Annotated in this window: 208 protein-coding genes, 2 tRNA genes, 1 other RNA gene and 5 pseudogenes (2 of these 216 only partly in view); 103 read left to right on the top strand and 113 right to left on the bottom strand. The window is 65.6% G+C overall.

The features are described 5' to 3' along the window. The 4 genes in view from ACFYOW_RS20490 to ACFYOW_RS20475 are tightly spaced (at most 47 nt apart) and all read left to right on the top strand, a layout consistent with a single transcriptional unit that may run on beyond the window. Positions 1-1817, top strand: the 3' portion of a protein-coding gene (locus tag ACFYOW_RS20490; protein WP_387290014.1) for an SCO2524 family protein. It extends 28 nt beyond the left edge of the window; the window shows 1817 of its 1845 coding nt (coding positions 29-1845); its start codon lies off the left edge, out of view; the stop codon is at positions 1815-1817. Positions 1818-1820: 3 nt separating this feature from the next. Continuing rightward, positions 1821-2732 carry an SCO2523 family variant P-loop protein gene (locus ACFYOW_RS20485; protein WP_387290012.1) on the top strand — a complete coding sequence of 304 codons (912 nt, stop codon included), beginning with the start codon at positions 1821-1823 and terminating at the stop codon, positions 2730-2732. A gap of 47 nt (positions 2733-2779) precedes the next feature. Beyond that, a complete protein-coding gene (locus ACFYOW_RS20480; protein ID WP_387290010.1) occupies positions 2780-3796 on the top strand; it encodes an SCO2522 family protein in 1017 nt (338 codons plus the stop codon). A 1-nt stretch (position 3797) separates the two neighbouring features. Then, the gene (locus tag ACFYOW_RS20475) at positions 3798-4904 is read left to right on the top strand and encodes an SCO2521 family protein (RefSeq protein ID WP_387290009.1); all 1107 of its coding nucleotides are present in this window, start codon (positions 3798-3800) and stop codon (positions 4902-4904) included. Between the two features lie 14 nt (positions 4905-4918). Here the strand turns inward: ACFYOW_RS20475 and ACFYOW_RS20470 are convergent, their stop codons facing one another. The 4 genes from ACFYOW_RS20470 to ACFYOW_RS20455 form a co-directional block, all read right to left on the bottom strand. Continuing rightward, positions 4919-5761, bottom strand: coding sequence for a hypothetical protein (locus ACFYOW_RS20470; protein ID WP_387290007.1), 843 nt, complete (start codon positions 5759-5761; stop codon positions 4919-4921). Positions 5762-5828: 67 nt separating this feature from the next. Next, positions 5829-6368, bottom strand: a complete 540-nt coding sequence (locus ACFYOW_RS20465) for a GNAT family N-acetyltransferase (RefSeq protein ID WP_387290005.1) — start codon at positions 6366-6368, stop codon at positions 5829-5831. 173 nt (positions 6369-6541) lie between these two features. Further along, a complete protein-coding gene (locus tag ACFYOW_RS20460) occupies positions 6542-8026 on the bottom strand; it encodes an MFS transporter (protein WP_387290003.1) in 1485 nt (494 codons plus the stop codon). Positions 8027-8214: 188 nt separating this feature from the next. Continuing rightward, complete coding sequence (locus tag ACFYOW_RS20455; protein WP_387290001.1) at positions 8215-8886, bottom strand: FadR/GntR family transcriptional regulator; 672 nt, start codon at positions 8884-8886, stop codon at positions 8215-8217. 65 nt (positions 8887-8951) lie between these two features. On the opposite strand from ACFYOW_RS20455, the gene ACFYOW_RS20450 reads away from it, so the two are divergent. The 6 genes from ACFYOW_RS20450 (at position 8952) to ACFYOW_RS20425 (ending at position 17291) form a co-directional block, all read left to right on the top strand. After that, on the top strand, positions 8952-10211 hold the full coding sequence (locus ACFYOW_RS20450) for a CynX/NimT family MFS transporter (protein WP_387289999.1): 1260 nt from the start codon (positions 8952-8954) through the stop codon (positions 10209-10211). 410 nt (positions 10212-10621) lie between these two features. Continuing rightward, positions 10622-12085 (top strand): nitrate/nitrite transporter, encoded by a 1464-nt coding sequence (locus ACFYOW_RS20445; RefSeq protein ID WP_387290104.1) that lies wholly within the window; start codon positions 10622-10624, stop codon positions 12083-12085. 26 nt (positions 12086-12111) lie between these two features. Further along, positions 12112-14661, top strand: a complete 2550-nt coding sequence (gene nirB, locus ACFYOW_RS20440) for a nitrite reductase large subunit NirB (protein ID WP_387289996.1) — start codon at positions 12112-12114, stop codon at positions 14659-14661. Positions 14662-14725: 64 nt separating this feature from the next. After that, positions 14726-15172: a nitrite reductase small subunit NirD gene (gene nirD, locus ACFYOW_RS20435; protein WP_387289994.1), complete on the top strand. Its 447-nt coding sequence runs from the start codon at positions 14726-14728 to the stop codon at positions 15170-15172. Between the two features lie 2 nt (positions 15173-15174). Beyond that, positions 15175-16416, top strand: coding sequence for a uroporphyrinogen-III synthase (locus ACFYOW_RS20430; RefSeq protein ID WP_387289992.1), 1242 nt, complete (start codon positions 15175-15177; stop codon positions 16414-16416). After that, positions 16413-17291 carry a sirohydrochlorin chelatase gene (locus tag ACFYOW_RS20425; protein WP_387289990.1) on the top strand — a complete coding sequence of 293 codons (879 nt, stop codon included), beginning with the start codon at positions 16413-16415 and terminating at the stop codon, positions 17289-17291. Before ACFYOW_RS20430 ends, ACFYOW_RS20425 begins: the two co-directional genes overlap by 4 nt. Before the next feature lie 120 nt (positions 17292-17411). Here ACFYOW_RS20425 and ACFYOW_RS20420 read toward each other — a convergent pair whose 3' ends face one another. From ACFYOW_RS20420 to ACFYOW_RS20405, 4 genes are read right to left on the bottom strand one after another with little or no spacing between them, the layout of a single operon-like run. Continuing rightward, positions 17412-17789 (bottom strand): hypothetical protein, encoded by a 378-nt coding sequence (locus ACFYOW_RS20420; RefSeq protein ID WP_387289989.1) that lies wholly within the window; start codon positions 17787-17789, stop codon positions 17412-17414. 21 nt (positions 17790-17810) lie between these two features. Next, positions 17811-18689, bottom strand: a complete 879-nt coding sequence (locus tag ACFYOW_RS20415; RefSeq protein ID WP_387289987.1) for a DUF3558 family protein — start codon at positions 18687-18689, stop codon at positions 17811-17813. Further along, a complete protein-coding gene (locus ACFYOW_RS20410) occupies positions 18682-19005 on the bottom strand; it encodes a hypothetical protein (protein WP_387289986.1) in 324 nt (107 codons plus the stop codon). Before ACFYOW_RS20410 ends, ACFYOW_RS20415 begins: the two co-directional genes overlap by 8 nt. After that, positions 19005-19202 (bottom strand): hypothetical protein, encoded by a 198-nt coding sequence (locus tag ACFYOW_RS20405; protein ID WP_387289984.1) that lies wholly within the window; start codon positions 19200-19202, stop codon positions 19005-19007. The genes ACFYOW_RS20410 and ACFYOW_RS20405 overlap by 1 nt, the downstream gene beginning before the upstream one ends. 267 nt (positions 19203-19469) lie before the next feature. Here ACFYOW_RS20405 and ACFYOW_RS20400 point away from each other — a divergent pair, with 267 nt between their 5' ends. Then, positions 19470-20366, top strand: coding sequence for a helix-turn-helix domain-containing protein (locus ACFYOW_RS20400; protein ID WP_387289982.1), 897 nt, complete (start codon positions 19470-19472; stop codon positions 20364-20366). Continuing rightward, positions 20353-20562, top strand: a complete 210-nt coding sequence (locus tag ACFYOW_RS20395) for a DUF397 domain-containing protein (protein WP_387289980.1) — start codon at positions 20353-20355, stop codon at positions 20560-20562. Before ACFYOW_RS20400 ends, ACFYOW_RS20395 begins: the two co-directional genes overlap by 14 nt. A 169-nt stretch (positions 20563-20731) precedes the next feature. Here the strand turns inward: ACFYOW_RS20395 and ACFYOW_RS20390 are convergent, their stop codons facing one another. Together ACFYOW_RS20390 and ACFYOW_RS20385 are read right to left on the bottom strand one after the other, a co-directional pair. Next, on the bottom strand, positions 20732-21076 hold the full coding sequence (locus ACFYOW_RS20390) for a hypothetical protein (RefSeq protein ID WP_357478830.1): 345 nt from the start codon (positions 21074-21076) through the stop codon (positions 20732-20734). A 272-nt stretch (positions 21077-21348) separates the two neighbouring features. Then, entirely contained in the window at positions 21349-22308 is a 960-nt protein-coding gene (locus ACFYOW_RS20385; RefSeq protein ID WP_387289978.1) for a GlxA family transcriptional regulator, read from the bottom strand. Between the two features lie 129 nt (positions 22309-22437). Here ACFYOW_RS20385 and ACFYOW_RS20380 point away from each other — a divergent pair, with 129 nt between their 5' ends. Together ACFYOW_RS20380 and ACFYOW_RS20375 are read left to right on the top strand one after the other, a co-directional pair. After that, positions 22438-23349 (top strand): NAD-dependent epimerase/dehydratase family protein, encoded by a 912-nt coding sequence (locus tag ACFYOW_RS20380; RefSeq protein WP_387289975.1) that lies wholly within the window; start codon positions 22438-22440, stop codon positions 23347-23349. A gap of 108 nt (positions 23350-23457) precedes the next feature. Continuing rightward, complete coding sequence (locus tag ACFYOW_RS20375) at positions 23458-24078, top strand: AMP-binding protein (protein ID WP_387289974.1); 621 nt, start codon at positions 23458-23460, stop codon at positions 24076-24078. A gap of 47 nt (positions 24079-24125) precedes the next feature. Here ACFYOW_RS20375 and ACFYOW_RS20370 read toward each other — a convergent pair whose 3' ends face one another. The 5 genes from ACFYOW_RS20370 to ACFYOW_RS20350 form a co-directional block, all read right to left on the bottom strand. Then, complete coding sequence (locus tag ACFYOW_RS20370) at positions 24126-24578, bottom strand: VOC family protein (protein WP_387289972.1); 453 nt, start codon at positions 24576-24578, stop codon at positions 24126-24128. A 106-nt stretch (positions 24579-24684) separates the two neighbouring features. Next, positions 24685-25128 carry a pyridoxamine 5'-phosphate oxidase family protein gene (locus ACFYOW_RS20365; protein WP_387289970.1) on the bottom strand — a complete coding sequence of 148 codons (444 nt, stop codon included), beginning with the start codon at positions 25126-25128 and terminating at the stop codon, positions 24685-24687. 86 nt (positions 25129-25214) lie between these two features. Further along, the gene (locus ACFYOW_RS20360; RefSeq protein ID WP_387289968.1) at positions 25215-26006 is read right to left on the bottom strand and encodes an SDR family NAD(P)-dependent oxidoreductase; all 792 of its coding nucleotides are present in this window, start codon (positions 26004-26006) and stop codon (positions 25215-25217) included. An 86-nt stretch (positions 26007-26092) separates the two neighbouring features. Beyond that, entirely contained in the window at positions 26093-26668 is a 576-nt protein-coding gene (locus ACFYOW_RS20355; protein ID WP_387289966.1) for a TetR/AcrR family transcriptional regulator, read from the bottom strand. A 65-nt stretch (positions 26669-26733) separates the two neighbouring features. Further along, positions 26734-27759 (bottom strand): hypothetical protein, encoded by a 1026-nt coding sequence (locus tag ACFYOW_RS20350; protein WP_387289965.1) that lies wholly within the window; start codon positions 27757-27759, stop codon positions 26734-26736. 89 nt (positions 27760-27848) lie between these two features. On the opposite strand from ACFYOW_RS20350, the gene ACFYOW_RS20345 reads away from it, so the two are divergent. Beyond that, the gene (locus tag ACFYOW_RS20345; protein ID WP_387289963.1) at positions 27849-28472 is read left to right on the top strand and encodes a TetR/AcrR family transcriptional regulator; all 624 of its coding nucleotides are present in this window, start codon (positions 27849-27851) and stop codon (positions 28470-28472) included. On the opposite strand, the gene ACFYOW_RS20340 is transcribed toward ACFYOW_RS20345, so the two are convergent. Beyond that, positions 28473-28919: a cupin domain-containing protein gene (locus ACFYOW_RS20340; RefSeq protein ID WP_387289961.1), complete on the bottom strand. Its 447-nt coding sequence runs from the start codon at positions 28917-28919 to the stop codon at positions 28473-28475. A 187-nt stretch (positions 28920-29106) separates the two neighbouring features. On the opposite strand from ACFYOW_RS20340, the gene ACFYOW_RS20335 reads away from it, so the two are divergent. After that, positions 29107-30807 carry a metallophosphoesterase gene (locus ACFYOW_RS20335; RefSeq protein ID WP_387289960.1) on the top strand — a complete coding sequence of 567 codons (1701 nt, stop codon included), beginning with the start codon at positions 29107-29109 and terminating at the stop codon, positions 30805-30807. Between the two features lie 4 nt (positions 30808-30811). Here ACFYOW_RS20335 and ACFYOW_RS20330 read toward each other — a convergent pair whose 3' ends face one another. The 6 genes from ACFYOW_RS20330 to ACFYOW_RS20305 all read right to left on the bottom strand — a co-directional run bounded on the left by ACFYOW_RS20330 (position 30812) and on the right by ACFYOW_RS20305 (position 39341). Beyond that, on the bottom strand, positions 30812-31150 hold the full coding sequence (locus tag ACFYOW_RS20330) for a TfoX/Sxy family protein (protein WP_387289958.1): 339 nt from the start codon (positions 31148-31150) through the stop codon (positions 30812-30814). A gap of 35 nt (positions 31151-31185) precedes the next feature. Further along, positions 31186-32172: an alpha/beta hydrolase gene (locus ACFYOW_RS20325; RefSeq protein WP_387290103.1), complete on the bottom strand. Its 987-nt coding sequence runs from the start codon at positions 32170-32172 to the stop codon at positions 31186-31188. A gap of 205 nt (positions 32173-32377) precedes the next feature. After that, a complete protein-coding gene (narI, locus tag ACFYOW_RS20320) occupies positions 32378-33118 on the bottom strand; it encodes a respiratory nitrate reductase subunit gamma (protein ID WP_387289956.1) in 741 nt (246 codons plus the stop codon). Beyond that, a complete protein-coding gene (gene narJ / locus ACFYOW_RS20315; RefSeq protein WP_387290101.1) occupies positions 33115-33795 on the bottom strand; it encodes a nitrate reductase molybdenum cofactor assembly chaperone in 681 nt (226 codons plus the stop codon). The genes narI and narJ overlap by 4 nt, the downstream gene beginning before the upstream one ends. Positions 33796-33820: 25 nt before the next feature. Further along, positions 33821-35560 (bottom strand): nitrate reductase subunit beta, encoded by a 1740-nt coding sequence (gene narH / locus ACFYOW_RS20310; RefSeq protein ID WP_387289954.1) that lies wholly within the window; start codon positions 35558-35560, stop codon positions 33821-33823. Position 35561: 1 nt separating this feature from the next. After that, positions 35562-39341: a nitrate reductase subunit alpha gene (locus ACFYOW_RS20305; protein WP_387289952.1), complete on the bottom strand. Its 3780-nt coding sequence runs from the start codon at positions 39339-39341 to the stop codon at positions 35562-35564. A gap of 753 nt (positions 39342-40094) precedes the next feature. On the opposite strand from ACFYOW_RS20305, the gene ACFYOW_RS20300 reads away from it, so the two are divergent. Together ACFYOW_RS20300 and ACFYOW_RS20295 are read left to right on the top strand one after the other, a co-directional pair. Then, the gene (locus tag ACFYOW_RS20300) at positions 40095-40898 is read left to right on the top strand and encodes a helix-turn-helix transcriptional regulator (protein ID WP_387289951.1); all 804 of its coding nucleotides are present in this window, start codon (positions 40095-40097) and stop codon (positions 40896-40898) included. Positions 40899-40997: 99 nt separating this feature from the next. Continuing rightward, complete coding sequence (locus ACFYOW_RS20295) at positions 40998-41432, top strand: hypothetical protein (protein ID WP_387289949.1); 435 nt, start codon at positions 40998-41000, stop codon at positions 41430-41432. Between the two features lie 15 nt (positions 41433-41447). On the opposite strand, the gene mtnC is transcribed toward ACFYOW_RS20295, so the two are convergent. The 3 genes from mtnC to mtnA are packed head-to-tail and all read right to left on the bottom strand — an operon-like array spanning position 41448 to position 44367. Next, on the bottom strand, positions 41448-42131 hold the full coding sequence (mtnC, locus tag ACFYOW_RS20290; RefSeq protein ID WP_387289947.1) for an acireductone synthase: 684 nt from the start codon (positions 42129-42131) through the stop codon (positions 41448-41450). Further along, positions 42128-42703 (bottom strand): acireductone dioxygenase, encoded by a 576-nt coding sequence (locus tag ACFYOW_RS20285; protein ID WP_387289945.1) that lies wholly within the window; start codon positions 42701-42703, stop codon positions 42128-42130. Before ACFYOW_RS20285 ends, mtnC begins: the two co-directional genes overlap by 4 nt. Then, positions 42700-44367, bottom strand: a complete 1668-nt coding sequence (gene mtnA, locus ACFYOW_RS20280) for an S-methyl-5-thioribose-1-phosphate isomerase (protein WP_387289943.1) — start codon at positions 44365-44367, stop codon at positions 42700-42702. The genes ACFYOW_RS20285 and mtnA overlap by 4 nt, the downstream gene beginning before the upstream one ends. A 229-nt stretch (positions 44368-44596) precedes the next feature. Between mtnA and ACFYOW_RS20275 the strand changes: the two are divergent. Then, a pseudogene (locus ACFYOW_RS20275) lies at positions 44597-44863 on the top strand (hypothetical protein); the annotation flags it as partial. Positions 44864-45322: 459 nt separating this feature from the next. On the opposite strand, the gene ACFYOW_RS20270 reads toward ACFYOW_RS20275, so the two are convergent. The 4 genes from ACFYOW_RS20270 to ACFYOW_RS20255 all read right to left on the bottom strand — a co-directional run bounded on the left by ACFYOW_RS20270 (position 45323) and on the right by ACFYOW_RS20255 (position 49070). Beyond that, positions 45323-47107: an NTP transferase domain-containing protein gene (locus tag ACFYOW_RS20270; RefSeq protein WP_387289942.1), complete on the bottom strand. Its 1785-nt coding sequence runs from the start codon at positions 47105-47107 to the stop codon at positions 45323-45325. A gap of 96 nt (positions 47108-47203) precedes the next feature. Next, entirely contained in the window at positions 47204-47944 is a 741-nt protein-coding gene (locus ACFYOW_RS20265; RefSeq protein ID WP_387289941.1) for a VOC family protein, read from the bottom strand. 39 nt (positions 47945-47983) lie between these two features. Then, positions 47984-48280, bottom strand: a complete 297-nt coding sequence (locus tag ACFYOW_RS20260; RefSeq protein ID WP_357478911.1) for an MGMT family protein — start codon at positions 48278-48280, stop codon at positions 47984-47986. Between the two features lie 4 nt (positions 48281-48284). Next, a complete protein-coding gene (locus ACFYOW_RS20255) occupies positions 48285-49070 on the bottom strand; it encodes an alpha/beta fold hydrolase (protein WP_387289938.1) in 786 nt (261 codons plus the stop codon). Between the two features lie 84 nt (positions 49071-49154). Between ACFYOW_RS20255 and ACFYOW_RS20250 the strand changes: the two genes are divergently transcribed. The 4 genes from ACFYOW_RS20250 (at position 49155) to nudC (ending at position 59423) form a co-directional block, all read left to right on the top strand. Further along, positions 49155-53180, top strand: a complete 4026-nt coding sequence (locus tag ACFYOW_RS20250; RefSeq protein WP_387289937.1) for a PD-(D/E)XK nuclease family protein — start codon at positions 49155-49157, stop codon at positions 53178-53180. A gap of 73 nt (positions 53181-53253) precedes the next feature. Beyond that, complete coding sequence (locus ACFYOW_RS20245) at positions 53254-57306, top strand: UvrD-helicase domain-containing protein (protein ID WP_387289935.1); 4053 nt, start codon at positions 53254-53256, stop codon at positions 57304-57306. 135 nt (positions 57307-57441) lie between these two features. Next, positions 57442-58497, top strand: coding sequence for a potassium channel family protein (locus ACFYOW_RS20240; RefSeq protein ID WP_387289934.1), 1056 nt, complete (start codon positions 57442-57444; stop codon positions 58495-58497). Positions 58498-58520: 23 nt separating this feature from the next. Then, positions 58521-59423 carry an NAD(+) diphosphatase gene (gene nudC, locus ACFYOW_RS20235; protein WP_387289933.1) on the top strand — a complete coding sequence of 301 codons (903 nt, stop codon included), beginning with the start codon at positions 58521-58523 and terminating at the stop codon, positions 59421-59423. A 61-nt stretch (positions 59424-59484) separates the two neighbouring features. Here the strand turns inward: nudC and ACFYOW_RS20230 are convergent, their stop codons facing one another. Then, positions 59485-59715, bottom strand: a complete 231-nt coding sequence (locus tag ACFYOW_RS20230; RefSeq protein WP_040694747.1) for a mycoredoxin — start codon at positions 59713-59715, stop codon at positions 59485-59487. Between the two features lie 117 nt (positions 59716-59832). Here ACFYOW_RS20230 and ACFYOW_RS20225 point away from each other — a divergent pair, with 117 nt between their 5' ends. The 4 genes from ACFYOW_RS20225 to ACFYOW_RS20210 all read left to right on the top strand — a co-directional run bounded on the left by ACFYOW_RS20225 (position 59833) and on the right by ACFYOW_RS20210 (position 63913). After that, positions 59833-60291, top strand: coding sequence for an EVE domain-containing protein (locus ACFYOW_RS20225; protein WP_387289932.1), 459 nt, complete (start codon positions 59833-59835; stop codon positions 60289-60291). Continuing rightward, a complete protein-coding gene (locus tag ACFYOW_RS20220) occupies positions 60284-60742 on the top strand; it encodes a MarR family winged helix-turn-helix transcriptional regulator (RefSeq protein ID WP_387289931.1) in 459 nt (152 codons plus the stop codon). Before ACFYOW_RS20225 ends, ACFYOW_RS20220 begins: the two co-directional genes overlap by 8 nt. Positions 60743-60825: 83 nt before the next feature. Next, complete coding sequence (locus tag ACFYOW_RS20215; protein ID WP_387290099.1) at positions 60826-63000, top strand: ATP-dependent DNA helicase UvrD2; 2175 nt, start codon at positions 60826-60828, stop codon at positions 62998-63000. Between the two features lie 592 nt (positions 63001-63592). Beyond that, on the top strand, positions 63593-63913 hold the full coding sequence (locus tag ACFYOW_RS20210; RefSeq protein WP_373864748.1) for a WhiB family transcriptional regulator: 321 nt from the start codon (positions 63593-63595) through the stop codon (positions 63911-63913). Positions 63914-64061: 148 nt separating this feature from the next. Here ACFYOW_RS20210 and ACFYOW_RS20205 read toward each other — a convergent pair whose 3' ends face one another. The 3 genes from ACFYOW_RS20205 to ACFYOW_RS20195 form a co-directional block, all read right to left on the bottom strand. After that, the gene (locus ACFYOW_RS20205; protein ID WP_387290097.1) at positions 64062-65414 is read right to left on the bottom strand and encodes an ABC1 kinase family protein; all 1353 of its coding nucleotides are present in this window, start codon (positions 65412-65414) and stop codon (positions 64062-64064) included. A gap of 75 nt (positions 65415-65489) precedes the next feature. Then, positions 65490-66356, bottom strand: coding sequence for a hypothetical protein (locus tag ACFYOW_RS20200; protein ID WP_387289930.1), 867 nt, complete (start codon positions 66354-66356; stop codon positions 65490-65492). Positions 66357-66444: 88 nt separating this feature from the next. Next, entirely contained in the window at positions 66445-67854 is a 1410-nt protein-coding gene (locus ACFYOW_RS20195; RefSeq protein ID WP_387289927.1) for a zinc-dependent metalloprotease, read from the bottom strand. Positions 67855-67981: 127 nt separating this feature from the next. Between ACFYOW_RS20195 and ACFYOW_RS20190 the strand changes: the two genes are divergently transcribed. Beyond that, a complete protein-coding gene (locus tag ACFYOW_RS20190; protein ID WP_387289924.1) occupies positions 67982-69007 on the top strand; it encodes a PDZ domain-containing protein in 1026 nt (341 codons plus the stop codon). Here ACFYOW_RS20190 and ACFYOW_RS20185 read toward each other — a convergent pair whose 3' ends face one another. After that, positions 69008-69598, bottom strand: coding sequence for a PPA1309 family protein (locus ACFYOW_RS20185; RefSeq protein WP_387289921.1), 591 nt, complete (start codon positions 69596-69598; stop codon positions 69008-69010). Positions 69599-70080: 482 nt separating this feature from the next. Between ACFYOW_RS20185 and ACFYOW_RS20180 the strand changes: the two genes are divergently transcribed. Further along, positions 70081-73083, top strand: coding sequence for a UPF0182 family protein (locus ACFYOW_RS20180; RefSeq protein WP_387289919.1), 3003 nt, complete (start codon positions 70081-70083; stop codon positions 73081-73083). A 109-nt stretch (positions 73084-73192) separates the two neighbouring features. On the opposite strand, the gene ACFYOW_RS20175 is transcribed toward ACFYOW_RS20180, so the two are convergent. Next, positions 73193-73744 (bottom strand): transglycosylase family protein, encoded by a 552-nt coding sequence (locus ACFYOW_RS20175; protein WP_387289917.1) that lies wholly within the window; start codon positions 73742-73744, stop codon positions 73193-73195. A 567-nt stretch (positions 73745-74311) separates the two neighbouring features. Between ACFYOW_RS20175 and ACFYOW_RS20170 the strand changes: the two genes are divergently transcribed. Next, positions 74312-74385, top strand: a tRNA-Met gene (locus ACFYOW_RS20170). A 99-nt stretch (positions 74386-74484) separates the two neighbouring features. Here the strand turns inward: ACFYOW_RS20170 and ACFYOW_RS20165 are convergent. Then, on the bottom strand, positions 74485-75048 hold the full coding sequence (locus ACFYOW_RS20165; protein ID WP_387290095.1) for a TetR/AcrR family transcriptional regulator: 564 nt from the start codon (positions 75046-75048) through the stop codon (positions 74485-74487). Between the two features lie 206 nt (positions 75049-75254). Here ACFYOW_RS20165 and ACFYOW_RS20160 point away from each other — a divergent pair, with 206 nt between their 5' ends. From ACFYOW_RS20160 to ACFYOW_RS20125, 8 genes are all read left to right on the top strand, one after another. Then, positions 75255-76271, top strand: coding sequence for a Rieske 2Fe-2S domain-containing protein (locus ACFYOW_RS20160; RefSeq protein ID WP_387289915.1), 1017 nt, complete (start codon positions 75255-75257; stop codon positions 76269-76271). Continuing rightward, positions 76268-77368 (top strand): dihydrodipicolinate reductase, encoded by a 1101-nt coding sequence (locus tag ACFYOW_RS20155; RefSeq protein ID WP_387289913.1) that lies wholly within the window; start codon positions 76268-76270, stop codon positions 77366-77368. The genes ACFYOW_RS20160 and ACFYOW_RS20155 overlap by 4 nt, the downstream gene beginning before the upstream one ends. A 134-nt stretch (positions 77369-77502) precedes the next feature. Continuing rightward, positions 77503-79056 (top strand): FAD-dependent monooxygenase, encoded by a 1554-nt coding sequence (locus ACFYOW_RS20150; RefSeq protein WP_387289911.1) that lies wholly within the window; start codon positions 77503-77505, stop codon positions 79054-79056. 339 nt (positions 79057-79395) lie between these two features. Next, positions 79396-81588: a hypothetical protein gene (locus tag ACFYOW_RS20145; RefSeq protein WP_387289909.1), complete on the top strand. Its 2193-nt coding sequence runs from the start codon at positions 79396-79398 to the stop codon at positions 81586-81588. A gap of 154 nt (positions 81589-81742) precedes the next feature. Beyond that, positions 81743-82612: a MurR/RpiR family transcriptional regulator gene (locus ACFYOW_RS20140; RefSeq protein ID WP_387289907.1), complete on the top strand. Its 870-nt coding sequence runs from the start codon at positions 81743-81745 to the stop codon at positions 82610-82612. Between the two features lie 41 nt (positions 82613-82653). After that, the gene (locus ACFYOW_RS20135) at positions 82654-83418 is read left to right on the top strand and encodes an HAD family hydrolase (RefSeq protein ID WP_387289904.1); all 765 of its coding nucleotides are present in this window, start codon (positions 82654-82656) and stop codon (positions 83416-83418) included. Continuing rightward, on the top strand, positions 83415-85760 hold the full coding sequence (locus tag ACFYOW_RS20130; protein ID WP_387289902.1) for a glycoside hydrolase family 65 protein: 2346 nt from the start codon (positions 83415-83417) through the stop codon (positions 85758-85760). The genes ACFYOW_RS20135 and ACFYOW_RS20130 overlap by 4 nt, the downstream gene beginning before the upstream one ends. 18 nt (positions 85761-85778) lie before the next feature. After that, positions 85779-87206 (top strand): lipase maturation factor family protein, encoded by a 1428-nt coding sequence (locus ACFYOW_RS20125; protein ID WP_387289900.1) that lies wholly within the window; start codon positions 85779-85781, stop codon positions 87204-87206. Here ACFYOW_RS20125 and ACFYOW_RS20120 read toward each other — a convergent pair. After that, positions 87200-87592, bottom strand: coding sequence for a nuclear transport factor 2 family protein (locus ACFYOW_RS20120; protein WP_387289898.1), 393 nt, complete (start codon positions 87590-87592; stop codon positions 87200-87202). The genes ACFYOW_RS20125 and ACFYOW_RS20120 overlap by 7 nt on opposite strands. Before the next feature lie 96 nt (positions 87593-87688). On the opposite strand from ACFYOW_RS20120, the gene ACFYOW_RS20115 reads away from it, so the two are divergent. Continuing rightward, complete coding sequence (locus ACFYOW_RS20115; RefSeq protein ID WP_387289896.1) at positions 87689-88243, top strand: PadR family transcriptional regulator; 555 nt, start codon at positions 87689-87691, stop codon at positions 88241-88243. Positions 88244-88249: 6 nt separating this feature from the next. Here the strand turns inward: ACFYOW_RS20115 and ACFYOW_RS20110 are convergent, their stop codons facing one another. Beyond that, positions 88250-88903 (bottom strand): VC0807 family protein, encoded by a 654-nt coding sequence (locus ACFYOW_RS20110; RefSeq protein ID WP_387289894.1) that lies wholly within the window; start codon positions 88901-88903, stop codon positions 88250-88252. Positions 88904-89024: 121 nt separating this feature from the next. Continuing rightward, positions 89025-90347, bottom strand: coding sequence for a lipase family protein (locus tag ACFYOW_RS20105; RefSeq protein WP_387289892.1), 1323 nt, complete (start codon positions 90345-90347; stop codon positions 89025-89027). 325 nt (positions 90348-90672) lie between these two features. Between ACFYOW_RS20105 and ACFYOW_RS20100 the strand changes: the two genes are divergently transcribed. Together ACFYOW_RS20100 and ACFYOW_RS20095 are read left to right on the top strand one after the other, a co-directional pair. Beyond that, positions 90673-91914: a PucR family transcriptional regulator gene (locus ACFYOW_RS20100; RefSeq protein ID WP_387289891.1), complete on the top strand. Its 1242-nt coding sequence runs from the start codon at positions 90673-90675 to the stop codon at positions 91912-91914. A gap of 194 nt (positions 91915-92108) precedes the next feature. Further along, positions 92109-92570, top strand: a complete 462-nt coding sequence (locus ACFYOW_RS20095; RefSeq protein ID WP_387289889.1) for a DUF2231 domain-containing protein — start codon at positions 92109-92111, stop codon at positions 92568-92570. A 283-nt stretch (positions 92571-92853) separates the two neighbouring features. On the opposite strand, the gene ACFYOW_RS20090 is transcribed toward ACFYOW_RS20095, so the two are convergent. Then, complete coding sequence (locus tag ACFYOW_RS20090; RefSeq protein WP_387289887.1) at positions 92854-93678, bottom strand: amidohydrolase family protein; 825 nt, start codon at positions 93676-93678, stop codon at positions 92854-92856. A 19-nt stretch (positions 93679-93697) separates the two neighbouring features. Next, positions 93698-94115, bottom strand: a pseudogene (locus tag ACFYOW_RS20085) (3-oxo-5-alpha-steroid 4-dehydrogenase); the annotation flags it as partial. Positions 94116-94186: 71 nt separating this feature from the next. Here ACFYOW_RS20085 and ACFYOW_RS20080 point away from each other — a divergent pair. Continuing rightward, the gene (locus ACFYOW_RS20080; protein WP_387289885.1) at positions 94187-94993 is read left to right on the top strand and encodes a nuclear transport factor 2 family protein; all 807 of its coding nucleotides are present in this window, start codon (positions 94187-94189) and stop codon (positions 94991-94993) included. A gap of 46 nt (positions 94994-95039) precedes the next feature. Here the strand turns inward: ACFYOW_RS20080 and ACFYOW_RS20075 are convergent, their stop codons facing one another. Next, a complete protein-coding gene (locus tag ACFYOW_RS20075) occupies positions 95040-95939 on the bottom strand; it encodes a sterol desaturase family protein (protein WP_387289883.1) in 900 nt (299 codons plus the stop codon). Between the two features lie 215 nt (positions 95940-96154). On the opposite strand from ACFYOW_RS20075, the gene ACFYOW_RS20070 reads away from it, so the two are divergent. The 3 genes from ACFYOW_RS20070 to ACFYOW_RS20060 all read left to right on the top strand — a co-directional run bounded on the left by ACFYOW_RS20070 (position 96155) and on the right by ACFYOW_RS20060 (position 98574). Next, complete coding sequence (locus tag ACFYOW_RS20070; protein WP_387290093.1) at positions 96155-97318, top strand: sensor histidine kinase; 1164 nt, start codon at positions 96155-96157, stop codon at positions 97316-97318. Continuing rightward, positions 97315-97977 carry a response regulator gene (locus ACFYOW_RS20065; protein WP_387289882.1) on the top strand — a complete coding sequence of 221 codons (663 nt, stop codon included), beginning with the start codon at positions 97315-97317 and terminating at the stop codon, positions 97975-97977. The genes ACFYOW_RS20070 and ACFYOW_RS20065 overlap by 4 nt, the downstream gene beginning before the upstream one ends. A 180-nt stretch (positions 97978-98157) precedes the next feature. After that, a complete protein-coding gene (locus ACFYOW_RS20060) occupies positions 98158-98574 on the top strand; it encodes a hypothetical protein (RefSeq protein WP_387289880.1) in 417 nt (138 codons plus the stop codon). On the opposite strand, the gene ACFYOW_RS20055 is transcribed toward ACFYOW_RS20060, so the two are convergent. Continuing rightward, positions 98536-99243: an endonuclease/exonuclease/phosphatase family protein gene (locus tag ACFYOW_RS20055; RefSeq protein WP_387289878.1), complete on the bottom strand. Its 708-nt coding sequence runs from the start codon at positions 99241-99243 to the stop codon at positions 98536-98538. The genes ACFYOW_RS20060 and ACFYOW_RS20055 overlap by 39 nt on opposite strands. 88 nt (positions 99244-99331) lie before the next feature. On the opposite strand from ACFYOW_RS20055, the pseudogene ACFYOW_RS20050 reads away from it, so the two are divergent. Continuing rightward, positions 99332-99817, top strand: a pseudogene (locus ACFYOW_RS20050) (methyltransferase); the annotation flags it as partial. A 32-nt stretch (positions 99818-99849) separates the two neighbouring features. Beyond that, the gene (locus ACFYOW_RS20045) at positions 99850-99999 is read left to right on the top strand and encodes a hypothetical protein (RefSeq protein WP_387290107.1); all 150 of its coding nucleotides are present in this window, start codon (positions 99850-99852) and stop codon (positions 99997-99999) included. On the opposite strand, the gene ACFYOW_RS20040 is transcribed toward ACFYOW_RS20045, so the two are convergent. Further along, positions 99996-100196 carry a hypothetical protein gene (locus ACFYOW_RS20040; protein WP_387290106.1) on the bottom strand — a complete coding sequence of 67 codons (201 nt, stop codon included), beginning with the start codon at positions 100194-100196 and terminating at the stop codon, positions 99996-99998. The two genes, ACFYOW_RS20045 and ACFYOW_RS20040, sit on opposite strands and share 4 nt — an antisense overlap. A gap of 258 nt (positions 100197-100454) precedes the next feature. Here ACFYOW_RS20040 and ACFYOW_RS20035 point away from each other — a divergent pair, with 258 nt between their 5' ends. After that, on the top strand, positions 100455-101603 hold the full coding sequence (locus ACFYOW_RS20035) for an alpha-hydroxy-acid oxidizing protein (RefSeq protein WP_387289876.1): 1149 nt from the start codon (positions 100455-100457) through the stop codon (positions 101601-101603). 1 nt (position 101604) lies between these two features. On the opposite strand, the gene ACFYOW_RS20030 is transcribed toward ACFYOW_RS20035, so the two are convergent. After that, positions 101605-102231, bottom strand: coding sequence for a TetR/AcrR family transcriptional regulator (locus tag ACFYOW_RS20030; RefSeq protein ID WP_387289874.1), 627 nt, complete (start codon positions 102229-102231; stop codon positions 101605-101607). Positions 102232-102323: 92 nt separating this feature from the next. Between ACFYOW_RS20030 and ACFYOW_RS20025 the strand changes: the two genes are divergently transcribed. Then, entirely contained in the window at positions 102324-103607 is a 1284-nt protein-coding gene (locus ACFYOW_RS20025) for a glycosyltransferase 87 family protein (RefSeq protein ID WP_387289872.1), read from the top strand. A 6-nt stretch (positions 103608-103613) separates the two neighbouring features. Here the strand turns inward: ACFYOW_RS20025 and ctaD are convergent, their stop codons facing one another. Then, complete coding sequence (gene ctaD, locus ACFYOW_RS20020; RefSeq protein WP_387289871.1) at positions 103614-105359, bottom strand: cytochrome c oxidase subunit I; 1746 nt, start codon at positions 105357-105359, stop codon at positions 103614-103616. A 197-nt stretch (positions 105360-105556) separates the two neighbouring features. Here ctaD and ACFYOW_RS20015 point away from each other — a divergent pair, with 197 nt between their 5' ends. The 3 genes from ACFYOW_RS20015 (at position 105557) to ACFYOW_RS20005 (ending at position 109346) form a co-directional block, all read left to right on the top strand. After that, positions 105557-106858, top strand: coding sequence for a cytochrome P450 (locus ACFYOW_RS20015; protein WP_387289869.1), 1302 nt, complete (start codon positions 105557-105559; stop codon positions 106856-106858). 124 nt (positions 106859-106982) lie between these two features. Continuing rightward, positions 106983-107267 carry a hypothetical protein gene (locus tag ACFYOW_RS20010; protein ID WP_387289867.1) on the top strand — a complete coding sequence of 95 codons (285 nt, stop codon included), beginning with the start codon at positions 106983-106985 and terminating at the stop codon, positions 107265-107267. A 123-nt stretch (positions 107268-107390) separates the two neighbouring features. After that, positions 107391-109346, top strand: coding sequence for a cytochrome c oxidase assembly protein (locus tag ACFYOW_RS20005; RefSeq protein ID WP_387289865.1), 1956 nt, complete (start codon positions 107391-107393; stop codon positions 109344-109346). A gap of 1 nt (position 109347) precedes the next feature. Here the strand turns inward: ACFYOW_RS20005 and ACFYOW_RS20000 are convergent, their stop codons facing one another. Then, entirely contained in the window at positions 109348-111657 is a 2310-nt protein-coding gene (locus tag ACFYOW_RS20000) for a heavy metal translocating P-type ATPase (protein ID WP_387289863.1), read from the bottom strand. 16 nt (positions 111658-111673) lie between these two features. Next, a complete protein-coding gene (locus ACFYOW_RS19995; protein WP_387289860.1) occupies positions 111674-112408 on the bottom strand; it encodes a DUF2275 domain-containing protein in 735 nt (244 codons plus the stop codon). A 66-nt stretch (positions 112409-112474) separates the two neighbouring features. On the opposite strand from ACFYOW_RS19995, the gene sigC reads away from it, so the two are divergent. After that, on the top strand, positions 112475-113041 hold the full coding sequence (sigC, locus tag ACFYOW_RS19990; RefSeq protein ID WP_387289858.1) for an RNA polymerase sigma factor SigC: 567 nt from the start codon (positions 112475-112477) through the stop codon (positions 113039-113041). A 236-nt stretch (positions 113042-113277) separates the two neighbouring features. Here the strand turns inward: sigC and ACFYOW_RS19985 are convergent, their stop codons facing one another. The 3 genes from ACFYOW_RS19985 to ACFYOW_RS19975 are packed head-to-tail and all read right to left on the bottom strand — an operon-like array spanning position 113278 to position 116233. Continuing rightward, complete coding sequence (locus ACFYOW_RS19985) at positions 113278-114147, bottom strand: ABC transporter ATP-binding protein (protein ID WP_387289856.1); 870 nt, start codon at positions 114145-114147, stop codon at positions 113278-113280. Then, a complete protein-coding gene (locus tag ACFYOW_RS19980) occupies positions 114144-115193 on the bottom strand; it encodes a FecCD family ABC transporter permease (RefSeq protein ID WP_387289854.1) in 1050 nt (349 codons plus the stop codon). The genes ACFYOW_RS19985 and ACFYOW_RS19980 overlap by 4 nt, the downstream gene beginning before the upstream one ends. Continuing rightward, on the bottom strand, positions 115190-116233 hold the full coding sequence (locus ACFYOW_RS19975; protein ID WP_387289852.1) for an ABC transporter substrate-binding protein: 1044 nt from the start codon (positions 116231-116233) through the stop codon (positions 115190-115192). The genes ACFYOW_RS19980 and ACFYOW_RS19975 overlap by 4 nt, the downstream gene beginning before the upstream one ends. 144 nt (positions 116234-116377) lie before the next feature. On the opposite strand from ACFYOW_RS19975, the gene ACFYOW_RS19970 reads away from it, so the two are divergent. Next, positions 116378-116839, top strand: coding sequence for an STAS domain-containing protein (locus ACFYOW_RS19970; RefSeq protein ID WP_387289850.1), 462 nt, complete (start codon positions 116378-116380; stop codon positions 116837-116839). Positions 116840-116851: 12 nt separating this feature from the next. Here ACFYOW_RS19970 and ACFYOW_RS19965 read toward each other — a convergent pair whose 3' ends face one another. The 7 genes from ACFYOW_RS19965 to ACFYOW_RS19935 form a co-directional block, all read right to left on the bottom strand. Then, on the bottom strand, positions 116852-118171 hold the full coding sequence (locus ACFYOW_RS19965; protein ID WP_387289848.1) for a DoxX family membrane protein: 1320 nt from the start codon (positions 118169-118171) through the stop codon (positions 116852-116854). A 75-nt stretch (positions 118172-118246) separates the two neighbouring features. Continuing rightward, positions 118247-119110, bottom strand: coding sequence for an alpha/beta fold hydrolase (locus ACFYOW_RS19960; protein WP_387289846.1), 864 nt, complete (start codon positions 119108-119110; stop codon positions 118247-118249). A 111-nt stretch (positions 119111-119221) separates the two neighbouring features. Continuing rightward, entirely contained in the window at positions 119222-120964 is a 1743-nt protein-coding gene (locus ACFYOW_RS19955) for an amidohydrolase family protein (protein ID WP_387289843.1), read from the bottom strand. Positions 120965-120968: 4 nt separating this feature from the next. After that, entirely contained in the window at positions 120969-122648 is a 1680-nt protein-coding gene (locus tag ACFYOW_RS19950) for a class I adenylate-forming enzyme family protein (RefSeq protein WP_387289842.1), read from the bottom strand. Positions 122649-122669: 21 nt separating this feature from the next. Further along, positions 122670-123710, bottom strand: a complete 1041-nt coding sequence (locus ACFYOW_RS19945; RefSeq protein ID WP_387290091.1) for an NAD(P)-dependent alcohol dehydrogenase — start codon at positions 123708-123710, stop codon at positions 122670-122672. Continuing rightward, a complete protein-coding gene (locus tag ACFYOW_RS19940) occupies positions 123710-124849 on the bottom strand; it encodes a serine hydrolase domain-containing protein (RefSeq protein WP_387289840.1) in 1140 nt (379 codons plus the stop codon). Before ACFYOW_RS19940 ends, ACFYOW_RS19945 begins: the two co-directional genes overlap by 1 nt. 10 nt (positions 124850-124859) lie before the next feature. Beyond that, positions 124860-126227, bottom strand: a complete 1368-nt coding sequence (locus ACFYOW_RS19935) for a flavin-containing monooxygenase (protein ID WP_387289838.1) — start codon at positions 126225-126227, stop codon at positions 124860-124862. 154 nt (positions 126228-126381) lie between these two features. Between ACFYOW_RS19935 and ACFYOW_RS19930 the strand changes: the two genes are divergently transcribed. After that, complete coding sequence (locus ACFYOW_RS19930) at positions 126382-127002, top strand: TetR/AcrR family transcriptional regulator (RefSeq protein ID WP_387289836.1); 621 nt, start codon at positions 126382-126384, stop codon at positions 127000-127002. On the opposite strand, the gene ACFYOW_RS19925 is transcribed toward ACFYOW_RS19930, so the two are convergent. The 4 genes from ACFYOW_RS19925 to galK form a co-directional block, all read right to left on the bottom strand. Further along, positions 126999-128228, bottom strand: a complete 1230-nt coding sequence (locus tag ACFYOW_RS19925; protein ID WP_387289834.1) for an epoxide hydrolase family protein — start codon at positions 128226-128228, stop codon at positions 126999-127001. The genes ACFYOW_RS19930 and ACFYOW_RS19925 overlap by 4 nt on opposite strands. Positions 128229-128300: 72 nt before the next feature. Beyond that, a complete protein-coding gene (locus ACFYOW_RS19920; protein WP_387289832.1) occupies positions 128301-128555 on the bottom strand; it encodes a hypothetical protein in 255 nt (84 codons plus the stop codon). A gap of 12 nt (positions 128556-128567) precedes the next feature. Then, entirely contained in the window at positions 128568-130274 is a 1707-nt protein-coding gene (locus ACFYOW_RS19915; RefSeq protein ID WP_387290089.1) for a sodium:solute symporter family protein, read from the bottom strand. A 139-nt stretch (positions 130275-130413) separates the two neighbouring features. Further along, positions 130414-131550 (bottom strand): galactokinase, encoded by a 1137-nt coding sequence (galK, locus tag ACFYOW_RS19910; protein WP_387289830.1) that lies wholly within the window; start codon positions 131548-131550, stop codon positions 130414-130416. A 173-nt stretch (positions 131551-131723) separates the two neighbouring features. On the opposite strand from galK, the gene ACFYOW_RS19905 reads away from it, so the two are divergent. From ACFYOW_RS19905 to ACFYOW_RS19895, 3 genes are read left to right on the top strand one after another with little or no spacing between them, the layout of a single operon-like run. Continuing rightward, on the top strand, positions 131724-132314 hold the full coding sequence (locus ACFYOW_RS19905; protein ID WP_387289827.1) for a pyruvoyl-dependent arginine decarboxylase: 591 nt from the start codon (positions 131724-131726) through the stop codon (positions 132312-132314). After that, positions 132311-132937, top strand: coding sequence for a hypothetical protein (locus ACFYOW_RS19900; protein ID WP_387289825.1), 627 nt, complete (start codon positions 132311-132313; stop codon positions 132935-132937). The genes ACFYOW_RS19905 and ACFYOW_RS19900 overlap by 4 nt, the downstream gene beginning before the upstream one ends. Further along, positions 132937-134508, top strand: a complete 1572-nt coding sequence (locus ACFYOW_RS19895) for a diguanylate cyclase domain-containing protein (protein ID WP_387289823.1) — start codon at positions 132937-132939, stop codon at positions 134506-134508. The genes ACFYOW_RS19900 and ACFYOW_RS19895 overlap by 1 nt, the downstream gene beginning before the upstream one ends. On the opposite strand, the gene ACFYOW_RS19890 is transcribed toward ACFYOW_RS19895, so the two are convergent. The 10 genes and pseudogenes from ACFYOW_RS19890 to ACFYOW_RS19845 form a co-directional block, all read right to left on the bottom strand. Then, positions 134505-135239, bottom strand: coding sequence for a DUF6319 family protein (locus ACFYOW_RS19890; RefSeq protein ID WP_387289821.1), 735 nt, complete (start codon positions 135237-135239; stop codon positions 134505-134507). The two genes, ACFYOW_RS19895 and ACFYOW_RS19890, sit on opposite strands and share 4 nt — an antisense overlap. Positions 135240-135417: 178 nt before the next feature. Further along, on the bottom strand, positions 135418-136125 hold the full coding sequence (locus ACFYOW_RS19885) for a hypothetical protein (protein ID WP_387289818.1): 708 nt from the start codon (positions 136123-136125) through the stop codon (positions 135418-135420). A 209-nt stretch (positions 136126-136334) separates the two neighbouring features. Then, complete coding sequence (locus ACFYOW_RS19880; protein WP_387289816.1) at positions 136335-137780, bottom strand: PepSY-associated TM helix domain-containing protein; 1446 nt, start codon at positions 137778-137780, stop codon at positions 136335-136337. A 151-nt stretch (positions 137781-137931) separates the two neighbouring features. Further along, positions 137932-138495 (bottom strand): hypothetical protein, encoded by a 564-nt coding sequence (locus ACFYOW_RS19875; RefSeq protein ID WP_387289814.1) that lies wholly within the window; start codon positions 138493-138495, stop codon positions 137932-137934. Positions 138496-138628: 133 nt separating this feature from the next. Further along, positions 138629-140287, bottom strand: a pseudogene (locus tag ACFYOW_RS19870) (acyl-CoA synthetase). Between the two features lie 140 nt (positions 140288-140427). Continuing rightward, positions 140428-142053, bottom strand: a complete 1626-nt coding sequence (locus tag ACFYOW_RS19865; protein ID WP_387289812.1) for an acyl-CoA synthetase — start codon at positions 142051-142053, stop codon at positions 140428-140430. A gap of 180 nt (positions 142054-142233) precedes the next feature. Further along, complete coding sequence (locus ACFYOW_RS19860) at positions 142234-142743, bottom strand: ArsR family transcriptional regulator (protein WP_387289810.1); 510 nt, start codon at positions 142741-142743, stop codon at positions 142234-142236. Between the two features lie 100 nt (positions 142744-142843). Further along, positions 142844-143470: a hypothetical protein gene (locus ACFYOW_RS19855; protein ID WP_387289808.1), complete on the bottom strand. Its 627-nt coding sequence runs from the start codon at positions 143468-143470 to the stop codon at positions 142844-142846. A gap of 180 nt (positions 143471-143650) precedes the next feature. Beyond that, positions 143651-144871, bottom strand: coding sequence for an acyl-CoA dehydrogenase family protein (locus tag ACFYOW_RS19850; RefSeq protein ID WP_387289806.1), 1221 nt, complete (start codon positions 144869-144871; stop codon positions 143651-143653). 33 nt (positions 144872-144904) lie between these two features. Then, positions 144905-146299, bottom strand: coding sequence for an acyl-CoA dehydrogenase family protein (locus ACFYOW_RS19845; protein ID WP_387289804.1), 1395 nt, complete (start codon positions 146297-146299; stop codon positions 144905-144907). A gap of 128 nt (positions 146300-146427) precedes the next feature. Here ACFYOW_RS19845 and ACFYOW_RS19840 point away from each other — a divergent pair, with 128 nt between their 5' ends. Further along, entirely contained in the window at positions 146428-148017 is a 1590-nt protein-coding gene (locus ACFYOW_RS19840; RefSeq protein WP_387289802.1) for a hypothetical protein, read from the top strand. A 274-nt stretch (positions 148018-148291) separates the two neighbouring features. Beyond that, positions 148292-149257: an SMP-30/gluconolactonase/LRE family protein gene (locus ACFYOW_RS19835; RefSeq protein WP_387289800.1), complete on the top strand. Its 966-nt coding sequence runs from the start codon at positions 148292-148294 to the stop codon at positions 149255-149257. A 14-nt stretch (positions 149258-149271) separates the two neighbouring features. On the opposite strand, the gene ACFYOW_RS19830 is transcribed toward ACFYOW_RS19835, so the two are convergent. Then, entirely contained in the window at positions 149272-150054 is a 783-nt protein-coding gene (locus ACFYOW_RS19830; protein ID WP_387289798.1) for an inositol monophosphatase family protein, read from the bottom strand. Positions 150055-150166: 112 nt separating this feature from the next. Then, positions 150167-150754, bottom strand: coding sequence for an NADPH-dependent FMN reductase (locus tag ACFYOW_RS19825; RefSeq protein ID WP_387289797.1), 588 nt, complete (start codon positions 150752-150754; stop codon positions 150167-150169). 130 nt (positions 150755-150884) lie between these two features. Between ACFYOW_RS19825 and ACFYOW_RS19820 the strand changes: the two genes are divergently transcribed. The 12 genes from ACFYOW_RS19820 to ssrA all read left to right on the top strand — a co-directional run bounded on the left by ACFYOW_RS19820 (position 150885) and on the right by ssrA (position 160955). Then, positions 150885-151742 (top strand): helix-turn-helix transcriptional regulator, encoded by an 858-nt coding sequence (locus tag ACFYOW_RS19820; RefSeq protein ID WP_387289796.1) that lies wholly within the window; start codon positions 150885-150887, stop codon positions 151740-151742. A 65-nt stretch (positions 151743-151807) separates the two neighbouring features. Continuing rightward, positions 151808-152923 carry a peptide chain release factor 2 gene (gene prfB / locus ACFYOW_RS19815; protein ID WP_387289795.1) on the top strand — a complete coding sequence of 372 codons (1116 nt, stop codon included), beginning with the start codon at positions 151808-151810 and terminating at the stop codon, positions 152921-152923. Beyond that, positions 152924-153781: a mechanosensitive ion channel family protein gene (locus ACFYOW_RS19810; RefSeq protein WP_387289794.1), complete on the top strand. Its 858-nt coding sequence runs from the start codon at positions 152924-152926 to the stop codon at positions 153779-153781. Positions 153782-153797: 16 nt separating this feature from the next. Beyond that, entirely contained in the window at positions 153798-153923 is a 126-nt protein-coding gene (locus ACFYOW_RS19805; RefSeq protein ID WP_387289793.1) for a hypothetical protein, read from the top strand. A 60-nt stretch (positions 153924-153983) separates the two neighbouring features. After that, positions 153984-154664, top strand: coding sequence for a cell division ATP-binding protein FtsE (gene ftsE, locus ACFYOW_RS19800; protein WP_387290087.1), 681 nt, complete (start codon positions 153984-153986; stop codon positions 154662-154664). Beyond that, complete coding sequence (gene ftsX, locus ACFYOW_RS19795) at positions 154664-155569, top strand: permease-like cell division protein FtsX (RefSeq protein WP_387289792.1); 906 nt, start codon at positions 154664-154666, stop codon at positions 155567-155569. The genes ftsE and ftsX overlap by 1 nt, the downstream gene beginning before the upstream one ends. A gap of 182 nt (positions 155570-155751) precedes the next feature. After that, positions 155752-157638, top strand: coding sequence for a DNA helicase RecQ (recQ, locus tag ACFYOW_RS19790; RefSeq protein ID WP_387289790.1), 1887 nt, complete (start codon positions 155752-155754; stop codon positions 157636-157638). Then, entirely contained in the window at positions 157635-158702 is a 1068-nt protein-coding gene (locus ACFYOW_RS19785; protein ID WP_387289788.1) for a metallophosphoesterase, read from the top strand. The genes recQ and ACFYOW_RS19785 overlap by 4 nt, the downstream gene beginning before the upstream one ends. Positions 158703-158755: 53 nt before the next feature. Continuing rightward, positions 158756-159001 (top strand): hypothetical protein, encoded by a 246-nt coding sequence (locus ACFYOW_RS19780; RefSeq protein WP_387289787.1) that lies wholly within the window; start codon positions 158756-158758, stop codon positions 158999-159001. 51 nt (positions 159002-159052) lie between these two features. Then, positions 159053-159526, top strand: coding sequence for an SsrA-binding protein SmpB (gene smpB / locus ACFYOW_RS19775; RefSeq protein WP_040694424.1), 474 nt, complete (start codon positions 159053-159055; stop codon positions 159524-159526). 11 nt (positions 159527-159537) lie between these two features. Further along, positions 159538-160386, top strand: a complete 849-nt coding sequence (locus tag ACFYOW_RS19770; RefSeq protein ID WP_387289785.1) for an EamA family transporter — start codon at positions 159538-159540, stop codon at positions 160384-160386. A gap of 197 nt (positions 160387-160583) precedes the next feature. Beyond that, positions 160584-160955: a transfer-messenger RNA gene (gene ssrA, locus ACFYOW_RS19765) on the top strand. A 196-nt stretch (positions 160956-161151) separates the two neighbouring features. Here ssrA and ACFYOW_RS19760 read toward each other — a convergent pair. From ACFYOW_RS19760 to ACFYOW_RS19750, 3 genes are all read right to left on the bottom strand, one after another. Further along, the gene (locus tag ACFYOW_RS19760; RefSeq protein ID WP_387289783.1) at positions 161152-161577 is read right to left on the bottom strand and encodes a type II toxin-antitoxin system VapC family toxin; all 426 of its coding nucleotides are present in this window, start codon (positions 161575-161577) and stop codon (positions 161152-161154) included. Beyond that, positions 161577-161900: a hypothetical protein gene (locus ACFYOW_RS19755; protein ID WP_387289782.1), complete on the bottom strand. Its 324-nt coding sequence runs from the start codon at positions 161898-161900 to the stop codon at positions 161577-161579. The genes ACFYOW_RS19760 and ACFYOW_RS19755 overlap by 1 nt, the downstream gene beginning before the upstream one ends. A gap of 111 nt (positions 161901-162011) precedes the next feature. After that, positions 162012-162713, bottom strand: coding sequence for a hypothetical protein (locus ACFYOW_RS19750; RefSeq protein ID WP_387289780.1), 702 nt, complete (start codon positions 162711-162713; stop codon positions 162012-162014). A 37-nt stretch (positions 162714-162750) separates the two neighbouring features. Between ACFYOW_RS19750 and ACFYOW_RS19745 the strand changes: the two genes are divergently transcribed. Further along, the gene (locus ACFYOW_RS19745; RefSeq protein WP_387289778.1) at positions 162751-162891 is read left to right on the top strand and encodes a hypothetical protein; all 141 of its coding nucleotides are present in this window, start codon (positions 162751-162753) and stop codon (positions 162889-162891) included. A gap of 373 nt (positions 162892-163264) precedes the next feature. Continuing rightward, entirely contained in the window at positions 163265-164311 is a 1047-nt protein-coding gene (locus ACFYOW_RS19740; protein ID WP_387289775.1) for a hypothetical protein, read from the top strand. Between the two features lie 87 nt (positions 164312-164398). Here ACFYOW_RS19740 and ACFYOW_RS19735 read toward each other — a convergent pair whose 3' ends face one another. After that, positions 164399-164836: a hypothetical protein gene (locus tag ACFYOW_RS19735; RefSeq protein WP_387289773.1), complete on the bottom strand. Its 438-nt coding sequence runs from the start codon at positions 164834-164836 to the stop codon at positions 164399-164401. 270 nt (positions 164837-165106) lie between these two features. Between ACFYOW_RS19735 and ACFYOW_RS19730 the strand changes: the two genes are divergently transcribed. Together ACFYOW_RS19730 and ACFYOW_RS19725 are read left to right on the top strand one after the other, a co-directional pair. Further along, positions 165107-166396 carry a serine hydrolase domain-containing protein gene (locus ACFYOW_RS19730; protein WP_387289771.1) on the top strand — a complete coding sequence of 430 codons (1290 nt, stop codon included), beginning with the start codon at positions 165107-165109 and terminating at the stop codon, positions 166394-166396. A 12-nt stretch (positions 166397-166408) separates the two neighbouring features. Continuing rightward, a pseudogene (locus tag ACFYOW_RS19725) lies at positions 166409-167914 on the top strand (FAD-dependent monooxygenase). A gap of 3 nt (positions 167915-167917) precedes the next feature. Here the strand turns inward: ACFYOW_RS19725 and ACFYOW_RS19720 are convergent. Next, positions 167918-169090, bottom strand: a complete 1173-nt coding sequence (locus tag ACFYOW_RS19720) for a serine hydrolase domain-containing protein (protein ID WP_387289769.1) — start codon at positions 169088-169090, stop codon at positions 167918-167920. A 116-nt stretch (positions 169091-169206) separates the two neighbouring features. On the opposite strand from ACFYOW_RS19720, the gene ACFYOW_RS19715 reads away from it, so the two are divergent. Together ACFYOW_RS19715 and ACFYOW_RS19710 are read left to right on the top strand one after the other, a co-directional pair. Then, positions 169207-169683: a hypothetical protein gene (locus ACFYOW_RS19715; RefSeq protein WP_387289767.1), complete on the top strand. Its 477-nt coding sequence runs from the start codon at positions 169207-169209 to the stop codon at positions 169681-169683. Between the two features lie 390 nt (positions 169684-170073). Then, a complete protein-coding gene (locus ACFYOW_RS19710; RefSeq protein ID WP_387289765.1) occupies positions 170074-170973 on the top strand; it encodes a phosphotransferase family protein in 900 nt (299 codons plus the stop codon). Between the two features lie 54 nt (positions 170974-171027). Here ACFYOW_RS19710 and ACFYOW_RS19705 read toward each other — a convergent pair whose 3' ends face one another. Further along, complete coding sequence (locus tag ACFYOW_RS19705) at positions 171028-171777, bottom strand: SDR family oxidoreductase (RefSeq protein WP_387289763.1); 750 nt, start codon at positions 171775-171777, stop codon at positions 171028-171030. 710 nt (positions 171778-172487) lie between these two features. Next, on the bottom strand, positions 172488-172979 hold the full coding sequence (locus ACFYOW_RS19700) for an ArsI/CadI family heavy metal resistance metalloenzyme (protein WP_387289760.1): 492 nt from the start codon (positions 172977-172979) through the stop codon (positions 172488-172490). Between the two features lie 160 nt (positions 172980-173139). Between ACFYOW_RS19700 and ACFYOW_RS19695 the strand changes: the two genes are divergently transcribed. Next, entirely contained in the window at positions 173140-174003 is an 864-nt protein-coding gene (locus ACFYOW_RS19695; RefSeq protein ID WP_387289758.1) for a helix-turn-helix transcriptional regulator, read from the top strand. A 43-nt stretch (positions 174004-174046) separates the two neighbouring features. On the opposite strand, the gene ACFYOW_RS19690 is transcribed toward ACFYOW_RS19695, so the two are convergent. Both ACFYOW_RS19690 and ACFYOW_RS19685 read right to left on the bottom strand, forming a co-directional pair. Further along, on the bottom strand, positions 174047-177094 hold the full coding sequence (locus tag ACFYOW_RS19690; protein WP_387289756.1) for a BTAD domain-containing putative transcriptional regulator: 3048 nt from the start codon (positions 177092-177094) through the stop codon (positions 174047-174049). A gap of 51 nt (positions 177095-177145) precedes the next feature. Further along, complete coding sequence (locus tag ACFYOW_RS19685; RefSeq protein ID WP_387289755.1) at positions 177146-177343, bottom strand: hypothetical protein; 198 nt, start codon at positions 177341-177343, stop codon at positions 177146-177148. A gap of 111 nt (positions 177344-177454) precedes the next feature. Here ACFYOW_RS19685 and ACFYOW_RS19680 point away from each other — a divergent pair, with 111 nt between their 5' ends. The 3 genes from ACFYOW_RS19680 to ACFYOW_RS19670 all read left to right on the top strand — a co-directional run bounded on the left by ACFYOW_RS19680 (position 177455) and on the right by ACFYOW_RS19670 (position 180175). Beyond that, a complete protein-coding gene (locus ACFYOW_RS19680) occupies positions 177455-177850 on the top strand; it encodes an ankyrin repeat domain-containing protein (protein ID WP_040694299.1) in 396 nt (131 codons plus the stop codon). A 71-nt stretch (positions 177851-177921) separates the two neighbouring features. Further along, a complete protein-coding gene (locus tag ACFYOW_RS19675; protein WP_387289752.1) occupies positions 177922-179226 on the top strand; it encodes a glycosyltransferase 87 family protein in 1305 nt (434 codons plus the stop codon). 40 nt (positions 179227-179266) lie between these two features. Further along, positions 179267-180175: a DMT family transporter gene (locus ACFYOW_RS19670; protein WP_387289750.1), complete on the top strand. Its 909-nt coding sequence runs from the start codon at positions 179267-179269 to the stop codon at positions 180173-180175. Here the strand turns inward: ACFYOW_RS19670 and ACFYOW_RS19665 are convergent, their stop codons facing one another. Further along, complete coding sequence (locus ACFYOW_RS19665; protein ID WP_387289748.1) at positions 180176-181096, bottom strand: Rieske 2Fe-2S domain-containing protein; 921 nt, start codon at positions 181094-181096, stop codon at positions 180176-180178. Positions 181097-181344: 248 nt separating this feature from the next. Here ACFYOW_RS19665 and ACFYOW_RS19660 point away from each other — a divergent pair, with 248 nt between their 5' ends. From ACFYOW_RS19660 to ACFYOW_RS19650, 3 genes are all read left to right on the top strand, one after another. Beyond that, a complete protein-coding gene (locus ACFYOW_RS19660) occupies positions 181345-182253 on the top strand; it encodes an NADP-dependent oxidoreductase (RefSeq protein ID WP_387290085.1) in 909 nt (302 codons plus the stop codon). A 97-nt stretch (positions 182254-182350) separates the two neighbouring features. Further along, complete coding sequence (locus tag ACFYOW_RS19655; RefSeq protein WP_387289746.1) at positions 182351-183064, top strand: helix-turn-helix domain-containing protein; 714 nt, start codon at positions 182351-182353, stop codon at positions 183062-183064. Positions 183065-183159: 95 nt separating this feature from the next. Next, positions 183160-183525, top strand: a complete 366-nt coding sequence (locus ACFYOW_RS19650) for an META domain-containing protein (protein WP_387289744.1) — start codon at positions 183160-183162, stop codon at positions 183523-183525. A 3-nt stretch (positions 183526-183528) separates the two neighbouring features. Here ACFYOW_RS19650 and ACFYOW_RS19645 read toward each other — a convergent pair whose 3' ends face one another. Together ACFYOW_RS19645 and ACFYOW_RS19640 are read right to left on the bottom strand one after the other, a co-directional pair. Further along, positions 183529-184131 (bottom strand): TetR/AcrR family transcriptional regulator, encoded by a 603-nt coding sequence (locus ACFYOW_RS19645; RefSeq protein ID WP_387289742.1) that lies wholly within the window; start codon positions 184129-184131, stop codon positions 183529-183531. Positions 184132-184158: 27 nt separating this feature from the next. Beyond that, a complete protein-coding gene (locus ACFYOW_RS19640) occupies positions 184159-184602 on the bottom strand; it encodes a MarR family winged helix-turn-helix transcriptional regulator (RefSeq protein ID WP_387289740.1) in 444 nt (147 codons plus the stop codon). A gap of 81 nt (positions 184603-184683) precedes the next feature. Between ACFYOW_RS19640 and ACFYOW_RS19635 the strand changes: the two genes are divergently transcribed. Together ACFYOW_RS19635 and ACFYOW_RS19630 are read left to right on the top strand one after the other, a co-directional pair. Beyond that, positions 184684-185844 carry an MFS transporter gene (locus ACFYOW_RS19635; RefSeq protein ID WP_387289739.1) on the top strand — a complete coding sequence of 387 codons (1161 nt, stop codon included), beginning with the start codon at positions 184684-184686 and terminating at the stop codon, positions 185842-185844. Between the two features lie 113 nt (positions 185845-185957). Continuing rightward, positions 185958-186248 carry a hypothetical protein gene (locus tag ACFYOW_RS19630; RefSeq protein WP_174415132.1) on the top strand — a complete coding sequence of 97 codons (291 nt, stop codon included), beginning with the start codon at positions 185958-185960 and terminating at the stop codon, positions 186246-186248. On the opposite strand, the gene ACFYOW_RS19625 is transcribed toward ACFYOW_RS19630, so the two are convergent. Genes ACFYOW_RS19625 through ACFYOW_RS19615 form a run of 3 tightly spaced genes read right to left on the bottom strand, consistent with a single transcriptional unit; the run spans position 186245 to position 188584 of the window. Continuing rightward, the gene (locus ACFYOW_RS19625; protein ID WP_387289737.1) at positions 186245-186787 is read right to left on the bottom strand and encodes a thioredoxin family protein; all 543 of its coding nucleotides are present in this window, start codon (positions 186785-186787) and stop codon (positions 186245-186247) included. The genes ACFYOW_RS19630 and ACFYOW_RS19625 overlap by 4 nt on opposite strands. A 38-nt stretch (positions 186788-186825) precedes the next feature. After that, positions 186826-187767 (bottom strand): threonine/serine dehydratase, encoded by a 942-nt coding sequence (locus ACFYOW_RS19620; RefSeq protein ID WP_387289735.1) that lies wholly within the window; start codon positions 187765-187767, stop codon positions 186826-186828. Positions 187768-187813: 46 nt separating this feature from the next. Continuing rightward, complete coding sequence (locus ACFYOW_RS19615; RefSeq protein WP_387289733.1) at positions 187814-188584, bottom strand: dienelactone hydrolase family protein; 771 nt, start codon at positions 188582-188584, stop codon at positions 187814-187816. Between the two features lie 134 nt (positions 188585-188718). Here ACFYOW_RS19615 and ACFYOW_RS19610 point away from each other — a divergent pair, with 134 nt between their 5' ends. After that, positions 188719-189201, top strand: a complete 483-nt coding sequence (locus ACFYOW_RS19610; protein WP_387289732.1) for a hypothetical protein — start codon at positions 188719-188721, stop codon at positions 189199-189201. On the opposite strand, the gene ACFYOW_RS19605 is transcribed toward ACFYOW_RS19610, so the two are convergent. Then, positions 189188-189781 carry a dihydrofolate reductase family protein gene (locus tag ACFYOW_RS19605; RefSeq protein ID WP_387289730.1) on the bottom strand — a complete coding sequence of 198 codons (594 nt, stop codon included), beginning with the start codon at positions 189779-189781 and terminating at the stop codon, positions 189188-189190. The genes ACFYOW_RS19610 and ACFYOW_RS19605 overlap by 14 nt on opposite strands. A gap of 176 nt (positions 189782-189957) precedes the next feature. On the opposite strand from ACFYOW_RS19605, the gene ACFYOW_RS19600 reads away from it, so the two are divergent. After that, positions 189958-190668, top strand: a complete 711-nt coding sequence (locus ACFYOW_RS19600) for a helix-turn-helix domain-containing protein (protein ID WP_387289728.1) — start codon at positions 189958-189960, stop codon at positions 190666-190668. A gap of 7 nt (positions 190669-190675) precedes the next feature. Here the strand turns inward: ACFYOW_RS19600 and ACFYOW_RS19595 are convergent, their stop codons facing one another. The 3 genes from ACFYOW_RS19595 to ACFYOW_RS19585 form a co-directional block, all read right to left on the bottom strand. Beyond that, entirely contained in the window at positions 190676-191065 is a 390-nt protein-coding gene (locus tag ACFYOW_RS19595; protein WP_387289726.1) for a VOC family protein, read from the bottom strand. 48 nt (positions 191066-191113) lie between these two features. Further along, entirely contained in the window at positions 191114-191527 is a 414-nt protein-coding gene (locus ACFYOW_RS19590; RefSeq protein WP_387289724.1) for an arsenate reductase ArsC, read from the bottom strand. A 317-nt stretch (positions 191528-191844) separates the two neighbouring features. After that, on the bottom strand, positions 191845-192750 hold the full coding sequence (locus ACFYOW_RS19585; protein WP_387289722.1) for an oxygenase MpaB family protein: 906 nt from the start codon (positions 192748-192750) through the stop codon (positions 191845-191847). Between the two features lie 124 nt (positions 192751-192874). Between ACFYOW_RS19585 and ACFYOW_RS19580 the strand changes: the two genes are divergently transcribed. Next, positions 192875-193621, top strand: a complete 747-nt coding sequence (locus ACFYOW_RS19580) for an NAD-dependent deacetylase (protein ID WP_387289720.1) — start codon at positions 192875-192877, stop codon at positions 193619-193621. A gap of 227 nt (positions 193622-193848) precedes the next feature. Here ACFYOW_RS19580 and ACFYOW_RS19575 read toward each other — a convergent pair whose 3' ends face one another. Together ACFYOW_RS19575 and ACFYOW_RS19570 are read right to left on the bottom strand one after the other, a co-directional pair. Further along, on the bottom strand, positions 193849-195144 hold the full coding sequence (locus ACFYOW_RS19575; RefSeq protein WP_387289718.1) for a D-arabinono-1,4-lactone oxidase: 1296 nt from the start codon (positions 195142-195144) through the stop codon (positions 193849-193851). 57 nt (positions 195145-195201) lie between these two features. Further along, positions 195202-195876, bottom strand: coding sequence for a TetR/AcrR family transcriptional regulator (locus ACFYOW_RS19570; RefSeq protein WP_387289716.1), 675 nt, complete (start codon positions 195874-195876; stop codon positions 195202-195204). Between the two features lie 116 nt (positions 195877-195992). Between ACFYOW_RS19570 and ACFYOW_RS19565 the strand changes: the two genes are divergently transcribed. The 7 genes from ACFYOW_RS19565 (at position 195993) to ACFYOW_RS19535 (ending at position 203402) form a co-directional block, all read left to right on the top strand. Beyond that, positions 195993-197492: an MFS transporter gene (locus tag ACFYOW_RS19565; protein WP_387289714.1), complete on the top strand. Its 1500-nt coding sequence runs from the start codon at positions 195993-195995 to the stop codon at positions 197490-197492. A gap of 418 nt (positions 197493-197910) precedes the next feature. Then, positions 197911-198339 carry a fluoride efflux transporter CrcB gene (crcB, locus tag ACFYOW_RS19560; protein ID WP_387289713.1) on the top strand — a complete coding sequence of 143 codons (429 nt, stop codon included), beginning with the start codon at positions 197911-197913 and terminating at the stop codon, positions 198337-198339. A gap of 33 nt (positions 198340-198372) precedes the next feature. After that, complete coding sequence (locus ACFYOW_RS19555) at positions 198373-198747, top strand: DUF190 domain-containing protein (protein WP_387289711.1); 375 nt, start codon at positions 198373-198375, stop codon at positions 198745-198747. After that, positions 198744-199106, top strand: a complete 363-nt coding sequence (gene crcB / locus ACFYOW_RS19550; protein ID WP_387289709.1) for a fluoride efflux transporter CrcB — start codon at positions 198744-198746, stop codon at positions 199104-199106. Before ACFYOW_RS19555 ends, crcB (ACFYOW_RS19550) begins: the two co-directional genes overlap by 4 nt. Before the next feature lie 47 nt (positions 199107-199153). Further along, positions 199154-200794 (top strand): phosphoglucomutase (alpha-D-glucose-1,6-bisphosphate-dependent), encoded by a 1641-nt coding sequence (gene pgm, locus ACFYOW_RS19545; RefSeq protein WP_387289707.1) that lies wholly within the window; start codon positions 199154-199156, stop codon positions 200792-200794. A gap of 430 nt (positions 200795-201224) precedes the next feature. After that, positions 201225-202544 carry an MFS transporter gene (locus ACFYOW_RS19540; protein WP_387290083.1) on the top strand — a complete coding sequence of 440 codons (1320 nt, stop codon included), beginning with the start codon at positions 201225-201227 and terminating at the stop codon, positions 202542-202544. 120 nt (positions 202545-202664) lie between these two features. Further along, complete coding sequence (locus tag ACFYOW_RS19535; protein ID WP_387289705.1) at positions 202665-203402, top strand: DsbA family protein; 738 nt, start codon at positions 202665-202667, stop codon at positions 203400-203402. 36 nt (positions 203403-203438) lie between these two features. On the opposite strand, the gene ACFYOW_RS19530 is transcribed toward ACFYOW_RS19535, so the two are convergent. The 3 genes from ACFYOW_RS19530 to ACFYOW_RS19520 form a co-directional block, all read right to left on the bottom strand. After that, on the bottom strand, positions 203439-205397 hold the full coding sequence (locus tag ACFYOW_RS19530; RefSeq protein ID WP_387289703.1) for an MFS transporter: 1959 nt from the start codon (positions 205395-205397) through the stop codon (positions 203439-203441). A 405-nt stretch (positions 205398-205802) separates the two neighbouring features. Next, on the bottom strand, positions 205803-206135 hold the full coding sequence (locus tag ACFYOW_RS19525) for a transglycosylase family protein (protein WP_063046924.1): 333 nt from the start codon (positions 206133-206135) through the stop codon (positions 205803-205805). Between the two features lie 1394 nt (positions 206136-207529). Then, on the bottom strand, positions 207530-209035 hold the full coding sequence (locus ACFYOW_RS19520; RefSeq protein WP_387289701.1) for a DUF222 domain-containing protein: 1506 nt from the start codon (positions 209033-209035) through the stop codon (positions 207530-207532). Positions 209036-209157: 122 nt separating this feature from the next. On the opposite strand from ACFYOW_RS19520, the gene ACFYOW_RS19515 reads away from it, so the two are divergent. After that, positions 209158-209230 (top strand) — tRNA-Ala (locus ACFYOW_RS19515). Between the two features lie 399 nt (positions 209231-209629). Here the strand turns inward: ACFYOW_RS19515 and ACFYOW_RS19510 are convergent. Next, positions 209630-210826: a cytochrome P450 gene (locus ACFYOW_RS19510; protein WP_387289699.1), complete on the bottom strand. Its 1197-nt coding sequence runs from the start codon at positions 210824-210826 to the stop codon at positions 209630-209632. Between the two features lie 506 nt (positions 210827-211332). Between ACFYOW_RS19510 and ACFYOW_RS19505 the strand changes: the two genes are divergently transcribed. Then, complete coding sequence (locus tag ACFYOW_RS19505) at positions 211333-211527, top strand: hypothetical protein (RefSeq protein ID WP_387289697.1); 195 nt, start codon at positions 211333-211335, stop codon at positions 211525-211527. Positions 211528-211739: 212 nt separating this feature from the next. On the opposite strand, the gene ACFYOW_RS19500 is transcribed toward ACFYOW_RS19505, so the two are convergent. Continuing rightward, positions 211740-212075 carry a hypothetical protein gene (locus ACFYOW_RS19500; protein ID WP_387289695.1) on the bottom strand — a complete coding sequence of 112 codons (336 nt, stop codon included), beginning with the start codon at positions 212073-212075 and terminating at the stop codon, positions 211740-211742. A gap of 254 nt (positions 212076-212329) precedes the next feature. After that, positions 212330-212872: a DinB family protein gene (locus ACFYOW_RS19495; RefSeq protein ID WP_387289693.1), complete on the bottom strand. Its 543-nt coding sequence runs from the start codon at positions 212870-212872 to the stop codon at positions 212330-212332. A gap of 420 nt (positions 212873-213292) precedes the next feature. Between ACFYOW_RS19495 and ACFYOW_RS19490 the strand changes: the two genes are divergently transcribed. Further along, entirely contained in the window at positions 213293-213511 is a 219-nt protein-coding gene (locus ACFYOW_RS19490; RefSeq protein ID WP_387289691.1) for a hypothetical protein, read from the top strand. Positions 213512-213553: 42 nt separating this feature from the next. On the opposite strand, the gene ACFYOW_RS19485 is transcribed toward ACFYOW_RS19490, so the two are convergent. From ACFYOW_RS19485 to ACFYOW_RS19475, 3 genes are read right to left on the bottom strand one after another with little or no spacing between them, the layout of a single operon-like run. Next, on the bottom strand, positions 213554-214414 hold the full coding sequence (locus tag ACFYOW_RS19485; protein WP_387289688.1) for an SDR family NAD(P)-dependent oxidoreductase: 861 nt from the start codon (positions 214412-214414) through the stop codon (positions 213554-213556). Then, positions 214411-214641 (bottom strand): hypothetical protein, encoded by a 231-nt coding sequence (locus tag ACFYOW_RS19480; protein ID WP_387289687.1) that lies wholly within the window; start codon positions 214639-214641, stop codon positions 214411-214413. Before ACFYOW_RS19480 ends, ACFYOW_RS19485 begins: the two co-directional genes overlap by 4 nt. Positions 214642-214701: 60 nt before the next feature. After that, positions 214702-215235 (bottom strand): YbhB/YbcL family Raf kinase inhibitor-like protein, encoded by a 534-nt coding sequence (locus ACFYOW_RS19475; RefSeq protein ID WP_387289685.1) that lies wholly within the window; start codon positions 215233-215235, stop codon positions 214702-214704. An 89-nt stretch (positions 215236-215324) separates the two neighbouring features. Between ACFYOW_RS19475 and ACFYOW_RS19470 the strand changes: the two genes are divergently transcribed. Further along, entirely contained in the window at positions 215325-216002 is a 678-nt protein-coding gene (locus ACFYOW_RS19470; protein ID WP_387289683.1) for a GntR family transcriptional regulator, read from the top strand. A 437-nt stretch (positions 216003-216439) separates the two neighbouring features. Here the strand turns inward: ACFYOW_RS19470 and ACFYOW_RS19465 are convergent, their stop codons facing one another. The 5 genes from ACFYOW_RS19465 to ACFYOW_RS19445 are packed head-to-tail and all read right to left on the bottom strand — an operon-like array spanning position 216440 to position 223655. Next, complete coding sequence (locus tag ACFYOW_RS19465) at positions 216440-219244, bottom strand: DUF5682 family protein (protein WP_387289682.1); 2805 nt, start codon at positions 219242-219244, stop codon at positions 216440-216442. Next, entirely contained in the window at positions 219241-220359 is a 1119-nt protein-coding gene (locus ACFYOW_RS19460; protein WP_387289681.1) for an AAA family ATPase, read from the bottom strand. Before ACFYOW_RS19460 ends, ACFYOW_RS19465 begins: the two co-directional genes overlap by 4 nt. Positions 220360-220372: 13 nt before the next feature. Continuing rightward, positions 220373-221746: a VWA domain-containing protein gene (locus tag ACFYOW_RS19455; protein ID WP_387289680.1), complete on the bottom strand. Its 1374-nt coding sequence runs from the start codon at positions 221744-221746 to the stop codon at positions 220373-220375. 23 nt (positions 221747-221769) lie between these two features. Continuing rightward, a complete protein-coding gene (locus ACFYOW_RS19450) occupies positions 221770-223146 on the bottom strand; it encodes a hypothetical protein (RefSeq protein ID WP_387289677.1) in 1377 nt (458 codons plus the stop codon). Beyond that, entirely contained in the window at positions 223146-223655 is a 510-nt protein-coding gene (locus ACFYOW_RS19445) for a hypothetical protein (RefSeq protein ID WP_387289675.1), read from the bottom strand. The genes ACFYOW_RS19450 and ACFYOW_RS19445 overlap by 1 nt, the downstream gene beginning before the upstream one ends. Positions 223656-225000: 1345 nt before the next feature. Here ACFYOW_RS19445 and ACFYOW_RS19440 point away from each other — a divergent pair. Next, positions 225001-226989 carry a serine/threonine-protein kinase gene (locus tag ACFYOW_RS19440; protein WP_387289673.1) on the top strand — a complete coding sequence of 663 codons (1989 nt, stop codon included), beginning with the start codon at positions 225001-225003 and terminating at the stop codon, positions 226987-226989. 117 nt (positions 226990-227106) lie between these two features. On the opposite strand, the gene ACFYOW_RS19435 is transcribed toward ACFYOW_RS19440, so the two are convergent. The 4 genes from ACFYOW_RS19435 to ACFYOW_RS19420 all read right to left on the bottom strand — a co-directional run bounded on the left by ACFYOW_RS19435 (position 227107) and on the right by ACFYOW_RS19420 (position 229917). Then, positions 227107-227499 carry a hypothetical protein gene (locus ACFYOW_RS19435; protein WP_387289671.1) on the bottom strand — a complete coding sequence of 131 codons (393 nt, stop codon included), beginning with the start codon at positions 227497-227499 and terminating at the stop codon, positions 227107-227109. 506 nt (positions 227500-228005) lie between these two features. After that, entirely contained in the window at positions 228006-228437 is a 432-nt protein-coding gene (locus tag ACFYOW_RS19430) for a hypothetical protein (RefSeq protein WP_387289669.1), read from the bottom strand. 113 nt (positions 228438-228550) lie between these two features. After that, on the bottom strand, positions 228551-229276 hold the full coding sequence (locus tag ACFYOW_RS19425; protein WP_387289667.1) for an MspA family porin: 726 nt from the start codon (positions 229274-229276) through the stop codon (positions 228551-228553). A 35-nt stretch (positions 229277-229311) separates the two neighbouring features. Further along, positions 229312-229917 (bottom strand): MspA family porin, encoded by a 606-nt coding sequence (locus ACFYOW_RS19420; RefSeq protein ID WP_387289664.1) that lies wholly within the window; start codon positions 229915-229917, stop codon positions 229312-229314. 516 nt (positions 229918-230433) lie between these two features. Between ACFYOW_RS19420 and ACFYOW_RS19415 the strand changes: the two genes are divergently transcribed. Continuing rightward, positions 230434-230686, top strand: the beginning of a protein-coding gene (locus tag ACFYOW_RS19415) for a CPBP family intramembrane glutamic endopeptidase (protein WP_387289661.1). 428 nt of this gene lie beyond the right edge of the window; 253 of the gene's 681 nt are visible here — the first part of the coding sequence; it begins with the start codon at positions 230434-230436; its stop codon lies beyond the right edge, outside the window.

The raw sequence follows: 230686 nt of genomic DNA, 5'->3' as shown, positions 1-230686 counted from the left end.
TGGATGTATGGCGCGCCATGCTCGCCGCGTGCTGGGATGGCAGGGAGTGGCGCTGGGGCGGTCGGATGGACGCCAACTCTATCAGCGATTCCGAACAGTTGCTCTGCCTGTTGTATCCGGCCACCGAGATCGATATCTTCGCACTGGACAATCCGGATCGCATGGAGGACGACGTCAGTTCGGTCCTCGAACCGCTCGGTGGTCCGAAGCAGATCGGCAGCTTCGTGGTCTGGCTGCTCGAGCGCTACATCGAGCAGAACACCCGTAACGACGGGCAGCCGAACTTCTCTGCGGGCAGCTATCTGCGCTCCGCCGATGAGCGCGAACCCAATACGGCGCAGCGTGGTATCGAGGTCGTCGATTCGTACTCCATGTCGCTGACCGTCTGTATGGCGGGCCTGCGCTTCTTGCGCGCCTTCCGCGGTTGGGCGCGACCAGGGGAACTGACACAGCGGATCGATATCCTTTCCGGGCAGCTCAGTGCGCGGCTCACCGCGGCGATGACCGGACTGGTCCGCAGTTTCGTCGTCAACACCGTCAAGCCGAAATCCCCTGAGGGACAGGCGATTCTGGGGATGCTGAACCAGACCGGCGAGCCCGAGCAGGCCATGGTCGACGGTGTGCGGCGCAGTCTGGAACGGGTACGGGCGCGGTTGCGCAGTGACGTCACTCTGGGCCAGGAGGAATCGGTCAAGGAGCTCGAGGACGAGAATCTGCTGTTCGAATGCGGGTGGAGTTGGGGTGTGGTGCGCGACGCCACCGAGGTCGACTTCGTCGAGGCGCAGATCGCGAGTGAGAAGGGCATCGCCGATCCGCGCCCGTATCTCTATTTCACCGTCGTCGCGCTGGACGGCATCAACGACCTGGTCTCGCCGCGCACCGGTGAGCTCGGTCTGCTCGACGAGAAACAGCACCGGCTGGCCCAGGCCCTGCGTACCCGCTGGGAGTTGACCCAGCGCTACTGGTCGACGGTCGCGCGGTTCGGCTCGGGCAGTTGGCCGCTGGAGGATATTCCGTGGCGCACCTCCGACGGCGAGCAGTCGGACTACTTCAGTCTCATCGTATCCGCGGTATTGATCCAGGATCTGGTCGCGCGCACCGCCTCCGATGACGACTTGACAAGGGCCGTAGCCATTTTCGACGAATTGGCCGGCCGGGGCCGGATCATTCGCCGGACCATGCGCGAGGACCCCGCGGTCGCGCTGCACACTCCCGGCGTGCGGCTGACCCTGCGCGGCAGTGAGGGCGTCGAGGACGGACCGACACTGCAGTGGGAGGTTTCGGACTTCTCAGCGGTGCTGCTCAAGCGAATGCTGCAGGCGGCCAGGCTGTCCAACAATGTCGCGGCCCGCGACAAGCTGATGGAATTGGCCAAATCGGTGATGGAGCATCTGGATCGGCGCATGCTGCGGGCCGGTGCGCCCGGACTGTGGGACGATCCGGCGGGCGCGTTCGGGGAGAACGGCGATGCCGAGGTCACCAGGCCGTCCTGGTACATGACCGAACGCGTCGTCGAATGTCTGGTGGCCGCGGACCGCACCTACCGTGAACCGCCGCCCAACTGGCCGGATCTGCAGGACGTCGCGCGGGTCATGCTGAATACCGCCGAACATCGATTCGATCAGGAGATGCTCGGTGTGAGCATCGATGACACCTCGGGCAACCGGGCCGCGCTCGATCGCGTGGAGGACCATATCGATCAGGCCAGGCGGTTGGTGCGCGAGGATTCCGCGACCACTTTCGTGCACGCCCTCGACGCCCTGCGTGAACTCGACCGTCTGGCCGCCGCCCGCCGCGATGCGACAAGGAACCCCTAGCGCATGATCGTGTTCGCAACCTCCGACAAGGGCGGCACCGGCCGCTCGGTGACCAGCTGCAATCTCGCCTATCGGATGTGTGTGCGGGGTAAGCGGGTCGCCTATTTGGATTTCGATTTCGGTTCCCCGACCGCGGGTGCGCTTTTCGAGATCAGCGGTGTGGAGCGCGGTATCACCGGTGGCGACGGTCTGCATTCCTATTTGCTCGGTCGCGGCGTCGCCACTCGAATCGACGTGCGGGACAATACCGATCGTCGCGAGTTACGCAAGATGCGCACGCGAACCGGCAAGCTGTTCCTGTTGCCCGGCGATGCCGGTGGCGCGGAGTTCACCAAGATCGATGACCGTACCCTGGACAACTGCGCCCAGTTGCTGCTCGAAATCGATCAGGACTTCGACGTATGCATTGTCGATCTCAGCGCGGGACGCTCGGTGGCGATGGAAATCGCGCTCAAGGCAACGGCTTTGCCGCAGCTGGCCGCGCGAACGGTGCGCTGGCTGGTATTTCATCGCTGGACCCGTCAGCACATCATCGCCGCACACGGTCTGGTGCGCGGACAGTACGGGATCCTCGATTGCGGTGCGGGCGCGGGCCACGATCCCGAGGTACTGCTGGACAACATCAGGTACGTGCGCACCGCGGTGCCGCAATTGAACGAGGCGACCGAATCCCCTGGGCCGCAGGCGGCTTGGTTGCACCAGCAGGACTCCATGTTGAAACGGCTGGCATCGACGAACAAGGTCGGTGCGAGCGCGATGCTCGGCGAGACTCCGGTCGAGCCGGTATTGCAATGGCGCGAACAGCTGATTCTGGACATCGACGTGCAGAAGGAAATTGCCAACAAGGCAACCGTCGAGGCCTTCGACACGCTCGCCGATCGCGTGCTCGATCCCGCGACCTGGCGCCGGATCTGAATCGACCGAACTCGAGAACACCATCGGAGGAAAGGGATTTCGAGCACATGGAGCATGCCGCAGGCTACAGCGAGGCCACCGAGCACCCGCGCGTCGCCAAGGTGCCGCTGTCCCATGTGTCGATCGAGGTCGGACATTTCTATATGCACGATCTGGCCAATGGCGAGGAGAAGATTCGCACGCAGTTTCGTCGGATCGTGCCACTGGTCACGGCATTCACCGAGGCCGCGAAAATCGAATTCGGTCCGCGCGCCAGGGTGAGCACCTGCTTTCTGGTCGACGACTATTTCCGGTCCGACACCAATCCCGGCGAAATACTCGACAAATTGCTGCGCAATGCCGACGAATGTGGTCTGAGCATCGACTATTTGGCGCGCGAGGCGGGCTGCTGGGAGGTTCCGGCCGCCGAATACGGCGCGGCGAGCGCGCCGCGTATCGAGCTGGCCGAGTTGGTCCGCGCCCGCATCGTGGCCGAACCGCCCGAGGGTGCGAACGGACGCAGACCGCCCACCGCGGAATCCGGCTGGCTGTGCAATGGCCGACGCGCCTCCGATGATCCCTCGGAACAGGCCATGCACGACGAGCCGTACGAACCGGCCGAGGAGTTCGGGCGGCGCGAGCATTCGATTTTCCTCGATGTCGAAATGTGGAGCAAGCAGACCCGAAAGGTGAACGGGCGCAAGGAAGTCTTCACCAAATGGTCCTGCCCGTATCTGGCCTCCATCTGGCAGTTGCTGCGACTGGGCATGCTGCGCTTCGACGGTATGCCGGTGGTCGAGCCGCAGCCGTGGGAGGCGGGTATGCCGTGGCCGAGCAGTTGGTGGGAGATGCCCGCGGTCGTCCAGCTGAATCCGCGGGCCAAACCTTTTGCCGCATATCGGTCACTTTCGCTACTGCCGCAGCGATATCTGGGTATCGAGCACGCGGTGCGGGTAATACTCGATCACATCCAACTCGACGACGAAGTGGTGGATCAGATCGTCGCCAGGGGCGACGAGGAGGGTATCTACGTATCGCGCAAGGTGACCGAACGCCTCACCCATTTCCTGCTGGACGGATCCTGACGTGAACGAACCGAACGATTCGGCCGCGCGCCGGATGCGCACGGCCCGCTCGACGCCGCATCTCAGGCAGCTGCGTCGTGGCCGAGCCGTGCGCCTGCTGATGCGCGCGGGTGCGGCACAGACCAGGACACCCGCAGGCCCCCTGATCGTGTTCGGTGAGGTGGACACCTGCCTGCTGCCCGCGGCGGCGCCGCTGCCGCGCGGTGATCTCGAGCAACTGCTCGAGCTGGTGCCGGGCCGTCCGATGCTGTGGCGGGAGCGGCCGATGTCGCTCGCGGTTTCGCCGACTACCGCCGAGGGTGTGGATTGCCGGTTGGCCGCCCCTTCGCATCCCGATGTGCGGGCGATCGGCACGGTGGCAACGCATGCGGTCGTGGTCGGCGGACGGGTGCTGCAGAGTTCGGCACAGACCAGAGTCGTGCGCGCCGCAGGCGATCAGCGCCGGACGTGGTCGCACTATCTTAGCCAGGTCGGGGTGTCCGAGGTGATCACCAAGGTCACCGCCGAAACCGGTGCCCGGCTGGCCGAGGGCTTCTTGGCCGCGGGCCCGCCGCCGGTGGGCACCCTCGATCTCGCGTCGATCGCCAATCGGCTGCTCGGCCGCATTCGGATGGATCACCGCCTCGATCAGAACACGCCGGTGCAATCGGGGACGACCAGGCTGCGCTGGGCGGCGCGGATCGGTGATCCGGCGCAGCCGGTGGTGTGGTTCCGGTTGCAGAACGATACGGTCCGCACCGCGTTGATCACCGTGCGCACCGAGGCGGAGCTGACCGATGTGCAGCGGTTCTGTGAGGATCTCGCGGCGCACGATTGGCTGCTGTCGGTCACCGCCGCGGCGCTGGAGCAGTCCGATCTGTACCCGCCGGGCAGTGCGGAGTCGGTGGCGGTGCTGGCCCCGGTGTTGCACCACCTGGCACATCTGTGGGTGCCCGGCGCGCATACGCCACCGGCGCTGCGCGGGCTGTGGACGCAGCTGAACACCGACCCGGATTTCACCGCGGGTCGGCGGGCATTGATCGATCAGCTGCACAATCGGGTGCTGGTGGCGACACTGGATGCGGTGCGGCACACCAGAATCGGCACCGAGGACTACAGCGCGGATTAGCCTGCGCGGTGCGATCAGATCCGGAACCATCGCCGGACCAGCAGTGCGAAGAACAGCGAATTGAGTACGAGTCCGGCGTAGGCCTCGATGATCAGCAGTGTCCGTCCGGAGCCCCTGATGTCCTCGAGATCGCCGAGGCCGAGTGGATTCAGATAGTTGATCAGGCACATGTGCAGCGCGGTCAGGATGGGCTGGCCGTCGGTGGCCCACAGCACGACGGTACCGATGAGCAGTACCGCGGCGATCCAGCAGAGCAGCCGGAACGGCCGAAAACCGTAGCCGCACAGCACTTCCAGGGTCCAGTGCGGGATCCGCTTCCAGACCGGATAGACGGCGCGGCAGCGGGCCTGCGCCAAGGCGTGTCCGCAGCGGTCCTGTGCCTCGAAGTCCTCCTCCACGCGGTGCAGTCCCACCGCGCGTTTGAAGGCCAGTACGGCATGTTGGGGCAGCTCGGCCGCGATCAGCGCGCGGCCGAGATGCTCATAGATTTCGGCGATCCGGATGTTCTGGGTGCGGCTCAGCCGTCGTGGTCCGCGGAATTCGACCTCTGCGGCGAGCAGAGCCGTCAATGCGCGCAATCGGCCGTCGGCGTCCGTGACGGGTTCCTGTGCCGCGGAGTAGATATGGGAGAAGACCAGGCTGTCGCCGGGCTGGGAGATCTTCACCGGGTCGTAGTCCAGCTCCAATGTCTCGACGTGGGTGTTCAAGGAGTCGAGAAGCGGCTGTTCGGACCCGCCGTCGGCCTGTTGGAAGTATTCGGTGATCTCGCCCGCGTATCGGTCGGCATGGCGATCTATCAGCATGGTCATCGAATTGACCACAGGTGACAGTTGGGATAGGCCAGCGTATTCGGTCATCGTGTGTTCCCCCGGGTGCAGCCGTCACGTTCGACGTGATACCCACCATACCAACGTGATTCGACTATCAATCCGGCGTGCGACCGCCCTTGAGCCATCGCTTGTCGTTCGGTCCGGGGAACTGCGAGGTGGTAGGCCAGTGATCGATGCGGTGTACCAGCACATCTCGCGGTTCGTCCGCGCCGAAATAGCGCTGTTCGTATCCGGCCCAACGGAATCCCGCGTTCTTGTACAGCTTCACCGTGCGCTGATCGGTCGGTCGCACCGTGAGGTATACCGAATCCGCCTGTGCGGTGCGGCAACTCGTCACGGCCCGATCCAGCAGCGCGCGGCCGAGGCCGCGGTTGCGGTAGTTCGGTGCGACCGCGAGACCCATCACCCAGCCGCGGCGCCGGGTGCCGACGCCGACGAGTGCGTAGCCGCGCACTCTGCCGCCGATTTCGGCCACCACCCAATCGGGTCCGTGCAGGTCGAACAGTTGCCGCAGCGTCACATACGGGTAGCACAGGTCGCCGAAATGTTCTCGCTCCAGCGCGGCGATATCGTCGAGATCCGCCAATCGTGCGGTTCGGAACACCGGTTCCCCCGCCCCCTCGGAATTATCCAATGCCCACCCTCCCGTGTGAGGCTGCTTTCCAGCGTAAAGTGCTGGCGCAGTTGACGGACCGAGACCGCCAAAAGCAATCCAGACTCAGTCGCGGGTGGTGCTGTGGATGGACGGCCGAATGCCGCGCTGGGGACCTCGTCCAGCGCGGCATTCGGGTCTAGCGGGTGATGTGGTTATACGTTGGCGTAGGCCAGTGAGGGGACGCGGGCCACGGCGAACGAGGAGCGCAGGTAGAAGAACCAGGTGACCGCGGCCATTACCAGGAAGGCGCCGGCGTAGGCCCAGAAGGCCGGGTTCATGCTGTGAAAGTTGATGTTGGACAGGCGAAGTGCCTGCTGGAGCAGATAGCCGCCGGAGGCGCCGATCGCGCCGATGACACCGATCGCGGCACCGGCCTGACGTTTGGCCGAGGCGGCGGCGTCGGTGAGGTCGAGTCCGTGTTCGGATGCGTACTTCTTGGCCTCGGCGCTGAAGATGGACGGGATCATCCGGTAGGTCGAGCCGTTGCCGATTCCGGTCAGCACGAACAGCAGCAGGAAGGCGACCAGGTAGAGCGGGAAGCTCTTGGCCTGCAATCCGGCCATGATCAGCACACAGGCGACCGCCATACCGCCGAAGACATAGATGGTCATCTTGGCGCCGCCGACCTTATCGGAGATCCAGCCGCCGAACGGACGGCTGAACGAGCCGACCAGCGCGCCGAGGAAGGCGAGGTTACCGAGGGTGGTGATCCAGCCGATCTTGGCCAGATCCGGGAAATTGGCCTTGATCAGGGTCGGGAAGGCGAAGGAGAAGCCGATGAACGACCCGAAGGTGCCGATGTAGAGGAACGACATCACCCAGGTGTGCTTATTGGTCAGCGCCAGTTTGTAGGACTTGCCATCGGCCTTGGCGGTGCTGATGCCGTCCATGTACCGCAGCGCGCCGAACATTGCGACCAGGATGAACGGCACCCAGACCAGCACCGACAGCGTGATGCCGAAGCGGTAGCCCGCCGCGTCTTTGGCCATGATGTGCGTGCCGAGGGTGATCAGCAGCGGCAGCACCAACTGGGTCTGTGCCACACCGAGATTGCCGCCCGCGGCGTTGATGCCAAGGGCCGCACCCTTTTTCCCTTCCGGGAAGAAGAACGAGATATTGGCCATCGAGGACGAGAAGTTGCCGCCGCCGAAGCCGGCCAGTGCGGCAAGCACCATGAACACCCACATGGGGGTGCCGGGCTGGTTCACGAAGTAGGCCAGGCCGAGCGTCGGAATGAGCAGCATCCCCGCACTGAATGCGGTGAAGGCGCGTCCGCCGAACTTCGGTATGGCGAAGGTGTACGGAATGCGCAGTGCCGCACCGACAAGCGTCGGGGTCGAGGTCAGCAGCAGGGCATTGCTCACCGCGGTCGGGTTGCCCTTGCCGAGTCCGGCCAGGAAGTCGAAGCCCGCCAGGCCCATGCTGGTCACCACGGTGCCCCAGATGACCCAGACGCTGAAGCCGAGATTCTCGGCGAAGACGGAGAAGATCAGGTTCTTGCGGGCGGTGAGTTTGCCGCCCGATTCCCAGAATTCGGTGTTGTCCGGCTCCCAGTGATCCAGCCAGCGCCCCCTTTTCTGGTGCGTGAATACTGGTGTGTCCGACTGCTGGCCGGTGGCAGCTACTGCGGCAGTCATCGGCTTCCTCTCGATCTGGCTCGGTGGGTTCGCCGAGCTGCGGTCGAGACAAAGGTAAAAGCCGGTTGTTGCGTGTGAATGGCCTGAAGTGACGTTCCAGGCAAATCCGACTCACATGGTGGCGAGTCGGTCGGTGACCGATTGGTTACCTGTTGGGAGCAAGAGTTTTCGGTCGGTTGACCAGAAGTCTAGCGGTCCGGGTATTCGGCAATCAGCGAGGCGAGGAAGCACCGCGCGGCCTGGGCCGCGCGTTCCGGATCGCCATCGATAACAGCCTGCACCAATTCATTGTGCTCCGCGTCGTAGGCGTCGTCGGATTTCGCGGTCCGCGCCCGGATCACCTGTTCGATAATCGGCAGCAGCGAATCGTAGAACTCCAGATATACCGCGTTGTGGCTGGCGACGACGATCGCGCGGTGCAGTTCCACATCGGCCTCGATGGCCGCGAGATTCTGTTCATCCCAGTGCTGTTGGCTGCGTTCCTCGAGCAGCCGCCGCAGATTGGCGATATCGGTCTCGTCGCGCCGACGCGCGGCCAAGGCCGCGGCATTGGTGTCCAGGGCCATGCGCAGCTCCAGCACATCGCGTTCCTCCGCGTCGGCGAAGTACTTCGCGAGGGTGCCGCCGACCTCCGAGGCCGCTATGACATAGGTGCCCGAGCCTTGGCGACGCTCCAGCATCCCGGAGTGGACGAGCGCCTGCACCGCCTCGCGTACCGTATTTCTCCCGGTTCCGGTGAGCTCGGTGAGCTCGGGTTCGGTGGGGATTCGGGAGCCGATAGCCCAACGGCCGGAACGAATTTCGGCACGCAGCTGCTCGGTTACCTGGGCAATGAGGCTGGTCCGCCGGACGGGTTGCACGGCATCAGAGTACCGCCCGTCACAAATCCTTGCCTCCTATCATCGGGTCATCCTATGATTTCGCGGTGACTGCAACTCTCCCGGAAACTATTCCTCGCCCGGAATCCGTCCGGGTCGAGCGGCGCAAACGTGCACTGACGGAAGGCCGACTGCTCGTCCTCGCCGCCATTGTGATGTCCGCGCTCACCCTCCGGGTCGCCGTCACCGCATTCTCGCCGCTGGCCGAGCGCATCGGCGCCGACATCGGTTACTCGACGGCCGTCGTCGGTGTCTTCGGCATGATCCCGACCCTGATGTTCGCGGTTTCCGGTTTGCTCACCCCGCTCTTCGTGCGCCGGATCGGGCTGGAGCGCACCGCACTTGTGGCGATGCTGATGGCCGGCCTGGGCATGCTGATCCGGGCGGTGGTCGGTGGCACGGCCGAACTGCTGATCTTCTCCGCACTGGCCCTCGGCGGTATGGGCATCGGCAATGTGGTGATTCCGCCGCTGGTCAAGCGGTATTTCCCGGACCGGCTCGCGGTGGTCAGCTCGCTGTACATCACCATGGTCCAGCTCGGCACCGTGGTGCCCGCGCTGATCGCGGTGCCGGTTGCCGACGCGCACGGCTGGCGGATCTCGCTGGGGCTGTGGGCGATTCTCGGCTTCGCGGCCGCGCTGCCGTGGTTCGGTGTGCTGCGTGATCGCCGCGGCCACGATCGGGTGGACAGCACGGCGCTGCCGTCGCGAACCCAGGAGCCCAAGGGCAGGGTATGGCGTTCGCCGGTGGCCTGGGGCATGGCGGGCATGTTCGGCATGACCTCGCTGACCACCTACGCCATGTTCACCTGGCTGCCCAAGATCCTGTCCGAGGCGGGTGCGAGTGCCGGGTTCGGCGGAACCATGGTCGGTGTGTTCGCGCTGGTCGGTCTGGTTTCGGCGTTCACCGCACCGACGGTGGTCGCCCGGTTCCGCAATCCGTTCCCGTTCGTAGTGGGTTGTGCCGTCTTCTTTTTCACCGCATTCGCCGGACTGCTGATCGCGCCGATGACTGTGCCGTTGCTGTGGGTCGTGCTGTTGGGCCTCGGCCCGAGCACCTTCCCGATGGCACTGACGCTGATCAATATGCGCACCAGGACCCCGCAGGGGTCGGCCGCGCTGTCAGGCTTCACCCAGGGCGTCGGATATGCGGTGGCCTGCGTCGGTCCGGTGCTGTTCGGCATGCTGCACAGCGTGACCGACGGCTGGGCCACGCCGTTCGCGATGCTCGTCGTCGCGGTGCTGTTGTTGCTCACCGCAGCCTGGCAGGCCTGCAAGCCGCGCATGCTCGAAGACACCTGGAAATAGTCCGCCTTCTCACAGTTCGAGTTGCGAGGCTGTGCGGCGGCGGCCATGCTGTGCGTGACAGATCACACCGTGACAACAGATTTCGGACGTACATGGGTAACTCGTCGGGTACGCCCAGAACCTCGCCACTCTGACGACTGCCGGTCCGCAGTGCGAATCTCGAGGCACCTGCCTATCGGCCAGAGGTCCGGGGAGGCAGGGGAGCGCGCGCCACACCTCACGAGCCGGTAATTCGAAGATCGGCAGTTTGTGACGTGTGGAAACCGTTGTGTCACATGCGCGAAACATTTCGTTGAAGCTCACCCGGCCTTCCCGGTAATCGTGAGCAACCGTTGATTTGACGGTCATTTGGGGCAGCATTTCGGCAATACCCGTTTCCTACCGTGGGGCTAACCGATTTTGGGAGGCCCCTGTTGAGCACGCTGACGCGTAACCACAACATCGAGCATTGGGATGCCGAGGATGTCGCGGCCTGGGAGGCCGGTGGCAAAGACATCGCCAAGCGGAATCTGATCTGGTCGGTCTTCGCCGAGCATGTCGGGTTCTCGGTGTGGTCCATCTGGTCGGTCATGGTGCTGTTCATGCCCACTGATAAGTTCGGCATCGATCCGGCGGGCAAGTTCTTCCTGGTCGCCATGCCGACGCTGGTCGGTGCGTTTCTGCGCATTCCGTACACCGTGGCCACGGCGCGCTTCGGCGGTCGCAACTGGACCATCTTCAGCGCCTCGTTGCTGCTGATCCCGACGCTGCTCACGCTGTATTTCATCAATCAGCCGGGCACCTCGTACACGACCTTCCTGGTGGTGGCGGCATTCGCCGGGTTCGGTGGCGGCAACTTCGCCTCCTCGATGACCAATATCAATGCCTTCTACCCGCAGCGGCTCAAGGGTTGGGCGCTCGGGCTGAACGCGGGCGGCGGAAATATCGGCGTGCCGGTCATCCAGCTGGTCGGTCTGCTGGTCATCGCCACCCTCGGCAACGGCTACGCCTCGCTGATCTGCGCGATCTACCTCGTGCTCGTCGCGCTGGCCGGTGTCGGCGCCGCGCTGTTCATGGACAACCTGAAAAACCAGAAGGCCGATCTGTCCTACATGATCACGGCACTCAAGGTGCCGCAGTCCTGGGCGATCGCGTTCCTCTACATCGGCACCTTCGGTTCGTTCATCGGCTACAGCTTCGCCTTCGGTCAGGTGCTGCAGATCAGCTTCAAGGCCGGTGGCGACACCGCCGCGCAGGCCGCACTGCATGCCGCGCAGATTGCCTTCATCGGTCCGCTGCTCGGTTCGCTGGCCCGGCCGTACGGCGGCAAGCTGGCCGACCGGATCGGGGGCAGCCGGGTCACCTTCTTCACCTTCGCCGTGATGACCGCGGCCGCGGTACTGGTCGGCGTGGCGAGCACCGCGGGCGACCGCAGCGGCGGCGTGCCCAGCGGTGCGGCGATGGTCGCGCTGGTCGTCGGATTCATCGCGCTGTTCGTGGTATCGGGTATCGGCAACGGAGCCGTCACCAAGATCATCCCGTCGGTCTTCGACGCCAAATCCAAGAGCCTGGACGCGAGTCCGGCCACCCAGGCCGCCTGGTCGCAGAACACTTCCGGTGCGCTCATCGGCTTCGTCGGCGCGATCGGTGCGCTCGGCGGCGTCGCGATCAACCTGGTCCTGCGTTCCTCCTACGCCTCGACCGCATCGGCCACCACCGCCTTCTGGGTCTTCATGGCCTTCTACGTCGCCTGCGCCGCGGTGACCTGGCTGGTGTTCCTGCGCCGTCCGCGCGGCGGCGTCGACTCCGAGGTCGTCGTGGAGGCCGAGGCGCTCGTGCTCGAAGCCGAGGCAACCACCACGTCCCAGTCCACCAGCACGTCGGCCCGAGCCTGACGCCGAATCATCAACGGAGGACAGTCATGAACTCGACAGTCGACCCCACCCAGCGCAAGACCGTCGTGGTCGCCGGCCACGGCATGGTCGGGCACCGGTTCGTGGAGGCGCTGCGGTCCCGGGACGAGGCAGGCCAGTGGCAGGTCGTCATCCTCAGCGAGGAGCAGCTGCCCGCCTACGACCGCGTCGGACTCTCGTCGTACGTCGGTACCTGGGATGCCGCCGCGCTGGCGCTTCCGGGTAACGAATACGCCGGTGACGCGTTGGTCGAGCTGCGCCTCGGCCAGACCGCGCAGTCCATCGACCGCGAGGCGCGCAAGGTCACCACCTCGGCGGGCGACACCATCGCCTACGACGCGCTGGTGCTGGCGACCGGTTCGTACCCGTTCGTGCCGCCGGTGCCGGGTCACGACCTGCCGGAGTGCTTCGTCTACCGCACCATCGATGACCTCGACGGCATCCGCGCGGCCGCCGCCGCGGCCGGACCCGGTGCGGCCGGTGTAGTCGTCGGCGGTGGTCTGCTGGGTCTGGAGGCGGCCAACGCGCTGCGCCTGCTCGGCATGACGCCGCATGTCGTGGAGTTCAACCCCCGTCTGATGCCCGCCCAGGTCGACGAGGGTGGTGGCGCCATCCTGGAGAAGCTGGTCACCGATCTCGGGCTGCGGGTGCACACCGGTGTCGGCACCGCTTCGATCGAGACCATCGCGGACGCGGGAGCGGCTGAGCGCCTGAAGATTACGCTCTCCGACGATTCGGTCATCGACGCCGGACTGGTGGTCTTCTCCGCCGGTGTCCGCCCGCGCGACCAGATCGCCCGCGACAGCGGCATCGAGGTCGGCCCGCGCGGTGGCATCATCACCGACCTCGGTCTGCAGACCTCCGATCCGAACATCTACGCGATCGGCGAATGCGCTGCGGTCGAAGGCGTTTGCTACGGCCTGGTCGCCCCCGGCTACACCACCGCCGAGATCGTCGCGGACCGATTGCTCGGTGGCGCAGGCGAATTCCCCGGCGCGGATATGTCGACCAAGCTGAAGCTGCTCGGTGTCGACGTCGCCAGCTTCGGTGATGCGCACGGCACCACCGAGGGCGCGCTATCGGTCGTACTGCACGACGCCGCCAAGGGCACCTACGCGAAACTCGTCGTCTCCGATGACGCGCAGATCCTGCTGGGCGGCATCCTGGTCGGCGACGCGACCGCGTACTCGGCGCTGCGTCCACTGGTCGGACGTCCGCTGCCCGCCGAACCGGCCGCACTGATCTCGCCCGCCGGCGCCGAACTCGGTGCCGACTCGCTGCCCGACGATGCCCAGATCTGCTCCTGCAACAACGTTTCCAAGGGTGCGATCTGCGGGGCCATCGAAGAGGGCGCCTGCGATATCGCGAGCGTCAAGAAGTGCACGTCCGCCGGAACCTCTTGCGGCGGTTGCGTTCCCATGCTCAAGAAGCTGCTCGAGCAGTCCGGCGTCGAAATGTCCAAGGCGCTGTGCGAGCACTTCTCGCAGTCGCGGGCCGAGCTGTTCCAGATCGTCCAGGTCACCGGCATTCGCACCTTCTCCGCTCTGATCGCCAAGCACGGCACGGGCACCGGCTGCGATATCTGCAAGCCGACGGTCGCCTCCATCCTGGCCTCCACTTCGAGCGATCACATCCTCGACGGTGAACAGGCCGCGCTGCAGGACACCAACGACCACTTCCTGGCGAATCTGCAGAAGAACGGCACCTACTCGGTGGTGCCGCGGATGCCCGGCGGTGAGGTCACCCCGGATCAGCTGATCACCATCGGTCAGATCGCCAAGGAATTCGACCTCTACGTCAAGGTCACCGGCGGTCAGCGCATCGACCTGTTCGGCGCTCGCGTCGAACAGCTGCCGCAGATCTGGCAGCGCCTGGTCGATGTCGGCATGGAATCCGGGCACGCGTATGGCAAGTCGCTGCGCACCGTGAAGAGCTGCGTCGGCTCCACCTGGTGCCGCTACGGTCAGCAGGATTCGGTCGGCATGGCCGTGCTGCTGGAGAAGCGCTACCGCGGCCTGCGTTCGCCGCACAAGCTGAAGCTGGCCGTCTCCGGGTGCGCCCGCGAATGCGCCGAGGCGCGCGGTAAGGACGTCGGCGTGATCGCCACCGAGCAGGGCTGGAACCTGTACGTCGGCGGTAACGGCGGTCTGACCCCGAAGCACGCGGTGCTGCTCGCCGGTGAACTCGACGACGAGACGCTGATCAAGTACATCGACCGGTATCTGATGTTCTACATCCGCACCGCCGACCGGTTGCAGCGCACCGCGCCGTGGCAGGAGGCGCTGGAGGGCGGCATCGATTACCTCAAGCAGGTCGTGTGCGGGGACAGCCTCGGTATCGCCGAGGATCTGGAGGCCGCCATGGCCCAGCATGTCGCCGGCTACCGCGACGAATGGGCCGCGGTGCTCGAGGACGAGGAGAAACTGTCGCGTTTCGTGTCCTTCGTCAACGCACCGGAAGAGGCCGATCCGACCATTTCGTTCGATGAGACCGGGGAACGGAAGGTGCCGGTGTTGCTCGGCATGCCGGAAATCCCGGTCGCCATACGCGGGCAATAGCCGCTTAACCCCGAAGAAACAGGACGCCTGTACCAATGGATAAGGCGTTTGGAGGATGACACCGATGACCGTGATGGATACCCCCGGCATTGTCCCTGCTACCACTGTGTTGACCCGCCCAATCGGCTCCGCCGACTTGCCATCCCCTTCGGGTTGGACGCAGGCGTGCCGACTCGACTACCTGATTCCCGGCCGCGGCGTCGCGGTGTTGCTGAAGGGCGGCCGCCAGGCCGCTCTGTTCCTGATGACCGACGGCACGCTCGCGGCCGTCGGAAATATCGATCCGATCGGCCGCGCGGCAGTGATGTCGCGCGGGATCGTCGGTGACCGCGCCGGTATTCCGGTCGTGGCCTCACCGCTGCTGAAGCAGGCTTTTTCGCTGCTGGACGGGCACTGCCTGGACGATGATTCGGCGACGCTGCCGGTTTACGCGGTGCGCGTCGAGGACGGCATCGTTTCGGTTTCCAACGACCCGGTCGATGCCGGACTCGTCGCCGCGGACGGTGGATAAGCATGACGACAATCGATACGGGCGCCTGTCTGGCCGGGTTCACGGTCGGCGTCACGGCCGCCAGGCGGGCCGATGAGTTCGCCACGCTGCTCACCCGACGGGGCGCCGGTATCGTCGCCGCTCCCGCCATCCGCATCATCCCGTTGGCCGACGACAACGAACTGGAGCGGGTGACCCGCGAGATCGTCGCCGATCCACCGCAGATCGTGGTGGCCACCACCGGCATCGGATTCCGCGGCTGGATGGAAGCGGCCGAGGGCTGGGGGATTGCCGAGGATCTGCGGCTGACGCTGTCGTCCACCAGGATGCTGGCGCGTGGGCCGAAGGCCAAGGGCGCCATCCGCGCCGCCGAACTGCGCGAGGAATGGTCGCCCGCGTCGGAGTCTTCCGCCGAGGTGCTCGACCACCTGCTCGCCGAGGGCGTGGAGGGTGTGCGGATCGCGGTCCAATTGCACGGCGCGACAACCGAATGGGAGCCGGTACCCGACTTCTGCGAGGTATTGCGTTGTGCCGGTGCGGATATCGTCGCGGTGCCGGTGTACCGCTGGGTGCCGCCGGATGATCAGGGTCCGATGGACAACCTGATCGAGGCCATCATCACCTCCAGCCTGGACTGCGTGACCTTCACCAGTGCGCCCGCCGTGGCGTCGATGTTGATGCGCGCCAAGGAAACCGGGCTGCTCGAGGGCGTGCTGCACGCGCTGCGCGGACGGGTGCTGCCCGCCTGCGTGGGACCGATTACCGCGGCTCCGCTGGAGGAGCTGGGTGTGGCGACCTCGATGCCGGGACGGGCGCGCCTCGGTGCGCTGGCCCGGCACGTCGCCGAGGAATTGCCGCGGCGCGCCAATCGAATCCAGGCCGCCGGACACACCATCAGCGTGCGCGGGGCGTGCGTGGTGGTCGACGGTTCGGTGCGTCAGCTCGCGCCCGCGCCGATGGCACTGATGCGATCGCTGGCGCGGCAGCCCGGCCGGGTGGTTTCCCGGGAGGATCTGCTCGCGGCGCTGCCCGGCGGCGGTGACGACACCCATGCCGTGGAGACTGCGATCGCGCGGCTGCGTGCCGGGCTCGGTACCCCGAAAGCCATTCAGACCGTGGTCAAGCGGGGCTACCGACTGGCGCTGGACGCCGCGGATTGCGCCGATGACTTTCCGCGCACCGTCGCCAACGGCCGTGCGCCGGTAGCGGGTATCGGCACCCCGGCCCGCGCGCCGAGGTACGCACAACCTGCGGGGAGCTGGTGACTGCTCCGGCCCTGGTCCTGGTCGCACACGGCACCAGGAGTACCAGGGGCGTGCAGATGATCGCCGCGCTCGCCGAGGCGGTCGCTGACGAGTTCAGCAGGACGGCGGCCGGTGGGATGGGAGCAAGCGGGGTGGGTGAGCTCGGCGTCGCGATTTCGGGGCGCGACGCCGATACCTCCATGGCGCCGGTTTGTGCACCTCGAGCGGTTGCTCGTGGGCAGGAGGCGACCGAGAAGCCCTGGGTGCGTACCGCTTTCGTGGATGTGCTCGGCCCATCGCCGTCTGAGGTGCTGCGTGATCTGACCGATGCCCAAGGGGAATCGGTTCCTGCCGTTGTGGTTCCGGCCTTCCTCGCCTCCGGATACCATGTGTATCAGGATGTGCCTCGGGAGGTGGCCGAGAGCGGTCATCCCGAGGTGGCGGTGACACCCGCGATGGGACCGGATCCGGCATTGGCCCGGATCATGGCCATGCGACTGCGTGCCGCAGGCTGGCGTCCGGGTGACGCCGTGGTCTTCGCGGCGGCCGGATCATCGGATGCCCGTGCCCGCCAGGATGTTCGGCGCGCAGCGGGCATGCTGGCCGAACTTCTGGGTGTTCCGGTTCGCATCGGCTACGTCGCCACCGGAGTCCCGCGCGTGCCGGAAGTCGTTGCCGACCTTCGCGATTCGGGCGCAAAGCGCGTCTTCATCGCGTCGTATCTGCTGGCCCACGGCCTGTTCCAGCAGCGCCTGCACGAGGCTGGAGCTGATGGTGTTGCTGAACCCATCGGCGTTCACCCGGCTGTCGTCCGTCTGATCGCCGACCGCTACCGTGCCGCTTCCCGAGAACTGGTGCGGGCCAACACATTACCTGTGGAAGTCAGCGGGGCGTAGCGCGTAGGCGACGCAGTACGAGCGCTGATATTGCGGCGAACGCGCTCTAACCGGTTCGATCGGGTTAGGGCGCGTTCGCCTCCACTGGGACTGGTACTCGTCGGCTGGTTCCGGAGAATGTCACTGGATCTGAATACCAGCGATGCTCTGGGCGTTCTGCTGCTCCTGCTCACTGCTCTGTTGGACCGACACTTTGATCGTGTCACGAATCAGCTTCACCACCTCGATATGCTCGGCGAGTGCGGAGTCGACATCCCCGTCACCGCCGATGGCTTTCTCGCCCAGCATTTTCGCCAGCTGGTCCGCGCATTCGAATTTGCCCAGCCCCGTGACATGGTTCATCTGGTGAAGTAGGTATCGGCAATCTTCGTAGATTCGGATCTGTTTCTCGCAGGCTGCGTAGCAGTCGTTTGCGACCGATGGATCGAGGGTCAGCCGACCCGCCTGTGCTTCATCCGCGAGATGGCGCCAGCGGGTGATTTCCTCATCCATCGACACGGCGGCCCCCTTATCGCTCGGTCACTGTGGCAACAACGGAACCACAATCTCGGCAACCGCGGTAGCGCGGTCGCACGGTGCCACGGGGCTGCTTGCTTCCTGCTTCAACACAGTCACCGAGAATGAGCCCTGCCTGGCTGGAAACATGAGTACGCACTGGTCACCGCGCTTGTCACCCGCTGGCCGATACCGGACACCATCACGCCCCGCGACATTGACTGGGACGAATTCGGTGTTGCCCTCTTTCCTTTTGTAGTCCTCCACCGTGTGGATGGTCGACCATATCGTCACATCGAAGGTCCGCTCGGGCTTGGTGTCGTGGCCGCCGCACAGCTTGAATCCGGGTTCTTGGGTGCCGCCGATATCGGATGTGAGCGTGGATGGGTCGACGCCGATCCTGCGCCATACATCCTGGGCGATCTGGCAGGGGTCCCACAGGGCCGCGGTCGCGGCCGTGATGTCGGTAGTGGGAGTCGTGCTCGCGGTGGGTGTGCCTTTGGTGGTCGACCCGCAGCCCCCGATCAAGAGAACCACCCCCGCCAAAACCGCGATGATCGTTGTTGCTCGCTGTCGCACCTGCACCCCTCCATTTGGCATCCAACGGGCCGCATCACAGTGTAGGTCGGGCTCATGGCACCCGGAATGTTCGACAAGCGCAGACGCATACGGCACGGCGCTGGTCAGGTTGATATCGATTACGTCGGTTTCGTCCAGGTCGTCATACTCGATGAGCCAGCCGTCCGCACCTACGACACGTAGTGAACCGTCCGCGAGTTGGCACAGCGTGGCGCTATTGGTGGGAGCCAGTTCGAGCTTGCATCGCGTGTCTTCGTGGAAGGCGGTGAGTAGTGCCTTTACAGCGGGGGCGATTTCGTCTCTGTGGGGCTCGATCTCATTCATCTGCGTTGTGCCCCAACGGGTTCGGGATGTCTGCCGCGCACAGCAGCGCGGTCCAATAGTCGTTGCGCAGCACGTCCCAGAGGTCGTCGTGCGCGGGCAGCAATTCGCGCGCATCGGCCAGATCCGGATTTACGTCGAACAGGATGGTTCCGGGCTGCGCATCCGGAAGCGGTGTGCGCGACGGAAGCCGGTGCGCGGTGAACGACTCACGGGGGAACTGCACCCGCAGCACACGTGCCGAACTACGGACCAGCTGCCACACCGCGATCTTGTCGCCGTCGCGAGTTCGAGTGGTACGCAACATATCTCGCCGCATCACTTCACCTCGCCACTGGCACGCCCGATGCCGGGGGAATCGACACCCCGGCACAGGGACGACTCGGTGGGCGCGATCTGCGCTGCCCACACGCGAACTGCATCCGCGAACAACTCGACCACGTCGGACGACGCCCCGACATAGCGAGCGGGCGGCCCGATGAACGGATCTCGTTGGGGAAGATCATGGTTCGGCATCTGCCGACCTCCCGGAACTCGATGGCTGAAGTTGTGCGCCTGGCCCCGGCAACCCTGGATGTCCTCGGGCGGAAGCGGACTGCCGAGGGCGAGATGGGTGTTGTCCCAGCTGGGCGCATATTCAGTGCAGCACTGAGCAAACGGGTACAAGAGCCGAATCTGAATATTCAAATCGGTTCATCCGAAACGCCAAGGCGTCATGCGGATTTGCGATACAACAGTATTGAAAATCCGAGCACAGGTGCATTCACTTCGAGGAGCATCCCAATGTCTGAGGATCAGTCACCGACGTTGCTGCGTCGCCAGTTGGGTCGGTTCCTTCGCGAGGCGCGCGAAGGTCGGGGGCTGTCGATGGTCAACGCGGCGAAAGAGGTTCAGCTGAGTTTCAACGCGCTTCAGCGGCTTGAAACCGGCCGAACGGTGAACCCACGAAGGCAGGACGTGCGGGCCTTGTGCGAACTGTACGAGGTTGATGAGGACGAGACGAAGCAGGCTGTCGGCCTCGCGGGGCGAGCAGCGGCGGCGAAAGACGAAGACGGTGTTACAGCGTTGGGCGGCTTGTTCAGTGACGCTTTCAACATGTACGTCGGCATGGAACGCGCCGCGCAGCGCCTCACCTCCTATCAGGAGCTCGTACCCGGACTTTTGCAAACTGCGGACTATGCCCGCGCGCTGATAAGTGCGTTCCTCCACGATGGCAACCCGGATGACATCGAACGGCGAGTGCAGGTTCGGTTGAACCGCCAAGTCATCGTGACTCGCAAGGCAAACCCGCTGGCGCTCGAAGTCCTGCTTCATGAATCGGCACTCCATCGCGTAATCGGCGATGCAAGGGTCATGGCAGCACAGTTGCGGCAACTGGCAGAAATCGGCAAGCTGCCGAATGTCAGCCTTCGCGTGCATCCGTATGCCGCTGGGTCGGTATGGGGCTTGTCCGCTACGCCATTTGTGCTGCTCAACTTCGGTCTGGATCGCAAAGGGCAGCCGGTTGAACCGCCTGTGGTCTACCTCGACGGGGCGATGAGCAACGACATGTACATCGAGAAGCCAGATGTTGTACAGCGGTACCATGAATTCGCTGATGCCATCCGGCAGACCACGCTGGATGAGAAGAACACGCGAGACCTGGTCCGGCAGGTAGCAAGGGAGTATGACCGTGGTTGACCTGTCCGGGGCGCGCTGGAAGAAGAGTAGCTACAGCGAGACCAGCGGTCAGTGCGTGGAGGTCGCGTTCCTCGACGGTGACATGATCGGAGTGCGCGACAGCAAGAACCCCAGCGGCCCGGTGCTCGTTTTCACGCCATCCGAATGGGATGCGTTGACCGCCGGCGTGAACGATGGTGAGTTCGAGCGCCACTGACCCTCGAGAGATGAGACCATGCAGGGTCTCGAAAGCCGTGGCCAGATCTCGGAATGATTGGCCAGGGCTTGGCCGGTTGGCCACGATTGTGAGATTCCTGCCCCTCCGCTGGCCCGGTTGATAAATGAGTTTCGCCAGTTGTGTTCGGGGGCAAGAGGGTTCGGGTTGGTCAGTGCGAATCGTCCAGGCGGACACGCACCGTGACCCGTCCGCGCTCGTCACGATGTGCGAGCGCGTGACCACGCCGGTCGCCGCCGTCGAGGTGCAGCGTGATCGGGCCGCCTTCATCGGTGAAGTTGCGCCACCAACTCTTTCGATCCGGGAGTGCAACCCCGATGACGATCGAATCGCCGGAACGGCGGTAGTTCACGGGCGTGCTGAAGGTTTTGCCGGAACGGCGGCCCACGTAACTGATCTCGACGAAGCTCTTGCGCATGAGCGCCCCAACCAAGGGTGCATTCGTCAAGGTCAGCGTCACCGAGTTGAAGCCGTTCACAAACGATTTCGCATTCACCGAATGCCTCCTGCTACAGCCTGGATGCGGTCGAGCTCACTTTACCGACCATCCATGACACCGGCACTCGGCGGCGGTTGGTGTATCAAGGCGGAGCCGCATCGGCCGGATTCGGCTGAGCTTCAGCGCTGTTCAGCGGCATTCCGGGCCTGGCAATCTGCCGGGCAACTGCGATCGCACACAGATCGCCGGTAGTGAGTCAGGACACCGGGTTTCGCTCTGTCGTGCCGGAGCTGACTGTCATTCAGGTATAGCCGCCGCCTCGGGTTCGCTCATGCGGATCGGCGCGGGGTGCGGGTGAAGGAGGCGCGGTAGGCGCTCGGGGGTAGGCCGACGTGGCGGATCATGTGTTGGCGCAGGGATTCTGCGGAGCCCATGCCGCTGTGGCGGGCCACTTGATCCATCGGCAGGGTGGTGGATTCGAGGAGTTCGCGGGCGCGCTGAATGCGTTGGTGCAGTAGCCATTTCTGCGGGCTGAGGCCGGTTTCCTCGTGGAAGCGGCGGGTGAGGGTGCGCACGCTGGTGCGGGCGTGGGTGGCCAGATCGTCCAGGGATAGGGGAGTGTCGAGTCGTTCCAGGGCCCAGGTGCGGGTGTCCGAGAGGGTGCGGCCGTTCTCCGGCGGCAGTGGCGAGTCGACGAATTGGGCTTGGCCACCGGGGCGTACCGGGGTTACGACCGCGGCGCGGGCCGCGGCATTGGCGACCGTCGCACCGTAGTCGGTGCGAATCAGGTGCAGGCACAGGTCGATTCCGGCGGCGGCACCGGCGGCGGTGGTCACCGGTCCGTCCTCGATGAACAGTGCGTCGCTGCGCACGGTCACATCGGGAAACATCTCGGCGAGTTCGTCGGCCAGACCCCAGTGCGTGGTCGCGGTGCGGCCGGATAGCAGCCCGGCCTGGGCCAATACGAATGCGCCACTGCAGATCGAAGTGACGCGCTTACCTTGATCGACGGCCCGCCGCAGTGCCGCGATGGTGGCCGCATCGGCGGTCCCTCGACTGCCGGTGCTCGGCACGATGACGGTATCCGCTTCGTCGAGCGCATCCAGTCCGCGCGGTACCACGACATCGAAACCGCCCAGCGCACCGGGAACAATGCCGGGTTCGGCGGTGCACACCACCATCCGGTAACACGGCTCACCGTCGACCGTCACCGAGCCGAGCATGGTTCCGGGCATGGCGAGTTCGAAGGGCTTCACCGGCGCGACAGCGACAACGGCCACGGTCTTCATGGCTGGATCCTTGGGATAGATGGCTAACCGGCCACTAGTCTAGCGCTCCCGCACCGGGCAATGTTGACGGCACGCGATCGGCAGATTGCCTAGATTGCGCGAATCATCTTGTATCAGAAGGGAAGTCGCATGCCTTCGCATGTCATCATCGGCCGGGGCGCCACCGCCTCGGCAACCGCGGTCCGGTTGGCCGAATCCGGCGACCAGGTGCGGATGATCAGCCGCAGCGGGACCGGCCCGCAGCATCCCGATATCGAGCTGATCGCCACCGATGCCGTGGACGCGACCGCGCTCACCGATCTCGTCAAGGGCGCGGACACCGTATTCAATACCGCGATGCCCGCCTATCACACCTGGCCGGAGGCGGTACCGCCACTGTTCAGCGCCATACTGTCTGCCGCGGAGCAGTCCGGTGCGAACTACGTGATGCTCGGCAATCTGTACGGCTACGGCCCGGTGGACGGTGTGGTCACCGACGACACACCGCTGGCGGCCACCGGACCCAAGGGGCGGGTGCGCGCGCGGATGTGGCTCGATGCCAAGGCGGCGCACGATGCGGGCCGGGTACGGGTCACCGAGGTCAGGGCGGGCCAATTCCTCGGCCGCGGTGCGGTATCGCTGTTCTCGCTGCTGGTGCAGCCGAAAGTGATTGCGGGCCAACTCGCTCTGGTCCCGCAGGACCTGGATCTGCCGCACTCCTACACCGCGATCGGTGACGCGGCCGCCGCACTCGTCGCGGTCGCGCGCAGCGAAAACGCTTGGGGGCGTGCCTGGCTCGCCCCGACCATCACCAGCACCCTGCGTGCGGCCGCCGAGCGCTTCGCCGCAACAGCGGATGCCCCGAAGCCGCGGCTCGAGGTGATGACGGACCGCGAACTGACCCTGCTCGGCCACACCGACCCGTTCTGGGCCGAATTGTTCGAGACCTACCACATGTCGCATCGCGAGTTCACCGTCGACGACGCCACCACCCGGGAGACCTTCGGACTCACCGCGAGCAACCTCGACGATGTCTTCGCGGAGGTGGTTTCGGCATCCTGATGGGGCCTGACGACGGCGACATCCCGAGGGTGTGAAATGCCGCGGTCTCGGTCCGGTAGTGCCGTAGGTTGGCCGCGGCAGGCTTTCCGAAATACCCGGGGAGGCGTTGTGACGGGAGCCGACGACAACATCGCGCGAGCGGCCGAGACCGGTCCGACGGTCTTATTGCCCGAACTCCTGCGAGCGGGCACTGTTGCGGACGCGGTCGCTCTGCGTGACGGTGCGCGCACGATGACGTATCAGGAGCTGGACGAGGAATCGTCCAGATGGGCGCGCGAATTGATGGCCGGCGGTGCGGGACCGGGCGAGTTCGTGGTGGCAGCGCTGTCGCGGCCGCTCGAATCCGGGCTGGCGCTCTGGGCGGTCGCCAAGACCGGCGCGTGTTTCGTTCCGGTCGACCCGACCGAACCGTCGCGCCGAATCGCGACGGTGATCGCGGATTCCGGTGCACGGCAGGGGATTACGGTCGCCGCCGTCAGGCGGGATCTGCCCTGGCACGGCATCGACTGGCTGATGTTCGATGACTCGGCCGCGGCCGGTCGAGCCGCCCGTCGCCCCGCGACCCCGATCGACAATGTCCACCGGGCGCGGGCACTACGACCCGGCCACCCGGCGTATCTGCTCTACCCCTCGGATCCGACGGGGACCCCGAGGGGTGTCCTCGTCACCCACCGCGAGCTCGACCCCCGCACCCCGCATCCGCCCTCCGCCGGGCACCCGATGTCGTAGCCGGGCACACTGTGTGGGTGCCCGGCTATCAGACGGGGTGCCCGGTCTCAGGCGTTGTCGTACGCGTCCTGCAGAACCTTGATATCGAGCTTGGACATGGACTGCAGCGCCGCGGCGGCGGCGCCGGTCTTGGTGGGGTTCGCACCGTCCATGAGGGCGAGCAGGGTCGCGGGGACGACCTGCCAGGACAGGCCGTAGCGGTCGGTGAGCCAGCCGCACGGCCCGGGCGCACCGCCATCGATCAGGGCGTCCCACAGGCGATCGACCTCGGCCTGGGTATCCACGATCACCTGGATCGATGCGGCATCCGTGAACGGATGTCCGGGACCGCCGTTCATCAGGGTGTACGGGTGACCGTCGAGTTCGATCGAGACGATGAAAGCCGAGCCGTCGGGGTGGCGATTGACATCCACGATGCGAGAGTTGGGGATCAGCGCGGTGTAGCGGGCGGCGGCTTCCTCGGCGTCGTTGTCGAACCAGAGGAAAGTGTTGACCGACATGGTGGGCTCCTTGGGTTGGTTATGACCTGCTGTCACCCTTCGGTCGGAGCTGCCCCGACGTCTTCGACGTATCTCGCGAATTTTATTGAAGAAATTTTCGTGCAGGTCAGACGCTCGCGACGGCGATGAAGCGGTCGGGAGTGATCGTGATCAGCACCCGCGCGCGCTCCACCTCACCCAGCACCGGCCCACTGCCGTACTTCTCCCAGATGCGCTGGGTCCACACGCCATCCGCATCGATGGTCAGCTCGGCGTCCCCGATCACCCGCACCTGCCGATTCGGCCGCTGCCCGCCGTCCCGCGAGCCCACCACTTCCCGATCGATTACCAACCCCACTCGCGGATTCGCCAGAATCCGCCGCAAATGCGGCCGTCCGGCCCAGCTTGTCAGCCGAAAAGCCTGCTGATCCCACAGAAACCACATCGGCGTGACATGCGGATATCCGGCCGCGTCGATGGTGGCCAGGTGCGCGACGATATCGCTGGCCAGCAACCCGGCAATCTCGGCTCGACGTAACGCCCGCATCCAAACCCCTTGATTCGAACTCATGTTCGAGTCTACCTCAGGGCGGTCGTGATCCGGTCGAGGACGAGGTGCGGGTAGTGCTATCGACGCTGGCGTCGACGGTCACCGCCTCAGACCGTTTTGATCGCCCCGCCGTCGGCCAAATAGTCTGCGCCGGTGAGATTTCCGGACACATCGGATGCCAGGAAGGTCACTAGTGCCGCGGTCTCGTGTGGTTCGGTGAGTCGGCCAGTGGTGATGCCCATCCGTGCGGGGGCTTGGGCGAGGAATTCATCGAGGGTTATTCCGTTTTGGGCGGCGACGTCGGCGGCGTAGCCGTCCGGGGCCGACCAGTTGCGGGTGCGGGTGGGGCCGGGGGAGACGGTAAGCGCGCGCAGGCCCTGTGCGCCGAACTCTTCGGCGAGTGCTTTGGTGAGATTGTTCAAGGCGGCTTTCGCGGTGCCGTAGTCGACGGGGTGGTAGGCAGCGCGCGCGCCGATGGAGGAGACGTTGATGATCACGCCGCGTTGCCGGAGCAGGCTGGGCAGGGCGTGGCGGGTGACCCGGACGGTGCCGAACAGGTTGAGTTCGTAGGTGCGCTGCCAGGCATCGTCGCCTATGTCGAGGAAGCCGGCGGCGTCGGCGCTGCCGGGGACGACGCCGCCGACATTGTTGATGAGGATATCGATCTCGCCAAGGATCTCGGTGGCGCGTTCGATCAACGCAGTGGCCCCTTCTGGGCTGGCCAGGTCGACGGTCACGGCGGTGGAAGGGCCGTTGAGCTCGCGGAGTTCGGGGGTGATTGTGCGCGCGGCGGCGACGACCCGCACGCCTTCGGCCGTGAGTGCCCGGACGATTTCCAGGCCGATGCCTTTGCTCGCCCCGGTGACGATGGCGGTCTTGCCTGTGAGTTGCAGATCCATGAGACCCTCTTTCTTGAACTGAAGTTACAAATCAAGAGCAGCATGCCTGCCCTCTGCTGATGACCTGCTTTACCGAACCCGATGAATTACAGTGCCCGCATTGCTGTTTCGACCAGTCCCGCGAGCCGGGCCGGGCGAGGGTCGGCCTTGGCGAGCACCCGCATTCCGTTGATGGTCACCAGTAGGAAGTTGGCTGCGGTCTGGGAATCCAGATCCTTGGTGAACTCCCCGGCGCGCTGCCCCTCCTCGATAGCGCTCCGGAAGGCATCGTGCTGCCGATCGAAAATGCGCCGCACGAGCAGCTCGACCGTGTCGTCGCCGCCCAGCTCGACTGCGGTATTCGTGGCCAGGCAGCCGCGGCGTTCTGTGTCGTCGCTGGCCGCGTCGAGCACCATGGTCAGCGCGGCGCGGACCCGATCCCGCGGTGAGCCCGGACCGTCGAGCAGATTGATCAACCGCGCCGTTTCGTGCGCCTGATATCGGCGCAGCGCCCGCTCGAACAGGTCCCGTTTGCCCGTGAACGCGTTGTACAGGCTGCCTCGGCCGACACCGATCGCGTCGAGAAGATTCTGTGGCGTGGTCCGGGCGTACCCCTTGCGCCAGAACACCTCCATCGCCTTGGCGACCGCATCGTCGGGATCGAAGCTCTTCGTACGTGCCACGGGTCGACGGTAGAGAATCTGTAATCACAAGTCAAATATCCAGCGAGGGGTGCCGGCCATCCGGTTCAGTGCCCTCGGTAGTAGTCGGCGAGGGTGTGGAATGCGGCCTTCGGCTCCCACGGCAGGTCCGGATAGGTAGCGCCGCAGCGGTCTTCGAAGACCTTGACAATGCCGTAGCTGGCCAGGTCCAGGTCGGAGCGTGGGTCGGCATCGGGACGGTGCGGGTGGTCGTGCAGGGCGAGGGTGAATACGAAGGTGCTGTCCACGCCCTCGGCGTCGAAGATCTCCAGTAGCTCGCGGATGTAAGCGGCCTGGCCCGCCTCGTCGCGGCGGTAGTCGCCGTTCACGCGCAGTGGCGCGCCGGTATCCGGATCGTGTTCGACGATCTCCAGTCCGAGTGCGCCGCGATCGCCCGCGCCGTGGAAGGTGGCCGCGCCGAACTCCGTGATCGCGAGCGGTTTGCCTTGGGCGACAAGGGTTCCGACGCCATCGGCGAACCGGTCGGCGATCTCGGCGGACCGATACAGATCCACCGAGGCAATGTCGAAGGGCTCCCAGTCGACGCGTTCGAGCGGCACCGCGGCATAGGTGATCTTGCCGCCGAAGTGTTCCCGGACCACCGCGACCGCTTTGCCGAGGAATTCATTGACCCGCGCGCTGACCTCGCCGATCTGCTCGCGTGGCCGATCCGGTCGCAGCAGTAGCTCGAGCCGCTCGTCGATATCGCGGCCGGGTAGGAATCCGTGGTTCATCAGACTCAACTCCGCACCGGTCACGAAGACAACCTCGGCCCCATGCTGGCGCAGTCGTTCCGCGCGCTCGGCGCAGTCGGTGAACAGCGCGAGCACTTCCTCGGGTTCGAGCTCCAGCGGATAGGGCGAGAACCAGACCTCGAGGCCGAGTTCGGCGGCGCAGGTCGCGGCGAGCTCGATCCGATCCGGATCGCCACCCATCACGCGTATTGCGTTGCAGTGCAGGTCATCTCGGATGATGCGGAGTTCCCGCTCGACCTCCGTCGCGTCGAACGGCTGCCGGGAAAGCCCGCCTTTGCCGAGGAAGCCGGTGCTGTAACTGATGCCCTTTGCGCGCATGGTGCATTCCTTCGATCGAACGGAGTTAAGGTACTGCTCGTACCTTAACTCCTCAGTGTTCTGCCGTCATGCTCTTGTCGAAAGGTACGATGAGTTTCGGTTCGAGGGAGGTGGCAGGCGTGGAACAACTCGGGCAAACGCGGCGGCGTGGTCCAGCGCTCGAGGAGGCGATCCTGCGCGCAGCCGCAGACGAGCTGACCGAATCCGGTTACGCCGGACTGACCATGGACAGAGTCGCGATCCGCGCGGGCACCAACAAGAACGCCATCTACCGCCGGTGGCCGAATCGCCTCGCACTCGGCATCGCCGCCTACCGGCAGCTGACCACCGCCGTTCAGCCCCCCGATACCGGGAACCTGCGCGAGGACGTACTCGAGATGCTGCGCCGCGCCAACCGCCACTGGAGTTCACCCCTCGGCGCGGTCATGCGCGACTTATTGGCGGCGGCCGGTGGTGCGGCGGAACTGCTCGCGCAGCTGCCCGAGCACTCCACGGACTCCGGTGCCGCGACCTGGCTGACCATTCTCGGCCGCGCGGTCGCCCGCGGCGAGGCCGCGCCCGAGGCCCTGCATCCACGGGTCGCCACGGTGGCAATCGTCTTGTTGCGCAACGAATTCGTGCTGCGCGGGGTCCCCACCGCACCCGATGATGTGCTCATCGAAATCGTCGACGAGGTGTACCTGCCGCTGGTGCGGCAGCGGTCACCGAACTGACTACGCGCAGCCGGGGGCGTCGGCGTCTTCGAAGAGCGGCTTACCGGTGGGCGGCGCGTAGACGACGTCGAGGACGAGCGGGTCGGGGCCGAGATTGCGGCCGATGTGCACGTTCCAGGCGCCCTCGGGTTCGTAGATGAAATCGCCGGTGTGGAAGACCGGGGCCACGCAGTCGGGGCCCGGATGGGTGAGGGTGCCCGAGCGGACGAAGCCGAAGACCGGACCGTAGTGATAGTGCCAGCCGGTGGAACCGCCTGGCGCAATGGTGATTTCGCGGACGACGAGGTCGGTGCCCGCGACGAACGGCAGCAGGCCCGCGGGGATCTGCGCCTGGGCGAGGGTGACCGCGGTGATATCGGTACCGGGCGTCGCATGTGCGGTCGCGGCGCCGAATACGGAACCGCCCAGGACGACCGCCACGGCCGCCGCACGCGTAAATGACGTCATCGCCGCAGCCTAGTCCCGAAAACGCCGTCGAAAAAGAGTGAGATCACCACTGTCTCTGGGCCATTCGTTCCTTTTGGGTGAATTGCGTAGCTAACGTTTCGTGAGAGCCCGAGAGTTCACGAATTGTTCGTGCGTGGGAAGCGGTGTCGAGTTGCGTGATGCGCTGGGGCCGTAGAGCATCGGTGCCGTGCCGTCGAATCCGATGAACCCCGCTGGCGATCTTCCGGATACCGGAATTCCCGCTGCCAACGCCGCCCATATGACCATGGACGAGCAGCATGAGTGGCATCGGAACTACCTACGCCGGCACGCGGTTTCCCGCCGCAATGTGTTGCGCGGTACCGCGGCGGCCGCCGCGGTCGCTGCCGTCGGCGCCTCCCCGTTCGGCAGGCGCGCCTACGCCGAGGACGCGCAGCTCGCGGTCGGCGGTCGACGTGTCGGATACGGAGCGGATGCGACGAGTCAGCTCCGGTTCGCCGGTCAGCTCTCCCGGCCGCCCGCCGGTACCAAGGTCTTCCTGGACCACGGCCCGACGCCCGCCCTCGGCGGCACCATCGAGGCCGAGGTGCGCAATCTGCTGACCCAGGTGCCCTCCGCGGACGGCGGTGTCCTCGCGGCCGAACAGTTCTACGTGCACGCCCCCGTCGACGGCCTACCCGGACGCGTGCCGCACTTCTATCGCTGGCGCACCGCCGACGGCTTCACTGGCGATATCCGTGCCGCGGCACCCGCGATGCCGAGTGCGCGTAGCGCGATCCTGCCGTTCCGGTTCACCATGATGGGCGATCAGGGCACCGACGAGACGCCGGCGCTGCCGCAGGGCACCGTGTCCGGCGACTACGACGACAAGTACTACAAGGCCGATAACGATCCGAACGCGCCGCACGCGAGCAATGTGCTGCGCCAAATCGCCGCCGCCAAACCGGATTTCCACATTCTCGCCGGTGATATCGCCTATGCCGACCCGTCCGGCGGGGGCAAGCCGAACGAATTCGTCGCCAACGGCGCGAAGCTCGAATCCGGTTTCGACAAGTACAACCCCTATGTCTGGGATGTCTACTTCGGGGCCATCGAACGCAGTGCCGCCGAGACACCGTGGATGTTCGCCACCGGCAACCACGATATGGAAGCGACCTACGGCCAGCACGGCTACGGCGGACATCTGGCGCGGCTGGACTTCCCCGGCAACGGCCCCGCGGGCTGCCCGTCGGCATACTCGTTCACCTACGGCAATGTCGCGGTCCTCTCGCTCGACGCCAATGACGTCAGCTATGAGATCAAGGCGAATACCGGGTATTCCGGTGGGGCGCAGACGAGTTGGGTGGAGCGCACTCTCGCCGCCTACCGCGCGGACCCGAATATCGACTTCCTGGTCTGCTTCTTCCATCATTGCGCGTACTCGACCACCGACGCCCATGCCAGCGACGGCGGCGTGCGCGATGCGTGGGCCGGATTGTTCGACCGGTATCAGGTGGATCTGGTGCTGCAGGGCCACAATCACGTCTACGAACGCACGGACCCGATCCGCGCCGGCGCCGCGACCAGGATCGCCGCGGACAATTCGATCGTCTACCCGGATACGGACGGCACAGTCTACTACACCGTCGGCGGTGGTGGCCGACCGCGCTACGACTTCCAGCCCGGTTCGCAGGAAACGTTCCGCGGCCACGAATTACCGGACACGACGGTCCCGAACAGCTATGTGTGGACCGCGTCCGGCGGCAAACAGGACGAAGCGGCTTCCTGGTCGCGAGTGCGGTTCCGCAACTACTCGTTCCTGCGCGTCGATGTCCGCCCCGGCATTTTCGCCAGCGAAATGGATGTGGTCGCGGTGGACGAATACGGTCGGGAATTCGACAAACTCACCTTCCGCCGCCTGGTCCACTGAACCGCTATTTCTCCTTCGGCGGCAGCGAACGCGCATAGCTGACGCCGCGGTCGACCCATTCGTCGAGCGCTTCGTCATCGGCGACGGCCGCGCCGTCGACCCGCAGCCAGTTGTTCATTTCGCGACCGCCCATCACCATTGTGCCGACGTATTCGCGGGCGAGCAGGGTGGTGCTCTCCCGCGGGTCGACGCGGACGAGTAGACCGCCCGTACGGCTCGCCGCTACCGCCATATTGCCGTTGATCAGGAAGGCGAGACCGCCGAACATCTTCTTTTCGCTCACCTCGGGTGTCGGGTCGATCAGCTCCCGGATCCGATCGGCGAGCACTTTGTCATAGGCCATACCGCATTGTCGACCAGGGCACCGACAAGTGTCGGCTATGCGCCCAGCGCGGCGGCGAACAGCGGCCAGGACTGGTGGACGTCGTCCTGCCAGTACGACCAGGCGTGCGTGCCCGCCGGACGGAGATTCACGGTGGCGGGTATGCCCGCCGAGGCCAGCCGGTCCACGAAGGGGCCGGTGCAGCCATCGATGACGGTCTCCATGACACCGCCGACCAGCATGCGGTCGAGCAGCCGTACCGGATTGCCATCGATGCCGACATCGCCGAGGGTTTCGTGCACTCCCGGTGCGCCATTGCCCGACGAGACGTAGAGCGCCAAGCCGCGCAGCCGGTCGACGTGCAGCATCGGATCGTGTTCGGCCCAGGCCGGATTGTCCGGGGCGCCCCACATGTTGCCCGCATTCGCGCCGAAGACCGCGAGCTGGGAGTGCAGATAGGCGATGGCGGCGGGGTCACTGGTGCGCGGGCAGCCGCTGTAGGCACCTACAGCCTGATACAGGCCGGGTGCGCCGATGGCCAGATTCAGTGCCGAAGTCGCCGACATCGACAGGCCCGCAACGGCATTGCGCCCGGTCATACCGAAACGCGAACCCAGCAGCGGCGGCAGCTCCTTGGTCAGGAACGTCGTCCACTTGTTGCGGCCCAGGACCGGATCGTCGTCGAGCCAATCGGTGTAGTAACTCGCGCGCCCACTCATCGGCACGATCACATTGACGTTCTTATCCGCGAAGAAATCCGCGACATCCGTGCGGCGCGTCCACGGTCCGCCGTCCTCGCCGCCGTCGATCGCATTGAGCAGATAGAGCGCGGGCGCACCCGTACCAGGATGCGACATCCACAGTGTGATGGGCCGATTCATCGCCGCCGAATGGACCACGACCTCGAACTGCCGCCCGCCGAGCGGCCGGACATCGAGAATCTCGGAGCCGGGATCGGCTCCGGCGGTTACGGGAATGGTTGCGGCGTAGACCGCCAACAGGAAAACCAGGCAGCGCGTGAGGGAGCGCAGCGAGCGAACCATCGGCACAGCGCCCATCGGGCGTGCCGGAACCGAGCGCCAGCGAGGTGTAGCCACGAGCCGGTACATGGGTCGAATGTTTATCACGGCCGTGGGGGTGTCTTCGGGATTCGACAAGCGTGTTTGCCAGGAAAGCACACAGCCCCGCGCTCCTGATCAGGGAGGACGGGGCTGCGGGGCATCGGGTGAGAGGACCCGAACTCGGGGGTCAGCGCCAGGTTTCGGGCGTGACGGGGGCATCCCAGGCACGCGCGTAGCGACGCTTGTCCGCGGCGTTGGATTCCTTTGCGCGGTACACGATGTACGGCCGGGTCAGGTAGCCGACAGGCGCACTGAACATGTGGACCAGCCGGGTGTAGGGCCAGATGGCGATGAGCGTCAGCACGACGAGACCGTGCAACTGGAAGGTCCACGGAGTGCCGACCATGAGTTCGGGGTCGGGATGGACCGTGAAAAGGCTACGGAACCACGGGGATACGGTCTCGCGATAGTTGTAGGTGCCCCACAGCAGATTGCTGCCCCAGGTATTGAGCAGACCGGTGATCAGCGCGGCGGCCAGCAGCACGTACATGAGCTGGTCATTGCGCGTGGTGGCCTTGCGGACGGCGGGGACGGTGATGCGGCGGTAGAGCAGGATGCCGACGCCGAGGATCACCGCGAGTCCGGCGACCGAACCCGCCGCGACCGCGACCACGTGGTAGGTGTGCTCGGAGATGCCGACGGCATCGGTCCAGGATTCCGGGATCAGCACGCCGAGCACGTGCCCACCGATGACGCCGAGCATGCCGAAGTGGAACAGCGGGCTGCCCAGCCGCAGCAGACGGCTCTCGTAGATCTGGGAAGACCGTGTGGTCCAACCGAATTGGTCATTGCGGTAACGCCACAGGTGGCCGAGCACGAACGAGGTGAAGGCCACGTAGGGCAGCGTCATCCAGAAGGCGGTGGTCATCGGCGGGCTTCCGATCCGTCGAACAGGGATGGGTCCATGGCGAAGGGGTCGAGACCGACCTCTTCCTCGGGCGGTCCCTGGGCGGCGAGTTCGGCGATGCGACGCCGGTCCGCAGTGGTAAGCGGCGGCAGGGTGGCAACGACGGCCGCCAGCACTCCGGCGTACGGGGATCCGTTGTCTACCAGCGAAAGCCGCAGGAGTTCGATCACCGGAACGTGCTCGCCCAGCAGACGCTCACCGCCGATCGGGTCGACGGTCGCGGCGAATTCCAGCAGCACCGGCAGGTGGTCGGGCAACTCCTCGTCACCGAGTTCGACACCGGCGTGCCGGTAGGCGTGCTTGAACCGCAGCAGCGCCATACCGCGTTTGCGGGTGTCACCGTAGGCGTAGAACGTGAGGTGCATGCTGGAACGGCGGCGCATATCGAAGGTTTCGACGTACTGCTGTGCCAGCGTGATCGGCGGGGTGGCGCGCAGATGGTGGATGAATTCCAGCAGCGGCGCGCCCACCATGTCCGGCAATTGCGTTGCGGCATCGTCGATCTGGTCGACAGTCGCCAACATCTGCTCGCTCGGATAGTCGAGCAGCAGCGCGGCGATCCGCCACACCAGGCGGCAATCGCGCTCGGACAGCTGAGCGACGGGCTCGGGCCTGCGGCGCACCTTCAGCAGTGCCATCATGCGTCTCCGGGTGTCAGCGGATTCATTTGGTCGCTCCGGTCGGCGTCGGCGTGACGGAACCGTTGGTCGAGCCATTCGTGGCCGGTGTCGAACCATTCGTGGCCGCACCGTTTTCCGTCGAACCGTTGGACCCGTTCGCACCGCGCCCATTGGCCCCATTGCCATTGCGCGCGGTCGGCAGCAGCCCGTCGGTATTGCGCCCATCCCAGTTCAGCAAATTGATCCGATTCGACTTCTCCTCCGGCGCGGCGCCATTGGTATCGGTCAGATGGAACTTCTCCACCATCGTGTCGAATGCCGTCATACCCGGTCCGCCGTCGGTATCCAGACTGCATCCGGTCGCCAGCGAATCCAGTTCATGCGCCTGCGTAGTCGCGCCGTGCGGAATCACGTACCGGTGCTCGTACTTCGCGATCGCCAGCAGCCGGTACATCGCCTCGATCTCCTCCGGCTCCAACCGCACCGACGGTGCGATCGACGGATCCGGCTCCATACCGAGATTCACCGACCGCATGAACGACCGCATGGCCGCCAGCCGCTGCAGTGACGCCCGCACGGGCCCGATCTCACCGGCGGTGAAAAGCTCGGCCAGGTACTCGACCGGAATGCGCAGTGCGTCGATAGCGCCGAACAGATTCGACGCGTCCTCGGCATCGTGTCCGGTCTCGGAGAGCACATCCACCACCGGCGACAGCGGCGGCACGTACCAAACCATCGGCATGGTGCGGTATTCCGGATGCAGCGGCAGCGCGATCTGGTAATCGACGATCAATTTGTAGACCGGCGAATTCTGCGCGGCCTCGATCCACTCCGGCGAGATCCCGGCCCGCTCGGCCTCCGCGACCACCCGCGGATCATGCGGATTGAGGAACACTCCCAGCTGTGAGGGGTACAGATCCTTGGTTTCGGTGACCGAGGCCGCCGCCTCCACGGCATCCGCGTCGTACAGCATGACGCCGATGTAGCGCAGCCGCCCGACGCAGGTCTCCGAACAGACCGTCGGAATACCGACTTCCACGCGCGGGTAGCAGAACGTGCACTTCTCCGCCTTGCCCGTCTTGTGGTTGAAGTAGATCTTCTTGTACGGGCAACCGCTGACGCACTGTCGCCAGCCACGACATTTGTCCTGGTCGACGAGCACAATGCCGTCCTCGGACCGCTTGTAGATCGCACCCGACGGGCATGAGGCCACACACGACGGATTGAGGCAGTGCTCGCAGATCCGCGGCAGGTAGAACATGAAGGTCTGTTCGAACTCCAGCTTCACCTGATCCGACAGCTTGGCCAGCAGCGGGTCCTTGCCCACCTGCTCCGGTCCGGAGCCCAGGTCGTCGTCCCAGTTGGCGCCCCAGGTGATCTTCGTATCCTGGCCGGTGATCAGCGATTTCGGCCGCGCGACCGGACTGGTGTCCATCGCGGGCGCGGACAGCAGGTTGTCGTAGTCGTAGCTCCACGGCTCGTAGTAGTCGGAGACCGTGGGCAGATCCGGATTGGCGAAGATATTGAGCAGCCGCTTCAGTCGCGAACCTGATTTGAGGGTCAGCTTGCCGCGCTTGTTGAGCGTCCAGCCGCCCTTCCACTTCTCCTGGTCCTGGTACTGCCGTGGATAGCCCTGTCCGGGACGGGTTTCCACATTGTTGAACCACATGTACTCGGTGCCGCCGCGGTTGGTCCACGCCTGCTTGCAGGTGACGCTGCAGGTGTGACAACCGATGCACTTGTCCAGGTTCATCACCATGGCCATCTGTGCCATGACACGCATGTCAGTACTCCACTTCCTGCGAGCGACGGCGAATTGTGGTGACCTCGTCGCGCTGATTTCCGGTGGGGCCGTGGTAATTCAGCGCGAAGGACTGCTGCGCATAACCGCCGATGAGATGCGATGGCTTGATCATGATGCGGGTCAGCGCGTTGTGAATGCCGCCGCGCTTACCCTTGCCAGGCTGCTTATCCGGCGCGCTCCAATCGAATCCGCCCGGCGCGCCCTCGATGCGCGGCACATCCACCGCCCGGTCCTGGGCGTGGTACATGAACACCGTGCCCTCCGGCATCCGGTGGCTGACGATGGCTCGCGCGACAACCACACCGTTGCGGTTCACCGCCTCGATCCAATCATTGTCCGACACACCGATTTTCGCGGCGTCCCGATCCGACATCCAGATCGACTGCCCGCCGCGCGAGAGCGTCAGCATGTGCAGGTTGTCCTGGTACGCCGAGTGGATGGACCACTTGGAATGCGGGGTCAGGTACCGAACGGTGACGCCGTTGTCACCGACGGACCCCACCCCTGGCTCGCTGAACAGCGCGCTCATATCGAGCGGCGGCCGGAATACCGGCAGTTGCTCGCCGAGTTCGGCCATCCAGTCGTGATCGAGGTAGAAGTGCTGGCGCCCGGTCAGGGTGTGCCATGGCTTGAGTCGTTCGGTATTGATGGTGAACGGCGAATACCGCCGTCCGCCGGTCTCGCTGCCCGACCACTCCGGCGAAGTGATCACCGGCACCGGTCGGGATTGGGTGTCCGCGAAGGTGATTCGCTTGCCCTCGTGCTCGGCGGCGAGATCGGCCAGCTCGGTGCCGGTACGCCGCTCCAGTGCACGGAAGCCCTCGACCGCGAGCCTGCCGTTGGTGGTGCCGGACAGCGCGAGGATCGCCTCGGCCGCGTGGGTGTCCTTGGCCAGCGACGGACGTCCCTGGGCCACACCGGAAACCACGGTGCCGTTCACCCCGGCGAGGTAGGCCACCTCTTCGTACGGATGCGTGGTGACGCCCTTGGTGGTGACGCCGAGCGTATCGATCAGCGGTCCGAGCGCGGCCATCTTCTCCGCGAGTTTCGGGTAGTCCCGCTCGACCACGACCAGCTTCGGCATGGTCTTACCCGGAATCGGTTCGCACTCACCGGTTTTCCAGTCCAGTACGCGCCCACCGGCCTGCGCCAGCGCATCCGGCGAATCGTGCTGCAGCGGTACCGCGACGATATCTTTGCGCTTGCCCAGATGCTTCTCGGCCATCCAGGAGAATCCACGCGCGATCCGGTGGAATGCCTCGAAGTCCGTCTTGGCCTCCCACGGCGGGGAGATGGCGGGGGAGAAGGCGTGCACGAACGGGTGCATATCGGTGGAGGACAGATCGTGCTTCTCGTACCAGGTGGCGGCGGGCAGCACGATATCGGAGAACAGCGTGGTGCTGGTCATCCGGAAGTCCAGCGAGAGGAGCAGATCCAGCTTCCCGCTCGGTGCCTCCTCACGCCAGACCAACTCCTGCGGCCGCACACCCGCGGCGTCGGTGGTCTGCAGATTGGAGTCCGCGCCGAGCAGGTGCTTGTGGAAGTACTCGTTGCCCTTGCCGGAGGAGCCGAGCAGATTCGCCCGCCACACGGTCAGGCAGCGCGGAAAGTTCTCCGGCGCATCGGGATCTTCGCAGGCGAAGCGCAGGTCACCGGATTTCAGCCCGTCCACTACGTGTTCGGGCGCGGTCTTGCCCGCGGCCTCGGCTTCGTCCACCAGATCCAGCGGATTGCGGTCGAACGTCGGGTAACTCGGCATCCAGCCGAGACGACTGGCCAGCGCGATATTGTCCGCGGCGGTGCGGCCCGCGAATTTCCCGGTGCCCAGCGGGGAAGCGAAGGACTGGGCGGTGAACGGGTCGTAGCGCCACTGGTCATTGCTGAGGTACCAGAACACCGTGCCCTGCATCTGACGCGGCGGTCGCTGCCAGTCCAGGCCGAAAGCCAGGGTGGACCAACCGGTTACCGGGCGGCACTTCTCCTGGCCGACGTAATGCGCCCAGCCGCCGCCGTTCACGCCCTGACATCCGGTGAGCAGAGTCAGCGTGAAGAAGGAACGGTAGATCTGGTCGGAGTGGAACCAGTGGTTGGTGCCCGCACCCATGAGGATCATCGAGCGGCCGCCGGATTTATCGGCGTTATCGGCGAATTCGCGGGCGATACGCTGCGCCTGTGCGGCGGGTACGCCGGTAATGGCTTCCTGCCAGGCCGGGGTGTAGGGCTCCGCGGCATCATCGTAGCCGGTCGGCCACATGCCGGGCAGCCCGTCACGGCCCACGCCATACTGCGCGAGCAGCAGGTCGAACACCGTGGTGACCCGCTTGCCCGCGACGGTGATCGTCGGCACGCCGCGCACCAGCACGCCCGCGGTATCGGTATCGAAGCGCGGCAGCTGCACCGCGACCGGGTGCTGGTCGGCGCGGTCGTGCAGGGTCAGCAGCGGATCGACGCCCTCGAGATCCAGATTCCACTTGCCCGCATCACCCGCGGTGAAGCGATGTCCGAGCGAACCGTTGGGCACCACCGGATTGCCCTCGGCATCGAGCAGCACCATCTTGTGCTCGGCGGTCTCGTCGGTGTGGCCGAGATCGGCGGCGGTGAGGAATTTGCCGGGCAGCGCACCGTCGTGGTGGTAGTTGCCATTGGCGTCCCAGCCCTCCGGATCGTCGAGGCACACCAGGAACGGCAGGTCGGTGTAGCGCTTGACGTAGTCGAGGAACCGCGGCGTGCTGCGCTCGACGAAGAATTCCTTGAGGATTACATGGCCCATCGACATGGCAAGGGCCGCATCGGTTCCCGGTCGCGCGGGCACCCATTCATCGGCGAACTTGGTGTTGTCCGCATAGTCGGGTGAGACCACGACGACCTTCTGACCGCGGTAGCGCGCCTCGGTCATGTAGTGCGCGTCCGGGGTCCGGGTCACCGGGACATTCGAACCCCACATGATGAGATAACCCGCATCGAACCAGTCGGCCGATTCCGGTACATCGGTCTGATCGCCGAACACCTGCGGGGAGGCCACCGGCAGGTCGGCGTACCAGTCGTAGAACGACAGCATCGAGCCGCCGAGCATCGAAATGAACCGTGCGCCCACGGCATGGCTGACCATCGACATGGCCGGAATGGGGGAAAACCCGGCCACCCGGTCGGGCCCGTACTTCTTGATCGTGTGCACGTGCGCGGCGGCGGCGATTTCGGCGGCCTCCCACCATTCCGCGCGGACGAATCCGCCCTTGCCGCGAGAAGACTTGTAGCGCTTGGCCTTTTCTGGATCCTCCACAATGGATTCCCAGGCCAGCACCGGATCCTTGAGTCGCTCCTTCGCCTCGCGATACAGCTCCAGCAGCACGCCGCGCACATACGGATAGCGCACGCGCGCGGGGGAGTAGGTGTACCAGGAGAAGGACGCGCCGCGCGGGCAGCCGCGCGGTTCGTATTCGGGCTTGTCCGCGCCGACCGACGGGTAGTCCGTCTGCTGCGATTCCCAGGTGATCACGCCGTCCTTGACGTAGATCTTCCAGGAGCAGGACCCGGTGCAGTTGACCCCGTGCGTGGAGCGCACCACCTTGTCGTGCGACCAGCGATCGCGATAGAACTCGTCGGCACTGCGCCCGCCCACCTGATGCAGGCTGCGCTGATCCGCCGAGACCTCGCCCCGGTGGAAATATTTGCCGAGACGCAGCAGTACGTCACTTGCGTCGGTAGATTGCCGATCGGCCGAATCGGAGGACGCGGAAGCCTGAGTGCGCGAATTAACCACGACGCCCCCTTCGAGCTGTGAAACCGGGCTGTTGCACCGACTGTAAGGAGGCCGCGACGCACGTCCAAACGAATCTCTCACAGCCCGCACGCCGCGATCGTGAGGTGTGAGGTCGACGCAACGTGACGGTCACCGCGCGATTGCCGCGAAATGCCGAAGACATCGATGTGACCAGGGAGGATCCGCTCTGACCGGCCGAAATACGGCTCGCGGATGGTGTTTCGGGGGCTAGCCGGTGATGCTTTGGAAACCGCCGGTTCTCAGGCGGTTTACATTTGTTAACACATCCGGCGAGGGGCCGGAAGGTCGATTCCGCACCCACGCGCGGTGGTCGAACGGTCCCGTGCGGAGCCGTTCTGCGTGTCGTCGATCCATTCGCTGTCGGTTTGCTGACAGTTGAGGTGCTGGCGGATCCGGCCGCGGTGCCGGGTGCGCTGGGTATTCGATGCGTTGTCGTTTCGACCCGCCCCGAACTCGTTACGGGGGGTGAACGCGGCGAAGCGTCCGGCGACCCGGAGCCACCGCATCGGGAAGGCGGTCGCAGCGGCGAAGTGTTCTACCGGCCGCTCGGCACGAATATTACTGCTGCTTCAGCACATTCGAACGCGGACCAGATGTCCGCGTGGCGGCCCCGACACGCGGGCGTTGGTCGGAAATTAGAGCAAACCCTTCGTTTAATATCGGATCGGCTCGCCTTGTGCAGAACTACCCGACTTTGTCGATACACCTACAGCTTCATAGGAGTGGATTGCTGTGCCAAGCAGGTCGACCGATGGCGGTGACGGGGCTCCAGTGCGCCCGCCCACATTCGGGGGTGAGTTGCGCAGACTGCGCGACGATCGACGTATTTCGCGCGAAAAGCTGGCATTCGCCGCGGGTGTGAGCGCCAGCTATATCACCCACCTCGAGGGCGGCGATCGGGAACATCCCACCAGAACGGTGGTGAATGCGCTGTTCGGATATCTGGATCGGATCGCGCCGCTCACCGATGCCGAACGCCGACTGTTTTTCGATCTGGCCGGACTGGGTGTGGACAGATTTCCCTCGGTGCTCGAACTACGCGATGAGATCGGCACGGATATGCGCGACGGACTGCGCCTGCACGAGCCGAATGCGGCGGGCTATGTCGATACCCGGTGGAATGTCCTGTCTTGTAATGATTCCTACGCCGCCGCATTTCCCGGTCTGGTCGACGACGTGAATGTGCTGCGTTGGTTCTTCGGCAACGAGCTGTCCAAACAGGTCATGGTCGAATGGGAGCGCGAGGCCGCGCTCACCGTCGACTGGCTGCGCGGACTGATCGGTCAGTCCGGCGATACCGCCTGGTCCACCGAATTCCTCGACGAACTCGGCGCGTATCCGGAATTTCGAAGAATGTGGGCGGCGGGCGGTACGACCTACGGCCGGGATCGGCCCATGCATGTGCGCGATCTCGGCTCCGGGGCGTGTTATCGACTAGATGCCCAACTGTTCCGGGTGGATTCGGGCAACCATCCGGGTAGAATCCAATTCTTCCTCGGCATCCGGAGCCTATGTGCCAGCCACCGGCCGGTGTAGATACCTCCTGGGATGCTACGGATGTCACAATTATCGGGACAGCGCCACACCTAACGTATTTGATCCGGTCATCGGAAAATCGAAAACGGGAGGCATTTCATGATCCGCAATGCTCGTGGCACCGCCCAAACGGCCGTCGATCCCGGCGTCGAGTTGCGTTCCGCACTGGAAGCGCTGCTGCTGCACGACGCCGTCGGATTGGATGCCAAAATGCGCCACGCTATCGCCGCTGTGGTCCATTTGGCCGTTGACACTCCGCACGGCGCACCCGAGGACGCCGAGGAATTTCTCGGCCGCCTCGACGCCGCCTGGTTACTCGCCGCTTGGTCGGGCCAGGACAGCGAAATGTCGCTTATCGCAACCTTGGCCGCGGGTGATGTGCCCGCGCTGTCCTGGTGTGAACTCATGTTCACCACCGCCCTGGCCCCCTGGTCCATCAATCCGGCGGCGGTACACGCGCGGCGCATCTTCGCAACCGTTGAGCCCGGCCGCTTGGGCGCGGTCCGCCCGTCGATCGGCATCTCCGGCGCCTGATGCTCCCGCGGTAGCTCAGGGCAGGCTCAGTTCCGCGAACGAGGAGATCCAGGGATGCGGGGGACGTGGGGGATTCGGTTCACCGGGACGGTGGACACCGGCCACCGACCAGCCCGCGGTGACGGCGGCATCGAGTTCGTCGGGATGGTCGGACAGGAACAGGATGCGATCGGCGGGGGTGCCGATGGCGCTCGCGATCTTTTCGTAGGAGGCGGGTTCGCGTTTCGGGCCCGCGCTGGACAGGTCGAAGTAGCCGCTGATCAGTGCGGCCAACTCGCCGCCGCGGGCGAAGGTGAACCAATCCTGTTGGTTGCGTACCGATCCCGAGGAGTAGACATAGAGCCGCAGACCAGCGGCGTGCCAGGCGGCGAGGGCGGGCGGGACGTCCGGGAAGAACTCCCCGTGTAGTGCGCCGTTGCGGAAGCCCTCGGCGCAGATGATGCCCTGTGCGGCCTTGAGCGGTTCGGCCTTGACATCGGAGCCGAGCCAGTCGCGCAGGATCGCGGCGATCTCGTCGGTGTCGGCATCGGGGCGGTCGGCGAGTTCGCGGGTGGCCACGATAATGGGAGCGGCCGCGGCCGTGCGGTTTTCGGCCAGCCATTCGGGCAGGCGGGCGCGGGTGTAGCCGTAGAGATCCTCGCGTACCGAACTGGTCGGGCTGGTCGTGCCCTCGATATCGATGACTACGGTGGCGATCACGGGGCGGTCAGCAGCTGATCGAGGGTCGGGAAGCCCGCACTGATGGGGTCACCGGTGAAATCGCCGACCCAGCCGTCGGCCTCTTCGAAGAAGCGGATGGCGATGAAGTCGGGGCGGGTGCCCATATCGAACCAGTGCAGTGTGCCCGCGGGGACCGAAAGCAGGTCCCCACCTTCGCATACCGCCGCCACGACCTCGTCACCCAGATGCAGATAGAAGCAGCCGCGGCCGGCCGCGAAGAACCGCACCTCGTCCTCGGCGTGCCGATGCTCGTTCAGGAACTTCTCGCGCGCGCCCTCGGCGATCTGCGGCCACTCCGGATTCGCGTCGTCGGGATGGATGCGGGCGATATCGATATGCTTGTAGCGCCCGGAGGCATTGAGTTCGGCCACGCGGTCGTCGTATTCGGCGAGCAGTTCGTCCGAGGCGGTCTCGGTGGCATTGTCCAGCACCGGCCAGCGGTCGAAAGTTATACCGCGGGCTGCCAATTCGGTGCCGATCACCGCATCGTCGGTGGTGCGCAGCAGTACCTTGTCGGCATCGTCGGCGGCCATAACCTGCAACAGCGTCATGATGTCAGTCCAATCTCGAGGATCTCGTTCGGATTGCGCGTGGTGAAGGCCTGCCGACGCCCGGTGCGGGACACCAGCTCACACAGGGCTTCGAGGCATTCGGCGCGGTCGCGTGCCTGGGAAAGATTGTCTCCCCATGTCGTGATCCCATGTCCCACGATGGCCAATACCGGTGCGGCGGTGGGATTTTCGAGCAGGTAGGCCTCGATATCCGCGCCGATGCGCGCGACGTCGGGCCAATTCGGGAAGACGGGCAGGTCGAGGACGGTCGGATAGGCGCCGTCCGGCTCCTTGGCCACCAGACCTTTGATGAGTTCGTAGTCGGTGATCCGCAGGGTGGTCAATGCGTCGGGGGACCCGGAGCGGGTCGCGGCGGCCGTCGCGTAGGGCGGATGAATGTGGACAACGGCTGCGGCACCGGTGGTTCGGTACACCGCCGTGTGAATTGTGGTCTCCGCCGAGGGCTTTCGCCGCTGATCCGGTGTCGGCGTGGAGTCGGCGATGCGGACGGTCACCATATCCGCGTCGGTCAGTTCGCCCTTGGACAAACCGCTGCCGGTGATCACCGCGGTAGCGCCGGTGCGCACCGAGATATTGCCCGCCGTGCCCGGCATCCAGCCCCGCCCGTACAACTCGCGTGCGATATCGGCGATGGCCGCACCTTCGGCATTCGCGCCGTATACGACACCCAGTTCGGTGACGACCGCTGTCACCAACTCCGCGGGCGTCACATCGAAGGCCGGATTGAAAGCCTCGGTATCGACGGGAGCCGTTGTGACACCGCCGAATCCGGTCACCTCGGCGGCGGCCCGCTGTTCGACGACGATATCCGCACCGGTCGCCATCTTCGGATCACGCGTCGACTCCGGCGCCACCACGATGAACGGAATGCCGTGGTGATGGGCTGCGATGGCGAGGCCATAGGTGCCGATCTTGTTCGCGACATCGCCATTGGCGGTCACCCGGTCGGCGCCGACCAGCACACAGTCCACCTGACCTGTCGCCATCGCCCACGCGGCGGCGGAATCGATGGTGAGCCGATGGGGTATGCCCGCCTCGGCCAGTTCCCAGGCCGTCAGCCGGGCGCCCTGCAATAGCGGCCGGGTCTCGTCGACCAGGACATTCTCGATCGCGCCGCGCTCCGACAGCACTCGCATCGCCCCGATCGCGGTGCCGAAGGCGCTGGTCGCCAGCCGCCCGGTATTGCAGTGCGTGAGCACCCGCAGCGGCCGGTCCGGGCAGAGCCGCTGCACGAGATCGGCGGCATGGGTCGCGGCGGTCCGGTTGACCCGGCCGTCCTCGGCCAGCATGGCCAGGGTTTCGGCGAGTACCGCATCCGCGCCGAGCGGCACCTTGGTCAGCACCCGCCGCACCGCCCAGGCCAGATTGACCGCGGTGGGCCGGGCGTCCGCGATCCGCTGGGCATCCGCCTCGGCTTGCGCCACGTCCACGACACCGTCGGTGGTGTGCGCGGCGGTGGCGATGACCACGCCGAACGCACCGGCGATGCCGATCGCGGGCGCGCCGCGGATGGCCAGCGTTTTGATGGCGTCGATCACCTGGTCGACCGTGCTGAGCCGCAACTCGCGCACCTCGTGCGGCAGTTCGCGCTGGTCGATGGTGACCAGCGCACCGTCGTCCCAGATCAGGGAACTGTCGTTCATCAGGTGCATCCTTCGGTCGGGCAGAGCGGGGTGTTGTCCCTGGTCAACGGTATCGGACGGGCGGTGTCGCCGGAAATCCGCACCGCAGGTGCACCTGGCTCATTCCGCGACGAACTCCACCTCGCGTTCCACAGGCGGCGGCGAGTTGATCGCGCAGCGTTCCAACGGTGGCGATGCCGTCGAAATCCTTGGCGGGCAGGCCATTACCGGGGGCCTGGCCCAGCCGTGCATCAGTCACGACCTCGCGGTGGTCCAGCAGGTGGCCGACCGAGTCGTGGTCCTACGCGCGGGTGCCGTCGTCGAAACCGGACCCGTCGCCGAGGTATTCGCATTCCCCCGGGCCGACTACACACGCAACCTCCTGGAAGCAGTTCGGCAACGGACGAGTCGAAATGATTGCTTGTGCACGGGAGTCGCCGTTCGACTCGCTTCTATGCGCACGCAGAATTTTCTGCGGCAAAAGGTAACTCGCCGGGCGTGGCCATCGGCGGTGTAATTCGAACCGTGTGTGACCCGTTCGAAAGGGCGCGTCAAGCTTTATGAATGATCGGCTGGAATGTATTGCCGTGAATAGTTTCCCAACGGCCTGCGAACCCGGAGACCGGGCGCAACGAACCGAGCTGCGCACAAGCGGGCCGCCGGCTCACGTGAGGAACCGGCGGCCCGTTTCAGATCAGTGCTGTCCGGGTCGGCGCTGCTCAGCGCCTCGCCGTTCCGAGCTCGGCTCCCGCCGCTGCTCGTCACGGTCGCGATCGCTCATCGATCCGGATCGGTTCATGCCCTGGTCCTGGCGCTGCTGTTGCTGCTGCCGTTCCATCTGCTTGGGCATTTTCTTAGGCGCTTTCTTCGACTTTTCAGCCATCTCCACTCGGTCCTTTCCGAAGTGATGTTGTATTCGCCTAACCAACACACAATAGCGAGCGGACATCATCAGCGGAAGAAGAATATCGATTATTTACACCCGGAGCGGGAGGAATTCGACGAGGTCGTCGTCGGTGGCCTCGGCGGGGACGATGACCAGGCCGTCACGGTCGACGAGGCCGCCCAGATGGGTGGTACGGATCTGCGGATCGCCGAGCCAACCGCCGTATGGGGCGAGCCGGGCCGGGACGATGCGGGTAGCGGGTCCGGAGATCGCGCTCGCATTGCGCAGTGGCCCGATCAGCGGTCGCAGCGGATGGCTGCCGGTTCGGCCCTCGACGACCGCGGGGGACAGCGCCATCAGTATGGCCACGGCCGCGAATGGATTTCCTGGTAGGCCGAGAACGGTTGTACCGCTCGATAATTCGGCGACTACAGTGGAGCCGCCCGGGCGCAATTTCAATCGGTGCACCAGGATTCGAGCTTCGGCACGCGCGATCGCCCCACGCAGTTGGTCCGCCGCGCCGCCACCGGTCGCGCCGACGATAACCAGCAGATCGCAATCGTCCACCGCGCCGAGCACCTCGTCGAAGCCGCGCGGGGTATCGCGCAGGTGTACCCGGTCGACCGCGCGAATTCCATACCAGGACAGCACATCCGGCAGAATCGGTCCGATCGAGTCGCGGGTCTGACCGGTCTGCAGCGGGCCGGTGCTGCGGATCTCGTCACCGGTCATGATGATGCGGGCCCGCACCGGGCCGCGCACCATCGCCTCGGTCACCTCCACACTGGCCGCGGCGGAGATCAGCCCGGCCGTGACCGGTGTGCCCTCGGGCGCAACGAGATCGCCCGGTGCCCGGTCCTCGCCGCGACGGCGAATATCGTTGCGCAGCGGGGAATCCTCGTGCTGGTAAAGCATTCCATCGTTTTCGATCCGCGCGTATTCGTCACGGAGCACCCGCGTGGTGCCGTCCGGCACATGTGCGCCGGTGGCGATCCGCACCGCCTCACCGGGGAGCAGCCCGACCGGCCGCCGCCCGCCCGCGAACCCGATATCGCGCCGCAGACGCCATGGTCCGTCACCGGCGACCGCGTATCCGTCCATGGCGGAGACATCGAAGCGCGGCAGTGCTGCGACGGCCGTCAGCGGCGCGGCGAGGGTCGCACCGCGCACGGAAGCCAGTTCGGCCCGGTACTCGGTAAGTCGAGAGATGTTGGTACGCAGGATGTCCCGTGCCTCATCGAGTGGCAGCGGCGTTGTGGAAACCGCGGCCGCCGGTGCGGAACGCGGCGCACCGACGGTACCGGCGTCCCAGGCCATCCTGGCGCTTCGCACCTGCTCTTCGGTATCGCAATCGGCGATACCGGGCATGGCGACGGTGATCGTATCGGCCGGGATCAGCGCCTTCATCGGCTGATTGATCAGCGAATCCAGCCGCGCCAGCGCCTCCGCCAGCGCCGTCCGTCGCCACACGCCGATCAGATACTGCGGCCGACCGGACTCGTCGGCTGCGAAGACCACGTCCGCACCGGATTCGGTGCCGCGCCGGATCAGCTCCGTCACCGTCGTCTGCGACAGGAACGGCAGATCCGCCGCGAGCACCACCACCAGCGGCGCGGCGGTCGGGCCGAGCGCGCGCAATCCGGCCCCCACCGCGGCGACCGGACCCGAACCCGGCGGCACCTCGCGCACCTGCACGATTCGCACGTCCAATTCGGCCCGATGCGGTCCGACCACCACGGTCCGCGCACACGGCGCCACCGCGGCCAGGGCCGCATCGAGCATGGATCGACCGCCGATGATGATGGCGGGCTTGTCGACGCCCCCCATGCGGCTGGCGCGTCCGCCCGCGAGCACGATCGCGTCGGCGGTGGTCACCGGTCAGCGCCTGGCGCGAGAGAGGGCATGGCCGACATGCTAATTCGTCGGCTGTACAGATCCGGGGAGGGCGGTCTGGTTCCAGTGGTCGCAGGCCTAGACCGTCGTATAGTCCGGCGCCGGTCGGTGCAGGCAGAACTCGTTCGTCTCCGGATCGGCGAGCACCACCCCGGGCGTGCCGTCGGCATCGACCTGGGTTGCGCCCGCCGCGCGCAGTCGAGCCACCTCGGCGGCCGGATCGTCGGCGGGAAAGGACACCAGGTCCAGACGCAGTCGATTGCGACCGCTCTTCACATCCGGCGTCTGGACGAACTCCAACCAGGCTCCGAGCCCCGTCGCCGCGCGGAGCCCGGCCACCCGCGCGCCGCCGTAGGCGATCGGCCAGCCGGAGGCGGTGGACCAGAACTCGGCCAGCCGCGCCGGATCGTGCGTATCGATCACGATGGCGGCGACCGCTCCGGTATCCACGTACTCCTCGCGCGGCTCCAGGACGCAGAACTCGTTGCCCTCCGGATCGGCGAGCACCACCCACGGCACCGTGCCCTGGCCGATATCGACGTGCCGGGCGCCCAGCGCCAGTGCGCGGTCCACCTGTGCCCGCTGATGATCGAGCGAGCGACTGGCCAGATCGAGATGCATCCGGTTCTTACAGTCCTTGGCGCGCGCCTCGGGAAGGAAGGTCAGGGCCAGATCGTGGCCGTCCGGATCGGGGGCCGCCACATCGACCTGGTCGGAACGATCGATCGTCACCGTCCAGCCGAGCAACTCGGCCCAGAAATCCGCGACGAACCGGGGCCGGTCGGCATCGAAGACGACACACGCCAGGCGGGTGGACATGCTTCAACGTTAACCGCCGATCGACGGCGGCGGGGCCGTTTACGGGAGCGGAAAACGCGCGGCGCGCAGGTCGACTCGGCCGTCGCGGATCGGTACGCCCTCGGCGGCCAGTAGGCGCAATTGACGATCGGCCAGATGCGCGGCGGGCTTACCGCCCGCGCCGATTACCCGATGCCATGGCAGATCCGCGGAGTCGGTGCGCATGATCCAGCCGACCGTGCGCGGGGTGGACAATCCGGCCGCCGCGGCGATATCGCCGTAGGTGACGACGCGGCCCGCGGGCACGGTCGCGACCAGCGCGCGCACCCGCTCGACCTCGGCATCGGTGGTGGCCATCCGACTACAGCACCGATCGGATCAGCGCCGCGGTTTCGGCGGGCCGGGCCTGGGCGACCATATGGTCGCAGTCCCATTCGAGCACGGTCAGATTCTCGCCCAGGTGCGCGGTGAGGGCGGCCCGGAACTCCGGGGTGACGAAGGGTGGCACTACCTTCATGGCCTGCACCAGGATCGTCGGCAGGTCGACGGGCGGCAGCACGTAGTGCCGGGCCAGCTGACCCCAGTAGGAGTTGACGGCGGGCAGACTGATCCGCCAGCCGACCCGGCCGTCGGCGGTGGGCATCAGATGTTCGGTGAGTTCGGCATCGAGCAGGCGCGGCTCCACCTCACCCCAGCCGGTCGCGATTTTGTCCTGGCGGGCGTGCTCGACGGTGTCGTAGTCCGGTGAGGCCAGGCTGGACAGCGCGATATCCATCAGGCGCTCGGGCTCCAGCGCGATCGCCGAATCGAGCAGGATCAGCTTGCGCACCAGGTGCGGATGCCGATGCACCAGGTGCAGCGCACAGGCACCGCCGAAGGAGTGTGCGACGATGACCACCGGTTCGTCGCTTTCCGCGGTGAGCAATTCGACCAGATCATCGACGATGGTCTCGAAGTTCCACGGCGGCAACGAGGTCGAGCGACCGTGTCCGCGCAGGTCGGGGGCGATGAGCCGGACCTCGGGCAGATGTCGGGTGGCCAGTTCCTCCCAGCGTTTGCCGTGGCCGGTGACACCGTGCAGGGCCAGGACTTTCGGCCCGTCGGCGGGGCCGAATCGATACACATGGAGAGGCGACACAGGTCTCATATTGACGCATCTGGAAATCCGTCGCAGATCCAGGCGTGTGTCGGACCTCACCGATCGGTGAATCGCCCGCGTGGCGTGTCGGAGGTGTCTGTTGCAATAGCTCGCGTGGTGCGATCGGATAGCGCGGTGCGACTTGTTCGCCGGAATGTGTCGGCACCCCCGGCTCGGACCTGGGGTGCCGATGTCCGCGCGCTGTTCGATGCCGCGGCGACGGTCGGCCCGATCCGGCCGGACTGGCGGCCGTGGCAGGCGCTCGGCGGGCCGGGAACCGGCAAGACCGCACTGCTGATCGATCTGGCCGCCGAGCGCATCGCCGCGGGGGCCGATCCGGAATCGGTGCTGGTACTGACCCATTCGAAGCAGGCGGCGAGCACGCTGCGCGACGCCATAACCGCCCGGCTGACCGATCCCGACGCCGCCGAGGGCGGGGTGCCCGGCGCCACCAGGGAACCGCTGGTGCGCACACTGCATTCCTACGCGTTCTCGGTGCTGCGCAGACATGCGAGCGCACACGGCAATCCGCCGCCGCGTTTGCTGACCGGTGCCGAGCAGGATGCCGTGCTGCGTGAAATGCTGCGCGGCGATCTGATCGATATCGCGGCCGGGGCGAGCGGTCTGTGGCCGGAACGGCTGCGACCAGCGCTCGGCCTCGGCGGATTCGCCGAGCAGTTGCGCGATCTCATGCTGCGGGCCACCGAACGCGGCCTCGGACCCGAGGATCTGGTGCGGCTCGGCCGCGAGCAGGGTCGGCCGGAGTGGGTGGCGGCGGGCAAGTTCGCGGTCCGCTACGAGCGGTCGATGTTATTGCGCTGGTCGGTCGGGGTGGAAGCGCCCGAGGCGACCGCGCCCGCGCTGGATGCGGCCGAACTCGTCGGAGCCGCGCTGGACGCGCTGGCCGGCGACGCCGATCTGCTTGCCGCGGAACGGAATCGGATCCGATACTTGCTGGTCGACGATGCCCAGCATCTGGATCCGCAGGCCGCGCTGCTGGTGCGAGTGATGGGTACGGCCGCGCATACGGCCGTCGTGGCGGGCGATCCGGATCAGGGTGTATTCGCCTTCCGCGGTGCGGATTCGCGCTTCGTCGCCGAACTCGCCGCGCCGGATGGACAGCGAATCATCCTGCGGGACAACCACCGATCGGGCGGCGCGGTGGAACTGGCGGTCGCGCGGATCGCGGCCAAGTTGCCCGGCAGTGCGCCACAACGCTTTTCGGCACCCGAGCACACGACGGCACCGAAGGCCGACGACACCGAGGTGCGCGTGCGGGTACTGGCCACCCCGGCGAAGGAAGCGGCCCTGATCGCCGACCATTTGCGCCGCGCCCACCTCACCGATGGTGTGCCGTGGTCGCGCATGGCGGTGATCGTCCGCTCGGTGCCGTTGTCACTGGCTCCGCTGCGCCGTGCCCTATTGGCGGCCGGAGTGCCCGTTCAACAGCCCGCACTCGACGCACCATTGGCCCGTCGGCGGGGCGCGGCCTGGATGCTGCTCGCACTGCGTGCGGTGCTCGCCGAGGATGCGCAGCGGCGCGGGCGTCGACGTTCGGCCGAGGCAATGTTCTCGGCCGAAGACGCATTGGATCTGCTTGCCGGACCGCTCGGCGGCGCCGATCAGATCACTCTGCGCCGGTTGCGTCGCGGTATTCGCCGCAGTGTGCTGGAGTCCGCACGCAGCGAAATCAAGGCCGCACGGGAACTTGCTGGTTCCGTGTCGGGTGTTGAACCTGATTGGGCCGGTTTCCCTTCGGATGAGGAGGCGTTCCCGCCGGAAGACGAAGGCTTCGAGTCCGGGGCGGACAGCTCCGAACGCAATGTCACGACGGCCGAACGGAATATCAGCCAAGTCGAGCGGATCACCGACGATGCCGATTGGTACGGCATCGAGCCGGAGTTCAGTCGCCGAGATTTGGAATGGCAGAGCGATCAGCCCGAACCGGAAGTCGACGATTCCGATGACCCTGAACACGGTGGTGCGACGCCTCAACGCGCAGATGGCGCTGAAGGGGGCGCGGATGACGACGCCGCGCGAAGCGTCGGTGACACTGAACGGGGCACAGACCAGGCCGAACAGGGCACAAATGCCTCGGAGCCGGCCGCCGACGAGGCGCGGCGGAGTGTGGATGGTGCCGAGTCGGACGCCGATGAGACCGGGCGGCGTTCGGAAGGCGTCGAGCGCGGCGCGGGCGAGGCCGAGCGGAACTTGCTGCGAACCGAACACGGGACGAGCACGGATACTTCCGAACCGAGCAGCGGCGATCCGGAAGGGGACCCGTCGGCACCCGCACCGGACGACAGCGATTCCCCATGGCGCGCCTATGTCGACAAATCCTCCGCGGAGGTGCTGCGTGACCTGCTGATCGGCCGCGCGGATCGTCGAATTATGGAGCGGCTCACCGATGTCGAGGCGGCACCGCTGAAGCGGGTGTTCGACGCGCTCGACCGGGCCATAAAGACCCGGCGGCGCGGCGCCGGTCTCGAGGATGTGCTGTGGGCCCTGTGGACCGGGTCGCGGTTGGAGCGCCGGTGGGTGGCGCAGTCCGAACGTGGTGGCGCGGCGGGTATGCAGGCCGATCGCGATCTCGATGCGGCTGTCGGGTTATTCGATGCCGCAGCCGCTTACGTGGATCGGCTGCCCCGCGCGAGCATCGAGGGCTTTGTCGAATTCCTTGTGCAGCAGGAGATTCCGCACGACACCAGATCACTGACCGCGGCAGGGGAGGCCGTCGCGCTGCTCAGCGCGCACGCGTCCGCGGGCCGGGAGTGGGATGTGGTCGCGGTTGCCGCTGTGCAGGAAGGCATTTGGCCCAATCCGCGTCCGCGCGGCACCCTGCTGCAGACCGAGGACCTGGTCGACCTCACCGCGGGCATCGTCGACGCGGGTGCGGTGGTGAGCCGCGCGGCCCCGATCATGGCCGAGGAACGCAGACTGCTGCTGGTCGCGTGCAGCCGGGCGCGGCGCTCGCTGCTGGTCACCGCGGTGGAATCGGTATCGGGCGAACGCGATCTCGTACCGTCACGATTCCTCGCCGAACTCCTCGGCCACGACGACGACAGCGAACCCGGCGCGCTCCCGGTCGCAGACCCGGGCCGCGCCCTCGTCATGCATGCGCTGGTCGCCGAATTGCGCGGTGTCGTCTGCGATGCCGAGGCCGAACCGGAGCGCAGACGTCGCGCTGCCCACGAACTCGCCCGGCTGGCCCACGCCGGCGTCCCAGGTACACATCCCGACGAGTGGTATGGCACAGCCGATCTCAGCTCGACGCGTTCCCTCTGGGATGACGACGAGACCGCGGTTGCCCTGTCTCCGTCCACCGTCGAGCTACTGCGCACCTGCCCGTTGCGCTGGGCGCTGGAACGTCACGGGGGCACCGACGGCGACAACCCCCACGCCGTCAAGGGCAATCTGGTGCACACCCTCGTCCAGGCACTGGCGGGCAAGGTGCCCGAATCGCAGGTCCGCGCCGCGCTGGATAAGGCATGGCAGGCCATCGATCCCGGCACCGGCTGGCATTCCCGTCAGGAACTGCGCCGCACCGAGACCATGCTGGAGACCTTCATGGCCTGGGTGCAAAATACCCGCGGTGAGCTGACCCAGGCCGGTGTGGAGGTCCCGGTCGACTGTGTACTGCCCCCGCGCACGGAAGACGAACCCGCCGTGCGGATTCGCGGCCGGGTCGACCGACTGGAGCGCGATGCCTTCGGCCGGTTCGTCATCGTCGATGTGAAGACCGGGAAGTCGCCGGTCACCAAGCAGGCCGCCGTCGACCACGCCCAGCTCGCCACCTATCAGGTGGCGGCCGCTGCGGGCGCGCTCGACATCACCGTGGACGATGTCGACCCCGCCACAGGCGAATCCCGCTCAGCCGAACCCGGCGGCGCGCGACTGGTCTATGTCGCCAAGCCGAGCAGCAAAGAAGGCGCCACTCAGCGCATGCAGCCCGCGCTCGACGCCGAGGCACTCGACAAATGGCGTGGCACGATTCATGATGCCGCGGCCGCAACCCAGGGCCCGAGCTACCTCGCCATGCGCAACGATGGCTGCAGGCACTGTTCGGTCGCTGGCAGCTGCCCCGTCCAGGACACCGGAAGGCAGGTGACCGACGAGTGAGCGAACGCAGTGAGCGAACCGTGTGCCAGCGCGCACCGCGCATGCCGGAGCCGAGCGCCAGTGAGGCGCAGGCATGAGCGGTGCCGTATCGCCGAACCGGCTCGCGGAGGCGCTCGGCCTGCCACCACCCACCGAGGAGCAGGCCGCGGTGATCGCGGCACCACCGGGACCGATGCTGGTCGTGGCCGGTGCGGGCGCGGGCAAAACCGAGACCATGGCCGCCCGGGTGGTGTGGATGGTCGCGAATCGTCTCGTCCTGCCCGACGAGGTTCTCGGCCTGACCTTCACCCGAAAAGCCGCCCAGCAGTTGACCTCCCGCATCCGCACCCGGCTGGCCCGGCTGGCCGGTTCACCGCTGCTGCGCGACCTCGATACCGGCGGTGAGCTGCGCACCCAACTCTCCGGCGCCGAACCCGAGATCAGCACCTACCACTCCTACGCGGGCCGCCTACTCACCCAGCACGGCCTGCTGCTGCCCGTGGAACCCGCCGCGACGCTGCTGACCGAAACCCAGCTCTGGCAGCTCGCTCACCAGGTGGTCCGCAACTGGGACGGTGACCTCGATACCGATCGCACCCCGGTCTCGGTGACCGAGGCGGTGCTCGCGCTGTCCGGCCAGCTCGCCGAACATCTGGTGGAACCCGAACAACTCGCCGAGGCCCACATCGAACTCGAAAAACTGGTCCATACCCTGCCCGCCGGTCCGCGCCAACGCGGCGGACCGAGTCAGGCTCTGCAGAACATCGTCCAGGTGCAGCGCGAACGTGTCGCCTTGCTGCCCCTGGTCAAACAGCTTGCCGAGGCCTTACGCCGCCGCGGCGCACTGGATTTCGGCGCCCAGATGTCGCTGGCCGCCCGTCTCGCCGCTGAACATCCCGAGGTCGCCGCCGCCGAACGTGCCCGCTTCCGCCTGGTCCTGCTCGACGAATACCAGGACACTGGTCACGCCCAACGGATCCTGCTGGCTTCACTGTTCGGCGGCGTGTCCCCGCAGCCGCACGCCGAGCGCGCACGAAAACCCGCCGATAATCCGAAGTCGAGCGAGGATGCTGCGGATTCACGTGCTCCCCATGGCGATGCGGCGCGGGGGCATCAGTCGGATGCCGAGCATGGCGCAACCAGCCGTCGCGAACAGCGTTTGGCGGTGACCGCGGTCGGTGACCCGATGCAATCGATCTACGGCTGGCGCGGCGCATCCGCCGCCAACCTGCCCAGGTTTGCCACCGATTTCCCCAGCGCCCCAGGCATTCCCGCGCCGATCCTGCCACTGCTGACCAGCTGGCGGAACCCACCGGAGGCGCTTGCCCTAGCGAACCTGGTCGCCGAACCATTGCGCCGCAATGCCATCGACAGCGGCGGGGTAACCGTCGACGCATTGCGCGCGAAACCCGATGCCGAACCGGGGGTTGTCGCGCTGGCACTCACCGAAACCGTTGCCGACGAACGGAATTGGGTGGCCGCCCGGATCGCCACGGAATGGGCGGCCAAACGCGAAGCAGGGGAGCCGCCGCCGACCTCGGCCGTACTCGTACGACGCAATGCCGATGCCGCCCCGCTCGCGGAAGCCCTACGCGAACAAGGACTTCCGGTGGAAATCGTCGGCCTCGGCGGCCTGCTCGCCACCCCGGAGGTCGCCGATATCGTCGCGACGCTGCGGCTCGTCGCCGAACCCGGCGCGGGCAGCGCAGCCATGCGCATACTTACCGGTGCCCGCTGGCGCATCGGCGTCGCGGACCTCGCCGCGCTCGCCCGGCGCGCCAGGGATCTGTCGATCAGCCGTCTGCACGGCAATGAAGTCGATGAAATCACCGATTCGACCGCACTGGCCGAGGCATTGCGCGAGGTGGCGCCCGAACCGGCCGAACAGGCCGGGCTGGCTGATGCGATCGCCGATCCCGGCCCGCTGGAACAGTATTCGGAGTCCGGATTCGAACGCATCGTCGCATTGGGCCGCGAACTCGCCGCATTGCGTGAGCGCAGCGGTCAACCGCTCGCCGAACTGGTGGCGGACGTGGAACGCACCATCGGCGTAGGCGTGGAAACCCAAGCCCGCCGTGCCATGCTCGGCGCAGGTGCTGGACGTGAACATCTGGACGCCTTCGCAGAAGTGGTCGCCGGCTATGCCAGCGATTCCGGCGCCTCGCTCGGCGGCCTGCTCGCGTTCTTCGCCGCCGCCGAATCCGTCGAGAACGGCCTGGAGCCGGGCGAAGTCGAGGTCGCGCGGGACCGCGTCCAGGTGCTGACCGTGCACGCGGCCAAGGGCCTGGAATGGGAGATCGTCGCGGTGCCGCACGTGACCCGCGGCGTCTTCCCCTCCGGCGCGGCCTCGGGCACCTGGCTCGGCGCACTCGCCGAACTCCCCACCTCCCTGCGCGGTGACCGCAGACAGGACGATGCCGCCGAGGGCGTCCCCGTCCTCGACCTCTCCGACCTCTACGACCGAGCGGACCTGGAACGAGCGATCAAGTCCCACAAGGAATCCCTGGACCGCCGCCGCGTCGACGAGGACCGCCGCCTGTTCTATGTAGCCCTCACCAGAACCGAACGCGTCCTGTTCGTCTCCGCCCACCACTGGGCCGAAACCGGCACATCCCCGAAGGGGCCATCGGATTTCCTGCTGGAACTCAAACACGCCGGCGAGGCCCCCGACAGCCCGGCCAATGGCGCGATCACCATCGACCGCTGGGACGATGCCCCCGACGTCGACGCCGTCAACCCCTTCACCGATAACCCCGCAACCGCCGAATGGCCCCGTGACCCCCTTGGCAACCGCCGCGACCCGATTGAACAGGGTGCGTCCCTGGTCCGCGCCGCCCTGGCCGAACTCGCGGCGCAACCGGTAGGCGTCACCAACCCTCCGGCCCGACCTTGGGCCGGTGACAAAGCAACTGCCTCAGTCGATTTCGCGGACCGCGCGCCCCATGACATCGACATGGCACCGACTGTAGACCCTGCCACCGACAACTTTGCCGCCCCGACAACAACGGCCGCTCGCGCCGACGATCCCGCCCCGTCCGCACTGTCGGTCGATCCGTATGCCGACGTTCCCCCACCCGACTTTCCCGATGCGCCCGCAGCGTTCTACGACTCGTACGAACCGCCCGCGAGCGCCCCTGGAGCGCACGGCCAAGACGAATCTCAGCTGTCCCCACCCGAGTTCGAACCGGATCCCGACGAATTCGAGCCGCCTCCCAGCGACTTCGAACCTCGTCCCGACGAGTTCGAACCTCCCCTCAACGACCTCGCGCCTCCCCTCGACGACCTCGCGCCGCCTTTCGATGACGTCGCGCCGCCCTTCGACGACTTCGCGCCCTTCGACGAATTCGAACCACCCCCAGACGAATTCGCCCCATCCACCTCCGACCCCACACCGCCCCGCACCCATTCCACCGCCCCCGGCCCCGACGACCCCGACGGCTGGTCCGCCGACGTCGACGCCCTCCTCGCCGAATTCGAAGCCGACCAAGCCATCGCCCAGGAAGTCGAACTCCCCGGTCAGATCGCCGCAACCGCCCTCGTCGAAATGCGCGCCGACCCAGCCAAACTCGCCGCCCGCCTGCGCCGCCCACTGCCGTTCCCGCCGAATCCACTGGCCCGCCGCGGCACCGCCTTCCACGCCTGGGTGCAGCGCTGGTTCGCCGCTGACCGCCTGCTCGGCTTCGACGAACTGCCCGGCGCCGCCGACAACACTGCCGCCGACGCGGGCCTGGACACCGAGCTGGTCACCATGCAGGAGTCCTTCCTCAACTCGCCGTGGGCTCATCGCAGCCCGCTCGAGGTGGAGATCCCCTTCGAAACCTCCATCGCGGGCACGGTGATCCGCGGCCGGATGGACGCGGTTTTCGCCGAGCCCGGCGGCGGCTGGATCGTGGTCGACTGGAAAACCGGCGCCGAACCCGCAGCCGGCGACGAGCCCGCGGTCGCCATGCAGCTGGCCGTCTACCGATTGGCCTGGGCCAGGTTGATGGCGGCGCGCGATCACGGCACCGAGGCGGAAATGCTCGAACGTATCGGCGCCGCATTCCATTACGTGCGCACCGGACGCACCATCGCCCCGGTCGAACTCCCCGGCCCGGGCGAACTGGCCGAACTGATCCGGAATGCGGCGCCGACGCCCCCGGAATGATCCAGAGATTCACCAACCGTTCGCGTCGGCGCCAAGCGTCGCCGACGGGACCCGGTAGGCTGCCGTGCGTGCCGGAGGGACAAGCAACGCCGGAGACGGCCAACGCCGTGGCGAGCACAGAGGCGGGTGCGTCCGGTGTTCGGTGATCGCGCACGCAGTGTCGGACTGTCCAGTCGTCCGGATTTCGCGCTGGTCGGGGTGCTGCGCATCCCCGAAATCCAGACCAGCCCAGGGGCTTCGCTGGTGCGCCGGGTGCTCTTCGCGATCGGCCTGCTGTTCACCGCGGCGCTGGTGGTGTACTTCGGACGCGATGGGTACCACGACAATTCCGGTGACGAGCTGTCGTTCCTCGACGCCTTCTACTACGCGACGGTATCGCTGTCGACCACCGGCTACGGCGATATCGCGCCGGTGACCCCCGAGGCCAGGCTGGCCAATATCGTCATCATCACCCCGCTACGCGTGCTCTTCCTCATCGTGCTCGTCGGTACCACCATCGGCGTGCTCACCGAGCGCTCCAGGCAGGCATTCAAGATTCAGCGTTGGAGGCGCAGCGTGCGTAATCACACCGTGGTCGTCGGGTATGGGACGAAGGGCCGCACCGCGATCGATGCCATGCTCGGCGACGGCGTACAGCCCGCCGATATCGTCGTGGTCGATACCGATGCCCTCGCGCTGGAAGCCGCGGCGAATGCGGGCCTGGTGACGGTGCACGGTTCGGCCACCCAGTCCGATGTGCTGCGGCTGGCCGGCGTGCAGCGGGCCGCATCGGTCGTGGTCGCCGCCAACCGCGACGACACCGCCGTCCTGGTGAGTCTCACGGCGCGCGAACTCAATAAAAACGCCAAGATCGTGGTCGCCATCCGAGAGGCCGAGAACACCCACCTGCTGCGACAGTCCGGCGCGGATTCGGTGGTGGTCTCCTCCGAAACGGCGGGCCGGTTGCTCGGCATCGCCACCACCACCCCGACCGTCGTGGAGATGATCGAGGACTTGCTGACCCCCGAACAGGGCTTCGCGGTCGCCGAACGCGATGTGGAACCGTCCGAGGTGGGCGGCTCCCCGCGCCATCTCGGCGATATCGTGCTCGGCGTGGTGCGCGGCGGCGAGCTGATCCGGGTGGGTGAGGCCGAGGTGGACGCGCTGGAAGCTACCGACAAGCTGCTCTACATCCGGCACGCAGGCCGGTAATACCGGCGCGATAGTCTCGAACCGTGGCCTCTGGATTTCAGCTCAATAGTGTTCCACTGCTTTCGCGTTCAGTGCTCGACCGGGCCGAGGAGATCCGGGCCGACGAACAATCGCTGAAGGAGGGCTGGGCCGAGGCCGAGTTGCTCCGTATCAATAAGCGCGGGCAGTTCCGCTTCGACGACGGTGCGCTGGTGCTGGAACCGGCAATCGAGCTGTCCGCGGAGCCGAGTCCGGCCGCGGTCTTCCTCGGCATCCATGGCGGCAAGCATGTGTGGGCTGTGCGTGATGCCGATCTGCAGGGCACGCTGACCGATCTGCGCGCGATGGCAGGCGGTCTCGACGATCTCACCGCCGACCTGCTCACCTCCGCCATGGCCCTGCTGAACTGGCATGACAAGGCCGGATTCAATGCCGCCGACGGCACCGCGTCCATCGCGACCAAGGGCGGCTGGTCGCGGGTCACCGAGAACGGCCACGAGGAGTTCCCCCGGATCGACCCGGCCGTCATCTGCCTGATCCACGACGGCGGCGACCGGGTCCTGCTGGCCCGCCAGCACACCTGGCCGAAGACGCTGTTCTCCCTGCTTGCCGGATTCGTAGAGGCGGGAGAGTCGCTGGAGCGGTGCGTCGAGCGCGAAATGCGCGAGGAGGTCGGGCTCGACGTGCGCGATATCCGCTACCTCGGCAGTCAGCCGTGGCCGTTCCCGCGCTCGCTGATGCTCGGCTTCGCCGCCATCGCGGATCCCGATCAGCCGCTGACCTTTTCCGATGGCGAGATCGCCGAGGCCTACTGGTTCACCCGGGCCGAGGTGCGCGAAGCGCTGGCTGTCGGTGACTGGTCCGCCCAGAACCAGGGTGCGCGGCTACTGCTGCCGGGTTCGATCTCCATCGCGCGCACCATCGTGGAGTCCTGGGCCGCGCTCTGATCGAAGACACGCAAAAGTTCCGTGCGGGCCGATCGGTCCGCACGGATCAATTGCAGTCTGATCAGGCCAGCGCCGCCAATGTCTGCTTGACCGCGGCCAGCGACGGATTCGTCGCCGTGGACCCGTCCGCGAACTTCACCGTCGGCACCACATGGTTGCCGCCGTTCACACTGCCGACGAACTCGGCCGATGCGGGATCCTCTTCGATATCGATCTCGACATAGCTGATACCGGACTCGTCCAACTGCTTCTTCAGCCGTCGGCAGTAGCCGCACCAGGTGGTGGAGTACATCGTCAAGGCGGGGGTCACGTCAGTCACGGACCGTTCAACATTTGACGGCCCGATCCTGTTCCACCGAACTCCGAATCCAGGCTTGCGATGGATTTAGTATGCGCGCATACTAAATCCATGACTGCTACTGCAACGACCACCAAGTACTGGCTGGGAGTGGTCTCCCGGGAACATGTCCGCCGCGGTGTCGAACTGGGGATCGCCCAGGTCAACCACGGCAAGCGGACGTCACTCGAGCGCATGCGTCCCGGCGACGGATTCCTCTATTACTCGCCGCGTGAAGGCATGCGCAGCGGTGCGCCGATAAGGTCCTTCACCGCCATCGGCACCATCGAGGACCGGCCGGTCTGGCAGGCGGATCCGCAGGATGGCGGCTGCTTCCAGCCGTGGCGGCGCGCCGTGCACTACCGCACCGATGCCCATGAGATCCCCGTCGACGAACTTCGCGGTGAACTGGATCTCACGAGCACGCCGAATTGGGGCATGGTGCTGCGCCGTGGACTGGTCGAACTGACCGCGCACGATTTCGCGGTAATCGAACAGGCGATGATCAGTGATAAGGAGGCAGATGACTGAGGTTCGCGGCCTGCGCAGCCGATTCGCCGAGGCGGACGAAAGTCCCGGCCTCTTGCTCTGGCAAGTGACCAACCGCTGGCAGGCCGCTCAGCGCGCGGCCCTCGCCCCCTTCGATCTCACCCATGTGCAGTTCGTTCTCCTGGCCGCGCTGACCTACCTCGCCGCCGGGCGCGACGAACCGGTCATGCAACGCGATCTGGCCGCCCACGCCGCAACCGACCCGATGATGACCTCTCAGGTGGTGCGCGCACTCGAGCAGAAGGGACTGCTGGAGCGCCGCGACCATCCACACGACCGCAGGGCCAAGGCTCTCGCACCCACCGAAGCTGGTGTGGCGCTGGCGAATCGGGCGATTGTCGCGGTCGAGAACTGCGATCACGAATTCTTCGGCCCGCTCGACGGCGATACGAGCGCGTTCGCGGGTGCACTGCGGCGCCTACGCGATCGCTAGTCGCGCGAGTGAGCCTGCGAAACCGCGGAATCCGATCCGGACCGGGTCCCTTGTGGCACGACTTGTCGGCGGGCACTGCCATGATGTGTGTCGTGTCGGCAACCAGTACGAGCGAGCCCATCCGCCCGGAGTTGGACTCGCTTGACCCCGAACAAGCCGCGGCAGTCCGCGCGCCACGGGGTCCGGTCTGCGTGCTCGCCGGTGCCGGTACCGGCAAAACCAGGACCATCACCCATCGCATCGCGCATTTGGTTTCCGCCGGACACGTCAAAGCCGACCAAGTGCTCGCGGTGACATTCACCGCGCGCGCGGCTGGGGAAATGCGCAACCGCCTGCGGGCGCTCGGCCTCGGTGGCGAGGCCAATCAGGTGCAGGCCCGTACCTTCCACGCGGCCGCGCTGCGCCAGCTCAAGTACTTCTGGCCGCAGATCGTCGGCGATGTGCCGTGGCAGTTGCTCGATCGCAAATTCCCGGTCGTGGCACAGGCCGCACATCAGGCCGGATTGTCCTCGCACACCGAAGCCGTCCGCGATCTGCTCACCGAAATCGAATGGGCGAAGGCCACTCTCATCGCACCGGAGGACTATCCGGCGGCCGTGGCCAAACACCGTCGCGAGCCGCCCTACGATCCGATGCGGGTCGCGGCAGCTTACAGCGGCTACGAGAAGTTGAAGGCGACACCGGACGGTCTGCTGCTCGACTTCGACGATCTGCTGCTGCACACCGCCGCCGCGCTGGAGGACTATCCGTCGGTGGCCGACGAATTCCGCGGGCGTTACCGCAGTTTCGTGGTCGACGAATATCAGGACGTCACGCCGCTGCAGCAGCGGGTGCTCGATGCCTGGCTCGGCGACCGCGACGATCTGACCGTGGTCGGCGACGCGAACCAGACGATCTACTCGTTCACCGGTGCCACCCCGAGCTATCTGCTCGACTTCTCCCGCCGCTTTCCGGAGGCGACGGTAGTCCGCTTGGAACGCGACTATCGCTCCACACCGCAGGTGGTCTCACTGGCGAACCGGGTGATCGGTGCCGCGCGCGGTCGTATCGCGGGCACCCGGCTGCAACTGGTAGGCCAGCGCGACGACGGCCCGGAGCCGATGTTCGCCGAATTCGACGACGGCCCGGCCGAGGCCCGTGCGGTCGCGCGGTCGATCAAGAAACTGATCGCCGCGGGCACTCCGGCCGCCGAGATCGCGGTGCTCTATCGGATCAACGCGCAATCCGAGGCCTACGAACAGGCGCTGACCGAACTCGGCATTGCCTATCAAGTCCGCGGTGGCGAGGGCTTTTTCGCTCGAAATGAGGTTAGGCAAGCCATATCTGCATTGCGGCAGGTGGCCGCTCGCGAGGATCTGCCGGACCAGTCACGCAGTGGTAAGGCCTTGGTTACCTTGGTGCGCGCCGCACTCGCGCCGGTCGGTCTCACCGCAACCGAACCCGCCGGCGCTCAGGCGCGCGAACGCTGGGAATCGTTGATGGCGCTGGTGCGCCTGACCGAAGAGTTGGTCGACCAGGACGACGCACTCGACCTGATCGGCCTTTTGCGCGAGTTGGCCGCGCGCGCCGAGGCCAGGCACCCACCCACCGTCCAGGGCGTAACCCTCGCATCGTTGCACGCGGCGAAGGGGCTGGAGTGGGATGCGGTATTCCTCGTCGGTGTCGCCGACGGCACGCTACCGATCGCGCATGTGCTGGGTGACGACGGTTCGGTCGCCGATCAGGCCGCCCTCGAAGAGGAACGGCGACTGCTCTATGTCGGTGTGACCAGGGCCCGCGAATCCCTGCAACTGTCGTGGGCGCTGTCCCGCGGCGAAGGCAGTAGGCGCACGCGGCGGCGCTCCCGATTCCTCAACGGCCTGGTGCCCGACGACTCGCCGGCCTCGCGAATCGCCGCGCCGGGTGCCGACGGCGCCACGAATGGTGTGCGCCCCACCTGTCGGGTATGTGCCAAACCGCTGATCGGTACCTACGCCACAATGCTCGGCCGCTGCCGCCGCTGCCCGGCTGAACTCGATGCCGAGCTACTCGCGGCGCTGCAGGCGTGGCGGGAGGAGAAAGCGCAGGATCTGCGGGTGCGCGAGTTCGTGATCTTCACCGACACCACACTTACCGCGATCGCCGAGCAACTGCCCGCCGATGACAATGCACTCGCCGCGATCCCGGGAATCGGGGCGAAGAAGCTCGAGCAATATGGGGCCGAGGTGTTGTCGATAGTGGCATCACGGCTGCGGTCAAGCCCACAAAACCGCAGGTAGAAAATAGGTTGTCGCGATGAGCGGCAACACATATGGTGGGATTCACGCACCGGGAGGTCATCTCGGCGCGCAGAGTTACCGACACGAGTACAGGAGGGAGGCAGACCGATGAATGGCAATACGAACTTCAGCGCTATGGGCGTTGCGGTGAATGCTGCACCCGTCATGTCGGCCTCCCGGGGGATCCTCGCTGCTTTGCAGGGGATCGGTCTGTCCGGTGTCGGCGTATCCGGGGATCACGGCAAAGCCATGAGCATGCATTCCCCGATTTGCGTCGTCATTCAGGACAAGCCAAGCGCGGGCTGGCACCCGGCATTTGCCCACACGGCAGAAGCCGGCGTCTTCGCAGTTGAGGCCGGATATGCACCGGCAGATCTGCAGGCACGCCTCCGCCGCACCGCACACCCAGCGACCGTGATCAGGATTCGACAGAGATGTCGAACTAGGTAGGGAACACTCCCCGACCTCCTGGCCACGGATCGCCCGAAGCGAAACCGTGGCCAGTATTTTTTACCGGCCCTTCAGCCACCACCGGCCTCGGTTTCGCGGAACGAACGAACGTACCGCTGCAAACGAGCTGAAGGAGAACGACGTGTTCACCGCAGAGAGGCCACAAGCCACTACTGACGTGACATGCCGAACCGTGGCACGGCCCACCCGCCCCCGGGAGGTCACAAAGGTCCTGCCTTGTCGAGCCGGAGATCCCGATCTCTGGTTCGCCGAGAGCCCGGTCCAGTTGGAGCAGGCCAAGGCGCTGTGCGCGTCCTGCCCCATCCGAAAGGGCTGCCTGACCGCGGCCATGGATCGGCGCGAGCCTTGGGGTGTCTGGGGCGGTGAGATCTTCGACCAGGGTGTCGTGATCGCCCGCAAGCGCCCGCGTGGACGTCCACGCAAGGTCGCGATCTCGGTATGAGATCTGTGATTCCCCTCCCTCCGGTCACTGAGGCCTATCCGGCCGGTTCGGATTCGGGCAGGGCCCAGGAACGAGAAAGCAAACAAGCCGCTCACCGTGAGATCCGGTGGGCGGCTCGTTTGCGTTCTCGGCCAATCCTTTTCGGCTTTCAGCTCGCGGATCGCTCCTCCCGGAAGCCGGGCATCCAGGCCCGCACCAATTGCATGAAAGGCAGCTCCGCATCGAGCTGAGCCAGGATGCCGACCGAACCGCCGAGCACGCGGAAGATCATCACGTACTGCGCGGGTAGTTGCAGTGCCCGCGCGGTCTTCATATCCGGACTGCCGATATCGGAAGCCTTACCGGCCACCCGCTGCATCCACTTGCGGGTGAAGTGGAACGAATCGGTCTGGATCGGGTCGGTGAACGGCCGCAGGTAGTCGGCGATCTCCTTATCGGTGACGGTCCGGCCCGGAATCACCCAGCCGTTGTCGTACATGAGCTCGACCAGTTCATCGAAGCGTTCGTCGAGTTCCAGGGCCAGCATCCGGCCGAGGACCTCGGGGAAGCCGTCCGGCATGGGCGCGCAGGCGCCGAAATCGATGACGGCCAGTTTGCCGTCGGGCAGCATCATGAAGTTGCCGGGATGCGGATCGGCGTGCAGCAGTCCGACGGTCTCCGGTGAGGAGAAGTGGAATTTGCCCATCAGTCCGGCGACACGGTTGCGCAGCGCACGAGTGCCCTCCGGATCCTCGGCCCCCTGCTTGATGATCTCTGAGACCGGGGTGCCGTCCAGCCATTCGGTCACGATCACCTTCGGCGCGCTGGCCACCACCTTCGGCACCACGATCTCCGGATGCCCGTCGAAGGCCTTGGCGAAGGTGCGTTGGTTGGCGGCCTCATTGCGGTAGTCGAGTTCCTCCTCGGTGCGTTCGGTGATCTCGGCCAGCAGCGGCTTCACATCCGCGCCCGGAATCACCGAGGAGAGCAGACCGGTCATCCGCGACAGTGTCTTGAGGTCGGCACGCAGCGCCTCGTCGGCGCCCGGATACTGCACCTTCACCGCGACGGTCCGGCCGTCCGACCACACCGCCTTGTGCACCTGGCCGATGCTCGCCGATGCCGCGGGGGTGTCGTCGAAGGATTGAAAGCGCTGCCGCCACTGGGTACCGAGCTGCTGGTCCAGGACCCGGTGCACGGTCTCGGCGGGCATCGGCGGCGCGGCGGCCTGCAGTTTGGTGAGTGCCTCGCGATAGTGCTCGCCGAACTCCTCGGGAACCGCGGCCTCCATGACGCTCAGCGCCTGTCCGAACTTCATCGCACCGCCCTTGAGCTCACCGAGCACGGTGAACAATTGCTCGGCGGCCTTCTGGTTCAACTGGGCGTTGATCTCCCCCTTATCGCCACCGGCCAGCTTCTTACCGAACCCGACGGCGGCTCGTCCGGCGATACCCAGCGGAATCTTGGCTAACTTGGCATTGCGGGACGAGCGACGGCGCACGATCTCAGACACGTAACCCATCATGGCGGACGGACCCGTGAAATCGCCACGACAATCTTGATGTCTTTGCTTGGCAGGCTGTAAGAATCGACACTCTCATCCAGCCCCACCAGCGAAAATACGGCGGCAGCCGCAGCCGTCGTGCTGCGGCCATTCCCGGCGCGAGATCCGGTGCGTATCGAGTTCGAGTTCGATCGTGCTGTTCATGGTGTCGAGCTGACGCTCGGGGGAACAGTGCATGATCGCTTCGAGTTCGCCGAGCAGCAAAGCCGCCGTAGCCAGGATCCCGGCAGGTGAGGCGTGCCCGACCCGACCGAGCAATTGGCTCGCCAGCTGCGGCCACTCCGGGTCGTACTCACAGCGGGTCAGGTCGAGGCAGCGCAGACAGCTCGTCAGGCCGGGAAAGACCAGCGGACCCACGATGCCCTTGTTGCCATCGCGGATTCGGACTTGCAGATGCGGAATCCCGTGCAGCACCAGCTCATTGGCCAGGCGCGGTTCGATGACGAGCGAATCGGCCAGCACCACGAGTTCACCGTGCCAATCCAGCACCGAACCGTCGGCGCGATACCCACGTGACCGGATCGGCCGCAGCCCGAGCCGCCGCAATCCGGTCGCGACCGCATCCGAGAGTGGCCCGAGTCCGTGCACCCGCACCGAACGCACCCGCCCCAGGCGCGGATCCGGGTGCAGCAGCAGCCCCGCGTCATCGATGCGATTCAGCAGCTCCGCCGCATCCTCGGGTTCGAGCCCACATTGCCCGGCCCGCCAGATGATCTGCGGGCGGCTGTGCATGCCGTCCAGCAGCCGCAGGAATGCCAGCACGGTGTCGGTATCCGATGCGGTCCGATCGAGTAGCAGTGCCCGCTCCGGATCCCACCCCAACTGCACGACTCCGGACGACCGCACCAATACCGTCACTCGCGGCGCCAGCATCGGCCCGCACATCCGCCTCGTCGTCATGGCAGCAGTATGCGGATCGGGTCATCGGCGAATCAGCGCGAAACCTGCAGTAATCCACAGGAATTCGCACTTATCAACAGGACATGTCTCAGGACGCGTCGGTGTCCTTGCCGAGGTTGGGGCCGGATTCACCGTCACCCTTCGCGGCCTCGCGTTCGGCCTTCTCGCGTGCCTCGGTTTCGGCCAACTGGGCCAGCGGATCGTCGAAGGCGTCCACGCCGCCGCCGATCACCGAATCGATGAAGCCCGCAGGGGAGTCCAGATCATTGGAAGCCGGCAGCAGATCCGGATGCGCCCAGATGGCGTCCCTCGCGTCGATGCCCGCATCGGCGGTGAGCCGCCGCCACAGCGCCGCCGCCTCGCGCAGCTTGCGGGGTCGCAGCTCGAGTCCGACCAACGTTGCGAAGGTCTGCTCGGCCGGACCGCCGGTGGCGCGGCGGCGGATCAGGGTTTCGGCGAGCGCGCCCGCACCCGGCAGACGGTCACCGATCGCCTCGGTGACCACGACCTGTACCCAGCCCTCGATCAGGGCCAGCAGCGTTTCCAGTCGCTCCAGGGCCTGCTTCTGTTCCGGGGTGGTCTGCGGTTCGAATGCGCCCTGGGACAGGATCTCCTCGAGCTTCGAGGGATCGGTCAGCGACATCGGGTCGATATTCTGGGCCGCCGACTCCAGGGCGGAGAAGTCCATCTTGATGCCGCGCGCATAGTCCTCGACCGCGCCGAGCACCTGCTGACGCAGCCACGGCACATGTGCGAACAGGCGCTGGTGGGCGGCCTCGCGGGCCGCGAGGAAGACTAGGATCTCGCTTTCCGGCTGCTCGAGTCCGGCGCTGAACTCCGAGATGGCCGCGGGCAACAGCGCCGCGGTGCCGGTCGGGCCGAGGGGCAGTCCGATATCGGTGGAGGTCAGCACCTCCTTGGCGAGTTGGCCGAGGGCCTGCCCGAGCTGGGAGCCGAAGGCGAGTCCGCCCATCTGCCCGAGCATGCCGACCATGGGACCGGCGAACTCGCGCGCCTCCTCCGGCAACTGCGCGGTCCACATGCCGGAGATCTGCTCGGCCACCGGATCACACAGCCGCTTCCAGGTCGGCAGCGTTTCCTCGATCCAATCGTTGGCGGTCCAGGCGGCGGTTCTGGTGGCGCCGGCGGGCAGTGTGGTCGCGCCGTCGAGCCACAGTTCGGCCAGGTGCGCGGCATCGGCCACGGCCTTGACCGTGCTTTCGGAGACCGGCGTCACATTGGCGCCGAGCTGCTGGCGGGCCAATCGCTTGGCCACGTCGTAATTGACCGGGCCGGACTGCGCCGAACCCGGCTGCCCCATCCCACTGAGCATCTGGCCGAGCGAGGTGAGCATCTGTCCGAGCTGGGCCGGATCGAAACCACCCGCGCCTGCCCCGCCGAAGCCGAACGGATCGTTCGCCCCGGCACCGCTCGGCTCGTCGCCGCGGTTGCGGTCGTCGTCATCGCGGTTCGAGAATCCGAAGGGGAGGTCACTCATACCCCAAACATTACGCGTGTGGTGTAGGGGGTCGATGTTCGCGCGGCGCGAAATCTCCGGCACGCGTACGCCGGTAAATATGCGCCTCGTACGACCCGGCGCGGCGGCAATCATTACTGTGGTCCAGGTGAATCGTCGGATCCTGACCCTGGTGGCCGCCCTGATCCCGGTGCTCGTCCTCGGTGTGGTGGGCAGTCTGCTCACTGTGCCCTTCGTCGCACTCGGGCCGGGACCCACGTTCAATACCCTCGGCTCGGTCGATGGCAAGCAGGTCGTCGACGTCCGCGGCGCCGAGGTGGACCCGGTGACCGGTCATCTGAATATGACGACGGTCTCGGTGCGCGACGGACTCAACATCTTCGAGGCGTTCGGGTTCTGGGTCAGCGGTGAGCACGGCCTGGTTCCGCGCGCCGAGGTGTACCCACCCGGTGTCCCGCGCGAGGAGATCGACAAGTCCAACCAGCAGGACTTCAAGGATTCCGAGGGCAATGCCGAGGTGGCGGCGCTGCACTTCATGAACCTGCCGACGGTGGTGCTGGTGCGCAAGGTCTCCGACGACGGGCCGGCCAAGGAGACGCTGCAGGCAGGAGACGAGCTGGTCAGCGTCAACGGCGCACCGATGACCGCGCCCAAGGATGTCGTTGCCGCGGTGTCCTCGCAGGCGCCCGGCGCGCAGATCACCGTGACCTACCGGCGCGAGAACACCGAACACACCGCGACCATCACCCTGGCCGCGCGCCCCGACGACGCGAACAAGGGCTATCTCGGCCTGACCCCGACCGAGGGTGCGCGCCCGCCCATGGGGGTCTCGTTCAATCTCGCCGATATCGGTGGGCCGTCGGCAGGTCTGATGTTCAGTCTCGCGCTGATCGACAAGCTCACCCCCGGTGAACTGGACGGCGGCAAGTTCGTCGCCGGGACCGGAACCATCGATCAGGACGGCAAGGTCGGCCCGATCGGCGGCATCCAGTACAAGATGATGGCCGCGCGCGACGCCGGTGCGGAGACCTTCCTGGTCCCGGCCGCCAATTGCAACGAGGCCAAACAGCGCACGCCCGACGGCCTGCGCCTGGTAAAGGTCGAAAACCTCAGCGGCGCCGTGCAATCCCTCAACGACATCAACGCGGGCCGGGAGACCGTCTCCTGCGGCTGATCACTCCATCGTGTGGTGCAGTGCCTCGATGAGGTTGGGCGCCAGATTCGGATAGGTGCGCAGGTCGAGATCGCCGAAGTCGTCGACATCGTCCTCGGGCTTGACCTGCAGCAGACACAGATCCGCGCCGCCGCGAAGTACCGCGGCGAACAGCCGGGCCGTGCGCCGCCCAGGATGCGTCTCGGCCGCGGCGCGCGCGGCGGCGTCGGCGGCCTCGTGATCGGCGAGCAGCGGGGTGAGCGCATCGTCGAGGGTGCTCTCGGCATCCGGCGGCAGCACGACGATCTCCTGGACGAGCACACAGCCGCTCACGGCATCGGGCCAGCTGGTGGTCGCGAGGAATTCGTCGAGCGCCATCGATCCGCCGGTGATGTCCTCCGGGAACGACTCCTGCGCAATGGGAGTCAGTTCGCTGCCCTGATCCAGCTGATCGAGCAACCCGGGCTCGGCCGCGACCAGATCGGCGGTCGGCACCAGCGCGAACATCTGCGGCGGTCTGCCCCAACCCTCGGCATCGACGAATTCCGCCACTTCACGGACGGAACGGGCGAGGACGAGTTCGGCGTGCAGGTCTGCGGTCACATCGCCCATCCTCGCACCAGCGCCCGCGCGACAACATCGAGGGCAGCGCGATCTCGCAACCTCGACGGAGTGAGTTTTACGAGCGACTCGTTCGCGGCCTGTCTCGCGTTCGAGTCGTCCAAGCGCACGCGACGAAGTCGCTGCACTCGACCATCCGTCGCGTATGTATCGGTGGCCGAGCGATCCGCCATCGGTGACCCCCAACGGAGCGAGTTTTACGAGCGACCCGTTCGCGGCCCGTCTCGCGTCCGAGTCGTCGAAGCGCATGCGCCGCAGGCGCGAGTCTCGACGACTCGGACGCGAGACACTCGGGGGCCGCGAACACGCCGCGCCGAAGGCGCGGCCAAAGACAGAGCAGGCGCTGCCAGTGTCACAGCCCGATTCCGTAGAGTGGGCCGAAACGGTCCCTTTGGACCACCTGCAACATCGGACTGCGGTGTCACGGCCGAGAACATCGGTGCGCGCGCCGCCGGACCTTGGAGAGTGGCATCGTGGGCATGCGGCCCCCCACCGGCTTACCTTCGTTGTCCCGACGCAGCCGAGTGCTGCTGGTGGCGGCCATCATTCTGGCGGCGCTGCTGCTGCTGGGACCGCGGCTGACCGACACCTATACGAACTGGTTGTGGTTCGGCGAGGTCGGTTTCCGCAGCGTCTATCTCACCGTGCTGCGCACGCGGATCCTGTTGTTCATCGCCGTCGCGCTGTTCGTCGGTCTGGTCGTCTGGTTGGCGCTGCTGCTGGCGTATCGGACCAGGCCGGTATTCGTGCCGGTGGCGGGGCCGAACGATCCGATCGCGCGTTACCGCACCACCGTGATGAGCCGGCTCAAGCTGTTCGGTATCGGCATCCCGCTGCTGCTCGGCGTGCTCTCCGGACTGGTGGCGCAGTCGAATTGGGTCACCGTGCAGCTGTTCCTCAATGGCGACTCGTTCGGCCAGAAGGATCCGCAGTTCGGTCTCGATGTCGGGTTCTATGCCTTCGACCTGCCGTTCTACCGGATGGTGCTGAACTGGCTGTTCGTCGCGGTGGTCATCGCATTCTTCGCCAGCCTGGTGACGCACTATGTCTTCGGCGGTCTGCGCCTGACCGGGCGCGAGGGCACGCTGACTCGGCCCGCGCGCATCCAGCTCGCGGTGATCGCCGGAATCTTCGTGCTGCTCAAGGCGATTGCCTACTGGTTCGACCGCTATGAGCTGCTGTCGAGCAGTCGTAAGGAGCCGACCTTCACCGGTGGTTCCTACACCGATATCAACGCCGTGCTGCCCGCGAAGCTGATCCTGCTGTCCATCGCGGTGATCTGTGCGATCGCCTTCTTCGCCGGTATCGTGCTGCGCGATCTGCGGGTGCCGGCGATGGCGGCCGCGCTGCTCGTGCTCTCCTCGGTCCTGGTCGGCGCGGTATGGCCGCTGGTCGTCGAGCAGTTCTCGGTGCGCCCGAACGCGGCCGACAAAGAGAGTGAATACATCGAACGCAATATCGCCGCGACCAGGCAGGCGTTCGGCATCACCTCGGACAAGATCGAGTACAAGGACTACAAGGGCGACAGTTCGAAGAGCCCGCTGGAAGTTCCGGTCGACGCGGCGACCATCGGCAATGCCCGCCTGCTGGACCCGAATATCTTGTCGCCCACCTTCACTCAGCTAAAGCAGCTGAAGAACTTCTACGGCTTCCCGGAGTCGCTGGATATCGACCGCTACACCCTCAACGGCGATACCCAGGACTACATCGTGGCCGCCCGCGAACTGCACCCGTCGGCGCTGAGCGGTAATCAGACCGACTGGATCAACAAGCACACCGTCTACACCCACGGCAACGGCTTCGTCGCGGCGCCCGCCAACCGGGTCAACCGGCCGCAGTACGAGGACCCGAACGCCAATACCGGCGGCAGCAGTGACAGCGGCTACCCGATCTTCCTGGTCAGCGACCTGTTCAACTCGACCGACCAGCAGCAGATCAAGGTCGACCAGCCGCGCGTCTACTACGGCGAGCTGATCTCGCAGTCCAATCCGGACTACGCGATCGTCGGCGCGGTGAACGGTTCGCAGCCGCGCGAATACGATTCCGACACAGCGCAATTCACCTACAGCGGCAAGGGTGGCGTGTCGATCGGGAACTGGTTCAACCGGTTGGCGTTCGCGGCCAAGTACACCGAGCGCAATCTGCTGTTCTCCTCGGCCATCGGGGACAACTCCAAGATCATCTTCAACCGTAGCCCGCGCGAGCGGGTCCAGAAGGTCGCGCCCTGGCTGACCACCGACGGCAATGCCTATCCGGCAGTCGTCAACGGCCGGATCCAGTGGATCGTCGACGCGTACACCACGCTGGACAACTACCCGTACGCGCAGACCACCTCGCTGGAGGGCGCGGTCGAGGACAGCATCGATAAGAAGACCGGAAGGCTGTTGCCGCGCAAGGAGGTCAGCTACATCCGCAACTCGGTGAAGGCCACCGTCGACGCCTACGACGGCACGGTGACCCTCTACGAGGTGGACCCCACTGACCCCGTGCTGAAGGCCTGGCGCGGTGTGTTCCCTGGCGCGGTCAAGCCGCAGAGCGAGATCTCACCCGAACTGCGCGCGCACTTCCGCTATCCCGAGGATCTGTTCAAGGTGCAGCGCGAAATGCTGACCAAGTACCACGTGGACAATCCGCGAGAGTTCTTCACCAACAACGCTTTCTGGTCGGTACCGAGCGATCCGACCACCGAGGGCGGCACCTTCAATCAGCCGCCGTATTACGTGCTGCTGGGTGACGCGTCGGCGAACAATAAGCCGGTATTCAATCTGAGCAGCGCCATGGTCGGCTACAACCGGCAGTTCCTGTCCGCCTATATTTCGGTGCGCTCGGACCCGGACGGCTACGGCAAATTCACGATCTTGCAATTGCCGACCGATACGCAGACACAGGGTCCGCAGCAAACGCAGAACAGTATGACGACGGCGCCGGAAGTCTCCAGTCAGAAAACGCTGCTGTCGAACTCGAACAAGATCAGATACGGCAATCTGCTGACCTTGCCGATCGCCGACGGCGGAATCCTTTATGTGGAGCCGTTTTACAACGAGCGAAATACCGGGGCAGGCAGTTCCACCTTCCCGCAGCTGCTGCGGGTACTGGTGAGCTATCGCGATGTGGCGGGCAGTGTGAAGGTCGGTTTCGCCTCCACCCTGGCCGATGCGCTGAATCAGGTGCTGCCGGGGACCGGTTCGCTGGCCACCCCGTTCGGCGGTGATCCGGCGAGCAGGCCGAAACCGGGTACCACGCCACCGGCGGATCACGGCGCCACGCCACCGACGCAGGGCACGGCACCGCCGGTACAGGGCACAACGCCGCCGCCGGCGACCGGGTCCGCCGCCAAGGATGCGGCGGCCGCGGAGCTGAGCAAGAAGATCGAGAGTGTGCGAAATGCCATGAAGTCCGGGAACTTCCAGGACTTCGGCAAGGCGCTGGAGGAACTGGACGCCGCGGTGAAGGCGTATCAGGACGCTGGTCGCTGATCCAACTAGAACGGCCCCGTCACCCGGATTCGGGTGACGGGGCCGTTCTCATCGACGTCGAACCGACGTCCACCTCGGCGCCGTTGCCGAGTGACGTCCGATTCCTACGTCAGCGGCCGAACGAGTCGATCAGTGCACCGTTCTGGTCCAGCAGCTGCTGGTACTGGCCCTCGAGGCCGTTCTGCTTGGCCAGCTGGTAGCCCGCGGACTTGGCCTGCTCGATGGCGGACTTGACATTGGTGGCCGGGGCAGGGGCGGCTTCGGCGGGGGCGGCGGGCTCCGGCTCGACGACGGCCGGGGCGCTCGGCTCGGACTCACCGGCACGCAGGTACTGACCGCAGACCGGCCAGGCGCCCGCACCCTGGGTGGCGAGCACATTCTCGGCCACTCGGATCTGCTCTTCCTTGCTGGCATGGTTGGCGGAACCGGCGCCACCGTTGGCCGCCCAGGTGCTCTGCGAGAACTGCAGACCGCCGTAGTAGCCATTTCCGGTGTTGATACCCCAGTTGCCACCGCTTTCGCACTGCGCGACGCCATCCCAATTATGGGCCGGGGCGGCGGCCGCGGTGCCGGTGGAAAGACCGAACGGGACGGCAACGATTGCGCCGGTGACAGCGGCATAGCCGAGGGCGCGGGTGCTGAGCTTTCGGTGCTTCGACATGTTGTATTCCCTCCCTGCGCCCACCGCCCCCGGTAATGCGAAAGCCGAGTCCCTGCCCCCAGGCGTGTCGGGGATCCTCGAACCGCGGGACAGGGTCGCCGGTGTTCGGCGGTTCGAGTTCGAGCCCATCACGTTTGATCCGGGCCGTGAATCGACGGTAACGAAGAAATCTCGGCAGATCACATCTTGATAACTTCGCAATTGCATGATGCGAATAGCGTGTATACCGGTGTTTGCGCAGGTCGCAAATGCCATAAGAATGGATTCTGGACGGTCGGTTATAGCACCGTTATGTGTTCGGGATCACTGTGAAATAGTGGCCCAGGTCACGTTTGAAGCCATTGGTCGATCGGCCTGTTGCGTTCTGAACGACTTTCGCCGCCGCCATCGCTCGGGTTCAGTGGATGGATTCGGCAGATGCCCGCGACCACCCCTCGGAGTCGTCTGTGCGCAACCTCACCTCGCTCGCCCGCGACCCCGCATCCGCCCCGTTGACCAGGGCAAACCCCCTGGAAGATAAGCGATTTGCCTTCCGTGCGTAGACGTGTGTAATGTTGTGTTTACCGACGCGGGGTGGAGCAGCTCGGTAGCTCGCTGGGCTCATAACCCAGAGGTCGCAGGTTCAAATCCTGTCCCCGCTACTAGGGAAACGGCCCGGAACAGAAATGTTCCGGGCCGTTTTTCGTTGGTGCTCGAGCGCATATCGGTGGGCCGGGTTCCCCGATCCAGTTCGGGACCGATCAAACGGACGATCGTTCGAGGTAGGCGACGATGGCGTTGGTCAGTCCGCGCCGGGCCTTGTCGAGGTCGGAGTAGGTGCCGAGTTGGCGTTCGGAGTTGATGCCGCGCATGGCGCCCGGGATGAGCGCTGCGATCTCCTCCACGCGCGAAGGGTCAACGCCGAGGTCTGCGAAGGCGTTTTGGCAGGTCTCTAGCCAACCCTGGCCCCAGGATGCGAGTTCGGCGGCCGTGCGGGGGTAGAGCTGCTCGAGTTCGGTGTGGTCGCGCGGCAGTGCGGCACGTAGGTTCTCGATTGCCCGGGAGTCGGGGGAGGTGAGTCCCGCGTAGAGGGTGTCGATGATGCCGGCGACGCGCTGGCGAAGTGGGGCCGCGGTGTCGGTGAAGGTGAGCATGTCGGCTCGCCGCTCGGCCGTGTAGTGCAGCACGGCGGCCCAGAGTCCGTCGTTATCGCCGAACTGATATTTGACCGCACCCCAGGTGGCGCCGATCTCGCGAGCGATCTTGCTGGCGGACACGGCCCCCGGATCGCCGGTGGCCAGCGATTTCACGGCTGCTTTCAGCATGTTCTCCCGGGTGGCATCGCCACGGCGATTCGTGCGTCGCTCATAGACATCCCGGTCGGTCACTTTCCAGATGTTAGCTGGTGCAGCGCACCCGGCCGCGTTCGAATCTCTGTCCGCCGAGCCGTTTTTCATAGTTTCACAGTACCCACTGTGATAATTTCACAGCAGTCACTGTGATTCGCACGCTGCTGGGAGAGGACACCGAGATGGCGAAACCGCCGCTGTCGATGAAGCCGACGGGATGGTTCCAGGTCGCGTGGTCGGCCGAGATCGGCGTCGGCGCGGTCCACCGGATGACATACTTCGGCCGGGAGTTGGTGGCATGGCGGGCGCAGTCGGGCCTGCTGACGGTGATGGATGCCTACTGCGAGCATCTGGGCGCTCATCTCGGATTCGGCGGTCATGTCGAGGGCGATGTCATCGAATGCCCCTTCCATGGCTGGCAGTGGAACCACGAGGGCCGCAACGTCTGCATTCCGTACGAGAAACATCCCAATCGGGGTAGGCGCATCCGTACCCACCCGGTCGTCGAGCGCAACGAGTCGGTCTACATCTGGCACGACGTCGACGGTCGCTCGCCCTTCTTCGAAGTGCCCGACGTATTCACCGGATTCGGCGACAACAGCAGCTCGGCCGACTACTACCCGCAGGCCACCCTGTTCCGCGAGCGACTGGAACTCCATCCGCAGTATGTGCTCGAAAACGGTGTCGACTTCGCACATTTCAAGTTCGTGCACCAGACGCCGATCGTGCCGGTGTTCACCCGGCACGACTTCGACGATCCGGTGTCCTACGTCGACTTCACCATCACCTTCGAAGGCGATGACGGGCAATCCATCGAGGATGTCAACAGTGGGGTCGAGGCGATCAACGGCGGACTGGGCGTCGCGGTGACCAAGAGTTGGGGCATGGTGGACAACCGGACCATTACGGCGGTCACCCCGGTCGACGACGCCACCTGCGATGTTCGTTTCAGCGTGTACATCGGCCGTCGGCCCAGCTCTGATCCGGTGAAGGCCGAGCAGCGAGCTCAGGCATTCGCCCAAGAGGTCATTCGCCAGTTCACCCAGGACGTCGATATCTGGCAGCACCAGCGCTACTCGGATCCACCGGCACTGTCCGGAAGCGAGTACGAGGGCTTCACCGCCATCCGCACCTGGGCCGAGCAGTTCTACCCGATCCCGACGCACGATCAACGCATCCAGAAAAGCAGGCATCAATGAACGCACCGACCAAAGCGCCGATCCGAGTGTTCCAAGTCGCCACCGGCAATGTGGGAACCGAGATGATCAAGCGAATCGGCAACCATCCGGATCTCGAACTCATCGGATTGCATTGCTACACACCGGAGAAGGTCGGCCGCGATGCCGGCGAGATCGCCGGTCTGGCGCCGAACGGCGTCATCGCGACCGGCTCGGTCGACGAGATCATCGCCGCCGCACCCGATGTGCTCACCTTCCACGGCGTATTCCCTGACGAGGACCTCTATGTGAAGGTGCTCGAAGCGGGCATCGACATCGTCACCACCGCGGACTGGATCACCGGTTGGCATCGCGACACCAACCACCCGCATCCGTCGGGTAAGCCGGTGACCCAGCTTCTGAGCGAGGCGTGCGCGAAGGGTGGCTCGACCTTCTACGGCACCGGCATGAACCCCGGCCTGAACCAGATCCTCGGTGTGGTGTGTTCCGCCGACGTTGCCGAGATCGAGAGCATCATCACCGTCGAATCCGTCGACGTGTCGTGTCACCACTCGAAGCAGACCTGGATCGAGGTCGGCTACGGGTCACCTGTCGACGACCCGAGCATCCCCGGCAAGCTGGAGAAATACACCAGCGTCTTCGCCGACAGCGTGCTGATGATGGCCGACTGCTTCGGACTGGAACTCGACGAGGTGAAGTTCACCTATGAACTCGGCGCATGCACCAAGGATGTCGACCTGGGCTGGTACCGGCTACCGAAGGGCTCGCTCGGCGGTAATCACATCAAGTACCAGGGCATGGTCGACGGCGTTGCGAGGATCGAGACGCATCTGGAGTGGCAGATGACCCCGCATACCGATCCGAGCTGGAATATCAAGGGCTGCTATATAACTCAGATCAAGGGCGATCCGTGCATTTACAACAAGCACATGATTCTCCCGAAGCCCGGTGTCGACCTCTCCAATCCGGACAACTTCGCCTCGATCGGCATGACCGTCACCGGATTGCCCGCACTCAACGCGATCGCCGCTGTCGTCGCCGCCCCGCCGGGATTGCTGACCAGTGCGGACCTCCCGCTGCGCGGATTCGCCGGTCGGTTCAAGAACCCCCGCGACTAGGAAACGGGGCGCACCCACTCATTTCCCTTCTCAACTTATAACGCACCCGGGGGGTTGCGGCAAGACCCGGGTCGTGCCGCAGAATCGCTGGCCGAGGCCAGAACCTGCGTGAGATGGGAAGTTACCGAATGCATGTGACCGACACCGATGTGATCATCGTGGGTGCGGGCCCGACGGGATTGATGCTGGCCGCCGAGCTGCGTCTGAGCGGTGTGCGACCGCTGGTATTGGAGCGGAAGCCGCAGCCCCGGGACATCCCGAAGGCCGGTGGTATCGGCGGGCGGATCCTGGAACTGCTGCGCTACCGCGGCCTGCTGGAACGCTGTGAAGCAGCCAATACCGACCCCATCCCGGCTCCCCGCTTCCCGTTCGGTGGAGTGCACGTGGATTTGACGCGCCTGCCGGATCCACCGCTGCACGCGCTGCCGCTGCCACAGCACAGGCTGGAGGGTGTGCTCGCCGAACGGGTCGCTGAACTGGGCGTCGACATCCACCGCGGACACGAGGTGATCGAGGTGAGCCAGGACGACGACACGGTGATCGCGGACGTGCACGGGCCGGACGGACCGTACCGAGTGACCGCCCGATACCTGGTGGGCTGCGACGGCGGGCGCAGCCGGATCCGCGATATGGCGGGCATCGCATTCCCCGGTACCACATATCCGGAGGTCAACCGGCTGGTCCAGGTTGCCGTGCACGATTCGGTGACCGTACTCGACAACGGCGACCTCGAGGTCCCGGGGTTCGGCCGGATCCGTGCGGGATTCACGCAGACAGATCGCGGTATGTTCGCGAACGGGTCGACCACCCCCGAACTGCTCGGGCTCTTCACCATGGAGGACGAGTCCACCGAATACGACGACGACGAACCGATGACTCTGACCGAGTTCCAGGAAAGTGTCCGCCGGGTGCTCGGCGCGGATCTTCCGCTCGGAGAACCGATTCGGCTGTCGCGCTTCACCTTCAAGGATCGGCTGGCCGAACGGTATCGCGCCGGGCGGATCCTGCTGGCCGGCGACGCGGCGCACCTGTTCCCCGCCACGGGTGTCGCGATCAATGCGGGCATGCTCGACACGGTCAACCTGGCCTGGAAACTGGCCGCCGATATCGAGGGCTGGGCACCGGACGGTCTGCTGGACACCTATCACGAGGAACGCCACCTCGCCGGCACGCGGACACTGCTACATACTCGGGCCCAGGTGGCATTACGGCGGGGACAAGACCCGGCCGCCGAAGCGCTCAGGCAGGTCTTCCAGGAACTGCTTCTCGACGAGCAGCCATTGCGCCGCGTCGGCGCCCTCATCGCGGGCACCGATATCCGCTACCCGCTACCCAATCCCAACGAACACCCCTTGACCGGCGCCTTCGCACCCGACCTCACCCTGTACACCGACCGAGGCGCCACCAGCGTCGCGGAACTCATGCACACCGCACGACCGATCCTGCTCGTCCTCGCCGACCGACCGGAGCTGCGTGAGATCGCCCGCGACTGGCAGCATCGCGTCGAAATCCACACCGCCGAAACCGATCACCGCCCGGCTGACGCTCTGCTGCTCCGCCCGGACGCTTACGTCGCCTGGGCCGCAACCATCGACGAGCCGACCGACACCGCCGTGCCCGCGCTGCGCGCAGCGCTGTCCGACTGGTTCGGCGCACCCCTGAAAACGCCGGTCGATCAGCCCGGCTGACCGGTCGGTGTCCGCGAGATGAACTGACACTGCTCCCGCTATCACCCACCGGCGGGAAGCAGTGTCATCGCGCAACACCTGTTGCCCGCATCAGCGGCAACCCGTGCCTCAGAAGCGGAAACCCTTGGGTGCCTGTGGAACCGGAGTCCAGGCGATCTCGGATGATGTCACGCGTTCCCCTCCGGGGTGGACAGCAGATGAACAGCTGGTTTCCTAAAAGTGTTGCCACGCAACATTAGTTGCGTCATGCTGAGGGACATGGCCAGACGGTCGAAGGTGCGGCCGGTCCGGCCGAGGTGGGGATCCGAGGATCCGAAGGGGTGCTGTCCGCGCCCCGTCATGTCCCAGGTAATTCGTTGGCGGCGACGCCTCGGCTGGGTGCTGGCCGTCATCTTCGTCCTATTTGTCTTTCCCGGACTCGTCGGCGCGGTGGCCAATGCGCAGTACCTGTCCGCGGCCACCGGCAGCAGTGTCTCCGAAATCGACGGCCTCAGCTGGATGCATATCCGCGATTCGTCCGGGGTGCCGCTGGCGAACTACTCCTTCGCGACCGACCACGGCGGGGTGCTCGACCCGGGCTCGACGATCCTCTGGGCGATCCTCGGCTTCGAATTCATCGGCTATATCGCCATCGTGACCACCGCGATCTGGTTGATCGGCAATGCGCTGAGCTTCCAGTGGCTCAATATGTTCGGCTCGGCATTGACCGGCGTCGCGGACCGGCTGACCGGTCAGATCGCGACCCCGATGCTGCTGATCACCGCCGCTACGATCGGCGCGTTCTGTGTCGCCTGGTTCTGGTTGCGTGGCTATCACGCCAAGGCGGTGCTGCAGATCGTCACGATGCTCGGTGTCGCGGTGCTCGGTCCGGTATTCCTGGCCGAGCCACTCGGCGATGTGCTGTCCTCGGACGGATTGCTCGCCAAGGGCAGGGATTTGGGAATTTCGGTGGCGGCCGGGCTCAACGGCAACAACAACCCGAATCCGAACCAACTGGTGACGACCATGCAGCGCGATCTGGCGGACAACTTCGCCCGCCGCCCGGTTCAGGTGTGGAATTTCGGGCATGTGGTCGACGAGCAACCGGCCTGCCGGTCGGTCTGGTCCACGGGGATGACTGCGGGTGACGACGAACGGGTCCGCAAGGGCATGCAGAGCTGCGGTGATTCCGCCGCCTACGCCAAGGCCCAGAATCCGACCATGGGTCAGGTCGGTACCGGTCTGATGCTGTTGATCTGCGGCGGCATCCTGTTGGTCTTCGCGGTGGTGCTCGGCGTGCGGGTCATCAAGGCCGCATTGGACGCGATCTACCACGGGTTCATGTCGATATTCGGTTTCGCCGCAGGCGGATTCGTCTACGGACCGACGCAGACCTTTCTGGTCCGCAATCTCGTCGACAGCGTTGTCGCGGCGGGCCGAATGACCGCGTACACCATCTTCCTCGGCATCTATGTGCTGTTCATGGGCAATCTGTTCGCGCAGGCGAAGGGACAGACCATGGCGGTGATCGTCATCGCGGGCACCGTCGAGATAGTCGCCATCTCCCAGCTCAAACGCCTGAACCGCAGCCTCAGCCGGGGCAACGACTGGATCGCCAACCGGTTCGCGCTGGCGATTCAGGGGGCTGGAGCGCGCCCAGGGGGTGGAGGTGGCGGGGGATCGGCACTCGGCATGGGTGATGCTCGGGCCGGCGGTTCGCTGCACGGCGGGCTGATGTCCGGGCTGGGCATGCTGAACACGATCAATGCTTCGCCCGCGACCGCGTGGCTCCTCGGAGCCACGGTGGGCCCGTTGAACCCGCTGTCGCGCAGGAAGAAGCGGATGGATCTCAACAACATCGCCGTCTCCCCGATGGTGCGGCAATTGCAGGAGTACAACCACGCCGGCCGCGGGAACTGGCGAGTCAAGGCCGCCGGGCGTCTGGATGGAATAGACGGCGGAATCAGGTCCGCTCTCGGTGTCGGAAATGTTCTGGACGGTCTGGGCGACAGCAAGGTCCCGGACTCGATGGTCGCGCCGATTCTGCTGGCGATGGGTGCGACCGATCAGCATGTGATCGATGCCCAGCGCGCGTTGGCCGTCCAGAAGGCCAGCATGAAGGACTACAACCCGAATGGCTTCGCGCCCTTGCAGAAGGCGCTCGCCGCGGGGTACGCGGTGGAGAACCACCAAGACGCCGCCGCGTTGCCTGCATTCGCCGCGCAGGCTGTGGTCGCTGCGGACAACTTCGTGCGGCACTCCACCGCGCCGATGAACCCTGTAGATCCCAATCACCCATTTGTGCAACGGGTCATGAACAGCAACGAACATCAGCTCAGAACCATCACCCCGGACGAATGGCGCAACGCTGGGCGCGATATTCGCCAACACATCGGACGGCGACTGGCGCTCCAGCACCAGGAAGCGGCCACGAACTACTACCAGCAGCAGAACGACCCGATTCTTCTTCAGGCGTTGCAGCGGTCGACCCGCCAGCTGGCCAACTTCAACGCCTTCGATCCGAATGGCGGACCCAACCCATGGTCTTCGTAGGCGGGCGTGCACGCAACCTCGCCACTCGGCAAGGTGATCCATTCGCATAGACCCCAAACTTCGAGAAACCTGTGGGTTGAGCGTGATTGTCCGGGGGCACTAGAACCAGACCGGGCGTCAGTTATTGTGACGGCCTATCGTTCGAGTACCCCGAATGATCGCGAGGCTCACCGTGCAGGACAGCGCTCCCACCACCTATCAGGAACTGCGCGCCCTCCTGCAGCAGCGCCTTCCGGAACTGGCCGACGGCCAACAGCGCATAGCCAGGCTGGTATTGGACGATCCGGAGGGAACCGCATTCCGCAGCATCGGCCAAAGCGCCGAACTCGCGGGCGTGCACCGTTCCTCGCTGGTGCGATTCGCGACCATGCTGGGGCTACCCGGCTATCCGGGCCTGGTCGAACTCTGCCGCAGACAACTCGCCGCCGAGGCGTATCTGGTGCGTAGACCCGCCGACGCGCCGCCGCCGAGCTCGAACGACGAGTTCTTCACCGCGATAACCGAATACGACGCCAACAATATGTCCCGTACCTTCGCGCGGATCGATCGCGGCGACTGGGATCGTGCGGTCGAGACGCTGGCGCAAGCCTCGACCGTGCACGTCATCGGGCTGCGGCGTTGTCTGGCGATCGCCTATGCCGCCACCTACCAGCTGCAGCTGGTGCGCCACCGGGTCCGCCAGCTCGGGGCGACCGCCCGGGTGCTGACCGACGAACTGCGCGATATCGAACCCGGCGACGCACTCATCGCGGTATCGATCCGGCGCTACAGCAGCGACACCGTGCGTGCGGTCGAATCGGCACGCCGTCGCGGCGCCACCACCATCGCACTCACCGATGATGCGTCCTCCCCGCTGGCCCGCATCGCCGATGTGACCTTCTATGCCGGAACCGGCTCGCTCACCGTCCTGCGCTCCCTGACCGCCTTCACCGGCCTGGTGCACGCCTTGGTCACCGCCGTCGCGATGCGCCTGGGATCCGTCGGCACCGATACCGACATCCTCGACGATCAATTGCTCGACTAGGCGCGCCGTTTGCCGGTGCTGTCCCCGGGTACCGCTGGGGTATGACGCCAAGCCATGATCTCCGGGGGCTCGGATTGCCCGAAACGATCTCGGTGGCGCTGTTCGACCTCGACGGTGTATTGACCGATACCGCGGCAGTGCATCGGCGGGCGTGGAAGGCGGTCTTCGACGAGTTTCTGGCCGGTCGCAGCCCCGGCCCGTTCCACCCGTTCACCGATGCGGACTATCTGGGCTATGTGGACGGTCGCTCGCGGGCGGACGGTATCCGGGAGTTCCTGAAGTCGCGCGGGATCACACTGCCGGAGGGGGAACCCGATGCGGCGGAGGGGGAGCCGACCGTGCACGGGCTCGGTAATCGGAAGAATCGGCTGCTGCTGTCGTTCCTCGAACGCGACGGGGTGCACGTCTATCCGGGGTCGCTGGCCTATCTGAACGGGGCACGCGCGGCCGGGCTGCGGACGGGGGTGGTCACCGCATCGGCGAATGCCCATGAGGTGTTGGCGGTCGCGGATCTGACCCGGTTCGTCGATGTGTGTATGGACGGGGTCGAGATCGCCGGCCGCGGCCTGCGCGGCAAACCCGCGCCGGACGCTTTTCTGGCGGCCGCGGAGGCGCTGGACGCCAAGCCGGAACAGGCCGCGGCATTCGAGGATGCCATCGCCGGGGTGACGGCCGGTCGGGCCGCGGACTTCGGATATGTGGTCGGCGTCGATCGAGTGCGCGACGGCACGCAGGCCGAGGCATTGCGTCGGGCGGGAGCGGATGTGGTCGTCACCGATCTGGCCGAGCTCGGGCCACCGCAATGACTACCGACTGCCGTGGCTTCGAGATCGCGCCATGGCACTTGCGTTGGTGCGGACTGGATCTCGAGGCATTGCACCGAACCGAGTCGATCTTCGCACTCGCCAATGGACATCTCGGGCTGCGCGGTACTTTTGAGGAGGGGGAGCCGGTCGGCAAGCCGGGGACCTACCTCAACGGCTTCTACGAGAATCGCCAATTGCCTTATGCCGAAGCGGGATACGGCTATCCGGAGGAGGGCCAGACCCTTGTCAATGTGACCGACGGGAAAATCATCCGGCTGCTCGTCGAGGACGAGCCGATGGATATGCGCTACGGCGAGGCCGTCGAACACGAACGGGTGCTGGACTTCCGGTCCGGCACGCTGCGGCGCAACACGGTCTGGACCTCGCCGACCGGTCGGTGCGTACGCATCCGCTCGGAGCGCCTTGTGTCGTTCACCGAACGCGCCCTTGCCGCGATCCGCTACGAGGTCGAACCGCTCGATGACGATCTCGAGCTGGTCATCCAATCGGATCTGCTTGCCAATGAACCGGTTCCGACCGCGCACAACGATCCTCGGCTCGCCGCGGCGCTGGACCGCCCGCTGGTGGCGGACTTCTGCGCGGCCCGTGATTTCGCCGCCGTGCTCGTGCACCACACCCGGCGCTCCGGGCTGCACATGGCCGCGGCCATGGACCACGAACTCGAGGTCGACGCGACCCCGCGCTGCGGTGTGCACGCGGAGGAAGACTTGGCGCGCTTGACGATTGCGGTCGATGTCGCGAAGGGCCGGCGCGTGCGGTTGACGAAGTATCTCGGCTACGGATGGTCGAGTCGACGCTCGGTACCGGCGCTTCGGGCCCAGGTGGACGCGGCATTGGCGGCGGGCCTCGAGACCGGCTGGGATACATTGCTGGCCCGGCAGCGCGAGTACCTGGACAACTTCTGGTCCACCGCCGATATCGAGATCGACGGGGATCCCGAACTCCAGCAGGCCGTCCGATTCGCGCTGTTCCACGTATTACAGGCGGGTGCACGCGGTGAGACGCGTGCGATACCGTCCAAGGGCCTGACCGGGCCGGGCTATGACGGCCATTCATTCTGGGACACAGAGACTTTCGTATTGCCGGTATTGACCTACACGATTCCGGTGGCGGCGGGCGACGCACTGCGTTGGCGCCACGCTACCCTCGACCGGGCCCGTCGGCGCGCACACGAACTCGGCCATACCGGAGCGATGTTCCCGTGGCGCTCCATCAACGGCGACGAGGGTTCCGGCTACTGGCCGACCGGTACGGCGGCGGTGCACGTCAATGCCGATATCGCCGATGCGGTGGTCCGATACCTCGGCGCGACCGGTGATGAGCACTTCGAAAGAGGATGCGGTGTCGAGCTTTTGGTGGAGACCGCGCGCTCGTGGGTGAGCCAGGGCCATTACGACACGGCAGGGAACTTCCGGATCGACGGCGTGACGGGCCCCGACGAATACTCCGCACTCGCCGACAACAACATCTATACGAATCTGATGGCGCAGCGGAACCTCGCCGAAGCCGCCGAAGCCTGCGTGCGTCAACCGGATATCGCCGAGCAGTTGGAAGTCGATGCGGAGGAGATCCGCGGCTGGCGCGACCGCGCCAAATGTATGTACCTGCCCTATAACGAGAAACTCGGGGTGCACGAGCAATCCGAGGGCTTCACCGAACACGCCCGCTGGGACTTCGCCGCGACTCCGCCGGAGAAGTATCCGCTGATGCTGCATTACCCGTACTTCGATCTGTATCGCAAGCAGGTCGTCAAACAGGCCGACTTGAGCTTGGCAATGTACTTGTGCCCCAACGCTTTCACTCCCGAGCAGAAGGCGCGCAACTTCGATTACTACGAGGCGTTGACCGTCCGCGATTCCTCGCTGTCGGCCGCAGGCCAGTCCGTTATGGCCGCCGAGGTCGGCCATCTCTCGCTCGCCTTCGACTATTTCGCCGAAGCCGCACTGACCGACTTGCACGATCTGCATCACAATGTCGCCAACGGCCTGCATATGGCCTCACTCGCCGGAGCATGGCTCTGCTGCGTCTTCGGTTTCGGCGGCATGCGTGACCACGGTGGTGAATTGAGTTTCGCACCACGACTTCCCGCGAATATCGAGCGCCTGGCCTTCCGGATCATCTGGCGCGGCAGTGGTATAGCCGTCGAGATCACCAGCGATTCCGCGACTTATCGACTGCTGTCCGGAGATTCGGTCGTCCTGCGCCACCACGGTCGCTACACGACGCTCGGCGACATCGCGGTGACGCTGCCGATTCCGCGGCAATCCGATCGACCCGAGCCATTGCTACCCGAGGGGCGGGCGCCGTATCGGCGGAGGTAGCGGTACGAAGGAGCGGTCATGCCATCGTTCACCGAATCCGAGTACTGGTTGGGCAGACTGGTTTTCCAGCACGGTCTGGCCGTCATCTATCTGATCGCCTTCGTCGCGGCGGCGCGGCAATTCCGGGCACTCATCGGTGCGAAGGGGATGTTGCCGGTGCCCCGATTCGTCCGGCGGGTCGAATTTCGCCGGGCGCCCAGCATTTTTCATTTTCACTATTCGGACCGGTTCTTCGCCGTGATCGCGTGGTCCGGTGCCGCGCTATCGGCCGCGGTGGTGGCGGGTGCGTTGAATCTGGTGCCGCTGTGGACGGCGATGCTGATGTGGACGGTGCTGTGGGCGCTGTACCTGTCGATCGTCAATGTGGGGCAGGCGTGGTATGCGTTCGGATGGGAATCGCTGCTGCTGGAGGCCGGATTCCTGGCGATCTTCCTCGGCAATGATCGAGTCGCGCCGCCGGTGCTGGTGTTGTGGTTGGCGCGCTGGCTGCTGTTCAGGGTGGAGTTCGGCGCCGGTCTGATCAAGATGCGTGGCGATTCCTGCTGGCGCGATCTGACCTGTCTGTACTACCACCACGAGACCCAGCCGATGCCCGGCCCGCTGAGCTGGTTCTTCCACCGTCTGCCCAAACCGCTGCATCGTGTGGAGGTGGCGGCCAACCATTTCGCCCAACTCGTTGTGCCCTGGGGACTTTTCGCACCGCAGCCGGTGGCGAGCGTGGCCGCCGCGTTCATCATCGTCACGCAGCTGTGGCTGGTGCTTTCCGGCAACTTCGCCTGGTTGAACTGGGTGACGATCGTATTGGCCACCACCGTGATCGATGTGTCCTCGGCGAAAGCGATATTGCCCGTGCCGGATCCGCCGTCGATGCCCGGGGCGCCGCCGTGGTTCGCCGGTCTGGTGCTCGCGTGCACCGCCGTGGTGGTGTTGCTGAGCTACTGGCCCGCCCGCAATCTGCTCTCGCGTGAGCAGCGAATGAATGCGTCCTTCAACCCCTTGCACCTGGTCAATACCTATGGCGCGTTCGGCAGTATCGGCCGCACCCGTGAGGAGGTGGTGTTCGAGGGCACCGACGAAGAGGAGATCACCGACCGGACACTGTGGCGGGAGTACGAGTTCAAGGGTAAGCCGGGGGATCCACGCCGATGGCCACGGCAATGGGCGCCGTATCACCTCAGGCTGGACTGGCTGATGTGGTTCGCCGCGATCTCCCCGTCCTACGCCCGCGGCTGGTTGCTCGCCTTCGTCGAACGACTGCTGCGCAACGACCCCGCGACACTGCGATTACTGCGCCGCTGTCCCTTCACCGACGCGCCACCGACCTATGTGCGGGCGCGAATCTACCTGTACCGCTTCGCAACTCGTGCCGAACTCCAGCAGGAGCACATGCTGTGGCGGCGCACCCTGGTCGGTGAGTACCTCCCGCCGATGGCGCTTGGTCAGTAGTAGCTGCGGCCGCCGGGGCCGCCGGAGGCCGACCAGACCTCGGTGATCAGCCCGGCGGTGACGCGCAGGATGTCGGTGCCGCTCACCTCGACCTGCTCGCCATCCGGTCCGGTGAACGCCGCACCGTACGGCCTGGCCACGAATCCCGTTCGGGTGTCATCCATTTCGACGACCGGCTCACCCTGGGTGGCGAATCGGATTCCGGGACGCTGCGCGCGGAATCCGGCGACCTTGGCGGCCAGGGTCTGTGGGTCGCGGATTGTGTCGTAATCGCTCGCGCCCGGCTGGGCATAGCGGAGGGTGAATTCGGGGGCCATGATCTTGTTCGCAAGCGGCAGGTCGCCGTTCCACATCGCGTTCCATTCGTCGAACATTGTGATGCCCAAGTCGCGCACCATAACTCCTCAATAGTCTCATTGATACGGTCTCGATGGCACTAACTTATAGTCTCGGTGAGACGGTGTCAATGAGATGGAGGAGGTATGGCGGATCTCGGGCCACAGGACCACATTGTGCTGGGCCTCATCGCCCGGCACGGACCGCTCACGCCCTACGAGCTGAAGGCCCGACTCGAGGAGAGCGTCGACTACTTCTGGCCGGTGCCGCACGCGCAGCTCTATCGGATTCCCGTGCGCCTGGCCGAACAGGGCCTACTCGACGAAGAGACCGAGCAGGGTGGGCGGCGGCGTCGACTCTTCCATCTGACGGCTGAGGGAACGGCCGAACTGAAGCGCTGGCTCGCCGATCCGCAGAGCCCACCCGCTGAGACGCGGGATCCGGCGCAACTCAAGCTCTTCTTCGCGGATCTGGGCGCTCCGGGCGATGTGGTGGCCCTGGCGAACAGTGAGGCCGCGGAGCATCGTCGCCTGCTCGAGCTGTACCGATCGCTGTACGCCGATATCGACGCGAGCGACAAGGTGCGCGCGCTCTCGCGTGCGCGCCTCCTGCGGCTCGGCATCCTGCACGAACAGGCCTATGTCGAGTTCTGGGAAGACCTCGCCGCCGACCCCGAATATCGGGACCGGCGGCGGAAGTAGCGGGAGTCAGGCGCGGCGGGCGCGCTTGACGAAGCGGACGCTCATGGCGATGAGCGGGGTGAAGAAGATGACCGACAGGACCGGCGAGAGCCAGGCCATGGTGTGGATGGGGAGTTGGTAGGCCAGCAGGATCCGGACCGTTGCTTCGGCGACGAGGCCGACGCCCCAGGCCATGGCCAGGATGCTGAAGCCGCGGCGCTTGGCCGGGTTCGCCTGGTAGGACGCCTCGAATTCGGCGAGTTTGGCCGGCCCAGCGGCCGTGAGTGCCTTGCGCGCGGACAGGTAGGTCAGCGGTTTGCCGACCACGGTGCTGATCAGGAAGGCGATACCGACGATTGCGGTGCCCGCGGAATCCTTGACAATCATCATGCGGGGATCGCCGCTGATCAGCGAGCCGATCAGACCGAAAGCGAAGACGCCGAGCATGATCGCGGCGAACGGCTCGAGGCGCCGCGAACGGATCGTCTCGATGAGCAGCACCGCACCCACGAGCAGGGTGCCTGCGAGCAGGCCGGTGAAGTCGCTGTAGCCGAGGCCGGTCAGCAGGAAGTACGCGCCGATGGGCACCGCGATATCGCGGGCGACCGGGGCCAGTACCCGGATCGGGCTGAAGCGCGGTGCGGCGGTCGGCTCGGCCGAGGGCTGTGCGGTGGTCGTCATTTCGGGTGCTCCTGGCTGGTGATTCGGCTGTGCACTACGCGAAATGACGTTACGGATCGGCACTCGGCGACAAATCTGCCAATCATCACGGGTTCGGCATGACAACTGTCATGCCCGCTGCCTACCGATGTAGCTGCCGGATCGGTCTGCCTGCGAGCATGCGCACGAAGAGTACGGCGAAACGCAAGTGGCCCAGTGCCTCTCGCTTCGTGAAGGCCACCGACCACACCGTCTTCGTGCCCGCCGCGGCCAATGGACGATGGTCGAATCGATCCGCCAGCCAGTTCATGGTGACCGGCGCGCCGATGAACAGCAGCGGCATATGCAGGCTGAGGCGGTCGCGCAGATAGTGCACATGCGCGCCGCGGACCGTGTAGCGGGCAACGTGCTGGTCGATGTCGTCGACGGCGATCAGCTCATCGTTTACGCCCTGGATTACCAGCATCGGCATGGCAGGCGCCTGCACACCGGGACGGATATCGGCCATGATCTGCTGCAGGCCGGGTTCGGCGAGCAGGTCGGCGAAGGTGCGGTGGCTGTAATCGTCGACGTTCTTGCCCATCAAGCGGAAAAGCAGATGCAGTGTGGTCCGCGATTCGGCATCGGTGAGCAGATCGAGGAATTCGGTCTTCACGTGGGCGCGCAGGATCCGATCCAGATCCGCGTAGGCGCGGCGCAGTCCGGCCACGCACACCGTCGCGAAACCGGCGAAGAAGGTGCCGTTCAACCGCGCGAAGGCCGAACCTGGATCGCCGACCGGCGAGCCGGCGACCGCGCCGACGATATCGAGTTCCGGTGCGTAACCGGCGGCCAGTTCCGCGGCCCACGCCGTGGCGAGGCCGCCTCCCGAATAACCCCACAGCGCAACGGGAGTCGCCTCGCTCAGGCCGAGCGGCGTGAAGCGCAGGCTCGCCCGGATGGCGTCCAGGGATCGGTAGCCGGGTTCACGCGGCACGCCGAAATGTCCGGCCAGTCCGCCGTGATCGGGCACCGAGATCGCCCAGCCGCGGGCCAGCGCGTAGGTGATGACGGGTAGCTCGATCTGCGGAATCGAGCCGAGTGCTCGCGCGCCGCGCCGAAGTGCATACGAAGGCAGGCATTTCGAGCTGACGCCGTCGATGGCGCACTGGAACGAAACCAGCGGCCGCGGCTCGCGCGGGTCAGCGCCCCACGGCAGTAGCACGGTGGTCACCGCCGCCTCCGCGGTGCCATGGAAGTTGCTGGTGCGGTACAGCAGTTGCCAGGCCGAAAACCGCAGTGGTACGCGGCCGAACAGCGCCAGCTCGACCTTGCGCGTCCGCAGGATGGTGCCAGGGGCGAAGCGTGCGAATCCGGCGGGCGGCCGATAGAACCGATCCAGCTCCGGCTGTTGCGGCCGACCAGCACGAAACATTTCGGCAATCGGGTGCGCCGATTCCCATCCGGCGTCGGCCTGCACGCTCATTTCTGTACATCCTTTCGAGGGTGCACCGGCACGGTGTTTTATTTGAAATGACGCCGGAATACCGATACTCAACGTAGCAATGCGGGGGTGGGAAAATAATTGTCCCGAAGCACAATTGAGTCGGGTGTTTTTCTCCGACCCGCGGTGTTGACGGTGACCGTCGTCACCCGGTACGACTTGGGAACACGCAGGTGAGCAGCGTCATGCGAGATCTGCTGTCACTGCACGCGGGCGAGAAGAATCGGCGAAAATCTTGTGTTCGGAGACAAAACCGAGCGGTTACGAGATTTATCTATAAATGGCATCGTTGGGTAACGTGCAAGTCATGTCCGTTGTTCTGCCCCCGCTGTCCGGAGACGCGCCGATAATCGCCCGACTGGTCCGTCGGTTACCCGAAATCGCCGAACGCATGCTCGAGGCGGGCCTGGGCTCGACGCCACCGGCCGCGGATCTGCCGGACGGGCATTTCACCGGCGAGGTGCTACCCGCGATCGCCGGATGCGGTCAGGCCTTCCTGCGCGCGACCCAGGAGCAGCGGGTGTTCACCGGGGCCGAGGTGATCGAATTCGTCGGCCCGGTGGCTGAGCGGCATGCCGAAGACCGAATTCCGTTGGGGCTGTTGATGCATGCCGTCCATGGTTCCGGGCAGGTGATCCTGCAGGAAGCGGCGGCGGTGGCCACGCCCGAGGATATGAACGATCTGATCGCCTTCGGCGCTCGGCTGCTCGATCTGCTGCGGGATATCAACGTCGCGGTAGTGGAGGCGTATACCGATGTGGAGCAGTCGATCTACCACGCCGAACGCGAGGCGCGCCGGGCGCTGTGCTCGGCCCTGCTGCGTGGCCAGTCCGCGGAGGAACTGGCGGCACGCGCGGATGTCGTTCTCGCGGAACGCTATACGGTGCTCGCCATCCATATCCGTCTGGACGACCATCCGATCGTGGTCGCCGATCTGCTCACCCGCCGCCGAATCCGGGTGCTGCAGCGGGCATTGGACGGCATCGCCGGAACCAAGGCCTTGAGCACGTTCGACGGCACGACCGGAATCGCCCTGCTGCCGAGCGGATCCGAATCCAAGGAGTACGAGCGGCTGGCCGCCGAACTCACCGAACAGTTCGGCGTCGATGTCTTCCTGGCCGAACGTCGCGCGGTCGAACGGGCTCTACTGCCCCATGCCGTGCAGGAGGCGACCGATCTGGCCGAACTGGCCCGGTTGCTCAACCGGCCGAGCGGACTGTACGACCTAGATGATCTGCTGCTCGAGTATCAGCTGACCCGGCCGGGTCCGGCGCGGGACCGACTGGCCGACCGCATTGCCCCGCTGCTGTTGCGCTCGCACCTGTTCGAGGCACTGGAGGCACATCTGCGGCACGGGTCCGATCGCAAAGCGGCTGCCGCCGAAGTGCATGTGCACCCCAATACCTTCAGTTACCGGCTCAAGCGCGTCGCCGAACTCACCGGTATCGATCCGAGTGAGCCCAATGGCTCGCGGCTGCTGGCGGCGGCGCTCACGGTGCATCGCTTCTATCCGGTGGGTGAGGCTGCGGAGGTTGTCGAGGGGGACTGATCGCTTCGGCCCGCGCACATCAGGCCCTGGCCACGCATCGAGGGCCTGCTCGGATCCGCGCGGTTAGCGCCGCTGTCGCGCCGCTGCCGCCGACACCTATGCCGGGATGAACCGTGTACCGCGCTGAACCGTGAGGTGAGGGAGATACTTGGGCCGCAACCGCCGTCGCGGTCACGAATTCCGGGAGTTGCCTCATGTCGACGATCAACGGGTTACCCGCCCATGTATTGCTGGTGCACCTCATTGTGGTCTTCGTGCCGTTGACGGCGGTGCTGCTCATCTTTTCGGCGGTGTGGCCTGCGGCTCGTCGGCGGCTGATCTGGCTGGTCACGGCCCTGGCCGCGATCACTGTCGCCCTGACGCCGGTAACGACCGAAGCAGGTGAGTGGTTCCAGCACAAACTCGGCGGATCCCCCGCCATCGATAAGCATGCCGACCTCGGCAACACGATGATCTACTTCGTGGTGCCGCTACTGCTCGTCACGGCATTGCTCATCGTCGTCCACCTGCGCGACGAACGTGGACGTCCGGTGGGGCGCGTGATCACCGTGCTCGCTGCGGTATTGGCAATTGCCGCAGGCGGTGCGGCCACCATCCAGGTGTACCGCGTGGGGGACTCCGGCTCGCACGCGGTGTGGGGTGCGCAAGCGCATTAGCGCCTTGTGCGTCCAAAGATGAAGTTGTCCAATGCAACTCGCGAGCTTTCGAGGATGGCAGGCACAGTGCGCCGGATCACATCCTGCGCAACAACAGCACACTGGCCCCTAGCGAAGCGACGCTGCATCTCACGGGCCACGCTGGACTTCCGCGACGCCGAGTTTCCCCGCAGGACAACCAGTTTCGCACCGAATTGCTCGCTTGGTCGCATATCCAGGGAGTATCGCGCAAAGGCCAGAAGCTTGTGTGACGCAGCGATTGGATGTGCCACCGCGCACAGTGTCAGTCGGGCTTGGTGAGGCCGAAGATGCGGGTGGCGTTGCCGGAGAGGAACAGGTCGCGGCATTCGTCGTCCAGGCCGAGGTCGTCGAGGCCTGCGAGGGCGCGCAGTGGCGGGATCATCGGGTAGTTGGTGCCGAAGAGGACCTTGCCGCGGCCGTGGGACTTCAGGTACGTCACCAGCTCCGGCGGATATCTGCGAACCGTGTAGGCGGAGGTGTCGATGTAGACGTTCGGGTATTTCGTCGCCATCGCGATCATTTCGGTGGTCCACGGATAGCCGATGTGCCCGCCGACGATGACAAGTTCGGGGAACTCCAGTGCGACATCGTCGAGATAGGGAATCGGGCGGCCGGTTTCGGAGGTGCGCAGCGGACCGGTGTGCCCGACCTGCGTACAGAACGGGATGCCGAGGTCGACGCATTCGGCGTAGAGCGGGTAGTAGCGCCGGTCGTTCGGCGGCAGGCCCCACAGCCACGGCACGATCCGCAGTGCCTTCATCCCGAGCTCGGTGACCGCACGACGGAGCTCGCGCACCGCGACCATCGGCTTGCGCAGGTCCACCGATGCGACGCCGACCAAGCGCCCGCCGGATTCCGCGACGAATCCGGCCACCTCGTCGTTGGAGATCAGCACGCCCTCCGGGCCGTACCAGGCGCTGATCAATGCGGTATCGACACCGCCGGCGTCCATGGCGGCGAGCGTCGTCGAGACCGGCGGCGGCTGGTCCGGGAGGGTGTCGCCGGTCCAGCGGCGCAGCGAGTCCAGCATTTCGTGCTGGAGCAGCCGTACCGTCGGATGCTGGGCCCACGCATCGATGATCGCCATCACGTCACTGTATGACGCCTCAGATAACGAAGGGAATCAAAGCCTTTCGATCGGCCGGATAGTCGGCGAACTTCTCGCGATACCACTTGTGCGTGGCGAATGCGCGCGGCACCAGATTCCCCGCAGTGATCAAGAAGATCACCACACCCGCCAGGGACCAGGTGAGCAGGGCGAACCCGGCCCACGCGATCAGCTCGGCGAGATAGGCGGGGCTGCTGACGAAGCGGAAGCCCGCGCCGTGCGGGATGCAGTATTCGGTCGCGCCCGGATTGTCCTTATCGCGCGGATTGCGCACGATCGATTCGGCTGACCAGCAGCGCGGAGCCGCCCAGGTAGATGACCAGACCGATCAGGAAGCGCGGATCGATCAGCCAGTCGGTGCCGTATCGGTGCAGGTAGTCATGACTGAAGAGGGCGCCGTTGAGGTCGCCGTGCACTTCTCACTAAACCCCCGGCGCCAAAATTAGAACATGTTCTACCATGTGACGCAGTAGCTAGGAGGATTGTCATGCCGCTGGATTCCAGAGCCAAGGACCTGATCGCGGCCGTTCAGGCGTCACCGTGTGCGGTGGCGGCACACGACAAAGCGGCTTGGGTCGACCTGTTCACCGCCGATGCCACCGTCAATGATCCGGTCGGTTCCCGCCCGCATATCGGACGAGCGGCGATCGAACGGTTCTACGACACCTTCATCGGCCCGAACACCATCGCCTTCCGGGTCGACCACGACTTCGTCAGCCTGTCTACCGTCGTCCGCGACCTGCTGATCCGCACCACCATGTCGACCGGCGCCACCGTCGCGGTGCCCATGCACCTGCGCTACGACCTCGTCGAGGAAGACGGCGTCTGGAAGATCACCCGGCTGGCCGCTCATTGGGAGTTGGCCGCGATGATCGTGCAGTTACTGCGCACCGGACTGCCCGGAGTCGGCGCGGCACTGAAATTGGGTCCGCAGCTGATCGCGAATCAGGGCTTCGACGGCATGCTCGGCATGATGCAGGCGCTGCGCGGTATCGGCCGATCGGGCAAACGCGCTGCGGCCCAGGTGTTCTCGGCCGCTGCGGCCACGGATATCTCGCGGGTTCGTCGCCTGCTCAGCGAGCGCACGATTATCGAACTTCCGGCCGGAACCAGGATTTCGCTGGAGGAGTTCACCAATAGGGCTCGGAATATGCAGTGGGACAAGCTGATCGCCGCCGGACGCACGGTCAGCGCCAGCGTCCGGCTCGACTCGGCCCAAGGTGTCGCCTTCGTCGACTTCGCGCCTGACAGTCGCCGAATCACCGCTATCCGCATATTCATTCACTCGATATAGAGATGGTCCGCGGCAACGGTGAGCCGCCGCGGCCATCGTGACGAAGCTAAGCGGCGATCGATCCCTCGCGCGCTGGTTCGGGTATGACCTCGTCGACCCGCGCCGCTTCGGACCAACCGGGCGGCCCGAAGATGTAACCGAGCCGCCCGCGCCACGTGTTCGCATGGCGCACATCGCTGATCAGTGCACCGAGCTCGTGATAGTTGACCTTCAGCGGGTTATCGGTGCCGATGTTCTTGGTGAGGCCGTAGCGGATGGGTTCGCTCTCCGCGGCGAAGCTGCCGAAGAGCCGGTCCCAGATGATGAAGACACCGCCGTAGTTCTTATCGATATACGGCTGATTCGAACCGTGGTGGATGCGGTGGTGCGCCGGGGTGTTGAACAGGAACTCGATCGGGCGCGGCAGGGTCCGGATGCGCTGAGTGTGGATCGGGAACTGATAGAGCAGCCCGATGGTCTGCAGCAGGAAGATCATCCACGCGGGCAGGCCGATCAAAGCCGCAGGCACCCAGGCGAATCCGCGCACGATGGTGGCCGCCGGGTGCACCCACGGCAGGCGGATGGCGGTGGACAGATTGAAGTACTGACTGGAGTGGTGGACGCTGTGCGCGGTCCACAGCAGCCGCACTCGATGATCGGCGCGGTGGGCCCAGTAGTAGCAGAAGTCGGTGACCACCAGGCCGAGCACCCACACCCACCATGTGGTCGGCGACAGGTGCAGCGGGGTGATCGCGGCCGCGACCACCACCGCCGAGAACGGAATCACATACTGCAGCACCGGCTTCAGGAATCGGCCGAGCAGATAGGTTGCGACGTTGGAGGCCATATCGCGTCCGGAGTGGCCGTTGGCCGGACGATCCGGATCGCGGCGATAGTCGATCCACTCCACGAACATGAATACGGCGAACGCCGGTATGGCGTAGATGAATAGTTGCGCACCGATCACGATGGCTCCTCCGCTCTGCTGCTTCACTGCCACGTTACGGGCGCTGGCCTGGGCAAACATCGCGCTGACGAGGGATTCGCGATCCCCCGGGCGGGGGATGCGCCGCGGCTGGCGCCCGGGCAGAGTTCGGTCCGAGGAATACGGGCGAACGCTGGGTAGGATCGCCCGCGGACGGCTCGACCCGGACTGTGCGAAGGTGGTGCGAACTGTTGGATGTGAGCAGATCGCTGGCCCGCCAATCGCTGGTGGTCGCGGGGGCGGCGGCCGCGGTCGATGCCGCGATGTTGACGGTGAACGGGATCTTCGCGGTGGCCCCATGGCAGGCCACCGCGGTGCTGATCGCCATCGTCGCGGCCGATCTCGCACTGGCCGCGCCGCCGCGCACCGCCGGTGCCGTGGCCTTGATCCAGGTGGCGCTGCGACTGGCCGAGGCCCTGGTGCTGCACCGGCACGGCTTCGCCGCACGCTTCGCCGATGTCGGATTCCTGGTGGCTGGATATCGGGCGGGCGCCTGGATGGTCGGTCCGAAGTCGGTGCTGACCGTCACCGCGATGTCCGCGGGCTTCGCGAGCGCGCATCTGCTGATCAGCAGCAATACTTCGCACGATTGGCGGCTGCTGCTGGCGTCTACGGTATCGGCCGGCGTGGTGCCGTGGCTGGTCGGCCGGTATACGGCAGCGCGCGGCGCGTATATCGCCGATCTGGAGCAGCAGGCCAAATTGCGCGAGCAGGAGCAGCGGACCGCACTCGCCCGCGCCGTCACCGAGGAACGCGCCGCCATTGCCAGGGATCTGCACGATGTGATCTCCCATCACGTCAGTGCCATCGGCATCCATGCCGGTGCGGCCCGAATCGCCATGGCCGACACCGGGAATGCCGCCGCCACTCGATCGCTGACCGCGGTGGAATCGAGTAGCCGCGCGGCCATGGTCGACCTGCGCCGCCAACTCGACCTGCTACACGGGCGCGAGGAGGACGGTCAGCGACAGCCCGGACTCGCCGACATCGAGGATCTGCTGGAGCGGGTACGCGCAGCCGGTCTGGCCGTCGAATTCACCGTGCGCGGTGCGGCCGTCGAGCTGCCGGATTCGCTGAATTTGACGCTGTATCGCATCGTGCAGGAGATGTTGACCAATGCATTGCGCCACGGCGACGGCGCGCACGCGCAGCTGATCGTGGACTATCAGCCGAACAGGGTGGTGCTGGAGTCGATCAATCCACTCGCCGACACCGCCGCAGTGGGCGATACCGCGGAGCACCGTGGCCTCAGCGGTATTCGCCAACGTGCCGAATTATTCGGCGGCGAGCTGCGATTCGGTCCGGACGAGACGCAAAACCATTGGCACACCAGGGTTTCCCTGCCGATCGGAGGTTCGTGAACGTACCGGTCCGGGTATTGATCGCCGACGACCACAGCATGTTCCGCTCCGGACTGCGCGCGGTCGTCGACAGTCAGACCGATCTCGAATGCGTCGCCGAGGTCGGTGACGGCCGCAGTGCCATCAGCGAAACCGCCCGGCTGCGTCCGGATGTCGCGATTCTGGATGTGCGCATGCCGAAGCTGGACGGACTCGCGGCCACCGCGGCGATCGTCGCGGCGGGCGGCACCCGCGTCCTCGTGCTCACCACTTACGACAGCGATGCCAACCTGTACCGCGCACTGCAGGTGGGAGCCAGCGGGTTCCTCTTGAAAAGCCTGCCACCTGAGGAATTGGTGGCCGCCATCCGGATCGCGGCCCGCGGTGACGCCCTGATCGATCCGTCGATGACCCGACGGTTGATATCGCGGTTCGCGGGCACGCTCGCCCCGCCCGACACCCCGCCGGAGGTGGAACAACTCACCGCGCGCGAGCGAGAAGTACTGCTGCTCTTGGCCGATGCGCGCAGCAATGCCGAGATCGCCGCGGCACTCGGCGTCGGCGAAGAGACGATCAAAACCCACGTATCCCGAGTACTCGCGAAACTAGGTGTGCGCGACCGCATTCACGCCGTCGTCTACGCCCACAAGCACGGCCTCGTGCCTCCACACGGCGGCTAGTGGGGCCAACCACTAGTGCACTCGCACCACACCTGCTGGCCCGACTCCCCGGACACACCGTTGCGCGTGGTTAACCTGGCGACCGGTTCGCGCGATAATCTCCAGTGAAGCCCCGGACCATCCCCTTCGGCCCGGGGCTTCGCCGAGCATCGGAACTCATCGCATGGCACGCTGGCACCCGTGTCTGAATCGCCGAATCTCAAAGGTCAGGGCCGGATTGCCTCGGTACTCCGTTTTGCGACCGAGCTCATCGCCTGGGTCGCGACGCCATGGGCGCTGGCCGGGCATTCGATTGTGCTGGCCGTGCTTTCGGTGGTTGTACTGATCGGGCTGCCCACTGTGTTCGCCACACCGGGTGACAAGAAGCAGGTTCTCGTCGCCGTACCGGGGTGGGGCACCATAGCGCTGGTGGTGCTGCAACTGGTTGCGGCGGTCACTGCCGCCTGGGTGGCCTGGCCGGTGTGGCTCGCGGTTCTCGTCGGTGTGCTGGCGGTGCTGGCGGTAATCGCGGAGTTGCCGCGCTGGCGCTGGCTGTGGCGCGCCGGGGGCGACAGCTCGCTATCCGATGATGGTGGCGCGGACGAAATTGTGGTCTGAGAGGCCGTCGACCGACACTACCGACGCGTCCTGGACGTGCGTGCCGCGCACGATCACATGGTCGATGAACTGTGATTTGGTGCCTGAGGTGCGCGGACGGGTCGGTGCGGAGGCAGGTGGCAGGTCGGCGACGGTGAAGTCGGGGCCGAGTGCGGCTGCCACGGCAGTGCGGTCGATATTGAAGTCGCCGAGTAGCACTGTAGCGCGGTCCGGTGCGGCGAGTTCGGCCAATCGGGCCAGCTGGCGGGCGCGGCGCGGATCACCGGTCACGTGTGTTGCCACGATGACCGCGCCCGCCGTTTCGACCGCCAGTGCGCCATTGCCGGGATCGTTTTCGAAGGATTCGGCCGCGATTTCTCGGCCCGGTTCGTCGAGGACCAGGACGAGATGTTCGGTGGGATCTTGCAGCGGGGTGGTTCCGTTGCGTGGTCGCGGGACGCGCGGATAGCGCAAGGCATGAATGTCCTTGTCGGACAGGGCCGATCGCAGACTCGCCAGTTGGTCGCCGCTGACCTCCTGTAGCGCGATGACCTGTTCGGGTCGTTGGGCGATCCAGGCGGTCACCGCGGCAATGCGCGCCGCCTCATCGGGCCAGCGGGTCGCCATATCGGAGCCCCAATTCTCATCGTGCACGCGGTGCAGGACATTCCAACTGGCCACTGTGATCACAGTTCACGATGCTAATGCTCATCTGGTGGTGACCGTCTTGGCGAGCCGGACGGCCTCGTCCACATCGGTGACCGGATAGAGCTGCGGGATGCGATCCGCCGGGACTTCTGGGCCGAACTCACCACGCCACCGTCACATTCGCGCCCATCCGGGGGATCGCTGTGATCGCCGAATCCACACCGCAACCACATACACGCTCACCAGGATCTCCTGCTCTCGACGCGATCCGGAAGTGAGTGGCTGTACTCGAGGCCGCCGCCGGTCCCGGCTGGCATGTGAACGGCCCTATCGCCGCTTCGCGCTCCCTCCCATGGCCGAAGCCCTGCGCGATTCACCGACAACCGTGCGCCCGGTGCTGATGATGCTCGGCCACCCCGCGGTCTGGGCATCGCGCGGCCAACTCGTCCATGCGATCGAGAACGGCTCGTTCTTCGAATCCGCGCCATCGGGTGCGGATGCCTACGTGCTCGAGCACATCATCCACGACTGGCCCGACGAGCCCGCCCTGTGCATCCTGCATTCGGTCCGGGCCGCGATCGTCCCGAACGGCAGGCTGCTGCTGATCGAATGCGTCGTCCCACCGCGCAACCGCGCGCACTTCAGCCTGTGGCTCGACCTCGACGTCATGCTGTCCATCTGCGCCGGGAAAGCACCGCGGCCGAATACGGCGACCTGCTCGCCCGCGGCGGCTTTCAGCTGCGCCGGGTGGTCACCACGGCCGGGCCGCATTCGATTATCGAGGTGGTACCGGTCTAGAACTCGCCGCTGGTCGCCGGGTCGGCCAGCGCGCCCTCCGCGGTTCGTAATCGGTCGGTGAGCGCCGTGAGCAGGTCCATGGACTCGGTGGATAGTCCGAGCGCCAGATGTACCAGGCGGCGCAGTGGCAGGCTCTTGATCTGACCGGCCACCAGAAGGTCGTGGTCACCAGGTCTATCGAGGTAGTCGAGATTCACGGCGCGGTTCTCACAATCTGTCAGCTGCGTCCGGATTACCCGTCGCTCCAGCGGTTACTCGCGCTACAGCAGGTACGGCCATCGGACCTCGGTGCGCAGTTCATGCGGTTCGAACACCCCGGCACTGTGACACACATCGCACAGGCCCCTTCGCTGTGCCGTGGTCGAACGTTTCGCGGTTGATCATGGACATTAGCGTCTAATATTCCGGCAAGCGGAGGCTACCACTCCGATCGACCCCTACCGAAGGGCAGAACAGTGGCGTTCGCGGACTATCAGAACGAGATCTACTTCGCGGCCCTCGGCGGTCATGCCCCAGAGTTCCCGATGGACTTCGCGACGCTCGAGGCGAAGGCCTCGGCCGCACTGCCCGCAACGCTGTACTCCTATATCGCGGGCGGAGCCGGTGACGAGCTGACCCAGCGGCGCAATGTCGAGGCCTTCGAGGACTGGGGTGTGGTGCCGCGGATGCTCGTCGGTGCGACGGAGCGTGACCTGTCGGTGGAAGCTTGGGGACTCACCTTTTCCAGCCCGATCTTCATGTCCCCGGTCGGCGTGATCGGCTTGGTCGGCGATAAGCACGGTGATATCGCGGTCGCCGAGGCGGCAGCGAAATCCGGTGTGCCCGCGGTCTTCTCGACGCTTATGGAGGACCCGCTGGAGGACGTCATCGGCCACGCGGGTGCGACACCGAGCTTCTTCCAGCTGTACACGCCGAAGAATCGCGACCTGGCCGCGAGTCTGGTGAGCCGGGCCGAGGCGGCCGGATATCGCGGCATCACGGTCACCTTGGACAGTTGGGTTCCGGGCTGGCGGCCGCGTGATCTGTCGATCGGGAACTTCCCCCAGCTGCGCGGGCACGTGCTGAAGAACTACACCTCCGATCCCGTCTTCCAGAAGATGGTCGGCTCGGACGATCCGCAGTCCATCGTGCTGCACTGGGTGCAGACCTTCGGAAATTCGCTCACCTGGGACGATCTCGAGTGGCTTCGATCGCTGACCGAACTGCCGATCGTCCTCAAGGGCATCTCCCATCCCGAAGACGCGCGTCGCGCGATCGATGCGGGCGTGGACGGCATCTTCTGCTCGAATCACGGTGGGCGCCAAGCCAATGGCGGTCTCAGCTCGCTGGAGACGCTGCCCGGGGTGGTCGAAGCCGTCGCCGATCGGGTGCCCGTGCTGTTCGATTCCGGTGTGCGCTCGGGCAGCGATGTGATCAAGGCGCTCGGCCTGGGGGCGACGATGGTCGGCATCGGCCGCCCGTACGTGTACGGCCTTGCGTTGGGCGGGGTTTCGGGTCTGGTGCACGTGCTGCGGATGATCCTGGCGGAGGCCGATCTGCTCATGGCGGTCAACGGCTATCCGGATATCGCGGCGGTGCGCGAGAATATCCGGCCGAGGCGCTGAATCACGGTGTCATCAGGCTGATCAGGAATCGGGTCAGTACCTCGGTGATCCCGGCGAGGTCGGTCTGCTCGTCACCGGTGCTCCACTGGTGTACCAGCGCGAGCAGTGCGCCGACGAATCCGGTCACGGCGGTGTGGAACCCACCGGGCGGCACGAATTCGGGTCCGAGCGCCCGCCGCATCTGGTCCTCGAAGAAGTCCGTCCACAGCGCCCGCTGCTCCATCCTGCGCTGCTCCACCCGCTCACCGACCCCGACGACCTCCACATGCGCGATCCGGGCCACGCGCGGGTCACGCCCGATCGACTCCGCATAGGCCCGCACCGCCGCCTGCGCCAGACCGACCGCATCACCCGATGCCGCCGCCGTCGCGGCGGTGACGGCCTGCCTGGCCTCGGTCTGGATCCGGTCGTAGACCGCGATCAACAGATCCTCGCGGTTCTCGAAAAGCTCATAGAACTGGCTGCGCGCCAGTCCAGCCGCCCGGCACAGCGCAGTAATCGAACTGTTCTGGTACCCGCTCTCTCCGAATACCGCCACCCCGGCTGCCAGAAACTGCTCTCGCCGCTGCGCACGGCGGTCGGCGACGGGCCGTCCGTCGTACATCCGCGATGAGCCGCCAGCAGTCATCCGAGGACAGTACCGGTCTTGCCGAGCGGTGTGCGCCGCACGCGGAGTGCCACTACCGTGGGTCGGCGAGTCCGGACCCCGATCGCTGGGAGATGAGCGTGTCTGTATCGACGATCGAGAATGCGGCGGCGCCGACCGCGGCACCGACCGAGCCCGAACGCCGCACCATCCCCACCACCGCCTTCTGGGTGATCTCGGTCCTGGGAACGGTCGCCGGTGTGTACTACATCCACCAGGTGCGCGAAACGATGCAGGTGATGATGCATCTGATGGATCTGAGCGTCTACCAGATCGCCGGGCACCGGGTGGTCGACGGCGCCTCCATCTACGACACGCCGCTGCTGGGCCACACCCGCGGCGTATGGGAGTTCGTCTACACACCGTTCGCCGCGCTGCTGTTCGTGCCGCTGGTCAATCTGCACGGTGACGTCTTCACCTATGTCGGTGCGTTCGGCAACTTCGCCATGTTGACGGCGTCGGTGTGGGCGGCGCTGTCGATGCTCGGCTATCGGCGCGACCTGCGGCTGGTGCTGCTCGGCGTGCCGATCGCCGGACTGCTGATGTGGTGCGAGCCGGTGCGCGAGACCATGGCCTTCGGCCAGATCAATATCTTCCTGCTGTTGCTGGTCATCGCCGATATGGCGCTGCCGGATACCTCGCGCTGGAAGGGTGTGCTGACCGGGATTGCGGCGGGCATCAAACTCACCCCCGCCTTCTTCGTGGTCTATCTGCTGGTCACTCGCAGGTATCGGGCCGCCGCGATAGCCGTCGGTGCGTTCGTGGCGACCGTTCTTATCGGTCTCGCGGCCATGACCAAGGATTCGCTGACCTTCTGGAGCGGCGCATTCGCCGACCCCAAGCGCGTCGGTATACCGGAGAATCCACGCAACGAATCGCTGCGCGGCCTGCTCGCGCGGACCATCGGCGTCGAGGGGGTGCACCAATTGCTCTGGCTGGCAAGCGCTTTCACCATCGCGGCGGCCTGTCTGTACCTGGCACGCCGGCTGTCGCTGACCGGATACGAACTGCCCGCGGTGGTACTGGTCGGGCTCACCACCACCGCTGTGTCCCCGTACAGCTGGGTCCATCACTGGGTCTGGCTCGCACCGCTGCTGGTCTATCTGGCTGATCTCGCCTTGCGCAGGCGCGGTGTGGTCGCGTCGATCGGCCTGCTCATCGCAGTGGCGGTCGCATCGGGTGGTGTGATCGCCTTCTTCGACCCGACGATGAGCAGCATTTACGACTATCCCGTGGGAAGCCATCTCGCGACATTCGTCCACAACGGATACATCTGGCTGACGCTCGCATTATTCGCCGCCGCGGCCGTTCAGCTGCGACGTTCGGCACGTGACACGCTACCCGCCGTGGCGCGGTAACCAGCGTCAGGACTCCGACGCGGGAGCCTCCGCCCTGTCCTGTTCCGCGACCGCCGCGGCGTGTTTGGCGCCCGAGCCCCAGCCGACATGCAATTCGCTGCGCATGCGGTCGACCATGTGCGGGTAGTGCAGTTCGAAGGCGGGACGCTCGGAACGGATTCGGGGCAGTTCGTAGAAGTTGTGCCGCGGTGGCGGGCAGGTGGTGGCCCACTCGAGCGAGTTGCCGTAACCCCACGGATCGTCCACGGTGACCACTTCGCCGTAGCGGTAGCTCTTGAACACGTTCCAGATGAACGGCAGCATCGACGCACCGAGGATGAAGGCGCCGATGGTGGAAATCGTATTGAGCGCGGTGAATCCGTCGCCGGGCAGGTAGTCGGCGTAGCGGCGCGGCATGCCTTCGGCGCCCAGCCAGTGCTGCACCAGGAAGGTGGTGTGGAAGCCGACGAGCGTGGTCCAGAAGTGCCACTTGCCGAGGCGCTCGTCCAGCATGCGGCCGGTCATCTTGGGGAACCAGAAATAGATGCCCGCGAACGTCGCGAAGACGATGGTGCCGAAGAGCACGTAGTGGAAGTGTGCGACCACGAAATAGCTATCGGTGACGTGGAAGTCGAGCGGCGGGCTGGCCAGGATGACCCCGGACAGGCCACCGAAGAGGAACGTCACCAGGAAGCCCAGGGAAAACAGCATCGGCGTCTCGAAGGTCAGCTGGCCGCGCCACATGGTGCCGATCCAGTTGAAGAACTTCACACCCGTCGGCACCGCGATCAGGAACGTCATGAACGAGAAGAACGGAAGCAGCACGGCTCCGGTGGCGAACATATGATGCGCCCATACCGCCACCGACAGCGCACCGATGGACAGCGTCGCATACACCAGCGTCGTGTAACCGAATAGCGGCTTGCGGCTGAATACCGGGAAGATCTCGGTGACGATCCCGAAGAATGGCAGCGCGACGATATACACCTCGGGATGTCCGAAGAACCAGAACAGGTGCTGCCACAACAGGACTCCGCCGGTGGCCGTGTCGTAGATGTGCCCGCCCAGGTGACGGTCGAAGGCCAGCGCCATCAGCGCCGCGGTCAGAATCGGGAAGGCGAGCAGGATCAGGATGCTGGTGACCAGGATATTCCAGGTGAATATCGGCATACGGAACATGGTCATGCCGGGGGCCCGCAGGCAGATCACCGTGGTGATCATATTGACGCCGCCGAGGATGGTGCCGACACCGGAGACCGCCAAGCCCATGATCCACAGATCCGCGCCCGCTGTCGGTGCGTGCTCGATGGTGCTCAGCGGGGTGTAACCGGTCCAGCCGAAGTCGGCGGCGCCGCCGGGCGTGACGAAGCCCGCCGTGGCGATGGTCGCGCCGAACAGGTACAGCCAGTAACTGAGGGCATTGAGTCGGGGGAACGCCACGTCCGGCGCACCTATCTGCAGCGGCAGCACGCAGTTGGCGAAGCCGAACAGGATCGGGGTCGCATAGAACAGCAGCATGATCGTGCCGTGCATGGTGAACAGCTGGTTGAACTGCTCGGTCGACAGGAACTGCATACCTGGGCGGGCCAGCTCGCCGCGCATCAGCAGCGCGATGAGACCACCGATGAAGAAGTAGGTCATCGCGGTGGTCAGATACATGACCCCGAGCACCTTCGGATCGGTGGTCGTGATCATTTTCCAGAAATAGGAGCCCTTCGGTCCGACCCGCTGTGGATAGGGCCGAACTACCTCGAGTTGAGTAGTGGTACTCACGGGCCGTCGCCACCTTCCGATCGCCGAGCAGCCTTGTCCGGATTATGCGCCTTTTCTATCTCCGACGTGCGCGGTTTTCCCCATTGCCGCCGTAGTGTCTGCTGCCACGGTATGAGTCCGGCTGCGACCACGGTGGGATGTGCGCCGGTCACGCGCGCCGTAGCTTGGATTACGTCAATCGGGGACGTTGGAGCGCAATGAAGAGCTTGATGCGATGGGCGATGCTGCACGGCACGCCGGGACTGTTTCTTCGGCTGCAGGCACGTCGCGGTGATCCGCTGGGCGTGCTGCTCTCGGACCCGCGGGCGAGGGAGAATCCATATCCCTACGGCGACCGGATCCGCGAGCAAGGGCGCGTTGTGCGCACCCCGTTCACCTGGGCCAGCGCCGATCACGAGATCTGCCGGAATATCCTGCGCGACAAGAATTTCGGTGCGACACCGCCGGAGAGCCTGCAGCTGCCGCGACCGATGCGCGCGCTGATGCGGGCCAGCGATCTGAAACTGGCCAGTCCGGTCGAACCGCCGTCCATGCTGGTGGTCGACCCGCCGGAGCACACCAGATACCGCAAAACCGTCGCGCAGGCCTTCACCCCGCGTGCGGTCGACCGGCTGCACGACCGGATCGTCGAGGTGACCGACGAACTGCTCGACGGTCTGGCCGGACGTGATCGGGCGGACCTGATCGGAGATTTCGCCGTCCGGCTGCCGATCGCGATCATCACCGAAATCCTGGGCGTACCCGCCGAGAAACGTGACTTCATGCTCGAGGTCGGGCATGCGGGCGCACCGCTGCTCGATATCGGGGTTTCGTGGCCGGTGTTCGGTAATGCGGTGGCCGCACTGCGGCGCAGTCAGGACTTCCTGGTCGGGCATATCGAGCGGCTGCGCAGTGCTCCGGGTGACAACATTCTGAGTGATCTCGCCACCGGCGGTCAGCTCAGCGCGCCCGAACTCATGGCCACCGCAACGCTTGTCGCGGGCGCCGGTTTCGAGACGACCGTCAATCTGATCGGCAATGGGGCGATGCTGCTGCACCAGCATCCGGACCAGCTCGAACTGCTGCGTGCCGATCCGGAACGCTGGCCCAATGCGATCGAGGAGATGCTGCGCTTCGACTCTCCGGTGCAGATGACCAGTCGAACAGCCCTGTGCGACACCGAGATCGCCGGTGTGCGGATTGCCGAAGGGGAGATGGTCTCGCTGCTGCTCGGCTCCGCCAATCGGGATCCGGCGGTATTCGCGGACCCGAACACCTTCGATATCGACCGCCCGAATGCCAAGGACCACCTGTCGTTCAGCAGCGGTGTGCACGCCTGCCTCGGCGCCAGTCTGGCCCGGATGGAGGGCGCGATCGCCCTGCGGACTTTGTACGAGCGGTTCCCGGATCTGCGAATCGTGGGTGACGCACCGCATCGTGGTTTGGCGAATCTGCGTGGCTACCAGCACATTCCGGTTGCGCTCGGCTCCGCCCGCACACAAGATCCGGTGTCGCTGTGAACGTCGCAAACGTTGGTATGCCGCATATCACGAGTAACGGCTAATGCTTGGCTAACGATTATTCGGAGTGTGGGGACGCACCTGGTCACCGCATTCGGATCGAGCCGCAGGGAGGGCATTGCCGATGGATACCGCAACGGCCCCAACGTTTTTCGAAGGTGTCATCGAGTTGCTGGACGCACTGCCCGGCTGCACCTTCCGCTTCGACGACGTGCCCTGCCGACATCGCGCCGAATGGCATATCCGCAAACGTCCATGCTGCCGGCGCAGCGGCGTCGACCTCATGTGCGACACCTGCTATTTCCGCATCCACGGTTTCTTCGCCATGGGCGTGCGATTCCAATGCGCCGGTTGCGGTGCGCTCTCGGACACCTTCGGTGCCATGTACCCCGTCGCCGTCCGGCTGTGACACCTGCCGGATCCGCGATGTGAGCTGCGTCGCATCACCCGCGTCCCGGGAACCAGCATCGGGCTGCGGCCGACCTGTGTGCGAGGGCCGACACCTCCATTGCCCGATCGGTACCGAGGATTGGTGGAATACGTGCAGGTCAAGCGCTCGCCCGACCACCTCATCTGGCTGATCGCGGTGCTCGTCGCCGGTGCGCTCGTGCTGCTCTCGGTGCTCGCGGCCGGCGATATGCCCTACCGGTCGGCGGGTATCGCCTATCCCGGGTTCCTGGATGTCGTGCTCTATGTCGTGCTGCGGCTGGTGGCCGCGCTGGCGGGCGCGCTCACACTCGGCGCGTTGATCTGCGCACTCTGCTGCACCGTTGTCACCACGCGTGGCCGGGTCGACGTGGACGGGTATGCCGGGGTGCGGGTGGCGGAGCGGGCGAGTCTCGGGTGGCTCGTCTCGGCGCTGGTCCTGATTCCGGTGAGTGCGGCGAATGCGGGTGGGCTGTCGATGAGTGCCGCGCTGGAGCGGGGTGCGGTCGGCGCGCTGATCGATGCGAGCGAGAAGCCGAAGGCCTGGATCGTGGTCGCGGTGCTGGCCGGTGTCGTCGCGCTGGTGACACGGCTGACGTTGGCGTGGACCGGACTGGTGGTGCCGACCGTGCTGGCGCTGATCGCGGTGCTGCCGCCCGCAATGGTCGGCAATGCGGGGGAGGGGCCGAATCACGACTTCGGCACCGGCGCGATGATCATCTTCCAATTGGCGGTCTCGGTGCCGCCGGGGCTGGCATGGTGCGTGGCGGCACAGGTGCGGCGCAACGGTTGCCAGGTAGCGACCGCGGTCCGGCGATGCGTGCTCATCGGGTCGTTGTGTCTGGGCGCGGCGACGCTCAGCGGGTTGGTGCTCGGAGCCATCCTGTTGCCGTGGTCGGCGCTGTTCAGTACCGACTACGGTCGACTCGCCCTGGTGGTCGTCGTATCGGCGGTCGCCATCGCGATCATGCTGAGAAGGCTTACCGCCGAACATGTTTCGAGCGCCGTGATCTCAGGAACCGGCGCGCTGTCCGTGGTGGCGACGGCCGCACTGGTGTCGATGGCCGTCCAACCGGCTCCGGCTTTCGCCGATCGCTCGTTCACCGCGCCGGAGGTGTTCCTCGGTTTCGATCTGCCGGGGCAGGCGGACCTCTGGCGGCTGATGACCATGTGGCGCTTCGATATCGTCCTCGGTACCGCCGCTCTCGCCGGTATCGCGCTGTACACCACCGGAGTGCTGCGACTGCGGCGACGCGGGGACACCTGGTCGCCACGGCGCACGCTGTCGTGGACGAGTGGCTGTGCGGCCCTGCTGATTTCGACATCGTCGGGCATCGGTACCTACGGCTATGCCATGTTCAGCATGCACATGATCACGCATATGGCGCTCAATATGTTCGTACCGGTACTGCTGGTGCTCGGTGCACCGGTGACGTTGCTTTTGCGCACCGTCCCCGCCGCACCCAGGGACGCGGTTCCCGGTGTGCGCGAATGGGTTCTGTGGATTCTGCATTCCCGCCCGACCGCGATCCTGGCCCACCCCGGCACCGCGATCACGGCCTTCGTGCTGTCGCTCTACGGCCTGTATTTCACGCCGCTGTTCCAGAACCTGATCCGCTACCACTGGGGGCACGTCTTGATGAACGTGCACTTCCTGATCATCGGCTATCTGTTCTACTGGGCCATTATCGGCATCGACCCGGGTCCGCGCCGCCTGCCGCATCTAGGCCGGCTCGGTATGTTGTTCGCCATCATGCCTTTTCACGCCTTCTTCGGCGTCGCGGTGATGTCGATGAACACCGTCATCGGCGAGCGCTTCTACGAGCAACTCCAATTGCCCTGGCATATGGACCTGATGGCCGATCAGCGGGTCGGCGGCGGCATTGCCTGGGTTTCCGGGGAAATCCCGATCCTGCTCGTGGTCGGTGCGCTGCTGACGCAGTGGGTGGCCCAGGATCGCCGCACCGCGGTGCGCACCGATCGCAAGGACGACGAGTACGGAGATTCCGAACTCGCCGCCTACAACGCCATGTTGGAGAAGTTGGCGCAGTCGCGTCGCTGATTCAGCGCGCGAACCGAACCCGCCGCAGCCGCAGGCTGTTCGAGACCACGAAGAACGACGAGAACGCCATGGCGGCACCGGCGATCAGCGGATTCAGCAGGCCGAGTACGGCAACGGGGATGGCGACCACGTTATAGCCGAAGGCCCACACCAGATTTCCCTTGATGGTGCGCAGGGTGACGTGTGCGAGTTCGATGGCATCGGCAACGGCCGCGAGATCGTCGCGGACCAGGATGACATCGGCGGCCGCGATCGCGACATCGGTACCCGCCCCGATGGCCATGCCGAGGTCGGCGGTGGCCAGCGCGGCGCCGTCATTGATGCCGTCGCCGACCATCACGATCCGGCGGCCCTGCTCCTGCATGCGGGCGATCAGTTCGACCTTGCCCTCCGGAAGCAGTTCGGCGACAACCTCATCGATGCCGATCTCATCCGCGACCGACTGGGCGGCGTAGGCATTGTCACCGGTGAACATCATGACGCGCAGACCGAGCGCGTGCAGCCGGGCGATGGCATCTGTGGCTGTGTCCTTCACGGTATCGGCGACCGCGATCACGGCGTGCGCCGCACCGTCGATCACCACGAGCACCACGGTGCGTCCCGCGCGTTCCTCTTGGCGCACAGCACGACTCAGTGTCTGCGGCACATCGATACCGCGATCGTTCAGCAGACGCAGGCGGCCGACCATCACCTCGCGACCCGCCACCAGACCGTACGCACCCAAACCCGGTAGCGCTGTGAAGGATTCGACCTCCGGCACTTCGTCGAGCACCGCATTCGCGTGCTGGGTGACGGCCGCGGCCACGGCGTGTTCAGAGGCCGCCTCTACCGCCCCCGCCAATCGCAATACCTCGTCCTCGGTCACCGAATCCGTCACGGTCATCCCGACGACGCTCATCACGCCATTGGTAACAGTGCCTGTCTTGTCCAGCACCACCGTGTCCACGTCGCGAGTGGCCTCGAGCGCCTGATGTCCCTTGATGAAAATGCCCAGTTGCGCACCGCGCCCGGAGGCCACCATCAGCGCGGTCGGAATCGCCAGCCCCAGCGCACACGGACACGCGACCACCAGCACCGCAAGGGCGGCCGAGGCGGCCAGGTCCACACCGGAACCGAGCAGCCACCAGGTTGCGAAAGTGCCTGCGGCCACGGCGAAGACGCACGGCACGAAGACCGAGGAGACCCGGTCGGCCACGCGTTGCATGCGCGCCTTCCCGGTCTGCGCCTGCTCGACCAATCGGATCATGCCGGAGAGCTTCGTATCCGCACCCACCGCGGCCGCCTCCACGATCAGCCGACCGGTGAGTGCGGTGGTGCCGCCGATCACCGCCATCCCCTCGGTCACCTCGACCGGAATGGATTCGCCGGTCATGGCACCGGCATCCACGCTCGACTCGCCGGAAACCACGAGACCGTCGGTGGCGATGGTCTCACCGGGGCGAACCACGAACCGCTGTCCCTCGACGAGTTCGCCTATGGGGACGCGCATTTCGCGATTGTCGCGGGTCAGCACCGTGACCTCGCGAGCGCCGAGCGCAGCGAGTGCCCGCAGCGCACTGCCCGCCGAACGCTTGGCCTTCGCCTCGAAATACCGTCCGGCGAGCACGAATGTGGTGACGCCCGCGGCGGCTTCGAGGTAGATCGAATCGCCGGACCAGAACGCGTCCCACACGCCGTCCGGGACGTCGGCCCGGTCCGCGTGCAGGAACATGGTGTCCAGCGACCACAGCGTCGCCGTCGTCACGCCGACCGACACCAGCGTGTCCATGCTCGCGGTGAAATTACTCGCGCCCGCCAATGCCTTGCGATGGAATGGGGCTGCTGCCCACACCACGACGGGCAGCGCCAGCACGGTCAGGATGATCTGCCAGCCGGTGATCCTGGTGGCCGGGACCATCGCGAACATCACCGACAGATCGGCGAGGGGGAAGAACAGCAATAGCGCGACGGCCAAGCGGCGGAACAGATCCCGGACCGCCGCCTCCTCGGGGGCGGAGGATACGGGTCCGGTGCTACCGGTGATCGGCTCTGCGCCATAGCCGGCCGCGACCACCTCGGCGCAGAGCTGATCGGCCGAAATGTCCTCGGCCGCATCGACGGTGGCGACACCGGTCGCGTAGTTCACCGAAGCGAGTACGCCGTCGACCTTGTTGAGCTTGCGTTCCACTCGGTTCGCGCAGGCCGCACAGGTCATTCCGGATACTGCGAGCGAAATGCGGGTGGCCGCAGCCTCCGGGCGGGTGGCGAGATCAGGCCCACCCGTCGCCCGACCGCCACCCCTCATCGAATCGCTGCGCAATGCTGTGTTCATTCAATTCCGTTCGGTCTCAGGCGGCAGGATCTTGGGTCGAGCGGAGATGGCCGGTGCGGCGGCCGAATCGCGCGCCGGGCGGCAGGGCGAGTTCGGTGGGCGCGGGATTGCTGGTCCGGGCCGGCGGTGCGGTTTCCGGTCGACGGGTGCGATGCACCACCACGACCAGCACCAGCGCGGCGACCAGAATGCCGTGCGAGAGCACCCGGGAGATCGGCACGACACCGGAATACAGATCACCGATGACAAAGCCGGTGAGCGCTGTCACCAGTACGCCGAGCACCGGGAGCACACCGGAGGTGGCGTACGGCCGCAGAGCGCAGTAGACGAATCCGATGCCGATCGCCAGGCTCCATGCCGTCGACTCGTTCATCAGGTGCCGAGTCATTTCGGCGCCGTGGTGATGGGTCATACCGAAGTCGAATCCGGCGAACTGACCGATTGCCAGCGCGCACTGCGCGACGCCGAGGAGGCCGAGCAGCAGCCTGGTCCAGCCGGCCCCGAAAAGTGATGTCCACCACCTCGATCTGCGCGGGCGTTGCAGGTCTGCGGCGGCGAATATGGCGTCGGTGAGGTCGGGTGCGTACGCCGAACCGCCGCGCAGCAGGCGCGAGGTTTCCACGGCGGCCGCGTACCAGGAACAGCACTGCGCGCACTGTTCCAGGTGTTCGTCGACGCGCGCCGCGGGCACGGTTTCGCGTTCGCCATCGATCCGGGCCGACAGCGCGGTCCGGCATACCTTGCACTCCACATCCAGATTGTCGTCTGTCAGAACCACAAAGTTCCCAGGGGTTGCGCACGGGTTATTCTCGAGCCCATGCCAACGCCCGCCGAGGATGACGAGACGACTCAGCTGGCACTAGCGGCGGCGCGTGGGGATCGACGAGCCCTGGAAGCTTTTATCCGAGCCACCCAGAAGGATGTCTGGCGGTTGCTGGCCCATCTCACCGAGCTGTCGCGTGCCGATGATCTGACGCAGGAGACCTATCTGCGTGCGCTGGGCAGCATCAAGCGCTTCGAGGGTCGCTCCAGCGCTCGAACCTGGTTGCTGTCCATTGCGCGTCGCGTCGTCGTCGATCAGGTGCGGATGGCCGTGGCCCGGCCGCGTATCGCGCAGGGTGTCGATTGGGTAGCGGCGGCCGACCGTCAGGTGGGTCGGCACGATGGGCTCGCCGACATTGTCGAGCTGAAGCTATTGCTAGAGGACTTGTCCGTGGAGCGGCGCGAGGCATTGGTGCTGACGCAGGTGCTCGGGTTGTCCTACGCCGAGGCAGCGGCGGTGTGCGGGTGTCCGGTGGGCACGGTGCGGTCCCGAGTAGCACGTGCCCGCGAAGACCTCGTCGCCGCAACGCGCTTCGGCAGTAAGCGCCGCGCGAGCGGTTGACGGGCTTCCGCTGGGTGCGAATCCTCAGCGAGGACTGGCTGTTTCGCGGGCGGCTGAAGACTGTGCGGCGTGATGCAGTCGGTCGTCGGTAGGCGGCCGCGCGAACGGCTGACTTCCGGCTTCCGCTGGCTACGAATCTCCACCAGGGCGCGGCTGTGTGCTGTGCGACCAAAGGCTCTGTGGCGTAACGCAATCGGATTGCCGGTAAATGGGAACGGTTGACTTCGGGTTTCCGGTCAATATGAATCCGCACGGGGAGTGGCTGTTTGGCGGGCGGCCAAAGGCTGTGCGGCGTAATGCAATCGGACAACTCCGTCATCATGGAGCTCGGCAGTGGCATTGACGCCGAAGACATTCCGCAGCAGCTCGGGGGTCATGACCTCGAGTACCGTACCCGCCGCGGCGACCGTGCCGTGATCGAGCACGACCAGCTGATCGCAGCAGCGCACGGCCAGATCCAATTCGTGCAGCACGGCCAGCGTCGTGATGCCGGTCGAGCGGACCAGGTCGAGCAGTTCGAATCGGGCGCGTACATCGAGATGGTTGGTCAGTTCGTCGAGGACGAGCAGGCGTGGTTGCTGTGCTAGCGCTCTGGCCAGCAGCACTCGCTGACGCTCGCCACCCGATAGCGAGCCGATCGAGCGTTCGGCGTAGCCGGTGACATCGGTGCGGGCCATGGCATCCGCGACCGCCGCATGATCGGCGGCGGTATCCCGGCTGAACAGTGCATGATGCGGATTACGACCGAGGCCGATCAGCTCCGCGACCGTCAATTCCGCTGCGCCCGAACCATTCTGGAGCACCGCGGCCGTGGTGCGTGCCGCCGCGCGCACCGATATCGTACTGATATCGGCGCCGTCGATCAGCACCATGCCCTGCTCGGGCCGCAGCGAGCGATAGATGGTGCGCAACAGGGTCGTCTTACCGCTCCCGTTCGGCCCCACCACCCCGACCAACGCCCCCGGCGGCGCCTGCAACGTCACCCCATCCAGCACCCGCGCGCCCCCGAATGCGATCGTCACCCCCACCACCGACAACTCGGCGATCCGGGCACCCGGTGTCTCCACTGGGTGCCCACCCGATTTATGGACGGGGTGCCCGGTCATGCGAGACCTCCCTCGCGCCGGAGTAACCAGAGGAAGAACGGCGCGCCGAAGGCGGCGGTGAAGATGCCGAGCGGGAGTTCGTTGGGGGCGTCGATGGTTCGTGACAGCAGGTCGACCAGGACCAGATATGCCGCGCCGAACAGAGCGGCAAGGGGGAGTACCCGACGGTGGTCCATGCCGAAGACCAGACGTATCAGATGCGGAATCATCAAGCCTACGAAGCTGATTCCGCCCGCGACCGCGATCAGCACGCCGGTGAGCAGCGAGGCCAGGACCAGCAAAATGATCCGGGTGGTGCGGACATCGACGCCGAGCGCGGTCGCCTGTTCATCGCCGGTGCCGAGCACATCGAGGCGTCGACCGAAGGCCAGCACAACGGCGACGACCGCGAGGACCACCAGCGTCACCGGTCCCAGTCGCGACCAGCTCGCGCCGGAGACACTGCCCATGGTCCAGAACATCACCGCGCGCAGCTCGTTCGGGGTGGCCCGCAGCTGGAGGTAGTTCGTCGCCGCCAGCAGTAGGTATCCCACGGCGACACCCGCGAGAACCAGACGGGTCGGAGCCAGGCTGCCGCGCCGCTGTCCGAGCGCGAAAACCACTGCGGCGGTGCCGATTGCGCCGGTGAACGCGGCGGCCGAAACGCCGATGCCGCCGAGTGCCGCACCTGCGGTGACGATCACGGTCACCGCGCCGAGCGAGGCGCCGGAGGACAAACCGAGCACATACGGGTCGGCAAGCGGATTGTTGACCAGCGCTTGCAGAATCACGCCGGAAATCGCCAGGCCGCAGCCGCAGAGTGCGGCGAGGATGACCCGGGGAAGACGATAGTTCCAGACGATCTGGTCAACGGTGAACCCGACATCCGGTGACTTACCGGATAAGTGGGCGAGGATGACCCGGCAGGTATCGGCGATCGAGACCGTGACCGATCCCGCACCGATGGATACCAGCATGACCACGAACAGGATTGCCACCGAGACGGCAATCGCTGAAGGCAGGGGTGTCATCGCCAGTAGCCGCCGCTGTCGAAGCGTGCTCGTCATGAGAACTGTTCGGGGTGTACCAGTCTGGCGATCTTGTCCACCGCGATGTCGTTGCTCGGTCCGAGGTAGATCGAATCCGACAGCACCGTGTAGTTGGTGTTCTTGCTCGCGGTCCACTGCGGGAACTGCTCGAGGATCCGCTTGGCCGCGCCATCGATATCGGGATTGCGGTAGTCGACCACGATGAGACCGTCGATCGGGGTGACGGCGAGCTGTTCCTTGCTGATCGTCACGAAAGTAGTTCCATCCGTCCGATTGAACGGATTCACCGCACCGGCCTGTTCGATAATGTCGTTCCAGATGCCGCCCGCGGCAATGGCCGAAAAGTCGCCTCCGTCGCCCATACCCATCCCCGGGAAGATGAGCAGCACATTCTTCTTGGGCTGTCCGGCCACCCGCACGGATGTCTCGGCGATCTTGCGCTTGGTGTCATCGATGAGCTTCGCGGCGCGACCAGGTACATCGAAAATCGTGCCGAAATCGCGCAGCATGGCGTAGCTGTCCTCGACGGTCGGCGTGCCGGTGACCGCGCCGGTCACACCGCAATTAGACCGGGGCACATAGGTATTGGCACCTGCACTGGACAGCTCGGCGCGGGTGGCGAAACCCTGATCGGCAGAGAAGCCGCCGCCTCCGGTGGAGATGACGAGATCGGGATGCTGGGCGAGCATGGCCTCGCGGGGGATGTCCTGCAGGTTGTTCGGGGCGATATCGCCGGTCGGCAGGGCGGCGATGGCATCGGCGCGGCCGGACACATCGGATGAGCCGTAGGACTGGGCATTGGTGACGACGCGGTCCGCGACACCGAGAGCGACCAGCGACGAAACCTCGCCGATGGAGCCGCCGTTCATCACCACGACCCGCTTCGGTGCCTCGGTGAAGGTATAGCTCTCACCGCAGTTCTCCACGGTGACGGGATATTTCGTGACGCCCTCGGTCGCGGCGGCAGGTGCGGTGGTCGCGGATTCGGTGACTGTGGTCGAACATCCGGTGACAGCGATGGTGCCAACGGCCATGGCCAGCAGTGCTTTGTGCTGCATGAATACTTAGTCGTACGGTGCCGCGCCTTGGTTCCCGGAAATTTTTCGCATCCGTTACCGTGTGACGCGCAGGATCCCTGTACAGACCCGGCCGACCCTGCTTGACTTGTTTGACAGGTCCGACCGGACCGCAGGAGCCAGCGCATGTCGACCCATTTCGCTTATCCGGCAGGTAGACCCGCTGACCGTGACAAAACGGAACACGGTGAGCGCGTCGATATTTCGACCGTGCCCGGAGCTCGGATCATCGAATTCACGGTGAGCCACCCGCGTGGCGATGTCACGCTGGTGGTCGTCACGGGCGAGGTCGATCTGTGGACCGCGCCGCGACTACGGGACAAACTATTGCGCGCCTTCGGTTCTCGGGGCTCGATCATGGTCGTCGACCTGTCGCCGGTCACCTTCTTCGCCGCCGCCGGACTGGCGACCCTGATCGAGGCTCAGGCGGCGGCCGAAAAGGCCGACCGCCGAATGGTTTTGATCACCACGGTGCGCTGTGTCGATCGGGCCATCGAGCTCACCGGACTCGCCACGAACTTCCGCCGCGTCGGCTCCTTGGCTGCGGCGCTCGCGGACCCTACACCGGGATGTGCCGCCCCGATGTAGGGTCCGCGTGATTCAGCGGAACCGCGCCTCTACGCGGGCACGCGCGTTCGCGATCCGTTCCTGCGCCAGCGCCGCCCGTTCCTCTGCCTTGTCGAGACGGCGCAGGGCCCGGTCGACCCGCGGCTGTGCCTTCTTCGCACGCCGCTCCGCCTTTTTGGCCAACCGTGCGCCGCGCTTCTGCGCCTTTTCCGAGATTTCGGTACCACGTACGCGTGCGGTCGAGGCGAGTTCCGGCCCGCGTTCCTTGGCGAGTTCGGCGATCTCGGCGGCGCGGTGCTGGGCCATTTCGGCGATCTCGGCACCGCGGTGCTGGGCCATTTCGGCGATCTCGGCACCGCGGTGCTGGGCTATTTCCGCGATCTCGGTGCCGCGGTGCTGGGCCATTTCGGCGAGGTGCGCGCCGCGTTCCCGTGCCGTCGCGGCGATTCCGGGCCCGCGTTCCTTGGCGAGCTCGGTGAGCTCGATGCCGCGGTGCTGGGCCTTCTCGGCCCACCGCGCGCTACGTTTCTGTGCTTTGCCCGAGAGTTCGGCGCCGCGTTCGCGTGCCGTCGAAGTGAGTTCCGGGCCGCGTTCCTTGGCGAGCTCCGCGAGGTGCACACTGCGGTCCCGCGCCGCCGCAGCGATTTCCGGTCCGCGTTCCTTGGCGAGCTCCGCGAGTTCCGCCGCCTTCTCGGCCCACTTCGCACCGCGTTCCTTGGCCAGCTCGGCCCACTCCGGACCGTGCTCCTTGACCGTCTCCGCGAGATCGGAGCCCCGCTCCTGCGCGACATCGCCGAGTTCGCGGGCCCGCACGGCGGCATCGTGCGCACGGCGGCGCAATGCGTCGCCGGTGTCCGAATCCGTTGCGGTGAACGGCAATGCGGCCGAAACCGCCGCCGTGGCATTGCTCGCGGCACGTCGGCCACGCCAGCCGAGCGACGGCTTGCCCTCGGTATCCGCGCTGGCGATCATCAGACCGCCGAGCAGACTCACATCCTTGACGAAGGCCTTGCGCTTGGCCGCCTTGCGTTCCGGATCCTTTTCCGCCCAGAAATCCTGTTCGGTGACCGTCGCGGGAATCACCGTCGCGGCCAGCGTGAGCGAGGCCAGGCGCGGAAACTTACCGAGGGCGAGCAGCACACCGGCCGAGACCTGGGTGAGCGCATTGATCCGCACGAACGTCCCGGGATCCGCTGGCAATTTCGCGGCGATATTGTCGGGCAGCGACTGCTGTCCCTGCTGGACCAGGGCCGATGCCGCTTGGGTGCGCGGCTCGGGGTGGACCAGCGCGTCGACCCCATCGGCGACGAACGCGGTCGCCAGCAGTGGTCGGGCAAATCGGCGTAGCAACATGACGTCCCTTTCCTCGATGGCTGAGGTTCGGGTAACCGCGTTCGGCGCCGTCAAACAACAAGATCAACACCCGAATCAAGGTTTGACCGGGTGTTCTGTCGCGCCGAACGGCCGTACCTCCGGACTGGACAGAAAGGTGGTGATGATGTTCGTTACGGTCTCTGGATCCTCCACCATAGGCAGGTGGCCGCATTCCGTGAGCTGAATTCGGGTGTGCGGATGCAGTGTGTCGTCGAGTCGGGCGCCGGCCCGGGCCGACAGGATGCGGTTCTGCTCGCCCCAGATGGTGCAGATCGGCGGGAATCCCGGGCCCGGGGTGAAAACATCGAGGTCGGCATAGGTCGGGAAGTCCTGCACCAGGCCGTGCAGCGCCTGCAACCGGCCCTTGTCGCCCCAGTGCGCCATAAGACGCGGCGAGTGGTGCAGATCGCGCCGCCGCCCGTTCGCGCCGAGCTGGTCGGCGACGATCCGGGAGATGACCGCATCCGGCAGCGCCACCCTGCGGGCCACCGGCGCCAGCGGGAGTCTGGCATCGACCCAGGCGAGTCCGGACTGGCGTCCGGCGCGCATGGTGTTCCAGGTCAGGGGGTTGCATAGCACAAGAGCGCGCACGTTGTCCGGATGCGTCATCGCGTAGCGCAGTGAGGTGGCGGCTCCCAGACAATTGCCGATCAGCACGACATCGGTGAGTTCCTGTTCGGCCAGGAAGGCCTCGAGCATGCGCACGTAATCGGCCAGGCGATAGCCGTCCGCGGGTTGGTCGGATTCGCCGTAACCGGGCAGATCCAGCGCGAATACCTCGTGCTCGTGCCGCAATTCGCCGACCTGATCGTCCCAGATGTGGCGCTGGGCGCCCGCATTGTGCAGCAGGATGACCGGTGCGCCGCTGCCGACGCGGTCATAGACGACATCCCGACCGCGATGCGTGAAGATCGCCACGGCGCCTCCTTGCGAGTGGATAGGCGAACACTTGTGTTCGTCAGTAACGCTTAAGGTAGCGCGGATCCGGCAGCGAAGCGAATTGCCCAGTGGGCGGTCGGTACGGCCAGGTCAGGCACCCGCCCGGAGGAAGCGACCCGTGCGGCGGACACCGAGGACCGGATCCGCCACGCCCCCGCCGAAGACGTACTCCCCGCCGACGAGCACCGCGACCACCGTCGCGTCATTGCGGTTGACCATGCGCGACAGGTTGTCGAATACAGCGATCGGTGCTTCGGCGTAGGCCTCGACGGTCTCGTCCAGATGTGCGGGATCGATGACGACCAGATCGGCGCGGTCACCGGGACGCAGATGCCCCGCGTCGATGCCGTACCAATCGGCGAGTTCACCGGTGATGCGATGCACCGCACGTTCGAGGGACAGGAACGGCCGACCGGCGCGCTCGGCGTCGTACACCCTGCGCAGGAACCGTAGCCCGAAGTTGTAGAAGGCCATATTGCGCAGATGCGCGCCCGCATCCGAGAAGCCGAGCTGCACACCGGGATCGGCGGCGAATTTGTCCAGCACCTGCGGCCGATGATTGGAAATGGTTGTGCGCCAACGCACTTTGCCACCGTATTCGACAACCAGGTCCAGGAATGCGTCCACCGGATGCAGGCCACCGCGATCCTGTCCGACCTGACCGAAGGTCTTGCCGATCACCGATGCCTCCGGACACTCCACGATTTCGGCGTCGAAGAAATCGCGATGCCACACCCGCGGCCCGAACTTCTTGTCGTAATCCTTGCGGAATCGGCGTCGATAACCTTCGTCGCGCAGTAGGTCCCGGCGCTGCTCCAGCTGGTTGGACAGGTGCAGTGCCGCCGCGCCCGAACCGAATTCCTCGAAGACCGGCAGATCGATACCGTCGGAGTAGACCTCGAACGGCACCGGCAGATGCTGCCAGCGGAAGTCGCCGCCGAGTCGATTGAGCACCCGCGCAATCAACGGAAAGATCTGGGCGACAGTGGGAATGGCCTTGATATCGGCGGCGGACAGCAGGCTGACCTTGAGTGGTTTGCGGAAGATGCCGAGGCTGCTCGCCGCCATCGCGACCAGACTCTGCGGCCGGGCCACATCCGGACCGCCCTGTAGTGCGCGGCCGCGACGGCGCAGGATCGCATTGAGCCTGCGACGTTCTCGGGTGGTCGCATAGGTCGAGGGCAGGGTGCGTGATCGGCAGATCTCACCGTCGAGCTTGTCGAAGAGCAACTGCTGGGAGGACATGCCGACAAAGCCCGCGTCCAATGCCTCGTCGAGTTTCGCGGCCATGGCGGCCAATTCGGCATCGGCCGGCCGAATCTCCTTGCGGGTGGCGCGATCCAGTCCCATCTCGGCGGCCCGGATATCGGAATGTCCGATGAAGGCGGCCAGATTCGGTCCGAGCGGGAGCGCCTCCAGCGCCTCGACATATTCGTGTGCCGAAGTCCAGGACTTGGTTTCGGCAATCGCCTCGATGACGTGTTTGCGCGGAATGGCCTCCACCCGGCCGAATAGATCACCGGCGTCCGACGCATCGACGTGCACCGTCGACAACGAGCACGACCCGAGCAGCACGGTGGTGATGCCGTGTCGAATGGATTCGGCCAGCGCCGGGCTCTGCAGCACCTCGACGTCGTAGTGGGTGTGGATATCGATCATACCGGGAATCACCCACTTCCCGGCGGCATCGATGACGTGCGGGCAGTCGGCCTCGTCGAGCGGTTCGGCCGAAACCGCGGCTATAGAACCTTCCCGGATCCCGAGATGGCGGACGGCCGACGGCGAGCCGGTGCCGTCGAACCACCGTCCGCCTTTGATGATCGTGTCGTACATGGCTTCACTCCGCGCCGGGATCGGACAGGGTTTCGGCGATCCCGGCGCGCACGACCTTGCCGGTCGCATTGCGGGTCAGCGGCGTTGTGGTGATCCGCCACTTCGCGGGCACCTTGTAGTACGCGATGCGCTGCTTCGCGAATTCGGCCAGCTCCTGTTCGGTTGTGGCGGAAGCATTCTCGACGACCACCAGTGCCGCGATCACCTGGCCGAGATCGTCGTCGGGCAGCCCGACGACGGCTGATTCGCGCACCGCGGGATGTTCGTCCAGGCACTGCTCGACCTCGGTCGGGTAGACATTCTCGCCACCGCGCAGGATGAGATCCGAACGCCTGCCGGACAATCGGAGTCGGCCCTGCTCGAGGACACCGATATCGCCGGTGCGCAACCAGCGCTCGGACGTGATGGCGGCTGCGGTCGCGGCCTCGTCCGCCCAATAGCCGAGCATCACATAGGGGCCGCGCACCCAGATCTCACCCTCGACGCCCTCGCCGACGGGTTCGCCGAGCGCATCGCGGATCTGCAGGTCGACCCCGATCACCGGGCGGCCGACGGTATCCGGGAAGGCGGCGAGTTCGGCCGGTGCGGCGATGGTCGCCGCGGTACTGCATTCGGTCATGCCGTAGCTGGTCACCAACGCGGTCTTGGCAACCGGAAGCTGTTCGCGCAGTTGCTGTTGCAGTGCGGCCGAGGACGGCGCCGAGTTGAGCGAGAAGGCGGCCAGTGAGGTCAGATCGTACTTCGACAGATCCACTTCGAGCAGGCGACTCGCCATGGTCGGCATCGCACCCCAGTTGCTGATCCGTTCCCGTTCGATCAGCCGCAGTATCCGCTCGGCATCGAAGGCGCCCTGGTAGATGACGGCGGTATCGCCGGTCGCCATGCGCGGCAGCACCAGATTGTGCAGGCTGGCGATGTGGAACAGCGGGGAGGTGAGCAGGAAGCGGCGGCCCTTCGGACTGCCGTCGTCGACACCACCCTGGAAGGCCGCGGCGAGTGCGTCGTTGAAACGGTGATAGTCGATGACCGCCACCAGGTTTCGATGCGAATGCACCGCGCCCTTGGGGCGGCCGCTGGTGCCGCTGGTGTAGAGGATGACCGCGGGATCGTCCTCGTCCACCGGAGTATGCGGTAGCTCGCCGTCGCCGAATTCGGCGATCAGTGCGGGCAGGTCGTGCTCCATGGTGAGCACGGGGATCCGAACGTCCAGCTGCGCCACCTGAGCCGCGCGTTTCGCATCGACGATCAGGACCTTCGGGCTGGTGTGCTCGAGGCCGTAGGCGATTTCGCGCGGCATCCACCAGGCGTTGTAGCCGACCGCGATCGCACCGAGTGTCTGTGCGGCCCAGAACGTCACCACCCATTCGGGAGTGTTGGCCGCGAGAATGCCGATCCGGTCGCCTTTTTCGACGCCGTACCGGTCCCGCAGCGCACGAGCCAGCGCGCCGACGGCCACCGCATGCCCGGCATAGGACATCCGCCGATCCTCGGTGACCAGGTAGTCGCGATCACCCAGGGCGACCGAGGCCGCGAGCACTTCGCGCAACGAGTGCACCCGGTCCTTGATCACCGGAATCGGCGCGCCGAGTACATCTTCGACCGCCATCTCGAATGGTCCGCCTGGACCTGTTAGCCGGGCAACGGCCTGCGCGGCCAATTCCTGTGGATCGAAAGACTTTGTCATAGAAGGCACTTCCTTGTGGGTTCAGGGCACCAGTACGGCGCGGCCGGTGATGAGCCCGCGCTCCAGTCGGTCGAGGGCTGCGCGACCGTCCGCCAGATCGAAGCGTTCGGTTTCGACGGTCAGCCGACCCGACTGGGCCAGGGCAACGGAGTTGATCAGGTCGGATTTGGTGCCGCCGTAGGACTTTCGGATCGAAGCGCCCCACGGCCAGCCCGGACCGCCCGCCGGTCCAGCCGTAATTTCCGGTGCGCCACCGCCGAGCCCGATCATGCGGTACGCGCCATTGGGGGCAACAGATTCCACCGCCAGCCTGGCGGTCGCATCGACACCGACGAAGTCGAAGACCGCATCGGCACCACGACCATCGGTGCGATCCAAGATTTCGCGCGCGGTATCGGCGCCGGAGAGCAGACCCTCGGCCGCACCGCAGCGAGCGGCCAGGGCGAGTTTGTCCTCGCTCACGTCAACGGCGATCACCTGCGTCGCGCTGGTCGCGGTGAGTATCTGCACCGCGACATGGCCGAGTCCACCGATGCCGATGACCACCGCGACCGAACCGGGGTACAACTGCTCGCGCGCGCCGTCGATGGCGTGATAGCTGGACAGCGCCGCATCGGCCAGCGGCGCGGCCTGCAGGAAATCCAGCTCGCCGACGGGCACGAAAGAGCTTGCGGGGATGCGGATGTACTCGGCCATACCGCCGTCCGGACCGAGTCCGGGACACGGCGGCATGGCGGTGCGCCCGGCGGCGAGGCACACATTCTCATTGCCGCCCACACACTCTCGGCAGACGCCGCACGACCAGCACAGATAGACAATGCCGCGCTCACCGACCACCCGACCGTCGATATCACTGCCGACCGCCTCGATGGTGCCCGCCACCTCGTGTCCGAGCGTCAGCGGATCCTCGCGCATCTTGAACGGAATATGCAGCACATGCAGATCGGAATGGCAGATGCCTGCCGCACCGACGCGCAGCAGCAGATCCGTCGGCCCGATCGCCGGCACCGCGACCTTGCGCAGTTCGAGCACACCGGGTTCGGTGAGCTGCAGTGCCCGCATCATCCGCGCACCACCGAAAATACCGCGCGCAGATAGGCATTCGCACGATCGGAGCCGATGAGTCCCGGCGCCATCTTGTTCATGGTGTAGGCGAAGGTGACTCGATGATCGAGATCGTTGACCACGATGGCGCCGCCGAATCCGGCCCACCAGCAGACCTTCCCGTCGGGCACCTCCGGCGCGGTCTGCGACTGGGGAAGTCCGTAACCGAGGCCGAAGCGCAACGGCAGCAACAGCGCCAGATCCGCGCCGTCGGACTGCTGTTCGAAGATCAGATCGATTGTCTTCTCCGACAACAACCTTCGGCCGCGCAGCTCGCCACCGCAGGCGACCAGCGACTGCACCGCCGCCACCGAATGCGCATTACCGTGTCCGTTCACCGCGCCGATCTCGGCCTTGCGCCATGCGGCACTATTGGCCTCCGGAATATCGAGCAGGGGACTGGTGAGCGTCTTGACCAGGATGCTGTCCTGATCGAGCGTGGCCATATCGAATTCCAGCAGCGGCGGCGGGACGAGTGGTGCGATGCGGTGATGATTTTCCGGCGCGGTGCCGATATGGAAATCGGCATCGAGCGGTCCGGCGAGTTCGTCGGCGAAGAACTGGCCGAGGGTTCGGCCCGTAATTCGACGGATCACTTCGCCGACCAGATGCCCGTAGTTCAGTGCGTGATAGCCCGATGCGGTGCCCGGTTCCCACCACGGCGGCTGGGTCGCGAGCCGCGCGCTCGCCGCCTCGGCGTCGTAGATATCGGCCAGCTCGATCGGCCGCTCCCACCCCGAGACTCCGGATGTGTGGCCGAGTAGATGGCGAATCTCGATATCGCCCTTGCCGTTCGCGGCGAATTCCGGCCAGTAGTGTGCGACCTTCTGTTGCACATCCAGCTCGCCCCGGTCCACCAGCAGCAGCGCCGACAGCGCGGTCATGGTCTTGCTGATGGAGAAGACGTTGACCAGGGTGTCCTCGGTCCAGGGCACGGTCCGCTCGAGATCGCGGTGCCCGCCCCAGATATCGACGACCGGTTCGCCGTCGACGGTCACGCAGATCGATGCGCCGAGCTCCTCACCCGAAGCGATCTGGTCGGCCAATTCTTTTCGCACACCCGCGAATTCGCCGGTACAGAATCCTGATGTCGTCATCGCGGCGCCCTCACGCGTTCTCGAGCGCCCTGGCGGGCACCGGCAATGCATTGCCGGCGGCAGCGGCTCGCTTTGCGCCCCTTGCCATTTCCCGATTCATATCGCGCACATAGGGCTCGAACTCCACCTGGATCGTATGCCGGGGCGAGTTGTAATACCGTCCGGTGCGACGCTGTTCGGCCGCCGCGATCTCGGCAGTCATCTCCGTCTCCGACGGCGGCAGGTACTTGCCGGTCAGATAGGCCGCGACCAACTTGCTCTGCTGCTCGGCGAAATTCACCAGTGTCGGCAGCGGTTGGGCCAGACCGAGGTAGAACAGATTGTCCACACCCGGCTTGATCATCTGTTTGAACAGCGGGATGCGATTCTGCTCGTCCGGCACCAGCTTCGGATCGGAGAAGAACGGAAAGCTGATGTGATAGCCGGTGGCACAGACGATTACGTCCACTTCTTCCGTGCTGCCGTCGGCAAAGCGCACTTGCGGCCCCTCCAGGGCGGTTATGGCCGGCTTGAAGGCGATATCGCCGCAGCCCGCGCGATGCAGGAACTCTTCACTCGCCGACGGATGTGCCTCGAACGGTTTGTGATCCGGTTTCGGCAGTCCGTAGAACTCCATATCGCCGCGGAACTTGCGCACAAAGCGCTGCTTGAGCTTCAGGCTGACCTTGCGCGGAATCCAGGGCGGCACACTCTGTTTGTCGCCGACCTTCCCGTTCACGTATTTCGGCAGCACCCAGACCCCGCGCCGCGCGGAAACGGTGAGCTTTTCGGCGACGAAGCGCTGGGACAGTTCCGAGGCGATATCCAGACCGGAGTTGCCCATGCCGACCACCACGACCTTCTTACCGCGCATATCCACCGGATCGAACGGATCGTTGTAGGCGTGACTGTGCAGCAGCACGCCGTCGAATTCACCCGGATAGTCCGGAACGCGCGGATCCCAGTGGTGGCCATTGCAGACGATCAGCGCGTCGTAGGCCCGGGTGCGGCCATCGCTCGCGGTGACCAGCCAGCTGCCGTCGTCCTGCCGCTCCGCCGCGGTGACCTTGGTATTGAACAGGATCCTGTCGCGGAAGCCGAAATGGTCCACGTAATCCTTGAAGTACTGGAACAGCTGCGAATGGTGCGGGAAGTCCGGCCATTCCTCGGGCGCCGGATAATCCTCGAAGGCGAGCCGGAACTTGCTGGTGTCGATATGCAGCGACTGGTAACAGGCCGACATCCCATTGGGATTCTTGAAATACCAATTGCCGCCGACCTCATCGCTCGCCTCGAAGACCTCGAAGGGAATTTCGAAGTCCTGCAGGCGTTTTGCGGCGGTGATTCCGGAGGGGCCCGCGCCGATGACGCATACCCGGGGCAGATTGCTGTGAGTCAATTCCGTAGTCCTCGTCCGAAGGATTGCCGTCACGTGGGCGGCACCGGATCCGGTGCGGCGAACCATCCCGCGCCGCCTGCGGCACGTGGAGTGACGTAGGCAACAAATTAGCACTGGCTAGACTTGGTGTCTAGTGAATGACATGATGTCTACCATGCCGACCAAATCGAACCCGCCCGGACTGAGCCTGCGCGACGAACAGAAGCTGCAGACCCGCGCCAGACTGATGGACGGCGCCAAGGCGCTGTTCACCGAACGGGGTTACGCGGCGGTCCGGGTGGACGACATCGCCGCCGCCGTCGGCTGCAGCCGCGCCACCTTCTACCTGCACTTCAGCAGCAAGCTGGAGATCCTGCGCGCCATCGCCGAACAGAGCACCGCGCCGACCGCACTGCACTTCTACGAGGATCTGGACCGGGTACTCGACACCGGCTCCCGCGCGGAATTCGTGGACTGGGTGACTCGCGCCATCGCCTGGTTCCACGAATACAAGGACCTGCTGCCCGCCTGGGACGAGGCGACCGCACTGGAGCCGGAATTCCGCGAAATCGCCAGTCGCGGCATCCTGGCCCTGCCCAATGCCATGACCTCCTACCTCGCCCGCTGGCCCGAGGACCGTCGCGACGAGGCGCGCCTACGCGTGGAACTCCTTGTCGCCCAACTGGAACGCTTCTTCACCCGCTGGGCCATGCAGGGCACCATCGATGTCACCGCCGACCAGGCCGCCGAAGTCCTCACCGACATCTGGTTTCCGGCCCTGCAAGCCCCCGCCTAGCGGCGGCCGCGGTAGGTGCGGCGAAGGTCCTGGGTCCAGAGGTCCGGGATTTCCCAAGGGATGAAGTGGCCGCCCTTGTCGTGGGCGGTCAGGTTGACGAGGTTGTACCAAGGGCCGCGGTCGCTGGCGCGGAAGTGCTCGACGCGGTCGGCGGTGGTGACGCCGGGGGGATTCTCGTAGCCGACGAAGGTAATGCCGGTGGGGGCCTCGATAACGGGGTCGCGATCGTGGGACGGTGTCCAGGGGTACCGGTTGTTATTCGCGTAGGTGCGGATCGAGGTGCCGATGGAATTGGTGACCCAGAAGATCATCGCGTGGGTGAGAAGTTCATCCTTGCTGAAGACGGTTTCGATATCGCCGCCGTTGTCGCTCCATGCCATCCAGCGCTGGAGTATCCAGGCGAGCATGCCCGCGGGTGAATCGGAGAGGCCGAAGGCCAGGGTGCTCGGTTCGAGGACGTGCGCCGCGAGGTGGACGCCGAAACGGTGCTCCAGCTCGATGATTCGGTCGTAGACATCCTTGGGCAGGCCGTCCGGAATGGGACGCCCGCCGGTCAGGTCCCAGCCTCGGTCACCGTTGAACAGCGTCAGCTTCTGGCCCGAACCGATGTGGATGGCGTACAGCTCATCGGCGTATTTGTGGCCGAGCTGACCGGTGACCAACGCGCCGACATCGCACCCTGCTGCGGCGTATTTCGGGTAGCCGAGCGTTTCGGTCATAAAGGTGTGCCAGAGGTCGGCGACCTTCCAGAAGTTCATATCCGGATGCTTCGACAGCGGACCGGAGAAGCCGAAACCGGGGAAAGACGGCACGATCACATCGAAGGCGTCGGCGGGGTCGCCACCGTACGCACCGGGATCGGCGAGCGGATCGATGACCTTGGACCAGTGCCAGAACGTCCACGGCCAGCCGTGGGTGAGGATCAGCGGTATCGGATTCGGGCCGACACCGGGCTTGCGCAGGAAATGCACCGGAACGCCATCGACGTCGACGAGGTAGTTGTCATAGGCGTTGATCGCGGCTTCGGCCTCGCGCCAGTCGTATTCGTGCTGCCAGTACTCGACGAGTTCTTGCAGGTAGCCGCGGTCTACGCCGTAGTAGCGGTCGTCATTGCCCACATCGTCGGGCCAGCGCGTCAGCGCGAGCCGCTGCCGCAGATCGGCGAGCACCGCATCGGGTACCTGAATCGGTGTCGGCTGGAGCGGGAACGGGTCGGCGTGGCTCAAAGATCTCTCCTGCAACCGCTTCGCGAATCTCGGATGCCTCGACCGTAGCACTGGCGAAATCGCGAGCCCGAGTCATGCCTCGGGAGGGGAATCCTCCTCCCCGGCAGGCGCGTCCGCCTTGGTCGGCACCGCGACCGGCCGCAACAACACCCAGACCAGGAAGGCGAGCGCCACCGCTCCCATCCCGAGGCCGGCCCAGAGATTCACATTCACTCCGCCGGTCTTGGCTTCCTCGGCCCCGGTGTCATGAACCAGTCCGGTCACAACCAAAACGACGGCATAACTGCCCAGCAGCGCGCCGACAATGGTGCGGATATCGAAAAGCATCGACCGGCCTCCTTATCCGACAATGATATTCAGGACGATGACCAGCACCAGCGCAATCCCCGCCAGCAGCACCGGCCGCTGATACCAGGGCAGATGCGCCTCGTCCGGATCGTGCCGCAGTTCCTTCGGCGTCTCCGAGTACACCAGCCCGACCAGTTCGGCATCCGGCTTCGACTGCGTCACCTGGGTAACCGCCACGCTGACCACGATATCCACGACGAACGCCACCCCGGCCGCGACGAAACTCGAACCCTGGCCGGACAATTCGAAGACGCCGGACTTGTGCAGGATGAAAACCACAATGGCCGAGGCGGTTCCGAAGACCAGCCCCATCCAGCCCGCCGTCGGCGTCATCCGCTTCCAGAACATACCGAGAATGAACGTCGCAAACAGCGGAGCGTTGAAGAAGCTGAACAGCGTCTGCAGATAATCCATCATATTGCTGAAATTGCCTGCGATGAACGCGGTTCCGATCGCCGCGACAGTCGCGCCGACCGTGGCCAGTCGACCGACGTTCAGGTAGTACCCGTCCGGCCGATCCCGCCGCACATACTGCTGCCACAGGTCATAGCTGAACACCGTATTGAAGGCGGAGATATTGGCCGCCATACCCGCCATGAATGCCGCAAGCAATCCGGCGAGCCCGACGCCGAGCAGCCCGTTGGGCAGCACATCCTTCATCAGATACAGCAGCGCCTGGTTATAGGTGGCATCACCGGAGTAGTTCGAACCTGCCGTCTCCGCCGCCTTGTACTCGCTCATCTGCGGTACCAGCACCGCGCTGATCATGCCGGGAATCACCACGATCAACGGAATGAACATCTTCGGATACGCGCCGATGATCGGGGTGCGCCGCGCGGCCGAAATCGAGTGCGTCGCCAGTGCGCGCTGCACCTCGACGAAGTTGGTGGTCCAGTAGCCGAACGAGAGCACGAATCCGAGGCCGAAGACGATGCCGACCACCGAAAGGAAGTTATTGGAAAAACCGCTGAGCGCATTGCCCGGCCAGGATTCCAACTGCGCGCCACCGCCGGGTGAAGCGGTCACCTTGTCCCGCAGCCCATCCCAGCCACCGGCCTTGTGCAGACCGACCAGCGTCAGCGGCAAGAGCGCGGCGACGATCACGAAGAATTGCAACACCTCGTTGTAGATCGCCGCGGACAATCCGCCGAGGGTGATATAGGAGAGCACGATCACCGCGGCGACGATCACCGACACCCACAGCGGCCAGCCCAGCAGCACATTCAGAATCGAACCGAGCAGATACAGATTCACCCCGGCAATGAGCACCTGCGCGACCGCGAAGCTCAACGCGTTCACCAGATGTGCGCCGGTGCCGAAGCGCCGCCGCATGAATTCCGGCACACTGCGCACCTTGGAGCCGTAATAGAACGGCATCATCACCACGCCGAGGAACAGCATGGCAGGCACCGCGCCGATCCAGAAGTAGTGGAAGGTGGGGAAGCCGTATTCGGCGCCGTTGGCCGACATGCCCATGATCTCGACCGCGCCCAGATTGGCGGAGATGAAGGCGAGACCGGTCACCCAGGCGGGCAGCGATCGTCCGGACAGGAAGAAGTCGATACTCGACGAGACCCGCTGCCTGGCCAGCAGGCCGATACCGATCACGAAGACGAAATACAGCGCTACCAGCGCATAGTCGACGGGCTGCGCGTCCAGGCGCAGTGTCGTCTCGGCTTGTACCGAGACGGCGTCCAGCGCCGGTGTGAAAACGGTCGAATCGGCAAGCGGCACAGCGTCGTCCCTCCAGGCGATGAAACCGGACGTCTCGCGTTCTACTGTGCGTGATTGTGCCGCACGCGCGTGGCACATTCACGCACAAAAGTTGGACGATTGCTCAAGCGATGCGGTGCGCACCCGCACCGGGTACGACCACGAAAGTGCGCGGTGTCTCGAAACCCGATCGCGCGAACCGATCTCGCACCGCGTCCGCGACGGCTGCGGTGTCGTCCCGATCGACCAGCGCGATCACGCTGCCGCCGAACCCGCCGCCGACCATGCGCGCGCCGTGCGCCCCGGCCTCGAGCGCGGCGGATACCGCGGCGTCCAGTGCCGGTGTCGAAACCTCGAAATCATCGCGCAGCGACTCGTGCGCCGCAGTCAGGATCGGCCCGATCTCGCGCGGATCCGCACCACCTCGCAACTTTTCGGCAATCGTGAGCACTCGCGCATTCTCGGTTACCACATGTCGTGCCCGCCGGCGCAATACCGCATCGCCGATGCGGTCCACAGCCGCCGGTGATTCGATATCACGCAGCGCGGGTACGTCGAGTGCCGCGGCGGCCGCCTCGCATTGGGCGCGCCGCCGCGCGTAACCACCGTCGATCAGCGCGTGCGGCTGTCCGGTATCGATCACCAACAGCTCCAGCCCGAATCGATCGAGATCGAACGGAATCTGTTCGTGCGCGACACCGTCGTGCGCGACCAACCGCCGCACATCCAGGAACAACGCATGCCCCGCCGTGCACAGAATCGATGCGGACTGATCGAGCAGTCCGGTCGGCACCCCGGCGTAGTCGTTCTCGGCGGCGCGGGCCAGGTCGATCAACTCCCGATCGGTGACGGTGGGCGCGAACAGATCTCGCAGCGCGACCGCCACCGCACACGACAGTGCCGCCGAGGACGACAATCCGGCGCCGATCGGCACCGCACCGTCCAACTCCAGGTCGATGCCGTCGCGGGCATATCCGCGCCGGGCGAATTCGGACACGACGCCCAGCGGATACCGCGACCATCCGGGCACCCGATCCCGTTCGGCGGCAAGCTCGCTCACCGCGACCAGCACCGTCTCACCCGGTCGCTGGCGCGAGGCCACCCGGACCCGGCCGTCGGTTCGCGCTTCCGCCCGACACTCGACTACCAGCGGCAATGCGATGGGCAGCACGAAACCGTCGTTGTAATCGGTGTGTTCACCGATGATGTTGACCCGCCCCGGCGCCACCCACTTCGGCACGAATTCCTCGCTTCGTCGCATTGCCAGTGCCCACGCATGTCATCCCAGCGACCCTGGGCACCACACCCTACGAGACACGCCTCCGGAGCACGTCTTTCACCCCGCTCGGATGCGTGATCGATCGTCTTGACGCACAGTCGGTTTTGACGCAATACCGGCCTAAAAAATCCGGCCGATGGTTACGGGAGGGCATTATGATTCAGACAACCCCACGCGGCGGCCTACTCGGGCTGCAGTGGATCGATCGACTACTCCCGCCCATGGGCAGGCCGGACCGCGGCGATCAGCGTGACTCCGGAGCTCCACTGACGATCGAGATCGGCGCGGCGACGGGGGTCGGCCCGACAGCTATGTCGGCCTTCGATGCGGCACTGCGTGACCTGGGAGTAGGTGATGCCAACTTGATCCGCCTGTCATCGGTCATTCCACCGCGCGCCGTTCTGGTCCGAAACGGTCGCGTCCGCAAGCCGATTCCCTGGGGCGATCGGCTCTACTGCGTGTACGCCGCGCAGCATGCGAATACGGCGGGCGAGCGCGCGGGCGCGGGCATCGGCTGGGTACTGCGCGACGACGGTTCCGGCGCCGGACTTTTCGTCGAGCACGAGGCCGAGACGGCCGCGCAGGTCGCGACGCTGATTCGCGCGAGTTTGACCGATATGACCCGCAACCGGCCGCAACGTTTCGGCCCGATTCAACTCTGCACCACCGAGGCCCGCTCCGATGGCACGCCGACCTGCGCGCTGGTGCTCGCGGCGTACCACACGACACCGTGGGGTCGACAATGACAGCATCGCGCAGCGATTCCATGAGGGGTGGTGGTCGGGCGACGGGTGGGCTGCCTGAGCTGAAGGTAACGATCGAATCGACCATTCCGGACGACCGGATCGACATGTTCCACCTGCTGTACGAGGAGGCCTTCGGACCCCTGCGTACCAAGGCCATTGCCAGGCAGGTCCTGCATCGATCGGAATTCCGCGAGGAGATGATCGACCCACGGGTCGCCAAACACGTCGCGCGCACCGCGACCGGCGAACCCATCGGCGTGACGACGCTGACCAAACATCTAGAGACCGTCCCGTGGATCAGTCCGGAGTATTTCGCCGCCCGTTATCCCGAATATGCGGCGCGCGATGCGATCTACTACGCGGGTTTCACCCTTGTTGCGCCAAGTGCCCGACAAGGGGCGGCGTTTCATGCCATGATCAAATCAGTTGTCCAGGTATTGGTGGCCGAGCGCGCGGCGGTCGGTTGGGACATCTGCTCGTATAACAACACTCGGTTTTCCTTCGCCGACAGCATTCGAGCGGTGCTCGATGAGCAAGAGGCGAACGTCGAAGTCGCGGTGGAGGATTCACAGACCTACTACGCGGCGCGGTTCACTGGGGATGGAGCGACCAAGGGGGGCTGATGACCGTCCGCGAAGAGCAGCCGACCATCGTTCGGCACCGCCTCGAAATGCGGTGGTGCACAGTACTTCTCGCGCTGACAGCAATCGGTCTCGCGGTGCTGCTCTGCATCGACGTCCGGCCGTTGTCGCTACTTACCATGGCCGCCGTGGTGCTCGGCGCGCTCACCATGATCTATATCGGCCTGCGGCGATATCGTCCCGCGCGGCCGGTGCCCTGGTATCTGCTCTCGGCCTCGGCCGTGCTGTTCGCGGTGGGTACGGCCATCCGCGAGGTAGACGGCCACGCGCTGCACCCGGTCGACGACCTGTTCACTCTCGCAGGCTATTTCGGCACCGGGGTGGCCGCGGCGCTGTGGTTGCGCCCGCGCCAGGCCCGGCCCAACTACGATCTGCTGCTCGACTCGGCGCTCATCGGACTCGGCGCACTGCTGGCCTCGTGGACGTTTCTGATCTCACCGATCCTGCAGTCGCACGAGACCACCGCGAACACTGTGGTGGCCGCGACCTATCCGGTGCTCGATGCCCTGCTGCTGACCCTGGTCGCGCATTCGATGGCGACCGCGACCCGTTCGGAGACCTCGCTGCGTCTGCTGCACGTCGGGTTGATCGCGGTGCTGATCGGCGATTTCGGGTACAGCCTCGACGCCGTCGGTCGCGCACCCGTCGCTCACGAGTTGCTGCTGGTGCCGCTGCTGGTGGCCTATCCGATCGTCGGTGCCGCCGCGCTGCATCCGACCATGGCGAGTCTCGGTGCGCCACGGCACATCCACCCGCACCACTCGCGGCAGCGGGCCAGCTTCATCGCCGTCGCGTTGATCGTGGCCTCGCTGATTCCGGTGGTCGGCTCCATTCTGGACACCCTCGATCGGGTGGTGGTCTCGTCACTGTGCGCGCTGCTGCTCATCGGCGTGCTGGTGCGCAGCGAGCGCGCGATTGTCCGCAGTGCGCGCAGTGAACGGCGTGCGCAGTACCAGGCCGATCACGACATGCTCACCGGCTTGCTGAACCGGTCCGCGCTGCTGCGCGCGCTGAATCGCAATCAGGAGCACTGGATCGAGCAGCCGGTGTGTCTGCTGTTCATCGATCTCGACGGCTTCAAGATGGTCAATGACAGCTACGGCCACGCGGTCGGCGACGAGCTGATCGCCAATGCGGCATCCCGGATCCGGCACATCATCCGGCGCGACGACGTGGTGGCCCGTTACGGCGGCGACGAATTCGTGGTGCTCGCACCGCTGGATCGACAGGAGGCCGCCATGCTCGCGGAGCGACTACTCGGCGCCTTCGTTCGGCCGTTCGAGCTGAGCGCGGGCGAAATTCCGATCACCGCAAGCGTCGGCCTGGCCTGCGGCAGCCCACGCAGCTCCGACGACACCATCTACGACCTCATCCGGGACGCGGATTCGGCGATGTACCACGCGAAGGAGTACTCGCTCGGCTACGCCTTCCACGACGATCTGCGCCACGGTGCGGAACCGCGACACAACACCGCCGACTCGGGACGCCGGATCTGGCGCCCGAGCGGCCGCTCCCATAACGCCAACGGTAAATCCGCCAGCACCGCGGTCTAGTCCGAGAGCTCGTCGAGCAGTCGCCGGGCTTCCTCTAACTCGGCCTGTAACTGCTGCACCTTGGACTCCTGGACCACCCGGGCCGCCTCCAGGATTCCGGCAACCACCTCGGCCACCTCCGGATGCAACACCTTGGCCGCCTGCGCCACCGCGGAGCTGGTCACCGGCAGACCGCGCACGGACTTCTTCTTGCCGCTGACAACATCGACCGACCATTCGCCGTCCGCGGTACCGGTGAGCGTCACCGTGACCTCCGGCGCCTTCGCCTTGCTCCGCGCGGCGGTCGTGGCCTTCGCCGCGGGCTTGGCCGCGCCTGCGGGTGTCGCGGGTTTGGCCGGTTCCGCCACGGCGGCAGCGGGTTTCGGGGCCGGGGCGGGCGGGGTCGGGCTCAGGGCCGGCCGGGGGGCCGGTGTCGCGGTGCTCGTCAAGGTCGACGGCTGGGTCACAGTGGATTCCTTCCTGGTTGTCGACTTCGGCTGGGCAGGGCTTGTGGTTGCCGCCTTATCCCGTGGCGGCTTGGTCAACGTGACTTCGGTCGGAGAAAAGGACAGTACATCCTTCGATCCGGTCGGCTTGACCCGCAGGAAGTCACTTTCGGATCGATCACCGATCTCGACCACCTTGCCGGACCGTCCCTCCGGCACGCCCACCGCGGCCGCGGTGAACCACACCATCGGCGGGCGGCCGCCGGCGATGTCCGTGGCGATCTGCTGAATCTCAGTGTCCGACAACGGCTGTGGTTTCGTTCGTGGGGACGGCATGGTGAACTCCGAGCGGTATTCGTGGATGGCTGCGTGCACAGATGATGCCGCACACCACCGACAGATACACAGGCCACCACCGAATCCACCCAGGATCAGCCAAAACTCCAAACCCCAGCGAACACGCAGCAATCGTCCTGACTGTTGGTTATTTTGAGGGTGGGGTGAAGGGCTGGTTGACGGTGGTGAGGTACTGGAGTGAGGCGCCGATGGCGACCGGGGCGGTCACGAGGATCTGGCCTGCGAGTACGCCTAGTGCGCCGATGGCGACGATGCCGCCCAGGCAGCCGACGGCGGCGGCGGGGATGAACGGACCGAATAGGCCGACGATGGTGGCCGAGGCGACGGTTGCACCGGCGATACCGCCGAGTACGCAGCCGATTGCGCCGCCGCCGATACCGCCGACCAGGGTGCCGATGGTGGCGCCCATGCCGATGGTGCTGGTCATGCGGGACCAGGCGGCCTGTTCGCGATCATATTCGGTCTTCCAGGGCGCCTTGTCCTCATACGGCAGTGCGACCGGCTTGTAGGTCGCGCGCGCGATGTCGAGCTGCGGCGTGAGAGTTGCTGTGTTATCGGCGATTTCGGCTGCGACCGGGAATTCGAATTCGTCGACCCGGAAGGTGAGCGGCGTGCCCGCGACGGTTGTTCCGTTGGCGGCCTTGACCTTCAGCGCGCCCTCCTCGACGACCAGCGAACCGGAATCGGTGGTGATGATCGACTGGGTGTCGGTGGCCTGGGCGGTGAAGTTGATCGGGTCGGCGGCCTCGATCGGTTCCGCGGAGCCCGCGCCAGCGGCGATCCCCACCGCGGTCGTCATGAACGCGGCGGCCAAGGCGAAATTATTGATCTTCATGAGATGGTGAATCCTGTCTGTTCGAGGCATGGCGATACAACGGCCGTACCTCTGACCTTCGGTAGGTCGAATTGGTAACTGCCGGAGCCCCTCACGCCCCGGCAGTCCCAGTTGCTGCGTCCCGCGCGCTCTCGCCCGCCGCGCATGACCTGGCGGCGTGATGACACGTGCGCGGCACGTGAATCGGTGTGCGGGAACACCCCGCGGTACTAGGCGGTGGCGCGCTTGCCCACAACCAGGCCCACGATGATGTCGACGCCGAGGAACGCCACCAGGCTCAGCCCGACCAGCGGTACGAACCAGCCGACAACCAGCGCGGCCGCCACGATGGGCACCGCGAGCCACGGCGAGGTCTGGCGCAATGCGCCGCGACGTGGTGCGCGTCCGATGGCGAACCGCGAAGCACCGCGGGTCGGCCGCCGCTTCCACCACATCAGGTAGCCGAGCACGAGCACGACGATCAGCCCGATCATCACCGCGAGCAGCAGCAACTGGTTGAGCAGCCCGAACATCAGGCCCATGTGGAATTGGATGCCCCAGTTGGTGAGCTTGGCCATGATCGGCCAGTCGGCGTAGGCGAGCTTGTCGGTGACCGTGCCGGTTGCGCCGTCCACGGCGACCGCATCGACGGTGTAGGTGCCGGGCATGCGCCGTTCCTTCACCGCGAATGCGGCGCCGGGTTTGGCCGGAATGGCGATCTCGGAACCCTGGGTGACGCCATTGGCGCGGGCCGCCGCATAAACCCCGTCGAGCTGAGCGATCCGGGTCGGGACAGCGACCGGCGCGGACGTATGGCCGCCGCCGTGGTGCTCGCCGCCGGCGTGTTCCTGCGTGGCCGCACCCGGCAGTGCGGTGCTCACGGCAGGTGTGGTCCAGCTGAGCTGCTCGCGCAGTTCGGTGATGTTCTCACCGGCATAGGTCGACCAGGTCATCCCGGTCGCCGACAGCAGCAGGATCACCGGCATGATCCAAATGCCAACGGCCCCATGCCAATTCATCGAACGACCGCGGCCCTTTTGGGAACCGTCCGGTGTCAGCAGCCAGGCGGCGGAGTTGCGGTTGCGGCGTCCGCGCACCCGACGGATCCACAGCACCAGCCCGGCCAGCGCCACGACCCACAGCCAAGAGGCGGCGAGTTCGCTGTAGATGCGTCCCGGCTCGCCCAGGTGCAGATCCCGATGCAGCCTATCGATCCAAGTGCGCATCGGAAGCGCACCCGAACTGCCGTAGACCACATCGCTGCCGACCGGCTGCGCGGTATACGGATTCACGAAGACCGCACGCCGTTCGGACTCGCCGAGCGACGGATCGTCGAACAGTACGCGGGTGGTGTCGTCGGCCTCGGGTGCCGGCGCCACCGCGACCAGCTGCAGATTCGGCTGGGTGGCGACGGCCGCGGTGACCTGTTCGGACAGCGGCCGCATCTCGCCGTTCGCCTCGACCTGCAACAGGTCGTGCGAGGTAATCGATTCCAGGGTCGGGGAGATGGCGTAGAGCGCTCCGGTGACCGCGGCGATCAGGATGAAGGGTGCGACGAAGATGCCCGCATAGAAATGCAACCGCATCGCGAGTGGATAGAGGCCGTTGCGCGACCGTATTTCCTTTGCCGGAGCCGACGATTCGGCATCCGGCGGACTGGTGTCCGTAATGCTCATGGTTATTCGTTTCTGGAGTTCGGAAGAACCCGGGAATTGTCGGGCGCGCGACAACGTGATTCGCGAGAAATTCGCATGACACTGCGAAATCTCACCAGCTGTTGCGCGAAACGACGACGCACGAGCCGAGCCCATGCACCGGGTAAGGAAATCAGCTACCGAACGCCAGCGGCGGACCGCGGGTGCGCAATGATTCCGCGGCGAATATGCGCAGAATCACACGATCGCGATGCGTCAGGCGCAGCGGCACCGGCCCGGGAATCGCGGGCGGGTGATACCGCATCGGCAGCACCCGCGACAGCACCGCACAACCGATCCGATACGCGGCCTCCGCACCTCGGATCACCACAGCCGCGAGCACGGCCGCGACGAGGTGCGCGGCGACCATACCGGGCGTGAGCTGGGCATCGCCGTGATGCATATGCCCCGAACCCCAGCCCATGGTGACGTGCCCGAGCAGTTGACCCGCGACGAGCACCGAGATCAGCCCGATCGAGGTATCGCGCAGCGGTGCGAGCCCGGCGACCAGTGCGCCGACCACCGCGGAAGCGGCAACGAGGAGCGCGAGCGTGGTACTGCTCGGCGGCATCCCATCGGCGGCCCACCCGTGTGCCGCAACGGATATGGCACCGGAGATCGAACCGGCACATGCGCCGCGCACCCGCGCGGCGGCGCTGCGATGCCCCGCAGCGGCCGGGCCGAACTCGATACTCACGCGCTGATGATAACCGACGAATTACCCGCCGATTCCCACCCGAGTGGCGGCCGGAATGTATCGAGTTTCCAGCTGGAAGAAAAGCAAAAGCCGCACACCTGGCGAATTCGCAGGTGTGCGGCTCGGCCTCGAATCAGTCCGCGTCGATTTCCATCTCGATCAACGGCTTGCGCAGCAACTTACCGGTCGCATTGCGCGGCAGCTCATCGAGGAAGACCACTTCGCGCGGCACCTTGTATCGCGCCAGGTTCGCCTTGACATAGTCCTTGATCTCCCGCGCGTCGCGCTTGGACTCCGGACCCGGAACGACGAAGGCGCGCAACCGCTTTCCGAATTCGCGATCGTCCACGCCGACCACCGCGGCCTCGAAGATATCGTCGCGGCCCGCGATCAGATTCTCCACCTCGAGCGGGAAGACGTTCTCACCGCCGGAGACGATCATGTCGTCGTCGCGGCCGTCGATGTAGAGCAGGCCGTCGGCATCGAAATGCCCGACGTCACCGCTGGACATCATGCCGTCCACGATCTCCTTGGTGCGGCCGTCGGTGTAGCCGGTGAAGGCGAAACCGTTGTCCACGAAGATGGTCCCGGTGACATTCGGCTCGGTGATCGGCTTGCGGTTCTCGTCCAGCAGCACGATCCGGATGCCGACCGGCGCCTTACCCGCGGTGGTCGGGGCCTTGCGCAGATCCTCCGGGGTCGCGACGGTCATTACCGCGCATTCGGTGGAGCCGTACAGGTTGTAGAGGCTGTCGCCGAAGTAGTCGAGGGTGCGGGTGACTACGTCGGGTGCGATGGCCGAACCAGCCGCGAAGATCACCTTGATGGTGCGCGGGTCGTACTTGGCCAGCACCTCGTCGCCGAGATCGAGGATGCGCTGCAGCATGGTCGGCACCACGACCAGCGAATCCGCTTGGTACTGCTGGATATTCGCGAGCGCCTTCTCCGGATCGAACCGGCGCTGCTAGAAGATCACCCGGTTGCCGAGGGCAAGGCCCAGGGTGAACTGGGAAAGTCCGGTGCCGTGGAAGATCGGCGCTGCCATGATCATGGTCCCGTTATTGGGCAGCGGCACCCGGTCGACGAACTGGGCCGAGGCGAACGGGCTGACCCGGTCGCGCGGCGCGCCCTTCGGCGTGCCGGTGGTGCCGCTGGTCAGGATGACCATGCCGCCGGGCTTGGCGGGCGCGGGCAGCGGCGCGGTGGAGCGGGCCTTGATCAGCGATTCGATGGTCGAGACCGACGGATCGACATTGTCCTTTTCGTCCACCCAGGTGAGCACCCGGGGGATCTCGGCCGGGATCGCGCTCATCAGGTCGAGGAATTCGCTGTCGTGCAGTACGGCCTTGACGTTCTCGCGCGCGGCCACATCGGCGAACTGCGGTTTCGCGAAGCCGGTATTCATCAGCACCGTGCGCACGCCGAGTTTGCCGGTCGCGAGCAGGCTCAGCACCATGCCCCGATGGTCGCGCGCCAGCAGCGCGACGACGTCACCAGGCTTGATTCCCTGCGCTTCGAGCCCGCGCGCCAGGGCGCTGGACTGCTCGTTGAGCTCGCCGAAGCTCACCTCGCCGCGCTCGTCGACGATGGCCGCCGCATCCGGTCTGGTCTGCGCCGCGTGCATGACGACACCGGCGAACGGGCCGAATTTGAGCACATTGAACGCGGACCGTGCCGCGTGATCGGGTCGGAGCGGATTGAACAAGCGCCGCTTGACCATGACATTCACGCCCTGGGCGAAATCGCCCGCCTTCCGGACGGAGTCATTGAGCGCAGGCAGGGATAGGGACATTCGTCAACGCCTTCCGCGGTCCACCCACCGGGACCGGGGGTGGTATGGACCGCAACTTCGAGATCCAGTGCTGCCGCTAACAATAGCAAGCATCTGTGACTCGCTGTGTCACGTATCTCAGTTGTCCTTACGGCCCAGGCCTAGGCGTTGACTTCGTACTCCACGAGCACCCGTCGCAGCAGTTTGCCGGTGGGGTTGCGAGGCAGATCGTCGAGGAAGATCACCTCGCGCGGCACCTTGTAGCGGGCCAGATTCTCCTTGACGTAGGCCTTGATCTCCTCGCCGTCGGGGGAGTGGCCGGCCTCGGGGACCACGAAGGCGCGCAGGCGCTTGCCGAATTCCACGTCGTCGACGCCGACGACGGCCGCGTCGAATACATCCGGCCGCTCCAGCAGCAGGTTTTCGACTTCCTGCGGGAAGACGTTCTCGCCACCGGAGACGATCATGTCGTCATCGCGGCCGTCCACCATCAGCAGGCCGTGCTCGTCGAAGTGGCCGACATCGCCGCTGGACATATAGCCGTCGATGATCTGCTTATGCCTGCCGTCGGTGTAGCCCTCGAACGGCGCGCCGCTGCGGATGAAGATGCGCGCGGTGGTGTTGATCGCGTTGACCTGCTTGTCGTTGTCGTCGTAGAGCCGGACCTCGCAGGTGATCGGCGCGCGGCCGGCGGTGCCCGGTGCGATGGCCAGATCGTCTGGGTTCGCGACGGTGGCGACGGCGCATTCGGTCGAGCCGTACAGGTTGTAGAGGACCGGACCGAAGATCTGCGTGGCCTTGACGCACAACTCCGGCGAGAGCGCCGAACCCGCGAGCAGAATGCATTTCAGCGAGGTGGTGTCGTACTTGGCGCGGATCTCCGGAGCCAGTTCGGTCATCCGGTGCAGCATGGTCGGCACCGCGACCAGCATTTCGGCCTTGTGATCGGCCACCATCTTCAGTGTGGCCTCGGCGTCGAAACGGCGGCGCACCACCACTTTATTGCTCATCGCGGAGGCCACCAGGTAGGTGCCGAGGCCGGTGCTGTGGAAGATCGGTGACACGATGACCTGAGTTCCCCTGACCGGGAACGGAATTCGGTCCACCATCTGCGCGGTGGCCAGCGGGGTCACCTTGCTGCGCGGTGCGCCCTTCGGCAGGCCGGTGGTGCCGCTGGTGAGGATGACGAACCCGCCCGGCTTGGACGGTGCGGGCAGGTCCGCGGTCGAGTTGGCGGCGACGAGATCGTCGAGAGTCTGTGCGCCCTCGGGCAATTCGGTGCCCTCGTCCACCCAGGTGAGATAGCGCGGCAGATTCGGCGGCAGCGCGTCGAGCAGGCCGAGGAACTCGCTGTCGTGTAGGACGGCCTTGACCTTCTCGCGCTCACACACCTCGGCGAACTGCGGTTTGGCGAAGCCGGTATTCATCAGCGCGACCCGCACGCCGAGCTTGCCCGCCGCGGCCATGGCCAGGATGAGACCGCGATGGTCGCGGGCCAGCACACCGACCACGGACCCCTCGGTCAGATTCGCCTGTCGCAGCCCGCGCGCGATCGCGGTCGACTGCTCGTCCAGTTGCCGGTAGGTCAGTTCGCCGCGCTCGTCGACCAGCCCCGGGGCATTGGGCACGACGCGGGCCGAATGCCGGATCAAGGTCGCCTGCGGCCCGTAGACCCGCGATTCCTTCACCGTCCGCAAGGTTTCCAGTGGCATCTTGGGATCGCTGACCCCACGCGCCCGCAGCACCCCGAATGCCTTCACAACCTCCAGCGCATGCGCCAACTTCATCGTCGACCACCTCTACCAGCAACTCGCGTCGGCACTCGCCCAAGCGATCTGAATCACCGTTCTGTCTCACCAACCGTATCAGCGCTATGACCCACATCACATCAGAAGTCGGGTGGGCCGGACAGAAACCGAGGCGGCGAAACGTGACAGGCTACCGCCACCAGTTCCATCTGGTCGCGATCATCTGCGCGCGGTAGCCAGCGCGACGAGTAGCGGGACGACCCGATTCGGTGGGACTTCGAAGTGGCCGTGGCCCACGGTGTGCAGCCAGCCGGTCGCTGCCAGTTGACGGAGGTGGTGGTAGATCTCGCCGGAGGTGCCCACCACGCCGAGTTCTGTGAGTTCGGCGGCGGTTCTGCTGCCCCGAAGGATCTCCCGAAGGAGGCGCAGGCGGACCGGACTGCCGAGGGCGGCGAGGCATTCGGCGGCATCGTCCCAGTCGTAGCCGACGATGTCATCGGTGCTGAACTGGACCTGCCAGTCGAACTGTTCCGTGCTGGGCAGTGCGCCCGAACCGGCGAACATCACCCCGCCATTGCGTTGGTCCGCATTCGCGAACTCCTCATGAAGCCGCCGCAGTGCCCATCCTCCCTGCGGGGTGGATCCACTCGCTTGCCCGCTGCCATCCTTGATGAGGTCCTTGGCCGCGAGTCGGCGTTCGAGCTTCGCTAGTCGGTCCTCCACGCTCACGGGGGCAAACATACGGAGTTACGTAATTGCTGGCAATGGTTAGCTGATGCGACGCAGGAGCCCGGCACGGGAATCCGTGCCGGGCTCGCGTGCCGGAAGGTCAGTTGTAGATCGATCCGAAGGACGGGACCGAGATGGTTGCGAGTTTGTATTGGAAACCGTCCGGGTTGGCGTCGCTGACCGGGACGGGCCAGCGGTGCAACAGGGTGCCGTAGACCGCGCCGACGATGACGCCGCCACCGGTGTCGACCGGGCGGGTGCGGATGGTGGTGTCGACCGCGGAATCGTTGTGCTCGGAGAGCACCTCGGTGCCGCTGCGGCCGTTGGACAGATTGATCCACAGGACCTCGAGCCTGGCCCCGGCCTGATTCGGTGCGATTGTGCCCGGCCCGCCGAAGAATCCGAATCGCAACCCGTCGTAGCCGAGCGCGACGCCCGACCCGTAGACGCCCGGCCCGTCACCGCGTCCGATATCGGATTGCGCCGGGATCTGGAACGGCTGTGCGGGCACTGCCACCTGGGTGGCGACCTGCCCGGATGCCAGCAGCCGGTCCACGGCCTGTTCGGCGGCGGCATTCCCGTTGGCGACCTTGCGCAATTGCTGCGTGGCCGCATTCCAGTCGATCGTCGTCGGTTCGGCCGCGGCATGACCCGCGAATACGGCGACGAATGCGGTGGATGCCGCGATTGCGGCGGTGAAGCGACGTATCAAACCCAGCCTGTGCATAACCAGTCTCCTGTGGGGGTTCTTGGTACTGCTCGATGGAATTCGTCCGCTGAATCTCAGCTCGCCAAGATACCGTGTGCCACTTCACCGATGACGGCGGGTGCCTAGAACCCGCTCTGAATAGAAAACCGGTGCGAGTCGCTCGCACCGGTTTCCTTTGTAGCACTTGCTAGTTCGGCATCACTTCAGCTCGGCGCTGGTCTTGCCGAGGATGCGGCGCGCGACGATGAGTTGCTGGATCTGTTGGGTGCCTTCGAAGATGTCGAGGATCTTCGAGTCACGGCCCCACTTTTCGAGCAGTGTGCGCTGGGAGTAGCCGATGGTGCCCGCGAGTTCGACGGCCTTGAGGGTGATGTCGGTGCCGGTGCGGCCCGCCTTGGCCTTGGACATCGAGGCTTCCAAGGAGTTCGGCTTCTTGTTGTCCGCCATCCACGCCGCGCGCAGCGACAGCAGGTACGCGGCCTCGTAATCGGCCTCCATCCGCAGGAATTCGGCGGCGGCCGCGGGCTGGTTATTGGCCGGGATGTCGTAGGACGGCTCGATGCCCGCATCCTTCAGAATCGCGCGCAACTCCTCCAGCGCCGCTCGCGCGACACCGACCGCCATCGCGGCCACGAGGGGACGGGTGTTGTCGAAGGTCTGCATGACCCCGGCAAAACCCTTCTCCACGTTGACTTCCGGGCTGCCGAGAATGTTGTCCTTCGGAATCCGGCAGTCCTGCAACAGCAGTACGGCGGTATCGGAGGCCTTGATGCCGAGCTTGTGCTCGAGCCGGGCCACCGAAAGACCGGGAGCGTCGCGCGGCACGACGAACGACTTGATCGCCGCGCGGCCGAGGCTGCGGTCCACCGAGGCCCACACCACGATGTGGGTGGAGCGCTGCCCCGCGGTCACGAAGATCTTCTCGCCGTTGAGCACCCACTCGTCGCCGTCGAGTACGGCGGTGGTGGTGACGGCGGCCGAATCGGAACCGAAGGACGGTTCGGTGATGGCCATCGAGGCCCACACCTTGCCGAAGCGCTTCAGCTGTTCATCGGTGGCAACGGCCGCGATGGCCGCATTGCCCAGACCCTGGTAGGGAATCGACAGCATCAGGCCGACGTCGCCCCAGGAAGTCTCCAGCGCGTTGAGCAGCGCGGACATATTGCCGCCGTTGGTATTTCCGAGCAGCTCGGTGGCGTGCTCGTCCCCGTCGGAACGGCCACCGGCCGCACCGCCGATCTTCTGGGTGCCGGAGTCGGCGAGGCCCTCGACCATGGCCGCCATGGTGTCCAGCTCGACCGGGTAGTCGTGTTCACCGAGGTCGTACTTGCGCGAGATCGGCCGGAAGATTTCCTGGGCGACCTGATGGGCCTGGTTGGCGCTGGCCCGCAGCTTCTTGGGGAGTTCGAGATTGATCATGGTGATGTCTCCTGGAAGTAAGGAACCAGCCGGTCAGACGAGCACGACACCTTCGGCGACGCCGATGGCTCGCAGATCGCGGTACCAGCGCTCGACCGGGTGTTCCTTGGTGAAGCCGTGGCCGCCGAGCAACTGCACGCCGTCCAGACCGATCTGCATGCCCTTGTCGGTGGCGAGCTTGCGGGCCAGTGCCGCCTCGCGGGCGTAGGAGAGCCCCTGCTCCGCACGCGACGCACCCCGCAGGGTCACGAGCCGGAGGCCGTCCAGTTCGATTGCCATATTCGCGACCATGAACGCGACCGCCTGGCGGTGCGAGATCGGCTCGCCGAATGCCTCGCGCTCGTTCACATACGGAATCACGTAGTCGAGCACGGCCTGTCCGGTGCCGATGGCCAGCGAAGCCCAGCCGAGGCGGGCCAGGCGCACCGCGTCGGCGTACTCCTCGGCGCGGGTCTTGGCATCGCCGTCGCCGAGGATGGCGTCGGTCCCGACCGCGACGTCGTTGAGCAGCAGGCGACCGAGACCGGCGGCACGCAGACCCATGCTCGGATCGGCCTCCACGACCAGACCCTGGCTGTCCGACGGCACGATGAAAAGGGCGGGGCGGCCGTCGAGTTCGGCGGCCACGATGAATAGCTCGGCATCACCGGCGGCCGGGACCAGGCTCTTCACGCCGTTGAGGCGGTAGCCGCTGGGGGCGCGGGTGGCCTTGGTCTGCAGGGCGAACGGGTCGAACAGCGCGCGCGGCTCGTTGATCACGACCGAGGCCTGCGGCACATTCTCGCCGGTGAAGGCGGGCAGGTAGGTCTGCTGCTGTGCGTCGGTACCCCACTGGGACAGGGCGACGGCGACACCGCTCGGTGCGAGAATCGGCAGGGCCAGACCCATATCACCGTGTGCGAGTGCCTCGGCGACCAGCGAGTTGGTGACCGCGCCGCGCTCGGCGGCCGCGCCTTCCAGCTCCTCGGGCACATTGATCAGGGTGATGCCGAGTTCGGCGGCGCGCTCGAGCAGGTCGCGCGGAGCCTTGGCGGCGTTATCGGCTTCGTAGGCGGCCGGGCGCAGGATCTCGGCGGCGAATTCCTTCACCGTCTCGACGATCATCTGCTGCTCGTCGCTCGGGGTCAGGTCGAAGAAGTCCTTTTTCTTGGACTCGTTGTCCGCCAAGCGTTTCGGCGCACCACCACCGGCGACCTTGCCGAATGCGCGAGTGGCGGCGCCGAGGGTGCGGAAACCGGTCTTGGTGCCTTCGTAGGTGACCCGCTCGATCGGCTTGCGCAGGTTGTACTTCTCGGCGAGCTCCGACCCGGTAATCGTCGTCATCACCCGCATTGCCGCGCCCATCCAGTCCCGCTTGGGGTGGTTCAGGCCGACCGCGGACGTGTCTGGACTTCGCTTCGTTGCGCTGTCTCGAGTGCTCATCATCACCTGTTTCTCGGATGGGTGGGGTGAGGTCTGGTCCCAGCTATCTTACTCCTGAGTAAGGCTATCTTACTCCAGAGTAAGAAGTGCGTCGAGGTGCAGCATACGCCGCCGAACTGTGTCAGGCTGGACAAGTGCCCAAAGTCGCGGGACGACCACTGTTCGTCGTTGCTGTGCTGTTCGCCGCACTACTCACCGCATTCGCCACGCGCTACGGCTATCACCGGGACGAGCTGTACTTTCTGGCCGCGGGCAGGCATCCGGATTGGGCCTACCCGGATCAGCCGCCATTAACCCCGCTACTGGCTCGCACGATGTCCGCGATCGATGCCGATTCGTTACTGCTACTACGGCTTCCGTCGATCTTGGCGGCGACATTCGTTGTCGTCGCCGCAGGGTTGATGGCGCGCGAACTCGGCGGTGGGCGCGGGGCGCAGGTGTTGGCGTCGGTTGCCGTCGCGAGTGCGGCAATGGTGCTGGGGATCGGTCATCTGCTGAGTACCGCGTCGTTCGATATGGCGGCGTGGGTATTGGTTTGTCTGCTGGTGCTGGGGCTGCTGCGAGGTGCGCAGGGCTGGGGTGTCGACCGAAACGGGCGAAGACCCGAGGTGGATGAGAGCTCGGTCGGGCGTGGTCTCGCGGCGTCGGATGAGGGCGTGGATGGTCGCGTGGGGCCAGATGGGCGCGCGGGTGTCGGTGGATTGGGGCCGCGGTGGTGGCTCGGGGTGGGGCTGGTTGTCGGGATCGGGTTGCAGAACAAGGTGCTGCTGATCTTTCCGGTGGCGGCGCTGGTGCTCGCGCTGGCTCTAGTCGGCCCGCGGAAGATATTCGCCACCAAGTACTTTCCGATCGCGGTCGGGTCGGCGGTGCTGATCTGGCTGCCATATCTGTTGTGGCAGTGGCGCAATGGCTGGCCACAGTGGGAGATGAGCCGGGCGATCGCGGGCGGGTCCTCCGGAACGTCGGATTCACCGCTGACGTTCGTGCTGTTGCAGTTCGGGCTGATGGGCCCATTGCTGGTGCCGCTGTGGGCACTCGGGCTCTGGCGACTGTGGCGAGATCCGCGTCGGCGCGCGTTTCCGGTCGCGTATGCGGTGCTCTTCGTGGTTTTCCTGGTCAGCGGCGGGAAGGCGTACTACCTGGGCGGGATGTATCCGATCCTATCGGCCGCCGGTGCGGTACCTGTCGCCGCTCGGCTGGGGAATCGGCGAGCCCGTTGGGCGGCAGTGGGCTCGGTGATCGCGGTGAATGCGATCGTCTCGGCGCTGCTGTTCCTACCGGTTTTACCCGTCGCGGTCCTGAAGGATTCGCCGGTCCTCGCGATCAACTACGACGCGGGCGAAACCATCGGCTGGCCGCAATTCGTGCGCCGAATCGCCGAGGTGCGCGCCACGCTCGGACCCGACGTCGCCATCCTTACCGACAACTATGGCGAGGCGGGTGCGATCGAACGCTTCGGCGGCGAATACGGACTACCGACTCCACACAGCGGCCACAACTCCTACTGGTGGTGGGGCCCGCCCAGCGACACAGCCTCCGCGGTGATCGTCGTCGGCCTCGATCGTGACCGCTTGACCGGGTACTTCGCCGAAGTCGAGCCTGCCGGTCATGTCGACAACGGTCTCGGTATCGATAACGACGAACAGGGGCAGCCGCTGTTCATCTGCCGCAAACCGCGAGCACCCCTGTCCGAAATATGGCCTGCGGCGAAACATCTGAGCTGAGCGTCGCGGTTGCAGCCATCCATGCGCCCGACCGCAACGAAGAACGATCGACGCCCATCTACAAAGGTGCCGTCCACAGTGCTCGGCCATGCTTTTCGTCGAGGCTGAATTCCGCTGTACGAGTAAGGAGATGTCATGGTTCTGCGCATTGTCGATCAGCTCGTCTCCGGGGTCCTCAATATGATCGCGACGCTGTTCGTTCCGTGAGTCGAGTCGCCCGGGGCGGGCTCTCCGCCCCGGGCAACATTCCAGCGCGGCTGTTAGGTTGTGCCGCATGGCAAGACGGCCGCAGAGTCGGCGACTGAGGGCAACGCTGCTGACCGCGGCGATTACGGCGGGCATCATGTCCGCGACGACGGCCGGGGCGCAGCCGCCGTCCGGGTCGTGCGCGGATGGGTGGGACGTATCGACGATCGTCGGCGGGGTCGGCAATCTGGAGAATCTCGATACCGATGGGTCGGGCGGTTTCTACGTCACCGGAATCGTCGACGGGTATCTGGCTCATATCGATGCCGCGGGCAAGTTCGAAAAGCTGGTCACCGGTCTGGATCACCCGGCGGGTTTGCGGGTCGTCGGGCGGTCCGTGTACTTCGTCACAGGCGACGGTTTGGCGGAGGCGCCGGGCACCTTGCAGCGCTACGACATCGACAGCGGTGCGGTAACGATTCTGCTCACCGAGCTGAACGGTCCGAACGGGCTGCTCGAATTGCCCGACGGCGACCTCGTATTCGCCACCATCGGCATCAATGGCCCGCCGACCGGCATTTCGCGGTATCGACCCTCGACGGGGGAGTACACGAAGACCTGGTCCAACCTGCCCTGGACCAATGGACTTGCGCTCGCCCCCGACGGGAAGTCGATCTACACCGACAATATGACCCTGCGCGTCTTCCGCGTCCCGCTCGACGCTCCCGATAACGCGACGGTCGTCGCCGGTGCTCCCGATCTGGTTGCGCTCCTCGACGATATGGAAGCGACCCGCGCGGGCCAGCTCTTCGTCGCTGACCACATCCAGGGCGCGGTCTACCAGATCGACCCGGCCACCGGCGCGGGCTGCACGATCATCACCGGCCTGATCAAACCCGGTCCGATGCGCAACCCGCCGGACGGCGCGACCTCCGTGCGGATCGCTCGCGACGGTGACGGGTGGGCACTGTTCGTCACGAGCATGGACGGAACCTTGCGTCGACTACGTCCGCCCGCGGGCATCGACCTGACTCCGGCCGATTCGAGACGATAGAAAGTTCTCGAGGCTCAGTTCAACCGGGTGAGGACAGCGTCGTGGAGTAGGGAATTGGTGGCTATGGCGTCGCCGCCGTGCGGGCCGGGGGCGCCGGCGAGGGAGGTGAAGCGGCCGCCTGCTTCGCGGACGAGGATGTCGAGTGCGGCCAGGTCCCACAGGGAGACTTCGGGTTCGGTGGCGATATCGACCGCGCCCTCGGCGAGCAGGCAGTAGGTGAAGAAGTCGCCGTAGCCGCGGACCCGCCATACCGCGTCGGTGAGGTCGAGGAACTTCTCGCGCAGACCGCGTTCGCGCCAGCCCGACAGACTGGAGAAGGCCAGGCTGGCCGAGCCGAGCTCACCGACCGCGGAGACCGAAATCGGTTTCGGCGCATCGGAATCGACGCAGGCCCAGGCGCCGGAACCGGCCGCCGCCCACCACCGTCGCGCCAATGCGGGTGCGCTCACCACGCCGACCACCGGAACGCCGTCCTCGAGCAGCGAGATCAGCGTCGCCCAAATCGGCACCCGGCGCACGAAGTTCTTGGTGCCATCGATCGGATCGATCACCCACTGCCGCCCGCTGAACTCGACGTCACCGCCGAACTCCTCACCGAGCACCGAATCCCCGGACCGCTCCTGCCCGAGCACCTGGCGTATCGCCTTCTCCACCGCCAGATCCGCATCCGACACCGGTGTCAGATCCGGCTTGGCGTCGACCCGCAAATCCAACGCCCCGAACCGCGCCCGGGTAATCCCATCGGCCTCATCGGCCAATCGCAGCGCGAGTTCGAGATCGGAGGAGTAATCAGCCACCCCCGAACCCTATCGCCCATCCCCTGTCCCGCCGGACCCATCCCCGCTGTCGCATAAGCGATGCCCACCTCGCATAGGACGTACCTTGTGCGAGGCAGCCACGAGGTCCCCGCTATGCGGCGGCGGGGACGGAGCGGGCGGCGGCGAGGGCACTTGCCCACCAGTGGAGTTGGTCGAGCATGGACTGCGCGGCTGCCGCGGGTTCGGTCGGGTCGATGAGTTTGCCTTCGGCATCGAAGAGCAGGTAGTAGCGAGGGAAGCTGACGTAGTTGCGCACGGTGTGGGCATTGAGTTCGTTGAAGACCTGGCGCAGGTGTTCGATGGCGAGCAAACCGCCGCTCGCGCCGCTGTAGCCGACGAAACCGATTGCCTTGCTGTCCCATTGGGTGAAGTGCCAATCGATGGCGGCCTTCAGCGCGGCCGGGTAGCTGCGGTTGTAATCCGGAGTGAGGATGACGAATGCATCCGCTTCACCGAGCCGCCTGCTGAGGTCGGTCATCGCGGCCGGGCGTTCCGGGTCGGGGTCCATCGCCGGGGGAACCGCTGGCAGTGCCAATGGCAGATCGGCCTCGGCCAGATCGATCAGGTCGATATCGAACTGCCCGTGCCGGGCGGCCTCCTCGACGAACCAGTTGGCCACGGTCGGCGCGAAGCGTCCCTCCCGAACGCTGCCGATGATCACCGCGAGCTTCAAGGACATGGTGTTCTCCTTCGATCAGGAAATTGTTCGAGTCCCAATCTGCGGCCCCGCATCGCAACCAGGAAGACCGCACGAAGAGTGGTAGTGGCAGGGACACCCTCCGCGCCGACCGCGCTTGTACCGTCGAGGCGTGAGCGACAACGAGTTGGGTCTCTTCCTGCGCACCCGTCGTGAGGCGGTGACCCCGGCCCAGGTCGGCCTGCCCACCGGACCGCGCCGCCGAACCCCCGGCCTGCGTCGCGCGGAACTGGCAACCCTGGCGGGTGTGAGCGTCGAATACATCACCCGCCTCGAGCAGGGACGCGACCGCCACCCCTCGCCGCCGGTGCTGTCGGCGCTCGCCGATGCCCTCATTTTGACGCCGAGCGAACGCATCCACCTGCACCGCCTCACCAAGGCCGCTGATCCGGGTTTCAGCTGCATGGGCGGTGCGCAACCGCCGCGCGAGGTGCGTCCCGCGGTCCGCGCCATCCTCGATCGCCTGGAACCCGCGCCCGCAGTGGTCGTCAACCGACTGCGCGAGGTGCTCGCCTGGACCGAGGGATTCGAGCGCCTGATGGCGCCGATCGGACTGCTCGACCACGAACACCGCGCCAATCTCGCCCTGTTCGCCTTCACCGACCCGCGCGCACGTGCCGCCTATCCCGACTGGGACCACATCGCCGACGAACTGGTCGCCGCACTGAAACAAGGCCCGTTCCGCAGCGACCCGCACATCGCCGCCCTGGCCGACGAACTCACCGTCGCCGCCGGTGCCGAGTTCACCCGCCGCGTCGAATCCGTCCCCAGCCTCGCCGCCGCCACCGGCACCACCCGCCTCACCCACCCCGAAGCAGGCAACCTGCGCCTCACCTACGAAACCCTCGAACTATCCGCCGACGACGACCAGCAGCTCATCGTCTACCTCCCCGCCGACGACGCCACCGCGGCCGCCCTCGACGCCCTCGCCGGTCGCCGTCCGGGCGGGCTGCGTGCCGTCTCCGGCTGAGGACGGCCATCCCCACACCACCGCGTGTTTCACCGTCTTCACCGCGCCCAGTAGGCTTGAGCATCGTGCATCCTGACGTCTCCGCTGACCTCGCCGAACTCGACGCAACACTCAAGACCGTCGAGTCGGTCCTCGATGTCGAGGAACTGCGTCGACGGATCGATGAGCTCGAGCACCAGGCCGCCGATCCCGACCTGTGGAACAACCAGGAGCATGCGCAGCAGGTCACCAGTGAGCTGTCGCACGCGCAGAGCGAGTTGCGCCGGGTCGAGGAACTGCGGCAGCGCCTCGACGATCTGTCCGTGCTATATGAATTGGCAGAGGAAGAGGAGGGCGAGGCAAGGGGGGCCGCGCTCGCCGACGCCGATGCCGAGCGGGCCACGCTGCACAGTGATGTGGAGGCCATGGAGGTCCGCACCCTGCTCTCGGGCGAGTACGACAAGCGTGAGGCGCTGGTCAATATCCGCTCCGGCGCGGGTGGCGTGGATGCCGCCGACTGGGCCGAAATGCTGATGCGCATGTACATCCGCTGGGCAGACCGGCACAAGTACTCCGTCGAGGTCTATGACACCTCCTACGCCGAAGAGGCAGGCATCAAGAGCGCCACCTTCGCGGTGAAGTCGCCGTATGCCTATGGCACCCTCTCGGTGGAAATGGGCACGCACCGCCTGGTCCGGATCAGCCCATTCGACAATCAGGGCCGCCGCCAGACCTCCTTCGCCGAGGTCGAGGTGCTGCCCGTGGTCGAGACCACCGACCACATCGAAATTCCCGAGGGCGAGGTCCGCGTGGACGTCTACCGTTCCTCGGGTCCCGGCGGCCAGAGCGTCAACACCACCGACTCCGCGGTGCGCCTGACCCATATCCCGACCGGCATCGTGGTGACCTGTCAGAACGAGAAATCCCAGCTGCAGAACAAGATTTCGGCCATGCGAGTGCTGCAGGCCAAACTGCTGGAACGCAAGCGGCAGGAGGAGCGCGCCGAAATGGATGCGCTCAAGACGAACGAGGGCGCGTCCTGGGGCAATCAGATGCGCTCCTACGTGCTGCATCCGTACCAGATGGTCAAGGATCTGCGCACCAACTACGAAGTCAACAATCCGAGTGCCGTGCTCGACGGCGATATCGATGGTTTCATCGAATCCGGAATTCGTTGGCGAATGCGAGAGCAGGCGAGCTAGTTGGATGTACCCCAGGCTTTCTCCACGTCCACCGACTTCACCACCTGGCTGCGGTCCTCGGGTCTAGAGATCGTCCTGCTGCTCCTCGGTGCGATGCTGGTCAGCCGTTTCGCCACCTTTATCCGAGATCGGATCACCCGCAGGATCGACGCCGGATTCCGCAGCAGCGACGCACTGGTGCGTTCCGAGGCGGCCAAACATCGCCACGCGCTGGCCCAGGTGGTTACCTGGGTGGTGCTGACCGTCGTCTATGTCCTGGTCGGCATGGAAGTGCTGCGGCGGATGGGTTTCGCGGTCACCGGTCTGGTCGCACCCGCGGCCGTGCTCGGCGCCGCACTCGGCTTCGGCGCACAGCGGATCGTGCAGGACATCCTTGCCGGATTTTTCCTGATTACCGAGCGGCAGTACGGATTTGGTGATGTGGTTCGCATCGCTGTCACTGGATCCGCGGAGCAGGCCGAGGGTACGGTCGAGGACGTCACGTTGCGGATCACCACACTGCGCAATGCCGACGGTGAGGTGATCACCGTGCCCAACGGCCAGATCGTCAAAGTGACCAATCTCTCGAAGGATTGGGCGCGCGCCGCGATCGACGTTCCGGTTGCGGCCAGCGTCGACATCACCAGGATCAACGAGATCCTGCACGAGGTCGGTACAAAGGCGTACGAGGACCGCAGATTGAAGCCGCTGCTGCTCGACGAGCCCAGCGTCATGGGCGTCGAAGACCTGACAGTGGACCAGATGAATATTCGAATGGTTGCCCGAACGTTGCCGGGTAAGCAGTTCGAGGTCGGTCGCGAGTTGCGGGTGCGAGTCGCCGCGGCATTGCGCCGGGAGGGAATCAGTGAGACCACGTAGATCCACGGCGATCCTGATGGCATCATGGGTCGCCACGTTCGTGTTGTACCTGTTCGTCAAGCCCGATCAACCGATCGTGACAACGCCCGAGAAACTCAACACCGTTCCCGCAGTGCTGAATACGGCTACGCCGGGTCATTGACCATGATGTAGCTGGTGGCTGCACGACAGTTGCTGGTTACACTGGCTAGCCGTGATCGCTATGCGGAACGTGACCAAGTCGTATCAGACCTCGACGCGACCCGCGCTGGACAACGTCACCGTCGATGTGGGTAAGGGCGAATTCGTCTTCATCATCGGCCCGTCCGGTTCGGGCAAGTCGACCTTCATGCGACTGCTGCTCAAAGAAGAGGCCCCGACCGCGGGCGAGATCCGGGTCGCCGACTTCCGGGTCGACCGCCTGCCCGGGCGGAAGGTGCCGAAGTTGCGTCAGCGCATGGGTTGCGTATTCCAGGACTTCCGGCTGCTGCAGCAGAAGACCGTGGCCCAGAATGTGGCGTTCGCGCTGGAGGTGATCGGCAAGCGGCGCCAGTTCATCGACCGGACCGTGCCCGAGGTGCTGGATATGGTCGGGCTCGGCGGTAAGGCCGATCGGCTGCCGCACGAATTGTCCGGTGGTGAGCAGCAGCGTGTTGCGATCGCGAGGGCCTTCGTGAACCGTCCGCTGGTCCTGCTCGCCGATGAGCCGACCGGCAACCTCGATCCCGACACCAGCGGCGACATCATGCTGCTGCTGGAGCGGATCAACCGCATCGGCACGACCGTGGTGATGGCGACCCACGACAATCACATCGTCGACGCGATGCGTAAGCGAGTGGTGGAGTTGGACCGGGGCCGGCTGATCCGCGACGACGCGATCGGCGTGTACGGGGTGGGCCGGTAATGCGCGCTGGATTCCTGTTCAACGAGGTCCTCACCGGCCTGCGTCGCAATGTCACCATGACCATCGCGATGATCCTGACCACCGCGGTATCGCTGACCATGCTCGGCGGCGGTCTGCTCGCGTTGCGAATCGCGGACAAGACCCAGAACTACTTCATGGACCGGGTCGAGATCCGGCTCTACCTCTCCGATCTGGTCTCGGCGAACGATCGGGACTGTTCACTGAATCCGTGTCAGCAGCTGATGTCGGATCTGAAGAAGACCGACGGTGTGGTCTCGGTCCAGTTCATCAACAGCGACGAGGCGATGAAGGAAGCCACCGAGGTGACCTTCAAGGACCAGCCCGAAATGCTGGACATGATCAAGGACACCCGCCTGCCCGCGTCCTTGCGCGTGAAGATGACCGATGCCGATCAGTACCCGCGGATCTACCAGACATTCAACGGTAAGGACGGGATCCAGAGCGTACTCAACGACAAGGACACCGTGGACCGCTTGGTCGGGGTGTTCGACGGCCTGCGGAACGCGGCATTCGCGTTGGCGGCATTGCAGGCGTTGGCGGCGTTGCTGTTGATCGCGAATATGGTGCAGATCGCGGCGTTCAGTCGACGCGAGGAGGTCGGCATCATGCGGATGGTCGGTGCGACGCGCTGGTACACGCAGTTGCCATTCCTCCTGGAAGCAGTGGTCGCGGCCTTGGCCGGATCGATTCTGGCGGTTGTCGGGTTGTTCCTCGCGCAGCCTTTGGTGGTGAACCGCGGGCTCGGCGCGCTCTTCAACAGCAATGTCTTCCCGCACATCACAGGTGAGGACATCGCGCTGGTGTCCTTGACCATCGCACCACTCGGCATCGTGTTCGCCGCGATCACGGCTTACGGCACGTTGCGCTACTACGTGCGCGACTGACCTGCGTAATGACGGCCTCGCACAGGTTGTGTAGCTTGTGCGAGGCGGTCACTGGGTGTGCGACGAGCCTGCCGCGCGGCGATCGAAATCGGTTGTCCACATGTGGACAACTCGGCCGGCCACCTGGGATCCGCGCCGATGTAGGGGTTCCGTTGTCCGACCGCGCTCGTAGGATGGGCCGCGTGGAATCCCCCGATGCTTTCGCGGCTGTTTTGACCGACGGCGCCCCGGTCGCCGAATCCGGTGCGGCACAAGAGGTTCTACGCCGCGTGTTCGGCTACGACAGCTTCCGCGGTGATCAGCGCGAGATCGTCGAGCACATGGTCGGCGGCGGGGACGCGCTGGTGCTCATGCCGACGGGCGGCGGTAAGTCGCTGTGTTATCAGGTGCCCGCACTGGTGCGTCCTGGCGTCGGCGTGGTGGTGTCACCGCTGATCGCATTGATGCAGGATCAGGTGGACGCGCTCAGCGCGCTCGGCGTGCGTGCCGGATTCCTGAACTCGACGCAGTTCCCGGACGAGCGGCGGATGGTCGAGGCGCAGTTCGTCGCGGGGGAGTTGGATCTGCTGTATCTCGCGCCCGAGCGGCTGCGCCTGGAGTCGACCGCAGCCCTGCTGGATCGCGGCAAGGTGGCGCTGTTCGCCATCGACGAGGCGCACTGCGTATCGCAGTGGGGCCACGACTTCCGCCCCGACTATCTCGGCCTTTCGATGCTGCACGAGCGCTGGCCGGACGTGCCGCGCATCGCGCTCACCGCGACCGCGACCGCGAAGACCCGCGACGAGATCATCGAGCGCCTCGACCTCGGCGCGGCCCGCCGTTTCGTCGCCAGCTTCGACCGGCCCAATATCCAGTACCGGATCGAACCCAAGAACCGGCCGGATCGGCAGCTGCTGGACTTCATCAAGACCGAGCACGCCGGAGACGCCGGCATCGTCTACTGCCTGTCGCGCAATTCGGTGGAGAAGACCGCGGCCTTCCTCACCGAGAACGGCGTCGAGGCGGTTCCGTATCACGCGGGCCTGGACTCGCGCACCCGCGCGGCCAACCAGGCACGGTTCCTGCGCGAGGACGGCCTCGTCGTGGTCGCGACGATCGCCTTCGGCATGGGCATCGATAAGCCCGACGTGCGCTTCGTCGCCCATCTCGATCTGCCCAAGTCCGTCGAGGGCTACTACCAGGAGACCGGACGGGCGGGCCGCGACGGGCTGCCATCGACCGCTTGGATGGTCTACGGACTCGCCGATGTGGTGCAGCAGCGCAAGATGATCGACTCCTCCGACGGCGACGCCACCCACCGCAGGCAACTGCAGCTGCACCTGGACGCGATGCTCGCGCTGTGTGAAACGGTGTCATGCAGGCGAACTCAGCTACTGGCCTACTTCGGACAGTCGGGGCAGTCGTGCGGCAATTGCGACACCTGCCTGACCGCGCCGGAAACCTGGGACGGCACCGTACCCGCGCAGAAGGTGCTCTCGACGGTGCTGCGGCTGAAGCGGGAACGCGGACAGAGCTTCGGCGCCGGCCATATCGTCGATATTCTGCTGGGTAAATCGAATCCCAAAGTGCTGCAACATGATCACCACGAGCTCAAGGTCTTCGGCATTGGCACCGATCTGCGCGATGTCGAATGGCGCGGTGTCATAAGGCAATTGCTCGCACAGGGACTGCTCGCAGTGCACGGCGACTACGGCGTGCTCATCCTCACCGAGGCCAGCAACGAGGTGTTGTTCGACGGCCGGGAAGTGCTACTGCGCCGCGAACCGGAGCGTGCGGTCAAACCAGCCAGGACACCCAAGGCGGCGAAGGGCAAGTCCCCGGCTGCCGACCTGTCTTCGGCAGACGTCCCGCTGTTCGAGAAGCTGCGTGAGTGGCGGGCCGCAATGGCCAAGGAGCAGGGCGTACCCGCCTACGTCGTCTTCCACGACGCGACGCTGCGGGAGATCGCCGCACGCAAGCCGGCGAGCCTGTCCGAACTCGGGACGGTCGGCGGTGTCGGTGAGAGCAAACTGGCCAAGTACGGCGAAGGAGTTCTCACCGTCCTGGCCGGAGAAGTGAGCAGAGCATGATCGGGCGGCGCGGGTTTCTGGCGGGCGCGGCCACGGCAGCGACAGGTGCATCGCTGGTCGGTCTATCGCCCGCCGATGCGGTTCCGGTCGCGAGCGGTGTCACCAAATTCGACTTCCCTACCGACCGCAAGGTCCGGGTGCTCGTCACCGGCGATGCGGGCACCGGCACCCGCACCCAGTGGGCCGTCGCCGACGCAATACGGGATTACCATCGCCGCCAGCCGTTTTCGCTCGCCCTCGGCCTCGGTGACAATATCTACGAGAGCGGTCCGTACAGCGCCGTCGATGCCCAGTTCGCGGACAAATTCGAAAACCCCAATGCGGGACTGGATTTCCCGTGGCTGATGGTGCTCGGCAATCACGACAACAGCTCGGTCCTCGGTGGCGACGGTGGCTGGCTGCTGCGCGGAAACAGTGAGGTCGAATACCACGCGAATTCGCCGCGCTGGTGGATGCCGAGCCGGTACTACTCGGTGCGGATACCCGAGCAGCAGCCGGTGGTCGAATTCTTTGTGCTGGATGTGAATCCGCTCGCCGCCTATATCCCGCCGATCTTCGATCCGTACTGGGCGGTCGACGGCCAGTTCATGAACGAGCAGCGAGCCTGGCTCGACCGCGCCATCGCCGAATCACCCGCTGAATGGAAGATCGCCTGCACCCATCACCCGTATGTGAACAACGGTCCGCACGGTGACGCCGGTCGCTACGAGGGGCTTTCGGTGGCACCGATCAACGGCTTCCACGCGAAGCAGTTCTTCGAGGACCATGTCGTCGGCAAGTGCCACTTCATCCTCTCCGGGCACGATCATTCGCTGCAGGTGCTCGAGCCGACCGCGGCATCGAAGGGCACCCGCCAGCTCGTCTGCGGTGCGGCTGCCAAAACCGTAGCGGCGGAACCGAAGCTGAATCCCGGCGGCTCCGGCAACGCCGCCCTGTTCGAGAACTATCACGAGCTCGGCTTCATGGTCATGGACCTCACTGCGAGCACCGTCGACCTCACGGTGGTCACCGTCGATCTCGCGAGCGGTGGTGCCAATGCGGTGTTCGCGCACCGACTTGCCTGAATCGCAATGAAATTGCCCGGCGTCGAATCGATTCGGCGGCTAGCGTGCACGATATGGCATCCGGTGATGGCCCCACCGACGACGGGTCCGACCTGGGCGGCTCGCCGTCCACGGACCCTGGCGATCCGCCGCCGTATCGGCGCGGCACCCACGACCCCGCGGTGGAATCCGTCTGGCTGCGCCATCGTCCGCCGCCACCGCCGCGTCCGCGCGGCCTACCACGCATGACCACGGTCTTGCTGGTCGCGGCTTTCATCGCGGTGCTGCTGCTGTATCTCGCGGTCCGGCCGGGTGGCTAGCGCGACAGGCGCGGAATAATTCGGTTGCCGAGTCACTTAAAGTGGACGGTTATGAAGGAACAGGGGCGCAAGGTCATCGCGACCAACCGCCGGGCGCGGCACAACTACACGATCCTGGACACCTATGAGGCCGGGATCGCGCTGGTCGGTACCGAGGTCAAGAGTCTGCGCGAGGGTAAGGCCTCGCTGGTGGACGCCTTCGCGACCGTCGACAACGGCGAGGTGTGGCTGCGCGGTCTGCACATTCCCGAGTTCAGCCACGGCACCTGGACCAACCACTCCCCGCGCCGGGTGCGCAAGTTACTGCTGCACAAGCGCGAGATCGAGCGGTTGGTCGGCAAGTCGCGCGAGGGCAACCAGACATTGGTGCCGCTGTCGATGTACTTCTCCGACGGCAAGGTCAAGGTCGAGCTCGCGCTCGCCAAGGGTAAGCAGGACTACGACAAGCGACAGGATCTGGCCAAGCGCACCGCCGAGCGCGAGGTCACCCGAGAACTGGGGCGGCGGATCAAGGGCATGCGCTGACCGCCGTTCTCTTGGCGCTGGTGGCCGCGGTCGGCTACGGCGTCAGTGATTTCTTCGGTGGGGTGGCATCGCGGCGGGTGACCGCCCTGCGCGTCGTGATCATTTCCTATCCCATGTCGGTGCTGTTCATCCTCGCGCTGCTGCCGCTGTTCGACGGCACTCCGGACACCGCATCGGTGCTGTGGGGACTGGCGGCCGGTGTGGCCAGCGGCTTCGCGGTGTGGTGGTTCTATGCCGCGCTGGCCAGCGGTCCGATGGCGGTGGTTTCGCCGCTGACGGCCCTGCTGGTCGCCGGTATTCCGGTGCTGGTCGGGCTGGTGCTCGGTGAGCGCCCCGGTCCGCTCGCCATCGCTGGCATCGCGTTCGCGCTCGGTGCGGTATACCTGGTGAGCCGCGAGTCGCCCGATGACGTCACCGAGGAGATCACCGGTGGGCGTGAGCTGCGCTTCACCAGGAAGGTCGCGCTGCTCACCATCGGCTCGGGTGCGGCCTTCGGACTCGCCTTCGTCTTCCTGCACGAAACCAACGCGAGTGCCGGGGTCTGGCCGCTGCTGGCCCAACGCGGCGCGGCAAGCCCGATGGTCTGGCTCATCGCGTTATCGGTGGGGGAGTTCCGGCCGCTGCGCGGCGAACCCCTGCGGTTGGCGGCCTACATCGCGGTGCTGGACACCATCGCGAATGCAGCACTGCTATACGCCTTCCACGGTTCGCTGCTCTCGCTGGTAAGCGTGATCGGCTCGCTGTACCCCGCCGCGACCGTCCTGCTGGCGATGGTGCTGCTCGGCGAGCGGGTCGGCCGACAGCAGCAGGTCGGGATGGCGTTGGCGCTTGCCTCGGTCGGGTTGATCGCCGCGGCCTGATCGGTTCGCCGGGGCCCTGAGCGTGGTGTGCAGGAGCTACTGATGGGACTGGATGTGCGGCAGTGACATCGCGGCGTGGTGCGGCCGGCACTGTTCCCGAGCAGGTCAGAGCTCTGAAATCAAGTGCGGGGATAATGGAATGAACCCGGCATGGCCGAGTGTTAACATGACTAGCCCGACAAGGTGTCGGGACGTGCGGGGCTGAACGGTTTCGACTGCGTACGTAGATTTAGGGGAAGCGTGTCGGTGCAGGCAAGAGACCACCGTAAGCGTCGCTGCAACCAATTAAGCGCCGATTCCAATCAGCGCGAGTACGCCCTCGCTGCCTAAGTAGCAGGTCGTCTCTGTCAGTCCGGGTTCGTCCCTCGACCCGGGTACTGGCATCAGCTAGAGGGAATTACCGTCCGGCTCGGTCGCGGAGTCGGACGGGACATCCAACAGCGACTGGGATCGTCATCCGAGCTTGTTCGCGAGACCCGGAGATCCAAGTAGAGACCTAGCGAACTGCACACGGAGAAGCCCTGAAGACGCGGCGGAGGACCCGGGTTCGATTCCCGGCAGCTCCACTCGAGGCCCTTCACTTGCGCCGCAGGTGAAGGGCCTTTTCGTGCCACCGCCGACGCCACCCGAAGCCCCGTGGAAACGTTTTGGACGCACTCTTCAACAGACCGGCCCAGAGCGGCGCATCGCTAAGCCGGTCTCGTCAAGGTCATCCCCGTACAGGTGCCCGTACCGGGACGGTGGCGCGTCCGTGCGGAAGTGCGCCTATCCGTGGTGCGTGCCCGTGGATGGGTCGAACACCTTCACGCCCTTACCTGCGAAGTCCTTAACGTTCTGGGTCGCCACGGTCGCATCATGAGCTAGGGCGATAGCCGCTATCTGTGCGTCGAGAACTTCCCCTGCCGTCGGTTTGGGTCGCTTCACCATCAATGTCGCATAGTAGAAGGCAGCGGCATAGTCGAACGTCAGTACCCGCCCAGCTGCCTCGAGGGGTGCGAACACGGCATCGGCCGCAACATCAAGCACGGCGCGCTTCTTACCCCTATCGAGCGCGTAGATGCCGTTAAGGGTCTCCATGACCGTGACGGAAGTCGTGTAGATCGTTGGCTGGGTGACCAACCAGGCGGACACGATCGGATACTTCTCCGGTCTCATGGCCGCTGCGATCACATTGGTGTCAAGGATGAGCACTACTTCGTGTCCTCGTGTCGCACACCGATTTCCGGCACGTCACCATCAAGTGCTTGCCGAAGCTCGGCCAGTCGGGCAAGCAGGGCGGCCCCAGACAGGGGGCTGGGTGCGGGGGTGTCGCCCTCGGTAGCAGCGCGCGTGAGGATGTCGCGTACCTCAGCCTCCATAGACCGACCGTGACGAGTGGCCCGGCGCTGGATGGTCGCCTTGATGGCAGGATCGAGGTTGCGAACATTCAGGTTGGTCGGCGCCGCCTTGACGGCCGCGGCTTTGGCGGTCGCCTTACGCACCTTGTGGGTCTTCGGTGTCTTGATAGTCGCCATGAAGTCAATGATATCGGAATGCCCTCAGATTGCACCCATAGGTCATAGCCGTTACCTGGTTCATCATGAACCCGACTGGGAGGCGGCTCCGCGGGCCGACCTACAGAAGCACTACCAACAGCTGCTTGCCAGCAACGACTCTGCCCCGGATCCCTGGCCGGAAAACGAAGAACTGTGGAGAAACAGCCCCCTCAACGGCGAATTGTGGCGGGCGAATGACCGCCTGCGAGAACGGGGCCACAACCCGGATACCGCGCGGCGGCCCTCCAGGCATTGGAAACCGGATGGTGGGTCAATCCGGAGAAAGGTAGCGAGGAATCGCAGTGCCCCAACGAGCTGACTGATATTCGGCGCACCGTGCTCGGTCACGCCCTGCTGATCGCCGATCCCACCGTCCGTCCGCTGGCCCCAGACGATCACGAGGACAAGACGAGTCCAGCCGAACCGTTCGACATGTGGACTCAGACCGATTTCGGTCCCAACTTCGTTGCCGGAGAGTACATCTACGCTGGCGATATGTGGAGCCTCGACGGCGCTGGCGTGGTCGTACCGATTTCCGTCCGCATCGATCAGCAACTGCGGGAGAAGTTCGTCACTGTCACAGCGCTCGACGCTCCACTCCTCCGGAACACCTTCGCGGCGATGTTCGTAATCGAGACGCCCGATCATGACGACGTCGTGGTCAAGATGTCGGGCCAGCCGCACTGGGGGACAGCCACTCTGTACCGAATGCTCCTCAAACATTGTGACGGACCGTGGATAGGCCAGCCGGAGATTGATGCCAGCGTCGAGGTGCTCGACCCGGGCTGCCACACAGTGCTGTTCACGACGGGGCAACGTCGATCCACTGGTGCAGGCGCTCGCTGCGGGCAACTTCATCGATTTCTTCTACGGCGACAACATCGAATCCTTCCACCCTCGCGAAGCACGGGAAGTGAACTGGCAGGCCCCGATCCATGTGCCGGCCGCGGTGGTCAATGCGATGCGTTAATACGAGAACCAAGTACGCGAACTCCGGACCGTAGCCGACACCGCGCGGCAACCACAGCAACTCGAGGCGGACCGCGCAGCGCTAGCAGCGGAACTGCGGCGCCGCGCCGACTATCGACAAACGCTGACACCGGGGCAGCGCCGTGTCGACGACCTGATTCGCCGAATGCGGACACGCCCTGATCGTCGAACTGGACCGCGAGATCGACGAGCGGTCCGCCCCAAACGATCTGGCCGTCCGGATCGTGCTCGACGACAAGGCTTGCAAGGCGGTTGGCGAGGCGACGGCCAACTCCGTCTTCCTGACGGTACCACGGTATGAGCCAGCCGCTACGCTGCCCGATGAACTGCTGAACAAGGTCGAGGGGGGCCGTATGCGATTGGGATCCAAGGGGTTTCGTACTACTACAGCCGTTGGTGCGGTACTACTGGCTCTCCTCTCTGCCTGTGCGAGTAATTCACCCCATCCGTCGGCTACCGATGCGCCTGCCTTCGAATCGGCGCCGGAGATCGGCCGCGGCGTGCCGCCAGCCGCACCGAGCAGCGACTATCGCAGCCGGGTCCAGCCGCAAGGATCCCAGGCCAGGCTCGATGTACTCGACGAACTGCGCGCAATCGATCCGTGCGATCTATTCGATACCGCTGCCATAGCCGAGGTGGGACCCGCGAGCGTGCTGCCAGCCCAAGGCCTTGATCGCTGCGTCGTATCCTTCGAAGACTTGTTGGCCGAGACCAAGACTTCCGCGATCTTTTTGGATATCACCATCGGCGCGCCGACAGAGCGGCTACCGGATGGAGCGCAGCGGATCGAGGTCGCCGGGCGCGACGCTATCCAGGCCGTCGCCAGCGGCGGATGTGCGATCGCGGTGCCGCTCGAGCAGATCGATGACGGTTCGACGGCGTTTCTCATGTTCTCGGAGATGTTCGGCGACGGCGGCCGAGCCAATTGTCCCGCGGTGGGGAAGATCGCCCAGTCTTCGGTGCACATTTTCGACGGCCTACTCACACGCCGAGATACTGCGACTCTCGACCCCTGCGCCGGTCTCGCCGGTATCGGTGAAGAGCACACACCTTATCTGGATGCCAAAACCTCCCTGTACGAGTGCAGCTTCATTCTCGACGATCCGAAGCGCTACTCCACCAGCCAGGAAATCGAACTCCGCTACGAGTCCAGGCGGCGAGCCACGGACGCCTCGTATCCCCTCAGCGACGGCCAGCGACGGGTCCGGATCGATGGAGTCTTTGCCATCGAGAACACCAGCACAGGCTGGTGTCGGATCACGACTTTCGTCGGCCTGCTGCTCCCCGCCCCCAAGCGCGCGGCTCCTTACGACCTGATGGCCGTGGAAGTCAAAGCCACATCATGTGAGCTCGCGATCCCCACCGCGGAATCTGCCGTCGCGATCTTCCGGACGAACTGACCAACGAATGCGGATCGGCAAGCAGCGCGTGGCCATGTCCACAGGAAAGGCCCGGTCCACCCGGACCGGGCCTTCGTCGTTTCGGATCTATATGCAGACGCCGCCGAGGTTTACGGCGGTGACGGTGGTGTATCCGGCTGCTGGTTGGTAGTCGGGCAGGCCGTCGTAATAGACGGCGCTGACGATGTGTTGGCCCGCGATATCCGGAATCCAGAGGATGCTCGCGGTGCCGTTGGAGACCGGTACGGTTCCGACGATGTTGCCGCCGAGGCCGGGCAGGCGGCTGGTGAACTCGACGATACCGCTTTGCACCGGGGTGCCATCGGGGCGTTGCACCCTCGCCTGCGCTGTCTGCCCACAGCCGACCGCCGCGACGCTGGTCGCACCGAGTGCCGGGCCGGTCATCGCCACCGACAGGGTGGGGGCGATCGCCGCATTCGCTTGGGGTGCCAAGGTTGTCGGTACCGTCAGACACGCCGCCGCCAGCGCCACACCGGCCGCGCCGCGCGAGAGTCCGCCCATCATGCCCGCCTTTCGCTGTGCCGACCGAGCCCCTCTTGGCCCGGCGTAGGTCGTCGCACCGTACCTGAGACGCGGATCACATCGGCGCAGGCCGCGCCGAGAATCTTGGAAAGGTCGGAGCATCGTCGCGCGTTCGAGTGGAACTCGTTGCGCCGCTGCCAGAAGAGGTGGCAATGGGCTGCGCCCGGCATTCCCGCGCGAAACCGCGTCACGCGGAGTTAGTGTTGCACCGCGCTACATAGCCACGTTCCAGCAAACCTCGAACGGAGCGTTATGGGACACAGGACAGGCATCGCCGCGTGTGTTGCAGCCGGTCTGTTGCTCGTCACGGGCTGCGGGACGTCGACGGACTCCGCCAAAACTTCCACGCAATCGACCACGCAAGCAGCCGAGCCCGCCTATGCCGCCGCTATCCGGCCGGTGATAACCACGCTGATGAAGGACAATGCCATTCCGGGCGCTGTCGTGGTCGTCAAATCGCCGAAGCAAGGCAATTGGGCGGCGGCATTCGGTATCCGAGCCATCGATACGAGCGAGCCGATGACGGTCGACGACTACTTTCGGATCGGCAGTAATACCAAGACGATGACGTCGACGGTGATCCTGCAGTTGGCGCAGGATGGCAAGCTCTCGCTCGACGACCCCATCGACAAGTATTGGCCAGGCGTGCCGAACGGTGATCGGATCACGATCGCTCAACTGAACGAAATGCGAAGCGGGCTATACAGTTACACCTTCGACCCGCAGTTCAATGCTGCGCTCGACAACGAGCCGAAGAAGGTGTGGACGCCCGAGGAATTGCTGGCCATCGCGTTCGCGCACCCCGTGAACTTTCAGCCCGGGGAAAAGTTCGAGTACAGCAATACCAACTTCATCCTGCTCGGCCTGGTCATCGAGAAACTCACGAATATGACGGCCGCGGAGAATTTGCGGAAGCGTATCTTCGAACCGTTGGGCCTCGAGGACACATCACTGCCTGCGCCCACGGACTCCTCGATTCCGGATCCGCATCCCCAGGGCTATGCCTTCGGCACCAACGTATCCACCATCGATACCTACGCACTTCCTCCCGCGCAACGGGCCGAGGCTGTCGCGGGCACCCTGAAACCTACCAATCAAACAGATATCAACGTGTCTTGGGCGTGGACCGCCGGTGGTGCGATCTCGACGGCTGACGAGATGGCGACGTATGTGCAGGCGCTCGTCGGCGGTCGTCTGCTCGACGCGAAGATGCAGAAGACTCGGTTGGACAGCATTCAGCCGATCGATCCGGCCAATCCGGACCAAGCCGGATACGGTCTCGGCATCGTGCGATTCGGTACGCACCTCATAGGACACGACGGTCAGCTCCCGGGATTCATGACCTTCATGGGCCACGACCCGCAATCGGATCTCACCATCGTGATCGCTACCAACCTCGCGGCGGTCCCGTCGGGTGAGGGATCGGCCCTGGTGCTGCTCAAAGGCATGCTGCCGACCTTCTACGGCGCCAATGCTGTGCCGGGCGAAGCGACTACGAGCCCGACGAGCAGTTCCGCCGAACCAACGACGACCGGTCGATGACGGTGATGTCGGATGGATGAGACCGCCGTACTGATCGCGGGAGCCGGGCCGATCGGACTGACCGCCGCGATCGAGTTGCGTCGCAGGGAATTTCCTGCCGGGTCATCGACCCACTGCTGGAACCGCCGCGATACGCGAAAGCCGTTGGCATTCAGCCCCGCACGCTCGAGTTATTCGAGGGGATGGGCGCCCTGCGTCAGGTGCTGGACGCGGCGATCCAGCTGCGCGGCCAGATCCTCTATGTCAACGGTGCCGAAGTCGCCCGGATGAAGCTGTCGCTGCCACCGGACATACCGTTCGGATTCATCGGGCTACCTCAGTACGAGACGGAGCGGATACTGCGCGACCGCCTCACCGCACTGGGCACCACGGTCGAACGCGGCCCGCGACTCACGACATTCGAGCAAGGTGACGAAGATGTCCGGGCGGTATTGTCGCGCGCCGACGCCGATGAGATGGTGCGGGCGCGTTATCTCGTCGGCTGCGACGGTGCGCACAGCACGGTCCGTAAGACACTCGGCCTGACGTTCGAGGGTGCGGCGTTCGCCGAGCAGTACATGCTCGGTGATGTCGAACTCGACTGGTCGCTGCCTCGTGGGTACAGCATCCGTTCGATGCACCAGACCGATGGCGTCACCGACGGTGTGCTGGTGTGTATCCCGTTGCCTGGCAGGTCCCGGTACCGCATCTCGATGCTCGTCCCGGACGAACTCGCGAGCGCGTCGGTCGGCGGCGACGATATCGCGCACGGCTTCGAATCCGGGCGCAAGCCCGAACTGCCGCATCTGCAGGCAGTGCTGGACCGGCTCGGTCCCGAGCCGACCACAGCGTCGGAACTTCGCTGGTCGTCGGTGTTTCGGATCAGCCACCGCATTGTCGATTCCTATAGTCGCGGAAGGGTTTTCGTCGCGGGCGATGCCGCGCACATTCATCCGCCGACCGGCGCGCAGGGCATGAACACCGGTATCCAGGATGCGCACAATCTCGCGTGGAAGCTCGCGCTCGCCGTCAAAGGCGATGCGGCAACGGATCTGCTGGACAGCTACGACGCCGAACGCAGGCCCGTCGGCGAAGAGGTGGTGGGCCGGACGGTGCGCAGCGCCCGCGAAGGCATCGGTGCGGATTCGACCGATCCGGATTATGCGCCGGTCTCACCCGCGATGCCGTCGCCTTCGATATTCGGCTGTTCTCGTTGCTTGGCCGAATCGAGCACACAATCCTGATCTACGCGGACGAAACCACCTCTGCGACAGATCTTCGCGAGTTGGAACAACTGGCCGCTGCCGCAAAGGTCGCGGCGCACAGTCATCTCGACGCGTATCTCATCGCCGCCCCGCAAGCCGAAATCGCCGAGACGATCCTGCCGCTTTCCGCGATACCGCGGGAAAATTCGCGCAGAGTTATCGCGCGCGGCAGCGCTCGGTATTCGTCGTCCGGCCGGACGGCTATCTCGGATTCGCCCGGCGTACTGCCAGCAGCGCCGACGTCACCGACTACCTGAAATCGACGTTCATCTGAACCTCAGCTGCGCGGCGGCCGGTCCGGCACGAGAAGTTCGGCCAGCTCGGTGCCGATGGGAATAGCGTTGTCCACGTTGGCATCTGCCTTCGGTCCGAGCGTGCAGTACAGGACGATCATGGACTTGGTAACCGTGTCGTAGAAGACCACACCGTTGTACCCGCCGAATGCCGGATTCATGAATATCCAGTCGTCGACATGGACAATGCCGTAGGCGAAGAACTTTTCTTTGGTGAGTGGGCCCAGGCCCGCTGTCGAGGGCGCCATCATCTCCTCGAATGTTTCGGTGGGCAGCAGTTTCCCTTCGGCGAGAGCGCGCACCCAGAGCGCGACGTCGGGAACTGTGCTGTTCATATTGCCGCTGTGCAGGAATGCGGTGGGATTCCAGAACGTGGAATCCTCGAAGACACCACGCTCATTGGTGTAGCCGTGCAGGCTCGGCTCGATCATCTGCGGTGTCAGCATCACTCGGCTCTGCTTCATGCCGAGCGGGTCGATGATGCGCTGCTGAATCAGCTCGCCGAGCGGCTTGCCGATGGCCTTCTCCAGCACCACGCCGAGTACGACCAAATCACTGTGGGCGTAGGCAAAGCTGGAGCCCGGCGTGAAGAGCGGTGGGCGCGCATTGGCCAGGTCGAACAGTTCCTGGCTGGTCAAACCCTTGATCGGATTCGCGTAGAAAGTCTTCAGGAATTCGGGATCGGTCACGTAGTCCGAGATGCCGGAGGTGCCGTTGGCGAGCATCCGCGGCGTGATCTGGTCGGCACGTGGAAAACCCGGTAGCCACTTGGCAATCGGTTCGTCGAGCCGATCAACGCCTTCCTTGTTCAGCTGGAGCAGCACCGTCGAGAGCATGGGCTCCATCGGCTGACCCACCCGCAGCTGCATGTCGGGTGTCGCCGGAACTCCGAGCGGGGAGCTGCCGAGTGCGCCGAGGGCGAGCTGTTCATCGCCGCGCCATACGCCGAATACGGCAGCGCTGAGGTCGAGTTCGGTCATTTTGCCACGGACGATGTCCACGATTCGCCCGGCTTCGGGGCTGTCTGCTCGCGGGATAGTCGAATCCTGTGCTCCGTGGTCGTTATTCGAGCCGCAGGAGACGGCAGCGATGGCGATCATGACGGTGAGCGCGACCGAAACCGCGCTGTGGATCCACTGGCGACTCGCAACACACATATCTGGGTGATCCCTTCATATGCATGAATCAGCTGGAAACCGCGTGAGCTGAATTTACGCGCAGATGACAAGACCCGGAAGATAATGCGACGTAGCGGGCACACGAGGAGGAAGCCGTGCGGTACCAGGCGGGCGAGGCGACATTGCGAGTCGCCGTCGAGTTCACCGATACCGCCCGTCGGTCGCTCGACATCACGTGGTCGGCCGCCCGCAAGAAGTTCGAGTACGCGCGGATCTTCCTGGTGCCGCTGGGCCGCGATCCGCAGCGGATATACCTGGACCTCGTGGACCGGCGGTCGTTGGCATCGGTGCGACTGCCAACCGAATCGGCCGACGGTGAGCACGCCATCGAAGTTGACGCTTACGGCAGCGCGAGATGGGGCGATGGGCGGCTCGAAGCACGCGGGCGCAGCGCGCCTCGTTCACGATCGGCCTTGCCGACTCAGGCTAGCGGGCGGTCGGATGCGCTCCGTTTCCACCGCGAGCAGGGTTCTCTTCCCGCCTCCATCGGCGTAGCCTCGGATCGGTGCTGCGCCACCAGCGAATGCACCAGATCGATCAGATTGCCTACGGTTATGAGACTGTGCACCTGATCATTTCGCGGTGGGCTGGCCAATGAACCGCGGTAGTACTGGCCCGAGATGGGCCAGCCCCGCCTCGCTGACCACCTCGCTCCTCGATGCGAAACCACATATCCAACAGGTCGGTCGACTCAGCGCCGAGTTCGTCGATCAGCGACGACTCCGGGCCGATCGCGTCCGCGACGGGCGTGATGACCACGGCCGCAAGATCTTCGGCTTTCATGCGAAGACCCTGGCCATGCACGTGGGCATGGACCTCGAGCCGATCCGAAGACCTGGTTGCTGGGCATGGCAAGACCGCGCCGCGACTAGCGGGCGATATCGTGGTCGGCGCGGTAGTTGATGCATCAGATTGGTTGTGAATCAATGCAATTCGCTAGATCGAACCGCTATCATGGAGAAATGACCGCGACGCGGCTGAGTAACGGGACGTGGTCGATTCTGCGGGGCGCCTGCGCGGGCGTTGGCATGAATTCCGCAGACGCCCAACTACTTCGAGTGACCGGCGAGATCGACTATCGGTTGCTGGGCGGGGTGATAGCGCGGATCGGTGCGCCCGGACAGCAGGGCGCCGCCAAGCGTGCGGTCGATGTCGCGCGCTGGTTGATGTCCGCCGAAATACCTGCGGCGCAGGCGGTTTCCGATATTCCGCAGCCGGTGGTGGTGGACGGTCGCGCGGTGACCTTCTGGCATGAGCTGCCGCGGCACCGCGCGGGTACACCTGCGGAGGTGGCCGCGGCGCTGACGAGATTGCATGGGCTGGCACCGCCGACCGAAATGGAAATCGGACAGGTGGCCCCCTTCGTCGGACTCGACGAACGCATCGATGCGGCGCATACCATGAGCGCGGACGACAGATCTTGGATGCGTAGGCATTTGGCGGAACTGCGTGGTCGCTGGGCGGCGCTGCCGACCGGACGGCCGTGGAGCGTCATCCATGGCGCCGCGTGGAGCGGCAATGTGGTTGTCGCGGAGGACGACAGCGTGATCCTGCTCGATACCGGACTGCTGTCGTTCGGTCCACCAGAATGGGATCTGGTGCATGCGGCGATCGAATGCGCGTCGTTCGGCTGGATCACCGATGCGCAATATGCCGAGTACTGCCGGGCCTACGGCAGTGATGTGCTGCGCTGGGACGGCTTCTATCTGCTGCGTGATATCCGGGAGTTCCGGATGGCCACCATGGCCGCGCAGGCGGCGGCCGCGAATCCGGAGTACCAGGCGCAGGCGGATCTTCGCCTGGCCTGTGTGCGTGGCGATATCGGCCCGCGGGTGTGGGACGGGTGGACGGCGCTGTCATAGCGTGCTTGCGACGCCGAACGGCGAACGTCCGGGAGGACGTCCGCCGCATCGGGTTCAGCCCTGCTGGGTCGGCACGACGATGAGCTCGGCCACGTTGACCCGCGGTGGTGCGGCGACGGCGTAGGCGATCGCATCGGCGATATCGTCCGAACGCAGGACTTCGAGTTCGCTGCGCCACTGGGCGAGCCCGGCGCGCTGTTCTTCATCGCGCATACCCGCGCCGAGTTCGGTTTCCACGAAACCGGGTTCGATATTCTTCACCCGGACACCGCGCGGGCCGAATTCCGCGCGCAGATTGCGGGTGAGGTGGGCAACGGCGGCCTTCGTCGCGGTGTAGACGCCGTAGTTCGGGAAGACGGTGTGCCCGCCGATCGAGCCGACATGCACCAGATCCGCGCGGCGGCCGTCGCGCGCCGCGGCGAGCAGATCGTCGATGAAAACCCTTCCGGTGTAGAGCAATCCGCTGATATTGGTGCCCACCATCTGATCCCATTCGTCGGTGTCCGCCGCTTCGAACGGTGCGGCGAGCATGACGCCCGCATTCGCGACCACCAGGTCGATCGGTCCGAATGCCGCGTGCACCGTTGCCGCGGCGTCGTGCATGGATTGCTGATCGACCACATCGGCGACCACCGCGAGGGTCGGTCCGCCGATCTCGGTGGCCAGTTCTTCGATCCGTTCCTTGCGGCGGCCGAGTAGGGCTACCCGTGCGCCGTTGTGTGCGAGCTGTCGGGCGGTGGCGGCGCCGATACCACTGGATGCGCCGGTGACTACCGCGGTGCGGCCTTCGAGGTTGTTTGTCATGAGCACCAGGTTCGTATCCGCGGTGGCCGCCCGCCAGGCTGCGGACTTCCTGGTAGTCGCGGGGCCACCCAGGTCCGACCGGGTTGTCCTACCCTCGGTTGCATGGACTCCGGGAACCGATTGGGTGTTCCTGCGCGCCCGCGACCGGCGACGAGATCACATCAGGTTTACGAGCCCCCACAGCGCACCCGTCAGGGCGAGGAGCAGTAGCGGGATCATTCTTCTGAGCTCTGGCCAGTTCGGACGCCAATGGCGTTGCACCGCAGGTATGTTCTGCAAGCTGCGCGATAGGCGCGGTATGCGGTAGATGATGATCAATATCGTCATCAACGCAATGTCCAGGACCGCCAGCACTAGGAGTAGGTTCGCCATCGTGTCCCACCCATTTCTTTCTCTTCCGGGGCTCTCAATCTTCTCCCACTGACTACATGAGGTCGTCATGTTTGCGGCACAACAGATTTCGCGGGCCTGATCGGTAAGCCCGCTCGATCCGCGAAGCACCCAGTACGCAGGGTTCCAGGACGGGGAGCCGAATCCGGCACGGCGAAGGACTGACAAAGGCAAGGCGTCGCCCCGATTGAATGGGACGCCTTCACGATTGGGTCAGTTGCTGGGCGGCGATACCGGATCCGACGACCACGCACACCAGTAGGGCGGTGCCGAGGAACCTGGCGGTGAGCCGCCGCGCCAACAGCGTCATCGGGCGAGTCTCAGCCGCAGCAGGAGGCGCCGGAGGCAACCGCGTCCTTCTTAACGGCGGTGCCGCAGCACACCGACATCGCCTGCTCGTCGCTGGCGGTTTCGCCGGAGGCGAGTTGTGGTGCGGTGCCGAAGGTTTCGCTGTCGGCCAGCACGGTGTAGACCTCCCAGCGTTCGGCATCGGGTGCGGTGACCCACACCTTGTCCTGGGTGGCGAAGCAACAGGTGGTCGCCATCTGCTCCTCGGTGAACAGCCCCGCCGTCGACAGTCGCGCGATCTCCGTGTGTACCTGGTCGCTGGCTTCGACTTCGACGCCGAGGTGGTTGAGGCTGCCGCCGTGGCCGGGGTTCTCGATCAACACGAGCTTCAGCGGTGGTTCGGTGATCGCGAAGTTGGCGTAACCGGGCTTGCGCTTGGCGGGTTCGGCATTGAACAGGGTCGAGTAGAACTGCACCGCTTGATCGATGTCGTCGACGTTGAGGGCGAGCTGGATGCGGGACATTGGACGGTACCTCCACTTGTGAGACATATATCGAAAACCTGACGGAGTCGAGTCTGCCCAACCTTTTCGACATATGTCAAGAAGGGGCTCTGTCAAGCTGCAACTTCCTGGTAGTCCCAGGGCCACCCAGGTCCGAGCGAGTTGTCCTACCCTCGGATGCATGGACTCCGAGAACCGATTGGGCGTGTTCCTACGCGCCCGCCGCGAACTGGCGCGTCCGGAGGAGTTCGGGATTCCCGGTGGTGGCCAGCGGCGGGTGGCCGGGCTGCGTCGCGAGGAAGTGGCCATGCTCGCTGGCATGAGCGCGGACTACTACGTGCGGCTGGAGCAGGGACGGGATAAGCATCCGTCCGAGCAGGTGGTCGAGGCATTGGCCCGGGTATTCGCGTTGGATGAGGAGGGGGTCGCGCACCTGCGCGAGTTGGCGCGGCCGACCGTTCGACGCAGGCGGGCGGCGCGACGGCCCGAGCGGGTCGCGCCAGGGCTGTTGCGCCTGATGGATTCCTGGCCGAATACGCCCGCACTGGTCCTCGGCCGATATATGGATGTGCTGGCCGCGAATCCACTGGCCACCGCGGTCAATTCCTGTTCGGCCAAGGGCGTCAATATGGTGCGGGCGATCTTTCTGGACCCGCAGGCGCGTGCGTATTACTCGGACTGGCCAACCATTGCCGCCGATACCGTCGCCAGTCTGCGTGCCACCGCGGGCACCGATCTCGACGATCCGCGCCTGACCGAGCTGGTCGGCGAGTTGACGCTGAAGAGCGAAGATTTCCGGCGGCTATGGGCCCGTCATGACGTGCGCGCGAAAACCGCGGGCGTCAAACATTTTCGCAATCCGCTGGTCGGAGACCTCACGCTGTCCTACGAAACCTTCGCCGTCAATGGTGCTCCTGGCCAGATACTCATCGCCTATCACGCCGAGCAGGGTTCGGCCGACGAGCGCGCCCTAGCACTGTTGGGCATGATCGTCGCGGGTGGGGTGCCCGAATCTGCTTCCGTACCAGTAGATTCCGACAACTGAGGCCGAGCGGTAGCCGCACCGGTGGTTCGGCCACCGCATGCGTTCAAATCGCCTGTGATAGTAGGAATTCGATTGCGGCGGTGGGGTGCAGGCCCGCTGTGCTGCCGTAGGCAGCGGTGAAGGCGTCAGCCCCGAGCGCTGCGCGGGCTCGATCCGCCGGTGCGACGAGATTGTCATAACCGCGAAGGTCCTCGGTGCCGAGCATGGCGGCTGCCGCGCCGAGCAAATGGGCCGCAGCGGTCGGATTGCCATCGAGCATTGCGAGTGCGGCATACAAATGCGCGAACATTGCCAGGTCGTCCGGCTGCGCCCCGCTCGAAATGGTCGTTGCTGCGTCCCCGCCGATGATCAGCCCTTTGGTCGCCGCATCGAGCACCCGCCGAGCTCGCGCCGGATCGTTGTCGAGAATCGCGATCAGCGCTCGAAAACTAGCACTCCGAGCACGAATTCGAGTACCGAAGGCGGTATTCACGAGACCGGTTTCGGCCCGATCGAGTTCGCGCAGCGCCGCTTTCCGATCGCCTCGACGCAGGAAATACTCCGCGCGCGCAAGCCGCACATATGTCGCGGTGCCTGGCTCTGCGGCCGCCTCGACATGTTGTCCGGCTCGCGCCAGCGCGGTTTCGGCGCGGTCGAATTCGCCGAGCCGAGCCAGCGCGGTGGCCGCTTCGGCCCAGACGGCCGCGGCATCACCCGCATTGCCCAGCTCTTCGAAGGCGGCAGCGGCACGGGTGAGCGAAGTGATCGCCCCGGGCAGATCACCGTGACGCATCTGGTCATCCGCGATCGACTGGAGTGTCGTGGACAGGCCGAAGCGTTCACCAACCGACTCGAATTCCTTTTTCGCACTGACCAATTGGGCGATGCTCGTACCGCCGAGTAAGAGCGTTATCCCGCGCTCCCACCCGACCAGCCCGGGCCATGAGGTCGAAAGGCCTTGCCCTTCCAGGAATGCGGGCGCTACCAGCAGAACGGTGCCCGTCGGCCCGCTGGGCAGATCGCCTGAGCCCCTTGCTATTTCGATACCAGCCGCTACGGCCCGAATCCCGTCGTCGATCGCCCCGCTCTCATACCGCGACAACCCATCGAGCACACCGCGCAATGCCCGCAGCTCATCCGGTACCTCGCCGCGAAGCTCCAGCACCGCCCGCATCCAATGCAGCCGCTCGGTGTGGATCCCGCGCAACGTCCAGTACCAGAACATTGCCGCGATCAGTCGAATGCCCAGCTCGACCGCACCGGTGTCCACCGCGAATCGCAATGCGGCGGAAATATTGCCGCGTTCGGAATCGAACCGGGCGAGCGCATCGAGCTGCCCGGCGGAGCGCAGTTCCGCCTCGGACGATTCGGCGAGCCGCAGCGAGTACTGCGCCTGCCTATCTCGAACCACACCCTCCCGACCGGACTCCGCCAACCGCTCCAACGCATACGACCGGATCGTTTCGAGCATCCGGTACCGCTCGCCGCCCAGCTCGACCAACGACTTGTCCACCAACCCGGCGAGCAACTCGAGATCGTCGACGGCGTCGAGGATCGCACCGGCCGGAAACACCGCCAGCCACATGACGAGCTCACGTTCGGGCTCCGACAGCGGCGCCCAACTCCACTCGATGACCGCGCGCAATGTCCGATGTCGGGCCTGCGCCGTCCGGCTGCCGCGACCGAGCAGCGTGAACCGATCATCGAGCTTCGCCGCGATCTGGCCGACCGAGAGTGCTCGCAGCCGTGCCGCCGCCAACTCGATGGCCAGCGGCAAACCATCCAGCCGTCGGCAGATCTCGACCACGGCCAGGGCGGTGCCGGCATCGAGCGCGAAATCCGGACGGACCGCTCGCGCTCGTTCGACGAAAAGCCGTATCGCGGGAAAACTTTCGGCATCGGCCACATCATCGGGCACGGGCAGCGGACGAATCTGGTGAATATGTTCACCATCGACGGCGAGCGATTCCCGGCTGGTGGCCAGCACCCGCAGCTGCGGACAGGCGCCGAGCAGCCGGTCGACTAGTTCGGCAACCGCGTCGACGAGATGCTCGCAATTGTCCAGGATCAGTAGGACATGTTGGTGTGCAAGGTATTCCGCCAACCGATCCACGGGATCACCGGCCGACGGCTCCAACACCCCGACCTCACGCACACCGATCGTGGTGAGCACCGCTGAGGCGACCTGTTCCGGATCGCGCACCGCGGCGAGTTCGACCAGCCACACGCCGCGGGAAGCCCGCTCGCCCACCTCGACGGCGAGTCGGGTCTTACCCGCACCGCCCGGTCCGACAATGGTGATCAGCCGGGCGGCCGCGAGTCGCGCGGTCAGCTCGGCCACATCCTCCTCGCGCCCAACGAAACTCGTGACCTGCGCGCGCAGATTGGTGCGTCGGCGCGGCGCCGCGGATTCCTGCCGCAGGATCGCCAGGTGCAGTTCGCTCAGTTCGGGGGACGGGTCGATGCCGAGTTCGTCGCTGAGCCGATCTCTGGTCCGTTCGAAGGCCGCCAATGCATCGGCCTGCCGGCCCGCCGCATACAGCGCACGGATCAGCAGGCCCTGGATGCGCTCGGTCAGTGGATGCGCCTCGGCCAGTACGCGTACCTCGTCGAGGACGTCATTGCCTGCGGCGACCTCCAGCCCGAGCCGATGTTCGGCCGCGCCGCGCCGCAACTCGTTCAACCGCACCGCCGCGTCGGCCGCGAACCGCAGCTCCAGCAGTTCGGTCAGCGCCGGACCCCGCCACAGGGCCTCGGCCTCGCGCAATGCGGCCAGATCATCCGATTCTCGCCCGGCCGCGGCCAGGCGTTCGAACCGGACGACATCCACATCGACGGGATCGATTACCAGCCGATAGCCCGCCGCGAGTCCCTCGACTCGCGCGGTGCCGACCGCGCGCCGGACCCGAGACACCAACGCCTGCAACGCATTCGCGCCGTTATCCGGCGGGCGTCCGTCCCAGATCGCATCGGCGAGCGCATCGGCGGGCACCACCCGGCCGGGTTCCATGGCGAGCCGGGCCAGCAATGCGCGCACCTTGACCCCGGCGATCCGAAGCGGTCGGTCCTCGTCATCGCGGACCTCGAAGGGGCCGAGCAGCAGTACACGCACGGCAGTAAGCCTGCCGTATCGGGCAGTGGGGTCGACGTTCTGGTGGATCGGCTAACGACTGTGCGGGAGGATGCCGAGTGTCACGGTCAGTCCGGCCGCGATGCATCCGGCGGCCGCCGCGCTGGTCGGGAAGGAACGGGTGATGGTGGCGATGCCGGCCACGAAAATCAGGCAGGTTGCCAAGGCCAGCAGCGCGGTTCCGCGATCGACACCGGCAGGGCGGTGAAATCGCTTGTGCGTCACTGTCATGTTTGCGGGGTACCCGATCGTCGAGTTATGAAACTGTTATCGACCGCGACAGGCCGAATCATTCCGTGACAACTGCCGTCTCCGGCGCATCTCGAGTGGTAGGACTGGCAGATGGGCAATGACGAGACGGACCCGGACCTGATCGAACTCGCCACCAAGATCTTCGATCTAGCTCGGCACGGCGATGCCGAGCGGCTCACGGCGTACCTCGATGCCGGTGTCCCGGTGAACCTCACCAACGACAACGGCGACACGCTGCTCATGCTGGCCGCCTACCACGGTCATCAGGACGCCGTCCAGGTGCTGCTCGCGCGTGATGCCGACCCGAATCGAGCCAATGACAAGGGACAGACCCCGCTCGCCGGTGCGGTCTTCAAGGGCGAGACCGAGATCTTGCGGGCCCTGCTCGCCGCCGGTGCGGATCCGGATGCCGGGACACCGTCGGCGCGGGCCGCGGCCGCCATGTTCGGCAAGAACGATCTGCTCGGCTTGTTCGGGGCGTCCTGAGCGTTGACCGATTGCCATGAGTAAGAACGCGGATTCGGCTGCCTTCGTGCGGGTCGGTATAGTCGCCGCGGATGAGTAGTGTCACCACCCCAGATAGGTCGAAGCCCGTGAACCGACGATTCGGGCGCGCGGTGTGGCTGGTGCCGGTGCTGCTCGTCGGCTTCGCCACCTGGTGCCTGATGGCGCCGCTGTGGCCCTTCCACCGGATCACCGGTGGGTTCATCGACCTGCAGGTGTACCGGCTCGGCATCGAGGCGCTGCGCGACGGCGCGGATATGTACGGCCAGTTGCCGCAGACCACCATCGGTATCGGGCTGCCGTTCATCTACCCGCCGTTCGCCGCACTGGTGTTGAGCCCGTTCGCGCTGCTGCCATGGGATGCCGCGGCCTTCACCTTCTTCATCTCCTCGACGCTCGCACTGGCCGTCACGCTGTATCTGGTCGCGCGGCGGCGCTGGCCCGAGCGCGGCGCGTTGCAACTCGCGCTGCTGGCCACCTCTTGCGCGACACCGCTGGCCATGCTGCTGGAGCCGGTCCGCTCCACGCTGGACTTCGGACAGGTGAACCTGCTGCTGATGGTGCTGGTCGCCGCGGACGCGCTCACCGCGAAGCCGAAGTGGCGGCGCGGCATGCTGGTCGGCGTTGCCGCCGCGATCAAGCTGACACCGGCGGCATTCGTGCTCTACTTCCTGGTGCGCCGGGATTATCGCGCCGCAGTCACCGCCGCGATCACCGGTGCGGTGGCGACCGCGCTCAGCTTCGCGATCCTGCCCAAGGAATCGGTCAACTACTGGTTCGGCGGACTCGGCAATGTCTCCGGACTCAGCGGCTCCTCCTTCCACACCAACCAGTCGATCCAGGCCGTGCTCGCCCGATTCGGCGTGGAGAAGCCGCTGTTCACCGTGCTGTGGCTGGTGCTGAGTGCGGCGCTGCTCGCGCTGGTGGTCCCCGCCATGCGCCAGGCCGCCGAGATGCCCGCGCTCGCGCTGTCGATCAACGCCGTCTTCACGTTGCTGGTATCGCCGATCTCCTGGTCGCATCACTGGGTGATGATCGCGCCCGCACTGTTCGCGATGGTCTGTTACGCGACCACACTGCCGCGCGGTCGGGCGATCGGCTGGTATGTGGCGATCGTCCTCACCACCGCGGCATTCGTGTACGGGCCGCAGAACTGGCTGCCGGGCGATAATCGCCGTGAATTGGCCTGGACGCCTTGGCAACACCTGTGGGGGAACACCTACGTGTGGTTGAGCGTGTTGCTGGTCGTTGCGTATCTCGTTGCCGGCAAGCGGGCGAAGTCGCAAGCGGGCGAACGCGATTCCGCGCCGAAGGATATCGATCTCGTCGATCTGGCAGGTCCTCGCCCGGCGGCCTGACCGTTTCTGGGATGCTGGGTTTTTGGACGGAGGGTGCCGCGTGGTCGCGATCGATATCGAACGGAATCCGAAGTCGGCCGGGCCGCTGACGCCCCTGCGTGCGGTGCACGCGCGCGGGCTCGGCGGGGTGCCGCCGACGGCACTGGTGCTGATCGGGATCGTCAGCGTGCAGGTCGGCGCGGCGCTGGCCAAACAGCTGTTCACTGCCACCGGGGCCGCGGGTGCGGTCACACTGCGCCTGTTCTTCGCCGGGGTGGTGCTGCTGGTCGTCTGGCGGTCCGCGCTGCGGATCGAGCGGCGCGCGCTACCGGTGGTGCTCGGCTACGGCACCGTGCTCGCCTCCATGAACCTGTGCTTCTACCAGGCCATCGACCGGATTCCGCTCGGTATGGCGGTCACCCTCGAATTCTTGGGGCCGCTCAGCGTCGCGCTGGCCGGCTCGCGGCGCTGGACCGATCCGGTGTGGGCCGTACTCGCCGGTGGCGGCGTACTGCTGCTGACCAAGGCGGGCGGCGATGTCGGCTGGTCGGGTGTGCTGTTCGCGCTGGCCGCGGGCGCCCTGTGGGCGAGCTACATTCTGCTGAGTGCCGCACTCGGTGACCGGACCAGCGGCGGTGGGGGATTGGCAATTGCGATGGCCTTCGGCGGTGTGCTCATGGTCCCGGTCGGCATCGCCGACGCGGGCGCCACACTGTTCCAGCCCTCGGTCCTCGCTGCCGGTTTCGCGGTCGCGATGCTGTCGTCGGTGCTGCCGTATTCCGTGGAACTCGAAGCGCTGCGGCGCATTCCACCGCGCATCTTCGGCGTGCTGATGAGCCTGGAACCGGCTGCCGCCGCACTCGCCGGACTGATCGTCCTCGGCCAGATCATGCACGCGGCGCAATGGGTGGGCGTCATCTGCGTGGTGGCGGCCTCCATCGGAGCAACCCGAACGGCGCGGCGGAAATAGTCAGCAGTCCGCACTACCAGGCGCGAAGATCGGGATTTCGCACCACCACGGCTTGATCACCGGCGGTGTCGCCGGTGCGCCCGCGACGATCCAGTCGCCCTGTACCGATACCTCGCGGCGCGAGAGCGGTTCATTTGCCGGACCGGTCGCCACGGATCCGTCCAGATTGAATTTGCTGCCGTGACAAGGACAGTTGATGGTGCCGCCCGCGATTTCGTTGAGGGCACAGCCCTGATGTGTGCAGATCACCGAGAAGCCCTGGTAATTACCGGGATTCGGTTGGGTAACCACGGTGTCGCCGAGGATGAGCCCGGCGCCGACCGGTATGTCGGAGGAGCGGGCGAGGGCGTTCTCCGGTGCGCCCTCCTCGACCTGCGGCCCCGGTGCGGGTTGTTCCTGGACCTCTTGCCGTGCGGCGGGTAGCGCTGCGAATGCGCCCGCGACGATCCATTCGCCCTGTACCGAGATGGTGCGCGCGGCGAGCGGTTGGGTGGCCGGACCGGTCGCCACGGATCCGTCGAGATTGAATCTGCTGCCGTGACAAGGACAATTGATGGTGCCGCCACTGATCGTGTTGACCGCGCAGCCCGCATGCGTGCAGATCACCGAAAAAGCTTGGTAATTGCCGGGACTCGGCTGGGTGACGACGGTATCGCCGAGCAACACCCCTGACCCGATCGGCACTTCGGAGGTGCGGGCGAGTGCGGTGCCAGGGGTGGGTTCCGGCCCGGCCGGCACCTCGGTCGGGGGCGGCGGCGGTTCGGCGGCAACGGAACTCGATGTCGTCGTAGGTACTGCGGTGGAGGCGGTGGAGGTGACCTGCGTCGACGAGCTTTCGCTCGTGGAACAGGCCGCGACAACTGCCGCGGCCCCTGCTCCGACGACGATTGTTCGACGGTTGACGTGTTCGACGCTCATCATGACCTCGGCGTTGTCGGCTCGTTGTAGTAGGAGTTACGAGATAGCCGCCGATTAGGTTCGAGGTCGTTTCGGATTCTTGCCGAAGTTGGCGCTGCCTACCGCCCGGGTGAGACTGGGACCGGACGGGGCAGCCACCGGTCATTGAACGCAACGGTTCTGAGACCAAGGGTGGGTGTTCCATGAGACTCTCCTGAGAAAACCTGGCGGCGCTACCCGTAAGCGCGCGGTTCGACCCGTAGGCTGGGATGATGCGGGCGATTGCGTTCTACGAATTCGGCGGTCCGGACGTACTGCAGATCGTCGACATCCCGATCCCGGAACCGGGCCCGGGGCAGGTCCGAGTCGCGGTGCGGACCGCCGCAGTGAATCCGGCGGATTGGAAAATCCGTTCCGGCGCACTGTCTTTCGGCGAACCGGTGTTCCCGCAGTATCCGGGTGGTGAGATCGCGGGGGTGGTCGATGCGGTTGGCCCGGATGTCACCGATGTCGCGGTCGGCGACGAGGTACTGGGCTGGGCGGTCGCGGCGTACGCGGAATACACCCTCAGCAATGCCGTCGCGAAGAAACCCGAGGAATTGTCCTGGCCGGATGCCGCATCGCTCCCGGTCGCGGTGTCGGCGGCGGAGAAGTCGTTGGCGGCACTGAAAATACAAGCGGGCGAAACGCTGCTGATCAATGGTGCGTCCGGTGCGGTCGGGTCGATGGCGGTGCAGCTGGCCGTGGCCGAGGGCGTCACCGTGATCGGCACCGCTTCCGCGGCCAACCAGGATATTGTGCGCGAACTCGGCGCCACCCCGACCACCTACGGCGCCGGTCTGGTCGAGCGCGTGCGCGAACTCGCGCCGAACGGCATCGACGCGGTCTTCGACGCGGCCGGACACGGTGTGCTGCCTGCCGCCATCGAATTGCGCGGCGGCACCGACCGGATCGTGACGATCGTGGATCCGGCGGCCCGCGAACTCGGCATCACCTTCCTCGCGGGCAGCGGTCCCGAACGGCCTATCGAACTGCTCGAGCAGGTCGCCGAACGCGTCGCCAGCGGTGCGTTCCGGCTGCCGGGCGAGGCGCGGACCTTCCTGCTCGAGCGGGCAGCAGCCGCACAGGAGGAGAGCGAAATGGGGCGTGGCCCAGGCAAGGTCGTGCTCAACGTGAGCTGACCCCGGTCCGGAACGCCTTGTTGCGAACGACAACCGGCGTACCATCTTTTCTTGCCGTGTGCCGATGGGAGCCGCGGCAAGGAGGAGGACGGGCGCGATGGTCGGTAGCCCATCGGCTGACGGAACGAGCCGCGGTGTGCTCGACGCCGGTTTCCAGATACTGGAGGCCATTTCGGCGGCGCCGGAGGGCTGTGGACTGTCCCAACTGGCCCGCACCACCGGATTGGCGAAGGCCACCGCATATCGGTTGGCCGAACAGTTGGTGGCGCTCGGTGCCGTGCAGCGGGTGGAGCAGCGGTATTTCGTCGGAGAGCGGATGGCGGAGTTGGGGCGGCATTGGCAGGCCGCGCCGATCCTGCGCCGGGCCGCGCAACGGCCCGCCCGGGTATTGTCCGCCTTGACGAATTCGACTGTCGCGGTGTGCATTCTCGACGCGGGCGAGGTTCGGATGGTCTCCGGGATCAAAGGTGCCGAGTTCTTTCTCAGCACGGCCGCGGATCCGGAGTTGGTATATCGCACCGCGCTGGCGCAGGTGCTCTTCGCGGGACGGGCCGACAATACCGTCCCGCCGCCGACCTATTCGGCCGCCGAATGGCAGCGTGTCTGCTCCGGAATCGTCGATGCGGGAATGGTTGCCGTCGACCATCACAACCTGATCGCCGGGATCTGTTGTGCCGCAGCCGCGATCCGTCAACCAGGGATGTGCGATGCGGCCGCGATCGGCTGTATCTCACTGTCCCAACAGTTTCCGCCGAATCTGCCCGGCCTGGTCGCACATACCGCCCGCGAAATCGAGAAGAATCTTCGCTGATCGGTTCGTTCAGTGGACCGGACCATTCTGCCCGCTCGACGCGAATATCAGGATAGATGGGCTGTCGAACGCTGCGAGTAAGGGCCGATCCACCGATGCAAGACTCAGATCTCTGGGGCCACCGCTACGTCTCCTCATCCGTAACCGAGAATGGCCGACCACGATTCCTGCTCGGCGGCACCCGGATCACCCTGTGGTTCGTCGACGAGACCCGCCGCCTGTCCGCACACGCGGGCGCCAATACCGTGATGTTCGAGGTGGATGCCGACAGCGGCGTTCTGAAAACCCGATCCCCGTTCTCCACTGTGCTGTCCTATCCGCCGGAATTCGCCTACCAGGATTCCTGGCTCACCGAATTCCTGCTCCTCGCGCCCACATGGACCACCACCGGGGACGGCACTCTCATCCTGAGCGACGACCGGATCAGGATCGAGCTGCAGCAGACCGCCGACTGCCCCTGATACCTAGGTCGCCGGGATGAGGAAGCTTTCGACAACTCGGCGGACCTTGGGCACCGCGTCGACTTCGCCGAGGCGCAGTGCGGTATTGGCGGCACAGAGGACGGCGTCGATCTGGAAGGCGGCGAGATCGATATCCAGATCGGCGATTTCGCCCGCATCGACGGCGTACCGGAGTTCGCGCGCGATGGTCCCCACCCACTCCCGCTGCTCGCGGACCAGCGCGTCGCGCACCGGACCGGGACGGCTGTCGAACTCCGCCATATTCGCGACCCGCAGGCAACCGCCGGCGAACAGCGGTGTCTGCGCGTAGACGATCCAACATTCGATCAGGGCGCGAAGTCGTTGCACCCCGTGCGGTTGCGCGCGGGCGGGACGGATGACGGCATCGATGAACATATCGCGGCCGAAATCGAGCGCCGCGAGTTGCAGCGTCTCCTTGGTCTTGAACAGGGTCTGCACACCCGCCTTGCTGAGCCCGGTATCGGTCGCCAACTTGCCGAAGCTCAAACCCTCGAGACCGTCGAGGGATGCGGTGTCGACCGCTTGGCGCAGCACGAGCTGGCGGCTCCGTGCACCGCGCAGTAGGCGCTTGTCCTCCGTCGTCATGGCTAAAGAGTACGTCCGATCGTATGGTTAAACAATCGGCGGCACCATCGCCCGCAGCAGATCGCGCAGGGTCTGCTGCTGTGCGGCGGTGAGCGAGGTCAGTGGCGACTGCGCCCCGAGCCGGTCGAGCACCTCGGCGCGCCGCCGCTCGCCGGCGGCCGTCAACACGATCTGCTTGGCGCGGCGATCGGTCGGATGTGGTTGCCGCCGAACCAGATCCTGCTGTTCGAGGCGGTCCAGCACGAAGGTCGCGTTCGACGGCTCGCACGACATTCTGGTGGCCAATTCGCGTGCGGTAATCGGATCCGACAACTCGCGCAGGGCGATCACCTGCGACGGCGTCATATCCAACGCCTCGGCGACGCGGCGAACGTGCACGTCGAGGCGGTGGGTGAACTGATGCACCAGCTTGCAGACATCGCGATCGATCTCGGTATCCACGGCGAGATTCGGTGGCGCCTGCTCCTTCATGCCGCCGAGTCTAGTGTCATGCTTCGAACTGTGATAGTTCTAATTCAAATCATTTGAGTTGTAACTATCTGGAGTGGATGTATGCGCCCTGCTGTCTTTGCGCTCATGCTGGTGGTCTTCAGCCTGACCACCGGTGAATTCGTAATCGCCGGAATCCTGCCCGAAGTGGCGGCTGGGCTCGGGGTGTCGGTGCCAGCGGCCGGTCTGTTGGTGAGTGCATATGCGCTCGGCATGATCGTCGGTGGGCCGGTGGTGACCGTGGCGACTGCGCGGCTGCCGCGCAAACCGCTGGTGGTCGGTTTGGTCGCGGTGGCCGTCGTCGCGAATCTGGGTTCGGCTCTCGCACCGAACTATTCGACCGTGCTGCTGGCCAGATTCGCCGCGGGACTCGTGGTGGCAACGTTTTTCGCAGTCGCCATCGCGACGGTCGTCTCGACGGCCGAACCCGGCCGCGAAGCATCGGCAGTGGCGCAGGTGGCGCTCGGCATGAATCTGGGCATTGTCGGCGGCACTCCGATCGGCGCGGCCATCGGCCAAACTTTCGGCTGGCGTGCGACATTCGTGTCGGTCGCGGTGTGCGCGGCCGTCGCGCTGCTGCTCGTGCTGTGTTTCCTGCCGAGGATGCCCGCGCCGTCGAGCGCATCGGTGCGCGGGGAGCTGCGCGTATTCGCCGATCGCCGTGTGCAATTGGCGATTGCGCTCACTGTGCTAGGCAATGTCGGTGTGGTGACGGTCTTTACGTACTTCACCCCGCTGCTCACCGAGGTGAGCGGATTTGCGGCAGGTGTGGTGCCCGCGCTGCTGCTGGTGTACGGCGCGGGCGCGGTGCTCGGAAACTATCTCGGTGGACGGCTGGCCGATAGGGCGCTGATGCCTTCGCTGGCGGGTCTGCTCGCAGCGCTGGCGGGCACGCTGGCGCTGCTCTGGGGAGCCGCCGAAATTCAATTGATCACGGTGGCACTGATTTTCGTGCTGGGTGTGCTGGCCTTCGCGATCATTCCCGGTATGCAGACCCGGGTCGTGACCGCGGCGGGCGCGGCACCCACACTGGCGGTCGCGGTCAATGCCTCCGGATTCCAACTCGCCGCCGCATGCGCGGGCCGCATCGGTGGCTGGTCCATCGATGACGGACCGGGATTGCGTTCGCTCTATCCGATAGCCGCTGTCCTCGCGGTATCGGGATCGGCGATGGCGCTGTACATGCTGCGGCGTGATCACAGGCCCGTGTTGGAATCCAGCTGACCGGTATGTCGTTGAATCCGGTTGCTGCACAATCTGTCTCGAGCCGAGCCGCTATTATCTGGCTAGACGCTTACCAGCGTCGCCGATATCAGAAGAGGGGTACGACTGTGAGCATGATTCTCGCCGCGGCACATGACACGTATGGAGCAGTCCTGGCCCAACTCGGCAACCCGACACCTGAGGCGCCGCCCCTCGCGGACAAGATCCTGCAGATGGTGCGCTATTTCACCTGGTTCATCCTGCTGGCAGGCATTACCGCGATCACCTACGCGGGCGGTCGGTTCGCCTGGGAGAAGTGGTCCGGCGGCGGCCTGCAATCGCCGAAGATGGTGGCGGGAGCCATGATCGGCGGTGTCGTCGCGACCAGCGCGGGCACCATCATGAATGCCGTGATCGGCACCTAGACACGCCATTTGATGGAGCAACCCATGCTCGGCCGATGTGGCTCGGGCACGGGGGCTCCGGTGCGTACCGCCTCGACCGCGGCGCGTAATTCGTTGCCGGTCACCGGTTTACCGTTGCCCGGGGTGGATTCGTCGAATGCGCCGCGGTAGGCGAGTTCGAGGCGTGCGTCGTAGAGGAAGAAGTCCGGCGTGCACGCCGCCCGGAAGGCGCGGCCCACCTGCTGTGTTTCGTCGATCAGGTAGGGGAATTTCCAACCGGCGCGATCGGCTTGGACCCGCAGGTGCTCCGGTCCGTCATCCGGGTAGGCGTCGGCGTCATTGGTGCAGATCGCCACCGTCGGGATGGTCAGCGTGCCGAGCACCTCGCCGAGCTTCGACTCGAGGTGCCGCACATACGGGCAGTGGTTGCAGGCGAAGATGACCAGAAGCCCGGGCCCGTCCGCATAGTCGGCGCGGGTGTGTAGCTGACCGTCGAGGTCGGGCAGGCTGAAGTCCGGCGCGGGCGTTCCGATCGGGACCATCAGGGATTGAACCGACATGGTGTGCCTCCTCCGAGTCGATATCGAGCGTAGTGCGCTTACCGCGCCAGATCCGCCGGATCGGTATTGGCCCCGCACAGGACGACGCAGACCCGCTCACCGGGCTCGGGCCGATACGCATCGGTGGTGAGCGCCGCGACTGCCGTCGCGGCGGCGTGTTCCACCGCGAGTCGGCGGTCCTGCCACAGCGCGAAGCGGGCCGCGATGATGTCGGCGTCGGGGACGAGCACCGAGGTCACGTTATAGTTCTGGGCTGCGTGCAGTGCCAATTCGGTGGCGCGGCGGGCGCCGAGGGAATCGGCGGCGACCGAATCGACCGTCGCGTCGACGATCCGTCCGGCCTGGATCGCATCGTGCAGCGCACGGCAGCGTTGCGGCTCCACCGCGATCGTCCGGACGCCGTAGTGATCCGCGGCCGTGGCGACCCCGGCGAACAGACCACCGCCGCCGACCGCGACGACGATGGTGTCCAGTCGGGGAAGCAAGTGGTGGATCTCCACCATCAGGGTGCCCGCTCCGGCCGCGATATAGGGGTTGTCGTAGGCGTGTGAGGGCAAAGCGCCACTGGTATCGGCGAATTCGTGACAGGCGGCGAGTGCGTCGGCGTATTCGACGCCGACCAGGCGCACATCCGCGCCGTAGCCGCGTAACCGCTCGACCTTCACCAGCGGCGCGGTGGTCGGCAGAAATACCGTTGCCCGTACTTCCTGTTCGCGGGCCGCCCACGCGCACGCGAGTCCGGCGTTTCCGCCGGATGCGATGGTCACGCCCGCCTCCGGCAGGGTTCCGTCGTCCTGGTGCGCCTGGATGAAGTTTCGGGCACCACGGGCCTTGAACGAGCCGGTGTGCTGCATGAATTCCAATGCCAGCCACAGTTCGCCGGTCGTAGCTATCGCATCCCCGGGTGCGATGGCGACCGGCCGTACGTGTCCGGTGATCCGATCGGCGGCGGCTTTCACATCGCCGTAGCTCAGTTCCATTCGCACTCCTGTCCGCGGTCCCTCACTGATCATCTTGCCCTTCTCGTCACGGGCTGGGGAACGCCCGGTGCAGGAGGTCGAGCAGATCGGTGCGGTGGCGGTCGTAGGCCGCCTGATCGAAGACCGGGGTGTCGCGCATGGTGAAACCGTGGCGGGTATTCGGGTAGACCACCGAGGCATAGCGAACGTGCGCCGCGTCGAGGGCCTTTTCCAGACGGGTGATCTGCTCCGGGGGTATCGAATCATCTTGGCTCGCATGGGCGATCAACAATTCGGCGGTAATGCCCGCGGCGGTGTGATGCGGACTGTCGGGTTGTTCGTCGACCGCCAGGCGGCCGCCGTGGAAACTGGCGGCTGCCGCGATGCGACTCCCGAATGCGCCCGCAGCACGCAGGGCGAGTCGCCCGCCCATGCAGTATCCGGTCACCGCTACCGGACCCGGTGCCACGAACTCGGCCGCGTCCAGCCAATCGAGATAGGTTCGGGTGTCCTGCAACGCCTTTTGGGGAGTAAGCGCCGCGCGCGCCGGGCCCAGTGCGACAAAGAATTTCGCATGCCCTTCCGGATCGGCGGAATCGGGCATCGGGAGCACCGGGGCGGGTCCGGTTCGGTAGAAAATATTGGGCGCCAACACGGTGTAGCCGTCGGCCGCGATGACTTGCATCATTTCGCGCAGCCAGGGCCGCAGGCCGTAGGCGTCCATATTGAACAGCACGCCGGGATGGGCGGCGCTGTCATCGGGTCGGGCCAGGTAGGCGTCGGCATTGCCGTCGGCGGTGCGGACATCGAGGGTGCTGAATGCGACGGGCATCGTCATGGCATATGACGCTATCGAAGACTTTCGATATCCGCCGAGTCCTTTTATTTGCGAACAAATTGCCGATTTTCGCGCCATGTAGTCTGCGTCCATCTGGAAGTTGTAGTCATGCTCTGTCGAAGAGAGGTTGACCTGTGAAACTGATCTGGATGACGGCGACGGCGGCACTTGCCGTTGCCGTGGCGGGATGCACCGATGACAAGTCCACGACGGCCGCGTCGAGTTCTGCCGCACCAGCGGAAACGAGTTCGGTGGGTGCGACGCCGATCGAAAACGAGGAGCCGGGCGGCGGCGTGCGGATTCCGCTGGGGGAGACCAAGAAAGTGCCGATTCCCGCGGATGCCGTGATGGATATCAAGGTGCCCGTCGACTGGGGCGCGGCGAGCGGGAGCCTACGCTGCACGGTAACCGACAGCACCGGCCGCAACGAAGACCTCCGTTCCACCAATACGAAAAAACAGGAAACAATCGGCGGAAAAGAATGGATGACGCTGTGGACCTTTTCCTCACCCGCCGGCGCCGAGGTCACCGTCGGATGTAAGGATCCGGATTCGAAAATCGCCGCGGACGACGATCACCTGATCCGGGTCGTCCCGCGAGGCATCACCCCGCACTGAATCGCTGTGACGCGGGCGCCCACCCCGTATCCCGAGCCTGCGGTACGCCACCGCGATTGTCGACCGTGTAGATGATTTCCACCGACCCGCCGGGCAGCGCACGCGAACGGTCGAGGGTGAGGCCGGTATCGATATCCATGGCTTCGGTCAGCCGCATCCCGCCGCCGACGAAGAAGGGCAGCACGACCAATTCGAGCTTGTCCAATGCGCCGAGTGCGCGGAAGGTTTCGATGGTGCGCGGGCCGCCGATCAGGTGGACATCACCACCGCGATTGGCCGCGCGCAGCTGCTCGAGCAAGCGTGCCGGATCGCTGTCGACAATGACGTGATCGGGCGTGCCCGCGGGACGCTGCGATGCGAGCACGAACACCTGCAGTGCCGGCCACGGCCAGCGGTCATTGGTCAGCGCGGGCGCGAAGGTGGTGTGCCCCATGAGCGCGGCCTCGCAGGTCGCGACGAAATCCGGAATGCCGTGGCTTTCGCCGGGCACATACGCCGGGTCGACGACCTGTGGCGGCCACCCGTTGGGCGTGGTGATGTAGCCATCGGCGCTCATGCACAAGCGGGAACGAATCTGCATACGACGTGCCTCCTCGGCGGTGTGGTCCGGTCTGCTCGATACGACGACCCGGCTGCCGGGAATTCATCGGTGACCGAGCACCAAACCCAGTAGGCGCATGGCGAGTTCGGTATCCAACTCACGGCTGCTGACCTTCCTCGACCGAGGCGCGAGGCAGCGCGAGTAGCCTCGGACCCGTGGCAGAGGTAGTGCCGGGATATCGAGAGCGGCCGTCGCGGCTCCCTGGCGCCGTGGTGTGGACGAATACCAATGTCACCGGGGCCGCGGGCTTACCGGTGTTGCCGGACGGATGTATGGATCTGCTGTGGAGCAAGGGCAGGTTGCTGGTGGCCGGACCGGACACCCGGGCGTATATGGCCGATGGTGCGCCGGGTACTCGATGGGTCGGGATTCGATTCGCACCGGGCAGCGCGCCCGCACTGCTCGGGGTGCCCGCGCACGAATTGCGCGATAAACGGGTGGAGTTGGCGGATCTGTGGCCCGCGGCGGCCGCTCGGCGACTCGCGGAACAGGTCGGGGCGGCAGCGGATCAGACCGCCGCATTGGAGGCGATCGCAATGCGGCGGGCCTACGACACCGAACCGCCCGACCCGGTTTTGCGGCGGATCGTCGATGCGCTGGACGCCGGATGGTCTGTTGCGGCGACGGCCGAGGCCGCGGGGCTCGGTGCGCGGGTGTTGCATCGACGCTCGCTCGCGGCCTTCGGCTACGGGCCCAAGACATTGGCGCGAATCCTGCGGCTGCAGCGGGCGCTCGCGGTGGCGCGCAGCGGAGTACCGCTCGCGGACACCGCATTTCGTACCGGATTCGCCGATCAGGCCCATCTCGCGCGCGATGTGCGCGAACTGGCCGGCATGCCGTTGAGCGAGTTGCTCACCCGCTCCTAGCGGCGGCTCAATCCGACAGCGGGGCGTACAGATCGACGCTATTGCCGTCCGGGTCCAGGATCGTCGCGTAGCGCTGGCCCCAGAAGGCGTCCCATGGCTTCAGTTCGCCGCGGTATCCGGCATCGATGAGTTCGCTGTAGACCGCGTCGACCTCGGCGGGGTCCGTGCACTGGAAGGCCAGGCCGAGTCGCCCCGCGGACCTCGGCGGCTGCCAGTCGGAGTGGAACGACTTGATCACGGCCTCGGTATCCAGCGTCAGGCGCATACCGCCGGGCAACGGTGCCTCCATATGCCCGTCATCCGCCTCCGGGAACTCGAGACCCAGGCGTCGGTAGAAGGCGAGCGAGGCGGCCATATCGCTGACGACAATGCCGATGACATTGAGTTGTGGAGTCATATTCGCAGCGTATGCGGCACTTCGGCAGGCGTCTTGAACAAATCGGACTCAGCAGGCGGTGGCCGGGATCAGTTCCGCGATCAGGTTTTCCACCAGGATGCGGATCCGGTCGCGGATGGAGCGCACGATGGCGATGTCCTCACCGGTCGCATCGGGCAGCATCCAGTCACGGTAGCTGATACCGGGGAAGAACGGGCACGCATCACCGCAGCCCATGGTGACGACCACATCGGACATTGCCACCGCGTCCACGGTCAGCAGCTTCGGCGCGTGCGTCGAGATATCGATACCGAGTTCGGCCATGACCGCCACGGCGGCCGGGTTGATGACGTCGGCGGGTGTGCTCCCGGCGGAGTGCACATCGATGCGGTCGCCGGCGAGCGCATCGAGGAAACCGGCGGCCATTTGCGACCGGCCCGCATTGTGGACACAGACGAACAGCACGCTGGGCTTGTGAGCCATGTGCGGGAATACCTTTCAGGCTGGTGAATCGGAGCTGTGCCGTGGTTCTGGGCGCAATGTCGGGATTGTCGGGCTGCACCGGGTCTGCGTCGGAGGGTGCGTGATACGTATACCAGTACGGGGGATATATGTTTCGCGACGAGGGGGGCGACTTTGTCCGCCAAGGCATCTCGAGGCCCGTTGCTCGAGAGTTGTTGCCGCACGCGGGAAATCGACCGAGAAGAAACCGGTCGGTCAGGAAATCGGCATTTTGCCTGGATACGACGCGGCCCGCGGTGCCGGAAGCGGCAACCGCGGGCCTGGACGGGCGTGCGGCGTCACATGGGACGCAGATTGATGACCTTGCGCAGACGTGCGCGATCGCGCTCGAGCCGCCGCGCCTCGTAAGCGATCGGGAAGTAGCGCACCCGCTCCGGCAGCAGCGGCACCGTGCGGGCGATGAACCAGCCCAACGCCTTCAGCTTGCGCTCATCGGACTCCGACCACGTCAGGCCGAGCTTGCGCCGCGCCGGCTCCGGGGTGGTGCCGACGGTGACGAAATATTGCAGCCGGCCGACCGGTGCGACCACGCGCTTCCAGGCGGGGCGCAATGCGCGCGGCAATTGCCTCGGCGGCGCGATCGACTGGATCACCCGCAGGTAGTCATGCGCCGTACCGGTCTCCTGCAGGTGGTTCTCCACAATATCGGTGAAGAACTTCTCGAATTCGGTGTAGTTCGCCGGAATCTCTTTGGGTGCCACCATGAAATTGCGCAAGAGCTGCACCGTTTCCTGGTAGTAGGCGTCCTTCTCGGCTGGGGTCAGCGGGCGGCGGGCGAAGTATTCGGCGTTCTCGGTGAAGGCGAAGGTGCCGGTGTGTAGCACCCAGGCCCAGGGACCGGAGGCCAGCGCCTTGTGCCGGACACCATCGGGGGTGGTGGTGTTGAGCGAGGCGTGCATCTTGCGCAGGCGATCCGCTTCGGCGATCGCTTCGTCGCCGCCGTAGATCCACATCATCACCGAACCGATGCTGCGCACCGCGCGTCCGAGCGGATCGGTGCGGAAGGTGGAGTGTTCGTCGACCACGGCGGCGATGGTCGGTTCCATGGTCTGCAGCAGAAATGCCGAGCCTGCGGTGAGGGAGAAGGTGATCAGGCCGGTTTCGTCCCACATTCGAGTACCCGGTGCGAACGGGCGGCGCTGCGGTGCGGTCCGTGAATCGGCATCGAATGCGGCGGCGGTCATTGCGATCTCCTTTGATCAACCATCCAAGAGTTTGAGAGACTTAGTGTAACAATCTCTCATGAACTTGGCTTGTCCGACCGCGCGCCCTGGGCACTGATAACGCGGGCCCCTAGGCTGCATCGATGTGACGAGCGACTGGCGCAAACGGGACGGGCGGATCGGCGTGCTCACCGGCGCGGGCATCTCCACTGATTCCGGCATTCCTGACTTCCGCGGCCCCCGCGGCGTATGGACGAAAGACCCCATCGCCGAACTGTTGTCGACCTACGACGCCTACCTCGCCGATCCGGAACTGCGCAAACGCTCCTGGCTTGCCCGCCGCGACAATCCCGCCTGGCAGGCCCAACCCAATGCCGCGCACGCCGCACTGGCCGACCTGGAGCGCGCCGGACGCACCATTACGATCATCACCCAGAACATCGACCGGCTGCACCAGCGCGCCGGATCCTCACCCGGCCGGGTGATCGAAATCCACGGCAATATGTTCGAAGTCGTCTGTGTCGCTTGCGAATACCAGACGAGCATGGCGGCCACGCTGGCGCGGGTGGCGGCGGGCGAGGCGGATCCGCCGTGTCCGGCCTGCGGCGGCATCCTGAAATCCGCGACCATCATGTTCGGTCAGCAGATGGATCGCCGCACCATGACCAAGGCCGCGCTGACCGCCGAGGCCAGCGATATCTTCCTCGCCATCGGATCCTCGCTGCAGGTGGAGCCCGCCGCATCGATGTGCGCGATCGCCGTCGACAGCGGCGCGGATCTGGTCATCGTCAATGCCGAACCGACGCCCTACGACAGCATCGCCACCGAGGTCATCCGCGAACCCATCGGCACGGCCCTACCGCGCCTGGTCGCCGAGATACTGGCAAGCTGAACCAGGCGACTCGGCCAACCACGGAGCGAGTCTTACGAGCGACGTTCGCGGCCCGTCTCGCGTCCGCGCCGCAGGCGCGGCCATCGAATACAGCCGAGTCGTCGAAGCGCATGCGACGAAGTCGCGAGTCTCGACGGCGCCGCTAGCGACTGCTTGCAGGTCGCTCGAAAGGGTCAGCCGCGAGACAGAAGGGGGCCGCGAACACGCCGCGCCGCAGGCGCGGCAAATTAGACACAGCCCAGTACCCGCTCGACGTATGCGTTGGCGAAGCGGCCCTTGGGATCGAAGCGGCGGCGCACTTCGGCGAAGTGATCCCAGTCCGGGTAACGCGCTCGCAGTGTTTCGGCGGTCTGGAAGTGGCGCTTGCCCCAGTGCGGGCGGCCGTCGTACTTGTCGAAAACCGCTTCGCAGGCACGGAAATACGGTTCGAAGTCCATGCCTCGGTACTGGTGCACGGCGATGTAGCAGGTGTCGCGGCCACCGGCAGGGGAGAGGAACGCGTCATCGGGGGCGACCCAGCGCACCTCGATCGGCATCGGCGTATCGAACCGCGTCGCGAGGTCCTTGATCTCGCGGATGGCGGCGGCGGAATGTTCGCGCGGGATCGCGTATTCCATCTCGGTGAAGCGAATCAACCGGGGCGAGGCGAAGACTCGATAGGAGCGGTCGACCTGGCGGCGGTAACTGCCCGCATACGCCGCGCCGCGATGGATCCACGGCACCAGTCGTGGCTGGCGCTTGCCGAGTCGGCACAGCGCGTCGAATGCGTAGTTGGACATCAGGATGTCGGCGAACCAGTCGGCGGCCCGGCCGCGCGGCTGTTCCGGCAGGTCGACAGGGTTATTGCGCTTGGTCATCGCCAGGGGGCTGTGGCCGAACATGTAGAACTCGAAATGCTGGTTGCCGTCGACGTAGGCGTCCAGCTCCGCGAGGACCTCCTCGACCGGCACCGGCCGCTCGACTCCCTCCAGCACGAACGACGGCACCAGCTGCAGGGTGACCGCGCTGATCACGCCGAGCGCCCCGACGCTGACCCGCGCCGCGCGCCAGCCATCCGGGTCGGACTCCTCGTTCAACTCGACCCGGCTGCCGTCGGCGAGCACCAGTTCGATGGATTGCAGAGCGGCCGAGAGGTTTTGCAGCGTCGCACCGGTGCCGTGGGTGGCGGTGGCGGTCGCGCCCGCGATGGTCTGCACGTCGATATCGCCGAGATTGGGGAAGGCCAGGCCGAGCGGATGGAGCGCATTGCTCGCGGCATTGAGGGTGATGCCCGCCTCGACTCGAACGCGGCCGGTCTCCCGGTCCACATTGAGGATGCGGTTCAGTTTCGACAGGTCGAGCAGGATGCCCTCGGTGAGTACGGCATCGGTGAACGAATGACCCGCACCGGCGACGCGTACTGTCTGTCCGGTGGTGGCGGCGCGGCCGATGATCTCGGCCAATTCGTCGGTATTTCGCGGGGCGGCGACGGCGGCCGGCGTGCACTGCTGATCCCCAGCCCAGTTCCCCCACGAGTTGGTCATACGTCCAACTGTAAGGGCTGGCTCAGATGAGCGCTAGATATGTCCGGTTTTTTTGCGCTAGCGCTTGCGGCCTGCGCAGACGAACGACTTGGCCTGTTCGACTTCCTCGTCTGTCAAGGGGGGTGCCGGTAGTGGTCGGCGCGGCGTGTCATCGCTGCGTACACCGTTGAGTGCGATGGCCATATAACGCTGCCAGGCATTCGGATTCACCGGCTTGGAGAACTCGGCGAGCGCGTCGACCATGTGGATCAGCGCGAAGAAGTCCGAGGGCTCGATATCGGGCTGCAGTGCGCCCGCCTCCCGCGCGCGATCGATGACCGCGGCGACGGTCGGCTTGATCCGGTCGCGCAACTGAGCGAAGCGCTCCAGATCCTCCTCGAGTTCGAGCATCACCTCGCTGAAGCCGCGGTTGGTAGCCAGATGGGTGCAGGCGTACTCGAAGAACTGGACCAGACCCAGCCAGGGGTCGGGATGCTTGGCCGCGGTCTCGGCGGCGACCGCGAATTCGCCGACGTTCTGTTCGAAGACCTCGGCGATCAATTCCTTCTTGTTGGCGAAGCGCCGGTAGACGGTGCCGACGCCGACCCCGGCGCGTTCGGCCACGTCATCGAGGGTGATCTCCAGACCGTGATCGGCGAAGAGCTGGCGGGCTGCCTCGACGATGCGCTGCTGATTGCGGGCAGCATCGGCGCGTAGGCGCCGAGGTGGAGGCACGGTAGTGGCGGGATTCACAGGCACATCCTAGCAATAAGCGGGATTAAGTGGAGGAGATGTCTCCGTTATTGTGTTAGCTTATCTCAGTAAGCGGAGGAGTCTCCTCCGGATCAAGCCTCGAGCAAAGGGGACACATGACTACCACGTTGGACCGTGGGGCACCCGCCCCCGAGAAAACTGACTCGGGCCGCCGCGGCTCGCACGCCCTGCGCTGGTGGGTGCTCGCCGTACTCGGCGTGGCTCAGCTCATGGTTGTGCTCGACGCGACCGTCGTGAATATCGCGCTGCCCGCAGCGCAACTGGACCTCGGTTTCAGCGATGGCGATCGGCAGTGGGTCGTCACCGGGTACGCCCTGGCCTTCGGCAGCCTGTTGCTGCTCGGTGGCCGACTCAGTGACCTGTTCGGCCGACGTAACACCTTCATTATCGGCCTGATCGGATTCGCCGTCGCCTCCGCGGTCGGCGGTGCGGCCACCAGTTTCGAAATGCTGGTCGCGGCCCGCGTCGGACAGGGCGTCTTCGGTGCGTTGCTCGCCCCCGCCGCGCTGTCGCTGCTCACCGTGACCTTCACCGAACCGGGTGAACGCGCCAAGGCATTCGGCATCTTCGGTGCGGTCGCCGGTGCGGGTGGCGCCATCGGTCTGCTGCTCGGCGGCATGCTCACCGAATGGGCCTCGTGGCGCTGGGTGATGTTCGTGAACCTCGGCTTCGCGGCGGTCGCGCTGGTCGGCGCGGTGCTGCTGCTGGCCAAGCATGTGGTCGCCGAGCGGCCCAAGCTCGACATCCCGGGCACCGTCGTGGTGACCGCCGCACTGTTCGGCATCGTTTACGGGTTCTCGCACGCCGAGTCGACCAGCTGGGGTAACCCGGTCACCCTCGGTTTCCTGATCGGAGGCGCGGCCCTGCTCGCGGTGTTCGTGTGGCTCGAGACCCGGGTCGGGAATCCGCTGCTGCCGCTGCGTATCGTGCTGGACCGCACTCGCGGTGGTTCGTTCCTGACGGTGTTCGTCATGGGCATCGGAATGTTCGCGATCTTCCTGTTCCTGACCTACTACATGCAGCTGAGCATGGGCTACTCGCCGATCAAGACCGGTCTGGCGTTCCTGCCGATGGTGGCGGGCATGGTCGTCTCCTCGACCACGGTGCCCTCGCTGCTGCTGCCGAAGGTCGGTCCGAAAATGGTGGTCGCCGGTGGCTTCCTGGTCGCCGCGGTCGGTATGGCTTGGCTGACCCAGATCAGCTTGGACAGCAGCTATGTCGGGAATATCCTGCCCGCGCTGATCCTGATGGGTCTCGGTCTCGGTGGTGCGATGTCGACCGCCTTCCAGGGTGCGACGGCCGGTGTGCACCACGAGGACGCCGGTGTCGCCTCGGCGATGATCAACACCAGCCAGCAGGTCGGCGGTTCGATCGGCACGGCGCTGCTGAGCACCATCGCCGCCTCGGCCGCGACGGACTACCTGTCGTCGCATACGCCAGGTCCGCTGGTCGTGGCACAGGCCCAGATCGAGAGCTACACCACCAGCTTCTGGTGGGCCACCGCGATTTTCGTGGCCGGTGCGGTGATCACCGCGTTCCTGATGCCGAATACGGTTCCGGCTCCGTCGGAAGGCGAACCGGTAATCGTGCACTGATCTGTTCCGCTCGAACAGCACAACGCCCGCATCGATGACGATGCGGGCGTTGTGTTTTCGGGATCGGTCCGCAGTTGCTCGTTGCAGTCCATGTCCGCGCCCGTGATACCGAGTCGCCGGATCGAAAGCCCCCAGTTGCCGCGAATCGATCTGCCGAACAGTTGCTGGCGCTCGCTTTTCGCGTCTTCCGAGCTGCTTCGGGTATCGCCGATCGTGCCGCCGTCATCGCTGCCGACCTGTGTCCGGAGGGGTAGGTGGGAACTTCGGCCGAATCTTCCGGGCATTCGTACGTTCTCGGTGCCGCCGTGGCAATGAACGACGCTGGTCATGGTGCGTGCCGTCGTCCCGGATGTTCGAGACCGCCGACCCGACCGTTAGCATTGCGCCGGTGGCATTCGGCTCGGCAGGAGGTCAGCGCATGGGGCAGCGAATCCGCACCCCTGCCGTCGAGCCGTTGGTGCTGGTAGTGATCTCCCTCGGCGGTGGTCTGGGCGCGCTGGCGCGCTACGGCATCGGCGTGTGGTGGCCTTCGCAACCGCATCAGGTCCCCTGGTCGACCTTCACGATCAATGTCGTGGGATGCTTTGCGATCGGAATTCTGATGGTTCTGATCACCGAGGTATGGGTAGCCCACAGACTGCTCCGTCCATTTGTCGGTATCGGCGTGCTCGGCGGTTTCACCACTTTTTCCACCTACAGCCTCGAGGTTCGTAGACTGCTCGAATCGGGTGCGGCGGTCGAGGCGCTCGGCTATCTCGGGGGGACGGTGGTGGCGGGCCTGGGGGCGGTCGTGCTCGGCATGTTTTCGGCGCGGTGGATTACTGGCACGGCACGGCGGACGAGTTGAATAGCGGACAGCGCGACGGAAGGGGGTCAGGCGATGAAAGATTCACCGACGGGCACTGGTCCGGCGGCGGGACAGTGGCAGTCGGCGGCGCGGCTGACGGTGCTGCTCGACGAGGACGACACGTGGCGGCACGGGCCCCTGTACCACGAGATCGTGCGGCGAGCCCGCGACACCGGACTGGCCGGCGCCAGTGTGTGGCGCGGTGTGGAGGGTTACGGCTCGTCCTCGCGCATCCACACAAGTCGGATCCTCGATCTGGCCGAACACCTACCCGTGCTGGTGATGATCATCGACGAGGCCGAGCGGTTGCGCGCCTTCGTCGAACAGAACTCCGAGCTGCTCGTCGCGGTGAATGTCGCATTGTCCGAGGTCGAGACTTGGCAGCCGAGTCCAGGGGGCGCCCGATGACGGTGGTGCTCGTTCTGGTCGGCGGCATGCTCGGTGCGCCGGCGCGATATCTCATCGACCGTGCGGTGGCCGCGCGATTCGAATCTCTGCTGCCGCTGGGCACATTGACCGTTAACATTGTCGGTTCGGCGTTGCTCGGTGGACTGATCGGCGCCGGCACGAACCACTGGCTGCTGGCCGCCGCGGGAACAGGTTTCTGCGGTGCGCTGACCACATTCAGCACCTTCGGCTACGAGACGATCAGGCTCGCGGCCGAGGGGGCCTACGCCTATGCGGTGGGCAATGTGGTGCTCAGTGTCGTGACCAGCTTGACCGCGGTGTTCGTCGCCGCGGCCACGACCCAGTGGTTGTGGACATGATTTTGATGACGAGCCGGGCGCAGCCGACACGGAAGGGAGACCCGAGCATGGCCCATGATCGAGCCGGGCGGCCCGCGCGTCCCACCGACCTGGAGGACATCGCGCGTCTGGTGACGGCCTACTACAGCCGCATCCCGGATCCGGCCGAGCCTGCGCAGCAGGTCGCGTTCGGCACCTCGGGGCATCGAGGCTCCAGTCTGGACACCGCGTTCAACGAGGCTCACATCCTGGCCGTCACCCAGTCGATCGTGGAATACCGTGCCACGCGAGGGATTACCGGTCCGGTCTATCTGGCCCGCGATACCCACGCACTGTCCGAACCCGCGTGGACCACCGCACTCGAGGTGCTCGCCGCCAACGACGTGACCGCGATGATCGACGCACGCGATCGCTACACCCCGACGCCCGCGCTGAGTCATGCGGTGTTGCGGCACAACCGCGGTGGGGCAAAGCATCAGGCCGATGGCATCGTCGTCACGCCGTCGCACAATCCGCCGCGCGACGGCGGCTTCAAATACAACCCGCCGCACGGCGGTCCGGCCGATACCAAGGCCACCGACGCCATCGCCAACCGCGCCAATGAACTGTTGCGCAACGGCTTGGCCGGGGTGCGGCGGACCACGCTTCGGCATGCGCTGGAAAACTGCGTCGAGCGCTACGACTACCTCGACCACTACATCGCGGATCTGCCGAATGTGTTGAACCTGGACGCCATTCGCGGCGCCGGGATCCGGCTCGGCGCAGATCCGATGGGTGGGGCCAGCGTCGACTACTGGGAGGAGATCGGGCAGCGCTACGACCTCGAACTCGAGGTCGTCAACCCGTTCGTCGATCCGACCTGGCGGTTCATGACGCTGGACTCCGACGGCAAGATTCGGATGGATCCGTCCTCGCGCTATGCGATGGCCTCGCTGATCGCCATCAAGGACGACTACGACATCTCCACCGGCAACGACGCCGACGCGGATCGGCACGGCATCGTCACACCCGATGGCGGACTGATGAATCCGAACCACTTCCTCGCGGTCGCCATCGAATATCTGGTCGCGAACCGGATGGGCTGGGATGCGCTCACCAAGATCGGCAAGACGGCGGTGAGCTCGTCGATGATCGACCGGGTGGTGAGCGTGCTCGGGCGCGATGTGTACGAGGTGCCGGTCGGCTTCAAGTTCTTCGTGCCCGGATTGTTCAGCGGCAGTCTGGCTTTCGGCGGTGAGGAGAGTGCGGGCGCATCCTTCCTGCGGATGGACGGCACCGTGTGGACCACCGATAAGGACGGCATCCTGCTCGCCCTGCTGGCCACCGAGATCGCCGCGGTCACCGGCCAGAGCCCGTCCGCGCGCTATGTCGAACTCGAGAAGCGCTACGGCAGTCCGGCCTATGCCCGCATCGACGCCGCCGCGACCCCGGAACAGAAAGCACTGCTCGGGAAGTTGACACCGGACATGATCACCACAAAGGAGATCGCCGGTGAGCCGATCACCGCGGTCCTCACCCGAGCCCGCGGCAACGGCGCCCCCCTCGGCGGCCTGAAGGTCACCACCGAAAACGCCTGGTTCGCCGCCCGCCCCTCTGGCACCGAGGACAAGTACAAGATCTACGCGGAGTCCTTCCAGGGCCCCGAACACCTGACCCAGGTCCAAGCGGCCGCGGAAGAAGTGGTCGGGCAGGCGCTGTCCGGTGAGTGATAGATCGACTGCGGGGTCGTCGGAGTCGCTAGGTTCGAGAGCTTCAGCGGGGGCGGCTGGCGCGTTAGGGGCGGGAGTGCCACCGGGGTCGGGGCAGGCGTTGGGGTCGGCCGAGTCAGCGGGATCGGCAAGTACGTCGAGATCGGTTGACGCTGCGGCATCCGGTTCGGTGGGGACGGGATCGTTGGGTGCGGCAGCATCGGCGGGGTCAGAAGGCACGTCGGATTCGGGAACGGCAGTGGGTTTGGTGAAGGCGTCGGGCTCGGCGGGGTCGGTACCGGTGTCGGGCGGATCGGGAGCTTCAGCGGGAGCAGCAGGCGCGTCCGGGGCGGGAATGCCTGCGGGGTTGGCGAAGGAGGGGAGATCGGCGGAGACCGCGGTGGCGTCGGGTACCGATGGGGCGTCGGGTGTGGTCGAGGGGCAGGGCGGGGTGGCTGTTGGATGGAGTGGGGCGGCGTCCAGGGCTTTGCCGGTTGAGATCTGGGTGTTGGTCGGGGCTTCGTTTGTTATCGCCGTCGGGTTCGGTCTGGTGGCGCCGGTGTTGCCACAGTTTGCGCGGGGGTTCGGGGTTGGGGTTGCCGCGGCTTCGGCGATTGTCAGTGCGTTTGCGTTGATGCGGCTGTTGTTCGCGCCGGTCAGTGGGCGGTTGGTGCAGCGGCTGGGGGAGCGGTCGGTGTATCTCGGGGGCTTGTTGATCGTTGCGTTGTCGACCGGGGCCAGCGCGTTCGCCCAGAGTTATTGGCAGCTACTGGTTTTGCGGTCGGCGGGTGGGGTCGGGTCGACCATGTTCACGGTGTCGTCGTTGGCGCTGGTGATCCGGATGTCGCCGCCCGCCCAGCGCGGGCGGGTGTCAGGGCTGTGGTCGACGAGTTTTCTGATCGGATCGGTCAGCGGGCCGCTGGTCGGCGGTGCGCTCGCGGGGCTCGGATTGCGGGCGCCGTTCCTGATCTACGCGGCGGCGCTGCTGCTTGCTACCGCGGTGGTCTATGTGAACCTGCGGCATTCGACCCTGGCCGCACCGGAACCGGTGGGCGGGCTGCGGCTGATGTCGTTCCGGGAGGGACTGGCACGGTCGGAGTATCGGGCGGTACTGCTGTCGAATTTCGCCAATGGCGCGGCGGTATTCGGCGTGCGGATGGCGTTGGTGCCGCTGCTCGTTGTCGAAGTCCTGCATCAGCAACCGGGTATGGCCGGTGTCACGCTGACGGTGTTCGCCGCGGGCAATGTGGCGGTGCTTTTCGCATCCGGCAGGCTCTCGGACCGCTTGGGGCGCAAACCCTTCCTGATCGTCGGCTCTCTGATCTGTGCGGCCGGAACCGCGGGACTCGGTCTCGCGACGAACCTGCCCTGGCTGCTGGTGACCTCATTCGTGGCCGGTCTGGGCTCGGGCATGTTCACCCCCGCCCAGCAGGCGGCGGTCGCGGACGTCATCGGACCGAAGGCCCGCGGTGGCCCGGTGCTGGCGGGCTTCCAAATGGCGGCCGACCTCGGCACGGTCATCGGCCCGGTCGCGGTGGGCGCCGTTGCCCAGCACTTCTCCTACGGCCTCGCCCTCACCCTGACCGGCGCACTACTCGCCGTCGCAGCCGCCATCTGGGCAATCGTCCCGGAACCACTGCACCGACGCGGTGTGGAATCGAAAGTAGAAGCCATCGCGGACAGCCCACCTGCCTACACCTACGGCCCCGACGGCGCCGAACGCCTCGTCGACGCCCCCGACTCCCAGGACAACAACTACGCCTCCCACTGATCTGGACGTCTGATCACGATGTAACCCTGGAGGGGCGCTCTCGACGTTTGCCTCCATCAATGCATGGTGACCAAGCACCCCGTGCATGGGGTTGCGTGTGGTTGGGGCAGAGTGTTCGGGGTGAGCGAATCGGGATCGAAGTACACGCCGCGACCGATGTCCAGTGCGACCACATATGCCCTGGGTGGCGTGGCGCTCGCGCTCATCGTGTTGATCGTGATCCTTGCGTTCCGGTGGGGGCGCGACGACGCCACGATCCGCAATGACGGCTATGGATCGGTGCACAGCGCGGACGTGCGCGCCGTGCTGGACCAGACCAACGGCACGATTCTCCTCGGTCGCCCGGACGCGGCGAAGACCATCGAAGTGTACGAGGATCCGCTGTGCCCGTCCTGCGGCGCGCTGGAGCGGCTCTACGGTCAGGAGATCGCGCAGCAGATGGACGAGGGCAAACTCGCGGTCCGCTACCACCTCGTGACCTTCCTCGACCCGAAGTCGAAGAGTAAGGATTATTCGACCCGCGCGGTCGCGGCGAACGAATGTGTCGCGGATACCGGTTCGGGTCCGGTGTATTCGAAATTCCACGCGCAGCTGTTCACCTCGAGGCAGCCGGACGAAGGCGGCGCGGATCTCAGCAATGACGATCTCGCGAATGTCGCGAAGGAATCTGGCGCCTCGCTGGAGGCGGTGCAGTGCATCAGTTCGGGCGCGAAACTCGATGCGGCGAAGATCCACGCGCAGATGGCACGTGCCGCGCTGACCGATGCCAATGGCGAGGTCGCCACGCCCGCGGTCTTCGACGGCAAGAACAAGATCGATGTGAACAACCACGAATGGGTCGTCGACCTGACCAAGTGATCGTGCCGGGCGGCGGTACCGCCCGGCACGACGCCGCTAACCGGCGGGCTCCGGCTCCGGCTCCTCCTCCGCGATCGCGGCCAGTTCGCGCTCGACGAGTTCGTCGTGCGCCTTGGCCTCGGCGGCCGCCTTCTTCGGGCTCCAGTGTCCGGCCATCAGGAAGACGAATGGCAGGAACACGACCTGTGCGGCCAGGCAAATCCACCACCAGCGTTCCCACTGCTTCGGCGAATCGGCTTGCGCCTGCTGCACTTCCTTGGCGTGTGCGGCCAGATAGGCCTGATCATCGGCCGGAATCGTGCCGACCGACTGCAACTGCGTAGTCGCCTGCGCCAGTTTGGGGCCGACGGTCCCCGCCACCGTGAGATCGGCGGCCGGAATCTGCTGCACGGCTTGCAGGCGTGCGATCGCCTGATCCACCGGAATGCCGAACTTCTTCGCGACCTGTCCGACCGCCGCGAGACCCGCGTTCGCATCGGACGGATTCGTGGTCAGCGTGGCCAGTGTCGCCGAATCGATCGCCTGCAGCGTCGCCAATTCCTGCGGGTAGCGGGTGTTGAGGCCGACGGTCGTCTGGATATCGGCCGGTGACGCGCCGGTCAGTTTGGTCAGCGCGGTGACCTGTGCGACCTGGTCATTGGGGTTCTGCTGCAGTGCCGCAAGGGTTTCCGTGCCGACCGTCTGGATGGTCGCGAGTTGCTGGGCGTATTTGTGCGCGATCTCCGACAGCCGTGGTCCGTAATTGACCAGCGGACCGGCCGCGTTCACCACGATCAGCAATCCGAACAGCACCACGGTGACGACGCTGCGCAGCGTGCCGCCCCACACCGCGAGACCCACCGCGGTCGCGGCCGGATTACGGGCCTCGACCGTCTCGGTGAAGCTCGCCATCCAGGTGGAGTAGGCGATGCCGGTGCCGACCGCGATCACCACGAAAACCGTTGCGAACGAGTAGTAATCGGTATCGGGCTGATCGGTGTAGCCGATGAACAGGTACATGCCGACGATGCTGATGAGCGCGCCGACGATCATGAACGGCTTGCGCACCTTGAGTCTGTCCGACACGATGCCGGCCAGCACCAGCGCTATCGCATTGGCGGCCCAGTACCAGTTGCCGAGTGCATTGGCCTTGGCCGGACTGAAGCCGAAGTTCGTCGCCATATACACCGGTAGGAACGACACGATGGTGTAGAAGAAGGCGAGGAAAAGGCTGATCGCCAACGCTGAGCCGATGATGTTGGGGCGCAACATCTGTCGCCACACACCCTGTTCGAGTTCCTTGACATCCAACCCGCGGGCCCGGGCCTCGATCAGCGCGCGGTCGCGCAATGTCACCATGATCTGGTCGCGCAGTTGCGGACTGAGCTCACGCAATCCGATCACCGCGACCACTGCGATGACGAGACTGATCACACCACACAGCCGGTAGTGGTACTGCCAGTCCGGATGCGCGTCGAGCGTGTGGGTGGAGATCTGTGTGGTGACCAGGGCGCCGATGACCGGTCCCAGCGTCCAGAAGCCCATCGCCGATGCCCGGTCCAGCTGCGGGGAGAAGTCGCGGATCAGTGCCGGTGTGGCCACGAGTACCGCGCCCTCGACAATGCTCACCAGGCAGTACACGAACAGGTACTGCTCCTTGGTGGTCGTCGCGGGCACGGCGAACAGGGTCAGCAGCGAGCAGATCACCACGCCGTAGGCGACGATATTCGCCCGGCCCCATCGATCCAGCACACCCGCGAGCACCGAGGCCACCGCACCGAAGGCGGCGCCGATGATGAAGATCCAGACGAAGTAGGCGAAGGACAGGTCGAAGTAGCCGATGAGTTCATTGCCGACGGCGCCTGTGACGAACAATTGGTAGTAGAGCGCGATCGAGGCGATGACCACGACGGCCAAATACCAGGAGCGGGCGGGTGTATCGGGATAGTGCGGTAGCTTGCGCTGCCACAGCCCCGTGAGCAGGGTCGGCGGATCTGCGGTCTGGGTCGAGCTCATGGTCGAGATGCCTTTCTAGCCACGGCATTCGTAAAGACCTGAACCGTGCGTGGATCAGGACGAGTTACCGGGTGGACACAGGGTAGTGAGATGGATCACTCCCCGCAGGTGTTTCGGACCATGAGAACGCTCGATTTGCGGAATTGAAACAGTCGGTACCGATCAGTGGGACTCTCGGTTGACGCCGCATGCATCTCGAGCTGGGGTAAGAGTTATGAATTCTGCCGCCGCGGAGGGGTTTTCGATCCCGATGTGGAGCGTGCGGTCGGTTGAATTGTACGGCGGTCGCTCACTTGGTTGCCGGAAATAATTCCGGCACTAGCGAATTCGTTTGATGTCTTCGACCGTACCGACGACAACGGGGCCCGTGCTCGATGGCACGGACCCCGTCAGGTCTATTCGGGCTTACAGGTAAGCGCCGCACACGGGCCAAGCGCCCGGGCCCTGGGTGGCGAGCACGTTCTCCGCGACGCGGATCTGCTCCTCGCGGCTCGCACCGCTCGGGCTGCCCGAGCCGCCGTTGGCGGCCCAGGTGCTCTGCGTGAACTGCAGGCCGCCGGAGAAGCCGTTACCGGTATCGGTGTTCCAGTTGCCGCTGCTCTCGCACTGCGCGACGGCGTCCCAGTTGTGGCCGGAGGCCGATGCGGTCGCGGTGGACAGGCCGAACGGAACTGCGGCGATGGCACCGGCGACGGCGGCGAGACCAAGGGCACGGGTGAGCTTGCGGTTCTGAGTCATGTGGATTCCTGGCTGCGCCCGCTCGGCCCGGCGGACTTCCGCCGTGTCCCTGCCCCCAGCGAATGTCGGGGACCCTCGAAACCGCGGGGCAGGGTTACCGGCGTTCAGCGATTCGAGTTCGAGCCCGTCGCGTTGATCCGGGCTGCCGACGACGCTAGCGAAGAATTCGCGACAGATCACGTTGGGATAACGTCCGGATTGCCTCGACCGCAACTTCGGATTATCGATATTCCCCCAGTTCGAATGCGTAAAATGTATATATACGATCGTTCGTGATAGTTACGTTATGTGTTCGGGATCACTACGAAATGGTGATCCGGATCGCGTTTGAGCGCCGGAACATGCGAGGTATGTCCGGTTCCGCCGCGAGTTCGATGCACGCCCCAAGCGGTGCGGATGGTGAAATTGTTATCCGCTGGGGTGCTTGTGAATCCCGCTCCACCCCTATTCGAGCTTCAACGAATCGGAGGGATCCGGCACGCCGGTATTTGGGTGACGCTCGTGCGGGGGCGCTTCCCGGTGTTGCCGAGGTGGGTCTGGGCGCACAACAGGTCACCAGGCGGGCTTCGGCGGTGTCTCGCATGTCTGAGTGATGCCGACGGCACATAGCTCTCGGCAACGGCACACGTTCAATCGGATATATGCCGGTCGTGAACGGCGGTATCGGTCCCGAAGGGGCAATGTGCGGTCGCAAACGGCGGTATGGAGTCGCTGTCGAGGGCGGTCACTCGCGCGCGTCAACGCCAGCTTTGGGCCGGGGGAGGCCCCGCGAGTCGCTTGGCTCGGGGCATCCGGCCCGTCCTGCCAGCAGCTTTTTTGGTGCGGACATCTAGGCAGCCTTGCGAGCTGCTCGGAGTGGAGCGGCCATCTGGTCGGTCCTGCGAGCTGCTCGCAGTGAAGCGGTGTCCCGACAGCCTGCGACCCCGCTCAGCGTGGATCGGCACGCGGCCCGCCCTTGTGTGCCGCTCGAACTGGTTCGGTACTCGATGGCCTTGGCGACTTGCCGGGGGCGGAATTACCCGGTCGGCTCCGCGAGCGGCACTGAGTGGATCAGTGCCGGTAAACGTGTGAGTTGCTCGGAGTGTAGTGAGTATCCGGGCCGCCCGGTGTGCCGATTGAACTGGTTCGGTACCCGACGGCCTTGGCGACTTGCTCGGGGCGGAATTACCGGTCAGCCCGCAGGAGGCACTCAGTGGATCAGGCACTCGGACAAACGTGTGAGCCGCTCGGAGTGGATCGGGCATTTGGGCAGCCCATGTGCTGCTCGGAGTGGAGCGTATCCGGACGGTCCTGCGAACCCCGCTCAGCGTGGATTGGCACGCTGGCCGCCCTGTGCATCGCTCGAAATGCGGCACTCGACGGCCTTGGCGACTTGCTCTGAGCGGATGGCCCGGTCAGGGGGCGGGGAATCGGGCTGGCTGGGGATGGTCGTCCGGGATCTCGTCTTCGGGGCGGATTCGCCGGAGTCGGCCGTGGACGACTATGTAGCCGTCGAGCGGGTAGGCGATGTCTTCGGCGGTTGGTCGGTCGGCGGGATGGATGGGGATTGCGGGAGGAGTTTCGGGTGGTTCGGATCTGTGGTGGCCGGTGTACGGGGCAATGGGGGCGTCGGTGTCGGTGCGCGGAAATAGGTATCGCGCGCCCTCGCGGACAGTGGTGTGGATATCGCCGGTCGGCACGGTCCATTGGAGGCGATCCGGATCGGCGCGCCAGATGCGCCAGGGGAGTCTTTTGTTGTCCGCCAACGTTTTCAGGCGATGGTGCCTCGTGCAGAGTGTGGCCAGAATGGTGCGTCCGCCGCGGTCTGGGCGCTGGTGGTCGAACGGGTGACTGTGGTCCAGTTCGGATTCGGCGGCGGGCATGATGCATCCGGGAAAGCGGCACATGCCGTCCATCGCCCGCACCTCGCGCTCCAGTCGCGGCGATGGCCGCCGAGACATCGTTTCATCCACAGCGGCCGCCTCGTCGTCGGCGTTCGAGCGTTCCGGTATGACCTGGAAGCGTGCGTGTTCGGCCAGAATCCGGGCCAGCGCCGCGTCGATCGGCCCATACCCTGCCAGAAATGCCGGTGCTTCCTGAATCCCGAGCAGCGTGTCCGCCGCAATCCCGATCTGGATCAATGGTCTGCGCGGCTGTTCGATCGGCGCACCGAACTTCGGACAACCCTCACTGCGTCCGCACTGGCATTTCAGCCGTCCGGAACCATCCGCCAGCGCCACCAGAGCGTCTGCCCGTCGCTGCGGCATACTCCGCGGATCCGATGCGCACACCTGCGTACTCATCTCGCGCAGCCGCATCGCCACCGTCTGCGCCCCCGGCGCGGGCAGTAATCCATCGAATACCGCCATACTGTCTTGCACCGCTCGCAGCCGAACGTCGCGCTCGTCCTGCCGCAGTTCCCGCCGGCGCTGCGTGCCGCGGGGATCCAGCCGCGCCGCCCACCGCCGCGCCGCCTGCCGCAGCCGCACCGGGTTGTTTCGTCCCGCCGCCTCGAGCAGTCGCGGCTCCAGCGCGTCCAGCACCTCCCCGGCCACCGCCCGGGTGCTGTCCACGATCACCCGCACCTTGGCCAGGTCGATCCGCCCCGCCGCGAAAGCAGCCCGCGTTCGCGGCAACGAATCCTCCAGTGCCAGACCGATATCGATCAACGCCCCCGCCGTCCCCTCGTCGACCTGCAATGCCACCGCGGCCTCGCTGGCGGCGAACTCGCCGGCCCGCACGCCACCCGGCCCCGGCTCCGCACTCTCGGCCCGATGCCGTCGATACAACTCCCGCACCGCGAACACCTCAGCGGCCTGCGCCACCGCCGCCCGCCCATGCGCCGCCCGCAGGGCCTCGATCAGCCCCTCGTCGGTCATGGCCCCGAAGTTCACGGATGAGAGATCATCGCAATCGAACATGTGTTCGATTCTACGATCGAACAACCCGCTCCGCTACCCCCGAATCAAGGCGATTTGGTTGCCGACACGCCAGTGGTGTAACTTCGTTCAGGCAGTCAGGGAAACCTGACAGCGACCCACTCGGGGCTATGGCGCAGCTGGTAGCGCACCACACTGGCAGTGTGGGGGTCAGGGGTTCGAGTCCCCTTAGCTCCACTAAATGGCGAAGCCACAGGTCATTGGCCTGTGGCTTCGCTGTTGTGTGGCATTGTGCGAACACCTTGCGGCGGTTCAGTCATGTCGTTTGTGACCGAGCGATCCAGGGTCGTCAAGGCCCGACACACTCCGGGTAGGCGGTCCGTGTAGCGCGGGTAGACGGACGTAGCCGATTGGGCGCAATTCCGTGGGACGGCGTCGGAGTGCGTCGACACAATCTCTGTCGTCCACGCGGATCAGTGATGGATCACCTCACCGAACCGCGGCAGGACGAGTCGTTTCCAACTGCGCTCCACGGCGATATCGAATTCAGGTCGCTGGCATGGCGGCGGGCGTCGCTACGGGCGATCGAGATGGTCGCCTAGTCGCTTCCGACGCGCGTGGGAGATTGCGAGATTCTCAGACTCCGTTCAACGGAGCAGAGGGGGGAAAGGTGACCGGTAGAGCCGCCAAGGACCGGTGGAAGGGGCCGGGCCGCCAGGTCGGTGCGTCGGCCGGTATGGCCAGCTGGATCTCGGGCAGCGCATCGAGAAGCTGATCGATGGCGTTTTGAGCGAGCAGGTAGGCCAGCGACTGCGCGGGGCAGGCGTGTGGGCCGATGCCCCACGCCAGATGCGAGCGATTGCCTGTGTGATTCTCGGTCCGGATCTTGGGGTCGTTGTTGCAGCCGGCCATGCTGATGAGGATCGGCTGGTGCGCGGGCAGCCAGACGTCGTCGATGAGGATCGGCTGACGGGGGTAGGTGGTGAGAAGGTTCGCCAGCGGCGGGTTGTTGAACAAGACTTCGTCCAAGGCGTCTCGGGTGGACAGGTTCCCGCCGACAACACTTCCACCGAAACGTTCGTCGGTGAGGATCAGCAGCAAGGTGTTGCCGATCAGGTTCTGTTGCAGTTCGATCCCGGCGCCGTAGACGCTGTTCAGTTGGTGGATCATCTCCAGTTCATCGAGTTCGGCCGGATGCCGCAGTAGTAGCGAGGTGATGTCGTTGCCAGGATGGGTCCGTTTGAGGGCCAGCAGTTCCAGCAGCGCCTCGACGATCATCTTGTTGCCGTCCTCGGCATCGATCCCCTCGAACATCGCGGCCATGCCTGCGGCGACCCGCTGTCCGATCTCCGGCGGGCAGCCCAGCAGAGCATCGGTGACCGCGAATGCGAGCGGCAACGCGTACTGACTGATCAGATCGGCTGTACCGGCCTGGCAAAAGGTGTTGACCAGCGGGATGGCGATCTTCTCCACGGTGGCATCGAGAGCATATAGATCTACCGCGTTGATACTCGTGGTGATTGCCTGCCGGTAGCGCTGGAGGGCCGCTCCGTCGCTTCGACTCCCGGTGGGACGCCACTCCATAAGCGGCAGGACGGGGCAGTCGGCCGGGATGTTCTGCTGCCAGGTGCGCGGATCGACAGGGAAGTGCTCGGGATCGTTGAGGATCCGCAGTGCGGTGTCATACCCGACCACCAACGTGGCCGGCACGCCCGGCGCCAGCTCAACCGGAGCCAAAGAGCCGTATTGTCTTCGCATTTCGTCGTAAACACGGTGCGGATCCGCGGCGAATTCCGACGAGTACAGCGACACCCTCGGACCTTCAGTAGCCATCGGCGAGCCGTGGACGACTGGACAGGCCGGGGTTTGCAGTCGGGACTGTGGCGTACTCAAGAATGGAGCTCCAGATGTTCGTGTGTGCTGTTCTGGGGACGCGGTCTTCAGCGCATCCCTGCCTTCGGTCGCCGAACCACTGCTGCAACTTCGAGAAGCTTACTGTCCAAGGGGATTTCGTGCCACTCGTTCCGTGTCGCGTCGGCAGCAGCCGATTCCACGTATCGTGCGTCGAACGCGGTTGGTGAACGTCTGATGGGGTCGATGGCGTGCTTTCTTGCCGCTTACGACCCTGGCCCGCGGCGCGCCCCTGGCACACGACCGCTCACATCCGCCGAGTACCTACCGGCGTGATTCGAATCGCCGGCCCTGCGACCGTCAGCGGGTTCGGGCTGTGAAGCATTAGGCCCACAGAAATAGCAGGTCAGGCTCGGTTTTAACCGGGCCTGATCTTTCTTTTTCGGCCCACCCCACGGAGCCCTGCGGGTTTGTGTCGGATTCATCGGATGGGGCTTCTCGTGGTGGCGTCGGGCCCGTATGAATCGTTGCTGTGCGAACTCGGCGCCGACCAGTTCATCGACGACACCAAGAGCCGTCCCGAGGAGATCGTTTACGAGGTCGGCCTCGTCCTCGACGCCGTCGGCAGTCGGTTCCTGTCGTACGCGCGGCGGTGCCTGTGCCCGGCGTTCTTCGGCGACTAGGACGACGAAGAGACCGCGAAGCTGGGCGTCACGCTCTCGGGCGCCCGAGTCTCTTCGAGCGGGGTGCAACTCGCTGAATTGGGTCGGTTGCTCGACGCGGGCATGCTTCGTCTTGCGATCGACAGCACGTTCCCGCTCGCAAGACGCCAGAGCGCCGCACAACTCAGTGCGGGAGGGTGGTTTTCGGGTCTTTCCGGCGTTGGTGTCGCGGGTTACCCGGTTGGCTCGAAGCGCACGGACAAGGCCTGCGCCCCGGCCGGAGCGTTCCAGATGAGATCGACACCCGCGATCTCGGATCCCGCACCGCACGCGGAATCACCGAACAGGTAGGCCCGGTCGCTGGTGCCGTTCTCGAAACGCACTGTGGCATCCTGCAATTGGATACAGGCACCGCTGTCCGGCCGTTCGATCGACAAGATCTTTCCCACCACGGTGACGTAGGAGGCCCGGCCAATGGCCGCCTGTGCGGTACCGGGTAGCAGCGCGAGCAGTGCCAGCGCCGCGATGCCCACACCGGCGGCCTTGCCGAATTCACTTGGCAATCCCATGATTTCCCTCTCTCGGCCGCCGCCCGGCCGACTACACTGATCGATCCCGCTTCGGCATTTGTCAAATATATTGGGAGACAAAGGCTGTCAACAGTATGACTGATGCGCGTATCGCTTGAAGCGGGCGAGGAACACCTGCCCGGGCCACAACTGGCCGGGCCAGGTGCGGGTGAACCCGGTGATACGCCCACTCGTCGGCAAAAGTAGTGCTTGTTGAGATGCCATGTGTCCGAGGCCAGGCATAGAACGCTCGGCTAGCGCTGTTCCGGCGCATCGGTACTCGGCGCGGCAGGATGTTCGATCTGCTCGCGGAGGATGTCGCCGTGGCCGGCGTGTCGCGCGAAGTCCTCGATCGCGAGCAGATAGATGAATCGGAGGCTGACGTCGCCGGCGCGGGGGTGTGTCCTGATGTCGTCGAGGTCGAATTCGGCGGCGATCAAGCGGGAACGGTCGCTGGCGCGCTCGAATTCGGCGATCACGTCGGCCAGGGGCTCGTTGTCGTCGACGATGAAACTGGCGTCACCTGGCGTCGTGCCGCCGTCGCATTCGTTCTCGGGCAGGCCCGCCAGGACATGCTGGAACCAGATCCGTTCGGCGACTGCGGCGTGCTTGAGTAGACCGATCGGGGTGGTCATCGACGCGACGAGGCGGCGGCGGGCTTCTTCGTCGGACAGGCCGCGCACTGTGTTGATCAATTCGGCTCGGTTGCGGTCGAGCATGCTCTCCAGCAAACGGCGTTCAGCGCCAGTGGTGATTCGCGGTATCGACCATGCCATTGTCGGCTCGATTCTGTTCATTCGGGTTGGATCTGCCTGTGGTACTTGTGGTTTCGTTCCTTTGCCACCTCCTTCAGCGTGTGCCGATGACCTTCTGCGGGGGAGGTGGCAGGTCGGCGTCGAGGGATGTGGCGGTGCGGAGTCGCCGGATTTCGTGCTGGGCGGCGATTCTGGCAAGGGCCGGGTCCGGAATGGTTGTCGGCGTCGAGTCGCAAGATCTGCGCGTCGCGGGAGTCGAGGATGTCGTCGGCCTGTTGCATCGCGCGCACACGTTGCTCGAATTCTATCCTAAGGGTGGACGCAGGCGGCAGCTGCGGCTTGCCGCGGCAGTACTGGCCCGAACACCCGAACGCGGCATCGAAAGACGTTTGTGCGGGTGCCCGGTCCGGACCGGACAGTTATCCCGAGCGAGGTTCTAGCAGGTCCTCGACCAGGTTGCTGGTGAGAGCACGAGGGATGCTCGCTCCGGTCAGAGCGCAAGGAGACGGACACATCAAACTGCTCATCGATCCCGGCCACAACCGGACCCGGCTCGGCGGCCCCGACGCGCCTCTTGCTCCGCAGGAGAGTATCCCGGCCGTCGCCGACGTCCTCGAGACGCAGGCCGGCGCACTCGGCCTGCAGTTCCTGGATCGGCACGGCCGGACCGTCCCGTGGTAGAGCCACACTTTCGTTGATCGAGCTGTCGAGCCACCCGCGACCTCATGGCCCACCGCCTCGGCCCACCGCCGAAACGACTGCGGTGTCACTGATTTCGAGCAGGCGGCGGCGCGCCTTCGGATCGTCGGCCTGCGCGTGCGGACGGCTCTGACTGGTGCCGTTGAAATACCGGCCCGTCGTCTGGGCCAGGCCCGGATCGCAGATGAGCCGGAGAGCGGCGTCCGCGCCCTCGGCGACCGTGCTGATCGGCGTGACTCCAGATTCCAGCACCATGGTCGTCGCCATGAGTGTGGCCGGGTGCAGGGCGTTCACCGTAACGCCGGTCCCGTCGAGTTCCTCGGCGTACTCGATAGTCGCCATGATCATCGCCAGCTTGGCGCGGCAGTACGCGGTGTACACGTCGTAGCCGTGCTCGAGGTTCGGATCGTCGAAGTCGATCTCCTGCTGCCCGGCGGAGGCCACGTTCACCACCCGCGCCGGAGCTGATGCCCTCAGCAGCGGAAGCAGCCGCCGCGTCAGCCGATACGGAGCTAGATGGTTGACCGCCCACAGATATTCGTTGCCGTCGGCGCTGAGTTCACGTCTCCCGTTCGGCGGCCCGCCGCCGGTGCCGGCATTGTTCACCAGCACCTCCAATCGTGAAGTGCGGGCGATGATCTCATCGGCCAGCCGGTCCACCTCCGCGAGCCGCGACAAGTCGGCCAGGATGATCTCCGGCGCGGGCCCGCTTGCGGCCGTCACCTCGGCTGCGAGCGCCGCGGCCCGATCGGCGTTGCGGCCGTGCAGAATCAACCGGGCACCCGCGGCCCCGAGCCGCACCGCGAGTTCCCGACCGAGCCCGTCCGTCGCGCCCGTGATCAGCACGGTGCGATCGACCATGCGATCAATATCGTTGTCGCTCATTGCCTTTCCTTGCAGTCTGATTTCCCGTCTTCGCTCCGGATGCTGACCGACGTGGCGGTCAGGTCGAGCGCGACGTGCGTGCCGAGGGGCGTGTGCACGACGCGCGGTTCGCTGGTGGTCGGCATCGGCGTGCCGTTCACGATGACCTCGACCCAGCGGACGATGGCGTCGCCGTCGTTCCGCGAGTGGCGAACGATCTCGACTTCGCAGGGGATCGACTCAGCCACTGGAGGCCGCGCATGACGACGAATCCGCGTTGGCGCTGGGACCGGCCCCTCGAACGGGACTCACCGCATTGTCTCCGCTGTGGCGACGAGCGTCGCTCGGCCCAGGATGTGACCGGCGATGGTGAACCCGAGCAGGGCCGGCGTGGAGTCGGAGGCGATGCCGATGTCGTCCACATCCAGAGCGTGCACGGTGACGAAATAGCGGTGCTTACCGTGACCCGCCGGCGGGGCCGCACCGATGTATCGAGGTAGGCGCGCGTCGTTCGGCAATTGGAAGGAGCCGACCGGCAACCCGATGCCCGCGTCGTCTCCGGCGCCCTCGGGCAGGCTCGTGGTCGTGGCCGGGATGTTGGCGACAGCCCAATGCCAGAAGCCGGAGCCGGTGGGGGCGTCGGGGTCGTACACGGTAACGGCGTAGCTCTTCGTGCCTGCCGGGGCACCACTCCAACTCAGCTGCGGGGAAACGTCTTTGCCCCCGGGGGCGCCGGAGGACCACTGCTCGCGTTGCCAGGCTGCACCGTCGCTCACGGTGGTGCTGGTGACCGTGAAAGAGGCCGCCTCGGGGAGGCGGGCAAAGGGATCGTTTGCGCTCATCGTGTCGCGCCTTTCTAGTCGTGCTAACGATGCAACATCGACGATATCAGAAATAATCGATGATTCGCCAAATCGTCTATGATTGAACCATGACAGCCCACGCCCCGACCCCGGCGGAGAAGCAGATGCTTTCCGACCAGGTCTACGCACACTTGCGGAACGCGATCATGCGCGGCGAGTACGCGCCCGGTGACGCACTCAAGCCGCAGGATCTATCCAGGCAACACGGCGTGAGCCTGGCCGTGGTGCGGGAGGCGCTGGTGCGCCTGGTTGGTGAGGGCCTGGTCGACCGGCTGACCAATCGCGGCTTCGCGGTCCCAGCGTTCTCCGACGACCGCTGGCAGCAGATCGGCGAGGCGCGCCGGGCCATCGAGCCGGTCCTGCTTCGCATGTCGATCGAAAATGGTGACGTCAAGTGGGAGGGCGATGTTCGAGCTGCCCACCACCGCTTGGCGCGCACGCCGGCATTCACTCCAGAAGAGGGCGAGTATTACAGCGAGACATGGGCCGAGGCGCATCGGGTCTTCCACCGCACTCTGCTGGAAGGATGCGGCAACCTCGTCCTGCTGGAGATCTTCGACCGGATGTGGATCGCGAGCGAGCTGGCCCGCCGATGGTCGACGCATCGCAACCCTGACCGGGACGGCAACGACGAGCATCGCCGACTGGAGGAGGCAGCGCTGGCCCGCGACCCCGACACCGCAGCCGGCATATTGACTCGACACCTCACCTTGACGACGGCCGGACTGGCAGAGCAAGAAGGCTGACACGTCCGACAATCTGTGCGACCGCCTCGCGATAGCGGTCGACCACGTCCGCCACGGTGCGGCCTGGAACGTCGCCTGCCAGTTGGTTACCCGACATCGAGCGCTCGACGAAGGTGAGATGCCGGAGCAGGCCGAGCAGGTTCGTCCCCGACGGCGCCGCGGCCGTTCACACCTGCCCTCGACCGTCGCGGCCCGCGGATAGTCGAGTAAGCCGCGCAGCACCTCGGCCTCGCTGCTTCCGGTCCGGCGCGGCGGAGTGTTGTTGCGGCGCTTGGTGATTGGCGCGGCGGTCGCCATGGCGGGGCGGAGGTCAGGCGGTGCGGCTCCGTCGGTGTCGAGCCGGTCGGGTTGCCGACGGTCGTGATGCTCCACGGCCGCTGGCCGGGCCGGTTCGGCGGCCACTCGGCCGCCCATTTCGGGGACGAACCGGGCCCGCGTCAGCTCCGCGCGGCTGACACTCCGAGCTGCACCGCCAGTGCGGCGGCGGTTGCGGGGAACCGGTCGAGCAAACCGGTTACCTCGCGGTTTCCGGCAGGTCCGGCTTCCTGCCAGCCGCCATCGACGCCGAGCAGTCCGGCGAGCGCGTCGCAGGCGGCCGGGTGGGCGGCCAGTAGTTCGGTGACCGGTCCGCGCGGAGCCGCCGCCACCGGCGTTGCGGCCGTGGTGAATTCGACCGACCATGGCGGCACGAAGGTGTCCACGGCGGGCAGCGCGCCGGGGAAGGTGCGGCCCGCTTCCCGGACCAGTCCCGGGATCAGGTCGCCCGCCTGGTCCTTCAGGGTGGTGATGAGCTTCGGCAGCCACGGCAGCAGCACCGCGTCCGGCAGCATGCCGAAGGCCTTCGACAACAGCTCCACCACAAAGGGTTTCAGTGCTGGAGCCGGGTCGATGGCCTGCACGAAACCGCTCACGTACTGCGGAACCGTCGGCAGCACCAGCGGATTGGCCAGCATCCCGTCGCACCGCTCGCGCAGCTCGGCCATGGTCAGCAGGCCGAGCTGGAACCGCGCTGCCCACAGCAGTGCCACCTTGGCCGGCGCCTCCGGATGCGATTGCAGCACCGCCAATTCCAGCTGAGTGTGATCGCAGCCCAGCGACAGCGCCAGGTTCTCCATCCCGAACAGGAAGCCCAGCATGGCCGCCACCTGCGGTGGTCCGGTCTCCTCGGCGGCGAAGGCGGTGGGCAGCAGGGTGCAGTAGTGCGCGTACCCGGCCGTCACGAACCGTTCGCACCACGATGGCAAGCCGTCCTCGGTGGAGCGGAAGTAGTTGAGCAGCGCCCGGATTCGCCGCAGCACGACGGGTGCGTCGTCCACTGTTCGTTCAGCGGCGAGGAGTTCCACCGCGCGATTTCCGAGCTCGTCGGCGAGCCGGACCGATCTCAGGTACACGAGCGCGTCCTCGACAGCGCCCAGCGCTACGGCCGTGGTCGCGTCCGGTGCCGTGACCGCGCGACGCAGGCGCTGCTCGAGCACCTGCTCCACCGACACACCCTCGTAGCCGAGTTCCACCAGGGACCGCTGATATTTGCCGAGCCCGATATCCCAGCTCTCCTGAATGGAGGTCTCGCCCAGTCCGCGCGAACCCATGATGGGGCGCAGCGCGTCCTGCGGCAGCAACCTGCGCAGCAGCCACAGCAGATCCGAGCACGGCCGCAGTTCCGGATTCGCTTGCAGATCCAGCAGCGCGCGCTGCAGTGTCCGCTTGGACAGATCCAGTCCCAGTGGTTCCAGCCGGTCGAGCGCATCGCGGGCCAGCGGTGGCAGCGCCGCGTATCCGACCTGGCCGATGCGGTCGCCGCCGAGCAGGATTTCGCACAGCCGCCGCACATCGCGCCGCCCCGGCACCCGGTCCTTCTCGAGGCAGGTGACAGCCGCGTCCTGGAAGTCATACGGCGTTGGACGGGCGCGATTGCGCAAGCCCGCCAGCAGGATCGAGGTCTCGAAGATGGCGATGGAGTCCGCGGTGCTGGCCAGGTAGCCGTTGCGCCTGGCGAGCCGGACGATATCCACCGACCATTCCAGCAGTTCGGCCTCATCGAGTGGGTCCAGCACCGGCGGCCGGGACAGAAACCCCGAAAGCTGGTCCATCACTTCAGCTTCCGGTTCCGTCGGCAGCAGTGGCGGTTTCTTGGGCCGATTCTTCGTTCCCTGCTGGCCTGCCAGCTGGAACGACTGCAATCTGCCACGCCGCAATCCCTTCGCCCAGGTAGCCGCCGCGATCGACACCGCGCCGCCGGCCAGCCCGAACTGCGCCTCGATGGCGGAATGGCTGGACGGGATCAGCCCGTAGTGCCACTTGGTGGCCGAGCGCGACGAAATCTCGAACACCGCGTCGGACTCCAGCCCGAACTGTTCGACCGGGCTGGCCGCATGGGCCGCGCCGCACACGTACAACACCTGTGCCGGATCGATGTCGTTGGCGGCCAAGTGTTCCCGCATGCGGGTCCACATGTACCGCTCGCGGTCCTCGTCCTCGACGGTGCTGCCGCGCCGCAGCCGCCGGAACAGGCTGCCGATCATCACCATGACCTGGCGGTAGGTGTCGTAATCGGCGTCCACGAGGGGCTGCTCCACATACTGGTCCCACCATTCCGACCAGTGCCGGACCTTGCCGTGGTGCAGCAGGTGTTCCTCGAGTTCGGCGAAACGCGGTCGCAGATCACCGATTTCGATGCCGACCGCCTCGCCGTGCAGGCCGTCGTCCTCGGGTTGCTCGCCGTCAGCGGATGTTTCCGACTTCGCCCCTTTGGGAGCCCACTGGAAGACGTGGTCGGTGGACCGATCCACCAGCACCAGTTCGACGCCCGGAGTATCGAGTGCGTAGGCGATGGCCTGGTATTCGGCCGACGATTCGGTGATCGGCGCGACCACCGACAGCGGTGCCCATTCCGCCGGGAAACCTTCGATATCGGTGGCGAATGCCTGCAAGGCGACCGGCAACCGGCAGTTGTGCAGCTCGTCCAGCAGCGGCCGCATATCTTCGCACAGTTCCAGATAGATGACGCTCGGCTGCTTTTCGCGCAGCCGCCGCACCATGGCCAGACCGGAGGCGGGTGAGTGGTGACAGACCGGGAAGATCTCCAGCCGCTGCGACAGCGCCCGGTCGACATCGTCGACCATGCCCGTCAGGATGTCGCCCGCCGCCCCCGGCATCCCGGCGAACGCGACCGCCGCGTCCGCCAACTGATCCCGCAGCGCGGCAAAGGTATTCGGCGTGGACCGGGTATCGGAGACGATCACGACAGCCTCGCGATCGCCGCCCGGCCGCCCTCCAGGAATTCACCCCAGGCGGCATTGCCCTTCTTGTCCTTGGTGCGCGGCTCGACCACGCCGTGCAGGTACTTGTTGAGAATGGCCAGGTCCTCGGGCGTGCGCCGGGCCAAGGACCCGACCAGTGAACCGGCGAGGGTCTCGGCGCGCAATTCCTTCGCACCGAAGAACTGGCTGTGCAGGATGGCGTCCTCGAGCACGCCGATCTGCTCGGCGGTGGACAGCGCCGACTCCAGCTTGTCGTCGTCGCTCGTGGCGGCGGCCGCGGCGGCGCGCAGATCGGCGAAGCTCTCCAGCAGGATGTCCAGCAGTGTGGGTGGCAGTTCCAGTTCAAGGGAATGGCGGCGCAGTAGTTCCGCGGTGCGGAAACGCACGATCTCCGCCTCGCTCTTCTTGTTGGACACCACCGGAATGCGCACGAAGTTGAAGCGCCGCTTGAGCGCCGAGGACAGGTCGTTCACACCCCGGTCGCGGCTGTTGGCGGTGGCGATGATGGAGAAGCCCGGCTGCGCGAACACCACATTGTCGTCGTCGAGCTCGGGGATGGAGACGTACTTCTCCGACAGGATGGAGATCAGCGCGTCCTGCACGTCGCTGGTGGAGCGGGTGAGCTCCTCGAAGCGGCCGATCACGCCCTGCTCCATGGCGGTCATGATCGGGGACGGGATCATCGACTCCCTCGACTGCCCCTTGGCGATGACCATGGAGATGTTCCACGAGTACTTGATGTGGTCCTCGGTAGTGCCCGCCGTGCCCTGCACCACCAGTGTGGAATTGCGGCTGATGGCCGCGGCCAGCAGCTCGGCCAGCCAGCTCTTGCCGGTACCCGGATCACCGATGAGCAGCAGACCCCGGTCCGAGGCCAGGGTGACGATGCTGCGCTCGACGAAGCTGCGGTCGCCGAACCACTTCTGCTCCACCTCGCGGTCCAGTCCGTCGGCACGTTCGGAGCCGAGAATGAACAGCCGCACCATCTTCGGGCTCAGCCGCCACGCGAACGGCTTGGGGCCGTCGTCGACGGACTCCAGCCAATCCAGTTCCTCGGCGTACTTGACCTCGGCGGGGGCGCGCAAAACGTCGTTCATGATGGCTGGTCTCCTAGTCGAGAAAGTTCTTGAGCTCGTGCACGAGCTTCTGGATGCGTCCGGAAATCACCGGGGTGCCAAGGTTTTTGAACCGTTCGCGGAACCACGGGTTGACGCTCTGGTGGCCGGAGCTGTTCACCGAGCCGACCGGGATGAGCTTCACCCCGCTGCGGTGCACCGCCTCCATGGCCTCGAACAGCGGCTGGGAGCGGTCGAACTCGTAGAAGTCTGAAATCCATACCAGCACAGTATTTTTCGGGTCGGTTATCTTGGGCTGGGCCATGGCCATGGCGACCGGGCCGTCGTTGCCGCCGCCGAGATTGGTGCGCAACAGCACCTCGAACGGGTCGTGCACCCACGGAGTGAGATCCAGGGCGCGGGTGTCGTAGGCGATGAGATGTACATCCACCTTGGGCAGGCCCGCGAAGATCGACGCCAGAATGGTGCAGTTCACCATGGAGTCGACCATGGAACCGGACTGGTCGACCACCACGATCATGCGGGCGGGGACGGCGCGCTTGGCGGTCTGGCGGTAGTAGAGCCGGTCGACGTAGAGGCGCTCGTCCTGGGGATTCCAGTTGGGCAGGTTCTTCCAGATGGTCCGGTCCACGTCCAGGTTGCGCAGGATGCGCTTGGGCGGGACCGAGCGGTCGACGGTGCCGACGCTGGTCTGCTGCACCTGGGTGCGCAGGACTTCGGCGACCTCGTCGATATAGCGGCGGATGAGGCGTTTGGCATTGGCCAGGGCCACGCCGGACAGATTGTGCTTGTCGCGCAACAGCTGTTCGATGAGCGACATGCTCGGGGTGAGCCGGGCGGCCAGGTGTGGATCGGCCAGCACTTCGCGCAGCCGCATGCGGGACACCAGTTCGCCTTCCAGACCGGTGAGTACGCCTTGCACGGCGCCGGCCTGCTCCTCACCCAGACAGCGGCGCAGCCAAGTGGTATCGGACTGCCAGCCGGCCAGCTGGGTGGCGCTGACCTGACCGGAGCCGGTGGCGAAGACGTTCAGCAGCAGCTTGGAAACCAGTGCGGCGGTGCGGACATCGGCCGCGCCGACGGGCCGGGGCGAAGCGGCGTCGGCCTCGTTCGCGGCATCCTCGGCTGCGGAGTCCACGGTCTCGGCTGTGGATTCAACTGTCTCGGAGAAGTCGAGGCTTTCGAACTCCGCCTTCATCTCCGGATAGCGTTGCACCACATTGTCGATGGAAATGCCCGGATCGAGTACGGCCAGCGGCAACCCCAGATCGTCGACGATCCCCGTGCTCGCCTGTTCCAGCGTCGGTTGCTGATCCCCGGTGAAGACACCGGCCAGCAGACGCCAGTACAGGATCTGGCGTCGCGTCTCATGATTCGGCCCACCCGTCACCCGACGGCTACCCCCCATGGAATCGCTTCGCGATGCTGTATTCATTTGCGCAGCAACCGTCCCGCGCGCTCACGCAACACCGCCACCGCATCGCCCGACTTGGCCTGTGCCTTGGTGACTTTCGGATCGGTCGGGCCCAGCGCCCAATCACCGTTGTGGAAGGCGGTGAGTGCGCTCTTGACCTTGCGCCGCACGGCCAGCGGTCGCACTGACCAGCCACTGGCATCCCAGCGCAGCAATCCGATCATCGTGCTGGAGCCGGTCACCCCGGCCGGAGTGAGCGGACCGGCGGACGGCAGCGCGTTCAGTTCCACCCGAATCCGCTGCTCGCCCAATTCCATTGCACCGTCGCGGAACCGGTACCCCTCGAGCAGAACCGGTTCGGCGATGTGCACCGGATCGCTGTCCAGCGGCGCGACGGCCGGGGCCTGCGCCTGCGGCAGCTGCACGGTGGCGGTGACGAAAGGATCGGCGGCCTTCCCGGCCTTCGCCCGATCGTCATCCCACAGCAGGTCACCGGTCGCCGTCAGCGGCATGTCGGTGAGCTCCAGCGCGCGCTGCTCGGCCAGCGCGGTGAGCAACTGCCGATGCGCACCCAGCAATTGCCAAACCGCCGGTCCCACAATGGTGTCCACTTTGGCCGCGGCCACCGATACCCGCACCCGGCGGGCCGGTGCGCCCGCGACCTCCAGCACGCCGTGCACCTGTGCCTGTACGGCGGTCCCATGCTCATGTAGGTCCACGCCCAGCGGCAGCAGCCTACCCGAAACCGGCTCGGTCACAGCGGATTCCGCGCCGCGCCAGGACAGCAGCACGGCGCGCGTCCACAGATCGGCCCAGCGTCGCGCGGGCACCCGGTCCATAGTGGCGATCGGCGCGGAAGCGCCCAGTTCGGCGGTGAAGCCGTCCAGCAGCATCGCCAGCCGTCGCAGCGCGGGGTCTGCCAGGAGCGACTCCACGGTTTGAGCGGCGGCCGCCACCAGGTCGTGGTCCACGCCGCGCCATCCGGCGATGGCCAGTTCACCCAGCCAGGCACGGGAACCCGCCGCGAGCGGGCTCGGGGCGGCGGCATCCGGCGTGGCCGTCCACTCGGATCGATTGCGGCCCAGTCCCGTATCGGCCTGTTCGACCAGTGCGTCGTGCACCGCGCCAAGCAGGGCGGCACGGGCGGCGGCCAGCGCCGACAGCTCGTCGGTGCCGATCGCCCCCGTGCTCACCTTCGACACCGCCGCCGCCACCGCCTCGGCCAGTGGCGAACCCGCTACAGCTCCAGCCAGCGCCGCCAGTGCCGCACTCTGCGGTTCGGAAACCCGGGCGAAGCCGCTGACCAGCGCGGTATCGAAGCCGCTCACCGCGTCCAGGGCCGCCGCGACGCCGGCGGGCGCCTCCGCCAGTGCGGCTAGTTGTACAGGCCGCATCAGCGATCCACCCCCGCCGGGAACCAGTGCAGTTCCGGGATCGGCGTCGCGCTACCCGGCAGTTCCAGGTAGGTCAGATGCCGCAGGAAACGGCTGAACACCGCGGCGGCCGGAGCCGGGTCGCGAGTTCCATTGAGGCAGTTCGCGAGTCGGGTGCCCTCGGGAACCTCGACACGCAGAAAGCGCGCCACCCGGTCCTGCCCGTACTGGAGCACCGCTTCGTCGATGAGTGCGTCCAGATGTTTGCAGACCCATCCCTGGTTCAACCCGCCGCACGGCCGGTTGTTATTGGTGCTGCAGCTCAGCCCATGCGTCCCCGCGGTCACCGACGCCACGTACACCCGTGAAATATCGGAGCCACTCGACACCACGCCCTGCAGGCGCCCGTCGGCCAGCTCCACGAACGGCACCTTGTTCAGTTTGCGCGGTGCGACAGCGGGCAAAACCCGTACGACAGAAGCGCTTTCCCATGCCGGTTCATCCGGCGTGGCACTCGGATTCGAGGCCATCGTTCTCCCTCCCGGTCGATCACGATGCGCTCAAGATAGGTGAAGGCACCGACAAGTCCTTCCCAACCCAGAATCGGCTGGTGGAGAACACTTCCGCGTCGGCTTCCAGGCCCACCGGCGGCGACGGCGACCGCCATGAACCGAGCGCGCGCCGCACACCGGCTGGCCCTATTCCCGTTCCCCGCAACGCAATTGCGATGCGAGTGCATCAGCGACCGCGGCGATCGGCTGGTCCACTGACTGCGGGGACGGCAGAGGAAGGATCCCAGTCGGGAACGGCCGAGACAGCGACCAGTTGCGGCAAGCTGATCCTCGTGGAGAAACCGTACGTCCGAGCGGCGCAGACCGTTGCGGGACATCAGGTACACGGCGCGCAACCGGTCCTCGATTGTCTGGTGGCGAAGATGCTCCTCGGTCCACACATCCGAAGCGGTGATCTTGGTGGGTCGCTGTCGGGGGCCTTGCGTCGGTCTCATTCATGGCGGACGGACCAGGGTCGACAAGGACCTGGGGGCGCGCGAAATCGCGTCGCGCAGCGGACCGTCCCGTTGTACAACCGCGGTGAAATCGGCGCCGACCAGCAGTGATGCTTCGTCACCCAGGGCGGGAGATGTTGCCCCAGGGGTGAAAACGATCGCCACCTATGGTGGCTATTCGGGACGAGCGCCGACGCCGAGGATTCTTGTCAAGGCTGCTACCAACGAAGCGGCAGACCTCATCCATCGCGCCGATACACGAACCAGCTGCCCAGGAGTTCACGAATGCCGTCCACCTTTGTCGCGGATGTTCGCGACCGAGCCGATGCCTACCGCGCTACACCTTTCTCCGCGAGGTGGGCCGCGAACTGGTCGCGGAGGCGGTGAACTACCGTGCACTCGACTCCGACGCACGGGCGGTGGGGGTCCGGCCACCGTGCCGCCCGGAGGCCGATCGGGCGGTGCCGTTGCCGCCCGGACGCGAGTTCCTGCGGGCGTGCTTCGATCGCCCGTACGCCGGATCGATCGCAGTGCCGGCCGCGTGCCGCATGCTACGCGCAGCATGCAGCGACCCAAATCCTCCAGGCGAGTCTGTGGCACGAGACGGTGCCCTCATCAGCAGTGAGGCACCAGCACTCGCAGGATGTGGCGCGAGAGCCTGTCGATACCCGAGCAGCAGTCGTAGCACGCCGGCCATTACCGTCGGACTACAATGTGAAGGGGCATAGATCGTGTGGCAGTGGGGTCGCACTTTCCCCGAAGGAGCCGAGGCCGCGTCGTCGTCCAGCTGGCAAGTCGACAATGTTCAAGCGCCGATTCTCGATTCTGACCAACCCGCGCAGGTTATCCGCAACGCAGGCAAGGCAGTCGTGACCAACCTGCGGCCGCCACTGATGCCAGGGTCGACGTTCGGGAAATATCACCTGCGGCGGCTGATCGGTTCCGGCGGGATGGGCCGGGTATTCGAGGCACTCGACACCACCAAGGGCCGGGTGGTCGCGGTGAAGGTACTGCCCGAACAGCTCGCCGACGACCCGGTCTATCGGGCCAGGTTCCGGCGCGAATCCCACATCGCCGCGCTGCTGCAGGAACCCCACGTCATCCCGATTCACGACTACGGCGAGATCGACGGGCTGCTCTACATCGACATGCGACTCGTGCAAGGCGAAAGCCTCCGCACCGTGTTGAAAACCCAGGGCCCGCTGCCGCCCGAGCAAGCTGTCTCGGTGATCAGCCAGATCGCAGCCGGACTCGACGCCGCACACCACGACGGCCTGGTCCATCGTGACATCAAGCCGGACAACATCCTGCTCACCCATGACGGATTCGCCTACCTGGCCGACTTCGGCCTGGCCAACACGAACACCGACGAACGCCTGACCCAGACCGGATCGGCGATCGGCTCGTTCAACTACATGGCACCCGAACGTTTCCGAACCGGCCCGGCCACCCCGGCTGTCGACGTGTATGCCCTGGCGTGCGTGTTGCACGAATGCCTGACCGGTACCCGCCCTTACTCGACCGACGGCGGCGACGCCGCGGTCATGCGGGCCCACATGATCGAACTGCCACCCCGAACGAGCAGCTACGCACCGGGAATCCCGGTCGCGATCGACGCTGTCGTCGCGCGCGGCATGGCGAAGTCGGCCGATGAACGCTACGCCAGCGCCGGCGAATTGGCCGCCGCCGCCCACGCCGCACTTGCACCGTCCACCGGCGACGCCGAAGACCATAGTCCCCTCGCCGTATACGAATACGATCCCACCGTGGCGGCGCATCCCACACCCCGGGCGACCTCCACACCCGAGGCGAGATCCGTTCCGGCGCCCAGGCGCCGGCCCCGCCGCCTCTGGATCGCCGCTGTCACGGCCGTCGCGGCCCTCGTGGCCGCCGGAGCCTGGCCGCTGCTCCACAACAAGCCCGCACCGCCGACCTCAGAGGCGGCGAAATCCGAATTCTTCACCGAGGACGACATCGCCCTGCTGAAGAACGTGCAAGATCCGTACAACCGCAGCGTCTGTCGTCACGAGCCCCCAGAAGCGATTTGGGGGGAGAAGGCCCGTCTCACCTGCACCGAGATTCCCAAAATCCGCACGCCCAGGGCGGATTTCCACCTGTTTCCCAACGCCGAGGCGCTGGGCAAGGCCTATCACCTCGTAGCGTTACAGGGGGCGTTACAGACCAGCAACTGTCCGGAGGATCCACCCGGCCGCGACGGCCCCGCGACCAGAGACGGCGGGCAGGTCGGGCGGACGGCTTGCTTCACGGATCCCACAACGACACCACCGACCTCGGGGGTGATCCAAACCGACGACGCGGCAATGAGCATGGCGGTTCTCTACTTCCCCGAGTCGGCGGGCGGTAGCGCCCAGTTGTACTGGACACTGCACGACACGGGAAACGGGAATTCACAATTCCTGACTACTCCGAGGGACCCGGACGACCTCACGCCGGCCGACCAAGCTCTGCTCACCAAACTGCCCAAAGCCTACGATCGACGATACTGTCGACACGAGTCACCAGTGAGCGATGCGACCGCCGCCGTTCTGTGCTTCGGCAACGAGTCGGGTGCGCCGACAGCAAGGTTTTTCCAATTTCCCAACGATCGGATCGCGACGCAGTTCTTCGAGGGTGTCATGAGGAAGTCCGGTGGGCACGCGTGCGACGGTGCAACGGATCGCGAGCAACTGTCGATCAGCCGGTTAACCTGCATCACCGCTCCCGTGCCGACGCTCGTTGCGTTGGATCAGGGCAGCGACATCGCCATCCGAGTCGTCGCCGTCGGTTCCGATTCCCCCTCCAGCCGTCCCAAGACCGAACAGGCGTTGTTCGATTGGTTCAAAAAGAACCTGCGGTAGACGGCGATGTCGGCGCCGCGTCGGCAAACCAGCGTCGACAACTCGCGTCAGGCGGACTGACGAAGTCAACGCCTCCGCGACTTGGAGAACCACCCCCGCCGCCCGTAGGGAACTGAGTTAGCAGTCGAAGCGAGGGCACTTGAGCATCGGTGGACGCCCGTCGCCGTGGCTATGCGAGGAAGCTTCGAACGACGACGTGGAGGCCGCTGGTAGCGCCGGTAGTGACAGCGACCCCGACATCCCCAAGACGCTGGGGCCGAGCAGCATGAGTCCACCGGTAAGGGTCATCGACAACAGGATGCGGCGAGAAGACAGAAACTGAACAGCAAGAGGCATCTGCATCACTTCCCTGGGCGCGGTATCGATCACGTCGTGTATAGGCCAATTCTCGTCCGCGAACGGATCGCGCGACACCCACCCCAGGGTGAAAAACCGCACCCTCCGTGACTGGCGCGCCGATCGGAATTCGGTCAACAGGGCCACACCTGCTGTGACCGATTTGGTGGTCATGCCGAACCGGTGCGGGGGTCCGTATTCCCCGGCTGACGACCACAGCCACCAGCTCGGCGACACGTCGCCGCGGAGCTGGTGGCTGTGCATCAGAACTCGATCATGTATTCGGGCTACCCGACAGCTGGTGCGAGGTCACCGCCGATTCGCGCTTCCGACAGGAAATCTGGGAGCGAGACGGACAGGCGGGCGCTGATTTCGGTCAACCCGGACATCAATGCTTGTGCTGGTTCGGTGCCGGTCGTTTGGATGATGATCGGGGCGGGCTGTAGGCCCTCGATCCGTAGTCGACAAAAGTAGTCCGCGTCAGGTTTCGAAAAAGGCTGCGGCGCATCGACCGTCACAAGTATCGATCGGCCGCTTCGCTGAATCCTCCTGATTACCAAAGCCTTTCCAAATCCGACAGTCATAGCGAGATAGTATGGCCTCGGGTGTATTCAGCCGAATACTGCGGGCGTGTCCGAGAACTAGGCGCGTCTTCACCGACGACCGCAGGCCGACATTCGCTAACCCTGGTAGGGGTGGTTGGCGAACTGGACGGCACCGGCCTCCGGGAAGTGGGCCGCGTTGACGGTGACGGTGCCGACGAAGTTGTCGTGGCCGGGGCTGAACAGGGCCGAGTAGCCGCTGTTGCCCCAGAAGCCGGGGCCGTTGGCGTGCGCGGTGAAGCTACCGGTTTCGCCGGTGTCGACATTGCGGTAGTTCAGGGTGATGTCGAGTGAACACTGACCGACGCCGATCATCTGGGCGGTCACGGTGAAGGCTGCCATGCCCGGGTAGGCGTTGCCGTTGACCGACGAGTCGACGATCGCGACGCACGGGCCGTTGGTCAGCGAGTAGATTGTCGCGAACTTGCCGCCGCTCGAGTCCGCAGAAGCTGGTGCGGCCGTGGCGGTTACGGCCGCCGCGGTCATCACGGCGAGGGAGCAAGCAGTCACGGATCGGATCGAACGCATCATTACCCCCAGTGGTTGATGGTGGTCATGCCGACGTTATGCCGTGCGACGGTACCAGTCTTCCCGTCATCCCATGACCGTTCCGCGCGATGAGATCAGCCGAGGCTGAAGGGTTGGCCCCACAGGGTTTCGGAGTCGTCCATGACGTTGTCGTGCACGGTGACCGTGGTGTAGGCGCGTGCTTCGGCGGCTCCTGCACAACCTTCTACGGACAGTGTGTGGTCAACATACTGGGTGATGCCCGATGTGCCCGTGAAGGTGTAGTCCTCGATTTCCTTGGTGGCTACCTTGCCGGGTTTCAACTGAACGCTGAGGGAGGGGTCGGCATAGGGCGAGATTCCTGAGTCGCCTGCGGTGCCACCGGCGTATCCGCCCGCGGTGACGCCGCCGTTGCCCCCGCTGTCGCCGTTGTTGCCACCGTTGTCGGCACCTGCGGGCGCGTCGGTTTTCGGCTGGGGCGGCGGCGTATCGCCGCTGCGGTCCGCATGTGTGCCGCTGCCGAGATCGACTTGGCAGCCAACGAGATAACCGGTTTCGATCCGACCGCCGCTGACGGTGATATCGGCGGGCACGGTGATGTGCACCGACGTCACGCCGGAAACCCACGCGTTGCGGGAAAGTGGGCTCGCGGCCATCGATCCGGAGATCGTCGCGTGTTCACCAGTGCGGTCGACCGCGACGACAAGGCCATCACGAGTGGTGAACTGATCGTGACCATCGGGGAGGGGGATCGAGGTATCGGCTTGTGCCGCACCGGATGTCACCAGTACGAGGGGCAGGAAGGCGCACGCCATTACCGCGGAGCCCAGTGAACGGCGCATCGCGCTGTTCCTCTCGTTCGATCGCATCACGCCGCTCATCCGACGCTGAACGGGTCGCCGTACAAGGTCACTTCCGCCGACCCCTGGTCGTTGGTCACTGTCAGGGCGCTGAACGCGCGCGCCTGCGCGTATCCGCCGCACCCACTCAGCTGGATGCCGCGATTGCGGTAGGCGATGCCGACGGCACCCGCCGCGGGATCGAGCTTCTTGGTGCCGAACTTCACCACCGCGACGCCGCCGGGCACCAGTTTGATACTTGGGGTCAATTCCGGCGACACCGAGCCGGGCGACATGTAGACATCACCGCCGAGTGACAGCCCGCCGGACAGATCTACCTGGCAGCCGATCAGATAACCGGTCTCCAAACTGCCCGCCGTCGCGCCCGGAGCCGTGGCGTACGTGGTCGCCGACAGCTGCGCCGTGCGTGACATGCCGTTGGCGGCGAGGGACTGGGAGATGATCGCGGTCTCACCGGTCCTGGTCAGATCCACCGGAATCCCCGTCGCCGTCGTCAAGGCCTGCTCGCCGTCGGGTAGCGGCACCACCGTATCCGCATACGCGAACCCACCTGCGAGCATCAGCACCGCCAACCCGACGCTGATACCGGCCGACCACCGGCCGACGCCATCGATCACCCTCATCGAACCCCATCCTCAACTGCCGTCAGCTACGGGAGAACCTCGCATGCAAACCTGAGCGTCGGCTGGGAATCGCCAGTGTGGTTGCTGTCGAATCCCGCCATACCGGGCCAATGGGGCGTGTGTGCTCATAGCCGGCTCCTAACTTGCTCCCATTTTCGACAGAGGTTGGGCCGCAACGATTCTCGCGTCGGGGCGGCAAGGATCGCACCCGACGGGACCCAGAACCCGGGAGGAAACGTATGGGAGTCAAGTCGAAGCTGGTCACGGCGGCTGCGGCGGGCGTAGTGGTGTTCGGTGCACTGGGTGTCGCGGCCGGTGTCGCGAGCGCTGATCAGCCGCAGGGGCCGGCAGTGTCCGCCACCGCCCGGCGATCACCAGGGTCCGCCGCCTGGGGACCAGCAGGGTCCGCCGCCCGGATGCCCCGCGCCCGGACAGTGATCTTGTAGCCCTATGTCCGCAAGGGCATAGGGCATTTTCATGCGGGCGTGCCCGCGTCAGCACAACTATGGTGTGGGAGTGCGGATTCGACGGTGGCGGCGCGTGTACCTGGGCGCTGAATACGCGGCACTGTTCTTCGGTGGAACGACCGCGTACAACGCGGTTTTACGAGGTAGACCGCCGATTCCCGCACTGCTCGCATTGGCGGTCGGCGTAACCGGTTACCTGCGGCGTTCTTCGGACTTCGACCGCGCGGCGCTCTGGCGCTCGCAGGCGATTCACAAGCAAGCGCGCTCCATGACGGCGCTGGCAGGTTCGAATGCGCTGGCGC

Origin of the sequence: Nocardia sp. NPDC006982 (genome assembly GCF_042869435.1) — a bacterium.
Classification (GTDB): domain Bacteria; phylum Actinomycetota; class Actinomycetes; order Mycobacteriales; family Mycobacteriaceae; genus Nocardia.
The sequence above is the reverse complement of the archived record's forward strand: the minus strand, read 5'-3'. Positions and strand labels throughout refer to the sequence as shown.

What these genes read in the sequence shown, in the direction of transcription:
- ACFYOW_RS20485 (WP_387290012.1), top strand. Translation starts at nt 1,821, where the DNA reads ATGATCGTGTTCGCAACCTCCGACAAGGGCGGCACCGGCCGCTCGGTG.
- ACFYOW_RS20480 (WP_387290010.1), top strand. Translation starts at nt 2,780, where the DNA reads ATGGAGCATGCCGCAGGCTACAGCGAGGCCACCGAGCACCCGCGCGTC.
- ACFYOW_RS20470 (WP_387290007.1), bottom strand. Translation starts at nt 5,761, where the DNA reads ATGACCGAATACGCTGGCCTATCCCAACTGTCACCTGTGGTCAATTCG.
- ACFYOW_RS20460 (WP_387290003.1), bottom strand. Translation starts at nt 8,026, where the DNA reads ATGACTGCCGCAGTAGCTGCCACCGGCCAGCAGTCGGACACACCAGTA.
- nirB (WP_387289996.1), top strand. Translation starts at nt 12,112, where the DNA reads ATGAACTCGACAGTCGACCCCACCCAGCGCAAGACCGTCGTGGTCGCC.
- nirD (WP_387289994.1), top strand. Translation starts at nt 14,726, where the DNA reads ATGACCGTGATGGATACCCCCGGCATTGTCCCTGCTACCACTGTGTTG.
- ACFYOW_RS20430 (WP_387289992.1), top strand. Translation starts at nt 15,175, where the DNA reads ATGACGACAATCGATACGGGCGCCTGTCTGGCCGGGTTCACGGTCGGC.
- ACFYOW_RS20415 (WP_387289987.1), bottom strand. Translation starts at nt 18,689, where the DNA reads ATGAATGAGATCGAGCCCCACAGAGACGAAATCGCCCCCGCTGTAAAG.
- ACFYOW_RS20410 (WP_387289986.1), bottom strand. Translation starts at nt 19,005, where the DNA reads ATGCGGCGAGATATGTTGCGTACCACTCGAACTCGCGACGGCGACAAG.
- ACFYOW_RS20405 (WP_387289984.1), bottom strand. Translation starts at nt 19,202, where the DNA reads ATGCCGAACCATGATCTTCCCCAACGAGATCCGTTCATCGGGCCGCCC.
- ACFYOW_RS20400 (WP_387289982.1), top strand. Translation starts at nt 19,470, where the DNA reads ATGTCTGAGGATCAGTCACCGACGTTGCTGCGTCGCCAGTTGGGTCGG.
- ACFYOW_RS20395 (WP_387289980.1), top strand. Translation starts at nt 20,353, where the DNA reads ATGACCGTGGTTGACCTGTCCGGGGCGCGCTGGAAGAAGAGTAGCTAC.
- ACFYOW_RS20385 (WP_387289978.1), bottom strand. Translation starts at nt 22,308, where the DNA reads ATGAAGACCGTGGCCGTTGTCGCTGTCGCGCCGGTGAAGCCCTTCGAA.
- ACFYOW_RS20380 (WP_387289975.1), top strand. Translation starts at nt 22,438, where the DNA reads ATGCCTTCGCATGTCATCATCGGCCGGGGCGCCACCGCCTCGGCAACC.
- ACFYOW_RS20370 (WP_387289972.1), bottom strand. Translation starts at nt 24,578, where the DNA reads ATGTCGGTCAACACTTTCCTCTGGTTCGACAACGACGCCGAGGAAGCC.
- ACFYOW_RS20365 (WP_387289970.1), bottom strand. Translation starts at nt 25,128, where the DNA reads ATGAGTTCGAATCAAGGGGTTTGGATGCGGGCGTTACGTCGAGCCGAG.
- ACFYOW_RS20360 (WP_387289968.1), bottom strand. Translation starts at nt 26,006, where the DNA reads ATGGATCTGCAACTCACAGGCAAGACCGCCATCGTCACCGGGGCGAGC.
- ACFYOW_RS20350 (WP_387289965.1), bottom strand. Translation starts at nt 27,759, where the DNA reads ATGCGCGCAAAGGGCATCAGTTACAGCACCGGCTTCCTCGGCAAAGGC.
- ACFYOW_RS20345 (WP_387289963.1), top strand. Translation starts at nt 27,849, where the DNA reads ATGAGTTTCGGTTCGAGGGAGGTGGCAGGCGTGGAACAACTCGGGCAA.
- ACFYOW_RS20340 (WP_387289961.1), bottom strand. Translation starts at nt 28,919, where the DNA reads ATGACGTCATTTACGCGTGCGGCGGCCGTGGCGGTCGTCCTGGGCGGT.
- ACFYOW_RS20330 (WP_387289958.1), bottom strand. Translation starts at nt 31,150, where the DNA reads ATGGCCTATGACAAAGTGCTCGCCGATCGGATCCGGGAGCTGATCGAC.
- ACFYOW_RS20325 (WP_387290103.1), bottom strand. Translation starts at nt 32,172, where the DNA reads ATGGTTCGCTCGCTGCGCTCCCTCACGCGCTGCCTGGTTTTCCTGTTG.
- narI (WP_387289956.1), bottom strand. Translation starts at nt 33,118, where the DNA reads ATGACCACCGCCTTCTGGATGACGCTGCCCTACGTGGCCTTCACCTCG.
- narJ (WP_387290101.1), bottom strand. Translation starts at nt 33,795, where the DNA reads ATGGCACTGCTGAAGGTGCGCCGCAGGCCCGAGCCCGTCGCTCAGCTG.
- narH (WP_387289954.1), bottom strand. Translation starts at nt 35,560, where the DNA reads ATGCGTGTCATGGCACAGATGGCCATGGTGATGAACCTGGACAAGTGC.
- ACFYOW_RS20295 (WP_387289949.1), top strand. Translation starts at nt 40,998, where the DNA reads ATGATCCGCAATGCTCGTGGCACCGCCCAAACGGCCGTCGATCCCGGC.
- ACFYOW_RS20285 (WP_387289945.1), bottom strand. Translation starts at nt 42,703, where the DNA reads ATGACGCTGTTGCAGGTTATGGCCGCCGACGATGCCGACAAGGTACTG.
- mtnA (WP_387289943.1), bottom strand. Translation starts at nt 44,367, where the DNA reads ATGAACGACAGTTCCCTGATCTGGGACGACGGTGCGCTGGTCACCATC.
- ACFYOW_RS20265 (WP_387289941.1), bottom strand. Translation starts at nt 47,944, where the DNA reads ATGTCCACCCGCCTGGCGTGTGTCGTCTTCGATGCCGACCGGCCCCGG.
- ACFYOW_RS20260 (WP_357478911.1), bottom strand. Translation starts at nt 48,280, where the DNA reads ATGGCCACCACCGATGCCGAGGTCGAGCGGGTGCGCGCGCTGGTCGCG.
- ACFYOW_RS20255 (WP_387289938.1), bottom strand. Translation starts at nt 49,070, where the DNA reads ATGAGACCTGTGTCGCCTCTCCATGTGTATCGATTCGGCCCCGCCGAC.
- ACFYOW_RS20245 (WP_387289935.1), top strand. Translation starts at nt 53,254, where the DNA reads ATGAGCGGTGCCGTATCGCCGAACCGGCTCGCGGAGGCGCTCGGCCTG.
- ACFYOW_RS20230 (WP_040694747.1), bottom strand. Translation starts at nt 59,715, where the DNA reads ATGTACTCCACCACCTGGTGCGGCTACTGCCGACGGCTGAAGAAGCAG.
- ACFYOW_RS20225 (WP_387289932.1), top strand. Translation starts at nt 59,833, where the DNA reads ATGACTGCTACTGCAACGACCACCAAGTACTGGCTGGGAGTGGTCTCC.
- ACFYOW_RS20220 (WP_387289931.1), top strand. Translation starts at nt 60,284, where the DNA reads ATGACTGAGGTTCGCGGCCTGCGCAGCCGATTCGCCGAGGCGGACGAA.
- ACFYOW_RS20215 (WP_387290099.1), top strand. Translation starts at nt 60,826, where the DNA reads ATGTGTGTCGTGTCGGCAACCAGTACGAGCGAGCCCATCCGCCCGGAG.
- ACFYOW_RS20205 (WP_387290097.1), bottom strand. Translation starts at nt 65,414, where the DNA reads ATGGGTTACGTGTCTGAGATCGTGCGCCGTCGCTCGTCCCGCAATGCC.
- ACFYOW_RS20200 (WP_387289930.1), bottom strand. Translation starts at nt 66,356, where the DNA reads ATGACGACGAGGCGGATGTGCGGGCCGATGCTGGCGCCGCGAGTGACG.
- ACFYOW_RS20195 (WP_387289927.1), bottom strand. Translation starts at nt 67,854, where the DNA reads ATGAGTGACCTCCCCTTCGGATTCTCGAACCGCGATGACGACGACCGC.
- ACFYOW_RS20185 (WP_387289921.1), bottom strand. Translation starts at nt 69,598, where the DNA reads ATGGGCGATGTGACCGCAGACCTGCACGCCGAACTCGTCCTCGCCCGT.
- ACFYOW_RS20175 (WP_387289917.1), bottom strand. Translation starts at nt 73,744, where the DNA reads ATGTCGAAGCACCGAAAGCTCAGCACCCGCGCCCTCGGCTATGCCGCT.
- ACFYOW_RS20165 (WP_387290095.1), bottom strand. Translation starts at nt 75,048, where the DNA reads ATGCTGAAAGCAGCCGTGAAATCGCTGGCCACCGGCGATCCGGGGGCC.
- ACFYOW_RS20160 (WP_387289915.1), top strand. Translation starts at nt 75,255, where the DNA reads ATGGCGAAACCGCCGCTGTCGATGAAGCCGACGGGATGGTTCCAGGTC.
- ACFYOW_RS20155 (WP_387289913.1), top strand. Translation starts at nt 76,268, where the DNA reads ATGAACGCACCGACCAAAGCGCCGATCCGAGTGTTCCAAGTCGCCACC.
- ACFYOW_RS20145 (WP_387289909.1), top strand. Translation starts at nt 79,396, where the DNA reads ATGTCCCAGGTAATTCGTTGGCGGCGACGCCTCGGCTGGGTGCTGGCC.
- ACFYOW_RS20140 (WP_387289907.1), top strand. Translation starts at nt 81,743, where the DNA reads ATGATCGCGAGGCTCACCGTGCAGGACAGCGCTCCCACCACCTATCAG.
- ACFYOW_RS20135 (WP_387289904.1), top strand. Translation starts at nt 82,654, where the DNA reads ATGACGCCAAGCCATGATCTCCGGGGGCTCGGATTGCCCGAAACGATC.
- ACFYOW_RS20130 (WP_387289902.1), top strand. Translation starts at nt 83,415, where the DNA reads ATGACTACCGACTGCCGTGGCTTCGAGATCGCGCCATGGCACTTGCGT.
- ACFYOW_RS20125 (WP_387289900.1), top strand. Translation starts at nt 85,779, where the DNA reads ATGCCATCGTTCACCGAATCCGAGTACTGGTTGGGCAGACTGGTTTTC.
- ACFYOW_RS20115 (WP_387289896.1), top strand. Translation starts at nt 87,689, where the DNA reads ATGGCGGATCTCGGGCCACAGGACCACATTGTGCTGGGCCTCATCGCC.
- ACFYOW_RS20110 (WP_387289894.1), bottom strand. Translation starts at nt 88,903, where the DNA reads ATGACGACCACCGCACAGCCCTCGGCCGAGCCGACCGCCGCACCGCGC.
- ACFYOW_RS20105 (WP_387289892.1), bottom strand. Translation starts at nt 90,347, where the DNA reads ATGAGCGTGCAGGCCGACGCCGGATGGGAATCGGCGCACCCGATTGCC.
- ACFYOW_RS20100 (WP_387289891.1), top strand. Translation starts at nt 90,673, where the DNA reads ATGTCCGTTGTTCTGCCCCCGCTGTCCGGAGACGCGCCGATAATCGCC.
- ACFYOW_RS20095 (WP_387289889.1), top strand. Translation starts at nt 92,109, where the DNA reads ATGTCGACGATCAACGGGTTACCCGCCCATGTATTGCTGGTGCACCTC.
- ACFYOW_RS20090 (WP_387289887.1), bottom strand. Translation starts at nt 93,678, where the DNA reads ATGGCGATCATCGATGCGTGGGCCCAGCATCCGACGGTACGGCTGCTC.
- ACFYOW_RS20080 (WP_387289885.1), top strand. Translation starts at nt 94,187, where the DNA reads ATGCCGCTGGATTCCAGAGCCAAGGACCTGATCGCGGCCGTTCAGGCG.
- ACFYOW_RS20030 (WP_387289874.1), bottom strand. Translation starts at nt 102,231, where the DNA reads ATGACTGCTGGCGGCTCATCGCGGATGTACGACGGACGGCCCGTCGCC.
- ACFYOW_RS20025 (WP_387289872.1), top strand. Translation starts at nt 102,324, where the DNA reads ATGAGCGTGTCTGTATCGACGATCGAGAATGCGGCGGCGCCGACCGCG.
- ACFYOW_RS20015 (WP_387289869.1), top strand. Translation starts at nt 105,557, where the DNA reads ATGAAGAGCTTGATGCGATGGGCGATGCTGCACGGCACGCCGGGACTG.
- ACFYOW_RS20010 (WP_387289867.1), top strand. Translation starts at nt 106,983, where the DNA reads ATGGATACCGCAACGGCCCCAACGTTTTTCGAAGGTGTCATCGAGTTG.
- ACFYOW_RS20000 (WP_387289863.1), bottom strand. Translation starts at nt 111,657, where the DNA reads ATGAACACAGCATTGCGCAGCGATTCGATGAGGGGTGGCGGTCGGGCG.
- sigC (WP_387289858.1), top strand. Translation starts at nt 112,475, where the DNA reads ATGCCAACGCCCGCCGAGGATGACGAGACGACTCAGCTGGCACTAGCG.
- ACFYOW_RS19985 (WP_387289856.1), bottom strand. Translation starts at nt 114,147, where the DNA reads ATGACCGGGCACCCCGTCCATAAATCGGGTGGGCACCCAGTGGAGACA.
- ACFYOW_RS19980 (WP_387289854.1), bottom strand. Translation starts at nt 115,193, where the DNA reads ATGACGAGCACGCTTCGACAGCGGCGGCTACTGGCGATGACACCCCTG.
- ACFYOW_RS19975 (WP_387289852.1), bottom strand. Translation starts at nt 116,233, where the DNA reads ATGCAGCACAAAGCACTGCTGGCCATGGCCGTTGGCACCATCGCTGTC.
- ACFYOW_RS19970 (WP_387289850.1), top strand. Translation starts at nt 116,378, where the DNA reads ATGTCGACCCATTTCGCTTATCCGGCAGGTAGACCCGCTGACCGTGAC.
- ACFYOW_RS19965 (WP_387289848.1), bottom strand. Translation starts at nt 118,171, where the DNA reads ATGTTGCTACGCCGATTTGCCCGACCACTGCTGGCGACCGCGTTCGTC.
- ACFYOW_RS19955 (WP_387289843.1), bottom strand. Translation starts at nt 120,964, where the DNA reads ATGTACGACACGATCATCAAAGGCGGACGGTGGTTCGACGGCACCGGC.
- ACFYOW_RS19950 (WP_387289842.1), bottom strand. Translation starts at nt 122,648, where the DNA reads ATGACAAAGTCTTTCGATCCACAGGAATTGGCCGCGCAGGCCGTTGCC.
- ACFYOW_RS19945 (WP_387290091.1), bottom strand. Translation starts at nt 123,710, where the DNA reads ATGCGGGCACTGCAGCTCACCGAACCCGGTGTGCTCGAACTGCGCAAG.
- ACFYOW_RS19940 (WP_387289840.1), bottom strand. Translation starts at nt 124,849, where the DNA reads ATGACGACATCAGGATTCTGTACCGGCGAATTCGCGGGTGTGCGAAAA.
- ACFYOW_RS19930 (WP_387289836.1), top strand. Translation starts at nt 126,382, where the DNA reads ATGCCGACCAAATCGAACCCGCCCGGACTGAGCCTGCGCGACGAACAG.
- ACFYOW_RS19920 (WP_387289832.1), bottom strand. Translation starts at nt 128,555, where the DNA reads ATGCTTTTCGATATCCGCACCATTGTCGGCGCGCTGCTGGGCAGTTAT.
- galK (WP_387289830.1), bottom strand. Translation starts at nt 131,550, where the DNA reads ATGCGACGAAGCGAGGAATTCGTGCCGAAGTGGGTGGCGCCGGGGCGG.
- ACFYOW_RS19905 (WP_387289827.1), top strand. Translation starts at nt 131,724, where the DNA reads ATGATTCAGACAACCCCACGCGGCGGCCTACTCGGGCTGCAGTGGATC.
- ACFYOW_RS19900 (WP_387289825.1), top strand. Translation starts at nt 132,311, where the DNA reads ATGACAGCATCGCGCAGCGATTCCATGAGGGGTGGTGGTCGGGCGACG.
- ACFYOW_RS19895 (WP_387289823.1), top strand. Translation starts at nt 132,937, where the DNA reads ATGACCGTCCGCGAAGAGCAGCCGACCATCGTTCGGCACCGCCTCGAA.
- ACFYOW_RS19885 (WP_387289818.1), bottom strand. Translation starts at nt 136,125, where the DNA reads ATGAAGATCAATAATTTCGCCTTGGCCGCCGCGTTCATGACGACCGCG.
- ACFYOW_RS19880 (WP_387289816.1), bottom strand. Translation starts at nt 137,780, where the DNA reads ATGAGCATTACGGACACCAGTCCGCCGGATGCCGAATCGTCGGCTCCG.
- ACFYOW_RS19865 (WP_387289812.1), bottom strand. Translation starts at nt 142,053, where the DNA reads ATGAAGTTGGCGCATGCGCTGGAGGTTGTGAAGGCATTCGGGGTGCTG.
- ACFYOW_RS19855 (WP_387289808.1), bottom strand. Translation starts at nt 143,470, where the DNA reads ATGCACAGGCTGGGTTTGATACGTCGCTTCACCGCCGCAATCGCGGCA.
- ACFYOW_RS19850 (WP_387289806.1), bottom strand. Translation starts at nt 144,871, where the DNA reads ATGATCAATCTCGAACTCCCCAAGAAGCTGCGGGCCAGCGCCAACCAG.
- ACFYOW_RS19835 (WP_387289800.1), top strand. Translation starts at nt 148,292, where the DNA reads ATGGCAAGACGGCCGCAGAGTCGGCGACTGAGGGCAACGCTGCTGACC.
- ACFYOW_RS19825 (WP_387289797.1), bottom strand. Translation starts at nt 150,754, where the DNA reads ATGTCCTTGAAGCTCGCGGTGATCATCGGCAGCGTTCGGGAGGGACGC.
- ACFYOW_RS19805 (WP_387289793.1), top strand. Translation starts at nt 153,798, where the DNA reads ATGGCATCATGGGTCGCCACGTTCGTGTTGTACCTGTTCGTCAAGCCC.
- ftsE (WP_387290087.1), top strand. Translation starts at nt 153,984, where the DNA reads ATGCGGAACGTGACCAAGTCGTATCAGACCTCGACGCGACCCGCGCTG.
- ftsX (WP_387289792.1), top strand. Translation starts at nt 154,664, where the DNA reads ATGCGCGCTGGATTCCTGTTCAACGAGGTCCTCACCGGCCTGCGTCGC.
- ACFYOW_RS19785 (WP_387289788.1), top strand. Translation starts at nt 157,635, where the DNA reads ATGATCGGGCGGCGCGGGTTTCTGGCGGGCGCGGCCACGGCAGCGACA.
- ACFYOW_RS19780 (WP_387289787.1), top strand. Translation starts at nt 158,756, where the DNA reads ATGGCATCCGGTGATGGCCCCACCGACGACGGGTCCGACCTGGGCGGC.
- smpB (WP_040694424.1), top strand. Translation starts at nt 159,053, where the DNA reads ATGAAGGAACAGGGGCGCAAGGTCATCGCGACCAACCGCCGGGCGCGG.
- ACFYOW_RS19755 (WP_387289782.1), bottom strand. Translation starts at nt 161,900, where the DNA reads ATGGCGACTATCAAGACACCGAAGACCCACAAGGTGCGTAAGGCGACC.
- ACFYOW_RS19740 (WP_387289775.1), top strand. Translation starts at nt 163,265, where the DNA reads ATGCGATTGGGATCCAAGGGGTTTCGTACTACTACAGCCGTTGGTGCG.
- ACFYOW_RS19735 (WP_387289773.1), bottom strand. Translation starts at nt 164,836, where the DNA reads ATGATGGGCGGACTCTCGCGCGGCGCGGCCGGTGTGGCGCTGGCGGCG.
- ACFYOW_RS19730 (WP_387289771.1), top strand. Translation starts at nt 165,107, where the DNA reads ATGGGACACAGGACAGGCATCGCCGCGTGTGTTGCAGCCGGTCTGTTG.
- ACFYOW_RS19720 (WP_387289769.1), bottom strand. Translation starts at nt 169,090, where the DNA reads ATGTGTGTTGCGAGTCGCCAGTGGATCCACAGCGCGGTTTCGGTCGCG.
- ACFYOW_RS19710 (WP_387289765.1), top strand. Translation starts at nt 170,074, where the DNA reads ATGACCGCGACGCGGCTGAGTAACGGGACGTGGTCGATTCTGCGGGGC.
- ACFYOW_RS19705 (WP_387289763.1), bottom strand. Translation starts at nt 171,777, where the DNA reads ATGACAAACAACCTCGAAGGCCGCACCGCGGTAGTCACCGGCGCATCC.
- ACFYOW_RS19700 (WP_387289760.1), bottom strand. Translation starts at nt 172,979, where the DNA reads ATGTCCCGCATCCAGCTCGCCCTCAACGTCGACGACATCGATCAAGCG.
- ACFYOW_RS19695 (WP_387289758.1), top strand. Translation starts at nt 173,140, where the DNA reads ATGGACTCCGAGAACCGATTGGGCGTGTTCCTACGCGCCCGCCGCGAA.
- ACFYOW_RS19685 (WP_387289755.1), bottom strand. Translation starts at nt 177,343, where the DNA reads ATGACAGTGACGCACAAGCGATTTCACCGCCCTGCCGGTGTCGATCGC.
- ACFYOW_RS19680 (WP_040694299.1), top strand. Translation starts at nt 177,455, where the DNA reads ATGGGCAATGACGAGACGGACCCGGACCTGATCGAACTCGCCACCAAG.
- ACFYOW_RS19675 (WP_387289752.1), top strand. Translation starts at nt 177,922, where the DNA reads ATGAGTAGTGTCACCACCCCAGATAGGTCGAAGCCCGTGAACCGACGA.
- ACFYOW_RS19665 (WP_387289748.1), bottom strand. Translation starts at nt 181,096, where the DNA reads ATGATGAGCGTCGAACACGTCAACCGTCGAACAATCGTCGTCGGAGCA.
- ACFYOW_RS19660 (WP_387290085.1), top strand. Translation starts at nt 181,345, where the DNA reads ATGCGGGCGATTGCGTTCTACGAATTCGGCGGTCCGGACGTACTGCAG.
- ACFYOW_RS19655 (WP_387289746.1), top strand. Translation starts at nt 182,351, where the DNA reads ATGGTCGGTAGCCCATCGGCTGACGGAACGAGCCGCGGTGTGCTCGAC.
- ACFYOW_RS19650 (WP_387289744.1), top strand. Translation starts at nt 183,160, where the DNA reads ATGCAAGACTCAGATCTCTGGGGCCACCGCTACGTCTCCTCATCCGTA.
- ACFYOW_RS19645 (WP_387289742.1), bottom strand. Translation starts at nt 184,131, where the DNA reads ATGACGACGGAGGACAAGCGCCTACTGCGCGGTGCACGGAGCCGCCAG.
- ACFYOW_RS19640 (WP_387289740.1), bottom strand. Translation starts at nt 184,602, where the DNA reads ATGAAGGAGCAGGCGCCACCGAATCTCGCCGTGGATACCGAGATCGAT.
- ACFYOW_RS19635 (WP_387289739.1), top strand. Translation starts at nt 184,684, where the DNA reads ATGCGCCCTGCTGTCTTTGCGCTCATGCTGGTGGTCTTCAGCCTGACC.
- ACFYOW_RS19630 (WP_174415132.1), top strand. Translation starts at nt 185,958, where the DNA reads ATGATTCTCGCCGCGGCACATGACACGTATGGAGCAGTCCTGGCCCAA.
- ACFYOW_RS19625 (WP_387289737.1), bottom strand. Translation starts at nt 186,787, where the DNA reads ATGTCGGTTCAATCCCTGATGGTCCCGATCGGAACGCCCGCGCCGGAC.
- ACFYOW_RS19620 (WP_387289735.1), bottom strand. Translation starts at nt 187,767, where the DNA reads ATGGAACTGAGCTACGGCGATGTGAAAGCCGCCGCCGATCGGATCACC.
- ACFYOW_RS19615 (WP_387289733.1), bottom strand. Translation starts at nt 188,584, where the DNA reads ATGACGATGCCCGTCGCATTCAGCACCCTCGATGTCCGCACCGCCGAC.
- ACFYOW_RS19605 (WP_387289730.1), bottom strand. Translation starts at nt 189,781, where the DNA reads ATGCAGATTCGTTCCCGCTTGTGCATGAGCGCCGATGGCTACATCACC.
- ACFYOW_RS19595 (WP_387289726.1), bottom strand. Translation starts at nt 191,065, where the DNA reads ATGACTCCACAACTCAATGTCATCGGCATTGTCGTCAGCGATATGGCC.
- ACFYOW_RS19590 (WP_387289724.1), bottom strand. Translation starts at nt 191,527, where the DNA reads ATGGCTCACAAGCCCAGCGTGCTGTTCGTCTGTGTCCACAATGCGGGC.
- ACFYOW_RS19585 (WP_387289722.1), bottom strand. Translation starts at nt 192,750, where the DNA reads ATGACCGCCGCCGCATTCGATGCCGATTCACGGACCGCACCGCAGCGC.
- ACFYOW_RS19575 (WP_387289718.1), bottom strand. Translation starts at nt 195,144, where the DNA reads ATGACCAACTCGTGGGGGAACTGGGCTGGGGATCAGCAGTGCACGCCG.
- ACFYOW_RS19565 (WP_387289714.1), top strand. Translation starts at nt 195,993, where the DNA reads ATGACTACCACGTTGGACCGTGGGGCACCCGCCCCCGAGAAAACTGAC.
- crcB (WP_387289713.1), top strand. Translation starts at nt 197,911, where the DNA reads ATGGGGCAGCGAATCCGCACCCCTGCCGTCGAGCCGTTGGTGCTGGTA.
- ACFYOW_RS19555 (WP_387289711.1), top strand. Translation starts at nt 198,373, where the DNA reads ATGAAAGATTCACCGACGGGCACTGGTCCGGCGGCGGGACAGTGGCAG.
- crcB (WP_387289709.1), top strand. Translation starts at nt 198,744, where the DNA reads ATGACGGTGGTGCTCGTTCTGGTCGGCGGCATGCTCGGTGCGCCGGCG.
- pgm (WP_387289707.1), top strand. Translation starts at nt 199,154, where the DNA reads ATGGCCCATGATCGAGCCGGGCGGCCCGCGCGTCCCACCGACCTGGAG.
- ACFYOW_RS19530 (WP_387289703.1), bottom strand. Translation starts at nt 205,397, where the DNA reads ATGAGCTCGACCCAGACCGCAGATCCGCCGACCCTGCTCACGGGGCTG.
- ACFYOW_RS19525 (WP_063046924.1), bottom strand. Translation starts at nt 206,135, where the DNA reads ATGACTCAGAACCGCAAGCTCACCCGTGCCCTTGGTCTCGCCGCCGTC.
- ACFYOW_RS19520 (WP_387289701.1), bottom strand. Translation starts at nt 209,035, where the DNA reads ATGTTCGATTGCGATGATCTCTCATCCGTGAACTTCGGGGCCATGACC.
- ACFYOW_RS19510 (WP_387289699.1), bottom strand. Translation starts at nt 210,826, where the DNA reads ATGGCTACTGAAGGTCCGAGGGTGTCGCTGTACTCGTCGGAATTCGCC.
- ACFYOW_RS19505 (WP_387289697.1), top strand. Translation starts at nt 211,333, where the DNA reads ATGGGGCTTCTCGTGGTGGCGTCGGGCCCGTATGAATCGTTGCTGTGC.
- ACFYOW_RS19500 (WP_387289695.1), bottom strand. Translation starts at nt 212,075, where the DNA reads ATGGGATTGCCAAGTGAATTCGGCAAGGCCGCCGGTGTGGGCATCGCG.
- ACFYOW_RS19495 (WP_387289693.1), bottom strand. Translation starts at nt 212,872, where the DNA reads ATGAACAGAATCGAGCCGACAATGGCATGGTCGATACCGCGAATCACC.
- ACFYOW_RS19485 (WP_387289688.1), bottom strand. Translation starts at nt 214,414, where the DNA reads ATGAGCGACAACGATATTGATCGCATGGTCGATCGCACCGTGCTGATC.
- ACFYOW_RS19475 (WP_387289685.1), bottom strand. Translation starts at nt 215,235, where the DNA reads ATGAGCGCAAACGATCCCTTTGCCCGCCTCCCCGAGGCGGCCTCTTTC.
- ACFYOW_RS19470 (WP_387289683.1), top strand. Translation starts at nt 215,325, where the DNA reads ATGACAGCCCACGCCCCGACCCCGGCGGAGAAGCAGATGCTTTCCGAC.
- ACFYOW_RS19460 (WP_387289681.1), bottom strand. Translation starts at nt 220,359, where the DNA reads ATGAACGACGTTTTGCGCGCCCCCGCCGAGGTCAAGTACGCCGAGGAA.
- ACFYOW_RS19455 (WP_387289680.1), bottom strand. Translation starts at nt 221,746, where the DNA reads ATGGGGGGTAGCCGTCGGGTGACGGGTGGGCCGAATCATGAGACGCGA.
- ACFYOW_RS19450 (WP_387289677.1), bottom strand. Translation starts at nt 223,146, where the DNA reads ATGCGGCCTGTACAACTAGCCGCACTGGCGGAGGCGCCCGCCGGCGTC.
- ACFYOW_RS19445 (WP_387289675.1), bottom strand. Translation starts at nt 223,655, where the DNA reads ATGGCCTCGAATCCGAGTGCCACGCCGGATGAACCGGCATGGGAAAGC.
- ACFYOW_RS19435 (WP_387289671.1), bottom strand. Translation starts at nt 227,499, where the DNA reads ATGACCACCAAATCGGTCACAGCAGGTGTGGCCCTGTTGACCGAATTC.
- ACFYOW_RS19425 (WP_387289667.1), bottom strand. Translation starts at nt 229,276, where the DNA reads ATGCGCCGTTCACTGGGCTCCGCGGTAATGGCGTGCGCCTTCCTGCCC.
- ACFYOW_RS19420 (WP_387289664.1), bottom strand. Translation starts at nt 229,917, where the DNA reads ATGAGGGTGATCGATGGCGTCGGCCGGTGGTCGGCCGGTATCAGCGTC.